The sequence below is a fragment of the Leclercia sp. UBA7405 genome (assembly GCF_037152215.1).
GTDB lineage: Bacteria > Pseudomonadota > Gammaproteobacteria > Enterobacterales > Enterobacteriaceae > Enterobacter > Enterobacter pneumoniae.
Window position 1 is genome coordinate 1 of sequence record NZ_JBBCMR010000001.1, and the last position, 230,067, is coordinate 230,067.

Here is a 230,067-nt window from a genome sequence, read left to right on the forward strand (position 1 = left end):
TTAGCGCGGTGGTCCCACCTGACCCCATGCCGAACTCAGAAGTGAAACGCCGTAGCGCCGATGGTAGTGTGGGGTCTCCCCATGCGAGAGTAGGGAACTGCCAGGCATCAAATTAAGTAGTAAGCCGGTGCACTAACCCGGTGGTTACAAAAAGAATACGGTGGAGCGGTAGTTCAGTCGGTTAGAATACCTGCCTGTCACGCAGGGGGTCGCGGGTTCGAGTCCCGTCCGTTCCGCCACTTATTGAAAGCCCTGAGCATCTGCTCAGGGCTTTTTTTTCGTCCGCGCTATTATTATTGCTTGAACAGCAAAAATCCTCTGCGTTTCACGATCTTTTTCTGCATAACGACAGCAGCGATAATCTTCCTCACTTAATAACAAAATGATTTATGAGGAATGACATGACTATCCCTGCACTTGGTCTGGGCACTTTCCGTCTGAAAGACAACGTTGTTATCGCGTCGGTAAAAACTGCTCTTGAACTGGGCTATCGCACCATTGATACGGCGCAGATTTATGATAATGAAGCGGCCATTGGCCAGGCCATTGAAGAGAGCGGTATACCGCGTGACGCACTTTTTATCACCACCAAAATCTGGACCGAGAATCTCAGCAAAGAAAAGCTTATCCCAAGCCTCATAGAGAGTCTGAAGAAGCTGCGTACTGAATACGTTGATTTGACCCTAATCCATTGGCCTTCGCCAAACGATGCGGTCTCTGTCGAAACGTTCATGCAGGCACTGCTGGAAGCGAAAGAGCAGGGCTTGACCCGCCAGATCGGGATCTCTAACTTCACCATTCCACTGATGGAAAAAGCCATCGCAGCCGTGGGCGCGGAGAATATTGCAACGAATCAGATTGAGTTATCGCCCTATCTGCAGAATCGTAAAGTAGTGAGCTGGGCAAAAGAGCACGGTATCCATATCACCTCTTATATGACCCTGGCTTACGGTAAAGCGCTAAAAGATGACGTTATTGTTCGTATCGCCGACAAACATAATGCGACACCAGCTCAGATCATTCTGGCATGGGCATTAGGAGAAGGATTCGCGGTGATCCCTTCCTCGACTAAACGTGAGAATCTGGCGAGCAACCTGCTGGCGCAGGATCTTAAGTTGGATGATGAAGATAGAAAAGCGATCGCGGCGCTAGAGTGCAACGATCGTCTGGTGAGTCCGGAAGGATTAGCGCCAGACTGGGATTGATGCTGTCTGGCTCTGAACCTTTACTCAGCTCCTTCGGGAGCTGCTTTTATACGTTCACTCAGAAAATCAATGAAGGCGCGGATCCGCGTGCTTACCGCTCTGTCGCTGTAGTACACGGCACTGAAAGGCATCTCAACGGGCAGACGTTTATCTGCCATCAACTCTACCAGCTCGCCTCGGGCTATTTCTTTATCAATCATGTAGTCAGACAGACAAGCGATCCCATTTCCCTCCAGACAGAGCTGTTTTAGCGTCTCTCCGCTGTTGGAAGACAATCCACACTCAATTTCATGTAGCTGCCCGTCATGGCAGGCTAGCGGCCACGTATTCAGGGACAAAGGCTCGGTAAAACCCAGGCACATATGTTGTTTGAGATCGTTCACCGTTGCGGGTTCGCCAAATTCTTCAAGATAGGCCGGAGAAGCAATAATCTTACGATAACTTTTAAACAGAGGGCGAGCGCGGAGGCTGGAGTCGGTTAATGTACCCGCCCTAATGGCGACATCAACCTTTCTTTCAATAAGATTAATAAATGTCTCTGAGGAGACCAGCGAAAGCGTCATTTCAGGATAACGTTCACGGAAAGGTTTGATTAGCGGCATCAGGAAATGCAGCACGACCGGCGTGGCGGCATCAATGCGTAATAACCCGCGCGGTGTGTTACGGCTCTCGATGATCTCGGTTTCTGCCGCTGCCATCTCCTGCAGTATGGACTGCACCCGGCGGAAATAGCGCTCTCCCTCTTCCGTCAGGCTGAGTTGCCGCGTCGTGCGGTTTAACAAGCTGACGCCAAGCTTCATCTCAAGCTTCTTCACTGACCGACTTACTGCTGAGTTGGCTTGCCCCAGCTGCTCCGCAGCACGACTAAAGCTTCCGCTTTCGACCACGGCGACAAAGATTGCCAGCTCTTCTGAGGTTGCTTTCATTGTTGCTATTTCCGCAAAATTATATTGATACTTTGACCATTTTTGTTATTTAAGCACTAACGCATACTACGTGTCATCTTAATCCTGATGAGACGGAGTTATTATGCCACTGGCATTACTTGCCCTGACGATCAGTGCCTTTGCAATTGGCACGACCGAATTTGTTATCGTAGGTTTAGTCCCTACCATCGCCGAACAACTTGCTATTACGCTGCCTTCAGCGGGGTTGTTGGTTTCCATCTATGCGCTCGGCGTCGCCATCGGCGCGCCAGTCCTGACCGCGCTCACAAGCCGTTTGCCGAGAAAGCAGTTACTCATAGGGCTGATGGTACTTTTCACCGCCGGGAACATACTTGCCTGGCAGGCGCCAGATTATACGACGCTGGTGATTGCGCGCTTGCTTACCGGCCTGGCTCATGGGGTGTTCTTCTCGATTGGTTCGACCATAGCGACAAGCTTAGTGCCGAAAGAGAAAGCCGCATCGGCTATTGCCATTATGTTTGGCGGATTAACGGTCGCGCTGGTAACGGGAGTACCGCTGGGGACCTTTATTGGGCAGCACTTCGGCTGGCGTGAGACGTTTCTTGCGGTCTCTTTACTGGGCGTCATTGCGTTAATCAGCAGTGTGTTATTGATCCCATCAAATATTCCGGGTCGTACAGCGGCGACACTGCGCGAGCAACTGCAAGTGCTCACACACCCGCGACTGTTGATCATTTATGTCATTACCGCCCTCGGTTATGGTGGCGTGTTTACGGCGTTTACCTTCCTGGCGCCTATGATGCAGAACCTGGCTGGCTTTTCCCCCAGCGCAGTGAGCTGGATCCTGCTGGGCTATGGTGTCTCTGTCGCGATAGGCAATATTTGGGGCGGTAAACTTGCGGATAAACAGGGGGCCGTGCCAGCGTTGAAGATTATTTTTGCAGCCCTGGTGATTTTACTGATGGTGTTCCAGTTTACTGCGTCGATTCAATATGCCGCGCTGGCAACCGTTCTGGTCATGGGGATTTTTGCCTTTGGTAATGTTCCGGGCCTACAGGTCTATGTCGTGCAGAAAGCGGAGCAGTATGCCCCGAACGCAGTAGACGTGGCATCTGGCCTGAATATCGCGGCATTCAATATTGGTATCGCTCTGGGGTCGATCGTGGGCGGACAAACGGTACAGCATGCTGGGTTGGCGCAAACGCCATGGATAGGTTCCCTTATTGTTCTGGCTGCATTGGTGCTGGTTGGCATCAGCGGCCGTCTGGATAAGACCGTCAGCCCTGTTCTGAAAAATGCGTCTGAAGGCTAGTCAATCATTTGATCCTTTTGGTTTAGCGAAGTGATAGTCCTGATGAGGCATCAGGACTATCAACGGTTATGCGGCAGCTTTCATAAACCCATTAAATGTTTCTCACCCATTGCATTGAAAGTGTGACCTGAAAACCTTATAACAATAGTACCCGCCCGTTTTTTGGGCGGTCCATGAGACTGAGGCCGTTTTCAACAGTGCGAAAGAATACCTATGCCATGCGCTATGTAGCCGGACAGCCAGCGGAGAGAATTTTACCTCCGGGCTCGTTTGCGACTATCGGCCAGGCATTGCCAGCCGGTGCGCCGTTAAGCAGCGACGAAAAAATTCGCGTGCTGGTTTGGAACATTTTTAAGCAGCAACGCGCCGAATGGTTATCTGTTCTGAAGAACTTCGGTAAGGATGCGCATCTGGTGTTACTGCAGGAGGCGCAAACGACCCCTGAGCTGGTCAGATTCGCTACCACAAACTACCTGGCTGCCGATCAGGTTCCGGCCTTTGTCCTGCCGCAGCATCCCTCCGGCGTGATGACGCTTTCTGCTGCACACCCGGTCTACTGTTGTCCGCTTCGCGAGCGAGAGCCGATTTTGCGGCTGGCCAAATCGGCACTGGTCACGGTCTACCCATTGCCTGACACCCGTTTACTGATGGTCGTAAACATACACGCCGTGAATTTCAGTCTGGGCGTCGATGTCTACAGTAAGCAGTTACTCCCAATAGGCGATCAAATTGCTCACCATAGCGGGCCGATTATCATGGCCGGGGATTTCAATGCCTGGAGCCGCCCGCGGATGAATGCGCTGTATCGCTTTGCCCGTGAAATGTCACTGCGCGAAGTGCGTTTTACCGATGATCAGCGCCGCAAAGCGTTCGGTCGTCCTCTCGATTTCGTCTTCTATCGTGGTTTGAACGTGCACGAAGCCTCTGTACTGGTTACGCGCGCTTCCGACCATAATCCTCTACTAGTTGAATTCAGTCCCGGCAAACCTGAGAAGTAATGGTTCGTCAGGTCTGCCGTGGGGCAGACCTGTGCTGGTGAGGTGCTGCCCTTTCTTTTTTCTAACAACAAAGGACAGTACGATGACAACACAATCCCATCATGACAACGTAGAAAAACAGTTCGGTTCACAGGCAAGCGCTTATCTGACAAGTGCAGTACACGCGTCGGGACGCGATTTAGTGCGTCTGGGCGAGCGTCTCGCCTCATTTCCAGACGCCCAGGTACTGGATTTAGGCTGTGGGGCAGGGCACGCCAGCTTTATTGCCGCCGGGCAGGTTGCAGGGGTGACCGCGTATGACTTATCCAGCCAGATGCTCGATGTGGTTAACGCGGCAGCAAAGGAAAAAGGGCTGACCAATGTGACTACCCGACAAGGGTATGCAGAATCATTGCCGTTTGCCGAGTGGAGCTTCGACGTGGTGATCAGCCGCTATTCAGCACACCACTGGCATGACGTCGGACAGGCGCTGCGCGAGGTTAAGCGGGTACTGAAACCTGGCGGTATTTTCATCATTATGGACGTGATGGCGCCAGGCCACCCGGTACGTGATATCTGGTTACAGACCGTCGAAGCGCTGCGCGATACCTCGCACGTACGTAACTACAGTAGCGGCGAATGGTTAACGTGGATGACCGAAGCGGGATTAATAGCTCGCACGATGGTGACCGATCGCTTACCGCTGGAGTTCAGCTCCTGGATCGCCAGAATGCGCACGCCAGAAGCTCTGAGCCAGGCGATTCGACTCTATCAGCAGAGCGCATCCGCTGAAGTGAAAGCGTACTTCGAACTGCAGAGTGACGGCTCTTTTACCAGCGATACCCTTTTTGCTGAGGCGCAAAAGGCCAGCTAAATAAAAAAAGGCACCGAGGGGAATCGGTGCCTTTTTCTTTCTGCGCCTGTTATCAGGAGTCTGGCGTTGCGTTGTTTTTTACAAACAACGTCAACTGGTCGCCTGGCTGCAGGTTGTCAGTATCATCATTCCAGCGCATCACATCTTTGATATTTACGCCGTGCGTTTTCGCGATACTGGAGAGCGAATCACCTTTGCGAACACGATAGGTAATGCTATCGCTGTTGCGGGCAAGACGCTGCGCGCTAGTACCCGCCCCAACGGTCAGGTTCTGACCTACCTTCAGGTTTGAACCACGCAGATTGTTCCACTGCTGCAAATCTTTGCTGCTCACGCCGAGTCGTGAAGCGATGCCCGAAAGCGTATCGCCTGAACGAACCTTATAGCTACGGCTGCTGACCGGTGAGTTATCGGCGAGCAGGGTTGACTGCACCGCAGCGATTTCACCAGACGCCAGCGAGTTACGTAACTGTTCTGCATGCTTCTGCGGCACCAGCACGTATTTCGGACCACTGTTACCTAACGTCGAACCCTTCACGCCAGCGTTAAAGGCTTTCAGTTTCGTCACCGAGATGCCCGCCATATCGGCAACCTGCTTAAGTTCTACAGGATTGCTCAGACGCACTCTCGCCAGTGCCCGACTCTCGTCGGAAGTCGGTAACTGCACCCCATAACGCTTGCTGTTTTTGAGAATATCGCTCAAAGCCAGCATTTTTGGGACATACAGTTTGGTTTCCCGTGGCAGTGGAAGCGACCAAAAGTCCGTGGGTTTGCCACGCGCTTTATTCGCTTTCATTGCCTTCAGTACACGACCTTCACCGCTGTTGTAAGCCGCGACAGTTAGCAGCCAGTCACCGTCAAACATCTTGTTCAGACGCTGCATCATATCGAGAGCGGCCGTAGTTGAGGCGACCACATCACGACGCGCATCGTAGCTGCGAGTCTGTTTTAAACCATAATTGCGCCCTGTGCTCGGTATGATCTGCCAAATACCTGCGGCATTGGCACCAGACGTTGCGTGTGGGTCAAAAGCGCTCTCCACTATGGGTAGGAGTACCAGCTCCATCGGCATGTTACGTTTCTTAACTTGCCCGGCTATCCAGTACATATACGGCTCTGCCCGTAAAGTTACATCGTGGAGATAGCTCTTATTTCTTAAATACTTCTGTTTCTGTTCGCGTATCCGGCTGTTTTCCGGAATTCCCATCTTTAGCTCGTCGCCAATAGAGGCCCACAAGTCCTGTTCCTGCGCAAATGACGTCCCATCGTCCATCCATCGCGCCGAACTTGTAAACTTCCCTGCTTCCCCTTGACCAGCTGCAGAAAGGCTCTGTGCGTGCTGTTGTACGTTGCCAGTGTTCTGAGACGCCTGGCAACCCACAAGCAGGACAGAGGCGAGTAAAATCGCTTTTGCCTTCATGTGTGTGTCAATAGTTGCTTAAAAGACGAGCGATGATAACGACCAATTTTTGAAAAGGCAACCCGCAATTGTTAAAAGTTGTCTTTCTTAGCCCTCAACCATGCGAAACAGGCCTCAGGGTGTTGCATAGTTGTTTCTTTGTTGATTTTATCAATTAAAACAGGATCATCCGTTCGTAGAAAAACATTAACTTTACGTTCATTTTTCAGAATAACAGGGAGTGTTTTTTGGTTTTTTGCACGTAACTCATTAACTTTATGGTAGTAATCGTTTATCGCTTGATCCTCAGGCAGAATGTGTCGGGCAAACTTCATATTTGCTAATGTATATTCATGCGCACAACAAATTAACGTCTCGTCAGGAAGCGCATTTATTTTTTGGAATGATTGATACATCTGGGATGGCGTACCTTCAAAAAGTCTTCCGCAGCCGCCAGAGAACATCGTGTCACCGCAAAAAACATAAGGGAAACTGAAGAAAGAAACATGTCCCAAAGTGTGACCTGGTGTAGCAATTACGGAAAACTCCGACCCCAGTATGAGGATCTTATCGCCATCTTCTACTACGCGTGTCGTACCCTTATCTTGCGTTTCAGCGGGGCCATATACCACAAGATGCGGGAATTTAGCGCGCAGCGCCGTCACGCCGCCCACGTGGTCATGGTGATGATGCGTTAACAGAATGGCGTCAGGCTGCCACTGGTTCTCCTCAATCGCCTGCAGAACTGGCGCGGCTTCGCCGGGATCAACGATCACACAATGGTTTGTATCATCGGTCAAAACCCAGATGTAGTTGTCCTGAAACGCGGGAATACTGATAAGATTCATTTATTACCTCTGACTACGTAGCGGGTGTGTTGATGAAACCGGCAAGGATACCTCAGACAGTCTCACCACCGGAGCGATGGGCCGATTTGCCCTGGGGTGAATACTACCGCGAAGCGCTCGAGCAGCAACTCAAACCCTGGTTTGCAAAAATGTATGGTTTTCACCTGCTTAAGATTGGCAATTTAAGCGCGGAAATCAACTCGGAATCCTGTGCTATCTCGCACCAGGTGAATGTCTCTCTGGCTGGTCAGCCGCTACAAGTCAAAGCCAATCCATTGCACCTGCCTTTTGCCGAAAAGTCTGTCGATGCTTGTCTGCTGGCGCATACCTTACCCTGGTGTGGCGATCCTCACCGTCTTCTGCGGGAAGCCGATCGGGTGCTTATCGATGATGGCTGGCTGATTTTAAGCAGTTTTAACCCGATGAGTCTGATGGGGCTGCGCAAGCTGGTGCCCGTATTGCGTCGCACACCGCCCTATAACAGCCGCATGTTTACGATGATGCGCCAGCTGGACTGGCTCTCATTACTCAACTTTGAAGTGATGTATCACAGCGGTTTTCAGGTTTTACCCTGGACGCGGCGGGGCGGGAAGTTACTTAGCACGCATTTCCCGGCGCTGGGCTGCATGCAGGTCATTGTGGCGCGCAAGCGGACTATCCCGCTCACGCTTAATCCGATGAAACAGAGCAAAAGCAAAACGCCGCTGCGTCAGGCCGTGGGTGCCACCCGGCAATACCGGAAGCCTTGATCACGCCTCCGGCTGATAACCCACATCTTCATGAACCGGATTCATTGCCGCTGCCCGCGCCAGCTCATCACAGCGTTCGTTCTCTGGATGTCCCGCATGGCCTTTAACCCATTCCCAGGTAATCTGGTGCTGGCTTAATGCGGCATCAAGACGTTTCCACAGATCGACGTTCTTAACGGGTTTTTTATCTGCTGTCTTCCAGCCGCGTTTTTTCCAGTTATGGATCCACTGGGTGATCCCCTGGCGCACATACTGGCTGTCGGTGCTGAGCACCACATCGCAATGCTCTTTTAAGGCCTCCAGCGCCACGATAGCCGCCATCATCTCCATGCGGTTATTGGTGGTGAGCCGGTAGCCTTCACTGAAAGTTTTTTCATGCTCGCGATACCGGAGAATCGCGCCATAGCCGCCAGGGCCGGGATTGCCAAGGCAAGATCCATCGGTGAAAATTTCTACCTGTTTACGCATCTCTGGTAGACTTCCTGTTTTGAAACGATCGGTAAACGACAAGTCTGACATAAATGACCGCTATGAGCACTGCAATTACACGACAGATCGTCCTCGATACTGAAACCACCGGTATGAACCAAATCGGGGCGCACTATGAAGGCCACAAGATAATCGAGATCGGGGCGGTCGAGGTCATCAACCGTCGTCTTACCGGCAACAATTTCCATGTCTACCTCAAGCCAGACCGGCTGGTTGATCCTGAAGCCTTTGGCGTTCACGGTATCGCCGATGAGTTTCTGCTCGATAAGCCCACCTTTGCTGACGTCGCCGACGACTTTCTAGAATACATCACCGGCGCAGAGCTGATCATTCATAACGCATCGTTCGATATCGGCTTTATGGACTATGAGTTCAGTAAGCTTAATCGCGGCATTCCTAAAACGGATACCTTCTGTAAGGTGACCGACAGCCTGGCGCTGGCACGAAGAATGTTCCCGGGTAAGCGTAACAGCCTGGATGCGTTGTGCTCGCGCTACGAAATCGATAACACCAAGCGAACGCTGCACGGCGCACTGCTCGATGCCCAGATCCTGGCCGACGTCTGGCTAACGATGACCGGTGGCCAAACGCTGTTAAAGTTTGGCAGCGATAATGACGCACAGCAGCAGCAAAACGAAGGCGGCATTCAGCGTCTTGTTCGTCAGGCGAGCAATCTGCGGGTTATACGGGCAGGTGATGAGGAGCTGGTAAATCACGAATCACGTCTCGATCTGGTGCAAAAGAAGGGTGGGAGCTGCCTCTGGCGGGCATAAAACCTGCTTTTTTGCTGTTAATATCATCGGGTGGGCGATTTTTGCAGCAAACGATTAAAAACAAGAGAAAAAGCATTGACGGGTTCTGAGACAGACCGTAATATTCGCCTCGTTCCCAAGGGAACAACGCGGAGCGGTAGTTCAGTCGGTTAGAATACCTGCCTGTCACGCAGGGGGTCGCGGGTTCGAGTCCCGTCCGTTCCGCCACATTCAGAAGGCCTGAATCAGAAATGATTCAGGCCTTCGTCGTTTCTACTCTGTCTGTCCTTTCTATCCCCTCTCTTTCTTATCTCACTATTCCTTTTTGTTAACATTTAATTAATTTAAATGGTGCAATTTATTAACAATTGCAGCTTTTTGGTGCAATATTTGCACTGTTATTGTGCGTTTTATCGTCTGCGGGCTTTTTATTCGTTTCTCGATGTAACATTTCTGTAAAGAAATAACCCTTTTTTTATCATCATCTTATCTGAGCGATCCCAGAAATTTCCTGAACCAATACGTAATTGGTTCGTTAATTGCTTAATCATTAAGGCAATAAGTAAAAATCTATATCAATAACTTATTGTTAATAAAAATAAAGTATTGATGAAAGCAGGCGAACCAATATGGAAAAAACGTCCGGATTTCTGGCAAATTCCAGTACCGCGCTTGAGCAACTGCGCGGGCTTATCAACCAGCATGAGTCAACACCAGGCATTCCGCTGCCCACTGAGCGTGAGCTGTCGGAAAAACTCGGCGTAGGGCGACGGGAAGTTCGTCGTGCGCTGGATGTGCTGGAAGAGGAAGGGCGTATCTGGCGCAAGCAGGGCAAGGGCACGTTTATTGGCCCCGCTGCACCCGTTGAACCCTTAGCCTTGCAGGGGCTGGTTCAGCAGACCAATTTGCTGGAGGTCATGGAAGCCCGTCTGCAGCTCGAACCCGGCTTAGCCCGTCTTGCGGCACTGCGTGCCACCAGGGAAAACCTCGCGCTGATGCAGCGCATGCTTGAACGTATCGACAAGGTCAGCCCGGACGACCGCGATCTGAATGAACTGTGGGACAGCGCCTTTCACCGCGCCATCGCCGAAGCCGCAGGTAATCGCCTGATGCTTGGCCTCTTTGACGCCATCGATGCCGTCAGACGCGATCCTGCCTGGCAGCATCTGCGTGAAATGGCGCGTACGCCGGAGCGCGTCGACGTTTATAACGACCATCACCACAAAATCATCACGGCGATCATTCATCGCCAGCCCAACGAAGCTGCTGCCGCTATGCGCGAGCATCTGCTGAGTCTGCAAACCGCCCTGATCCAGGCGATCAACTTTGAGGATGCTCCCCTGCTATGACGACAATCCCTTTTAAGGAGACCGCGCCAGTACTGCGTCTGCATAATCTCAACGTCAAGTTCGCCGGCTCGCCGGTCAGCGTGCTGGACGGTATTTCACTCAGCGTTAAAGCGGGGGAAACCCTGGCGCTGGTGGGTGAATCAGGCTGCGGAAAGAGCATTACGTCGCTGGCGCTAATGGGGCTGCTCCCCTCAAGCGCGCAAATTGTTAGCGGTGAGATGCAGTTTCGACGCCATGATCTGCGCCAACTCTCGGCGCGTGAATACGCCGACCTGCGCGGCAGCGAAATGGCGATGATCTTCCAGGAGCCGATGACCTCGCTCAACCCGGCCTTTACCCTGGGCGATCAGCTTAGCGAGGCGGTCATGCGTCATCAGAAGGTTTCTAAGTCTGATGCGATGGCCGTTGCACGGCAGATTCTCGAAAAGGTGCAGATCCCGGCGGCAGAAATGCGCCTGAAATCGTATCCGCATCAGCTCTCGGGTGGCATGCGCCAGCGCGTGATGATTGCGATGGCGTTGATCAACCATCCGCGTCTGCTGATTGCCGATGAACCAACGACCGCGCTGGACGTGACTATTCAGGCCCAGATCCTCACGCTGCTAAACACCCTTAAAGACGAGACCGGCACCGCCGTGCTGATGATCACCCACGATCTTGGCGTGGTGGCGGAGGTCGCGCAGCAGGTGGCCGTAATGTATGCCGGGCAGGTGGTCGAGCAGGGGAGCGTTGAGGCGATTTTTGCCGACCCGCAACACCCGTATACCATCGGACTGATGGGCTCTATCCCTTCGATGGGGGCCCGCAAAGGCCAGCTCTCGACCATTCCTGGTGCGGTACCTTTGCCCCAATCCATGCCTGTGGGCTGTCGTTTCGCCACGCGCTGTCCGTTTGCGCAGACTCGCTGCCATAACGAAAAACCGCAGCTCAGTACGCAGGGCGCGGGCCATCAGGTTGCCTGTTTCCGCGTACCGCTTGAGCAGCACATCGCCCTGGGAGAAATTGCATGACCACACCCATTCTGGAAGCTCGCGATCTGAGCAAACTCTTCCCCGGGCCGAAAAAGCTCTTTGCCCCACAGCGCTTTGTCACCGCGGTGGATCGGGTCTCGCTCTCGGTTATGCCTGGCGAAACGCTGGCGATAGTCGGCGAGTCGGGCTCGGGTAAATCGACCCTGGGCCGTCTATTGCTACGTCTGCTGGCGGCGAGTGAAGGGCGCGTTTTTTATCAGGGCGAGGAGATCACCCATGCTTCGGGTTCCCGTCTGAACCAGCTGCGTCGTGAGTTGCAAATTATCTTTCAGGATCCCTTTGCCTCGCTAAACCCGCGCATGACGGTGGAGCAGATCGTCGGTGAGCCGCTGTGGCTGCATCAGGATATGAAAAAAGCCGATCGTCAACACCGGGTGGTGGAGCTATTAAAAACCGTTGGATTACCGGCCGCCTGGGCGGAGCGCTATCCCCACGAATTTTCCGGTGGGCAGCGTCAACGTATCGGGATCGCACGCGCACTGGCTTCGGGGCCAAAGCTGCTGCTGGGGGATGAGCCTGTCTCGGCGCTGGATGTCTCGGTTCAGGCGCAGGTGGTCAACCTGCTGGAAAGTCTAAAACATCAGCTGGGTCTGACCATGGTCATCGTGGCGCACGGCCTGGCGGTGATCCGCCACATGAGCGACCGCGTAGCCGTCATGTACCTCGGGCAGATCGTAGAGCTGGCGACGGTAGATGAAATTTTTGACGCGCCGCTGCATCCCTATACCCAGGCGTTGATTGCCTCTGCTCCGCAGATGCAGCCGGGTGCCCAGCGCGATACCCCCTTGCTACAGGGCGATTTGCCGAATCCGGCGGATCCCCCCAGCGGATGTCGTTTCCACACTCGCTGTCCTTACGTCACGGATGAATGCCGCCAGGTAGAGCCGATCGATCAGGTTCTGGAAGGTGGACGTCAGGTGGCCTGCCATCGCTGGCAGGAGATCAACCGCGATCGCAGTGTTATCCAGATAGCACCGCCATCGGCAGCCTTTTTGCGACGCCGCGCGCTGTTCGAACACGCGGCAACCCACTCCTCCCTTTCAGCCAGGAACTCATGATAATGACAATGCGAAATTCTCTTTTGACCGTACTGGGAAGTGTTATGTTGTTGGGCGCGGCGCTGCCTGCGCAGTCTGAAACCGTGCTGCGCATCGGCCTCGGGGCCGATCCCGATATGCTCGATCCTCACCTGGCGCGCACCTATTATGGCCGCTTTGTCTTCGCCTCGCTGTGCGACAGGCTGGTGGACGTGGACGAGCACCTGAAAGTGGTGCCAGGGCTGGCAAAAGACTGGACATGGAGCGAAGACGGTAAAACCCTGACCATGAATCTGCGCGAAGGGGTCACCTTCCACGATGGCGAAAATTTTGATGCGGCTGCGGCGAAATATAACCTCGATCGCGCCCTCACGCTGAAAGGTTCTCTGCGCAAAAGCGAAATCTCCTCCATCGAGTCGGTGGAAGTGAAAAGCCCAACCCAGATTGCTATCCACCTGAAGACCCCGGACGCGGCGCTGCTGATGCAGCTTACCGACCGTGCCGGCGCAATGATGGCGCCGCAAGCCGCGGCGAAACCCGACTTCGCCGCGCATCCGGTCTGTTCTGGCCCCTATAAATTTGACAGCCGCGTCTCGCAGGATCGCATCGTGCTGAGCCGTTTCGATAATTACTGGAACAAAGAGGCCTACCACTTCGACAAAATCATCTATCTGCCGATCCCGGATGCGTCGGTGCGTCTGGCGAACCTGCGCGCGGGCGATCTGGATCTTACGGAAGGCGTGGCCGCAAGCGATGTAAAAACCGTTGAGGCCGACAGCAAACTGGCGCTGGCGAAGGTCACTGGCCTCGGCTACCAGGGGATCACTTTTAACATCAATAACGGCAAGGTGCCGAAAAACGATCCGTTCCAGGATGCCCGCGTGCGTGAAGCCTTCTCACAGGCGATTGACCGCGATGCGCTGAACCAGGTGGTGTTCGAGGGACTCTACACACCAGCAAACCAGGCGTTCTCGCCAGTCAGCCCTTACCATGTGAAGGTGCCGGTGCCGCCGCGCGACGTTGAAAAAGCCAAAGCGCTGCTGAAAGCCGCGGGTGTGACCACGCCGCTGAACGTCAATCTGCTGGTGCCGAATAACCCCACCTCGCAGCAGGTAGGCCAGGTATTGCAGGCAATGGTGGCGGAAGCGGGCTTTAACCTCAATCTGCAAATGACCGAGTTCGCCACGTTACTGGATCGCCAGCAGAGCGGCGATTATCAGCTGAGCTTCTCCGGCTGGTCAGGCCGTCCTGATCCCGATGGCAGCATTTATGGCTTCATCAACAGCAAAGGCAACCTCAACGATGGGCGCTACAGCAACGCGCAGGTAGACGAGTGGCTGGCGCAGGCACGTCTGAGCAACGACCCGGCAGTACGCCAGCCGCTCTACAACAACGTCGTGAAGCAACTGCAAACCGATATGCCTATTGCCTACCTCTATTTCGAACCGCGTATTTTCGGTCTGAATAAGAACGTGCAGGGGTTCAAGCCCTATCCGGACGGTATCGTGCGTCTGGCGGGCCTGTCGCTGGCCAAATAACTGAGGGCGTGAGGAGAAACCATGCTGGAACTGATTTGCAAACGCCTGCTGCTGGCCATACCGACCTTGCTGCTCGTGAGCATGATGGTCTTCGGGCTGCAAAAGTTGCTGCCCGGTGACCCGCTGATTGCGATGGCGGGAGAGGAGCGTGACCCGGCGGTCATCGCTCAACTGCGCGCGGAGTTAAACCTCGACGCACCGCTACCGGTGCAGTATTACGACTGGCTGACCCGCGCGCTGCAGGGCGACCTCGGTGTCTCCTTACGTACCCATGAACCGGTTACCACGCTGATTGCCAGCAAGTTGCCGGTAACTCTTGAGCTGTCGCTGCTGGCGATGATCATCGCGCTGGTGTTTGGCATCAGCATGGGGATCCTTGCCGCGGTGAATAAAAATAGCTGGGTGGATCATGGGGCTAACTTCGTGGCGATCTCCGGGATCTCGATACCGCACTTCTGGCTGGGGATCCTGCTGATTCTGGTCTTCTCGGTCAATCTGCAGTGGCTTCCCGCCTCAGGCTATGTGCCCTTTAGCGAAGATCCCCTGCAGAACCTGCGCACGCTGCTGCTGCCTGCATCGGTGCTGGGTACCGGCCTGGCGGCGACGCTCATGCGCCATACCCGAGCCTCGATGATCGCGGTATTGAAGGCAGATTATATCCGTACCGCGCGGGCCAAAGGGCTGCTGCCCAACGCGGTGATCCTCAAGCACGCATTCCGCAACGCGCTAGTGCCGGTGATCACCCTTACCACGCTGTTGTTTGGCGAGTTGCTGGGCGGGGCGGTCCTGACCGAACAGGTCTTCACTATTCCAGGCTTCGGCAAAATGATCGTCGATTCTGTCTTTAACCGCGACTACGCGGTAGTGCAGGGCGTGGTGCTAATTGTGGCTATCGGCTTCCTGATGCTGAACCTGCTGGCGGACGTCCTCTACGTGCTTATCAACCCGAAAATGCGAGGTTAATTATGGCGGAACTGACTACTCAATCCGTTGCGGCCGTCACCCCCCGCGCGCAGAACCGGGTGCTGAAAAAATTTCTCGCCAACAAAAGTGCGGTGATAGGGGCAGTGGTTGTCGGGATCTTTGTCCTGATTGCGCTGCTGGCACCCTGGATTGCCCCGTTCGATCCGGTGAAAGCGAACTTCCTCGCGGTCCGTAAGCCGCCGTCGGAGCTGTTCTGGTTTGGCTCCGACGAACTGGGGCGCGACATTCTGTCACGCATCATCTGGGGCGCGCGTACCTCGCTGATGGCGGGCTGTGTCTCGGTGGTGATTGCGGTGGTTATCGGCGTCCCGCTGGGGCTGGTGGCGGGCTACTTTCAGGGGATCTGGGATGGCGTCATCTCCCGTTTTATCGAGGCGCTGCTGGCCTGCCCGTTCCTGATCATGGCTATCGCGCTGGGGGCGTTTTTAGGCCCGAGCCTGACCAACGCCATGATCGCCATCGGTCTTTCGGCGATGCCGATTTTTGCTCGCCTGACGCGTGGCCAGGTGATCGCTATTCGCAACGAAGAGTACATCGACGGCGCGCGGGCAATCGGCCTGCCGGACCGTTGGATCATCATCAAATACGTGCTGCCAAACGTGATGTCGCCGATTCTGGTGCAGGCCACGCTGGCGATTGCTTCAGCGATTATTGCCGAAGCCAGCCTTTCGTTTTTGGGGTTGGGCCAGCAGCCGCCAAACCCCTCCTGGGGCTCGATGTTGAATACGGCAAAAGGTTTTCTTGAACAGGCGCCCTGGATGTCTGTTTTTCCCGGGATCGCCATATTCCTGGCGGTGCAGGGCTTTAATTTACTCGGTGACGGCCTGCGCGATGCGCTCGACCCGCGCCACGACTAAGGAGTCATGATGACCAAAGCGCTTGATTTTACGACCGGTTACGATTCTCGCCGTCCGGCCATGATGGGACATAACGCGGTGGCTACGTCACAGCCGCTGGCGGCGCAGGCAGGTATGCGTATGCTGCAACTGGGCGGTAATGCGGTCGATGCCGCGGTCGCCACCGCCATGGCGCTGACCGTGGTGGAGCCAACGGGTTGCGGCATCGGCAGCGACGCCTTCGCCATCATCTGGGATGGCGAAAAGCTGCATGGTCTGAACGCCTCCGGGCGCTCGCCGGCCAGCTGGCATGCGGATCTCTTTGCCGGGAAAACCGCCATGCCCGAGCTGGGCTGGGATGCAGTAACCGTGCCTGGCGCGGTCTCCGGCTGGGTCGCTCTGGCAGAGCGTTTCGGCACGCTGCCCCTCACCACGCTGGCACAGCCTGCCATTGAATATGCGCGGAATGGCTTCCCGGTATCGCCGCTGATTGGCCATCTCTGGCAGCGCGGTTACAACAAACTAAAAGATCAGCCCGGCTTTAGCGCCTGCTTCGCGCCGGAAGGCCGCGCGCCGCGCGTGGGGGAGATCTTCCGCAATCCAGCGCAGGCGGAGTCGCTGGAGCTGATTGCCAAAACCAATGGCGAGGCCTTTTACCGGGGCGAGCTGGCAGAGAAAATTGCCGCCTTTGCAACCGAGCATGGCGCACACCTGACGAAAGACGATCTTGCCAACCATCGCGTGGATTGGGTGGAGCTGCTGTCACGTGATTTTGCCGGCGGTTCCGTTCAGGAGTTACCGCCTAACGGGCAGGGCATTGCGACGCTGATCGCGCTGGGCATTCTGGAGCAGTGCGGCATTGAGAAGCATCACCCGGACTCCGTGCAGTCGCTGCACCTCTCCATCGAGGCCATGAAGCTGGCACTGGCGGATCTTGACCGCTATGTGGCCGATGAAGCGCATATGGAATTTGCCGCCAAAGAGCTGCTGAGTGACCATTATCTGAAATCACGCGCCGCGCTAATCGACCCGGATAACGCCTCTGACTTTGTCTACGGTTCACCGACCCAGAGCGGCACGGTCTATCTTTCTACGGCCGACGCCAGCGGAATGATGGTCTCGTTCATCCAGTCTAACTTTATGGGCTTTGGCTCAGGTGTAGTAGTGCCAGATACCGGTATCAGCCTGCAAAACCGCGGTTGCGGCTTTGTGCTGGATCCTAAACACCCGAACACGCTGGCGGGCAGCAAACGTCCGTTCCACACCATCATTCCTGGCTTTGCGATGGACGGCAACGGGAAACCGCTGATGTCCTTTGGCGTGATGGGCGGGCCGATGCAGGCGCAAGGGCATATGCAGATGGCGCTGCGAATTATGCTGCACGGCCAGAACCCGCAGGCCGCGATCGATGCGCCGCGCTGGCGCGTAGTGCAGGGCAGGGAGGTGATCGTCGAATCCACCTTCGATCGCAATACCATCGCCGCGCTGCGTGCGCGTGGGCATCAGATTGTGGTGGAGGATCCGCTGCAAGAGTACAACTTTGGCGGCGCACAGGTGATCTATCGCCTGCCGGAGGGGCACTATGTTGCCGCGACGGAGAGCCGCAAAGATGGGCAGGCGTTAGTGAGTTAGTGACTGTCCTTAGGGGGGGAAGGAACGGCATTGCACGGTTCCCTCCCCCCTTTGGAGAGAGGGTCAGGGTGAGGAGAACTCACTCAATACGAAACGGATCCGCATCCTGCCAGGCAGGGAACTTCTCCCGATACTCTTTTAACGCCGTTAGCGAGAGCTCAGCGTCAATGCGCGTCGCCTGATGTGGCTCGGCGGTGGCAATGATCTCGCCCTGCGGGCTCAACACCCGGCTATCACCACGATAATGGTGACCATTGCCGTCGGTGCCTACCCGGTTACATCCCGCGACCCAGGCCTGGTTTTCAATGGCCCGCGCGGTCAGCAGAGCCTGCCAGTGCAGCGAGCGCGGAGCGGGCCAGTTGGCAACATACAGCGCAAGGTCATAATCGTCGCGGTTACGTGACCAGACCGGGAAGCGCAGGTCGTAACAGACCAGCGGCAGAATACGCCAGCCGCGCCACTCAAACACCACGCGCACGTTACCCGCCTCGTAATGCTGATGCTCATCGGCCATTCTGAAGAGGTGGCGCTTGTCGTAGAAATGCACCTGACCTTCCGGCTCCACCAGCAGGAAGCGGTTTACCGGGCCACGTTCAGTTTGCAGGGCAGCGCTGCCTGCGATCAACGCGTTGGCTTGCTGTGCCTTTGCCTGCATCCAGGCCAAGACCTCTTCCTGTGCCAGCGATTTTGTCGCGGCTTCCATGGCAAAGCCGGTGGTAAACATCTCCGGCAACACAATAATATCGCGACCGGAAATCGCCTCCAGCTGACGATCAAAATGACGCAGGTTGGCAGGGCCATCCATCCAGACTAAGGGTTGTTGTAACAGCGTAATTTTCAAACCAGGCACAGTTAAGACTCCTCACAGGACCGCATCAAAACACTGTAGCACGAGGTCCGGCGAAATGGGGGCAATAAAAAACCCCGCACGGGGCGGGGTTTGTCGGTCCGATTTGGCTTACGCCGCTTCAGGCTTGCGGACCTTCTCCGGCAGCTTTACCGGCTGGGTCGCCAGCTCTTCAGCATCGAAATCATCAACGTTGATACTGCGCAGACGACTCTCTTCCGCTTTCACCAGCACAGCCGCTTCATCCGGGGTGATGATCCCACCCGCCATCGCCTGCTGAGCCAGTTCATCCAGACGGGTAAACGGCAGGTTTTTGCCCAGCTGTTTACAGATTTTCTGGTGAATCGGGTCGGCCGCCATGACATCCAGCAGCGCCTGTTCCAGCAGACCGACCGGGTTATGCTCCGTCGGGGCCAGATACTGACCGCGGCCGATACGGGAGCGGGTTGCGCTCGGTATTTGCAGGATCTTCGCCACTTTATGATCCAGCTTATCGCTCGGCGCCAGGTAGTGACGTCCGGTCGGGAAGATCACCACGCGCAGGGCACCGGCCACAAAGCGGTTCGGGAAGTTCGCCAGCAGATCATCAATGGCCTGTTCTGCCTGATAAAGCGCATCCTGTACGCCCCAGTGCACCAGCGGCAGATCCGCTTCATGACGGCCTTCATCGTCGTAGCGTTTCAGTACCGCCGAGGCGAGGAAGATCTGGCTCAGCACATCGCCCAGACGGGCTGAGATGCGTTCACGACGCTTCAGGCTTCCGCCCAGCACGGCCATGGAGACGTCCGAGAGCAGCGCCAGGTTAGCACTCAGGCGGTTAAGGTGCTGGTAGTAACGTTTAGTGGCATCGCCGGTTGGGGTGGCACTGGTGAGACCGCGCGTCAGACCCAGCCAGAAGCTACGCATTTCGTTGCTTCCCACGTGACCAATATGTTTAAAGAAGAGCTTATCGAACGCGTCGAGATCGTTGTTCTGCGCCGCCGCCATCTCTTCCAGCACATAAGGATGGCAACGAATCGCCCCCTGGCCGAAGATCATCATGCTACGGGTCAGAATGTTTGCCCCTTCTACGGTGATGGCAATAGGCGCACCCTGATAGCCTCGCGCCAGGAAGTTGCCTTCGCCGAGCATAATGCCTTTACCGCCTGCGATATCCATCGCATCAATAATCGACTGCTGCGCACGGTGGGTACAGTGATACTTCACAATCGCCGACAGCACCGCCGGTTTTTCGCCGAGCATGATGCCGTAGGTAATTAATGATGCCGCGGCGTCCATCACGTAGGCATTGCCTGCGATACGCGCCAGAGGCTCTTCGATACCTTCCATCTTGCCGATGGCAATTTTGAACTGACGGCGGATATGCGCATAAGCACCAATCCCCATCGCCACCGATTTCAGGCCACCGGTAGAGTTCGACGGCAGGGTAATACCACGCCCGACCGACAGACACTCCACCAGCATACGCCAGCCCTGACCGGCCATTTTCGGACCGCCAATAATGTAATCAATCGGGACAAAGATATCCTGCCCGCGCGTCGGCCCGTTCTGGAACGGCACGTTCAGCGGGAAGTGGCGGCGGCCAATTTCAACGCCAGGCGTGGAGGTCGGGATCAGCGCACAGGTAATGCCCAGCTCTTCATCACCGCCCAGCAGTTTGTCCGGGTCAGAGAGTTTAAAGGCCAGCCCCAGCACGGTGGCGATAGGTGCCAGCGTGATGTAGCGCTTGTTCCAGGTCAGGCGCATACCCAGCACCTGCTCACCCTGCCACTCACCCATGCAGACCACGCCGGTATCCGGAATGGCGCCCGCATCGGAGCCCGCTTCCGGACTGGTCAATGCGAAGCAAGGGATCTCCTGGCCACGGGCCAGTCGCGGCAGATAGTGATTTTTCTGCTCTTCCGTACCGTAATGTTGCAGCAGCTCACCCGGGCCTAATGAGTTAGGTACCCCGACGGTGATCGCCAGGATGCCCGAAACCCCGGCCAGCTTTTGCAGCACGCGGGCTTGCGCGTAAGCCGAGAACTCCAGACCGCCGTACTCTTTTTTGATGATCATCGCGAAGAAGCGATGTTCTTTCAGATATGCCCACAGCTCAGGCGGTAAATCGGCCATCTCATGGGTGATAGCAAAGTCGTTTGCCATGCGGCACGCTTCTTCTACCGGGCCATCGATAAAGGCCTGCTCTTCTGCGGTCAGACGCGGCTGAGGATAGTTGTGCAGTTTTTTCCAGTCCGGCTTGCCCTGGAAGAGGTCACCTTCCCACCAGGTGGTGCCGGCGTCGATTGCCTCTTTCTCTGTACGGGACATCGGCGGCATCACTTTACGGAAACCGCGGAATACCGGGGCAGAGATCATCGACTTACGCATCGACGGTAAATTGAATGGCAACAGGATGATGGCCAGCGGCAGTACTACCCAGATATTCCACAGGCCAGCTAACCCCAGCGCTGCAGTCCAGGCCAGTAAAATCAGGCTGCTCAGCAGCAAATTGACGCGGTGATAAAAGAGCGCACCGATCAGAACAACGGTTGCGATAAGACTCAAAATCATCATAAAGAAAAGCTCCCTTGCTTGTAGGAGGTCTGACCACTTGTGATGATATGGTTGTAGTGGATGTCACTTCTTTTAGCAATGTGTTTACAAAGTAATTACAACCTGGTTCACATTGTTCATGTTTTACCCGGCACAAAAAATCAAAACCGCCGACGAATCGTGTGGCTTTAGCTTCTCGCTTTTCGCGCTATCCGTTACACTCGCACTGTTATTTCATCAATACTGAAGGATTATCCTCATGTACCAGGATCTTATTCGTAACGAACTGAACGAAGCGGCGGAAACGCTGGCCAACTTTCTGAAAGATGAAGCCAATATCCACGCTATTCAGCGCGCGGCGGTCCTGCTTGCCGACAGCTTTAAAGACGGCGGTAAGGTGCTCTCTTGCGGCAACGGTGGCTCACATTGTGACGCCATGCACTTCGCCGAAGAGCTGACCGGTCGTTATCGTGAAAACCGTCCGGGCTACCCGGCGATTGCGATCTCCGACGTGAGCCACATCTCCTGCGTGAGCAACGACTTTGGTTACGACTATGTCTTCTCTCGCTATGTTGAAGCGGTGGGGCGTGAAGGGGATGTTCTGTTGGGCATTTCCACGTCTGGTAACTCCGGTAACATCATCAAAGCGATTGAAGCGGCCCGGGCGAAAGGGATGAAAGTCATCACCCTGACCGGTAAAGATGGCGGCAAAATGGCCGGCACGGCGGACATCGAGATCCGCGTTCCTCACTTTGGCTATGCTGACCGCATCCAGGAAATTCACATTAAAGTGATTCATATCCTGATTCAGTTGATCGAAAAAGAGATGGTTAAGTAAATCTTCGCCGGGGGCATCATTGTCCCCGCTGTTGTGGAGGTCATGTATGTGCGAACTGCTCGGGATGAGCGCCAATGTGCCAACCGATATCTGCTTTAGTTTTACCGGGCTGGTGCAGCGCGGAGGAGGGACCGGGCCGCATAAAGACGGCTGGGGTATTACCTTCTATGAAGGCAAAGGCTGTCGCACCTTCAAGGATCCACAACCCAGCTTTAACTCACCTATAGCCCGTCTGGTGCAGGATTATCCGATAAAATCCTGCTCAGTGATTGCCCACATTCGCCAGGCAAATCGCGGCGAAGTGGCGCTGGAAAATACCCACCCCTTTACCCGCGAGCTCTGGGGACGCAACTGGACTTACGCGCATAACGGGCAACTGTCGGGCTATAAATCGCTGGAAACCGGCAACTTCCGCCCGGTGGGCGAAACCGACAGCGAAAAGGCTTTTTGCTGGTTATTGCACAAACTGACCGAGCGCTACCCGCGCACGCCAGGCAATATGACCGCGGTATTCAAATACATCGCCTCGCTGGCCACCGAGCTACGTGAGAAAGGGGTATTTAATATGCTGCTGTCGGACGGGCGTTACGTCATGGCGTTTTGCTCTACCAACCTCTTCTGGATCACCCGTCGGGCGCCGTTCGGTGTGGCAAAGCTGCTGGATCAGGATGTGGAAATTGATTTTCAGACCGAGACCACACCCAACGATGTGGTCACGGTGATCGCCACTCAGCCGCTGACGGGCAATGAGTCCTGGCAAAAGATCATGCCAGGAGAGTGGGTCTTATTTTGCCTCGGGGACCGCGTAGTTTGACGCCAGCTGTGGATGAACCACTTCGTGGCTAAGCGGCTTGCTGACCACATAGCGGCCATCCACGACTGATACGGTCGGCGGCTTACGCGTTTGCTGGAAGTAGTCATAGCCCGGTTTGAGCTGTTTCCAGAAATCGGCGTAATAAGAGTATTTATGACGCTGCATATTGGCATCGGTCATGCGGAACGGATAGATACTCACCTGAACGCCAGGCTGGCCAAACACCAGTGCGCCGGTCACAAACTGGAAGATCTCATCAATTCCGCTGTCGGTCATGGCGTAGCAGCCAACTGAGACGCAGGCACCGTGGATCATCAGGTATTTGCCGTCATAACCATGCGCACGGTCGTACTGATTCGGGAAGCCGATATTGATCGCTTTATAGAAGCGGCTATCGGGTTTGAGCTGGCTGCGCTGCACGGTATAGAACCCTTCCGGACTCTTAAAATCGCCCTGACGCTGTTTCGGACCAAGACCGCCGGAATAGTTACAGATTTTGTAGCTGTCGAGCAGCTGATACGTCTCACCCATCTTCACGTAAAGATCGAGCGTCCGCTCCTCTTTAAAGATCTGGATATAGACAGGGGACCCCATCAACTGCTGCTTATACTCTTTGCTGACCGGCGTTGTCGAGCTATCGCTGCTAAGCAGCCCGGCAAATGACACGCACGGAATCAGAAGCATCGCAATGAACAATGCGATTTTGCGCATACTACATGTTCCTTGATAAAACTAAACCAACTTGCCAGGACGGCAAAAGAGACCCGAAATCAGATTTATCTGCATTTAGGAGCGCTCACATTAGCACCACTGGAGTTTTTCGCAAGATCCAGGGCGCGGGTTTACAAAATAGTTTTACGTTATAGCCCATCTCGTCTGCGATGGCTGTGAAAACTTTGCGCATTAGCTCGCATTTTAGTGCCCGGGACGCCGCAATTCCTGCCGCCTGAACCCGGGAAATGGTACACTTCGGCAGCCTTAAGACCGAAGGATTAGAAAGGATGCTTTTCTCAGGAGTTGGCTCAACTCCGCCGCTTATCCGGGTGCCTCAACCCTCCCTTTCTTCCTGTGTATCGATTATTGACCCGTCTGGCTTGTTGGCCGGTCAGGTCGTTTATGGGTATTGCTAACACTATGATAAGAATCAAAAAAGGACTTGATTTGCCGATCTCCGGCATTCCAGTGCAGCAGATCTCTCCAGGCTCGCGCCCGCATCATGTCGCTGTTCTGGGGGATGACTACGTGGGGATGCGGCCTGCCATGCTGGTACAGGAGGGGGACAGCGTTGTAAAAGGACAGGCGCTGTTCGAAGATAAAAAGAACCCGGGCGTGCTCTTTACCGCCCCGGCCAGCGGCACCGTGGTGGCTATTCATCGCGGCGAGCGGCGCGTTCTGCAATCGGTGGTGATTCGCATTGAGGGCGACAGCCAGCGTGAGTTCGCCCACTACCCGCTCGCTGAGCTGCCAACGCTCAGTCGTTCGGCAGTGCAAGCGCAACTGTTGGCTTCTGGTCTCTGGACGGCGCTACGCACGCGTCCTTACAGTAAAACGCCGGTTCCCGATACGGTCCCGGCAGCCATTTTCGTGACCGCTATCGACACCCATCCCCTGAGTGCTGACCCGCAGCCGATTATTCTGGCCCAGCGTCAGGACTTTGATGCCGGGCTAACGGTACTGACGCGTCTGACCGACGGGCGGGTACATGTCTGCCAGGCCAGCGGCGGGAAGCTGGGCGGTCATGCACAGGGGCAAGTGACCTTTAATGCGTTTGCTGGCCCGCATCCGGCCGGGCTGGTGGGTACGCATATCCATTTCCTTGAGCCGGTGAGCCTGACAAAACAGGTCTGGCATCTCAATTATCAGGATGTCATCGCCATCGGTAAGCTCTTTACCACCGGGGTGCTCTCCAGCGAACGCGTGATCGCGCTTGGCGGCCCACAGCTGAAAACGCCGCGACTGGTGCGTACCGAACTGGGGGCCGATCTTAACGAACTGCTGGCCCAGGAGACCCTGGATGGGGAAAACCGTCACATCTCCGGTTCGGTGCTGAGCGGCAGAAATGCCACAGGTGCGCAGGCATACCTCGGGCGTTTTCATCTGCAGGTCAGCGTCGTGCTGGAAGGGCGTGAAAAAGAGCTTTTCGGTTGGGTGATGCCGGGCGCGGAGAAGCATTCCGTCACCCGCACCACCCTGGGCCATTTCCTGCGTAAAAAGCTGTTTAATTTCTCGACGTCTACCCATGGTGGCGAACGTGCCATGGTTCCCATCGGCAACTACGAGCGAGTAATGCCGCTCGATATTTTGCCCACTCTGCTGCTGCGCGATTTGCTGGCCGGTGATACCGACGGCGCGCAGGCGCTGGGCTGCCTGGAGCTGGATGAAGAAGATCTGGCGCTCTGTACCTACGTTTGCCCAGGAAAATACGAATATGGACCGGTGTTGCGCGAGGTATTAACCCGCATTGAGCAGGAAGGATAACCGATGGGCCTGAAACATCTCATTGAAAAACTGGAGCCGCACTTTACGCATGGCGGCAAACTGGAAAAGTATTACCCGCTGTTTGAAGCGACCACAACGGTGTTTTACACCCCGGGTCAGGTGACGAAGGAGGCTGCGCACGTACGCGATGCCATCGATCTCAAAAGGATGATGATCCTCGTCTGGTTTGCCGTCTTCCCTGCGATGTTCTGGGGCATGTACAACGTGGGCCTGCAAACCATCCCGGCGTTGCACCATCTGTACGACGTCCAGCAACTCCAGCAAGTTATTCAGGGCGACTGGCACTACCGCGTGGCGCAGATGCTCGGCGTGAGCTTTGCTGCCGATGCCGGCTGGATAAGCATGATGACCCTGGGGGCCGTCTACTTCCTGCCTGTTTATATGACGGTTTTCCTGGTCGGTGGCTTCTGGGAAGTGCTGTTTGCCATCGTGCGTAAGCACGAGATTAACGAGGGATTCTTCGTCACCTCAATTCTGTTTGCCCTGATTGTGCCCCCCACGCTTCCTTTGTGGCAGGCGGCGATGGGCATCAGTTTTGGCGTGGTGATGGCGAAAGAACTTTTCGGCGGCACCGGACGTAACTTCCTCAATCCGGCCCTGGCCGGCCGTGCTTTTCTCTTCTTTGCCTATCCGGCCCAAATTTCTGGCGACCTGGTCTGGACGGCGGCTGACGGCTTCTCGGGCGCAACGCCGCTTTCGCAGTGGGCGGCACACGGCGGTGAGACGCTGGTCAATAACGCCACCGGCCAGCCCGTTAGCTGGTTTGATGCCTTTATCGGCACCATTCCGGGGTCGATAGGTGAAGTATCAACGCTGATGATCCTGATTGGCGGCGCCATCATTCTGTTTGGTCGCGTCGCCTCCTGGCGCATCGTGGCCGGGGTCATGATCGGCATGATTGCCATCGCCTCGCTCTTTAACCTGATAGGTTCCGACACCAACCCGATGTTCTCTATGCCATGGTACTGGCACCTGGTACTGGGCGGTTTTGCCTTCGGCATGATGTTTATGGCAACCGATCCGGTTTCGGCTTCATTTACCGACAAAGGGAAGTGGTGCTACGGCATCCTGATCGGTGCCATGTGCGTATTGATCCGCGTGGTCAACCCGGCTTATCCGGAAGGGATGATGCTGGCGATCCTGTTTGCCAACCTGTTCGCGCCGCTGTTCGACTACCTGGTGGCGCAGGCCAACATCAGACGGAGGAAGGCGCGTGGCTGAGAACAAAAATAACGATAGCATCGGCAAGACCTTGATGGTGGTGCTGGTGCTGTGCCTGGTGTGCTCCATTGTGGTGGCGGGCTCTGCCGTAGGGCTGAAGTCGCGCCAGCAGGAGCAGCGAGCCCTGGACAAACAGCGCAATATCCTGGCGGTAACGGGACTCATGCAGGGTGAGATGAGCGCTGAAGAGGTCGCACAGACCTTTGCCGAGCGTATCACGCCGAAGCTGGTGGAGCTAAAAACCGGCGCGATACTCGACAAGGATCCAAACAACTATAACCAGGGGCTGGCGCTAAAGGATCCCAAAATGAGTACGGTACTGGAGGCCAGCGAAGATCCGGCGGGTATTAAGCGTCGCAGCAACGTTGCTGAAATCTACCTGGTGCGCGATGAACAACAACGTGTGCAGCAGCTGGTTCTGCCGGTCTATGGCAACGGCCTGTGGTCAATGATGTATGCCTTTGTGGCCCTTGATACCGATGGTCGCACCGTTAAAGGCATCACCTGGTACGACCAGGGAGAAACCCCGGGGCTGGGCGGTGAAGTCGAAAACCCGGGCTGGCGTGCGCAATTTATTGGCAAAAAAGTGCTGGACGATAACGGGCAGCCGGCGCTGAAAGTGATGAAAGGCGCTGCGCGGCAAGGCGACGAGTACGCGGTAGATGGCCTTTCTGGCGCCACGCTCACCTCGAACGGCGTACAACACAGTTTCGATTTCTGGATGGGCGAACTGGGTTTTGGGCCCTTTCTTAAAAAAGTACGTGAAGGAGAGCTGAATCATGGCTGACGCGGGCGAGCTGAAAGAAGTCAAACGGGTTTTGATTGGGCCGTTGATTGCCAATAACCCTATCACCCTGCAGGTGCTGGGGGTCTGCTCGGCGCTGGCGGTGACCACAAAACTGGAAACGGCGGTGGTCATGACTCTGGCGGTGACGCTGGTGACGGCGTTCTCCAGCATGTTTATCTCGATGATTCGCCACCATATCCCCAACAGCGTACGCATTATTGTGCAGATGGCGATCATCGCCTCGCTGGTGATCGTGGTGGATCAACTGTTACGCGCCTTCGCCTATGAAACCTCGAAACAGCTGTCGGTGTTTGTCGGCTTGATCATCACCAACTGTATTGTGATGGGCCGGGCTGAAGCCTACGCCATGAAAATGCCGCCGTTGGCAAGCTTTATGGATGGCATTGGCAACGGCCTCGGTTACGGGGTGATTCTGCTGACCGTGGGCTTCCTGCGAGAGCTGATTGGCAGCGGAAAACTGTTTGGGATTACGGTACTGGATACCGTGCAAAACGGTGGCTGGTACCTGCCGAATGGCCTGTTTTTGCTGGCGCCAAGCGCCTTCTTCATTATCGGTTTGTTGATCTGGGCGGTGAGAACCTGGCGCCCGGAGCAGCAGGAAAAGGAGTAACCGACAATGGCTCATTACCTTAGTTTGTTTGTGCGCGCGGTGTTTGTCGAAAACATGGCGCTCGCGTTCTTCCTCGGGATGTGTACCTTTCTTGCCGTCTCCAAAAAGGTATCGACCGCGTTTGGTCTTGGCGTGGCCGTGACGGTGGTGCTGGGGTTGTCGGTCCCGATTAACAATCTGGTCTTCAACCTGGTGCTGCGCGACGGTGCGCTGGTGGAAGGGGTGGATCTCAGCTTCCTCAACTTTATTACCTTTATTGGCGTGATTGCTGCGCTGGTGCAGATTCTGGAGATGATCCTCGATAAATACTTTCCATCCCTTTACAACGCGCTGGGGATCTTCCTGCCGTTGATTGCGGTGAACTGCGCCATCTTTGGCGGGGTGTCATTTATGGTTCAGCGTGATTACAACTTCACCGAGTCGGTCGTGTACGGATTTGGCTCGGGTATTGGCTGGATGCTGGCGATTGTCACCATGGCAGGGATCCGCGAAAAAATGAAATACGCTAACGTGCCGGCCGGTCTGCGCGGCTTAGGGATCACCTTTATCACCACCGGTTTAATGGCGCTGGGCTTTATGTCCTTCTCCGGTGTGCAGCTATAAGGGCTTAATAAATGGAAATTATTCTTGGCGTCGTGATGTTTACGCTCATCGTTCTGATGCTGTCCGGGTTGATTCTGGTGGCGCGTGCGAAGCTGGTTAATGCCGGTGATGTCACGATCGATATTAACGATGAAGCGGACAAACAGATTCGCACCGCGGCGGGTGATAAGCTGCTCAATACGCTCTCCGGCAACGGCATTTTTGTCTCCTCCGCCTGCGGCGGCGGCGGCTCCTGCGGACAGTGCCGGGTTGTCGTGAAAGAGGGGGGCGGTGACATCCTCCCCACCGAGCTTGCGCATATCAGTAAGCGCGAGGCGAAAGAGGGATGTCGTCTGGCCTGCCAGGTGGCGGTGCGCCAGAACATGAAAATCGAACTGCCTGAAGAGATTTTCGGCGTTAAGAAGTGGCAGTGTGAAGTGATCTCCAACGATAACAAAGCCACCTTTATCAAGGAGCTGAAGCTACGGGTACCGGAAGGCGAAGATGTTCCCTTCCGTGCAGGGGGTTATATTCAAATCGAATGTCCCGAACACACCGTGGCTTACGCCGATTTTGATGTGCCTGACGAGTACCGTGCGGACTGGGATAAATTTAATCTTTTCCGCTTCGTCTCTGAGGTCAAAGAGCCCACGCTGCGGGCGTACTCCATGGCCAACTATCCGGACGAGAAGGGCATCATCATGCTCAATGTGCGTATCGCCACGCCGCCCCCGGGCGTGCCTGATGCGCCGCCGGGAATTATGTCCTCCTATATCTGGTCGCTGAAAGCGGGCGATAACGTCACGATTTCCGGTCCGTTTGGCGAGTTCTTTGCCAAAGAGAGCGAGGCCGAAATGGTCTTTATCGGCGGCGGTGCAGGCATGGCGCCGATGCGCTCACATATCTTCGATCAGCTAAAGCGTCTTGGCAGTAAGCGTAAAATCAGCTTCTGGTACGGTGCCCGTTCGCGGCGTGAGATGTTCTACGATGACGAGTTTGAACAGCTGGCGCGAGAAAATCCTAACTTCAGCTTCCACGTTGCGCTCTCCGATCCGCAGCCGGAAGATAACTGGACGGGCTATACCGGCTTCATTCACAACGTGCTGTATGAGAACTACCTCAAGAACCATGCCGCGCCGGAAGACTGCGAGTTCTACATGTGCGGTCCACCGGTGATGAACGCGGCGGTTATCAGGATGCTGAAAGATCTTGGCGTGGAGGATGAGAACATCATGCTGGACGACTTCGGAGGCTGATATGTTTGTTTTTATCGCCACCTTTGCGGTATTTGTGCTGGTTATCTTTGCCATGTCGCTCGGCTGGATCATCAAGCGTAAAAGCCTGCAGGGCAGCTGCGGTGGGATCTCCTCCCTGGGCATGGAGAAAGTGTGCGACTGCCCGGAACCGTGCGATGCGCGGAAAAAACGGATGGAACGTGATGCCCGGCGTCAGCAGGGCAGAATACTCTAAAATCATCAGGCCGCGCTCGCGGCCTGATTAACGATTAATGCCACTGGCTGGCCTGCGCAGGGGAATCGACCACGACACCGTCGGCACCCAGCATTTTTGCAGTCTGGAAATCTTTGCTGGCGTTGATGCCCAGTAAAATAATGTGCGCATTCCCCTGCGAACGGAAACAGGTCATCGCCTCTTTGTCCCACGTCAGCGTCGCCGGCGAAATGCCTTCGCCAAGCGTGAATTTTTCGACTATCTCAACCTTACGGTTAAGCTCCAGGCCATACCAGTATTCATCCATGGTTTTGGCTGGGGCATCGCACAGATGATTCAGCGAAATGTTTGCCAGACGAGTCCGGGTTTCACTGCGGGTCACAAAGCGCGGTACCGTAGGCGGCAATGCGTCCAGGTAACGATCTTCCGTGGAATAAACGCGAACCCGCTGTAAGCTGTTCGTCTCTTGCAGGGTGGCCGTCAACTGTTTCGCCATCTCCTCCGGCGCCGCATCCGGCGATTTAATATCAATAAAGAACCGGGTCTCTGGCCACTGTTCCAGTACGGCTTTTAGCGTCGGGATGGTGGCATTTGCAATCGTCTCTTTCCATTTGGTACCGGCATTAAAGGTCGTAAGCTCGGCAGCGGTGTAGGCAGAAACTTTTCCCTTCATTGACGTTAACGCCTGCAGGTCGCTGGGACGATAAAGCACCGGCACGCCGTCACGGCTAAGCTGTACGGTTATCCAGATGGCCTGAGCCTGATTTTGCAGCGCCAGCTTAATGGCCGGCAGGGTATTTTCTGGCGCGTCGCCCGTGCCGCCACGATGCGCAATGATTTCTGGGCTGGCCCAGAGCGAGGTGCTGAGAAACAGCAGCGAGGCGGCAATCCGTTTGTTCATGAAACGATCTCCAGAGATTTTTTAACGTAATGAATTATAAGGTTTTTATAGGATTCTCTTTTTAACATAGCCGTATGACGGTAATGAGACGCTAAAACGGCTGTCGCATTAAATGTTGTTTGTTATACTGTATGCAATTACAGGTATGGTGAATGGAATGCGCAAAATCATTCATGTCGATATGGACTGCTTTTTTGCTGCGGTAGAGATGCGGGACAATCCGGCGCTGCGGGATATCCCCATCGCTATCGGCGGCAGCCGCGTAAAGCGGGGCGTCATCAGCACGGCAAATTACCCGGCGCGCAAATTTGGCGTGCGCAGCGCCATGCCTACGGCGATGGCCCTGAAGCTATGCCCCCACTTAACCCTGTTGCCGGGTCGCTTTGAGGCCTACAAAGAAGCGTCGCTGCATATTCGCGATATCTTCTCCCGCTACACCTCTCTCATTGAGCCCCTGTCGCTTGACGAAGCCTATCTCGACGTTACGGAAAGCCTGCATTGCCACGGCTCGGCAACGTTGATGGCGCAGGAGATTCGCCAAACCATCTCCAACGAACTCAACCTCACCGCCTCGGCGGGGGTGGCGCCGGTAAAATTTCTGGCCAAGATCGCGTCCGATCTTAATAAGCCCAACGGTCAGTATGTGATCACGCCCGATGACGTCCCGGTGTTCTTAAAAACCCTGTCGCTCAGTAAAATCCCCGGGGTGGGCAAAGTCTCTGCGGCAAAGCTGGAGAGCATGGGGCTTCGCACCTGCGAAGATGTGCAAAATAGCGATCTTGCTATGCTCCTTAAGCGGTTCGGTAAATTTGGCCGGGTGTTGTGGGAGCGAAGCCAGGGGATTGACGATCGCGACGTTAACAGCGAGCGGCTGCGAAAATCGGTTGGTGTGGAGCGCACCTTGATTGATGACATTCATGACTGGGCGGAGTGTGAAAAAATCATTACCGAACAGCTCTATCCCGAGCTAGAGCGGCGACTGGCGAAAGTGAAGCCAGACCTGTTGATTGCCCGTCAGGGGGTCAAACTTAAATTTAACGATTTTCAGCAGACGACCCAGGAGCACGTCTGGCCGCGTCTCAACAAAGACGACCTTGTCGCCACCGCGAAGAAAACCTGGGCAGAGCGTCGGGCAGGGCGGGGCGTACGGCTGGTGGGTTTACACGTCACGCTATTGGATCCGCAATTAGAGCGGCAGCTGTTGCTGGGGTTATAAAAAAGCCCGGCGGAGCCGGGCTGGATGGCGAGCAGAAATGCTTACTTCGCCGGGATGGCTTTCAGCAGTTCTGTCAGCAGGGTCCAGTAGTGGCCCACGCTTTCAATATGAACTTGCTCGTCTGGCGAGTGCGGACCCGTAATGGTTGGGCCGATAGACACCATGTCCATATCCGGGTACGGTTTTTTAAACAGACCGCACTCCAGACCGGCGTGAATCACCTGAATGTTCGGGGTGCTGTTGAACAGACGCTGGTAGGTTTCACGAACCAGGGCCATTACCGGCGAGCTTGCGTCCGGCTGCCAGCCTGGATAGCTGCCTTTTGCGGATGTTTTCGCTCCGGCCAGGGCGCCCAGCGACTCCAGCATACTCACAACGTACTCTTTACCGCTGTCGATAAGTGAACGGATCAGGCAGATGATTTCTGCGCTGTCGTCGCTCATGGTCACCACGCCCACGTTCAGGGAGGTTTCCACCACCCCTTTCGCGACGTCGGAGTTACGGATCACGCCGTTTGGTGTGGCATTCAGCAACTGAACAAAGGCGTCACGGGATGCGGTAGTCAGCGCCGCTTTGTCGCTGGAGACGGCTTCGAGCACCACGGTCAGGTTCTTCTCTTTCACCGAGAGTTCGTTTTTCAGGATATCCAGATAAACGTTCGCCTGGTTTTTCAGCGCGTCGGCTTTGTCAGCCGCAACGGCGACGGTGGCGAAGGCTTCGCGCGGGATGGCGTTACGCAGGGTGCCGCCATTGAAATCGACAAGGCGCAGATCCAGTTCGGCCGCGTGGCCTGCCAGGAAGCGTGCCAGCAGTTTGTTCGCATTGCCCAGGCCCAGGTGAATATCGCCGCCGGAGTGGCCACCTTTCAGCCCTTTCAGGGTCAGCTTAAAGGTCTGGAAATTGGCGGGTACCGCTTCACGGGTCAGCGGCAGGGTGGCGATGAAATCGATACCGCCAGCGCAACCCATGTAGATCTCACCCTCTTCTTCGGAGTCGGTGTTGATCAGGATATCTGCCTGCAGCCAGTTCGCCTGCAGACCAAATGCGCCGTCCATACCCGCTTCTTCCGTCATGGTCAGCAACACTTCCAGCGGGCCATGCTCAACGCTGTCATCAGCCAGTACGGCCAGGGCAGAGGCCATGCCGATACCGTTATCCGCGCCCAGCGTGGTGCCGCGCGCTTTAACCCACTCGCCGTCGATGTACGGCTGAATCGGATCTTTAGTGAAGTCGTGGACGGTGTCGTTGTTTTTCTGTGGAACCATGTCCAGGTGCGCTTGCAGTACAACTGCTTTGCGGTTTTCCATGCCTTTGGTGGCAGGTTTACGGATCAGAATGTTACCAACCTGGTCGCGCTCGGCGTGCAGCCCTTTTTCCTTCGCCCAGCCCATGATGTGTTCGGCAAGCTGTTCTTCGTGATAGGAAGGGTGAGGAATGGAGCAGATTTTGGCAAAAATATCCCACAGCGGTTGTGGAGATAGTTGAGACAGTTCAGACACTATGAGTCTCCTTGTCGATATCCTGCAACAGGGATGCAGGACACGGGGTTAGCAGGTTTAGAGTCACCACAAGTCAGACTTGCGAGATGCGGTTGAGAATACCACTTTCTCTGGCGACGCATAGTATTAAGCATGCAAAAACTCCACCCCATGCCGCTTAACACTGGTTTTTAGTGCGTCAGATCTCTATAATCTCGCGCAACCTGGTTCACCCCTCATTTTTTTAAGCCGTATACAAACAGGCTGGGACACTTCACATGAGCGAAAAATACGTCGTCACCTGGGACATGTTGCAGATTCACGCACGCAAACTGGCTGCGCGCCTGATGCCTTCCGAACAGTGGAAAGGCATTATCGCCGTTAGCCGTGGCGGTTTGGTACCGGGGGCGCTGCTGGCACGTGAGCTGGGTATTCGTCATGTCGATACCGTCTGCATCTCAAGCTACGACCATGACAACCAGCGTGAGCTGACAGTACTCAAGCGCGCCGAAGGTGATGGCGAAGGCTTTATCGTTATTGACGATCTGGTCGATACCGGTGGCACCGCGGTCGCTATTCGCGAAATGTATCCAAAAGCGCATTTCGTCACTATCTTCGCAAAACCGGCGGGTAAACCACTGGTTGATGATTATGTGATTGATATCCCGCAAGATACCTGGATTGAGCAGCCATGGGATATGGGCGTGGTCTTCGTACCGCCTATTTCAGGCCGCTAAATCCTCTTTTTAACGCCCGGTGACGCCGGGCGTTATTGTTTTTGCCTGTAGCACGTTACAATAGCCTTCTCTGACGTATCTCTAGAGGCAGCGCGAAATGACCCAGGCGAATCTCAGCGAAATTCTCTTCAAACCCAAATTCAAACATCCGGAAACCTCGACCCTGGTTCGCCGCTTCAACAGTGGCACAGAGCAGCAGGTGCAGTCCGCGCTGGATGGCAAAAATATTCCTCACTGGTATCGCATGATTAACCGCCTGATGTGGATTTGGCGCGGGATCGATCCGCGTGAAATTCTGGAGGTGCAGGCGCGCATTGTGATGAGTGATGCCGAGCGTACCGATCCGGAACTGTACGACACGGTGGTGGGATATCGTGGCGGCAACTGGATCTATGAGTGGGCAAAACAGGCGATGCTCTGGCAGCAGAAAGCCACGCAGGAGCCAGACCCGGCCCTCAGCGGCCAGCACTGGCTGCACGCCGCCGACCTTTACAGTATCGCGGCGTATCCGCATCTGAAGGGCGATGAGCTGGCAGAGCAGGCGCAGGCGCTGGCGAATCGCGCCTATCAGGAGGCCGCGCAGCATCTGCCTGGGCGGATACGTGAAATCGAATTCACCATTCCCGGCGGCCCCTCCGTGACCGGGTTCCTGCATATGCCCGCAGGCGAGGGTCCCTTCCCGACGGTAATGATGTGCGGCGGCCTCGATTCTCTGCAGACCGATTATTACAGCCTTTATGAACGCTATTTCGCCCCGCAGGGCGTCGCGATGCTCACCCTGGATATGCCCTCTATTGGCTTCTCTTCGAAATGGAAGCTGACCCAGGATTCTAGCTTGCTCCATCAGCACGCCCTGAGATCGCTGGAAAAAAATCCCTGGGTCGATCATACCCGCGTCGCGGCATTTGGTTTCCGTTTTGGTGCGAACGTGGCGGTGCGTCTGGCCTATCTGGAGTCGTCGCGCCTGAAGGCGGTGGCCTGTCTCGGTCCGGTCGTCCACGCCCTGCTTAGTGAACCCGCCCGGCAGGGGGGCGTGCCAGAGATGTATCTGGACGTGCTCGCCAGCCGCCTGGGCATGCAGCAAGCCTCCGACGAGGCGCTGCGCATCGAGCTCAACCGTTATTCGTTAAAAACGCAGGGCTTGCTGGGGCGACGCTGCCCAACGCCGATGCTCTCGGGCTACTGGAAGAACGATCCATTCAGCCCGGAAGAGGAGTCACGTTTAATCACCTCGTCATCTGTCGATGGCAAGCTGCTGGAGGTGCCGTTTAGCCCGGTTTACCAGAATTTTGACAAAGCACTGCAGCAAATCTCGCGTTGGATCCATCAGAGATTGTGTTGATTGATTGCTAATTTTTTGTGGTTTGGTAAAACAGTGGCTTCACAAAAGGAGATCGCAATGACGTTACCGAGTGGACATCCGAAAAGTAGAATGATCAAAAAGTTCATGGCTCTTGGCCCGTATATCCGGGAAGAGCAGTGCGAAGGGGCACGCTTTTTTTTCGATTGCCTGGCAGTTTGCGTCAATGTTAAGCCCGCGCCGGAAAAGCGCGAATTCTGGGGCTGGTGGATGGAGATGGAAGCAGAAGAGAGCCGATTTACTTACAGCTACCAGTTTGGTCTGTTTGATAAAGATGGGCACTGGCAGGCGGTCGCCATTAAAGATCCCGAGGTGGTGCAGCGTCTGGAACACACCCTGCGTGAATTCCATGAAAAAGCACGCACTCTGCTGGCAAGTTTTGAACTGAAACTGGAACCTGCCGATGATTTCACCAATCAACCGGTGAAACTTACCGCCTGATTGCGGGGTCACCCATACAAAATAAAAAAGCCCGGCGCTCTGGCAGCCGGGCTTTTTTTTAGTCTGAATTAGAACTGATAGGTCATACCCACGGCAACGATGTCGTCGCTGCTCACGCCCAGCGCATTATCGTCGTCGATCTGGTTGATTTTATAATCAACAAACGCGGACATGTTTTTGTTGAAATAATAGGTCGCGCCCACATCGATATATTTCACGAGATCTTCGCTGCCGATCCCTTCAATATTTTTGCCTTTAGACTGGACATAACCCAGGGATGGGCGCAGACCAAAGTCAAATTGATATTGTGCCACTACTTCAAAGTTCTGTGCTTTATTCGCAAAGCCACCGGAAATAGGGGTCATATTGCGGGTTTCGGTATACATAGCCGCCAGGTAGATATCGTTAGCGTCATATTTCAGACCGGTACCCCAGGCTTCGGCTTTGTCGCCGTTACCACGTGCCAGCAAGTTCTGATCGTTAGTACGATCGGAGTTGGTATACGCGCCGCTCACCGCAAACGCGCTGCCGCCGAAGTCATAGCTTAAAGAGGTACCGAAGCCGTCGCCGTTCTGTTTCTTGGCGTCGCGATCTTCGTTTTTACCCTGATATTGCAGAGTCAGGTCCAGGCCGTCTACCGCACCGAAGAAGTCGGTGTTGCGATACGTCGCCAGGCCGCTGGAGCGTTTGGTCATGAAGTTATCGGTCTGACCAGAGGAGTCGCCGCCGAATTCAGGGAACATATCGGTCCAGGCTTCGACGTCGTACAGTGCGCCCAGGTTACGGCCATAGTCGAAAGAACCAATATCTTTAATTTTAAGACCGGCGAAGGCCAGACGGGTCTTTTGCGTAGCGTCGCTCTCGGCTTTGTTGCCAGAGAATTCTGCTTCCCAGCGACCGTAACCGGTCAGCTGATCGTTAATTTGAGTTTCGCCTTTAAAGCCGAAACGGACGTAGGTCTGGTCACCATCTTTGGCGTCGTCATCACTGAGGTAGTGCATGGCTTTTACTTTACCGTACACATCCAGTTTATTTCCGTTTTTATTAAAAACTTCTGCTGCGTGAACAGATGCGGAAGCAACAACGCTCATTACCACTAATGCCAGAGTACTCTTTTTCATTTTCAATCCTGAGTGTTTTGTAAACGCGCTAATATTCGCTGAGCAATAAGAATCGACTTATTACCCCGTGAAAAACAGGAAGGGTTTTAACGTCCGCGGGTGAACGTTTTATGACAATTTCAAAATAATTTCAAAAAGCGCTGATTTATTATTTCAGTAATAAAAATGTAAAAATCTGCCGCTACGCTTCCTGATCCCGCGCAATAAAGTGTTCCCCTCTGCGCAAAGCCTGTTGGCAACGCGGCTCAGTCCTGCTAAAACGTCTGATTAACATCATTTTCCCTTATTGTTGAACGGCAGAGAATCATGAGTGATAGCCAGACGCTGGTCGTAAAACTCGGTACCAGTGTATTAACAGGCGGATCGCGCCGCCTTAATCGCGCCCATATCGTTGAGCTGGTGCGCCAGTGCGCGCAGCTGCATGCCGCAGGGCATCGCATTGTTATTGTTACCTCCGGCGCGATTGCCGCCGGGCGCGAACATCTGGGCTACCCTGAACTCCCCGCAACGATTGCCTCCAAGCAGCTGCTCGCCGCCGTGGGCCAAAGCCGTCTGATTCAGCTTTGGGAGCAGCTCTTCTCCATTTACGGCATTCACGTAGGCCAGATGTTGCTGACCCGCGCAGACATGGAAGACCGCGAGCGTTTCCTGAACGCGCGGGATACCCTGCGCGCGCTTCTGGATAACAACATTGTGCCGGTCATCAACGAAAACGATGCGGTGGCCACCGCCGAAATCAAAGTCGGCGATAACGATAACCTCTCTGCACTGGCGGCTATTCTGGCGGGAGCCGATAAACTGCTGCTGCTGACCGACCAGCAAGGGCTGTTCACCGCCGATCCGCGTACCAACCCACAGGCTGAACTGATCACCGATGTGAAAGGGATCGACGATGCGCTGCGCGCGATTGCCGGCGACAGTGTTTCGGGCCTGGGGACGGGCGGCATGGGCACAAAACTGCAGGCTGCGGACGTGGCTTGCCGCGCGGGTATCGATACCATTATTGCGGCGGGCAGCCGTCCTGGCGTGATTGGCGATGTGATGGAGGGTATCTCTGTCGGCACGCGTTTCCATGCCGAAGCGACGCCGCTGGAGAACCGTAAACGCTGGATCTTCGGTGCCCCCCCGGCGGGGCAGCTCACCGTGGACGAAGGCGCGACCGCGGCAATTCTGGAACGTGGGAGCTCATTGCTTCCAAAAGGCATTAAAAACGTGACAGGTAACTTCTCCCGTGGTGAAGTGATCCGCATCTGCAATCAGGAAGGGCGCGATATTGCCCACGGCGTTTCTCGCTATAACAGCGATGCGCTGCGCCGTATCGCAGGCCATCACTCCCAGCAGATTGACGCGATTCTCGGGTATGAATATGGCCCGGTTGCTGTTCATCGTGACGATATGATCATTCGCTAAGGAGCCAGAAAATGTTGGAACAAATGGGCGCCGCCGCCAAAGCCGCCTCGTACAAGCTGGCGCTCCTCTCCAGCCGCGAGAAAAACCGCGTGCTGGAAAAAATCGCTGATTATCTGGAAGCACAGTCCGCTGAGATTCTGCTCGCCAACGAACAGGATCTGCTGGAAGCCCGTCGCAATGGTCTGAGCGAGGCGATGCTCGACCGCCTGGCCCTGAATCCGGCGCGTCTGAAAAGCATCGCCGACGATGTGCGTCAGGTCTGCAATCTGGCCGACCCGGTTGGACAAATTATTGACGGCGGTCTGCTGGACAGCGGCCTGCGCATTGAACGTCGCCGCGTACCGCTGGGCGTAATCGGCGTGATTTATGAAGCCCGCCCGAACGTGACGGTGGATGTAGCCTCCCTGTGCCTGAAAACCGGCAACGCCGCGATCCTGCGCGGCGGGAAAGAGACCTGGCGTACCAACGCCGCGACCGTGAAAGTGATTCAGCAAGCGCTGGAAGAGTGCGGCCTGCCAGCCGGTGCTGTACAGGCGATCGAAAGTCCGGATCGCGCGCTGGTAACCGAAATGCTGCGCATGGATAAGTACATCGACATGTTGATCCCGCGCGGTGGCGCTGGCCTGCACAAACTGTGCCGCGAGCAGTCAACGATCCCGGTGATCACCGGAGGGATCGGGGTGTGTCACATCCTGGTCGATGAGAGCGCCGAGATCGACCCGGCGCTGAAGATCATCGTTAACGCTAAAACCCAGCGTCCCAGCACCTGTAACACCGTTGAAACGCTGCTGGTACACCGGAGCATCGCCAGCGCCTTCCTGCCGGCGCTGAGTAAGCAGATGGCGGAAAGCGGCGTCACCCTCCATGCAGAACCGGATGCGCTGGCACTGCTGCAAAACGGCCCGGCGAAGGTTGAGGCGGTGAAAGCGGAACAGTATGACGACGAATACCTGTCACTGGATCTGAACGTCAAACTGGTGGCCGATCTGGATGAGGCCATTGCGCACATCCGTGAACATGGCACGCAGCACTCTGATGCTATCCTGACCCGCACGCTGCGCCACGCCGACCGCTTTATCAATGAAGTGGACTCATCGGCGGTGTACGTCAATGCCTCTACCCGCTTCACCGACGGCGGCCAGTTTGGCCTGGGCGCGGAAGTGGCAGTAAGCACCCAGAAGCTGCATGCGCGTGGCCCAATGGGGCTTGAAGCCTTAACTACCTACAAGTGGGTCGGCTTCGGCGACGACACGGTGCGTCGCTAACGACGCTGATGCACGCGGGTGGCTTGTAGGGCCGCCCGCGTTACTCTTCCAGCCGCTGCCCTGTGCGCTCTTGCGCCGCCGAGTCGAGCGCGGCCATCTGCTCCTGCAGCGCTGCCAGACTGAGCGGCCGCCCAATCAAGTACCCCTGGGTTTCATCGCACTCCATCATCATCAGTTTTTGCAGCTGTCCTTCCGTCTCAACCCCCTCCGCCGTGATGCTCAGCGAAAAAGCTTTGCCGAGGCCGATAATATTTTCAACTATGGTGTTGGCACTGTCGCTCTCCGGCATGCCGGAGATAAAGGACTTATCGAGCTTGATCCCATCGAACGGGAAGTTGCGCAGATAGCTGAGGGAGGAGTAGCCGGTGCCAAAATCGTCCATCAGCAATTTCACCCCCAGCTTCTTAAGCGCCAGCATCAGCTCAAGGCTATTTTCCGGGTTCCATAGCGTGGCGTTTTCAGTGATCTCAATCTCCAGCCGCGCCGGGTCGAGCCCGGAGAGGGTTAATGCGTCACGGATGCGCTCTACCAGGCTCCAGGACTGGAACTCCACGGCGGAGATGTTGACCGACACCGAGAGGCCATTCAGAGATTGCTGCGCATCGTGACAGGCGGTCTTAAGTACCCAGTCGCTGAGCGCAACGATAAGGCCGGTCTCTTCTGCCAGCGAGATAAACTGATCGGGCATGAGCAGGCCAAGCTCAGGATGTTCCCAGCGAATAAGGGCCTCCACGGCGATAATCCGCGATGAGTTGTGTCCATAGCGCGGCTGATACACCAGGCGGAACTGCTCTTTCTTGATGGCCTCGCGCAGGCCGTTTTCCATCTCGCGGCGTTGCACCATCTGCTCGGCCATTTCCGCAGTGTAAAAGAGCCATTTGTTGCGCCCGCTGCTTTTGGCTTTATAAAGCGCGATGTCTGAGAAGCGCAGCAGTTCGCCCGCGTCGACGGCATCCTGCGGGGCCATCGCAATCCCGATACTGGCGCCGATAAATATCTCATTGCCGTTGATAAAGAATGGCCGCGCCAGCTCGGCGAGAATACGTTCACACAGATGTTCGATATCCTGACGATCGAGAATGTCAGAGATAATCAGGATAAATTCGTCTCCCCCCTGGCGTGCCACCAGATCGTAGTCGCGCACGCAGTGGCGTAGACGGGCCGAGACCTCATGCAGCACGGTATCGCCAGCACCGTGACCGAACAGATCATTCACCGGCTTGAACTTATCCAGATCGAGGCTGATCATTGCCAGCGGATGCGCCTGCGTAGGCTGCGCTTGCAGCTTACCCTCCAGAAACTCGCGCATTCTTACCCGGTTAGGCAGGCCGGTCAGTTCGTCATGGCGCGAGAGATACTGTACGCGCGCCTGGGCTTCAACTTCGAGCGTGACGTCCGTGGCGGTGCCCCGGTAGCCGGTAATCCCCTCCGGCGTGATAACAGGCTTCAGGGCGATATGACAATAGCGCTGGTGGCCCATTGCCGAAAGATAGCGGCAGTGAAGCAGCCGGCGATGGCCCGTCTGGCCCGGCAGGGTGATCCACTCCGCCAGCGGTTGACCCTCAGCCTCTAAAAATTCAGTCACCGGACGGCCAATCCATGCCGATATGCTGTGCCCGGTAATGCCGGGAAAGCGGTCCGAAAGCCACGTAAAACGCAGGTCGGGGTCCGTTTCCCAGATCCAGTCCGTGGTGGCCTCGGCCACGTCGCGAAAGCGCCTTTCGCTGGCGGTGAGGGCAAGACGACTTTGGGTCAGCAGGAAGGTGTTTTCATCAAACATCCGGGCTTTTTTTAGCGCGTTGCGCCCCAGAATCACCCCGGCAAAGCCGGTACAGAGCGCCAGTAAAATCAGCAGCGGCAGGATATAGCGCATCAGTTCCCGACCGGGGTTTTCACTTTTCCACTCAAAAGCGATCTGCTGCCCGTCGATAGGCAGGGTGGCAACGCCGCGACGCCCCGCTAACGCCGGCGCATTGCTACGTTGCACGCGGGCCTGGGCGATGCCGTACTCTTCCCCCATCGCCATCAACTTTTTGTCATCCAGCACGTCCACAAACACCAGTACAGGCGCCGGGCCGGGAATACGTGTTATGCGTGAGTCATCGCCAGGGGTAATGCGCGCCGCTGACACCAGGGCGGGATGTCCAGCTTTCATGACGATGGTGCTGGCCAGCGGTTCCCCGTCCGGCCTGTCGATTTTATGCAATAGCTCCGGAACAGGGTTATCCCCCAGCCACGCTTGCAGAGGCCGCGTGACCAGCGCGCCGTCGATCACGCTATAGCGTGTCTGGCCGGCACCATCGAGTACGAATATCCCCTCGTACTCAAAATCACGCCAGAGCGTGGCGCCCATATTTTGCCGGGTATAAGCCCATTCAACGTCCACGTAGGGGTGAAGGTGCTGATAGGCCTCGCCCCACCAGGCATAGTCTTTGATATGGGTGGTTAGGATATCAATGCGGTTATGGATCGCTTTTTCCAGCAGCAGGGCGCTATGTTTATCGGTTTCCTGGTTGATATTGTGCACGATAATCAGCAGCACAATGATGGCGATGACAAACAGGGCCGATAGCAGTGACACCATGAGCATCAGGGCGCGTTTGATAAAGGAGGCCGTACTTTTATGCTCCAGAACCGGCCCGGTCGTCTCATCATTGACAAAAAGTTTCTGCATCCGATACCCACTCCCGATTTTATTGCAGCGGTCTGGGAAGTATCGACCTGCGCTCACGGGGCTTTATTGTAGAGAGATAAAATTGAAGATAGCTGATTTCGAAAGGAAAGAGGGGAGGGAGTGGCCGCGAGCGGGTCTTTTAATGATAAATGTGAAGGCAGGAGGGACTGCGTTTTAGTTAGGGTTACCCATACATTTTGTGCTGATTATTCAGGGCTTGATGCAAAAAACATCAACTGGAAGGCGAAGGTGTTGACGGGGAAAGCGCTTTTTCTTAACCTTGCAAACCGTTGTCACGTTCGTGGCAGGCCTGAAAAGCCGATATAGCTCAGTTGGTAGAGCAGCGCATTCGTAATGCGAAGGTCGTAGGTTCGACTCCTATTATCGGCACCAACAAACTCAGTAAGTTACTCTATTTTTATTGCTCCTCCATTTAGAGGGGAGAAGTATTTTGGACGTAACCCCCCAAAAATCGAATCAATTTTGGCTCGCCTATTCCTGTAAATGCCTTGTCGATAAGTGCGCATAACGTTGCACCCTATCGAGCGTTGTTTACATCCGAGGGCGATTTTCGCCCGATTTATGCGCAAATCCTGATGTGGACAGCCTTTCTGTTAAGCGCTTGTGCGACTACGCGAGTAGTTTACGTGCAACCTCCAGCCGTTCCGCTCCCCGCTGAGTGAGAGGCTGATACGCCTTACCCGGCGATACCAGATCCGATGATGTGGGGCGACAGCCTAACGCTAAACGTTAAGGCGTTCTCAACTATTGGACAGTGCAACCTGGATAAGGCGGGGATCAGGAAGATTGACGCGGAGAGGGTGAAGGCTGACCCAGTGACCAAATGAAAAACCGCCCGTAGGCGGCTTGAGTTAACCTCTGTAGCGCCCCTCGCGATGCCAGAGCATCAACATTGAATTCATGATCGCCGTGCTAAAGAGGCTGATTAACAGCGTGTGCCACGGTTGCACGAAAGCAGCCACGGTAAACAGAGCCAGATCAAACACCATCTGACACCGACCAGCATTCCAGCGCTTAACCTTGTAAAGCCAAAGGCACACGATCCCGGTTCCGCCGATTGAGGCCGAGTGTCTCGCAAAGGCGAGTACCCCCATACCCAAGAGCACAGCTCCCGCGATACCGCCAGTGATCGGGTTAACGTGCGGTAATAGCATTAGGCCGCAAGCGTGGACGGCATAGCCGAGCACAAGCGAAACGACCAGCGTTTTACCTGCAAAGGCTCTCCCCATCGTAAAGACGCTAAACAGGATGAAAGGGAGGTTGATCATCGGCACGAGCTGAGCCGGGCTGTAGGGAACAACGTAAGAAAGTAACAGCGCCATCCCTGCCGCCCCACCTGTGATTAACCCTGAGCTACCAAGCGTGGCAATTCCCATCGCAGATAAGGTAATCCCGGTGATGAATCCAGCGATGTTATCGAAGGTGCTGTGTGGCGGGAAATCTGCGGCTGTTGTCATTGCGCCAGCCCTCGACCGTTTGCAGTTTCACAACGTTGAAACTGATCCCGGCTGCCTTTAGCAAACGCTTTACACTGAACGAGCGTAGCGGGTACGGGCGGGAATGGTTGAGACATAGGAACCGAGCGAGAGTAGTTGTTATACATCGGCGCTGGAGTGTTTCTCGATGGCTTCATAGCCTTGTTAACAACGTTTCGTGTTGCAGTGGTCGCCGCTGTTCGAGCTACATGATGCGCTATCTTGTGATGCACTGGCGGGTGATAGGTTGGGGCGCTGTGATGTGCCGGGGCGTGGTAGCTGTAGTGTGAGTGAGAATGCCCCCTATGACCACGGGCGAACGCGCCGACAGAAACAGCCATTACAGCCACTGCGATTAATGCTCTCATTTTTCTATTCCGATGAGTTAGTGAGAGCGTTATTAGAAGCGATACAGCGTGCAATAAGTATCAATTCGAGCCATTGCTAAGTGGCTCTATATCATCTCGATACTTACCTTTACCCCGCAAGCGTGGGCGTAACGTGCGATGGTGTTAGTCGTTACATTGAGAGGGTTTTTCTCTATTCGACGAACTGATTTTATATCAATCCCCATCCGGGACGATATTACCGCCGTAGATACGCCAGCAACGTTACGCCACTCCTCTAGCTGTTTGATAAGACACTCTTTGCGATATTGGTTTTTACACTCGAAAGCGACGTTGAAAACAGAATCATTCATATACTCGTGATGCAGATAGCCGAGGTTGTCGCCTTTTCGGTGCTCAGCGAGCCACGCCGCGCGATATTCGGGGTTTGTCTCCATAAGCTCATCATGAACCTCGCTAAATGGGCGCACAGGCTTTGGCTTGACGGTAGGGATATAAAATTCTTGAGTCATGGTTATTAACTGTTAGCCGGACGGGCAAAACAGGGTAGCAGCCTTGCCGAGCGCAGCAAACAGCCCCCGCCTCAAACCGCTCGAATTGAAACTTTCTCGAATACTGCCGTGTTGCCAGCTCGCGCGATGGTAGGTGAAGTGAGTTTATAAAATTACGCTTGATGCTCTGAAAAGAACCTCAAACCGGGTTTTATGTAAGTTCCCACCGTCGGCGGTTACGTCGATCCCCGCAGAGATACAAAACTACACAGAGAAAATTCCAAATGACGACCGAAAAGAAAGTAGGTCGCCCCTCTGACTACTTGCCGGAGGTAGCGGAGGACATTTGTAGCCTCATCGCTAACGGTGAGAGCGTACGGAGTGTCTTATGAGGGTATCGAGGGTTCGATTATTATTCCGGGGAACGTCTCTCAGGTTTGCATGTACATCGAAATCCTAATTTACGATCAATATTACAAGCAGCCGCTTGGTTATTGAGCTGAATCCTTAAACCCAATTCGCTTGTTTTGAAACCTTTAATTAATCCAGCCTGGTAAGATCTCACCAACATATTAAGGTGAGGAAATTAGAGAGTGAAACGCCTTTCAGGGTTGTTAGCTGTATGTTTACTGGCTGGCTGTGCACAAGCCAACATAACCCCTAACGAGCACTCAGTTAGCTACTCAAAGCGAGCATGAGTATTAGATGTTAAGGGTGAGGTTACCGCTCTGTATGACGTGAATAACTCTGGGAAAGCGGAAAACGTACGCATTGTCTCTAGCTCTGCGAAATTCATTTTTGACACCCAGGTTAAGACGTCTATTTATCGGTGGCGATTCAAGCCGAATGCGCCTATCAAGAATGCGTCAGCTCATATCGTCTTTGACAAACCATGAAAAAAATCGCTTTAGCTTTCTTAATAACGGTATCAACCCCGGCTCTATCTGAGCCGTGGTATGTCTCGCCCGGTGGGAAATCATCAAACGTCTCAAGCGGGGAGATTCAGGCTCGCTCAACTGACGATGCAGCGGCCTATGTTGTTCGTTGTTCCAACCCGAAATCTGATGCGATCACTATTTCTGACGCGCTAATCATTTTCGACAGGCAGATCGCAAACAACACCGTAGATGTGAGAGCCGGTAAGGCGTCCGACAAAGAGCTGTTTCTCTTTTCCTCCGAATGGAAAGTTATGAGGGAGAAGCACAGCGCCAATCTCTCCCCGCCGCGAGGGATTCACCTCAGAGATTTCATGCTTGATGGGGGTTCACTTGAGGTCAGATTCATCACAGACCACGGGCCGGACATTGTGAAATTCTCGCTCGAGGGGTTCGCGTCGGCTTATCGAAAGTGAATACACCGCTGTAAGTAAAACCAAAAGAGAGGGTAGTAGTGAAAAAATTAGTCGCATTGGCGCTCGGCGCGGTCATGTTGTCAGGATGTACGGTTCGAGTGGCAGACCTGACCGTAGCAAGCACAAAAAACTATAACCTGAACTCAAACCGCTTTGTTAAAGGTGCTCGCGTGAAAGGCGAGGATACTTACCCAGTAGTGTTGTTCCCGTTTGGGATTCCTAACGTTAAGACCGCAACAGATCGCGCTATTGAGAATGACAAATGCGCCGTAGCGCTTACCGACGCTGTTGTTACTCAGCTTAATCATGCTTTCATCGTCGGTGAAATAGGTTTTCGCGTAGAGGGCAACCTGGTCATTGATCAGAGCCAGCCAGGATGTGAGAACGACGGCCCGCACGTAGCCGCACCACTCCGGGTAATTCCGCGAGCTTAAGTCGAGGTAAAAAATGAGCATCATCACAGCAGAGGCGGGGCAATACTTTTCCGTGTCGGTCGATAACGGGCTACACGTTTACAAAGTGGTCGCATGGACAGAAAACGAGCGGAACGGCTTAGACCCGCTTTGCGTGCCTGTAGCGCTTTATCAGCACGCCATAGGTGAATGGACTTTCATTTCAAACAGCGCCAGCGCACATCCTTACACTGACGAGAAACGCCCGTTTGTTCACTTTGTGAATTACTTCAACTGCAAGGGCGATACTACCGCCCTTTACCGGGAGATCAACGCAATCGCTCAGGTTTGGGAATACCCGCTAATCAACCTTAGCGATAATAAAAAAGGCTGATACGCGCCCGATCAAGGCCGCAAGCCAACAACAGCAACCCGCCTCGGCGGGTTTTTTTGTGGCCTGAATTCCCCATCAGCGCCGATCTCAGTGACTTTCTCGCTAAAAACAACTAACCCATTAACAGGTCACAAGATGCCAGCAGGAACGCTTACGCTAGCTGACGGCTCTAGCTATAGCCGACACAAGCGGCGAGGAGGCACACAGTACGTAAGCGTTGCACTATTATTGTGCGTAATGTATTAGCTTTGCTAATAAATCATAAATAAGTATCATTGCTGCTACTATTGTCACTAACATAGAGATCTTTTATAAATATTGCCCTCAACGCAACAGAGGGCAATATGAACGATCACAGATGCAATGTGAGGGAGTGCGTCGTTAGCGACGTTATAAAATGGATTGGTAAGAATATACAAGAAAATATAAAGGCTGAGGAAGTGGCTAAGATGAGTGGTTATTCATCCTGGCATTTTCAGAGGGTTTTTAGAGGATTTACGGGGTGTACATTATCCCACTATATACGAGCAATGAGGTTAGTTAAGGTTACAGAGGAGTTGGCTAGTTCAACTTACAAAATAACACATATCGCGTGTGACTATGGATTCCCAACACAGCAAATACTAACAAGGATGTTCAGGAAATACTTTAACTGTACGCCGACGCAATTTAGACGAACAATCAAAGCATATCCTGAACTTTTTGAGACAATAAAGACCAGGTTAATGACTGGCGCTCAAATAGACCTTAGTTCCAAAGGCTGGTTAAGTATGTTAAAAGAAAATGAAGTAACACACTAAAGCCCAAAAAATAAAACCAATAGCAAACACAGAATACCAGGCGAAACGAGGAGACATATAAAATCCTTAGAATCCGCTTTGTCTATCAAGGCGGATTTAATCAGTATCAAACAGCCTCAACGCTTTAAATCGAGGCGTATTTTAATAAGGTGAGGGGAAGAAAATTATCAACCTGAGCTATTTTGTCGCTATTGCCGCCACTTAATATTTTCAGTGTTAGATTTCGCCTTATTACAATCCTCACAAAGAACCTGCAAGTTAATAATCTCAAGCGCCAGATGCGGAAATTTCGAGCGTGGCTTGATGTGGTCAACGTGCATCACGAACCCATGTTGAGCCGTCACACCACACGCCCCACATCGCCCGCCGTATAGTTACAACGCCTGATAGCGTAGCTTTCGCCATTCCGGCGAGCATCCCTCGGAGATATTGCCTATTTTGTCACCCTGATTGAGGCGTAATGATCAGGATGCGCTATAGCGTTGCTTTCTGCTTGCGCCACTGACGGCGAAGAGAGCCAGCACAAGGCGGCGTTTCGTGTGGGACGTAGGTGAGACGTAACTGAGACGAGAAAGGATTTAAGAGAGTTTATATGGCTTTCCAACTTTACACATTATAGGAGGTGTGAGCGCGAAATAATGAGGTAAGTGACTGTGCTAAAAGGCAATTATTCGGATTCGTAATGCGAAGGTCGTAGGTTCGACTCCTATTATCGCACCATCCCCCTTTCAACCAATCCGCTTAGCAAAACAGACCGCATCATCGCGCCCCACATACACCCCGTAATTGGGAATCTTTTGATATCCCTGATTTAAGTAAAAATCTACCGCCCGGGTATTTACGACACGGGTTTCTAAACAGAGCTCCTGATACCCGAGCTCGCGCGCGGCCTGCTCCAGCCAGGTCAGAATGGCTGTGCCAATACCGGGTTGTGTTCTGCTCGAAAACATTCTTTTTAGTTCGGCAGTGGTAGCCGACACCGGACGAAACGCGCCGCAGCCGACTGGCGTTTGGCTGGCATCTCTGGCGATAACCCACCGTGCCCCCGGCACCATGACATCGTCCAGCTTGAAATTGCTTTCCCCGCTGGAGCCCGTAATGTGGGATAACTCAGCCGATAGATATTCAATAAGTCGCTGCGAATCAGCACTGCGTGGGTCGGATTCTTCAATCGTGATCATGTTCGCGAACTCTTTATTGTTATTTATGCCGATAAATTGCATTTATATTCGAGTGGGTAATGGATGTCACCCCCCTGATAATGGTACCGTAGTTAGCCGATTCTCAGGAGGTCGCCATGCTGGATATCACGCATTTTGGACTGTTTGCTCTGTCTGTTCTTCTTCTTTCCATCACGCCGGGGCCAGATATCGCCTACGTTGTCGGGCAGAGCGTGGCCAATGGGCGCCGGGCCGGGGTGATCTCTGCGGCGGGAGTGGCGTTAGGAAGTTGTACCCATGCGGTTGCCAGCGCGGTAGGTCTCACCGCGTTAATCGCCGCCTCTCCGCTGATGTTCACCGTGATTAAATATTTAGGTGCAGCCTATCTGATGTATCTGGGCAGCAAGATGATTCTGGGCACGCTAAGCAAGAAGAAGGCCAAGGATACAGCGCGGCCGACCATTAAGCCGCTACTGCACCCTTACAGTTTACTGTCGAAAGGCTTTATTACTACCCTCACCAATCCGAAGGTACTGCTGTTTTTCATCTCCTTCTTCCCGCAATTTGTCTCCCCGGGCGGCGAGCATCAGGCGGTCTCATTCCTGCTGCTGGGGCTGGTTTATGCGCTCATTGCGTTTCTCACCGACGTGACTTTTGCCGTTCTGGCGGGCAGCGCCGCAGGAGCGGTATCGCAAAATAAAACGCTGCAAACGCTGTTGGATCGCGTTGTTGGCGCGACCTTTATCACCCTGGGTATTCGTCTGGCGCTGACCCGTCGATAATCGAACGATTCAGAAAGGGCATCCCCTCAATATTCAGGATTGCCCCTTCGACGGCTTAACGTTAACCTCTGCGTTTTCGGAGCTCTTGAATGACCGTTACCGATGCCCTGCTGGCCTTTACTCTCGCTGCCACGCTACTGACACTGACTCCCGGCCTTGATACCGCCTTGATCCTGCGCACCGCCACTGCGGAAGGTGGCAAAAAAGCCTTCCATGCAGCACTGGGGATAGATGTGGGCTGTTTTATATGGGGAGCAATGGTGGCTTTTGGGCTGGGGGCGCTGCTGGCAGTGTCTGAATTCGCCTATACGCTACTGAAATGGTTTGGGGCAGCCTACCTTTGCTGGTTAGGCATTCAACTCTTACTGCGCCCGCGTCAGCAATTTACCCTTAATCAGGCTGCAACCCATGCATCGGGTAACTGGTTTGTACGCGGGATGCTGGGCAACGTGCTTAACCCAAAAATGGGCGTATTTTACGTCTCGTTTTTACCGCAATTTATCCCGAACGGTCACTCGCCGCTGCTCTGGACGTTTTTGTTGGTGGGTATCCACGTGCTGATTGGCACCCTCTGGTCGCTGACCTTGATTGTGGCGACGCGCTACGCCGCCGGAGTGCTAAAAAAGCCCGCCGTGGTGAAATGGATGGATCGCACAACGGGCTGCGTCTTTTTGCTGTTTGCCGCCAAACTGGCCATCAGTAAGCGCTAGCATTACGCTGGCCGCTTCGCATGCACCCGGGTAAGAGAAGCGGGGAATTTCTCAAGTTTGTTGGCCGGGCGAATCGGCCGTCTCACCAGTTCGCCTCCGCAATTTGGGCAGCGATGGTCCAGCGCGTGTTCAGCGCACTCTGCGCAATAGGTGCATTCAAAAGAGCAGATTCTTGCCGCCGTTGATTCAGGCGGCAAATCGTCATCGCACCATTCACAGTTGGGACGTAATTCCAGCATTGTGTGCTCCTGTAAGCGAAAAAACGGACAGCGTTATCGGCCCTGACTTTTTTAGCGCGGGTCGTTAACCCGCCTCCAGCATGCCGAAACTAACAATCCGCGAACGGCCCAGCTCCTTCGCGCGGTATAGCGCTACGTCGGCCGCGCGCAGCAGGGTATCGCTCTGAGCATGTTCCGGGTAGCTGGCGATGCCGATAGAGACATCAACCGGGCCGAGTTCAGCCAGGCCATAGCGCAGCGACAATCCCCGTACCCCGTCATAAATTTCCGTTGCGCAGGCGTGGGCGGCAGCTTCATCTGCCCCGGCGAGCAGCGCCAGAAACTCCTCGCCGCCATAGCGGAAAGCAAGGCCGGATTCATGCACGGCGCGCTGCACAATCGTCGCCACGCTTTTAATGACCAGATCGCCCGCCTCGTGACCAAAACGGTCATTAATGCTCTTGAAGTGATCGATGTCGATCATCAGACAGCTCACCGGCTCCTTATTACGTACGGCCTGCGCCATTTGGGTTCGCAGGGTATCTTCCAGATGATGGCGGTTGCGCAGGCCGGTCAGCGGATCGAACAGGGCTTTTTCCAGCAAGGCATCGCGCAATCTCTGGTTAGCCAGCGCCAGGCCCAGCGCCTCTGCCATTAACTCCAGATAAGCACGCGACGGAGCGTTTTCAGGGGTAAGGTTCTGGAAAGAGAGCAGCCCAATGGCTTCTCCCTGGGCGATAAGGGGCACGCATAAGGATTGATGTGCGCAGGATGCTGGCAAGTGATAGCAGGTGATATCCGGCTCACCGCTCCTCGGAGGGTGGCTCTGCCCGCGCCGTACCGCCCAGCATGCATCCGGATGGAACGCCGTTTTGTCCCCCTCTGGTGCCAGCCATTCCGCGGCGCAGCGCATCTCCCAGAGTTCGCGATCGAGAATATATAAGCGCCCGGAAACGCCAGGCGCGATATTGGGGGCAAACAGCTTCGCCACGTTAATGACATCCGCAAAGTTCTCGCATCCCTGCAGGCGCTGCGTCATCCGTGCCAGCAGTTCGCGGATGGCCCAGTCGGCATCGCGCTCTTTTTCCAGCCGCTGTCGGGCCAGGCCGTTTTCACGGAAGATACGGATGGCCTGCGCCATATCGCCAATTTCATCGATCTGATTGAAGTTCGGCGTTTCAACGGCGTAATCCTGTGAAGCCAGCCGGTGCACCACGTCGCTCAGGCGCACCACCGGGTGCAGGACGCGGCGTTTAAGAATAAAGCCCAGCACGAACAAGAAGAGCAGGGCAGTGAGGCCCACCATCACTTCCGAAGCGGTGCGCAACGTTTTTGATTTGTTGGTGGCGGCGTGAACGTCGGCGATGATCCGTTTGTCCAGCATCTGGCGAAAATGGTCAATTTGTCGCTGGGCGCGTTCAAGCTCTTGTTCATAAGGTGAGCCATAAAGCAGGTCCACGGCCTGTTGCTCTTCCCCCCTGGCCATACCCGCCAGTGCCGCCTGCTGTTCGTCCTGCAACTCATCGATAATTTGTAATCCGTCACGCAGCAGGGAGAGCTCTTCAATAGAGGCGCCATTATCCTTCAGCTGCGTCAGCCTAACTTCCACGTTCTTCAGTTCGCGGGCCTCCTGCCGGTACGCTTCCAGTGCGGAGGGATCTTTTTTGATGACGAACAGGCGGGCTAAGTCAGACAGCCTCCAGGCATCTGTTTCGATCTCTTCGCTGAATTGATCAAACATCTGCCGCTGTTTCACGGCCTGACGCTCAACGTTGTCAGCATGAGAAGCCATTAGCATCACAATGCCTGAGGCGATAGTCAGACAGACGGTGGCGCCGTAGGCCCAGTTGGTAATCGTAGCGATTCGCACCTGTTGGATCCTTTTACGACGAAAGTGGGGTGGCGTTCTTTCAAATTATAGAAAATGTTTGATTTCAGCTAATAAAAAAGGCGGCACAGTGCCGCCTGGTTTATCGTTTACCGATGCCCCTTCACAAATCGGGCGGAGTTTTCCCCTCTTCAAGGAAATCGGCATCCAGCTCTTCGGTGTTGCCAGCATGGTCACGTCCGGAGAAGAGATTCCAGCAGGCGATAAACAGCGCCGCAATCAGCGGGCCAATCACAAAGCCGTTGATCCCGTACAACTCCATGCCGCCGAGGGTGGAGATAAGGATCAGATAGTCTGGCATTTTGGTGTCCTTGCCCACCAGCAACGGACGCAGAATGTTATCCACCAGCCCAACGATAATCACAAAGAAGCCGACAATAAACAGCCCTTGCCACAGCTGGTGCGTAGCGAAAAGGAAGATGGCGGCAGGCACCCAGACGATAGCCGAGCCGACGGCCGGGACGAGCGAGAGGAACGCCATCAGCGCGCCCCACAATATGCTGCCGTCGATGCCGACAATCGCGAATGCAATCCCGCCAAGCGTGCCCTGAACGACCGCCACTACCGCCGTACCTTTCACCGTTGCCCGTGAGACGCCGACGAATTTGGCAAACAGGTGCTCTTTCGCAAAGTTGCTCAACGGCAGCGAATCCAGGATCTGACGCACCAGGTAAGGCCCATCCTTCAGCAGGAAGAAGAGCAGATAGAGCATAATGCCAAAGCTGATGGCGAAGCCAAATGTGCCTTTGCCGATCAGGAATGCGCTGCCAGCCAGGTACTGCCCACCCCGCAGCGCGGCTTCAGAGAGTTTTTTCTGAATCTCCGCCGCATTCGCCAGGTTATGATCGGCAAGAAAGCCGCTCGCCCAGCCGGGCAGGCGGTTAAGGATACCGGCCACCACTTCCGGGAACTGGGTATTGTTTTGCTGAAGCTTGGTGTACACCACGTTCAGCTCAATGGCGAGCGACGAGAGGATCACCATCAACGGAATAAAGACGATCAGGCAGATAATGCACAGGGTCAAAAACGACGCCAGGCCGTTGCGCTCGCCCAGCAGGGTGCGCAGTTTGTTTTTCACCGGGTTGAAAATGATGGTCAGGATGGCCGCCCACAAAATGGCAGAGAAGTAGGGGGAGAGCACATCAAAAAAAGCCCAGGTGACAAGGGCGAGAATAAAGATGAAGAAACCTTTGGTCAGTCCGTTAAATCGCATAGTGAATCCTGATAACTAAGTAACTGTGACGACTATAGAACCCTTTAACGGATTTACCAATAATTGCGCGCGTGCTTCATCAGATAAGCGGGCGGGCGGGGGCCCGGGTCCAGTGATGGCCTCTAAAGACTGCGTAAGGCATACAAAGGTTTAGCAAACAGAAAACAGATACCACTTTCGCCTGACCGAGAAAGTTTGCCCCCCGCGCCATGCTGTAAGTATCTTCTTGCGGAGGACATTATGGCCTGGCGACCAATACTCTACGTGATCCTCACAGCCCACCCCAGACTCAGCGCACGACGTGCCCGGCTGCGGCTGGTTGGCTAGCTTTTTGTTAACAATCGCGGTATAACACACCTTCTTTGGATGTTTAGATGTCCATACGTTTAGAAGGTAATATGCAAACAGAACACGAAAATGGGCAGCTAAAGCGCACCATGAAAACACGCCACCTGATTATGCTCTCGCTGGGTGGGGTCATTGGCACAGGGTTATTCTTCAATACCGGATACATTATTTCGACCACCGGCGCGGCGGGTACGCTGCTGGCGTACCTGATTGGCGCACTGGTTGTGTGGCTGGTGATGCAGTGTCTGGGTGAACTTTCCGTCGCGATGCCGGAGACTGGCGCATTCCACGTCTATGCCGCCCGCTATCTGGGCCCGGCGACCGGGTACACCGTCGCCTGGCTTTACTGGCTCACCTGGACGGTCGCGCTCGGGTCGAGCTTTACCGCCGCCGGATTCTGCATGCAGTACTGGTTCCCGCAGGTGCCCGTCTGGGTGTGGTGCGTGGTGTTCTGCGTCGTGATTTTTGCTCTGAACGTCATCTCTACCCGGTTCTTTGCCGAAGGGGAGTTCTGGTTCTCGCTGGTGAAAGTTATCACCATCATTGCCTTTATCATTCTCGGCGGCGCGGCGATCTTTGGGTTTATCCCGATGCAGGACGGCTCTCCCGCGCCGGGCCTGAGCAATATCACCGCTGAAGGCTGGTTCCCGCACGGCGGTCTGCCGATCCTGATGACCATGGTGGCGGTGAACTTCGCCTTCTCGGGAACGGAGCTGATCGGCATTGCGGCGGGGGAGACCGAAAACCCGCACAAGGTGATTCCGGTAGCGATCCGTACCACCATTGCCCGGCTGATCATTTTCTTTATCGGCACCGTCTTTGTGCTGGCGGCCCTGATCCCGATGCAGCAGGCCGGGGTAGAGAAAAGCCCATTCGTGCTGGTCTTTGAGAAAGTGGGTATTCCTTACGCGGCGGATATCTTTAACTTTGTGATTCTGACGGCAATCCTTTCGGCGGCGAACTCGGGGTTATATGCCTCTGGCCGGATGCTGTGGTCGCTCTCGAACGAGAAAACGTTGCCGCGTTGCTTTGCCCGGGTTAACAAAAATGGCGTGCCGCTGACGGCGCTGTCGGTATCGATGCTGGGCGGCGTACTGGCGCTGTTCTCAAGCGTGGTGGCCCCGGATACGGTATTCGTCGCGCTTTCTGCCATTTCCGGTTTCGCGGTGGTGGCGGTGTGGATCAGCATTTGCGCTTCGCACTTTGTCTTCCGCCGCCGTCATGTGCAGGCTGGCCTGCCGCTCTCTGACCTGCACTATCGGGCGCCGTGGTATCCGTTAGTGCCGGTGCTTGGTTTTATCCTCTGCGTAGTGGCCTGCGTCGGCCTGTGGTTTGACCCCAGCCAGCGCATTGCCCTTTATTGCGGACTCCCCTTCGTCGCCCTGTGTTATGGTGCGTACTACCTGACCCGAAATCTGACAACGCAGGAGCATCAACATGTCGCAGAATAATCCGCTTACCGCCATCCTCGAGAAACAACCCTTTGTGGTGCTGGATGGCGCGATGGCAACGGAGCTGGAAGCGCGCGGCTGTAATCTTGCAGACGGCCTCTGGTCTGCCAAAGTGCTGGTGGAAAACCCGGATCTTATCCGTGAAGTGCACCTTGATTACTATCGTGCTGGCGCGCAGGTGGCGATCACCGCCAGCTATCAGGCGACGCCTGCAGGCTTTGCGGCACGCGGGCTGGACGAGGCGCAATCCCGGGCGCTGATTGGTAAAAGCGTGGAGCTGGCGCGCAAAGCGCGCGAGGCATATCTGGCCGAGAACGCCCAGGCGGGCACGCTGCTGGTGGCGGGCTCCGTCGGGCCCTATGGTGCTTACCTGGCGGATGGCTCCGAATACCGCGGCGACTACGTGCGCAGCGCGGAAGAATTTACCGCGTTCCACCGCCCACGGGTAGAGGCGCTGCTGGACGCGGGGGCCGATCTGCTGGCCTGCGAAACCCTGCCGTCATTCCCTGAAATTAAAGCGCTGGCCGCGTTGCTGACAGAATACCCCCGCGCCCGGGCATGGTTCTCGTTTACCCTGCGCGACAGCGAGCACCTGAGCGACGGCACGCCGCTGCGTGAAGTCATTGCTGTGCTGGATAACTTCCCACAGATTGTGGCGTTGGGTATCAACTGTATCGCCCTGGAGAACACCACGGCGGCGCTGCAACATCTGCAAGGCCTGACGGCATTGCCGCTGGTGGTCTATCCGAACTCGGGCGAGCACTATGATGCGGTGAGCAAGACCTGGCATCACCACGGTGAAGCGTGCGAGACGCTGGCGGGGTATTTGCCGCAATGGCAGTCGGCCGGAGCGAAGTTAATTGGCGGGTGTTGTCGGACGACACCGAAGGATATTGCTGAGTTATATGCGCTGCGCTGAGTTTTGTGCAGCCTGATGCCCTCACCCCGGCCCTCTCCCACAGGGAGAGGGAGAAAATCGCGAAAAGACGAAAACTGAACGGCCCCCTCTCCTACAGGGAGAGGGAGAAAACCGCGAAAAGACGAAAACTGAACGGTCCCCTCTCCCACAGGGAGAGGGAGAAAACCGTGAAAAGACGAAAACTGAACGGTCCCCTCTCCCTTGAGGGAGAGGGTTAGGGTGAGGGGGGAGACGCGCGCACAACCTCACGCCACGTCTGCCAGCACAAACATCCCGTACGGATGAATCTCCAGGTAATACGACTCCCCCAGGTCCGGCTGTAGCCGCGTGGCATTCACCTGCAACAAAATTTCCTGCCCGTGCCACTCCACAATCACTTCATACTGCGGTCCCATATAGGCCACGTGGCGAATCACGCAGCGCTGGCTTGCCTCGCCGTGCTGACTCAAGGTGATGGCCTCCGGGCGTACCCCAACGGTGCCTGTTCCCTGCGCGGCGAAATGCAGCGGACGGGGCAGTCGGTAGCCGTGGATTTCCACCGCCTCTTCACTGAAGTTCGCCGGAAAGAGGTTGGCATCCCCCATAAAGCTCGCCATAAAGCGCGACGCGGGCTGACGGTAGAGATCCTGCGGGGAGCCAATCTGCATAATATTGCCCTTGTTCATCACCAGTACGGTGTCAGAGACCGCAAACGCCTCGCTCTGATCGTGGGTCACATACAGCGAGGTGATATTGAACTGCTTCTGCAGCTCGCGAATTTTATCGCGCATGCTGCGTCTGAGGTTGGCGTCGAGGTTACTCAGCGGCTCATCAAAGAGCAGAACTTTGGGTTTGAGGATCAGCGCACGGGCCAGCGCCACGCGCTGCTGCTGCCCGCCGGAGATCTGATCCACATAGCGATCTTCAAATCCCTCCAGGTCCACCATCGCCAGCGCCTCCTGGACGCGGGTTTTAATCTCCGCGCGCGAGACGCCCAGCATCTTCAGGCCGTAGCCGACGTTCTCCCCCAGCGACATATGCGGGAAGAGGGCGTAGGACTGGAACACCATGCAGATATCACGCTGCTGAATGGAGCGGTGTGTCACATCTTCACCGTCGATATAAATCTGCCCTTCGGTCGGCTTCTCCAGTCCGGCCACCAGACGCAGGACGGTCGTTTTGCCGCAGCCAGATGGGCCGAGCAGCGTCACCATTTGTCCTTGCGGAATCGCCAGGTTGATATTCTCAATCACCGTGTTAGCGCCAAAGCGCTTGGTCACGTTACGCAGTTCAACAAAATGTTTCTGAGTCATAGTGTTACGCCTGGTTTTTGGCTTTTGAACGGGAGATACGTGCCTCACCGATCAGCCAGTCAAAGAGGAAAATGATCGCCAGCATGACCACAATCAGGATCGAGCCGTAGGCAATCGCCACGCCATATTCGCCGTCTTCCACGCGGTTCAGAATGTAGGCCGTTGCCACGCGGGTATCCGGCGTGACGAGGAACACAATGGCGCTGACGGTGGTAATAGCGCGCACAAAGCTGTAGATCAGCGCCGACAAAATGGCGGGGCGCAGCAGTGGCAGCAGGATGTGGGTAATGGTTCGCAAGCTCCCGGCACGCAGACTGAGTGAGGCTTCATCCAGCGACTTGTCGATCTGACCCAGCCCGGCGATCCCGGCGCGAATGCCCACCGGCACGTTACGCATCACCATGGAAATAATGACGATGGCGGCGGTGCCGGTCAGGTACACCGGCGCGCTGTTAAAGGCCAGAATATAGGAGACGCCAGCCACGGTGCCCGGTACGGCGAAGCAGAGCATGGTGGTGAACTCGATAGTCTTTTTCCCTTTAAACTGCTGGCGCACAACCACCCACGCAATCAGCAGACCGAAGGCGGCGGTGATCGGCGCGGCGATCCCGGCGTAGAGCAGCGTGTCGAGCAGCGAAGGCCATGCGCCGTCGCTCATGCCCTGGCCGAACAACTTGATAAAGTTATCCAACGTCAGGGTGTAATCCACCCCCCAGTTGACGGTGAAGCTGCCGTAGAAAATGCTGCCGTAAAGCAGGGCGTTGAAGGCGACCCACACCGCCAACAGCACGATCACGCTCCACACCAGCGTCACCGGTAGCGGCTGCACATCACCGCGGTAGGATTTACCGGAGACGGTCACGTAGGAGCGTTTGCCGATCCACATGTACTGGATACAGAACACCAGCAGCGAGAAGAGCAGCAGGAAGGCACCCAGCGTACTGGCCGCCTGATAGTCCAGCTGCGAACCGGTGATATAGAAGTAGATTTGCGTCGCCAGCACGTCGAAGTTGCCGCCCAGCACCAGCGGGTTACTGAAGTCCGCCAGCGACTGGACAATGACAATTAAAAAGGCGTTGGCCAGCGCCGGTTTCAGCAGCGGCACGAAGACGCCGTTAAAGGTCTGCCAGCGGCTGGCGCGCAGCGTATAGGAGGCCTCTTCCAGCGACGGATGAATAGTCTTAATGGCCCCGTCGAGGATCATAAAGGCCATCGGCGTAAAGGCCAGCACCTGCGCCAGCCAGATGCCGGTAAAGCCGTACAGCCAGTTGGTATTGGTTAAACCGAACCATTCCACCATAAATTCGGTCACATAGCCGGAGCGCCCCATCATCAGCGTTACGCCTAAGCCCACCACAAACGGCGGGGTCACAATGGGCAGAATGGAGAAGATGCGGCCGATGATCGCGCTGCGTTTGGCGATGCGAGTGGTGTAAATGGCCAGCACCAGCCCGAAGAAGGTGCAGCCGATACCGACGGCAATCGACAACAGAATGGAGTTAATGATCACCTGAATGATGTGCGCCTGCGAGAGCACATTCATAAACGCCAGCGGAGCAAACTCGCCGGCATCGTTGGTAAACATCGGAATAAAGATGGCGATGCTGGGCCAGACGATGAAAATGCCGATCAGGGCAACAATGGTGATAAGGGATCCAATGACAAAGCGGTCACCGCCCAGCCACTCCAGGCGGGTGAGGGCTAGAGTCATGATGGCACCCAGCGCCACGAACAGCACGATGGTGGCATAGCCTAAACCGCGCCCTTCCAGGGTAGCGCTTATGACCACAAACGCCATGCACAGTAGCGCCCAGCCGGCGTCCAGATAATGGCGGCTGCGCTGTTCGCGTTTCGCTTCGTTAAACGGACGCACCAGCAGCAGGCTTGGCAGCACGTACCACAGCCAGCTGATATTAACCTGCGACCAGCTGTAGGCATCGAGGATCTCGTCGCTGGTGGACTCCAGCAGGCCGTAATCAAGGCTCCAGCTCGGCAGCAGGGCAAAGGCCAGCCAGCCGAGTAAAACCCAAAGGAATACCGCATCCCGTTTTTTGACGGGATGGAGAGCGAGTGTGTGTGACATAAGTTTTCCAGGTGTTGGAGACCCGGCGGCAAAATGGCGCCGGGTGATAACCACTGTTTGCGGGCTTATTTACCCATCTTCACGTCGCTGACCCATTTGTTGATCAACGCTTTTCGCACATCCGTGGAGCCATACTTATCCATGTCGTAACTGATCAACTTCAGATCGTCGAGCTTGAGGGAGTTCGGCGAAGTTTCCGCCGTGGTGTTGGTCAGGATCTGATAGGATTTACCTTTCTTCCATGCCAGCTCCTGAGCCTCTTTCGACAACACCCAGTCGACGAACAGCTTCGCGTTCTCTTCGTTACGCGCCCCTTTCAGAATGCTCACGCCGCCAATTTCATACCCGGTGCCTTCGCACGGGGAGAGCAGCTCCAGCGGCGCCCCTTGCTCTTTTTCCAGGGAGTAGTCGTGCAAGAACCCGATGCCGATGGCCGTTTCGCCGCGGGCGGCGTTACGCGCCGGGGCGATGCCGGATTTGGTGTACTGAGAGACGTTACCGTTAAGCTGCTTCAGGTAGTCGAAGGCCTGATCTTCACCCCACAGCTGGACAAAGGTTGCCAGCGCCGTGTAGGCAGTGCCGGAACTTTGCGGATCGGCAATCTGGATCTCGCCTTTGTATTCCGGTTTGGTCAGATCTTTCCAGCACTGAGGCACCGGCAGGTTCTTCTCTTTCAGACGCTGGGTGTTCACACCAAAGCCGAGGATCCCGACGTAGACCGCCGAAGAGAGGTTGCCCTTCACTTTGGCCGGATCGCGGAATTTCTCCATGATCTGCTCAAGATTCTTCGATTTGTACGGCTGCAGCAGCCCCATTTCGCCCGCCTGAGACTGCGGATCCAGGGTGCCGCCATACCAGACGTCGGCCTGCGGGTTTTTCTTCTCGGCATCCACCTTCGCCAGCGTGCTGCCGGAACCGTTGCGGATAAACGAGGTTTTGACATCGTACTTATCGCCGAACGCTTTGGTCTCGGCTTCGCACATTTCGTTGGTTGCGCTGCAGTAAACCACCAGGCGGCCTTTGGCCTGTGCGGCACCCGTTAAGGTAGCCAGCGCGATCCCGGAAGCAATGAGGGTAGAGAGAAGAGTCGTTTTCATTATTCAGCCTTTTATGACGTTATGTGACTGCGAGAAGCGGTGATGCCCGCCATCAGCAATGGCATCAGTAACAAACCCATCAGCACGGCGGCGATCGAGAGCAAACTGAACATTCCCGACCAGCCGTAGCGTTCGATAACCTGCGACAGCGGCCACCCGGCTAGCGCGGCCCCCAGATAAGCGAACACGCCAAGAAAACCGGTAATCGACCCTGCAGCCTGTTTATGTCCACACTCCACGGCGGCAAGGCCAATGAGCATTTGCGGACCAAAGACAAAAAATCCCACCGTAAAAAAACACATCGCCAGCAGGGCGTAATGGTGGACCGGCGCCAGCCACAGGGCGGCCACCGACACCATCAACCCCAGCGTGAACAGCAAAATCATCGGCGCACGCTGACCACTGAACAGCAGATCCGATCCCCACCCGGCAAAGAGCGCCCCCAGCAGTCCGCCCACTTCAAAGAGCATCACCGTAGCGTTAGCGCTCAGCAGGTTTACCCCGTGGCTCTCTGCCAGCCAGATATTCCCCCAGTCGTTCAGGGCGATGCGGATGAGATACACCAGCACATACGACGCCCCGAGCAGCCAGATCATCGGGTTTTGCAGCATGGTGCTGCGTAACATCTGCCACAAACCCATCGGCGGGCTCTGCTGTTGCTGGCGTAACTCGAGCGGATCGTTACGCCATTCGCCGACCGTCGGCAGACCCTCTTCCTGCGGTGTGCCCCGCAGTTGTGTGGTCAGCCACAGGCCAAGCACGATGCTGATTATCCCCGGTGTCAGCATCGCCGCCTGCCAGCCCCACCAGTGGGCGGCAGCGGCACAAATCAGTGGAATAATTGCACCACCAATATTGATGGAGGTATTCCAGCATCCCCACCAGAAGCCGCGCTCATTGCGCGAGTACCAGTGGGTCAACAATCTGGCGCAGGGCGGCCATCCCCATCCCTGGAAGAAGCCGTTCAACGTCCAGATAAACAGCAGCAGCGGGAAGGCATCGCTAAAGGTGAACAACACGTTCAACACCCCTGTCGCCAGCAGCCCGATGCCCATAAATGCCCGCTGGCCGTGGCTGTCGTGCCAGAGTCCGGCGGCAAATTTCGACAGCCCGTAGCTCAGGTAGAAGAGCGAGCCAATCAGCCCGATATCACTCTTACTCAGCCCCAAATCCATCTGCAGCGCGGGTAACACATAGTTAAGGCTTTTACGCGTCAGGTAGAACGCGGCGTAGCCAATCACCATACACAGCAGCAGCCTGGGGCGAAGCGCCCGATAACGTTGTGAAACCTGTTCGGCAGACAGGACGTGCATGATCTTCTCCGTTTGAGCTGACTCTAGTTAAGCGCGACTGAAATGGGATGAGAGAAAGTCTGGAGTGACTAAGACTTTTTCCTGGTTAATGCGGTGTTTGTTGCAAATTTGTGGGCAGGTTAACAATTACGCGCGTCCCCGCGTGGGATTCCAGCGTCAAATCGCCACCCAGGGCAGAGACGCGCTCACGCATCCCCTGAATACCAAACCCTGCTGGCTGCTGTGAACCCATCCCGCTGCCGTTATCACGCACCTCAAGATGCAGCTGATCATGGCGCTGACAGAGCAAGATTGACACCTCGCTGGCGTCGGCGTGCTTGCTTACGTTATTCAGCAACTCTTGCAGCAGGCGGTAGAGGGTGAAAATGACGGTTTCACTCTGCGGCGGGGCGGGGAGCTGGTAGTCAAACCGGCAGGTGATGCCGCGCTCGGTAAAGGCAAACTCATTCACCAGATGATGTAGCGCCTCCTTCAGGGAGAGCTCATCCAGCACCGGTGGGCGGAGCTGGCGCAGTAGCTGACGGGTGGAGTGATGAATACGACGTGCCAGTTCGTTAATCTGACCGGCGGCTTCCACGGCCAGCGGCGTATCGCCCGCCCGTTTCACCAGCTGAGACTGGATCTGGATAGCGGTGATGTTCTGGCCAATCTCATCATGCAGTTCGCGCGCAAGGTGCTTGCGGGTATCTTCTTCAGTATGGATCAGCTTTTCTGTCAGCTCTCGCCGGGCCTGTAACTCCGCTTCCAGCCGACGGCGGTAGCGGTCAAGGTTCATCGCCAGATGCTGCTGGCGGCTGATGGCGATCCCCAGACCCATCCCCAGCAGAGACTGGGTGGCGAGGAAAATCTCTAGCTCCAGCAGATCGCTAAATCCGATCCCGACCTGGCGGGCAATGGTGATCATCATGCTGCCGAGTAACCCGGAGAGTACGCCACCCTGCCAGCCAAATTTCCACGCCATCACCACGTTGGGCAGGAATACCACAATTAGCAGTAACCGCTCCAGCGATGGGGAGAGCACCATCTGGGTGCCGATGCCGATAATGAAAAAGAGGCTGCACCAGATAATAAGGGACGTCCGCAGCGGCGGGTTGCTGGTATCCAGCCCCAGCAAATGATAGCGATGCTGCTGGCGCAAAAATTCAAACACCAGATAGACAAACGGAGTAAGCAACACCCCACCGGTAAACGAGGCCAGTAATAGCAGGGTAGCGGGGCTTTCCAGAAACGGTGACAACAGCAGGGTTTGCAGCTGGGCATTAACCGTTACGGCCGCAATCAGCATCGAGAGACGTTGCCAGTAGAGGGGAAACGCGTGCCAGTAGCGCTGGGCTAACCAGGCGCTGAGCAGGCCGGTTAGCGGCACCGCGAGCATGAGGTGGTGGGTAAGTAATTGCTCCTCGTGCAGCCACAACAGCGCCGCCAGCACGGGCAGGATCAGCGCCGGCCAGTAGCGGCGTGCGAGCAGAATCAGCAGGGCCAGATAAACGCCCTGTGGCAGAAAAAGCGCCGCCTGCTGGCCATTGTGGGTGAGGTAAAAACTGAGCGTCCATAGCATCAGCCAGCCGGTGCCCCAGGCCAGCATAATAAACAACGAAAGAATAAGATGTCGCAGGGGGCGCCGCATCAGTGGCCCGTGAGTAACTGGTTGTCGAGGGCAAAATGCACCAGCTCAATGGTGCTGTTGCACTGTAATTTGCCAAGCACGTTGGCGCGATGGACGTGTACGGTTTTGTGGCTCAGGGCCAGTTTAAAGGCAATCTCTTTGACGCTCTCGCCTTTGACCAGCAGCTCAAACACCTCCCGTTCGCGTGGGGTGAGCACGTTGAGCACGCTGGACGTCGGCTCGCCGCCGCGCAGCGCTTTTACTGCATCGGCACATAAATAGTGACCACCCATGCCGACGGAACGTACCGCCTGTACCAGCTCTTCCGGGCCACAGCGTTTGGTCAAATAGCCGCTGGCACCCGCATCAAGCGCGCTTTGAACAAACGCCGGCGTGTCATAGATGCTCAGAATAATGGCGCGAAACTGAGGGCGTAGCTGACGCAACCGCTTAAGCAGGCTCAGTCCGTTCTCATCGGGCATGGCGACATCCATCACGGCGACGTCAATCGCGTCCCGTGAGAGGGCCGGCCAGGCCTCAGCGGCGCTGCTGTATTGGCCTTCGACCACCAGATCATCTTCCAGATTTAATAGCTGGGCGAACCCGGAACGGACCACCACGTGATCGTCTACCAGCACGACTTTGATCATTTCAGCACCCATTGCACAAGAGTAACTCTATGATGCCCGTTGCCGCCGGGCTGGCAATGCTGTGGCTGCGGTTATGTAACGGATGTAACAGAATTGCAATAAAGCGTTCTGTCAGTTTTTAACTATCTTTTGCCGCTTTTTTTCTAAAAACGAATCGGAATGAGCGATGCGATTTTGTTCCTTTATGAAAATGACCTCGCCGGAAATACTGCTCCCATAACAACAAGGGGGACAGAGACTATGGCGATTTCATCGAGAATGACGTTACTCGGCGCGTTGGCGCTGTGGGCATTTCAGGCGCAGGCGGTGGATGTCACCGTCGCGTACCAAACCTCTGCCGAGCCGGCGAAAGTGGCCCAGGCGGATAACACCTTTGCCAAGGCGAGCGGCGCCAACGTGGACTGGCGCAAATTCGACAGCGGGGCTGCTATCGTGCGGGCGCTGGCTTCCGGCGATGTACAGATTGGTAACCTCGGCTCCAGCCCGCTGGCGGTGGCGGCCAGCCAGCAGGTACCAATTGAAGTTTTCCTGCTGGCGTCCCAGCTTGGCCAGTCTGAAGCGCTGGTCGTAAAGAAAAGTATCACGAAGCCCGCCGATCTTATCGGCAAGCGCATCGCCGTTCCCTTTATCTCCACCACCCATTACAGCCTGCTGGCAGCGCTCAAACACTGGGGCATCAAGCCGGGGCAGGTCCAAATTCTTAACCTGCAACCCCCGGCAATTATTGCCGCCTGGCAGCGCGGCGATATCGATGGTGCCTACGTCTGGGCACCTGCCGTAAATGAGCTGGAAAAAGAGGGTACCGTGCTCACCGACTCCGAAAAAGTAGGGCAGTGGGGGGCGCCAACGCTCGACGTATGGGTTGTGCGCAAAGACTTTGCTGAAAAACATCCCGAGGTCGTCAAAGCCTTTGCCAAAAGCGCCATCGACGCCCAGCAGCCCTACATTGCCAATCCGGATGAATGGCTGAAACAACCCGATAATCTGGAAAAACTCTCTCGTCTGAGCGGCGTACCGAAGGCGGACGTGCCGGGGCTGGTGAAGGGCAACACCTACCTGACCCCTGCCCAGCAGGCTCAGCAGCTGGCCGGGCCGGTGAATAAAGCGATTGTGGATACCGCAGGCTTCCTGAAAGAACAAGGCAAAGTGCCGGCGGTAGCGGCAGATTACAGCCAGTACGTTACCGACCGCTTTGTCAAATAAGGTTGCCCGCGATGCTGAATATTACCCATCTGTCTGCGGATTACGCTGGAAAGCCCGCACTGGAAGAGATCAATCTGACGCTCGACCGCGGTGAGCTGCTGGTCGTGTTGGGGCCGTCTGGCTGCGGTAAAACCACGCTGTTGAATCTGATTGCCGGGTTTCTTCCTTATCAGCATGGCAGCATCCAGCTGGAGGGAAAAAAGGTCCAGGGGCCAGGCGCGGAACGTGGCGTGGTGTTTCAGAACGAGGGGCTGTTGCCCTGGCGTAACGTGCAGGAGAACGTGGCCTTTGGCCTGCAGTTGGCGGGCCTTGGGCGTGAGCAACGCCTGACCGTTGCCCGGGAGATGCTAAAAAAAGTGGGGCTCGAAGGGGCGGAAAAACGCTATATCTGGCAGCTTTCTGGAGGCCAGCGCCAGCGGGTGGGGATTGCCCGCGCGCTGGCGGCGAATCCGCAGCTTCTGCTGCTGGATGAGCCCTTTGGGGCGCTCGACGCCTTCACCCGTGAACAGATGCAAACCCTGCTGCTGCGTCTGTGGCATGAGACCGGAAAACAGGTGCTGTTGATTACGCACGATATTGAAGAAGCGATATTTATGGCCACGGAACTGGTGTTGTTATCGCCCGGGCCTGGACGCGTGCAGGAGCGCTTGTCGCTCGACTTTGCCCGTCGCTACGTGGCGGGTGAGCCGGTGCGCAGTATCAAATCCGATCCGCAGTTTATCGAGCAGCGCGAATATGTGCTGAGTCGCGTGTTTGAACAACGGGAGGCATTCTCGTGAGCATTGTCTTCGGTGAAAAAACGCGGCGCTCGCGCTTCGCATTACGCTGGCCCTTCTCCCGTCAAATCACGTTGAGCGTGAGTACGCTGGTGGCGCTGCTGGCCGTGTGGTGGGCCGTTGCGGCCCAGCAGTGGATCAGCCCGCTCTTTCTCCCCCCGCCGGGTCAGGTGCTGGAAAAACTGATCAGCATCGCTGGCCCACAAGGCTTTATGGACGCCACGCTCTGGCAGCACTTAGGGGCCAGCCTGGCGCGTATTCTGGTGGCGCTGCTGGCGGCAGTGGTCGTCGGCATCCCGGTGGGGATCGCGATGGGGTTAAGCCCAACGCTGCGCGGCATTCTGGATCCGCTGATAGAGCTTTACCGGCCGGTGCCGCCGCTGGCCTATCTGCCGCTGATGGTTATCTGGTTTGGGATCGGTGAAACCTCAAAAATCTTGCTGATCTATCTGGCAATTTTTGCTCCTGTGGCGATGTCTGCCCTGGCGGGGGTGAAAAGTGCTCAGCAGGTGCGGATTCGTGCCGCGCAGTCGCTTGGCGCCAGCCGCGTGCAGGTGCTGCTTTTTGTGATTTTGCCCGGTGCTTTGCCGGAAATTTTAACCGGGCTGCGTATTGGTCTTGGCGTGGGCTGGTCGACGCTGGTGGCGGCCGAGCTTATCGCCGCCACGCGTGGGTTGGGATTTATGGTGCAGTCGGCAGGAGAGTTCCTGGCGACTGACGTGGTGCTGGCAGGTATTGCGGTGATTGCCGTGATTGCCTTCGGATTAGAACTGGGATTGCGCGCGTTACAGCGTCGTCTGACGCCCTGGCATGGAGAGATTCAATGAGTGAACGTCTGACCATTACCCCGCTGGGGCCGTACATTGGCGCGCAAGTCTCGGGCCTGGATGTCAGCCGCCCGCTGAGCGATAACCAGTTTGAGCAGCTGTACCATGCGGTGCTGCGCCATCAGGTGGTCTTCCTGCGCGAGCAGGCCATCACGCCACAGCAGCAGCGTGCGCTGGCACTGCGTTTTGGCGATCTGCATATCCACCCTGTCTATCCCCATGCGGAAGGGGTGGAGGAGATAATTGTGCTGGATACCCATAACAATAACCCGCCGGATAATGACAACTGGCACACCGATGTGACCTTTATCGATACGCCACCTGCCGGGGCGATTCTGGCGGCGAAACAGTTACCCGAAACGGGCGGAGACACGCTGTGGGCCAGCGGTATTGCGGCCTTTGAGGCGTTATCGGCACCCTTCCAGACGCTACTGAGCGGACTGCGAGCGGAGCACGATTTTAAGAAATCGTTCCAGGAGTATAAGTACCGTAAGACCGAAGAGGAGCACCAGCGCTGGCAAGAGGCGGTGGCGAAGCATCCTCCGCTGCTGCATCCGGTGGTGCGTACCCATCCGGTGACGGGCAAACAGGCGCTGTTTGTGAACGAAGGGTTTACCACCCGTATTGTGGACGTCACCGAAAAAGAGAGCGAGGCGCTGTTACATTTCCTCTTCGCGCATATTACCAAACCGGAGTTTCAGGTGCGCTGGCGCTGGCAGGAGAACGATCTGGCGATCTGGGATAACCGCGTGACGCAGCACTATGCCAATGCGGATTACCTGCCGCAGCGCCGGATTATGCAGCGAGCGACAATTTTGGGGGATAAGCCGTTTTATCGTGCGAGCTGATTCCCTTTACCATCTCCTCGCCCCTTTGGGGCGAGGAGATGGGGTAGTACGGTGTTCAGCTTTTCCCTTTTAGGGTGAGGGAGGTAAATGCGCCTCAATATACCGCTGATAGCGGTTCGCCTTCAGATAACACAAATCCACCAGCACCAGTCCATCAACGCAGTTGTTGAAGGCCGGATCGCTGCCAAAATCGATAAATTGCACGCCGCCGGGTTCGCACAGTTCAGAGTACTGTTTATAGAGCGGCGGAATGCCGCAGCCCATATTACCCAGCAGTGATTTCAGCCGGGTCAGGTCATCAACATAATCTACCCCACCAAACTGCGCCAGCACGTCAGGCAGCGACGCGGGATAAGGCTGGCGAGAGGCCGCCAACGGGTGGCTCGCCGGGAACCAGAGGCGGTAAAAGGCCACCAGTAAATCCCGGGCATCGGGCGGTAGTCCCCCTGAAATAGAGACCGGGCCAAACAGATAACGATACTGCGGATAGCGAGCCAGCCAGGCGCCAATACCAGACCAGAGATAATCCAGCCCGCGACGCCCCCAGTAGCGTGGCTGAATGAAGCTGCGTCCCAGCTCAATGCCATGCGCCAGCACCTCTTCCATTTTGTCGTCGTACTGGAACAGGCTGTAGCTGTACAGCCCCTCCACGCCACGTTTTTCGACCTGAGCGGCCGTGGGCATAAAGCGGTAGGCGCCAACGATCTCCAGCTCCTCTTCATCCCACAGGATCAGGTGCAGGTAGTCATCGTCATAGCTGTCGGTATCGCGTCGTCTGCCGCTACCTTCGCCCACGGCCCGGAACGAAATTTCCCGCAAACGCCCCAGTTCGCGCAGAAGCGGGGCCTCTTCCTGCCCGTTGCGTTGCCATAAATAGATGATTTTCCCGTCGCCGGTTTTCCCGAGACACTCCGCCAGCGCCAGCTCTCGTTTGAGCAGCGCCCGATCTTCGGGGCGGGCAATCGCAGAGACAGTTTTAAAGATACCGGGCAGTCCTTTCCCCAGGCGTATTACGTGCCGGCGGCACTGCTCTGCCATCTCACGGGGCGATAAGGGGGGGCTAAACCAGCTGTGCCAGGTAATCTGCTCGCCGATCTTTATCGGTAACGTGCTGTGGCGACGGCGGAACATTTGCTGCATCAATAACAGCAGGGGAAGGGTAGGGGAGATCAGCGTGGTGGCGTAAAACAGCAGGCTGTTATGTGCCTGAATGTGCACCGGCAGCAAGGGGGCCCGAAGTTTACCGGCGAGTTTAATAAAGCCGGAATGCCACTTTTTATCGCGGATCCCTTTGCGGGTGGGGCGCGACACCTCGCCCGCCGGGAAGAAGATAAGCACACCGGCGTTTTGCAGATGCTGTTCCATCTGTATCAACGACGTTTTCGCCGTTTTACCGCCCAGGTTATCCACCGGGATAAACAGCGAACTTAACGGCTCAAGGTGCGTCAGCATACGATTGGTTACCACTTTGACATCGCGGCGAACGCGCGAGACGGCGTACATGAGCGCCAGCCCGTCGAGAGTCCCTGTGGGGTGATTTGCCATGATGACCAGCGGGCCGTGTTCGGGGATTTGTTCGAGATCGCGGGCGGAGACGGTGCAATGAATATCCAGGTGCTCCAGAACCTGCTCCACCATATCGAGTCCTTTCAGGTGGCGGTGAGTAGCGGCGAACTGCTGAAACTCTTCTTCATAAAATAGCTTTTTTAACAGGCTTTTTTGCCAGGGCGCAGGCCTCGCCTGAGGCCAAAGGTCATCGAGAACGCTGTCGAGACTAAACATGGTGGCTTCTCCTCCTGTCCTGCCGAGACAGTAGTAGGGCCAGATGTCGTTTCTATTGCAGATTAGTGAAGATTCGTGCGGGGAGGTTCAGGCCGGGCAGGGCAAAGCCGCTACCCGGTCGAGTGGGGAATTAGCGCAGAATTTTCTTCTCAGCCAGATCCAGCGCGAAGTAGCTGAAGATCAGATCCGCGCCCGCGCGTTTGATCGCGCCCAGGCTCTCCAGGATCACTTTCTCTTCGTCAATGGCGCCCGCCTGTGCGGCGAATTTGATCATCGCGTATTCACCGCTCACCTGATAAGCACCTAATGGCAGCTCGGTACGCTCGCGGATGTCGCGCAGAATATCCAGATAGGCCCCCGCCGGCTTCACCATCAGGCAGTCGGCACCCTGAGCTTCGTCGAGAAGGGATTCACGGATCGCTTCGCGGCGGTTCAGCGGGTTCATCTGATAAGTTTTGCGGTCGCCTTTCAGCGCAGTTCCTGCGGCTTCACGGAACGGGCCGTAGAAAGAGGAGGCAAATTTAGTGGAGTAGGACATGATGGCGGTGTCGGTAAAACCCGCTGCATCCAGCGCCTGGCGAATCGCCTGCACCTGGCCATCCATTGCCGCCGATGGCGCGATGAAATCAGCCCCTGCGGCAGCGGCGACAACCGCCTGTTTGCCGAGATTAAGCAGAGTGGTGTCATTGTCTACGCCGTGATCGCACAGCACGCCGCAGTGGCCGTGAGAGGTATATTCGCAGAAGCAGGTATCGGACATGACGATCATCTCCGGCACGGCCTCTTTGCAGATCCGGGACATGCGGGCGACGAGGCCATCCTCTTTCCACGCATCGCTGCCGGTGGCATCGGTGTGATGGGAGATACCAAAGGTCATCACCGAGCGGATCCCGGCGTTGGCGATACGCTCGATCTCACGTGCCAGATGCTTTTCCGGAATGCGCATCACGCCCGGCATAGCATCAATGGCTTTGTAGTCATCGATCTCTTCTTCAACAAAAATCGGCAACACCAGATCGTTTAAGCTCAGTGTTGTCTCTTCAAACATAGCGCGCAGTGCGGGTGACTTGCGCAGGCGACGGGGACGTGCAATTAAATCGGTCATGGTATGCCTGACGTTTGCGAAAATAAGGAGCACCAGTTTACCTGAACTGCTGCCGGACTGTTTTACTAAAGTTGTCGTTTAGCCTTAAGCCCCGGATCGGTACGGTACCCGCGGGTTTATGAACCTGATTAATGTCAGGAAATAAGTAGGGCAATAATATCGTCATCCTCAAAAGTGTTTTCTTGATGTTATTTCTTATCTAACGCCTTGTGATTAACGGGCAATTTATCTTTCATGTTTCATTTTAATATTCATGATAATTGTTTGTTTCGCTTTGTTGATTTATTTTTCTGATCTTTCGTTTTTTGCGCTGTATCTTTTGTTTTAATATAAGATATTGTTTTTAAATTATTTTTTAATTTATTTTTGTCGATTAAAAAGTGTTTATTAATTCTGTCTGTTTTCGGACATAATTCATCGATTCATTGAACCATTTTGTTTTGAGGCGGCATAATTCATTGCGCAATTTATTTGCTGTGTATTTATGGACAAACTTGCTTACGTCCCTGAGGAGGGATGACCCAATGCAAAAATGGAAAAAGAAACTTGTTGTATCTCAAATTGCATTAGCCTGCACGATGGCTATCGCTTCTCAGGCAAATGCAAAAGATATTTCTGGTACAACCTATAATACCTTTGGCTACGATGGTACCGCCGCCTCTACGCTGTATAACGGTTACACTGACTGGCGCAATGCCAGTGCCACGGTTGATGGCGATATCTATCCGGTTATCAACAAATCTGTCGTAAACGGGGTGATCTCTGGTTACTACCTTGATGATGCAGTCGGCGGTAAAAGCAACTCGCTCTCCATCAGCAACAGTACCATTAATGGTATGGTCACCTCTGAATGTATCACCACGGAGTGTGCGGGCGGCGTGAATCGCGACGGTTCTACCCACTACCAGTACGACCGCTTCGCATTGACGGTGAATAATACCACCATTAACGACACCTATGAGCATTACGCCTACGACGTGGTAACAGGCGGCACCACCACCACCAACTACTGGGATACCTACGCGCTCGGCAATGCTATCAGTCTGGATGTTGAGTCTGATATCGTTATCGAAAACAACTCCCGCATCGCGGGTATAACCCTGACTCAGGGTTATAACTACCCGGATAATACCCCTTACGACAACACCGTTGGCATCGAAAACAGCGCGCATGTCTTCAATAACACCCTCAAAGTGACCGATTCTGCTGTCACATCCGGTGCCTACAGCGACCTGGGAACCACCGGTTTTTATGGTCAGTCAGCGAAGCCGAGCGACTACGGCAATCCGGGTGCCACCTCACAGGATGATGCTGCGCTCATCGTTGCGGCTGGCGCGGCAGATAACGCCATGCAGACGGTGGCAAGCTTTGACCACTCGACCCTGACAGGCGATGTGTTGTTCTCCAGCACCTTTGATAATAACTTCTTTGTCAATGGTGACCCGGCGACCGATACCACTGCCGACGGTGTTTACAACCCAACCACCAATGGCTGGGACGGTACCGATAAACTGGATCTGACCTTAACCAATGGCAGCAAGTGGGTCGGTGCGGCGACCTCCAGCGTGGAGATGATCGCCCCGTCTCAGATGTATGGTCTGGGGTATAGCAGCGTTGATTTGACTACCCTGTTACCAAACAGCATCTGGCCTGATTCAACCTTCAACAGTAACAACCATCTGGTGGGTACCCAGGTTTATCAGAGTGGTATTTTCAACGTTACACTGGATAACGGTTCAGAGTGGGACACGCGTAAAGAGTCGAACATCGATGCGTTGACCGTGAAGAACCATTCTCAGGTTAATGTCGAAAACTCCGGCCTGCTGGCCGACAGCATTACGCTGACTAACGCCTCTACCCTGAATATCGGTGATGCTGGTAGTGTGGCAACTAACAGCTTGAACCTCGACAGCAGCAGCCAGGCAACCCTGACTCAGGAGCTTGCCGACCTGTATGCGAACACCATCACCGTCGATAACCGTTCTGAGCTGGCGCTGGGTCTGGGCCAGGTTGATACCCATAAACTGGTGCTGACCGACGGCGGCGTGCTGAACGTTGCCAGCCGCGATTATGTGTTCAATTCCGATCTGAACAACGCGCGTTACATCACTAATGACAGCACGAAGAGTGGGTACGATTACGGTGTGATTGCCATCAACGCAGATGGTCATCTGGCCGTTAATGGTGAAACCTCAGGTAACTACAAAGTGCGTCTTGATAACGCGACCGGTAAAGGCGGCGTTGCAGATTATCGCAACAAAGAACTTATCCGTGTTTATGATAACAACGCTGATACCCGCGTTTCCTTCACGGCGGCTAACCGCGCCGATCTGGGTGCATATACCTACCAGGCACAGCAGAAGGGCGATACTGTTGTTCTGAATCAGGAACGCTTAACGGATTACGCCAATATAGCGCTGAGCATTCCTTCTGCGAATACCAATATCTGGAATCTGCAGCAGGATACCGTAGGCACCCGCCTGACCAATGGGCGTCATGGCCTGACGGATCAGGGCGGCGCCTGGGTTAGCTTCTTTGGCGGTAACGTCGATGGCGACAACGATGTCATCAAGTACGATCAGGACGTGAGCGGTATCATGGTGGGTGTAGATACCCAGATTGATGGCAATAGCGCGAAATGGACCGTCGGTGCAGCTGCAGCCTTCGCTAAAGGCGACATGAATGACCGTTCAGGTCAGGTGGATCAGGATAGCCAGACGGCGATGATCTACTCCGCTGCTAAATTTGCCAACGATATGTTCCTCGATGGCAGCATGAGCTATACCCGCTTCAACAATGATCTGAGCGCGACCATGAGCAACGGCGAGTACGTTGACGGCAGCACGAATACCGATGCCTGGGGCTTTGGCCTGAAGCTTGGTTACGACTGGATGCCGAACGACGCAGGCTACTTAACGCCATATGCCGCGGTTTCTGGCCTGTTCCAGTCGGGTGATGACTATCGTCTAAGCAATGACCTGCAGGTGGGTTCGCAGTCTTATAACAGCATGCGTTATGAACTCGGTTTAGATGCGGGTTACACCTTCGGTTACGGTGACGATCAGGCGTTAACGCCATACTTCAAACTGGCTTATGTCTATGACGATGCCAGCGAGAATGCTGATGTTAACGGCGATAGCATTGATAACGGCGTGAAAGGCTCTGCGGTACGTGCAGGTCTGGGAACGCAGTTCAGCTTCACCAAAAACTTCAGCGCTTATACTGACGCCACCTACCTGGGCGGCGGCGACGTTGAGCAGAACTGGGGTGCTAACCTGGGTGTGAGATACACCTGGTAGTCGTTGTAAAATGGGGAGGCTTTGCCTCCCCATTGTATTTTCAAGGATGATTTGAGGTCTGCATGAACCGTTACGCAAAGCCGGTTCCTGAATTCTCCCGGCTTGAAAAGTGCCTTTTTGACCATAGCAAAACGTTCAAACTGGCAGGACAACACTCTGTATTTGGGGAAGTCTTCGAAGAGGAGCAGTTTGCGTTATTGCTGCAAACCGGCACGCTGGCAATTCATCGGCAGCAAGATGACTTGTTGATGGAAATAGTGACCGCACCCTATATCTTTGGCATTAATGCCGGAATGATGGGCTGTAGTACCGAATACAAACTTATCACCCATTCACCCTGCACGGGTTTTTACCTTCCAGCGGCCACGGCCCGCACCCTCATACAACAAGCCGGCCTGTGGCGGGAGGCCTTTTGCTGGCTCTCCTGGCATCATCGGGTCATGGAAATACGCGATAAACAGCTAGTAGGAAACAACTCCTATAGCCAGATCCGCTCGACACTGCTGGATATGGCCCAGTGGGATGAGACGCTGCGTATGCGCGTGGGGGTAATGAATTACATCCAGCGACGCACGCGGATTTCGCGCTCTGTGGTAGCCGAGGTGCTGGCCGCGTTGCGTCAGGGGAATTACATCAATATGGTTCGGGGTAAACTGGTCAGTATCAACCGTTTACCCGCAGAGTATTAACGCGATCAGGAAGCAGGAACAACCTGAGCTTTGTTGTCACTGAGTTCCGTGACCAGTTTATTAATACCATCGCTCATGTTGACGAAACGGGTATTGGGGGAGCGAGTAACAACCACAAAGGCGCCAACGTTCGATTGTGGGATCATCGCCATATAGGTAATAAAGCCACCGCCGCCGCCTGTTTTCTGAATAATTCCCGGATGTCCGTTCTTTGGCGCCATATACACCCAGCCCAGACCCAGCGCGTCCGCTTTGCCCGGTACATCCATGCCAATGACGCGCTGGAACTGGCTGCGCTGATATATCAGCGTCTGCATCCGGTCAGCCTGAGTGCTGCGTGAATAGAAATCGGAAGAGAGGAACTGCTGCATCCAGCGCATCATATCGCCGGGTGTGGAATAGACACCGCCGCTGCCAATGGCTGCCAGCGTGTTGTTACATGGGCTGGCCCCTTTCTCTGCCACCATCAGGCGTTTGCACTGATCCGGTGAGGGGGTAAAGGTGGTGTCTTTCATGCCCAACGGGCGCGTAATCTGCTCTTCAAACAGCTGGGTATAAGGTTTACCCGAGGCGGTAGCCAGGGCATCAGCCAGTAAATCGAATGCCAGGTTTGAGTAGGCTGCCTGGGAGCCCGGCGTGGTTTTCAGGTTCGCGGTGCTCAGATAGTTCCAGCGCTGTTCGCGGGTTGGCCAGACGAAGACCGGCCGATGCGCCGCACCGCCCGGTTGTTCACGCGGCAGGGCGCTGGTGTGCGTCGCCAGATTAACCAGGGTGATAGGGGTGCCCTGATAGGTTGGCACCCGTGCACCCGGTGGCGCATATTTGCTCAGCGGGTCGTTAAGCTTCACGACCCCCTGATCGAGTAATTTCACCAGCATCTCGCTGGTCATTAATTTGGTTAAGGACGCAATACGAACCACGGAGTCCAGCTGCGGATGAATATTATTGCCTGGACGCGTTTCGCCAAAGCTCCGAAACACGCGCTGATTACCATCAATAACAACCAGTGCCATACCGGTTGCGCCGCTGCCGTAATAGATCAGGTTTGCGTAACGGTCGGCAATATCAGAGGCAAGTGCCGGGGTGGTCAGCGGTTGGGCAGCCTGAACCGTCGAAAGGCTCACCGCACACAGCGCGGCAATAGATAGCAGACAAGATTTCAACGAAAAGCATCCATAAGAGAAATGAAGATAATTAAGCGTATTTATACTACTAACGTGCCCGGTGCAATGGGCTGAATAGCCTAACGATAGCGGGAAAAACGTAACCGCGAGTAAATAAAAACAATTTCATTACGTGCCATCTCCCATTTTGTGACATCGGGCTTATGATAGACCCCTACGTAGCTCAGCGACCCGGAGAAGGTGATGTCAGAAAAGCGTGTGGTGATGGTTGTCGATATGCAGCAAGGTGTTTTTGCGACCCCTCGTATTCAGCGCGAACAATGCGTTTCACGTATCAATCAGTTAACCCAGGCCGCCGATACGGTCATTTTTATCCAGCATACCGAAGCCGGTGGGCTGGAAGAGGGGAGCGAGGGGTTTGCGTTGTTACCTGAACTGCACCAGCCGGAAGGGGCGCACTACGTGACCAAAACGGCGTGCGATGCGTTTTACCGCACCTCGCTCGCCGCGTTATTAAGCGAACTGGATATTCATCATTTTGTGCTTTGCGGCTGTGCTACCGACTACTGCGTGGATACTACCCTTAAAAATGGCGTTAGCCGGGGATACCATATCACCGTCGCCGGTGATGCGCACACCACCGCCCACCGTCCTGCCGCCCGGGCAGAAACGCTGATAAACCACTATAACGATGTCTGGCGCGATCTGATTGCTCCCGGCAATCCGCCGGGTGTGAAACTCACCGAAACAATTCTCGCCCACTGGAAAGCGAACCAATAATTACCCGTCAGGTCTGATTTTTTTGCACCGGCCGGAGACCGGCTGGTGGATGCAATGTCGTGTGGTGATGTGTTGAACACAGCAACAGCCATAATTACAAGAAGGAAGTTTTATGTTTAAGTCATTTTTCCCAAAGCCGGGGCCCTTTTTCCTCTCGGCATTTATATGGGGCCTTATCGCCGTTATTTTCTGGCAGGCCGGGGGCGGCGCCTGGCTTGAGCGCCTTATTGGTGCCTCCGGCGACGTACCCCTTAGTGCCGCACGTTTCTGGGCGCGTAGCTATCTGTTGTTCTACGCCTATTACGCCCTCTGCGTTGGGCTGTTTGCCCTTTTTTGGTTTACCTTTTCACCCCATCGCTGGCAGTACTGGTCCGTGCTGGGAACGGCATTAATTATTTTTGTCACCTGGTTTTTGGTGGAAGTCGGGGTCGCGGTCAACGCCTGGTATGCTCCCTTCTATGATCTGATCCAGAAGGCTCTCAGTTCCCCGCACAAGGTCTCTATCGACCAGTTTTATCATGAAGTAGGGGTCTTCCTCGGCATCGCGCTGATCGCCGTGATCATTGGCGTGATGAATAACTTCTTTGTTAGCCACTATGTGTTCCGCTGGCGTACCGCCATGAACGAGCACTATATGGCCCACTGGCAGCAGTTACGTCATATCGAAGGTGCCGCCCAGCGTGTGCAAGAAGACACGATGCGTTTCGCCTCTACGCTGGAGGATATGGGGGTGAGCTTTCTCAACGCCATCATGACCCTGATCGCTTTCCTGCCGGTGCTGGTTACCCTGTCGGCTCACGTGCCGGATCTGCCCATTATCGGCCATGTCCCGTACGGTCTGGTGATCGCCGCGATTATCTGGTCGCTGATGGGCACCGGTTTACTGGCGGTGGTGGGGATCAAACTGCCGGGGCTGGAGTTCAAAAACCAGCGCGTTGAAGCCGCCTACCGTAAAGAGCTGGTTTACGGTGAAGATGACGCTAACCGGGCCTCGCCGCCTACTGTGCGTCAGCTGTTTAGCGCGGTACGTCAAAACTATTTCCGCCTCTATTTCCACTACATGTACTTCAACATTGCGCGCATTCTCTATCTGCAGGTCGATAACGTATTCGGCTTATTCCTGCTGTTCCCGTCGATCGTTGCCGGTACCATTACCCTCGGTCTGATGACTCAGATCACCAACGTCTTCGGCCAGGTTAGGGGCTCGTTCCAGTATCTCATCAGCTCCTGGACTACGCTGGTAGAGTTGATGTCTATCTATAAACGTTTACGCAGCTTTGAACGCGAGCTGGATAACCAGCCACTGCAGGAAGTGACCAACACGTTAAGCTAATACAGGGAGTCGTTATGCCTTTTGCCGTATCACGCGCCTTACCGTTATCGCTCCTTGCCGCCCTGGTGCTGGCAGGCTGTGCTGAGCAAGGTGCAGCCCCGCTTAAAAAGGGCGAGAAACCCGTCGATGTCGCGAGCGTGGTGCGGCAGAAAATGCCCGCCAGCGTGAAAGATCGCGACCAGTGGGCCAGCGCGCTGGCAAAGACCTTCGATAGCCAGAAGATAGCCCCGACCGAAGAGAATATCTGTTCGGTACTGGCGGTAGCGCAGCAGGAGTCAATGTATCAATCCGACCCTAAGGTGCCCGGGCTGAACAAGATCGCCTGGAAGGAGATCGACCGACGGGCAGAATCGATGCATATACCGGCGTTTCTGGTCCATACCGCCCTCAAAATCACCTCTCCTGATGGCAAGAGTTATAGCGAGCGGCTGGACACGGTGAAAACCGAGAAGCAGTTGAGTGAAATCTTCGACGATATGATCAGCATGGTGCCGATGGGGCAAAAGCTCTTCGGCTCGCTTAACCCGGTACATACCGGCGGGCCGATGCAGGTCAGTATCGCCTTTGCCGAGAAACACACCGACGGTTACCCGTGGAAGTATGACGGTACCGTGCGTCAGGAGGTCTTTTCCCTGCGCGGAGGTTTGTGGTTTGGGACTTATCATCTGCTCAATTACCCTGCCAGCTACAGTGCGCCGCTGTACCGCTTTGCCGACTTCAATGCAGGCTGGTACGCGAGCCGTAACGCGGCATTTCAGAATGCCGTCAGCCGCGCCAGCGGTGTGAAGCTGGCGCTGGATGGCGATTTAATTGCTTATGGTAGCCGCACGGCGGGCAAAACCGAGATGGCGGTTCGCAAGCTGGCCGGGAAGCTGGATATGAGCGAGAGCGAGATTCGACACCAGCTGGAGAAGAGTGATAGCCAGAGCTTCGAGAAAACGAAACTTTATCAGCAAGTTTATGCGTTAGCGGAGCAGAAGAGTGGAAAGACGTTGCCGCGAGAGATGTTGCCAGGCATTCAGCTTGAGAGCCCGAAGATCACGCGCAACCTGACCACAGCCTGGTTTGCGAAGCGTGTCGACGATCGTCGGGCTCGCTGTATGGCAATGAATTAGTGGTAGCGACGCCAGCGGTTAACTAGCGCGACAACACCCAGGATGACGCAGCCCACCAGGAAGGGAATCAGTCCAAAGATGGTTCCCACGCCCAGTCCGATTTCAACGCGCGGGCGGCCGCTGTCCTCTACCTGCATCAAATGTTCATAGACGCCAGGTGCATGCACCAACATGTTCAAAAACTGCGAACCCGCCCAGAAGCAGAACAGTACAAACAGGGCATAGGCGATATTACCTGACGTGGAGGTTTTCGGGTGTTTACCATTAAAGATCGGCTTCGACATAGTAAAGTCTGCCATAAAGACCTCCGTATAGTTCGTTCTGGCCATACACCAGTGATATAAGCGAAGTTTGACAGGTCATCGCATTTGTCAATATCGGAATCGTGGTAATTTGCAGCATGGATTTCTCCTGGATCGCCGATTTCTGCACCAACTCACAATTTCGTAACCTTAAGTTAAATTCATTAACATTTAAGAATTTCCGTATTGGACACAGACCTGACGCGGAAACTATGCGAGGATGTTTTTTTTATTCAGGAGCGACCATGAAACTGCCTGCCAAAATTCGCCGTGACTGGCATTACTACGCCTTTGCCATTGGGCTGATCTTTATTCTTAATGGGGTTGTGGGGTTACTGGGATTTGAAGCGAAGGGTTGGCAAACCTATGCGGTAGGTCTGGTGACATGGGTCATTAGCTTCTGGCTGGCAGGATTGATTATTCGCCGTCGCCCGGAAGAGCCGACGGCGAATAATGTCGATTAACCGTTTACCGTAATATTTAGCGCGCTATCGGCGGCATGCTGCTCCAGCGCCAGCTCAATCAGGCGGGTAATCAGCTCTGGATAGCTGATGCCGCTCGCCTGCCACAATTTCGGGTACATGCTGATATTGGTAAAGCCAGGCAAAGTGTTAATTTCATTGATGATGACGTCATTTTTAGCGGTTAAAAAGACATCGACCCTGGCCATTCCACGACAGCCCAGCGCCTGATAAGCCTCAATCGCGATGGCCCGGATGCGGTCGTTTACCGCCGAGTCCAGGGCTGCCGGCACGACGACCTGTGCGCCTTTGTCATCAATGTATTTGGTGTCATACGAATAGAAATCGCTGTTCAGTACCACTTCGCCACAGGTACTGGCCTGGGGGAAGTCATTGCCCAGCACCGCACACTCGATTTCACGTCCTTTGATACCCTGTTCAACCACCACTTTATGGTCAAAGGTAAATGCCAGACGTACGGCCTCGTTGAATTGCGCCTCGCTGCTGACTTTACTCACCCCAACGGACGACCCCTGATTTGCCGGCTTCACAAAGAGCGGCAGGCCAAGCTCTGCCTGTAGAGCGCTAAAGCTGTGTTTGTCGCGATTGGCGCGGGTGAGGGTAACGAAAGGCGCTACGTTCAGACCGGCGTCGCGCAACAGACGTTTGGTGACATCTTTATCCATGCAGGCGGCGGAACCCAGTACGTCGGAGCCGACAAACGGCAGGTTTGCCATGCGCAGCATGCCCTGCAGCGACCCATCTTCGCCCAGCGTACCGTGCACGATCGGGAAGATGACGTCGAGTTGCAGAAGGGCCTGAGCGTTGCTGGCGTTAATCAGTTGATACTGTGCCACGCCCGGCACAACCGCGACGCTCATGTCAGAAGGATTCAGGGCGATGTGTGCCGGATCGTCAGCATTAAGCAGGTAACTGTTGGCGTCATTAACATGCCACTGTCCCTGCTTATCGATACCCAGCAGCACAACGTCGAACCGGCTCTTATCAATCGCATTGACGATGTTTTTGGCCGATTGCAGCGACACTTCGTGTTCTGCTGATTTTCCCCCAAATACAATACCCACACGCAGCTTTGCCATTACTCTCACTCATCCAGTCTGACTCAAAACCCATACCTTACCACGATGCCCGGCGGGATTCGCCGCCTTCTGCCATAATGTTTTAGCAAGCAACGGAGGGGGAAAGTGCGAGGAAAAGGTCTAATTATCTGTCTTGTTATTATCGGCGCGGCAGCGGTGGGGTATCGCTGGTTGCCGTCTTATTACAACCCTTTTGCGCCTCTCTCGCTTGACGATCCTCCCGGGAAAATCACCCAGTTTAAGCTGCGGCGACTCACGCCCGAGCACTGCGAAACCTTGCTCAGCCAGGCGAACGATTCAAAGCTGATCCGTACCCAGACGGTTGCCGACAGTGGGGGCGAGTGTCCCCTGGTGGATGTGGTGCGGGTGCGTGACTTTGGCCGCGTAGGGCTGAGCAGCAGTTTCCTGGCCAGTTGTCCCCTGGCGCTCAGTGCTGCCCTCTATATTCACCAGCAGGCACAACCGCTGACACAGCGCATGATGGGGAGCCGCCTGACCCGCGTTGACCATTTTGGCAGCTTTGCTTGCCGAAATATCTATCATCGACAGGATGCGCGACGCAGCGAGCATGCCAGCGCCCAGGCGCTCGATATTAGCGGCTTTCAGCTGGCGGACGGGCAGAAGATTACGGTGCTGCAAGGCTGGAAAAACGCCCGAACGCAGCCCTGGTTAAAGGCGATGCTTAGCGCCAGCTGCGGCTATTTTGGTAATGGGCTTGGGCCAGAGTACAACAAGGCGCATGCTAACCATTTTCATCTGGGTATGCGGGGATATGGTTACTGCCCGTAAGCATAAACCCACCGCTAAAAGAGGATAGAGTGTGATTTGTTTCACATTTTTGATGACTGGGAAGATAAAACACTAAAATTCATCCCGACAGCATCAGCTGCGCTTTGTGATGAGGCGTAACTTGCTAATCTATGAGCGAATTCGCTCAAAATAATGAATGTGTCGCGCTATGGAATCCTGGAAGGTTAACCTTATATCGGTCTGGTTCGGTTGTTTCTTCACCGGGCTTGCCATCAGTCAGATCTTACCTTTTCTGCCGCTGTATGTGTCTCAGCTGGGGGTCTCCTCCCACGAGGCGCTTTCGATGTGGTCCGGGCTTACCTTCAGCGTGACGTTTCTGGTCTCTGCCATCGTCTCGCCTATGTGGGGAAGCCTTGCCGATCGCAAAGGGCGGAAGCTTATGCTGCTGCGTGCCTCCCTGGGAATGGCCATTGCTATTCTGTTGCAGGCCTTCGCCTCCAACGTCTGGCAGCTTTTTCTGCTACGAGCGCTGATGGGGCTGACCTCCGGTTATATTCCTAACGCCATGGCGCTGGTGGCGTCGCAGGTACCACGCGAACGCAGCGGCTGGGCGTTGAGTACGCTCTCAACGGCGCAAATTAGCGGCGTAATTGGCGGGCCACTGATGGGCGGTTTCCTGGCCGATCACGTAGGGCTGCGGGCGGTCTTTATTATTACCGCTATCCTGCTGATGGTCAGTTTTCTGGTCACGCTGTTTCTTATTAAAGAGGGGGCGCGTCCCACCGTTAGTAAAGCGCAGCGCCTGAGCGGGAAAGCGGTCTTTGCCTCACTGCCTTATCCGGGGCTGATGATCGCTCTCTTCGTCACCACGATGGTGATCCAGCTCTGTAACGGCTCGGTGGGGCCTATTCTGGCGCTGTTTATCAAATCGATGGAGCCAGACAGCAACAATATCGCTTTTCTGAGCGGCATGATTGCCGCCGTACCGGGTGTTTCTGCCCTTATCGCTGCACCGCGACTGGGCAAGCTGGGCGACCGTATCGGCACCGCACGCATTTTAATGGCGACGCTGGTGGTGGCCGTGGTGCTCTTCTTCGCAATGTCGTTTGTCACCACCCCATTCCAGCTTGGTGTGTTGCGCTTTTTACTGGGCTTTGCCGACGGCGCGATGTTGCCAGCCGTACAGACCCTGCTGGTTAAATACTCCAGCGACCAGGTGACCGGACGCATCTTCGGCTATAACCAGTCTTTCATGTATCTCGGTAACGTTGCCGGGCCGCTGATTGGGGCGTCGGTTTCGGCTATGGCAGGATTCCGTTGGGTCTTTGCTGCCACGGCGGTAGTGGTGTTGCTGAATATTCTGTATCTGGCGGTGGTATTACGCCGGCGCCGTCAGCAGGAGGCTAATAGAAGCGTCGGTAACAGAAGATAACGCTGCTGTATTATATATTCTTATACTTAAACCTGACGGTAATAACTAAAATGGCTTTCTGTTTTTTTAATGACGCAAAGCAATTCAAGCTTTGGCGCTAATATAAAAACGTTTCGCTGAACCTGGATCGCATTTATTTAAAATAATGGATTTTATTTGTCTAAAGATAATACTTTTCCCTCTTTGCAACCCCCATCCTTAGTGCTAAGTTCAGAGCAAATCTGATAAGGAAATAGCACGATGAAAAATCTCATTGCTGAGTTGTTAGTGAAGCTCGCCCAAAAGGAAGAAGAGTCAAAAGAACTGGTAGCCCAGGTTGAAGCGCTGGAAATTGTCGTCACCGCGTTATTACGCCAGATGGCTCAGTCCGATCAGCAGGCGTTGATCCGAAGCGTTGAAGGGGCGCTGGATGCGGTACGGCCAGATTCACTGGTGCCGGAGCAGGATAGCGAAATGCTACAACAATACGTAAAGAAGCTGTTGCGGCACCCGCGGAGCTGATTGGTTTGCGTATCTAAAACGCTGTCATCGATCTGTCACGTCGGTTGCCTATAGTCGCTCTGTTTTATTTTTTATGTATTTTTACATGGAGAAAATAAGTGAAACAGAGCGCACTTGCTATTGCATTACTTCCCCTGATGTTCACTCCTACAATTTATGCAGAAACGGTAACATCATTCCCCGTTCTTGAAAATCGCGCAGCTCAGGGTGATATCACCCAGCCCGGCGGTGCGCGTCGCTTGTCGGAAGACCAGACCGCCGCATTGCGCGCCTCCTTAAATGATAAGCCAGCAAAGAATATTATCCTGCTGATTGGCGACGGAATGGGTGATTCAGAAATTACTGCTGCACGAAATTATGCTGAAGGCGCGGGCGGATATTTTAAAGGGATTGATTCGCTGCCGCTTACCGGCCAGTACACCCACTATGCGCTGGATAAAAAAACCGGTAAGCCGGATTACGTCACGGATTCCGCCGCGTCTGCCACGGCCTGGTCAACCGGCGTAAAAACCTATAACGGCGCGCTGGGCGTGGATATTCACGAAAAAGATCACCAAACCATTCTCGAAATGGCAAAAGCGGCAGGCCTCATGACGGGTAACGTCTCGACGGCGGAATTGCAGGACGCGACCCCGGCGGCTCTGGTGGCGCATGTGACGTCACGTAAATGCTACGGCCCGAGCGTCACCACCGAAAAATGCGCTACCAATGCGCTGGAAAAAGGCGGTAAAGGCTCTATTACGGAGCAGCTGTTAAACGCCCGTGCCGACGTCACGCTTGGCGGTGGCGCCAAAACCTTTATGGAGACCGCAACCAGCGGTGAATGGCAGGGCAAAACTCTGCGCGAACAGGCCCAGGCGCGCGGCTATCAGCTGGTTAACGATGCGGCCTCACTGGCGGCCATTACCGAAGCCAACCAGGATAAACCGCTGCTGGGCCTCTTCTCCGAGGGCAATATGCCTGTGCGCTGGGAAGGGCCGAAAGCCAGCTATCACGGTAATCTCGATAAGCCTGCCGTCACCTGTGCGCCTAACCAGAAACGCAATGAAAGCGTACCGACACTGGCAGCGATGACCGAAAAAGCGATCGCGCTGCTGGATAAGAGCGAAAAAGGGTTCTTCCTGCAGGTTGAAGGTGCATCCATCGACAAGCAGGATCACGCCGCTAACCCTTGCGGCCAGATTGGCGAAACCGTCGATCTGGATGAAGCCGTGCAGAAAGCGATGGCCTTCGCGAAGAAAGATGGCAATACGCTGGTGATCGTGACGGCTGACCACGCTCACTCCAGCCAGATTGTGGCGCCGGATACCAAAGCTCCGGGTCTGACCCAGGCGCTGAACACCAAAGATGGCGCCGTGATGGCCATTAGCTATGGCAACTCCGAAGAGGAGTCGATGGAACATACCGGTAGCCAGCTGCGCATTGCTGCCTATGGTCCACATGCCGCAAACGTGGTGGGACTGACGGATCAGACCGATCTCTTCTACACCATGAAAGCGGCTCTGGGTATGAAGTAAAACGAGCGCCCGGCGGGAATCTTCTCTGCCGGGTGGTTTTTTTACCGCAAACGACCAGACTTAATGTGATCATTCACAGAAGGATAGTGCTATGAAAATCACATTACTTGTTACTTTGATCTTCGGCCTGTTTTTCATCGCCACGGTGGGTGCGCAAGAGAAGCCCCTCACGCCGCAACAGCAACGTATGACCACCTGCAACCAGCAGGCGACGGCTGATGCGTTGAAAGGCGATGCGCGAAAAACTTACATGAGCGACTGCCTCAAAAATGGAGCCTCGAAACCGGGCGAAAAGAGCCTGACGCCACAGCAGCAAAAGATGCGTGAATGTAACGTTAAGGCGACAGAGCAGTCTCTTAAAGGCGATGACCGTAATAAGTTTATGAGTGCCTGTCTGAAGAAACCTGTCTAGTGCTAACGGGTGAGCGGGCTTCCCGGCTCACCCAAAATCTCATACTCCCCCGTTGGACCCCCTCTCTATAATTTGGGAAATTGTTTCAGAATGTTCCCAAAAGATAATGAATGACGAAAACTTTTACCAGAAAGGGCTGACGCGCGAAGAGTGGGATTATCCTTTTCCCTCGGATGACCATCATCGTTCCGGCATACGCTTCGCCCGGCGGGTTCGCCTGCCGCGGATGGCTGGCCTTGCGACGATGTTTTTCCCCATTGCTGGCGTTCTGGTGACGCAACCTGTGGCCGGCGGCTGGTGGCTGCTGCTGGTTGGCTGGGCGTTCGTCTGGCCACATCTCGCGTGGCAGTTGGCGTCACGCTCTGCCGATCCTCACAGCAATGAACTCTATAACCTGAAGGCTGACGCCATTATTGCCGGGATCTGGATTGGCCTGATGGGCGTTAATGCGTTTCCTACCGCTGCGCTATTGATGATGACCAGCATGAACATGATGGGGGCTGGCGGGCTACGGCTGTTTACTGCTGGCACGCTGCTGACGACCCTTGCCGCCCTGGCGACACTGCAGATGGCCAGCATTCCCCCCCTCTTTGTGAGCTCAGCGCTGCAGGGGTGGCTCACGCTACCGGTGTTAATTTTCTATCCGGTGCTCTTTGCGTGGGTCAGTTACCAGACCGCAATCCGGCTGGCGGAACACAAGCGACGGCTGGAATTAATGAGTACCCGCGACGGCATGACGGGCGTCTTTAACCGGCGGCACTGGGAAGACCTGCTGCGCAATGAGTTTGATAGCTGCCGCCGTCATCACCGTGACGCCACCATGCTCCTTATCGATATTGACCATTTCAAAACCATCAACGACACCTGGGGGCATGATATTGGCGATGAAGCCATTATCGCCATTACGCACCAGCTACAACTCACGCTGCGCGGAAGCGATATCATAGGCCGGTTTGGCGGGGACGAATTTGCGGTGATCATGAGTAACACCGCGGCGGAAAGCGCTATCGCCGCGATGTCGCGAGTCCATGAGCGGCTGGCGCAGCTAAGCCTGCCGGGCGCACCGCTGGTGAAGCTCTGTATTAGCGTAGGGGTGGCACCGCTCACGCCGCCGATGGGGCACTATCGTGAGTGGCTAAAGGCGGCAGATGTTGCCCTGTACAAAGCGAAGAACGCCGGACGAAACCGCACCGAAGTGGCGGCCTGACGCCCGGCATGCGATCAGGACTTACTCAGCTGTTCTGATTTTTCCATACACTTATTCATGGCTTCAATAACCGCCGAGCGGAACCCTCGCTCTTCCAGCACCCGTACAGCTTCAATGGTCGTCCCGCCTGGCGAGCAGACCATATCTTTCAGTTCACCCGGATGCTTACCGGTTTCCAGCACCATTTTGGCCGAGCCCATCACCGCCTGAGCTGCAAATTTATATGCCTGCGCCCTTGGCATTCCACCCAGCACGGCGGCATCCGCCATCGCTTCGATGAACATAAAGACATACGCAGGCGCCGAGCCGCTCACGCCCACTACCGGATGGATCATCGCTTCCGCAATCACTTCCGCTTCGCCGAAGCAGCGGAAGATATTCACCACGTCGGCCACATCTTCCGTGGTGACCAGCGCATTAGGGGTGATGGAGGTCATGCCTGCGTTGACCAGCGAAGGGGTGTTTGGCATCGCGCGCACGATTTTGCGATCGTGGCCCATGGCACGAGCCAGCTGATCCAGAGTGACGCCGGCAGCAATCGATACGACAACGGTATCCTTGTTCAGGCTTGAGGTGACGTCGCTCAGCACTTTGACCATGATATTAGGCTTTACGGCACCGAAGAGGATATCCGCTACCTGGGCCACTTCCTGGGCGCTCTGCGCCGCATTGATACCATACTGATCGTGCAGGGCAGCGACTTTATCTGGCGACGGGGTATAGACCCAAATCTGGCCAGGCTGCACCTGGCCGCTGGCAATCAGGCCACCCAGGATGGCTTTACCCATGTTACCGCAGCCGATAAAACCGATTTTCTTCTCCATCACGTCTCCCTCTTTTATGCCTTGTTATGTGTATGGAAGGCTAGCTTAGCGCGGATTGTTACGCAGCGCTAAAGCTTCTGCCTCATCCGCTGCTTTGCCTGAGAAGAAAAGCAAGCGACAATGGGGCAGTTATCGAAAGGAGAGAACATGGCGATTTGGGTGGATGCCGATGCGTGTCCAAATGTGATTAAAGAGATTCTGTTTCGCGCCGCCGAGCGCGTGCAAATGCCCCTGACGCTGGTGGCTAACCAGAACCTGCGAGTCCCACCGTCACGGTTTATTCGCGCCATGCGCGTACCGGCCGGCTTTGACGTAGCGGATAACGAAATAGTGCGTCTGTGCAGCGCGGAGGATCTGGTTATCACCGCCGATATTCCGCTGGCGGCTGAGGTGCTGGAAAAGGGCGCCGCCGCGCTAAATCCAAGAGGTGAGCGTTACTCTCCGGCCACCATTCGTGAAAAACTGACGATGCGTGATTTTATGGACACCCTGCGCGCCAGCGGCGTACAAACCGGGGGGCCGGATAGTTTATCTCAGCGCGACCGACAGCTCTTTGCTGCTGAGCTGGATAAATGGCTTCTCGAGGTGAAACGTCGTCAGGGATGAGCCCAGCATTGTCGTCGGATTGTGCTCCCGTTATGCCACTGGGGTTGTCAGCCCCTGCCGCAATCAGGTATGGTGTGCGGCATCAGGTATGCAATCATTTCTTTACAGTCGCTATCCCTAATTATCAGGGGATAAATCTACATTTGTAAAAATAAATTTACACTGACTTCTGTACTAGTTAAATGGTATCATTGGCCACTTTTCGACGTTACGCTCCGCATCTTTGCGACCTTAAGGGGAACACCAGGTTATGACCCAGCCTATATTCTTGATCGGCCCCCGCGGCTGCGGCAAAACGACGGTGGGGCATGAGCTGGCGCGTCTGTGCGGCTGTGAGTGCATCGATACCGATCGCTGGCTGCAAACCCACGCGCAAAAAAGTATTGCTGAAATTGTTGAGCAGGAAGGGTGGGAAAGCTTTCGCGCTCGCGAGACCGCAGCTCTGGAAGCGGTGACGGCGGTCTCAGGCGTCATTGCCACCGGCGGCGGCATTATTCTGGCACCTTATAACCGGCAGTTTATGCGCGAGAAAGGCACTGTTATTTATCTCTCTGCGCCCGTGCCGGTGCTGGTTGAGCGCCTTGTGGCATTTCCAGAAGAGGGGCAACGCCCTACGCTTACCGGCAAACCGATCAGCGAAGAGGTGAGCGAAGTACTGGCAGAACGCGACGCCCTCTATCGCGAAGCGGCTCACCATGTGGTTGATGCCTCGCTCTCCCCGTCAGAAGTGGTACAAAATATTGCTACTGCGCTGCGTCTGGCTTGTGTTAGCTAACTGATGTCTATACTGATAGTTCACCCCAGATAAAGATAAAAAGGATGAACTATGCCAACAAGACCTCCCTATCCGCGTGAAGCCCGTGTCGTTGCCGTTGAGAAAGGCGCTACGGGCCAGACCGTCACCTGGTATCAGCTGCGTGCCGACCATCCAAAACCCGATTCGCTCATTAGCGAGCATGAAACGGAGCAGGAAGCGCTCGACGCCAAGGTCCGCTACGAAGATCCCGATAAGACTTAAAAAAAATCTGAAAGCGGGAAATACCACGCCTAAATCACATTTATCACTCATTGAATAAGTTAAGCAGAGGTTAATATCTAGTTATTACAGATACCTTCTGCCAGGCGTCCGGATCTTTACATTCCGGCAGGCACATACGCTGCTACGCTATTGTGCTGTTCATACCAGAACAGCGAGCCGCGCAGCGTTGTGAGCCTGTGCCTGTTTTACCTAGTGGTAGTGGAGAAAGGCGAGAAAGATGAAGGCCACCTTGGCGATCCTCACGATTGGGGTAGTCCCAGTAAGCGAAGTGTTACCGCTCTTGACCGAGCATATTTCGGAACAACAGATCACCCATCATAGCTTGCTGGGTAGTCTAAGCCGTGAGGCGGTCATGGAGACCTACGGCGTTGCGCCGGGAGATGATTCCCTGCCGACACTGTTAAGCGACGGTAAAATGGCGACGGTATCCCGGCAAAAGATCGAACGCGATCTGCAGGCCGTTATTGAAGTGCTTGATAATCAGGGGTATGACGTCATCCTGCTGATGAGTACCGCCCCGGTATCCGGGCTGGTGGCCCGTAATGCGATCCTGCTTGAGCCGATGCGGATTATCCCGCCGCTGGTGGCCTCGATTGTGGATGGTCATCAGGTGGGGGTGATCGTGCCGATCCCCGAATTGATGCAAAATCAGTCCCGAAAATGGCAGGCGTTAGAACGTCCGCCGCTCTACTCGCTGGCGAACCCTATCTGGGATAGCGAGGCCAAATTGATCGAGGCCGGGCGCGATCTGCTGGCGCAGGGAGCTGATGTATTGATGCTGGATTGCCTCGGTTTTCATCAGCGTCATCGCGATCTGTTACAAAAAGCGCTCGATGTGCCCGTTTTGTTATCAAACGTACTGGTGGCGCGGCTTGCCTCGGAGCTGCTGGGGTAATGATTTTGCGTGACAGGCAGGGAGTGTGCCCCCTATATTGGATTGACATCCAACAACAAAAAGGGCCAGTTCATGCTTCAAAGTAATGAGTACTTTTCCGGTAAAGTGAAGTCCATCGGTTTTACCAGCAGCATCACTGGCAATGCCAGTGTCGGCGTGATGGCTGAAGGGGAATATACTTTTGGTACCGCTCAGCCTGAAGAGATGACCGTCGTCAGTGGCTCTCTGAAGGTATTGTTACCGGGTGAGACGGAGTGGAAATTGTTTACTGCGGGTCAGATCTTTAACGTTCCGGGCCATAGCGAGTTCCACCTGCAGGTGGCTGAGCCGGCCTCTTATCTCTGCCGTTATCTGTAATTTTTTTTACCCTCTCCCGGTCGGGAGAGGGTAAACAGCATGGCCGATTAGCGCTGTGCTTCTCCGCCGAGACCCTCTACCAGGCTTTGTATCAGTGCGGCTAACTCGCCCGTCATCAGAATAAAGTCGGCATCAAAACGCTGCGCCGGATCGTCACGGTCGATGTCGTCGTTCTGATCGCGCAGTTCGTCAGAGAACTTCAGCCGTTTTACGGAGCCATCGTCGCAGATCATGAACTGGATCCGTTGCTGCCAGTCGAGCGCCAGCTTGGTCACCAGTTTGCCCGCTTCAATGTGCACGGCAATTTCATCGCTCACCAGATCCTGTTTTTTCGCGCGGATCACACCGCCATCTTCCAGGATCGCCTTCAGTTCTGCTTCATCCAGCAGCTGGAAGCCCTGCGGTACGGTACCGCCGCGAACCCATTCGGTGAGCGTCAGCTCAATGGGGTTTTCCATGGTCAGCGGCACGACCGGAAGGGAGCCCAGGCTCTTACGCAGCAGCGCCAGGGTATCTTCCGCTTTTTTAGCGCTGGCACAGTCGACAATAATCAGGCCGTTAACGGTGTCGATCCACATCATCGTCTGGCTGAAGCGACTAAAGGCACGCGGCAGTAGCGAGTGCAGCACTTCATCTTTCAGCGAGTCTTTCTCGGTTTTTTTCAGCTTGCGGCCCTGTTCTGCCTCCAGCTTAAAGATCTTCGCTTCCAGCGCCTGTTTCACGACCGGCGCGGGCAGAATTTTCTCTTCTTTGCGGGCGCAAATGATGATTTGACCATTGGTGGTGTGGGTCAGCGCATCGCTCTGAGAGCCCATCGGTGGAACCCAACCGGTTTTGGCCATATCCTGGCTGCCGCAAGGGCTAAACGTATAAAGGGCTAACTGTTTTTCCATCTCGTCAGCGCGCAGCGGGACATCGCGGCTGAGACGGTAAACCATCAAATTTTTGAACCACAGCATGATAATTTCCACGGCCTTGTCGTTAAATGCAGCGGGCATGATAACGAATTGTCGCATCGCTTGCATTGCTAATCGGGATGCCGACTTCTACTCTGTTGATAATCAAAAAAATGAGGAACGTCCTGTGCGAATTGGTATCGATTTAGGCGGCACGAAAACCGAAGTGATTGCGCTGAGTGAGCAGGGGGAGCAGCTGTTTCGCCACCGTCTGCCCACCCCTCGTGATGATTATCAGCAAACCATAGAAACCATTGCCACGCTGGTGGAGATGGCGGAGCAGGCCACAGGCCAGAGTGGTAGCGTGGGTATGGGGATCCCGGGTTCGATTTCGCCCTATACCGGCGTGGTGAAAAACGCTAACTCAACCTGGCTCAATGGCCAGCCGTTTGACAAAGATCTGAGCCAGCGCCTGAATCGTGAAGTGCGGCTGGCAAACGATGCCAACTGCCTGGCGGTATCCGAGGCTATCGATGGGGCGGCAGCGGGGGCACAGACCGTTTTTGCGGTCATAATCGGCACCGGTTGCGGCGCGGGCGTGGCCTTTGGCGGTCGCTCTCATATCGGCGGCAACGGCACGGCGGGCGAGTGGGGGCACAACCCTTTGCCGTGGATGGACGAAGACGAGCTGAAATACCGCGCGGAAGTGCCCTGCTATTGCGGCAAGCAGGGGTGTATTGAAACCTTTATCTCCGGCACGGGCTTTGCCACCGATTACCACCGACTGAGCGGCAAGCCGCTGAAGGGGAATGAGATCATCCGTCTGGTTGATGCGCAAGATCCCCTCGCTGAACTGGCCCTCAGCCGCTACGAAACGCGGCTGGCGAAATCTCTGGCGCACGTGATCAATATTCTGGATCCGGATGTGATCGTGCTGGGGGGCGGCATGAGCAATGTGGATCGTCTTTATGCCACCGTGCCTCAGCTGGTGAAGCAGTGGGTGTTCGGCGGCGAGTGCGAGACCCCGATTCGCAAAGCGGTGCACGGGGACTCCAGCGGGGTGCGCGGCGCCGCCTGGCTCTGGCCGCAGTGACGATGTCGCCCTCTTGCAGCGCAAGAGGGCGCAGCCTTATTCGACCGCAAACGCGCGGTCTAGCTTGCTGAAGCCCAGCCCGTTGATCTTCTTAACCTTAATCTGCACCGGAATGCGCTCCTTCATCGCCTCGACGTGACTGATCACCCCGATGGTCTTGCCGCTGGCGTTCAGGGCATCCAGCGCATCCAGGGCTGTGTCCAGCGTCTCGCTGTCCAGGGTGCCAAAACCTTCATCGAGGAACAGCGAGTCGATACGCGTTTTATGACTCACCAGGTCGGAAAGCGCCAGCGCCAGCGCCAGGCTCACCAGGAAGCTCTCACCGCCTGAAAGGGTGCGGGTATCGCGTACGGCATCGGCCTGCCAGGTATCGACCACCTCCAGCTCCAGCGCGTCGCTGATTTTCCGTTGCAGGAGATAGCGGCCGTGCAGGCGGATAAGCTGCTGGTTTGCCAGCCAGACCAGGTTATCCAGGGTCAGCCCCTGCGCAAATTTACGGAAGCGATCGCCCTCTTTTGAGCCAATCAGCGCATTCAAATATCCCCAGTCCTCCGCCAGACGTGCGGCCTCTTCAATTTGCTGCATCAGCACCTGCTGGTGCTGGCGATTGTCGGCGTCCTGTTTTAGCTGCTGGCGTATTTCACCCTGACGTGTGGTGTTTTCACGCAGTTTCAGCGCCAGGTGGTGTAACTGCTCCTGCAGGGTCTGCATCGCGATCTCATCAGGAAGATCTGCGGGGCGTTGTGCCGCATGCGCTTTACACTGCTGCTCTGCCTGGTGAGCCAGGGCGCGTGATTGCTGGATCTGCTGCTCCAGCGTCTGTTTCAGCTGCTCCAGCTTGCTCACGCTCTCATCATCCAGCACGGCGGCCAGGAAGGCCTGCTGATCGGTAAAACAGCTGGCGGACAGGGCTGCCGCAAACTGCTCTTGTAATTCCGCCAGCCTGTCGGCGTCCACTCTCTCTTGCGCCTGCAGCGTATTCAGTTGGCTCTGCAGCGAGATGCACTCGGTGTGGATCGCCTGCCAGTTTTCGGGCACCGGCTCTTCATCTTCCTGCTCTGAAGGCGGCAGGGTATCAAGCAGGGGTTTCAGGGCCTGGATACGCTCCTGGATGGCCGCAAGCTGCGTCTGTTGCGCTTGCCAGCTATTCGCCTCGGCTTCACGTTCGGCGAGCCAGGCCGCAGCTTCGCCCTCGGCGGGGGCGGTGAGTGCCAGCGCCTCTAGCGCGCTCTGCAGCGACTGTTGCTGGGCGTCGAGTTGTTGTTTGCTCTGGTGTCGCTGCTGTTCCAGGTCGTTTAACTGAACCTGTAGTGCGTGGTGCTGGCTAAGCTGGTAAAGCTGTTGCTCGTACTGCTCCTGCTCGTTCAACCAGTATGTGATGTCGTCCTGAATCGAGTGGTTGATAGCTAGCTGGGCGCAGCTCTCCTGCCACGCTTTAGTAAGTGCTTGCTCATCTTCTGAGAGCGTCTGGATCAGCTTCGCCTCGCGTTGCAACTGCTCAATACGCGCGTTCAGTTGCCCGCGCAGCAGCAGACCCTCTTCCTCAAGCTGCTTAACCGCACGCTCAAGCTCATCACGGCGTCGCTGATTTTCCGTTAACTCCAGCGCCTGGTATTGCGAAACCGCAGGATGGTGGGTCGAGCCGCAGAGCGGGCAGGCTTTGCCGGCCTCCAGCGTGGCGCGATAACTTTCCAGCGATTTAATCAGTTCTTCCTGCTCGCAGAGCGTTTTGATATCCAGATAGTGTTGCTGCTTCTCTTTATACTGCAGGCGGCGCGCCGTCAGGGTCTCTTCCAGACGGGTTTTCTCTGCTTCTCCTTTCTGCTGACCGTCGCGATTATCAGCCAGTTGTTTTTGCAGCGGCTGGTAGCGAGCCTGCAGGGTGGCGAGGCGCTGGCGCACCGGGCGCAGTTGCACCTGTCGCTCAATGGCGGCGGCGGTCTCCTCTGGCGACAGCGTCAGAGCAGGCTGCGGCAACGCAGCGCGTTTTTGCTGAAACTCCGCAAGCCGTTTGTTGAGGCCATCATACTGCTGTTTATCGCGTTGCTGCTGGCTGAAAAGGGCCCGCCAACCGGCAATGTGCGAACTCCAGAGACCAAACTGACGATGCGCTTCCATCCAGAGGGTCATCTGCTTCTGTTGCGCCTCAAGCTGCCCCATGCTGCTCGCTGCACCGTTACGGACGCGCCCCCGCTGTGCCATCCGGTCACGTAAGCGAGCATTCACTTCTGAAATTTGCTGGCGGGTACGGGTGAGAGAGGCACTCTGCTCTTGCTCGCGCGTCCATAGCGGGCGCAGCGCCTGTGCAGGAAGGGCCAGTTGCAGCCTCGCCAGTTGCGGCTGGGCATCCGTTTGCGCGTGAAGCGCTTGCTGATGTGCAGCCTGCGCCTGTTGCTGGGCGCGGGCCAGCTCATCACTGCGCACCCACCACTGATGCCAGCGCTGCTGGCGCTGCTGTTCGGCCAGCAGTGAGGTTTCTTCGTCAGTAAGTGCCTGCAAACCTTGAACTAACTGCTGCTGTTGTTCTTCGCTTAACAGCACCACCCCGGCGGCTTGCGCTTCGCGCATTTCAAGCTGTTGGCGAGCGGCTTTGTGTTTTTCAAATACCTTCGCCGAAATCTGGCCGTAGATCTCCGTTCCCGTCAGCTCCTCTAACAGCTCCGCACGCTCTTTCGGTTTTGCATTGAGAAAGGCGGCAAACTGACCCTGCGAGAGCAACATTGAGCGGGTAAACCGGTCGTAATCCAGCCCGGTCAGGGAGGCGGTCAGCTCCAGTTTATCTTTCACTTTGTCGGCGAGGATTTTGCCATCTTCACAGCGGGCCAGCTCAACGCGCGGCGCCTGCAGATTGCCATCAGGCTGGTTGCGGGCGCGGTTCTGGCTCCAGAAGGCGCGATAGGCCACCTCTTTGACCTCAAATTCCACTTCGGCAAGACACTCGGCGGTGTCCCGGGTCATGAGATCGTTTTGTGACTGTGAGAGCGTGTTCAGGCGCGGTGTTTCGTGGTACAGCGCGAGGCAGATGGCGTCCAGCAGGGTGGTTTTCCCCGCACCGGTCGGCCCGGTAATGGCAAACAGACCGTTGCTGAGAAAGGGCTCGGCGGTGAAGTCGATTTTCCACTCACCCTTTAATGAATTGAGGTTCTTCAGGCGCAGACTCAAAATTTTCATGGGTGCGACTCCTCGTCATTCAGGGTATTTAGCGCATCGTTAAACAGCTCATTCAGCCGCGCGCGCCGTGTTTCATCCAGCTCTTCCTGGGCCAGTCGCCGTTCGAAGACCTCTTCCACCTTCAGTTCACTCAATGTCTCGCGCTGGGCGGCGAGCAGACTTTTCTGGCGCTGTTCCCGGCTGCGGCGCACCAGTAACACCTCTACCGGCAGACCCTCGGTGAGCGCCTGAATTTTGCGCTGCATATTGTGCAGGTATTCGTCGGTAGTGATCTCAATATCGAGCCATACTGGCGGGGTTTGCGCGACGCCGCGCCACTGTTCAAGCTGCTGGGTAATTGACGCCAGGTCGCCTTTCAGGACGGCCAGTTGCTGGGTTACCGGCACCTCCAGCGTCTCGACGGCGCTCAGCTTGCCGTCATGGAAGCTGACCAGATGCACGCTTTTGTTTTTCCCCGTCTCGTCAAAGCTAAGGGCGATAGGGGAGCCGCAGTAGCGGATATGCTCACAGCCGCCGATGACCTGCGCCCGATGAATATGGCCCAGCGCGATATAGTCCGCCGCCGGGAAGTTCTGCGCCGGGAACGCGTCCAGCGTGCCGATATAGATGTCGCGGACCGCATCGCTTTTACTGGCGCCAACGGTCGTCAGATGGCCCGTGGCGATCACCGGCAGGGCGCTATCGCTCCGCAGGGCACAGGCGTCGGCATATTGTCTGGCGTAATAATCGGTAATGGCCTGCAGGAGATGCTGCTGCTTCTCTGCACCGGACATCCCCGCCTGGCTCTGCACCACATCGCGAGGGCGTAAAAACGGTACCGGGCAGAGTATGGCACCCGGGGTGCCGTCGCGTTTTTTTAACACCTGCGGTGTGTGTCCGGTGCTGGCGATGACGGTAGTATTCAGAAACGCCAACAGATCGCGGGATTCGTTCAGGGTCGCCACGGAATCATGATTGCCTGCGACAATCACCAGATGGCAGCCGGTCTGCTGCAGGTTCACCACAAAGCGGTTATAAAGCTCACGCGCATAGCTGGGGGGCGATCCGGTATCGAAGATATCTCCGGCGACGACAATGGCATCTACCTGCTGCGCTTGCGCAACCTCCAGCAGCCAGTTGAGGAAGGCTTCATGTTCATTGGCGCGGCTCTTACTGTAAAAATTCTGACCCAGGTGCCAGTCTGAGGTGTGAAGTATGCGCATAACAGATCCGTGGCAAAAAGAGGGGAAGGGGATTATAAACGTCTAAAGGCAGGAAAATCACGGTTGCCAGAAAACAACAGCTTGCCATCTGAGCCGGAACAGTTTTTCATAAATCTGTCACAAATCTGACGCATAATGACGCCGCATTACAATCATGTAACCTAATTAAGACAGGGCAATGTATGGCGAGACGTATTCTGGTCGTAGAAGATGAAGCACCTATCCGTGAAATGGTCTGTTTCGTGCTTGAGCAAAATGGCTTTCAGCCCGTTGAAGCCGAGGATTATGACAGTGCGGTGAACCAGCTCAACGAACCCTGGCCCGATCTTATTCTGCTGGACTGGATGCTGCCTGGCGGCTCGGGTCTGCAATTTATCAAACACATTAAACGTGAAGCCCTGACCCGGGATATCCCGGTGGTGATGCTGACCGCGCGTGGTGAAGAGGAGGATCGTGTCCGCGGTCTGGAAACCGGCGCGGATGATTACATCACCAAGCCCTTCTCGCCAAAAGAGCTGGTGGCGCGTATCAAAGCCGTGATGCGCCGCATCTCGCCGATGGCGGTGGAAGAGGTGATTGAGATGCAGGGGCTTAGCCTGGATCCTACCTCTCATCGCGTCATGACCGGCGAAAACCCACTCGATATGGGCCCCACCGAATTCAAATTATTGCACTTCTTTATGACCCACCCGGAGCGTGTCTACAGCCGCGAACAGTTGCTCAACAATGTCTGGGGAACTAACGTCTATGTCGAAGACCGGACGGTGGATGTCCATATCAGGCGCCTTCGCAAAGCGCTGGAACTCAGCGGGCACGATCGTATGGTGCAGACGGTCCGCGGCACGGGTTATCGATTCTCGACCCGTTACTGAACAATGACAGGAGTGTGACGCGTGCTGGAACGTCTGTCATGGAAAAGGCTTTTATTTGAACTGATCTTATGCTGCATTCCGGCCCTGATTCTGGGGGCCGTGTTGGGTTATCTTCCGTGGTTTTTACTTGCGGCAGTGACCGGCCTGCTTATCTGGCACTTCTGGAATTTATTGCGTCTCTCCTGGTGGCTATGGGTAGACAGAAGCATGACCCCGCCGCCGGGTAGCGGCAGTTGGGAGCCGCTCCTGTATGGCCTGCAACAGATGCAGATGCGTAATAAAAAGCGTCGACGCGAGCTGGGTAGCCTGATTAAGCGCTTTCGCAGCGGCGCCGAATCGTTGCCGGACGCGGTGGTGTTGACCACCGAAGAGGGGGCGATCTTCTGGTGTAATGGCCTGGCGCAGCAGCTTCTTGGCCTGCGCTGGCCGGACGATAACGGCCAGAATATCCTTAACTTGCTGCGTTATCCGGAATTCGCCCGTTACCTGAAAGCGCGCGATTTTACCCGCCCGCACAATCTGGTACTGAACAATAGCCGTCATCTTGAGATCCGCGTCATGCCTTACAGCGATCAACAGTGGTTGATGGTGGCGCGTGACGTGACCCAGATGCACCAGCTGGAAGGGGCGCGTAGAAACTTCTTTGCTAACGTCAGCCATGAGTTGCGTACGCCGTTAACGGTGTTGCAGGGCTATCTGGAGATGATGCAGGAGCAGACGCTGGAGGGGGCACCGCGCGAGAAAGCGTTGCACACCATGCGTGAACAGACCCACCGGATGGAGGGGCTGGTTCGCCAGTTATTGACGCTTTCGCGTATCGAAGCCGCACCAACGCTAGCGCTGAACGATACCATTGATGTGCCGATGATGCTGCGCCTGCTCGAACGTGAAGCCCAGACCTTAAGCCACGGTAGACACCAGTTGAGCTTCGACGTGGACAACACGTTAAAAGTGCGCGGCAGTGAAGATGAACTGCGCAGCGCCATCTCGAACCTGGTTTATAACGCGGTGAATCATACCCCTGAGGGCACCTCGATTAAGGTGCGCTGGCAGCGTGTCGCTTCCGGCGCGGAGTTTAGCGTTGATGATGATGGACCCGGGGTGGCACCAGAACACATTCCGCGTTTGACTGAACGCTTCTACCGGGTGGATAAAGCCCGATCCCGGCAGACCGGGGGCAGTGGCCTGGGGCTGGCGATTGTGAAGCATGCCATTAATCACCATGAAAGCCGGCTCGATATCTCCAGCCAGCCCGGCGTAAGCACGCGTTTCAGCTTCGTTATTCCGGAACGTTTGCTTGCCAGTTGAAAGGGCTGAGAGGAGTGCTGTAATCGGAAGTTGCCACAGGCCAGCGAAAGCTGGCCTGTTTACTTTGCAGTCAGGCGAAGCGAGCATGATTTTCATACTGCTGTTGCTTTTTTGTTCGCATGATTAGCCATGAGTTTTTCTTATACATGGTTCATTGTTCCAATCACTCTTTTCATTCCGGCATAATGTTCTGGTTTTGAGATCCTATATTGCCTTTAAACGTTATAAGCGTTTAAATTGCGCCCCAGATATCGTCATACCGACTATATTTGCGTGGTAAATCGAAAAACTATTCTTCTCCACGCCAGTACGGGAGTATATCCCACTGAAATTGAGTATTTTTTCCGCTGTTTTGTCCCGGCAGGGATGGCGAAAAATTCATCGTTTTCAACACCACATCCACAGGCAGTAAGGTTTTATGACCCATCATCTGAAATCGCGCGACATCGTTGCGCTGGGCTTTATGACATTTGCGCTGTTCGTTGGCGCAGGCAACATCATCTTTCCTCCCATGGTTGGCTTGCAGGCGGGTGAACACGTCTGGACGGCAGCCATTGGCTTCCTGATCACTGCCGTGGGTCTGCCGGTGCTAACCGTTATCGCGCTGGCGAAAGTGGGCGGCGGCGTGGACAGCCTCAGCACCCCGATTGGTAAAGTGGCTGGCATTCTGCTGGCGACCGTCTGTTATCTGGCCGTGGGCCCGCTGTTTGCCACGCCACGTACCGCGACCGTCTCATTCGAAGTGGGGATCGCGCCCCTGACGGGCGACGGCGCGATGCCGCTGTTTATCTACAGCCTGGTCTACTTCGCGCTTGTGATTCTGGTTTCTCTCTATCCGGGCAAACTGCTGGATACGGTAGGTAACTTCCTGGCTCCGCTGAAAATCGTGGCGCTGATCGTTCTGGCCGTGGCCGCCGTGATGTGGCCTGCAGGCCCCATCAGCGATGCGATGGATGCCTATAAAAACGCTGCCTTCTCTAACGGCTTCGTGAATGGCTATCTGACGATGGATACGCTGGGCGCCATGGTATTTGGTATCGTTATTGTCAACGCTGCGCGTTCCCGTGGCGTAACGGAAGCGCGTCTGCTGACCCGTTACACCATCTGGGCGGGTCTGATGGCCGGCGTGGGCCTGACGCTGCTCTATCTGGCATTGTTCCGTCTGGGTTCCGATAGCGCCACGCTGGTGGATCAGAGCGCTAACGGTGCGGCGATCCTGCATGCTTACGTGCAGCATACCTTTGGTGGTGCAGGTAGCTTCCTGCTGGCGGTATTGATCTTCCTGGCCTGTCTGGTGACGGCGGTAGGGCTGACCTGCGCCTGTGCAGAGTTCTTTGCGCAGTATCTGCCGCTCTCTTACCGCACGCTGGTGTTTATCCTCGGCATCTTCTCAATGGCGGTCTCGAATCTGGGACTGAGCCACCTGATTCAGGTGTCCATTCCGGTACTGACGGCCATTTACCCGCCGTGTATTGTACTGGTTGTGCTGAGCTTTACCCGCCCGTGGTGGCACAACTCCTCACGAATTATTGCCCCGGCCATGTTTATCAGCCTGATTTTTGGTATCCTTGACGGGATTAAAGCATCCGCTATTGGCGACGTACTGCCTGCCTGGACACAGCGTCTGCCGCTGTCTGAGCAGGGGCTGGCCTGGCTGATGCCTACCGTTGTTGCACTGGTATTGGCTGTTATCTGGGATCGTGCTGCAGGACGCCAGGTTACATCGAACGCGCATTAATCAACGGCAGAATGTACAACCACGGGGCTTATGGCCCCGTGGTTTTTTGTTTTTTTGTGTTGAATGGCAAGACATAAATGGAAAGCTCTAACAAACTCAAGCGGGGTCTCACCGCCCGTCACATTCGCTTTATGGCACTGGGTTCTGCAATAGGCACGGGCCTTTTTTATGGCTCGGCAGATGCCATAAAAATGGCCGGTCCCAGCGTATTGCTGGCCTATATTATTGGCGGCGCCGCGGCCTATATCATCATGCGTGCCCTTGGGGAGATGTCGGTTCATAACCCCTCAGCCAGCTCGTTCTCACGCTATGCCCAGGAAAACCTCGGGCCACTGGCCGGGTATATCACCGGCTGGACCTACTGCTTTGAAATTCTGATTGTGGCCATCGCCGATGTGACCGCGTTCGGAATTTATATGGGCGTCTGGTTCCCCACGGTGCCGCACTGGATCTGGGTCTTAAGCGTCGTGATGATCATCTGCGCCGTTAACCTGATGAGCGTAAAAGTGTTCGGTGAACTGGAGTTCTGGTTCTCGTTCTTTAAAGTCGCCACCATCATTGTGATGATTGCTGCCGGCTTTGGCATCATTATCTGGGGTATTGGCAACGGCGGCGAAGCGACCGGAATTCATAATCTCTGGAGCAACGGCGGCTTCTTCAGCAACGGCTGGATTGGAATGGTGATGTCGCTGCAGATGGTGATGTTCGCCTACGGCGGGATCGAAATCATCGGTATTACCGCGGGCGAAGCGAAAGATCCTGAAAAATCTATTCCTCGTGCGATTAACTCAGTGCCAATGCGTATCCTGGTCTTCTATGTGGGCACGCTGTTCGTCATTATGTCCATCTACCCGTGGAATCAGGTCGGCACCAACGGCAGCCCGTTTGTCCTTACCTTCCAGCATTTGGGGATTGCCTTTGCCGCCAGCATTCTTAACTTTGTGGTGCTGACCGCTTCGCTCTCGGCCATCAATGCCGACGTATTTGGCGTGGGTCGTATGCTGCACGGCATGGCCGAGCAGGGCAGTGCGCCGAAGATCTTCGCCAAAACCTCCCGTCGTGGTACGCCATGGGTGACGGTGATGGTGATGACGGTCGCGCTGCTGCTGTCGGTCTACCTGAACTACATCATGCCGGAGCGCGTCTTCCTGGTGATTGCTTCGCTGGCCACCTTCGCCACCGTATGGGTGTGGATTATGATCCTGTTGTCGCAGATCGCCTTCCGCCGCCGTCTGGGGCCAGAAGCCTCGAAAGCGCTGAAGTTTAAAGTGCCGGGTGGGGTAGCGACGACGGTCGTTGGGCTGATCTTCCTGGTCTTTATTATCGCGCTGATCGGTTACCATCCGGATACCCGCATTTCGTTGTACGTAGGCTTCGCGTGGATCGCTCTGCTGCTGGTGGGCTGGGTCTTCAAACGTCGCCACGAACGTCAGATCGCCAAGGTACAGTAATCAGAATGCCCGGCACCTGCCGGGCATTTTTTCTCCTCCCCCGATCTCCTCCCCTAATAATTGTCTCCGCGATGAGTGAACATCCTCTACCCTATGGCAAGGTGGCCTCAATTATGGGAAAGGGGATACGAAATGTTGAAGGCATGGCACCTCGCGGTTGCCCCATTTGTTAAGCAAAACAAAGACAAGCTCGTGATTACGCTCTGGCTGGCAGGCGACAATCAGCCTGAGCGGGTGACGCTTCGCGCCGAAGTGGACAATGAAGAGACGACGCTGAAAATGCACAAACAGCGTAGCCAGCCGCAGCCGGGGATCACGGCATGGCGGGCCACGATCGATCTAAACAGCGGCCAGCCGCGTCGACGCTACAGTTTTAAATTGCTCTGGCACGACCGCCAGCTGTGGTTTACCCCCCAGGGCTTCAGCCGTTTTCCACCGGCCCGTCTGGAGCAATTTGCCGTCGATTATCCCGATAATGGCCCTCAGTGGGTGGTGGAGCAGGTCTTCTACCAAATCTTCCCGGATCGCTTCGCCCGCAGCCAGCAGCGTACGGCATTGCAGGATCAACGCTATTATCACCACGCCGCCGGGCAGGAGGTTATCTTCCGCCAGTGGGATGAGCCCGTCACCGCGCAGGCGGGCGGCTCCACCTTCTATGGCGGGGATCTGGACGGTATCAGCGAAAAGTTACCCTATCTGAAAAAACTCGGCGTCACGGCGCTCTACCTGAATCCGGTCTTTGCCGCGCCCAGCGTGCACAAATACGATACCGAGGATTATCGTCGGGTAGATGAGCAGTTCGGTGGCGATGGAGCATTGCTGCGCCTGCGTGAAAATACTCACCGTGAGGGGATGCGTCTGATTCTGGATGGCGTCTTTAACCACAGCGGCGACTCTCATGCCTGGTTTGATCGCCACAACCAGACAATGGGCGGCGCCTGTCATAATCCGCAATCGGCCCAGCGTGACTGGTATAGCTTCAACGACGAGGGCTACGCGCTTGACTGGCTGGGTTACCCCAGCCTGCCGAAGCTGGACTATGCCTCGGATGCGCTGGTGCAGGAGATTTATGGCGGCGAGGAGAGTATTGTCCGCCACTGGCTGAAAGCCCCCTGGAACATGGACGGCTGGCGGCTGGATGTCGTGCATATGCTTGGCGAAGCGGGCGGCGCGCGGAATAATTTGCAGCACGTCGCCGGTATCACCCGTTCGGCGAAAGCCGCCCGGCCAGATGCCTTTGTCTTTGGCGAGCATTTCGGTGATGCCCGTCAGTGGCTGCAGGCCGATGCGGAAGATTCGGCGATGAACTATCGCGGTTTTACTTTCCCGCTCTGGGGCTTTTTGGCGAATACGGATATCTCTTACGATCCGCAGCGTATCGACGCTGAAACCTGCATGGCGTGGATGGATAACTACCGCGCCAGTCTGTCGCATCAGCAGCAGCTCCGGATGTTCAACCAGCTGGATAGCCACGATACCGCACGCTTTAAAACGCTGCTGGGCAAAGATGTGGCGCGGTTACCGCTGGCGGTCATCTGGCTCTTTAGCTGGCCGGGCGTGCCGTGCATCTATTATGGCGATGAAGTCGGGCTGGATGGCAATAATGACCCCTTCTGCCGCAAAACCTTCCCGTGGGAGCCAGAGAAGCAGGATAAACACCTGCTGGCGCTCTATCAGCGGATGGCGAAGCTGCGCAAACAGAGCCAGGCCCTGCGCTACGGCGGTTGTCAGGTGATCTATGCGCACGATAACGTGGTGGTGTTTATACGCGTCTATAACCAGCAGCGGGTGCTGGTGGCGATAAATCGCGGTGAGGCCTGCGAAGTGGTACTGGACGACACGCCGTTATTGAGCGTGAAGACGTGGCTTCTGAAAGAGGGGAAAGGCAGCGTGCAGGATGGCGTGCTCTCTCTGCCGGCGATATCGGCCACCGTCTGGGCAGGCAACCATTAATAACAAAAAGGCCCGCATGCGCGGGCCTTTTGCGTAAACCTTGCCAGTTACAGGCTGGATACGTTCTCGGACAGGTATTTTGCAACGCCGTCTGGAGAGGCGTTCATACCTTCTTTACCTTTTTCCCACTGAGCCGGGCACACTTCACCGTGCTCTTCGTGGAACTGCAGCGCGTCAACCATGCGCAGCATTTCGTCGATGTTACGACCCAGCGGCAGATCGTTCACAACCTGGTGACGAACGATGCCGTTTGCGTCGATCAGGAAAGAACCACGCAGCGCAACGCCCGCGTCCGGATGTTCGATACCGTAAGCCTGCTGAATTTCACGTTTGATGTCCGCAACCATCGCGTATTTCACAGGACCGATGCCGCCGTTGTCGACAGGGGTGTTACGCCATGCGTTGTGTACAAACTCAGAGTCGAAGGAGACGCCAACCACTTCCACGCCACGCTTCTGGAATTCTTCATAACGTTTGTCGAACGCGATCAGCTCAGACGGGCAAACGAAGGTGAAATCCATCGGCCAGAAGAACAGAACGGTCGCTTTACCGTTGGTGTGCTGTTTGAAGTTGAAGTTCTCAACGATTTCACCGTTACCCAGTACAGCTGCTGCTGTAAAATCCGGAGCCGGACGAGTTACCAGAACCATATGATTCTCCTGTATTTACTAAGGTTATTTGGAACGCAACGCCGGCCAGTATAGAGAGTGTGGCGCCTTAACTCAAAGAGGCCCTAACAATCGTTCGATGAGCTTTTGCCTATCAATGACGCACCGGTTACAGCTGTCTGCTTTTTGCCTGCGCCATCATGCGTGGATAGAACTGCCAGAAACGGGTTTCGAGTGCGTCATAATGGTCGTCCAGATCTTGCCAGGAGTCGCGCAGGGCATCCAGACGCGGGCGGCGGCTGGCCATGCCATTAAGCACGTTCTGAATAAAATCCATATCGCGATAACGTTCCATCCAGCGCTCTGACCATAAGTAATGATTCAGATTCACAAAGCGTGGGGGAGAGTCGGGCAGGATGGTTGCTATCTGCGTCTGGGCATAGCGAACAAATTCTGACAGCGGCATCTCGGGTGAGAGCTGTGCCCAGTGCCGAGAGAGAAAGTGATCCCACATGACGTCCAGGGTAATCGGCGCGACGCGGCGGGTGTGAGGACGGAACCAGCCTTTCGCTTCGGTCACTTCGGGCAGGTTATCGGTCAACACGTCGATACGCCGGTGCATAAAAATACCCTCTACAACCTCGGGAGGGTACTCTTCTGCCGGGTTGCCGCGGACGAAATCGGCCAGCAAATTACCAGAAAGCGAGCTATCGGCCAGGTGAGCCAGGTGCAGGTGAGCGAGAAAATTCATGCGATTCGGTATCCGGAGTCGGCTAGTTGTTGCAGCAAAGTGGTGTGAGCACTAGACTAAGCCGCCTGTTTTTAAGTCACGAGTATAAGTCATGCGCGTCGCCGATTTCTCCTTTGAATTACCTGATTCCCTGATCGCTCACTATCCAATGCCTGAGCGCAGTAGCTGTCGCTTACTCTCTCTGGACGGGCCAACGGGCGCGCTGACGCACGGTACTTTCACCGATCTGCTCGATAAGCTCAACGCGGGCGATCTGCTGGTCTTTAACAATACCCGTGTGATCCCGGCCCGCCTGTTTGGTCGTAAAGCCAGCGGCGGAAAGATTGAAGTGCTGGTTGAGCGCATGCTGGATGATAAACGTATTCTGGCACATATTCGCGCATCCAAAGCGCCAAAGCCGGGCGCGGAACTGCTGCTGGGCGATGACGAGAGCATCAACGCGACCATGGTTGCGCGCCATGGTGCCCTGTTTGAAGTGCAGTTCAACGACGAACGTCCGGTGCTGGATATTCTGAATGCCATTGGCCATATGCCGCTGCCGCCCTATATTGAACGCCCGGACGAAGAGGCCGACCGCGAGCTGTACCAGACCGTCTATAGCCAGAAGCCAGGCGCAGTTGCTGCGCCGACGGCCGGCCTGCATTTTGACGAACCCCTGCTGGCAAAACTGCGCGATAAAGGTGTTGAGATGGCCTTTGTAACGCTGCACGTCGGCGCGGGCACCTTCCAGCCCGTGCGCGTGGACTCTATCGAAGACCACATCATGCACTCGGAATACGCAGAGGTCCCGCAAGAGGTTGTAGATGCGGTAATGGCGACCAAAGCGCGTGGCAACCGCGTTATCGCGGTGGGGACCACTTCTGTACGCTCGCTTGAGAGCGCGGCGCAGGCGGCCAAAAGCGAACTGATTGAACCCTTCTTTGGCGATACGCAAATCTTTATCTACCCGGGCTATCAGTACAAAGTGATTGATGCGCTGGTGACCAATTTCCACCTGCCTGAATCGACGCTGATTATGTTGGTTTCCGCCTTTGCGGGTTATCAGCATACGATGAATGCCTATAAGGCTGCGGTAGAACAAAATTATCGCTTTTTTAGCTACGGGGACGCGATGTTTATCACGTACAATCCGCAGGCTTTGAATGAGCGTGTCGGGGAATAAGTCCGCGGCACCGGAATAATGTGTTGGACTGTTTTTCTGACACAGAGGAAAAAAAATGAAATTTGAACTCGATACCACCGACGGTCGCGCACGCCGCGGTCGCCTGGTGTTTGATCGCGGCGTGGTAGAAACCCCCGCGTTCATGCCTGTGGGCACCTACGGCACCGTAAAAGGGATGACGCCGGAAGAAGTTGAAGCCACTGGCGCACAAATCATCCTCGGTAACACCTTCCACCTCTGGCTGCGTCCTGGCCAGGAGATCATGAAGCTGCACGGCGATCTGCACGACTTCATGCAGTGGAAAGGCCCCATTCTTACCGATTCCGGCGGTTTCCAGGTCTTCAGCCTCGGCGATATCCGCAAAATTACCGAAAAGGGTGTGCACTTCCGTAACCCCATCAACGGCGATCCGATCTTCCTTGATCCTGAAAAATCGATGGAAATTCAGTACGATCTCGGCTCCGATATCGTGATGATCTTCGATGAATGTACGCCATACCCGGCAGACTGGGATTACGCGAAGCGTTCCATGGAGATGTCACTGCGCTGGGCGCAGCGTAGCCGCGACCGTTTTGACTCGCTCGGCAACAAAAATGCGCTGTTCGGCATTATCCAGGGCAGTGTTTACGAAGATTTACGTGATATCTCGGTTAAAGGTCTGGTAGAGATAGGTTTTGATGGCTACGCTGTCGGCGGTTTGGCTGTGGGTGAGCCGAAGGAAGACATGCACCGTATCCTGGAGCACGTCTGCCCGCAAATCCCGGCTGATAAACCGCGATACCTGATGGGTGTGGGTAAACCAGAAGATCTGGTTGAAGGCGTTCGTCGCGGTATTGATATGTTTGACTGCGTGATGCCAACCCGCAATGCCCGTAATGGTCACCTGTTCGTGACCGATGGCGTGGTAAAAATTCGTAATGCGAAGCATAAAAGCGACACCAGCCCACTCGATGCCGAGTGCGATTGCTATACCTGTCGCAATTATTCTCGCGCGTACCTGCATCATCTTGATCGTTGCAACGAGATTCTGGGCGCGCGTCTCAATACCATTCACAATCTTCGTTATTATCAGCGCTTAATGGCTGGTTTACGTAAGGCCATTGAAGAGGGTAAATTAGAGAGCTTCGTGACCGATTTCTACCAACGTCAGGGCCGTGCTGTACCACCTTTGAACGTTGATTAATTTTAATAATGAGGGAATTTAAATGAGCTTTTTTATTTCTGATGCGGTAGCAGCAACTGGCGCTCCGGCGCAGGGCAGCCCAATGTCTCTGATCCTGATGCTGGTTGTGTTCGGTCTGATCTTCTACTTCATGATCCTGCGTCCACAGCAGAAACGCACCAAAGAGCACAAAAACCTGATGAACTCCATTGCGAAAGGCGATGAAGTGCTGACCAACGGTGGCCTGGTGGGTCGCGTGACCAAAGTAGCGGAAAACGGCTACATTGCTATCGCCCTGAACGACACCACTGAAGTGGTTATCAAACGTGACTTCGTAGCTGCCGTTCTGCCGAAAGGCACCATGAAGGCGCTGTAATCCAACCATTTCCCAAAGGGAACTGCCGTGTTAAACCGTTATCCTTTGTGGAAGTACATCATGCTGGTCGTCGTGATTATCGTCGGCCTGCTGTACGCGCTTCCCAACCTGTATGGTGAGGATCCGGCTGTTCAAATCACTGGCGCGCGCGGTGTCGCCGCCAGTGAGCAAACGCTGATCCAGGTCCAGAAAACGTTACAAGAAGAAAAAATTACCGCTAAGTCTGTGGCACTGGAAGAGGGCGCTATCCTTGCTCGCTTCGACTCCACCGATACGCAGCTCCGCGCTCGTGAAGCGCTGATGGGCGTGATGGGTGATAAATATGTCGTGGCGCTGAACCTTGCTCCTGCAACTCCGCGTTGGCTGGCTGCGCTAAACGCAGAGCCAATGAAACTCGGTCTCGACCTGCGTGGCGGTGTGCACTTCCTGATGGAAGTGGATATGGATACCGCGCTGGGCAAGCTGCAGGAACAGAACATCGACAGCCTGCGCAGCGATCTGCGTGATAAAGGCATCCCTTACACCACCGTGCGTAAGGAAGAGAACTACGGCATGAGCATCGCGTTCCGCGACGGCTCTGCACGCGACCAGGCGGTCACTTACCTGACGTCGCGTCACCGCGATCTGGTGATCACCTCGCAGGGCAGCAACCAGCTGCGCGCCGTGATGACCGATGCCCGTCTGAGCGAAGCGCGTGAATACGCCGTTCAGCAGAACATCAACATTCTGCGTAACCGTGTAAACCAGCTGGGGGTAGCCGAGCCGCTGGTACAGCGTCAGGGTGCTGACCGTATCGTGGTTGAACTGCCAGGTATCCAGGATACCGCGCGTGCGAAGGAGATTCTGGGCGCGACCGCGACCCTGGAGTTCCGTCTGGTAAACACCAACGTTGACCAGTCCGCAGCCGCCTCTGGCCGCGTACCGGGCGACTCTGAAGTGAAGCAGACCCGTGAAGGTCAGCCGGTGGTGATGTACAAACGTGTGATCCTGACCGGTGACCACATTACCGACTCCACTTCCAGCCAGGATGAATACAACCAGCCGCAGGTGAACATCTCGCTTGATAGCGCAGGTGGCAACATCATGTCTAACTTCACTAAGGACAACATCGGTAAACCGATGGCAACCCTGTTCGTGGAGTATAAAGACAGCGGTAAGAAAGATGCGAACGGTCGCTCGGTGCTGGTGAAAGAGGAAGAGGTGATTAACATCGCCAATATCCAGTCCCGACTGGGTAACAGCTTCCGTATCACCGGTATCAACAACCCGAACGAAGCACGTCAGCTGTCGCTGCTGCTGCGTGCCGGTGCGCTGATTGCGCCAATCCAGATTGTTGAAGAGCGTACCATTGGTCCAACCCTGGGTATGCAGAACATCAAACAGGGTCTGGAAGCCTGTCTGGCCGGTCTGGTGGTCTCCATCATCTTCATGATCTTCTTCTATAAGAAGTTTGGTCTGATCGCGACAAGTGCGCTGGTGGCGAACCTGGTCCTGATTATCGGCATCATGTCTCTGCTTCCGGGGGCGACGCTGACCATGCCGGGTATTGCGGGTATCGTTCTTACCCTTGCGGTGGCGGTCGACGCCAACGTACTGATAAACGAACGTATCAAAGAAGAGCTAAGCAACGGTCGTTCTGTGCAGCAGGCGATTGAAGAGGGCTACAAAGGGGCGTTCAGCTCCATCTTCGATGCGAACGTAACAACACTGATTAAGGTTCTTATCCTGTATGCAGTGGGTACTGGCGCTATCAAAGGCTTTGCGATTACTACCGGTATCGGTGTAGCAACGTCAATGTTTACCGCTATTGTCGGCACCCGTGCCATCGTGAACCTGCTGTACGGCGGCAAGCGCGTTAAAAAGCTGTCTATCTGAGGAGTGCGTTGTGGCACAGGAATATACTGTTGAACAATTAAACCACGGCCGTAAAGTCTGGGACTTTATGCGCTGGGACTACTGGGCCTTCGGCATATCAGGTTTTCTGCTGATTCTGTCCATCGTCATTATGGGCGTGAAAGGCTTCAACTGGGGTCTGGACTTCACCGGTGGTACGGTGATTGAAATCACCCTGGAAAAACCGGTCGATATGGACCAGATGCGCGAATCGCTGCAGAAAGCGGGCTTTGAAGAGCCGCTGCTGCAGAACTTCGGCAGCAGCCGCGACATCATGGTGCGTATGCCACCGGTACACGATGCCAACGGCAGCCAGGAGCTGGGCAGCAAGGTCGTTCAGGTTATCAATGAATCGACCAGCCAGAATGCAACGGTTAAGCGTATTGAGTTTGTTGGCCCGAGCGTGGGTGCAGACCTGGCCCAGACAGGTGCCATGGCGCTGCTGGTGGCGCTGATCTCCATCCTCGTTTATGTTGGCTTCCGCTTCGAGTGGCGCCTGGCGGCCGGGGTGGTTATTGCTCTGGCGCACGACGTGGTGATCACCATGGGCGTACTGTCGCTGTTCCACATTGAGATTGACCTGACGATTGTGGCATCCCTGATGTCCGTTATCGGTTACTCACTGAACGACAGTATCGTGGTATCTGACCGTATCCGTGAAAACTTCCGTAAGATCCGTCGCGGTACGCCGTACGAAATCTTTAACGTGTCGTTGACCCAGACGCTGCACCGTACCTTGATCACCTCCGGGACCACCTTGATGGTGATCCTGATGCTGTATCTCTTCGGTGGCCCGGTACTGGAAGGCTTCTCGCTGACCATGCTGATTGGTGTCTCTATCGGTACGGCGTCGTCCATTTACGTGGCGTCCGCACTGGCACTGAAACTCGGCATGAAGCGTGAGCACCTGATCCAGCAGAAGGTCGAAAAAGAAGGGGCGGATCAGCCGTCCATTCTGCCGTAAAGGCAACAGCGCGTTAAAACAGAATCCCGGTCGCAAGGCCGGGATTTTTTTGGGTACATCGCGCACGGATTTGGGTACTCTCCAGTGTGAATGCGAAATGACATGGAGCAATACCGATGGCCGTCATCACCCTCTCATCTGTTCCCCAACCGACCCTCTGGCACGATGTGCCATCTGTAACGCTAAGCGATGAAACTCTGCAGCAGCGCAAGGCGAAAGTCCTTAGCCGCATGGTACAGCAGGGGCTGGATACGCTGGTTATCTATGCCGACAAAGAGCACGGCGGCAATTTTGAATATCTCACCGGGTTTATCCCGCGCTTTGAAGAGGCGCTCCTGATACTGCAACAGACGGGGGAGGCGGCCCTGGTGCTGGGTAATGAAAACCTGAAGCTGGCGGCGCATGCCCGACTGGCGAACCGCGTTATCCATGCGCCGTGGTTTTCACTGCCAAACCAGCCGATGGATAATCAGCACTCCTTCCCGGAGTTGCTTCGTGAGGCGGGGCTCTCAGGCGCGAACACCGTTGGGCTGGCGGGCTGGAAGCTATTTACTGGCGCGCGCGACGACAGTTTGCAGATGTTCGATCTCCCCGCGTTTATTGTCGATGCCCTGCGCCTGGCGGCACCTCAGGCGCGGTTATGCAATGCAACGGGGATCTTTATCTCGCCCGAGAGCGGCGCCCGCATCACCAATAATGCAAACGAACTGGCGCACTACGAATACGGTGCCAATCTCGCCTCCACGGCAATTCTCACGGCGCTGAATGCCATCGCGCCCGGCAAAACCGAGAAGCAGATCGGCGCGCTGCTGGCGGCAGAGGGGCAGGCCAATAACGTGGTGATGATTGCCGCCACCGGGGAGCGTTTTGCTGATGCGAGGCTCTATCCGGGCGATAAAATCATTCAGCGCGGGGATAAATTCTCGCTGACGACCGGTTATAAAGGCGGCTTAAGCAGCCGTGCGGCTTATGTGGTGGCAGATGAAAATGAGCTAACACCGGCGGTAGCAGACTACCTCGAGGTGGTCGCCAAACCCTATTTCAATGCGGTGGTCAGTTGGCTGCAGCACCTGCGTATCGGCCTGCGTGGCGGTGAGATGTATGACCTGGTCGAACGGGTGTTGCCGAAAGCAGACTACCACTGGCACCTTAATCCGGGACATCTGGTGGCGGATGAGGAGTGGCTCTGCTCGCCCATTGGACCGAATTCGGCGGCAACATTACAAAGCGGCATGCTCCTGCAAATCGATATCATTCCCTCCCGCGCAGGATACGCTGGCGCCAGCATTGAAGATACCGTGGCGCTGGCGGACGAGGCGCTTCGCCACGAGATTCAGACCGCCTGGCCCGCGCTCTGGCAGCGTATTTGTACGCGCCGGGCCTATATTCAGACGCAGCTGGGCATCAGGCTGCCCGAGCAGGTTTTACCGCTTTCAAATACCGTCGGTTATCTGCGCCCGTGGCTGCTAAATCAATCGCTTGCCCTGATTTTTACTGAGTGAGCCACTCTGCTGACAGTATGCTGTCAGGAGGCCAGGCGTACACTCCTTCTGAACTTACTCAACAGGCAGGAGGATGTATGAATAACGTCATTAACTGGTTTGAAATTGCAGTGACGGATATGGAACGGGCCATCGCCTTTTATGAGCCGGTGATGCAGGTCTCGCTAAAACGTGAAGCAATGGACTGCGCGGAACTGGCCGTGTTCCCGCACGATGATCCGGCCGTCGGCGGTGCGCTGGCAAAATTTGACGGCATTGCGCCGTCGCAGCAGGGGGCGATTATCTATCTTCATACCCCAAACCTTGCGGCAACGCTCGATCGCGTGGCCTCAGCCGGGGGAGAATGTGTTTTCGGCCCGCTGGTCCTGCCGCGCGGCATTGGCACTATCGCGCTGTTTACGGACAGCGAAGGCAACCGGGTAGGGCTCCATCAGCCCGCCTGATAACGAGTGAAGGTGAAAATCGATGACCCGACGCGCTGACCGCCTGTTTCAGATCGTACAGATTCTGCGGGGCAGGCGGCTGACCACCGCCGCGCTGCTCGCTGAACGACTGGGCGTGTCGGCGCGCACGGTGTATCGCGATATCCGCGATCTGTCGCTGTCGGGCGTGCCGATAGAGGGCGAAGCCGGAAGTGGTTATCGACTGCTATCGGGCTTTGATTTGCCACCGTTGATGCTGACTAATCGCGAGTCCGAAGCGCTGATCGTTGCCATTCGCCTGCTCAAAACCTGGGGAGGTGAGTCGCTCTCAAAAGAACTGGAGTCGGCGCAGGAGAAAGTGCTCGCTATTTTGCCCGAAGAGAGCCGTCGCAAGGCCGAGCAGACGCGCATTTACGCGCCGGATATTGCCCTGCAACCCCATTCGAGAAGCGGCTTTGATGTCATTCATCAGGCGATATCTTCCCAGCAGGTGCTCGCGTTACATTATCGGGATGAGGCCGGGCAGCTCTCCTGGCGGGAGGTGCAGCCGTTAGGGCTGTTCTTCTGGGGAGAGCACTGGCTACTCGCAGCCTGGTGTGAGCGACGCAATGACTACCGCTGTTTTCGCCTCGACCGTTGCCTGACCATTACCCTGACCGGGCGACGCTTCAGCGAAAGTGCAGAACGTTCTCTGGCCGACTTTTTGCGTAAAGTGAAGCAATAAAAAAGCCAGCCCGGAGGCTGGCTTTCATACATTGAAGCGATGCTTAGAAGTTGTAACCGACAACCAGATAACCACCCCAGCCGGTAGTACGTGTGTTGAAGTTGCCATTGCCAAAGTTTAGCTCAGCATCGTCGTTCCACTGACCACCGTTGTGCCAGTAACGCGCAACAACAGAGTAATGCCAGTGATCGTAGTTCAGCGCCAGAATGTGGCTGGAGGCGATAGAGTCGTTGGTACGGGATTTATTGCCGTTCAGATCGTTGGCGCTGTCATCGCCTAAATCGGAACCCCAGTCAAAGTTGGTGAAGCCGATGTAGCTCAGGTTACCGCCCCACAGCTGGGTAATCGGCACGAAGTATTTCACTTTGAAACGGTAGCCATCCCACTCGTTTTCGTTCGCTGCACCGTAGTTCTGCCACTGGTATTTCGCGTACACGTTCAGGGAGAGGCTCATCGGCAGACCGGTATCGATGTCGGTACCCAGACCCATATACCAGGTGCTCTGGCGGCCATCTTTATTGCGACCCATGTCGTAGATGTAGTTGTTCGCGATGTACCACTCTTTGAATGGACCAAAGCTCAGATCGGTGCCGGTCAGCTTATCGATAGAGAAACGCGGCTCGATCTCCATGAACAGCGGAGAGCCGTGGTTCCAGATACCTTTCGCATCAGTGTTACCACCGAAGAATACCGGCGCATCCAGGTAACCATAGAAATCAAACCAGTCTTTCTTGGCAAACGCTTCGTATTCAAGGTAGGTATCGTTACGGATCTGAGGTCCGAAGCGGGTGTGGTAGCTACCAACCACGTTCACGCTCTGGTGCCACCAGTCGGAGACATATTCAGGTTTATCGTTTTCCGCTGCGTTAACAGAGAAAGTGGTTGAGAGCGCCAGAACTGCGCCAGCTGCCAGTAATGTTTTTTTCATAATGATGCCACTGATTTGAAATCCCTTACGGGAGTGAAAAATGCGCGAATAGCGTTTCTAAATATTTCGTGTTTCTGCGAGCCTATTATAGGAATCCGTGCTCACAAAAATATGTGTTGTTTCACATATCTCTCACATACGTAATCGATTGCGTTCACGTTTGCGTACTTTAAACGGAGCGGATTGTACTGGCAAACATTTATGTTGCCAATCTTTGCGGAATTTAAATGAAAGCGGAACGTGGTTACGTTCCGCTGAAGAGATTACTGCGCGACGGGCTGGATATCGTGGATGCGGACAAAACCGAGCTGTTCTGGGGTAACGCCATTCAACTGCAGTGGGATATCCACATCGCTCGGGGCGAGTACGCTGGCCGGCGCATTAATCAGCTGGCTTTGCACATTCACCTCCTGGAAATTATCTGTGGTGCCCTGGATCTGGCCCCACTCCACGGTGCCGCTAAAAGCGGGTAAGGGATCGTTAGACTCGCCCTGAATGCGCAGTGTCGCACGGGTACCGTCAGCATTGGGCGCCACGTCTACCAACGACATTCGCAGCGTGCCGATCTGGCTTTTCAGCCGCGCCGGAGTGTTAGCGCCCGGTAGCAGATAAACACCGCTGGTCGATTTCACATTCAGCGCGTTCTGCTGGGTGATCTTTACGGTTTCCTGGTTGAGCTCGCTCATGGTTTGGTTTAGCGCGCTCACGCTCTGGTTCATCTGGCGAACTTCGCTTTGCTGTGCACAGGCGCTAAGGCTAAAGAGGCTCCCCACCAGGAGAATTTTCAGGTAACGTCTTGTCATTGCGTTTAATTCCTTGAAATAACGGATGGTGATAAGCGTAGCCAACGAAGCAAGGCAGGGTATAGATCCATTATCTCAAAAACGCTCTTCCTTTGTTGTCAGCCCAGTTCAGGGTAAAATGGAACTCAGTTAACCCGAAAGTCAGGACACCGTATGCATTGCCCATTCTGTCTCGCCGTGGATACCAAAGTAATCGACTCCCGTCTGGTGGGGGAAGGCTCCTCCGTACGCCGCCGCCGGCAATGCCTGGTATGCAACGAACGTTTTACTACCTTTGAAGTGGCAGAGCTGGTTATGCCGCGGGTAGTGAAAAGCAACGATATTCGCGAACCCTTCAATGAAGAGAAGCTGCGAAGTGGAATGCTGAAAGCGCTGGAAAAACGCCCCGTCAGCGCAGATGACGTCGAAACGGCACTTAACCACATCAAATCCCATCTGCGCGGTACCGGCGAGCGCGAAGTGCCGAGCAAGATGATCGGCAACCTGGTGATGGAGCAGCTGAAAAAGCTCGATAAAGTGGCCTATATCCGCTTCGCTTCTGTCTACCGCAGCTTCGAAGATATTAAAGAATTTGGCGAAGAGATCGCCCGCCTACAGGATTAAGCCCATGCAGGATGAAATGTACATGGCGCGAGCCTTAAAGCTGGCGCAGCGCGGACGTTTTACTACCCATCCCAATCCCAACGTTGGCTGTGTAATTGTGAAAGAGGGCGAAATCGTCGGAGAAGGTTTTCACTTTCGCGCCGGCGAGCCGCATGCCGAAGTACACGCCCTGCGGATGGCCGGCGAGAAGGCGCGTGGGGCGACGGCTTACGTGACGCTTGAGCCTTGCAGCCATCATGGGCGCACGCCACCCTGCTGTGAAGCGCTGATTAACGCAGGGGTGACGCGCGTGGTGGCAGCGATGCAGGATCCTAATCCGCAGGTAGCCGGCCGTGGATTGTTCCGCCTGCAGCAGGAAGGGATTGAGGTGAGTCATGGCCTGATGATGCAGGACGCCGAAGCCATTAATAAAGGTTTCCTGAAGCGCATGCGGACGGGCTTTCCCTTTATTCAGTTAAAGCTCGGCGCCTCCCTTGATGGCCGTACGGCGATGGCCAACGGCGAGAGCCAGTGGATCACTTCTGCGCAATCAAGGCGCGATGTGCAACGTCTGCGCGCGCAAAGCCATGCTATTCTCACCACCAGTGACACCGTGCTGGCGGATAACCCGTCAATGACCGTGCGCTGGGACGATCTTTCTGCCGATACGCAGTCCTGCTATTCCCAGGATGACCTGCGTCAGCCGCTTCGCATCGTGCTGGACCGCCAAAACCGCGTCACGCCAGAGCATCGTATTGTTCAGCAACCAGGTGAAACGCTTTTTGTCCGCACCGGGGAAGATAGCCGCGCATGGCCGGAGGGCGTTCGAACGCTGATTGTACCCGAACATAATGGCCACCTCGATCTGGTGGTACTTATGATGCAGCTCGGCAGACAGCAGGTGAACAGCATCTGGGTTGAAGCAGGGCCGACCCTTGCCGGGGCGCTACTGCAGGCGGGGCTGGTGGATGAACTCATTGTTTACGTTGCCCCTAAACTGTTAGGCAACGACGCGCGTGGTCTGTTTGTCCTGCCGGGCCTTGAAAAACTGGCCGATGCACCGCAGCTTAAGTTCAGCGAGATACGCCCGATTGGACCCGATATTTGCCTGCATTTAATTCCCGCGTAAGGCTTACTGAAATAGGGAAGCAGTACGCAAATTATTATGATAAAATCCGCCCCCCTGCGGGGCCAAATGAACCCGTTAAGGAAGAGTATGAACATTATTGAAGCCGCTGTTGCTACCCCGGACGCTCGCGTCGCCATCACCATTGCGCGTTTTAACAACTTCATCAACGACAGCCTGCTGGAAGGTGCGGTAGACGCCCTGAAACGTATCGGTCAGGTGAAAGACGAAAATATTACCGTTGTCTGGGTTCCAGGCGCTTATGAACTGCCGCTGGCAGCAGGCGCGCTGGCGAAAACCGGCAAGTATGATGCGGTAATTGCGCTGGGTACGGTTATTCGTGGCGGTACCGCGCACTTTGAATATGTAGCAGGCGGTGCCAGCAATGGTCTGCTGCACGTTGCGCAGGATGCTGAAATTCCTGTCGCGTTTGGCGTGCTCACCACTGAAAGTATTGAACAAGCTATCGAACGCGCTGGCACCAAAGCCGGTAACAAAGGTGCAGAAGCTGCACTGACCGCGCTTGAAATGATTAATGTATTGAAAGCCATCAAGGCCTGATTTTTGTAAGGGGAATTCCGTGAAACCTGCTGCTCGTCGCCGCGCCCGTGAATGTGCCGTCCAGGCACTTTACTCCTGGCAGTTGTCCCAGAACGACATCGCTGATGTTGAATACCAGTTCCTGGCGGAACAAGACGTCAAAGGCGTTGATGTCCTGTACTTCCGTGAACTGCTGTCGGGAGTGGCGACTAATAGCGCGTATCTCGACGGACTGATGAAGCCATACCTGTCCCGTCTGCTCGAAGAGCTGGGCCAGGTTGAAAAAGCCGTACTGCGTATCGCCCTGTTCGAACTGTCCAAACGTGACGATGTGCCGTACAAAGTGGCCATCAACGAAGCGATCGAACTGGCGAAAACCTTCGGTGCTGAAGACAGCCATAAATTCGTCAATGGCGTGCTGGATAAAGCCGCTCCTGCGATCCGTCCCCACAAAAAGTGATCCGCAAACCGGAGTACTGTGCTGCCTTCGTGCGGTGTAGTCTCCGGTTTTTTCTTTTCTTAGCGAGGCATAACGTATGGCATGCGGCGAATTCTCCCTGATTGCCCGTTATTTTGACCGCGTCAGATCTTCTCGTCGTGATGTTGAAACCGGCATCGGTGACGACTGCGCACTGCTCAATATTCCGGAAAAACAGACGCTGGCCATCAGCACCGATACGCTGGTGTGTGGCAACCATTTTCTGGCGGACATCGATCCTGCCGATCTGGCGTACAAAGCGCTGGCGGTGAACGTCAGCGATCTGGCGGCGATGGGGGCCGACCCGGCGTGGTTAACGCTGGCGCTCACCCTGCCGAAGGTAGATGAAGCGTGGCTGGAAACGTTCAGCGATGCCCTTTTCGAGCAGCTTAACTACTACGATATGCAGCTGATTGGCGGCGATACCACAGCGGGCCCGCTGTCGATGACCCTGGCGATCCACGGCTATGTCCCGGCTGGACGGGCTCTGAAGCGCTCAGGCGCGAAGCCAGGAGACGGGATCTATGTGACCGGAACCCCTGGCGACAGTGCGGCCGGGCTGGCGATTTTACAAGACCGTCTGGTGGTTAAAGAGGCTGCTGATGCCGACTACCTGATAAAGCGTCATCTGCGTCCGACGCCACGCATTCTTCATGGGCAGGCGCTACGGGATCGTGCCAGTGCGGCAATCGATCTCTCTGATGGCTTGATTTCCGATCTTGGCCACATACTTAAGGCCAGCGGCGTAGGAGCGCGTGTCGATCTCGATACCTTCCCGCTTTCGGCGCCGCTGCGCCGCCATGCTGAGCCTGAACAGGCTCTACGCTGGGCGCTCTCGGGGGGTGAAGACTACGAGCTGTGTTTCACCGTGCCTGAACTGAATCGCGGTACGCTGGACGTAGCGCTTGGCCATCTGGGCGTTCCCTTTACCTGTATCGGCCAGATCCTGCCGGAAAGCGAAGGGATGCAGTTTTTGCGTGACGGAGAACCTGTCACGCTGGACTGGAAAGGCTACGATCACTTCGCGCAGTAAATAGTGCGTCCCCTCTCCTTGCGGGAGAGGGGATTCGGGGTTATTTAAACCCCACGACCGGATGCTGCTGATAGGGCGTCTCGAGTTCGGCGATCTGCTCCGGCGTAAGTGTTAGCTCAACCGCACGCAGCAACTCATCCAGCTGATCCTCGCGTGAAGCACCAATAATCGGTGCCGCTACCCCACGTTTACTCAGCAACCATGTCAGCGCCACCTGCGCGCGGGTTGCATGGGTCTCTTCTGCAATGGCGGCCAGACGTTCGGCGATCTGCGCATCGTTGGCGTCACTTTCTGAATAGAGGGTTTTGCCAAACTCATCCGAAACCGAGCGGGCCGTGGTCTCGCCCCAGGGACGGGTTAACCTGCCGCGCGCCAGCGGGCTCCAGGGGATCACCGCAACGCCTTCCTGATAGCAGAGCGGCAGCATCTCGCGCTCCTCTTCCCGATAGATGAGGTTATAGTGATTCTGCATTGTCACGAAGCGCGCCCAGCCATGTTGTGCCTGTAAATCCAGCGCCTGGGCAAACTGCGAGGCGTGCATGGAGGATGCGCCGATAAAACGTGCTTTCCCGGCTTTAACCACGTCGTTCAGCGCTTCGAGCGTCTCTTCGATAGGGGTGTTGTAATCCCAGCGATGGATTTGCAGCAGATCCACATAATCCATATTCAGCCGACGCAGGCTGTCGTCAATCGATCGCAGAATCTGTGCGCGGGAGAGCCCTTCCGGCAGGTCGCCTACCTGATGGTAAACCTTAGTGGCGACGACCACCTCGTCCCGACGTGCAAAGTCGCGCAGGGCGCGACCGACAATCTCTTCGCTGCTGCCGTCGGAATAGCTGTTTGCGGTATCAAAAAAGGTAATGCCGCCATCAAGGGCGTGCTTGATGAGCAGGCGACTGCTCTCTTCCGGCAGCGTCCAGGCGTGTTTACCCCGATCCGGCTCGCCAAATGTCATACAGCCCAGACAAAGACGGGAAACCTTAAGGTCTGTTTTTCCTAATGTTGTATATTGCATGGTTCCACTCCTGCTGTTTTAAACATGAGGTTTAAGCATAGCAGGAGCGGAAAGGGGGGAGGTGGGGTCAGGCCAGCCAGCTGCGAATTCTGGCTTCGATACCAGCGGCATCAAGTCCAATTTCTGCGCGGGCTTCATCCTGGGTGCCCTGGGCAATGAAGTGATCCGGCAGACCAAGGTTCAACACCGGTACTGGCTTGCGGTTCGCCATCAGCACTTCGTTCACGCCGCTGCCCGCGCCGCCCATAATCGCGTTCTCTTCCAGCGTGACCAGCATCTCGTGACTGGCGGCCATTTCAAGGATAAGCGCCTCGTCGAGCGGCTTCACAAAGCGCATATCAACCAGAGTCGCGTTTAGCGCGTCGGCGGCCTGAGCGGCTTCCGGCATCAGCGTGCCGAAGTTCAGGATCGCGACCTTTTCACCGCGACGCCTGATGACGCCTTTGCCAATCGCCATTTTTTGCAGAGGTTCAAGCTCAACGCCCAGGGCGTTACCGCGTGGATAGCGAACCGCACTTGGACCGTCCTGATAGTGATAGCCGGTATACAGCATCTGACGACATTCGTTTTCATCAGACGGGGTCATGATCACCATGTCAGGAATACAGCGCAGGAACGACAGATCGAATGCGCCCTGATGGGTCTGGCCGTCGGCACCGACAATGCCTGCGCGGTCGATAGCAAACAGCACCGGCAGCTTCTGGATAGCCACGTCGTGGATCACCTGATCGTAGGCGCGCTGCAGGAAGGTGGAGTAGATCGCCACGATCGGCTTATAGCCGCCAATCGCCAGACCAGCCGCGAAGGTCACCGCGTGTTGCTCGGCGATCGCCACGTCAAAATATTGATCCGGATATTTTTTAGAGAACTCAACCATGCCGGAGCCTTCGCGCATGGCGGGCGTAACGGCCATCAGCTTGTTATCTTTCGCTGCGGTTTCACACAGCCAGTCACCAAAGATTTTGGAGTAGCTCGGCATGCCGCCGCTGCTTTTCGGCAGACAGCCGCTGGTAGGGTCGAACTTCGGTACCGCGTGGAAAGTGATCGGATCTTTTTCCGCCGGTTCGTATCCGCGACCTTTTTTGGTCATGATATGCAGGAACTGCGGGCCTTTAAGGTCTCGCATGTTCTTGAGCGTAGTGACCAGCCCCAGCACATCGTGGCCATCGACCGGACCGATATAGTTAAAGCCCAGCTCTTCAAACAGCGTGCCTGGCACGACCATGCCTTTGATATGTTCTTCCGTACGCTTGAGCAGCTCTTTGATCGGCGGTACACCGGAGAAGACTTTTTTACCGCCTTCACGCAGGGTGGAATAGAGCTTACCGGAGAGCAGTTGCGCCAGATGATTATTGAGCGCGCCGACATTCTCGGAGATCGACATTTCGTTGTCGTTCAGCACCACCAGCATATCCGGTTTGATATCGCCCGCATGGTTCATTGCCTCGAAGGCCATACCCGCGGTGATCGCCCCGTCACCAATTACGCAGACGGTACGGCGCTGCTTGTTCTCTTTCTCTGCCGCGACGGCAATGCCGATACCGGCGGAAATCGAGGTGGAGGAGTGACCGACGCTTAAGACGTCGTATTCGCTCTCACCGCGCCAGGGGAACGGATGCAGCCCCCCTTTCTGGCGAATGGTGCCAATTTTATCGCGACGGCCAGTAAGAATTTTATGCGGATAAGCCTGATGGCCAACATCCCAAATCAGCTGATCGAAGGGGGTATTGTAGACGTAGTGCAGCGCTACGGTGAGCTCCACCGTGCCAAGCCCGGAGGCGAAGTGGCCGCTGGAACGACTTACGCTGTCGAGCAGATAGCGACGTAACTCATCGCACAGCTTCGGCAGGCTCTCTTTCGGCAACAGACGCAACTCCTGGGTGGAGTCAACCAACGCCAGTGTCGGGTATTTGGCAATATCAAAACTCATCAAAGGCTCATCGAGATATATAGTTTATTTATCACGCTGGATTATGTAGTCCGCTAGCGCTTCCAGTGCCGAGGTGTCCAGTGACTGCGCGGCCAGTTCATTTAGCGACTGGCGGGCATCATCAATCAGATCCCGGGCTTTACGTTGGGCTTGCTCAAGACCCAACAGGGCGGGGTAGGTACTTTTGCCAAGCTGCTGATCGGCACCCTGACGTTTACCCAATATTGCAGTATCGCCCACGACATCCAGAATGTCATCCTGAACCTGGAAAGCCAGACCGATACTTTCTGCGTAGCGATCCAGGATCGGCAGGGCGTTACGCCCTTGTTCGCCCGCGCTCAATGCGCCCAGACGAACGGCGGCGCGAATCAGTGCCCCGGTCTTGTGGCGATGAATGCGCTCCAGCTGTTCCAGCGTCACCTGGCGCCCTTCGGCTTCCAGATCCAGTGCCTGACCGCCGCACATACCCGCCACGCCGCTGGCCTGCGCCAGTTCGGAGATCATGGCCAGGCGGTCACGATCGGCCACCTCTGCCATCGGCGCATCACTCAGAATAGCAAACGCCAGGGTTTGTAGCGCATCGCCCGCCAGAATGGCATTCGCTTCGCCAAACTTAATGTGGCAGGTTGGCTGGCCGCGGCGCAGATCGTCATCATCCATCGCCGGTAAATCGTCGTGCATTAATGAGTAAGCATGAATACACTCAACGGCGGCCGCGGGGGCGTCCAGCGTTCCGGTGCTGATACCAAACATGTTGCCGGTGGCATAGACCAGGAACGGGCGCAGACGTTTGCCGCCCAACAGTGCGCCATAGTGCATGGCGCCGACCAGCGGAGTGTTCTGAAAAGGCTGTGGCTCAATGAAACGGCGAAGCGCGTCGTTAGCACGCTCGACGCACGTCTGAAGCTGATTCGCAAAATCCATTTACTCAGCGTCCGGTGTAAAAGGGGTGGGGGCAGCATCTTCGCTATTAGTAAGCAGGATCTGCACGCGCTGTTCAGCTTGCTGCAGCTTAACTTGGCCCTGACGCGCCAGCTGCACGCCGCGCTCGAACTCATTCAGCGCCTCTTCCAGCGGCAGATCGCCACTTTCCAGACGGGTAACGATTTGCTCTAGTTCACCCAGCGCAGTTTCGAAACTGGCGGGTGCGTCATTTTTCTTTGGCATAGTGAATTGACTCTACTGTTTTTGCCTGTTCATGGTAACGGACTCAGGCTGATAAGCAAATAACGCGCAATATGCACAGGAGCCGCGCGATGGTGGTATACTTGCGCGCCTGGATGCAGTCTTCGGTATAGGGGCTGCTGTACTTTTCCATCACAAGCCTCTCAGGGCTTGCCAAAGAACCATTGCCGCCATGAAGTTTATCATTAAATTGTTCCCTGAAATCACCATCAAAAGCCAATCTGTGCGTTTGCGCTTTATTAAAATTCTGACCGGGAACATTCGTAACGTATTAAAGCACTATGACGAAACCCTCGCTGTGGTTCGCCACTGGGACCACGTTGAAGTGCGCGCCAAAGATGAAAATAAGCGTATTGATATTCGCGATGCGCTCACCCGTATTCCGGGCATCCACCATATTCTGGAAGTCGAGGACGTGCCGTTCACGTCTCTGCATGACATCTTCGAGAAGGCGCTGGCGCAGTACCGCGACCAGATCGAAGGCAAAACCTTCTGCGTTCGCGTAAAGCGCCGCGGTAAACATGAATTTAGCTCAATTGAAGCTGAACGCTATGTGGGCGGCGGGCTGAACCAGCACGTTGAATCGGCGCGCGTGAAGCTGACCGACCCGGATGTGACCGTTCACCTTGAGATCGAAAATGATCGCCTGTTACTGGTGAAAGGGCGCTACGAAGGGATTGGCGGTTTCCCCATCGGTACCCAGGAAGATGTGCTGTCGCTTATCTCCGGTGGGTTCGACTCCGGCGTATCCAGCTATATGCTTATGCGTCGCGGCTGTCGTGTGCACTACTGTTTCTTTAATCTGGGTGGCGCCGCGCATGAAATCGGCGTTCGTCAGGTTGCACACTATCTATGGAACCGCTTTGGTAGCTCCCACCGCGTGCGTTTTGTGGCGATAAACTTCGAACCCGTGGTCGGCGAGATCCTCGAGAAAGTGGAAGATGGCCAGATGGGGGTGATACTGAAGCGCATGATGGTGCGTGCGGCCTCCCAGGTTGCTGAGCGCTACGGCGTGCAGGCGCTGGTCACCGGCGAAGCGCTGGGACAGGTTTCCAGCCAGACGCTGACCAACCTGCGCCTGATCGACAACGTCTCTGATACTCTGATCCTCCGCCCGCTGATCTCTCACGATAAAGAGCATATCATCGACCTGGCGCGTGAAATCGGTACCGCTGACTTCGCCCGCACCATGCCGGAATATTGTGGCGTGATTTCAAAAAGCCCAACGGTGAAAGCGGTGAAGGGAAAAATCGAAGCGGAAGAAGAAAACTTCGACTTCAGTATCCTGGATAAAGTGGTCGCCGAAGCGTCCAATATCGATATTCGCGAGATTGCTCAGCAGACCGAGCAGGACGTTGTGGAAGTGGAAACCGTGAAAGGTTTCAGCGCTAACGATGCGATTCTGGATATCCGCTCTATTGATGAACAGGATGACAAACCACTGCAGGTTGAGGGTGTGGAGGTAGTTTCACTGCCATTCTACAAACTGAGCACGAAGTTTGGTGACCTCGACCAGAACAAAACGTATTTGCTGTGGTGTGAGCGTGGGGTGATGAGCCGCCTGCAGGCGCTCTATCTCCGCGAGCAGGGCTTTGCCAACGTGAAGGTGTATCGCCCGTAATACGATAACGGCAACCCCAGGGTTGCCGTTTTTTTATTCGTAGTAATTATAAATGCCCGCCGCCATAACCAGTTGAGATGCCACTTCATGAGCTTTCTCGCGTCCAGCCAGTAGCTGAATAATCTTCAGCGCAAAATCAATCGATGTACCTGGCCCCTGGCTGGTTAACAGATTGACGCGCGGATCCCAGACCACGCGTTTATCCACCCATTGCTCTTCGGGGATACGATCTTTAAGCGTCGGGAAACCCGTCATGTTGCCGACAGGAAACAGGTTATGAGGCACAAGCACCGTGCCCGCTGCGGCGCAAATGGCCGCGACGATACGCCCAGAAAGATGGAACTGACGCACAGTCTCTACCAGCAGGGGGCTGTCCCGAAAACACTCTGCCCCTTTCAGACCACCCGGTAACACGATGATGTCGTAATCACCATCCGCCACCTCTACCAGCGGGGCATCGGCGAGGAGCTTCACGCCGCGTGAACAGACAATTGCCAGGTTACCATCGCTGGCTACGCTGGCGGTGGTAACGTTAATGCCGCCGCGCACCAGTAAATCAATGGTCGTGACTGCTTCGGTCTCTTCGCTACCAGGGGCGAGGCATACCAGTGCCGACGCGCTCATACTCACTCTCCTTACGTTTAACCATGTCATACAGACGGGCGTTTTCCGGCACGCTAATGCCGTGGGCTCGCGCCCGTTTAAGTAAATACCCGGTAATATAATCGATCTCAGTGTGACGCTGGGCACGCACGTCCTGCAGCATTGAAGAGATATTTTCTGCTGTACTTTCAATAACCTGATCGACGTAATAACGGAGATCGTCAGCGGAGGTGTGTAAGCCTTCCCGCTCCACCACCGACGCGACCTCCGCGCAGAGCGTGGCCACCAGTTGCTGATGATTTTTTAATTCGCCGTTTGGACAATTCCAGAGCGCCGTCAGGGGATTGATCACGCAGTTTACCGCCAGCTTACGCCAGAGCTGTGGACGAATATGATTATGCCAGGCCACATCGGGTAAAACGTCCTGCAGCGTATCGGCCAGGTAGCTGTAATCCCCATCCTGCGCCCGGGCCGGGCCAATATGGGTGACGCCGCCAGCGACGTGAACAATGATATTGCCATCGCGCCGCGCCGCGTGCGTGGTGGTGGCCATCAAAAGCGGCTGGTGGATACTTTTTAGCTCATCAATGGTGCCCATACCGTTATGTAGCAACAACACAGGGGATGAGGCGGGTAGCGTGGCGGCCAGCGCTTTAACGGCATCGGAAACTTGCCAGGCCTTCAGGGTCACCAGCAGCATATCGCTCTGGGCGAGAAAATCGGGATCGTTGGCGGTAAGCGATTCATTAAAAATCGTCCCGTCCTCTTCAATCAGGTTCACACTGCAATAAGGCTGGGGCACGCGCAACCAACCCTGAACATCGTGACCATGCTTACGCAGCGCAGTAAGCCAAAGCTGGCCCAGGGCTCCGCATCCAAGCACAGTAATTTTCATTGTTCCTCCTCACCTGCAACTGCGCCAGGTGTTACGGCCTAAGTATAGCGCCGTCAGCTAAGCTTCTGTTGAGTTATGCCTCGTAGCGGGTATTATGCAACGCAACAAATATGAAGGGAGAAGAAAAGATGCCATCTTTCGATATTGTTTCTGAAGTGGATATTCAGGAAGTGCGTAACGGCGTGGATAACGCTAGCCGTGAAGTCGAGTCACGTTTCGATTTTCGGGGCGTTGAGGCCACTTTCGAGCTGAATGACGCAAATAAGACCATTAAGGTGCTCAGCGAGTCCGATTTCCAGGTAAACCAGTTGCTGGATATTTTGCGTGCCAAGCTGCTGAAACGCGGCATTGAAGGTACCTCACTGGATGTTCCGGAAGAGTTCGTCCACAGTGGTAAAACCTGGTTTGTTGAAGCCAAACTGAAGCAGGGCATTGAGAGCGCGGTGCAGAAGAAAATCGTTAAGCTCATCAAAGACAGCAAGCTGAAAGTGCAGGCGCAAATCCAGGGTGAAGAGATTCGCGTAACCGGTAAATCCCGTGACGATCTGCAGTCCGTGATGGCTCTGGTGCGAGGCGGCGATCTGGGGCAGCCGTTCCAGTTTAAAAACTTCCGTGATTAATAAATAAGCCCGGTCGGACCGGGCTTTTTTTTAGGCTTTCACTGCCTGCTCCACTTCGAAACGGTTAGTCACCTTGCTGTCAATTTTGACGTAGGCACTGCGCTCTTCCGCGGCAATAAGAACTTCACTTACGCCTTCAGTGGATTCAAGACGCTGTTTCAGCGCTTCACTTATCTCAACGCCATCAGGAATTTCGATCCGCAGGCTGCTTACGTAACGGGGCTCTTTCATGGTGGTGGCAACAAACAGCCAGACCATGGCCAGCAGTGCGCCCGCGAGGAAGACCGTTTGTGAGTCAAACAGACCATCTACCCAGCCCCCAAGCGAGCCGCCAATGGCCACTCCAAGAAACTGGCTGGTGGAGTAAATGCCCATCGCCGTCCCTTTATAACCGGCCGGAGACTCTTTGCTGATCAGCGACGGCAGCAGCGCTTCCATCAGGTTAAAAGCGAGGAAAAAGAGTTGTACGCCGGCTACCAGCTCCCAAAAGTGCGGGCCGGAGCCCCAAAGCACGATCTCGGCAATGAGCAATATCGCCACGCAACCGATAAAGACGCGCTTCATCTTACGCTTCACTTCGGCATAGATAATAAATGGCACCACCGAGACGAACGAAATCAGCATCGTCACGAGGTAAATCTTCCAGTGCTCTGCCGCCGGAAAACCTGCCGCTGCAAGCTGTCCTGGCAGGGCGACAAAGGTCGACATCAGCAGAATATGCAGGCACATAATGCCGAAGTTAAGCTTGAGCAGGCGCGGCTCCACGAGCACTTTGCTGAAGCAGCCTTTCACCATCCCCGACTCACGGTTAAGGACGTGATTTTTACTGTCCGGCACTACCCACAGCGTTAAAGCAATACCGATAGTCGCCAGTATGGCAATCATCCAGAACAGGGCATGCAGACCCAGCTTATGCGTAATAACCGGGCCGAGCACCATCGCTATGGCAAAGGTCACCCCGAAACTCACGCCAATAAAGGCCATTGCTTTGGTGCGGTTTTGTTCGCGCGTTAAGTCTGACAACAGCGCCATCACGGCGGCGGCTATCGCCCCGGAACCTTGCAGCGCGCGGCCAAGAATAATACCCCAGATAGAGTGGGAGAGGGCGGCGATAATGCTACCCAGCACGAAGACCAGCAATCCGCCCACAATTAACGGCTTGCGACCTACGCGGTCAGAGAGCAGACCGAAGGGGATCTGGAAGATGGCCTGGGCCAGGCCATAGATGCCAATCGCCAGACCAATCAATGCTTCGCTGGCACCCTGCAGCGCCATACCATACGTAGTCAGAACGGGCAGGACCATAAACATGCCGAGCATACGCAGTGAGAAAACAGTCCCTAAACCCCAGGTGGCGCGCAACTCGCCCGGCGTCATTTTATAATCGTTCATTACCACCTCAACCTAAAAGCAGGCCATAGTTTAGGTGGGGTGATAAGTGCGGTAAATAGATGTTTGTTAAAATATATTAAGTAAACGTTAATGTTAGCGTTTTTCAGCCAGATAAATGTGGGCATTGAGGCACGAAATGCAAAATTGTAACGTTAGCAGAGTCAAGAAAGGCTTCCGTCTTGTTAACCTTTATCTCTCTTGATGTGTTTGAATCAAATCTCTTCCAACCGAATGCGGTTTTGTTCAGGCATTATCTTGTTCGCCCAAAAGTTCATAACAATAATAAGTTTGGCTACCTGCGTCGTAAATGAAGGGGTTTAATGATTTCTTTACCCGTTATAAGTTATTTAAAAGTTTATGGCGGCTATCTGCTACCAACGCAAAGTCATGAGCATAGTGATGCTGCCATGCAGGTGATCGCACTGACAATCCGCATTGACTGGAATGCAATATATTTATCCAATTTATAAGTCTGATGCTATCATTTTTATTTCGAATGTATTCTTTTGGCCTGTTTTAATAGAGTGGGTTTAATATAAGCAGGGTATTTAAACTACAAAACTATTGAAGGTATTTAATGTTATCTTGCATTGTATTTATCGGTGGCTGTTAAAAGGATATTTATTTTGGGTTTAAAAGAGTGGGGCGCCGAAACAGTTTTGACGCTAAAGCAACGATTTTAATGAGTAACTTTTTAAAATAACAACATGTATTGATGGTGCGAAAAGCAGACTAATCGAATATAAACATAATATGAACCATGTTGTTTTTGTCTCTTCAGTATGTGAAATAGGTGTGAATATACGGCGATGGAAGTTTTAGATAAAACATGATTTACTTCATTAATGGTTCATTGTGTTTGTATATTACTGAAAAGTATAGATTTATTTTGCATTTACCCATTGCTAAAAAGTTGCGAATAAATTCACTCTCATTTTTTTATATAATTCATTAAGAAAAGTGTTGATTCACGTTTTTGTCACAGAATTCAGGGCTTATTCACTATTGTATTAATCTCGTTACGATTAAAATTCTGCTGTCAAAGAGGTTGGGTGACTTTATTTAGATGTTCGATTTGAACATCTAACAAAGAAGATCTGCATCGAAATTTTGCTCAGTAACTACACGAATCCTGAACAGGGAGGCGTGAGTTCTCAGACATATTTACTTTGTGGTGAAGCTATTGGGTGGTGTTAATTGTTGCGCCATGAAATTAGTTTCATTAAAGGCGGATTTAAATTCATTATTTTGCCTGATCTTTTTGAGTTAATGAGGTCGGCATAGCATGACCTTGTAGCATAGTTTATTAACATATAATTGAATGTACCTGCGGCATGAAATGGCCAAAAGGGAGACGATTTTGAATTAAAGTTCAGTGTTCGGGTTTCCTTTGGTCTGGGTATTAACAACATAATCTTTACTTGATAGGTTTATATGAAAAATAGCGAAAACAAATGTAAGGCAATCAGATTAAATCCTATTGCTGCTTCACTGTTAATGCTGATGCCAGTAATGGCGCAGGCGGCCGATATTACAATGGTTGATGGCAATGTAACCAGAGCAGCTAACGGTACGACTATTGTCAATATCAAAGCGCCAAACAGCAAAGGCATTTCTCATAACATTTATCAGACTCTGAATGTCAATAAAGAGGGGCTGATCTTAAATAACGCCGGTAACACCACAACGTCGCAACCCTCTCCGGGCTCAATATCTATCTTTGAAAAGTTGGGCCTTTCTCCGGCGACCAGTAATCCTGGAACGACGGTAGCGGGAAAAGTCACGACGACTTTGGGTGGCCAGATCGACAGCAACCCGAACCTGGCGGGAGGGAGTACTGCACGCGTAATATTGAACGAAGTGACCTCACGTAAACCGAGTGCACTGAATGGCATGATAGAGGTCGCAGGCGATGCTGCTCATGTAATTATCGCTAACCCTAACGGTATTACGACCAAGGATAGCGGTTTCATCAACGCCTCAAAAGCAACCCTGACCACCGGGACGCCAGAGATTAAAGATGGCGAGCTGAAAGGCTACATCGTGAGCGACGGTCTTATCACGGTTGGAGGTTTGCAGAGCACATCTCCTACGGAAATCCTGGCGCGTCACGCCAAAATAACAGGCACTATCCAGACGGGTGAACTGAAGGTTATTGCAGGCACCAACAAAATTAACACGCAAGGTGTCGTGACGGCGACGTCAGTGCCGCTCACAAAAATATCGGGCTTTAGTGTGGATGTTTCCCGTTTAGGGGGCATGTATGCAAACAAAATCAGCCTGATAAGCACAGAAAAGGGTACCGGTGTGCGTAACGAAGGCACCATTGGCGGCGGCGCGGGTGGCGTCAAGATTACAAATACCGGCAAGCTGGTTAATAGCCGCGGAACACTCACGTCCAACGGAAATATCGAAATAGCGAATAACGGTAAAATTGATAACACCGCTGGCAGTATCCTGGGTGACAGAATGATTTCGATCGACTCCCATGGACAAGCCTTCACAAACATTCGCGGTGGACGCGTTTATGGCGTCTCAAATGTCAATATCAGCAGCGGTGCACTCGATAACTCCAACGGTAAGTTAGCTTCGGGCGCGACCTTAGCTGTCAATACCAATGATAAGAACCTGACTAACACCGGCAAAGGCCCTACTGCAGGTATTGAGGGTGCAGTTGTTGCGCTTGAGACAGGCTACATGAGCAATATCAATGGTCAAATTAGCGGCGGCACGGTGAGGGCAAAAAACTCCTCCGTTAACAACTATACAGGGACGATATCGTCAACTAATGATATTACGCTGGAAAGCAAAAATGTTCTTGATAACCAGCGTGGTATGATTCGTTCCACCGCAGGCAATGTGGTTATGAAAGCAACCAACATGAACAGCGTAGGGTCATACATCGCGGGTAAAAATGTCACCATTGAGTCCGCTGTAGACATAAGCAGTAAGTATTCTCTGATCGCGGCTACCGAAAGGCTGAATCTGAAAGCGGGTGGAACTATCGATTCAAGTTCTGCAGACAAATTTAATGATAATGCTGGAAAGCAATTTAACCTCGAAAAACAAAAAGGCGGTTTAGTAGGCGGCCAGGGCGTCACAATCACTTCTCGTAAATTGAATGTTGATGACAGCCGTATCCTTGCCCAGAGAGGGAATGTAAATATTACGACCAGCAATGCGCTGCTGAGCAGTCGTGCACAGATTGCCGCAAATGCTGGCAGCATGCTGATTAATTCAGAACGTGTATATGCCGATTATTCAACGCTCTATAGTTCAGGCGACCTGCGCATCAATACGACGGGTCTGTCTTTAAATGGGGCAGGTAGCGTTGAGAGTAATAATAGAACAGGCGTGATAAATTCTGATCGCAATGTTTTATTGAGCGTTAATGGTAATTTCAGTAATTCCGGATGGATAAGCGGTAAAGAGGGCGTTACTTTAACAAGTACAGGTTATATGACCAACCATGGCACTATTAACTCCGAAAAGGATATTGCTATTACGGCTAAGTCATTAACTAATAACAAAGATATTACGGCGGGAAGAACTCTTAATATCAATGCTACTTATGATGTGACGAACAATGCCAATAGTAGAATTTCGGGTTTGACCACACGGGTTAACGCTGAAAATGTTTCTAATCGGGGTAAGTTAGAAGCGGGTTCGCGCCTGAATGTTACAGCTAATAAAAATGTGTATAACTACGACAGTATGTTTACTGCAGGGAATGCGGTTATTCATGCTCAATCTATCTTTAACTCTGGTTCATCGGCTGTCATGGGGGGGACCCGTGGTCTGGACGTTACCCCTGCTACAATCGGTGGCGAAGGCGGTAGGGTAGTTGGTCTGTAGTTAATTAATAGATGGAAGCAGAGTTCTTTTCTGCTTCCATCCTCTTAAGGATGAGAATGGATACTCGCTCGTTTATTGGTCTTGCCGTAGTTTTTTTTCTGGTTAGTGTTGAATCCGTAGCTGAAGTGCAGTTGGGGCGGCTTGTCAAAGAACAGCAAAGTCAGGATAACGCGGTTCAACAAGAAAATAAGGTTGAAAAGAAAGACGTCTTTGCCAAAGCGCCACAACAATCTTTCGAAGTGAGTGATTTTCCGTATGAAGCTCAATGTTTTCAGATTGATGAGCTGATACTGGAAAATGATTTTCTTAAGAAGCGTGGTTTAAACCAAATTAAAGAAAAAATAGCAGGGAAATGCTTAGGTATAAAAGGTATCGAGAAAGCGGCTATCCTTGTTCAAGATTATTATATCAATGCAGGTTTTGTTACAACGCGCGTTGAGACACCTTCACAAGATCTTGCCACTAAAAAACTTATTTTAAAAATTACTCCTGGCTTGATTGAAGAGATCATTGTTATCAATGATGATGTCATTAAGTCACTTCTTCCTTTCGGTAAAGGCGACGTGCTCAATCTACGCGATATTGAGCAAGGTTTAGAGAATATACAACGCACACCTGGCGTCGATGTTAAAATACAAATTCTACCAGGTGACCAAAATGGGATGAGCAAAGTTCTTATCGATCCCCAGCGGAGTTCACGCTGGAATATTCGAACGTCTTATAGCAATTTTGGCGATGAAAGCACAGGTCGACAGCTTTTGGGGATGACGGGCTATTTGTATAATATAGCCAAAATAAGTGATCTCTTTTATTTGGCTGGGACAAGTAGCCAGACTGGGGGATATAAAAACCTCAGTACTTACTATAGCTTCCCTGTGGGTTACACCGAGCTTAGCGCCTATTATAGTACCAGTAAATCTCGTCAAGGCATTGGTTTGGCAGGCTACGTTTTCGACTATATAGGCAAGACTGAATATCTCAACCTTAAAGGGTATCGGATGTTACGTCGTGATGCAGATTCTAAACTGGCTGCAACGGCTGAAATCATACGGCGTAAATACAACTATACGCTGGCAGATACGGAGCTTGAGCTGCAAAAGCGCAACATGACGAACTTGCGTTTAGGGGTGAACTATAAGCAAAACTTCACCGGTGCAACCCTGGATACCACATTAACATGGCAGCGATTCGTCCCCTGGTTGGGAGGAGAGAAAACCCCCGATATGCGCTATGGTGACGTCAGTTCCCGTAGTCAGATAGTGAATTTCAACGCCAGCTACGTTAAATCAATGACTTTCTTACCTGTGGCCGCGTACTACGAGCTCAATGTGGGCGGACAGTACTCACCTGATAACCTGACCTTGCAGGATAGACTTACTATCGGCGATCGCTGGAGCGTTCGCGGTTTTGAGAACAGTGGCGGAATTGATGGTAACAGAGGCTTCTGGTTACAGAACACGCTGAATGTGTTTACGGGCTTTAAAGATAGCGTTGCGTACATAGGCACGGATTATGGACAGATCGTCAGTAGCGACTCAACGCAGGACGCTGGAGGTAAAAAAATGATGGGGGGCGTTGTCGGTATCAAGGGGGATATCAAATCTCTTCAATATGATTTCTCAATGACCAGCCCATTCCTTTATCCTAAGAACCTGGATGTGGATAAATATACCGTTAATATGAATTTAAGTTACCAGCTATAATCCCGGTACCTGAGTATTAAAACGTCATTATTGCATGTCCGCTCTTATCCACGGCGATCATGTAGTGATATAAAACGCTGCTTATAACAGGTGAGGGGCAGTATGCTACATTCCCCGGCGTCTCGTAGGTGCAGGTTATGATGCCGGGCTTGCCAGCAACGCCAGAGTAGTCTGCCTGAGATAACGACTGAGGTATCCTTGCTGATGCGTTAGTTCAGAGAGTAAAGTGAATAAAACCGCTAATTTTTTCTGGCAGGCAGCTTTACCTGCCAGAAATTTCACTCTGCGTCAGGCAGAGGCAGCATCAATAAATTTATTCCAGTCATTTCCGGCATTACTGACGAAGTTAGACCAACTGTCTCCAGCGGTACTGGTAAAGTTATTCCAGTTACTGGAGCCAGTCGAAACGACAGATGTCCAGCTGGACTGGCCAATCACATACTTACCGAACTCCAGTGCGCTATCGGCGACAAAATGCGTAAATGCCGTACCAGACGTCCAGACAAACGAGGCAAAACCGATGCCTGAATTAAAAACAAAGCTGGAAAACCCGGTGACGGCGCCAAAGAGATCGAAGCCCCCTGAGACATATTCCATTTCAATTATAGATAATTCTTTCATGTTTATTCCCTTAATAAATAATCCTGAATACATCAGTTATGTATCCATTTCGGGAGGCTAACACTGTCGATAGCGTTAAGCTATAGCGTCTTCAAAACTAAGAATTAGTAAATATAGAGGGGTCACCTTGCATACTCTTAGCCTGGCATATGACCGTGACATCCTTGTCAGAACCTTACGCAAAAAAAAAGCCCCGGGCGCAGGCCCGAGGCTTTTTTAACAGCATCCTGAACTTACCAGACGTAAGTGAGCAGGCTGTGTGAATCCGGTACCATAAAATCGACGGACATCATCACGCTCAATGCGGTAATAGCAATGATAGAGAAGCCGAACAGCTTACGCGCCCAGACCTTATCATCTTCCACTTTATAACCGCGCAGTGCCATGCCCAGCCACCAAACGCTCACGGCGGCAGCGACAACCAGATATTTATACCCAGCGTAACCGCCCAAAGAGAGCATCAGCGTGGCGATAGCGAAGGCAATGATATAAAGCGTGATGTGGTTCTTGGCGACCGAAATGCCTTTCACGACCGGCAGAACCGGGATGTTCGCAGCCTGATAATCCTTAAAGCGGAAAATCGCAATGGCATAGGAGTGCGGCATCTGCCACAGGCTAAAGATAGCCAGTAGGATGAGCGCACCGCTGTCGAACTCGTTAGTGACCGCGCAGTAGCCAATCACCGGCGGCGCAGCGCCGGAGAGTGAACCAATCAGCGTACCGTAGACGGAGTGACGTTTCATATACAGGCTGTAGATGCCCACATAAACCACGAAACCCATCACCCCCAGCCAGCAGGCCAGAGGATTAGCACCGAACCACAGCAGCATAAAGCCAGCAATACCCAGCAAGGTGGCGTACACCAGCGAGACGGAAGGGGACATCAGGCCTTTTACCAGCACCCGGTTCTTAGTCCTTTCCATCTTCCTGTCGATATCCATGTCGATGTAGTTATTAAATACACAACCGGACGCAACCACCAGCGACACCCCAACCAGCGTATTGATAAAGAGGGTGTAATCAATGCTGCCCTTAGAGGCCAGCAGGAACCCTCCGATCACGGAGATCAGGTTGCCAAAGATGATGCCTGGTTTCGTAACTTGCAGGTATTGCTTAAACATACTCGCCGCTCTTAGTGAACCATCATGTTGTAGTTGAGGTTCCACATGATCCAGATGGAGCCGACTACCAGGATTGCGATGATAATCACAGTAAAGACGAAGGCCGTCATGTTCCAGCCTTCATCAGACTTGGTGTTCATGTGCAGGAAGCAAACCAGATGCACCAGAATCTGAATCACCGCGGTCACCAGGATTGCACCCAGAATAACCGGCTTAGAAGCAGAACCGCTCATCACCATCCAGAAGGGGATAACCGTCAGGATGATCGACAGGATGAAACCTGTCATATAGGTTTTTACGCTGCCATGGGAAGCGCCATGATCGTTAGAATGACTCATTACATCGCCCCCATCAGATACACAACAGAGAACACACAGATCCAAACCACATCCAGGAAGTGCCAGAACAGGCTCAGGCACATAATACGGGTGCGGTTGGTGCTCGTCAGGCCACGACGGGATACCTGGAACATCAGTACCGCCATCCAGATCAGGCCTGAGGTTACGTGCAGACCGTGGGTACCCACCAGCGCGAAGAACGCGGACAGGAAGCCACTACGATCCGGGCCGAAACCTTCAGCAATCAGGTGATGGAATTCATAGATTTCCATCCCGATGAAGCCCGCACCAAACAACCAGGTCAACGCCAGCCAGGAGACAACCTGGCTCTTGTTGTTTTTATACATGGCAATAGCGGCCATGCCGTAGGTGATGGAGCTGAACAGCAGCAGTGCGGTTTCAACCAGAACGAACGGCAGTTCAAAGATGTCCTTACCGGTCGGACCGCCCGCTGTGCCGTTCACCAGAACGGCATAGGTTGCGAACAGACAGCAGAACAGAATGCAGTCGCTCATCAGGTAGATCCAGAAACCGAAAACTTTCATCGGTCCTGTATCGTGGTGCGCGTGTTCATGCGCATGGGCAGTTGAGTGCGCCAGAGTATCAGTTGCCATTTTTCAGCCCCGCTTTAGCAATCTCGTCGAAATGCTGGTTTTCCAGTTTTTCAACTTCACGGACTGGTACGTAGTAGTCCACGTCCTCGTCAAAGCTCTTCACAATCCAGCTAATTACGATGCCAGCAAAGCCAACAATCGCCAGCCACCAGATGTGCCAGATCATTGCGAAACCAAATACCGTAGCGAAGGCGGCAATCACAATGCCCGCACCGCTGTTTTTCGGCATGTGGATCTCTTCGTAATGTGCTGGTTGCTTGTACGCTTCACCTTTTTCTTTCATTTCCCAGAATGCGTCGCGCTCATGAATCTGCGGCACAATGGCGAAGTTATAGAACGGAGGTGGAGAAGAGGTTGCCCACTCCAGCGTACGGCCACCCCATGGGTCACCGGTCAGGTCACGGTTCTGGTCGCGGTCGCGAATAGAGACGTAGAACTGAATCAGCTGAGAAGCAATACCACAGGCAATCAGTACCGCACCGCCTGCTGCAATCATCAGCATTGGGTGGAACTGTGGATCAATCTGCTGGCTAAGACGACGGGTCATACCCATGAAGCCCAGCACGTACAGCGGCATAAATGCAACGAAGAAGCCGATGATCCAGAACCAGAAGGCGCGTTTACCCCATTTTTCGTTCAGGGTGAAACCGAACGCTTTTGGCCACCAGTAAGTCACACCTGCGAAGCAACCGAAGACCACACCGCCGATGATAACGTTATGGAAGTGGGCAATCAGGAACAGACTGTTGTGCAGTACGAAGTCTGCACCCGGTACCGCCAGCAGTACGCCGGTCATCCCACCAACGGAGAAGGTCACGATGAAGCCGATAGTCCACAGCATTGCTGAGTGGAACTGGATACGGCCCTGGTACATGGTGAACAGCCAGTTGAAGATCTTCACCCCGGTCGGGATGGCGATAATCATTGTGGTAATACCGAAGAAGGCGTTTACGTTCGCGCCCGCACCCATGGTGAAGAAGTGGTGCAGCCAAACGATGAACGACAGAACGGTAATACACACGGTTGCCCACACCAGCGAGGTGTAACCAAACAGGCGTTTACGGGAGAAGGTTGCTGCGATTTCGGAGAAGACACCGAACACTGGCAGAACCAGGATGTACACTTCCGGGTGACCCCAGGCCCAAATCAGGTTGATGTACATCATCATGTTGCCACCCATATCGTTCGTGAAGAAATGGGTGCCCAGATAACGATCCAGGGTCAGCAGCGCGACGGTGACAGTCAGAATTGGGAAGGAGGCAATAATCAGGATGTTGGCGCACAGAGATGCCCAGGTAAATACCGGCATCTTGAACATGGTCATGCCAGGGGCACGCATCTTGATAATCGTCACAAAGAAGTTAATACCGGTCAGGGTCGTACCGACACCGGAGAGCTGAAGCGCCCAAATCCAGTAATCAACACCGACACCAGGACTGTACTCAATTCCCGAAAGCGGCGGGTAGGCCAGCCAGCCGGTCTGCGCGAATTCGCCCACACCCAGTGACAGGTTTACCAGGATTACGCCAACAACGGTGAACCAGAAGCTCAGGTTGTTCAGGAACGGGTAAGCAACGTCGCGCGCACCGATTTGCAGCGGTACTACAACGTTCATCAGACCGATTACCAGCGGCATCGCCACGAAGAAGATCATGATAACGCCGTGAGCGGTAAAGATCTGATCGTAGTGGTGCGGTGGCAGGAAGCCAGCTTCACCAGCCGAGGCAAGCGCCTGCTGGCTACGCATCATGATCGCATCCGCAAAGCCACGAATTAACATGACGATACCGACGATGCAGTACATGATACCGAGTTTTTTGTGGTCAACCGAAGTCAGCCACTCATTCCACAGGTAGCTCCACTTACCGAAGTAAGTGATCAGGCCAACTAAGGCCGCACCACCAATGATAATTGCAGCAATCGTAACCATGATAATGGGTTCATGGTACGGCACTGCATCCAGTGTCAATTTTCCGAACATTTTCTTCCTCGGCCCCTTAGTGAGCGGTTTCCGCGTGGCTCATGTCCATGCCTTCCATCCCTTCGTGCGAGCTATGCTCACCTTCAGGCTGGGTCACGTCCATGCTCTTGCCATGATCCATAAATTTGCCAATCACATCTTTGAACAAATTCGGTTTCACGTCAGAGAAGTACTCCACCTTGTTATATTCGCTAGGTGTTGCCACTTTTTCGAATGCCGCCATGTCAGACATGGTGTTCGTAGACTGCTTCGCTTTTTCAACCCACTGGTCGAAGGCGGCGCGGTCAGGAGTGGCAATGGCTTTGAACTTCATACCAGAGAAGCCTGGGCCACTGTAGCTGGCGGAGATACCATCGTAGGTGCCTGCTTCATTCGCGATCAGATGCAGGTTAGTCTGCATACCGGCCATCGCGTAAATCTGGCTACCCAGACGCGGAATAAAGAAGGAGTTCATCACGGAGTTCGAGGTCACTTTGAATTCCACCGGAGTGTTCGCCGGGAAGGCGATTTCATTCACGGTAGCAATGCCCTGTTCCGGGTAGATGAAGAACCATTTCCAGTCCATGGAGACCACTTCAATGGTAATAGGTTTCTCATCGTGAACCAGCGGTTTGCTTGGCTCGAGTGCGTGAGTGGTTTTCCATGTCAGCACAGCGAGGAACAGGATGATCAGGATAGGAACCGTCCAGACCACAGCTTCAACTTTGTTGGAGTGTGACCAGTTAGGGCTATACTTCGCATCTTTATTGCTCGCACGGTACTTCCAGGCGAAACCAACTGCCATCAAAATGGCAGGAATAACGACGATCATCATCAGGCCGAAAGCCGTCAGAATCAGGGAACGTTGTTCCAGTCCAATCTGTCCTTTGGGGTCTAGAAGTGCAGAATCACAGCCACTAAGTAAAACAGTGCCTGCAATTAACGACAACCATCCCAAACCTTTATTGTATTTCCTAAGTGTCATTTAACGACCTCAATTCCACGGGGACCTGGTGGCGTTTAAAGTGTGGGGGCATTTTACGGGAAGGTTACATTACTGTAAACATCATTAGCCCTGTGTCAGGAAGGTGTTACCGGGTTCTGCCGCACATGTCACATGTGTTGCAAAACGTGTCTAATTTTAAGACAAAAGTCGCGTGTTATGGGCGTTATAACGAAACAGTTTCTGAAACCGGTGCCAGGCGGGGAATTGGTATAACCATTGCAAAAAATACACAAATAATTAACAAATGATTATCAATAAAAGGACATTTAAAAAACGATAAATTAAACTTTCATCAGCTGAATCGTTTAATGGAAAATAGAGTTTATTATCGCTTCCAGTAATTTCCAAATTTCTATTGCGCACGAAACAACAAATATAATTTTTCATTCACCAGGGTTATTTGCCGTTATAATTTCACACTGTTATTACAACGGCAAATAACCTTTTCTTCTGGATTAGGCCATCTGATGTCTGCGCAGCGCCAGGTAATCCAGCACCGCACCGATAAGGATACCCGTCACCGCCAGTAGGGCACCTACGTCGAGCAGAAGATCGGCCATCGGCAAGGCGAGCGCGGTGAGTGCATTAACGATCAACACCAGCAGCCAAACGCCGAGTAACGCACAGCCGGCCATCAGCATGCGCAGAGCAAAACGGTACGCGGAAGGGAAGTCACTTCTCGGCATGAATTGCTCCGTTTGCTGGGTATATTCCAGTGAGCGGCGGCAAATTAGTAAAAGGATCAACCCGGGAACGGCGGCGATAACCGAGAACAGATAGAACTGAGGCCAGCCGTGCGCTTCAACGAACCAGCCTGCCAGCGGGCCGACGTACACCCGGCCAACCGCCGAAAGGGCAGAGAGCAGCGCAAACTGGGTGGCTGAAAAGGATTTGTTGCACAGCGTCATCAGCAGGGCCACAAAGGCAGCTGTGCCCATACCCCCGCACAGATTTTCAAAGAAGACCGCGGCTGCCATGCTCATCATCTGCTTATCGGTCACTGACAGTAACCAGTAACCCGCGTTGGAGATGCCCTGTAGAATGCCAAAGATCAGCAGTGCACGGAATAGCGTTAAACGCTGCATCAACACTCCGCCGTACAGCGCACCCACAATCGTGGCGATCAGCCCCAGGGTTTTATTCACCACGCCCACTTCGCCGGCATCAAATCCGACGCCACGAATAAGAAAGGTGGTGGTGAGGCTCATGGCAAACGCATCGCCCAGTTTGTAGAGCACAATCAACAGCAGGATCAGCCAGGCGTTATTACGGGCAAAGAAGTCACGTAGCGGCTCGGCCACGGCCTGCTCGAGCGTGCGCGGCACCGGAATAATATCGTCTGGTTCGGGCGCGAGTAGGGTGGCGATCATGCAGGGGATGATTAACGCGGCCATAAGCCAATACATACCGTGCCAGCCGAGATAACGGTCAGCCAGCCAGAGCGCCAGTCCGCCAGATACCAACATTCCCAGCCGATAGCCCAGAACGCTGATCGCCGCGCCTGCCCCGCGCTCTTCTGCAGGCAGCACGTCGGTTTTCCAGGCATCAAAGACAATATCTTGCGACGCCGAGCAGAAGGCGATGACCACCGCCAGCGCCGCCATCCAGCGTAGCTGTGAAGAGGGATCAAGGAAACCCATCCCGGCGATGGCCAGTAAGAGCAGCGCCTGCGTTATCAACAGCCAGCCCCGGCGACGGCCGAGCAACGGCGGCGTGTAGCGGTCCATCACCGGCGACCAGAGGAATTTAAAGACGTAAGCCTGGCCGACCAGAGAGAAGAAGCCAATGGTCTTAAGATCGATGTTCTCAACCGTCATCCAGGCTTGCAGGGTGCCGGAGGTCAAAGCGAGGGGCAAACCGGAGGCGAAGCCGAGGATCAGCAAAATCGCTGATTTAGGTTGCTGGAAAATACGTAAGTATTGGCTGGACATGTATGCAATGAGAACTGACCCGGCGAAGTGCCGGGTCAGTGAACAGAATTAACGCGCGTTCTGTTTGATGAATTCATGAATGCTGGTGTCCTGCGCCATATCGGCGATGGTATCAGTCAGCACGCTGTTAACCGCATTGGCAATATTCTTGTTGGTGGCCTGGAAGGCGCCTTCAACGGAATAGCTTGCACGGTAGTTTTTGTTCATCTTATTGCCGTTCTTCGCGGTTGCGATGATGGCGATATCTGCTTTGGTGGAGATGTTGTAGCGTACGTTGCCCTGAGAGACATCGGCATACAGATTGTTGACGATAATCTGCAGATCAACCGCACCGCTTGGGCCAATCATGTAGCCGCGGGAGGTCATTTGCTTCTCAAGCACTTCCTGCAGCAAGAAGCGCAGGTCGCGGGATGCGGTCAGGGTAACCAGCTGGTTATCGCGGGTCACTTTCGCCAGAGCCTGGTCGCGGCGCTGGTCAGCACCATTGATGCTTACGGTCACGCCCATCAGGCTTGGATCCTGCTGCGGCAGGGAAATTTTTGGCGAAACGTCAATGGTGGTTGGCGGTGTGGCGCAGCCGGCCAGCATGAAAAGTGCAACAAGCGGGAAAAGGAGTTTTTTTAACATGTTCGGGGTCTCTACGGATCGTAATCATAAATAGACAAAAATTGCCGCCATCATAACATCGCCAACGGCGAGGGGAAGTGGTCAACGCATGTAAATTCATCGTCTTGACTGAAATCTGACCACCTGAACACAATTCCTTATGCCCCTGGGGCAAAACGCATGAGTCTCTTATAGGACTTCATCCCTTTGAATGAGAAAATCAGACGAAAGCTAAATTTTTGTTGTCTTCTTGTTATGCAAGCGGTAAAAGCGGCTAACATTTAAAGGGATGGGTGACATCTCAGCGTTGTCGGAGGAGTAATTTCATGATGATACGTGAACAGATCGAAGATAAATTAAGGGCAGCGTTCGAACCCGTGTTCCTCGAAGTCGTCGACGAGAGCTATCGTCATAACGTACCGGCAGGCTCCGAAAGCCATTTCAAAGTGGTGCTGGTGAGCGATCGTTTTGCCGGTGAGCGGTTCCTTAATCGCCATCGTATGATCTACGGTACGTTGACGGAGGAGCTTTCATCTACCGTACATGCGCTGGCGCTGCACACTTACACTATTAAGGAGTGGAAGGGCCTGCAGGATACCATCTTCGCGTCGCCACCGTGCCGCGGAGCCGGGACTATCGCGTAGTAAATCCCGTTTGCAACAGCGGGAGCTTTTCCAGTATGTTGCATAAAGATTACGTCAAAACGGCCTGCGGGCCGTTTTGTTTTGTCCGGGTTTTGAACCGGTGACGCGATTTTTAGGCGAAAAATAGCCAGAAATTGTGAAAAAAGCCGCAGCAACATGCGGCAACCGTTCTCGACTCACCTAAGTGATGCCGCTATAATGCCGCGTCTTAATGTATGTCTTCGGGATGATTCTGGCGACAGGGAATGTGAATCTGCACTAAGAGAGCATCCCGGCAAACTGACAGATTCAGAGTTGACCGAGCACTGTGATTTTTTTGAGGTAACAAGATGCAAGTTTCAGTTGAAACCACTCAAGGCCTTGGCCGCCGTGTAACGATTACTATCGCTGCTGACAGCATCGAAAACGCTGTTAAGAGCGAGCTGGTCAACGTCGCGAAAAAAGTCCGTATTGACGGCTTCCGTAAGGGCAAAGTCCCAATGAATGTTGTTGCTCAGCGTTATGGCGCTTCTGTACGTCAGGACGTGCTGGGCGAGCTGATGAGCCGTAACTTTATCGACGCCATCATCAAAGAAAAAATCAATCCAGCTGGCGCACCGAACTATGTTCCGGGCGAATACAAGCTGGGCGAAGACTTCACCTACTCTGTAGAGTTCGAAGTTTACCCGGAAGTTGAGCTGAAAGGTCTGGAATCCATCGAAGTTGAAAAACCGGTTGTTGAAGTGACCGATACCGACGTTGACGGCATGCTGGACACCCTGCGTAAGCAGCAGGCAACCTGGAAAGACAAAGACGGCGCTGCTGATGCAGAAGACCGCGTCACTGTAGACTTCAGCGGTTCTGTCGACGGCGAAGAGTTCGAAGGCGGTAAAGCGTCTGACTTCGTACTGGCTATGGGCCAGGGTCGTATGATCCCAGGCTTTGAAGACGGTATCAAAGGCCATAAAGCTGGTGAAGAGTTCACCATCGACGTGACCTTCCCGGAAGAGTACCACGCTGAAAACCTGAAAGGTAAAGCAGCGAAGTTCGCGATCAACCTGAAGAAAGTGGAAGAGCGTGAACTGCCAGAGCTGACTGAAGAGTTCATCAAACGTTTCGGCGTTGAAGATGGTTCCGTAGCGGGTCTGCGTGCTGAAGTGCGTAAAAACATGGAGCGCGAGCTGAAAGGCGCCGTGCGTAACCGCGTTAAGTCTCAGGCGATCGACGGTCTGGTTAAAGCGAACGAAATCGATATCCCTGCAGCCCTGATCGACAGCGAAATCGACGTTCTGCGTCGCCAGGCTGCTCAGCGTTTCGGTGGTAACGAGAAACAAGCGCTGGAACTGCCACGTGAACTGTTCGAAGAGCAAGCGAAACGTCGCGTTGTTGTTGGCCTGCTGCTGGGCGAAGTGATTCGTACCCACGAACTGAAAGCTGACGAAGAGCGCGTAAAAGGCCTGATCGAAGAGATGGCTTCCGCTTACGAAGATCCGGCAGAAGTGGTTGAGTTCTACGGCAAGAACAAAGAGCTGATGGACAACATGCGCAATGTTGCTCTGGAAGAGCAGGCTGTAGAAGCCGTTCTGGCAAAAGCTAAAGTGACTGAAAAAGCCACTTCTTTCAACGAACTGATGAACCAGCAGGCGTAATTCCGCCGCGTTTGTTTAAAGTTTGTACAAAAACCCGTTGCCTTCCGGCGGCGGGTTTTTTTTATCACACTAATAGCCCAGGAAGAGTGCTAAAACGCCCTTTCAGTGTTAGCGTAACAGCAAAAGATTGTTATGCTTGAAATAGGGCGATGCCACCCCCATTTGTGGGAAAGTAGTATTAAAGAGACTGGCTGATAATCCGTCCACAAGGTTACAATCAGTACAGCAGGTATTTTCATTTTTTATCCAGGAGACGGACATGTCATACAGTGGCGAACGAGATAACTTTGCACCCCACATGGCGTTGGTGCCAATGGTTATTGAACAGACATCGCGCGGTGAACGTTCATTTGATATCTATTCCCGTCTGCTGAAAGAACGCGTTATTTTCTTGACCGGCCAGGTGGAAGACCATATGGCTAACCTGATCGTAGCGCAGATGCTGTTTCTGGAAGCGGAAAACCCGGAAAAAGACATTTACCTGTATATTAATTCCCCAGGCGGTGTCATTACTGCTGGCATGTCCATCTATGACACCATGCAGTTCATCAAACCGGACGTTAGCACCATCTGTATGGGCCAGGCGGCATCAATGGGTGCTTTCCTGCTGACGGCTGGCGCTAAAGGCAAGCGCTTCTGCCTGCCGAACTCCCGCGTGATGATTCACCAGCCGCTGGGCGGCTACCAGGGTCAGGCGACGGATATTGAAATCCACGCCCGTGAAATCCTGAAAGTAAAAGGGCGCATGAATGAACTTATGGCGCACCACACGGGTCAATCTTTAGAGCAGATCGAGCGTGACACCGAGCGCGATCGCTTCCTCTCCGCATCAGAGGCAGTTGAGTACGGCTTAGTCGACTCCATTTTGACCCATCGTAATTGATGCCCACGGCGCGCGTGTGCCGCTATACTAAGGTAGGGCGGCATTTTGCTTCATTAGAAGCATGCGTCTCAGAATGGCATTTGCGTCGTCATGTGCGGCACAAAGAACTTAAAAAGAGGTTTTGACTCATGACAGATAAACGCAAAGATGGTTCGGGCAAACTGCTGTACTGCTCTTTTTGCGGCAAAAGCCAGCATGAAGTGCGCAAACTGATTGCCGGGCCGTCCGTGTATATCTGCGATGAATGTGTCGATTTATGTAACGACATCATTCGCGAAGAGATTAAAGAAGTTGCTCCGCATCGTGAACGCAGCGCGTTGCCGACACCGCATGAGATCCGTCATCACCTTGATGACTATGTCATCGGTCAGGAACAGGCCAAGAAAGTCCTGGCTGTGGCGGTGTATAACCACTACAAACGTCTCCGTAATGGCGACACCAGCAATGGTGTTGAGCTTGGTAAAAGTAACATTCTGCTGATTGGACCAACGGGTTCCGGTAAAACGTTGCTGGCAGAGACGCTGGCGCGCCTGCTGGATGTTCCGTTCACCATGGCGGACGCCACCACGCTGACCGAAGCCGGTTACGTGGGTGAAGACGTTGAAAATATCATTCAGAAACTGCTGCAGAAGTGCGATTACGACGTGCAGAAAGCCCAGCGCGGTATCGTTTATATCGATGAGATCGACAAAATCTCGCGTAAATCCGATAACCCGTCCATCACCCGCGATGTGTCCGGTGAAGGGGTTCAGCAGGCTCTGTTGAAACTGATTGAAGGTACCGTGGCTGCGGTTCCGCCGCAGGGTGGCCGTAAACATCCGCAGCAGGAGTTCCTGCAGGTTGATACCTCCAAGATCCTGTTCATCTGTGGTGGTGCGTTTGCCGGTCTGGACAAAGTGATCTCCCACCGTGTAGAAACTGGCTCGGGTATTGGTTTTGGCGCCACGGTGAAAGGAAAATCTGAAAAAGCGAACGAAGGTGAGCTGTTAGCGCAGGTTGAGCCAGAAGATCTGATCAAATTTGGTCTGATCCCTGAGTTCATTGGTCGTCTGCCGGTTGTGGCGACACTGAGCGAGCTGAGCGAAGACGCTCTGATTCAGATCCTGAAAGAGCCGAAAAACGCCCTGACGAAACAGTATCAGGCGTTGTTCAACCTTGAAGGTGTTGACCTGGAGTTCCGTGACGAAGCGCTGGATGCGATTGCCAAGAAAGCCATGGCCCGTAAAACCGGTGCCCGTGGTCTGCGTTCAATCGTTGAAGCCGCGCTGCTCGATACCATGTACGACCTTCCTTCTATGGAAGAGGTCGAGAAAGTGGTTATCGATGAGTCCGTGATTGCAGGCCAAACTAAGCCGCTGCTGATTTATGGCAAACCAGAAGCGCAGCAGGCTTCTGGCGAATAATTCACCAACTCATACAATCAGTTAATCAAAAAGGGGGGATTTTATCCCCCCTTTTATTTTTCCGTATTCATGACGTTGAATGTGTGGGAAACATCCCCATATACTGGTTTACATGTTAATGGTTGGGTGAAGCACAGTCACGCAGCCTGATTACCTGGCGGACACTAAACTAAGAGAGAGCTCTATGAATCCTGAGCGTTCTGAACGCATTGAAATCCCCGTATTGCCGCTGCGCGATGTGGTGGTTTATCCGCACATGGTCATACCCTTATTTGTAGGGCGGGAAAAATCTATCCGTTGCCTTGAAGCCGCCATGGATCATGATAAAAAAATCATGCTGGTTGCGCAGAAAGAAGCATCAACGGATGAGCCGGGTGTAAATGATCTTTTCACCGTCGGGACCGTGGCCTCTATTTTGCAGATGCTGAAGCTGCCTGACGGCACCGTCAAGGTGCTGGTCGAAGGCCTGCAGCGTGCGCGTATTACCACTTTGTCTGATGATGGCGAACACTTCTCTGCTAAGGCAGAGTATCTTGACTCACCGCAGCTTGACGAGCGTGAGCAGGAGGTGCTGGTACGCACCGCCATTAGCCAGTTCGAAGGCTATATCAAGCTGAACAAAAAAATCCCACCAGAAGTGCTGACGTCGCTGAACAGCATCGACGATCCTGCGCGTCTGGCGGATACCATCGCTGCGCACATGCCGCTGAAGCTGGCTGACAAACAGTCCGTGCTGGAGATGTCCGACGTTAATGAACGTCTGGAATATCTGATGGCGATGATGGAGTCCGAGATCGATCTGCTGCAGGTGGAAAAGCGTATTCGCAACCGCGTGAAAAAGCAGATGGAGAAATCTCAGCGTGAGTACTACCTGAATGAGCAGATGAAGGCTATTCAGAAAGAGCTTGGCGAGATGGACGACGCGCCGGACGAAAACGAAGCCCTGAAGCGTAAAATCGACGCCGCGAAAATGCCGAAAGAGGCAAAAGAGAAAGCGGAAGCCGAGCTGCAGAAGCTGAAAATGATGTCTCCAATGTCCGCCGAGGCCACTGTGGTGCGCGGCTACATTGAGTGGATGGTTCAGGTGCCATGGAATACCCGTAGCAAGGTCAAGAAAGATCTGCGCCAGGCGCAAGAAATCCTTGATACCGACCACTATGGCCTCGAACGTGTCAAAGATCGCATCCTTGAATATCTCGCGGTCCAGAGCCGTGTGAATAAAATCAAAGGGCCAATTCTCTGTCTGGTAGGGCCGCCGGGGGTGGGTAAAACCTCTCTGGGCCAGTCCATCGCCCAGGCAACCGGGCGCAAGTATGTGCGAATGGCGCTGGGTGGGGTACGTGATGAAGCGGAAATCCGCGGTCACCGTCGTACCTATATCGGCTCCATGCCAGGCAAACTGATTCAGAAGATGGCAAAAGTGGGGGTGAAAAACCCACTGTTCCTGCTTGATGAGATCGACAAAATGTCTTCGGACATGCGTGGCGATCCGGCGTCCGCTCTGCTGGAAGTGCTTGATCCAGAACAGAACGTGGCCTTCAGCGATCACTACCTGGAAGTGGACTACGACCTGAGCGATGTGATGTTCGTGGCGACCTCCAACTCCATGAACATTCCGGCACCGCTGCTGGATCGTATGGAAGTGATCCGTCTCTCGGGTTATACCGAAGATGAGAAGCTGAATATTGCCAAACGCCACCTGCTGCCGAAGCAGATTGAGCGCAACGCCCTGAAAAAAGGCGAACTGACGGTCGACGATAGCGCCATTATTGGCATCATTCGTTACTATACCCGTGAAGCGGGTGTCCGTAGCCTGGAGCGTGAAATCTCAAAACTGTGCCGTAAAGCGGTCAAACAACTGCTGCTGGATAAAACCGCGAAGCAGATTGAGATTAACGGTGAAAACCTGCATGAGTTTCTTGGCGTTCAGCGCTACGACTACGGTCGCGCGGATAGCGAAAACCGCGTGGGCCAGGTCACCGGTCTGGCGTGGACGGAAGTGGGCGGCGATCTGCTGACCATCGAAACCGCCTGCGTGCCTGGCAAAGGTAAGCTCACTTATACCGGTTCTCTGGGTGAAGTGATGCAGGAATCCATCCAGGCGGCGCTGACCGTGGTGCGCGCGCGCGCGGAAAAACTGGGTATTAATCCGGACTTCTACGAAAAACGCGATATCCACGTTCACGTACCGGAAGGGGCAACGCCGAAAGACGGTCCAAGCGCCGGTATCGCGATGTGTACCGCTCTGGTCTCCTGCCTGACCGGTAACCCGGTACGTGCTGATGTGGCCATGACCGGTGAGATCACTTTGCGTGGCCAGGTTCTGCCGATTGGTGGTTTGAAAGAAAAACTGCTGGCAGCCCACCGCGGTGGTATTAAAACTGTGCTTATTCCTTACGAGAACAAGCGCGATCTGGAAGAAATTCCAGATAACGTTATTGCCGATCTGGATATCCATCCGGTGAAACGCATTGAAGAGGTTCTGACATTAGCACTGCAGAATGAGCCCTCCGGAATGCAGGTTGTAACGGCAAAATAGTGACCTCGCGCAAAGAGCGTCAATAAAAACAAGGCTGGTGAGCCATTTCGGGCTTGCCAGCCTTTTTTTGTATAGCTAATTTAGATTGCTGATTAGGTCAGCCATCAACAACGGGTGTTGTAAGGTTATGGCAGGCCTGATATAACTGCTGCGCGGTCGCGTTGTGAAGGATTCAGGCGCGATATAAATTATAAAGAGAGGAAGAGAAGAGTGAATAAATCTCAACTGATTGACAAAATTGCTGCGGGTGCCGATATCTCTAAAGCTGCGGCTGGACGTGCGTTAGATGCTCTGATTGCTTCTGTTACCGAATCTCTGCAGGCCGGAGACGACGTAGCGCTGGTAGGCTTTGGTACTTTTGCTGTTAAAGAGCGTGCTGCCCGTACTGGCCGCAACCCTCAGACCGGCAAAGAAATCACCATCGCTGCCGCTAAAGTTCCAGGTTTCCGTGCAGGTAAAGCGCTGAAAGACGCAGTAAACTGATTGCTTTTTTGCTTCAGGGAAGTCGACATCTCCAAGGGCGCATCATTTGATGTGCCTTTTTTGTTTGTCCAGGACTGTTTTCTGCGAGTTTCTGCGAGTTGTGGGCTGACAATCGCCCTGTTTTCTTGTCACAATACATTTTTACGCGCTGCGGTCAGGATTTCCGCCAGCGTCAGGTCACCAGTCACCTACAGCGGAGTGTGGTCACACCATGATGGACAACTTACGCACGGCTGCTAACAGTCTCGTGCTCAAGATTATTTTCGGTATCATTATTTTGTCGTTCATTTTGACCGGCGTAAGCGGATATCTGATTGGCGGTAGCGCAAACTATGCCGCAAAAGTGAATGACCAGGAAATTAGCCGTGGGCAGTTTGAGAACGCTTTTGCCAATGAACGTAACCGTATGCAGCAGCAACTGGGCGATCAGTTCTCTGAACTGGCAGCAAACGAAGGTTATATGAAAACGCTGCGTGAGCAGACGCTGAACCGTCTTATCGACGAAGCGCTGCTTGACCAGTACGCCCACAATCTCGGCCTGGGTATCAGTGATGATCAAGTGAAAAAAGTGATTTTCACAACCCCTGCTTTCCAGACCGACGGCAAATTTGATAACACCCGCTACAACGCCATTATTGGCCAGATGGGCATGTCAGCCGACCAATACGCACAAGCGCTTCGCAATCAGCTGACGACGCAGCAGCTAATCAACGCCATCGTGGGTAGCGATTTCATGCTGAAGGGCGAAACCGACGAGCTGGCGGCACTTGTTGCACAACAGCGAATTGTTCGCGAAGCCACTTTCGACGTTAACGCTCTGGCCGCGAAGCAAAAGGTGAGCGAGCAGGAAGTTAACGCTTACTACGAGCAGAACAAAAATAACTTCACCGCACCTGAGCAGTTCCGCATCAGCTACATTAAGCTGGACGCCGCGGCGATGCAGGAAAATGCGTCGGATGCCGATATTCAGTCTTACTACGATCAGCATCAGGATCAGTTCACTCAGCCTCAGCGTAACCGTTACAGCGTGATCCAGACTAAAACGGAAGCAGATGCGAAAGCCGTGCTGGACGAACTGAACAAAGGCGCAGACTTTGCCGCCATTGCCAAAGAAAAATCCACCGACATCATCTCTGCGAAAAACGGCGGCGATATGGGCTGGCTGGAAGAGGGCACCACCCCAGAAGAGCTGAAAAACGCCGGTCTGAAAGAGAAAGGCCAACTTTCAGGGGTGATCAAATCTTCTGTAGGCTTCCTGGTCGCCCGCCTGGACGACATTGAGCCTGCTAAAACGAAACCGCTGACCGAAGTGCGTGATGATATCGCCGCCAAAGTGAAGCAAGAAAAAGCGCTGGATGCCTTCTACGCGCTGCAGCAGAAAGTGAGCGATGCCGCAAGCAACGATAACGAGTCGCTGGCGGGCGCGGAGCAGGCTGCCGGTGCCAAAGCGGTGACCACGGGCTGGTTTGGTCGTAACAATCTGCCAGAAGAGCTGAACTTCAAACCTGTATCAGACGCTATCTTCAACGGTGGCCTGGTGGGTGAGAACGGCACGCCGGGCAGCAACTCCGACATCATCACCGTTGACGGCGATCGTGCCTTCGTTTTACGCGTGGCTGAGCATAAACCAGAGGCGATTAAACCGCTGGCGGAAGTGAAAGATCAGATCACGGCAATAGTTCAGCACAACAAAGCAGAGCAGCAGGCCAAACTGGATGCTGAGAAACTGCTGGTTGAGCTGAAAGCAGGGAAAGGCGACGAGGCGCTGAAGGCGGCTGGTCTGAGCTTCGGTGAAGCCAAAACCCTGAGCCGTACCGGTCAGGATCCTGTTAGCCAGGCAGCCTTTGCGCTGAGCCAGCCGGCGAAAGATAAACCGAGCTTTGGTATTGCAAGCGATATGCAGGGCAACGTGGTTATTCTGGCTCTGGATGAAGTGAAGTCTGGCACCCTGCCGGAAGCGCAGAAAAAGGCGATGGTTCAGGGGATCACCCAGAACAATGCCCAGATCACTTTCGAAGCGCTGATGAGCAACCTGCGCAAAGAAGCCAAAATTAAGCTGGGCGATGTCATAACTCAGCAGCAATAATTTCAGCGTTGCTCGCAAATTTACGCAACGCATCGCAACTCTCAAAGGCCGCTTTCGCGGCCTTTTCCATTTCTGCCATCTGCTGTTTGTTCGTTTGTTAGCGTCCGGCTATCGTGGCCTGGCTGTTAACAAACAAGGAGAAACAGTATGAAACGTGGAATCAAAGCTCTCTGTATTGCCCTGGCTTTCGCCGGTCTATCCACTAGCGTCTCTCTGCAGGCGGCCCCCGTCGCCTCACCGCAGAGTAAGACTGCACCAGCCGCAGCGGCCCCGGCAAAAGCGACGGAGAGTGCAGATGGACAAGTCAGTATCAATAGCGCCCCGGCTGAAGAGCTGGCCCGGATTCTCAATGGCGTTGGTCTGAAGAAGGCGCAGGCGATTGTAAGCTACCGGGAAGAGTACGGCCCCTTCAAAACCGTCGATGACCTGAAGCAGGTACCCGGCATGGGAAGCGCGCTGGTTGAGCGTAATCTGGCGAACCTAAAACTCTGAGTTTTTTCTTGCACGGTGGCAAAAGTTTGCCAGGATAAAGAGGTCATACCAGTTATGACCTCTGATCCTATAAATAGACAATAAAGGCTATTGCGCTATGCAGACTCAAATCAAAGTACGTGGTTTTCATCTGGACGTTTATCAGCACGTTAATAACGCCCGCTATCTCGAATTTCTGGAAGAGGCGCGGTGGGATGGGCTGGAAAACAGCGAAAGCTTTCAGTGGCTAACGGCGCACAACATCGCCTTTGTAGTGGTGAATATTAACATCAATTATCGCCGCCCGGCCGTACTGGGCGATCTACTTACCGTAACCAGTCAGGTGCAGCAACTCAACGGCAAAAGCGGAGTCCTGGGCCAGGTCGTGACGCTGGAGCCCGAAGGGCAAAACGTAGCGGATGCGCTGATTACTTTCGTCTGTATCGATTTGAAGACACAAAAAGCGCTGCCGCTGGAAGGGGAGTTGCGGGAAAAACTGGAAAAGCTGATCAAATAAAGTGGAAACCTGCCGGGTGAGGGATTTCACCCGGCGAGTCCGGAACTACTGCAGCCCGGTTTTCGCTTTCAGCGAAGCCATCACGCCGGCTTTGTTCGCCAGGTACTGATTCAGGCCGTTTGCCCGGAGGTTACAGGCCGCACACTGGCCACAGCCATCTCCCTTAATGCCGTTATAGCAGGTGAGGGTTTCATTGCGCACCATCTCCAGCTTGCCCCAGTGGTCTGCCAGCGCCCAGGTTTCGGCTTTGTCGAGCCACATAAGCGGCGTTTCAAAGCGGATCTCTTTCGCCATGCCCAGGCTCACCGCATGGTTGAGGGCCTTAACAAATTCATCGCGGCAGTCGGGGTAGCCAGAAAAATCGGTTTCACACACGCCGGTAATCACCGCTTCGGCCTGAACCTGATAAGCATAAATCGCGGTCAGGGTCAGAAAGAGAATATTACGCCCCGGGACGAAGGTATTGGGAATGCCACTGGCATCGGGTTCGTAGTCTGGCACCGGGATGCTATCGCGCGTGAGGCTACTGACCGCCAGTTCGTTCAGCAAAGTGACGTCCAGCACCTTGTGCGCACGTGCGCCAAGCTTGATGGCCAGTTCACGGGCGACATCGATTTCAGCGCGGTGGCGTTGACCATAATCGAAGGTGACGCAGTGAACCTCATCATATTGCTGTAGCGCCTGAACCAGGCAGGTAGTGGAATCTTGTCCTCCGCTAAAAACGACGACGGCACGTTTCATATCTCTTCCCAACGTTAACGGTGTAAAACGCAATGGTAACGCGGGCAGGCTGCGGCGACCAGCTTCTTCACGTTCCCGGTGCTGGCAGCCAGGCTTCGGTAAATTCAAACCAGCCGCGCGGGTTGAGTCGAATACCGTTTACGCCCGGCGGCGCGCTTACCTGGTAGTGATAATTGAAGAGAGGGGTCAGCACGGCGCTCTCCATCAGACCCGCGAAGACCGCTTTTAGCGCTGAGTGACGAGCGCTGGCGGCGGGCTGCGCCTGTACTGCATCCAGCGTAGCCAGAAGATGGGAATATTGGGCCGGACTCAGTAATTGCGGCCACAGCACATCGCAGCGTAGCCACTGCTCAAGCGTGTATTCTGGTGCCTCGCCAATAAGCCTGTCGCCCATCATGATGTCGGCCTGGGGCAGTACGCCGCAGCCATCCCAGGTTTTGGCATCGTGAAAGATAATGTGCAACTGACAACCCTGCTGTGCCAGATAGCGCCTGAGCTGCTCTGCCATAGTGTGTAACTCCACGGGCAGGTGGTAGGCGAGGGTCAGCGTTTCTGGTAATGCCGTCTGTTGCGCGTCGGGCCACTCGGGAATGGCCCAGCCCGGCAAGAGCTCGTTTGCCGGTGTAATCAAATTTTCTTCCAGCGGTAACGTATGCAAAAGCGCGGTGTGATGAATGATTTGAATAAGACGACGGGCCTGCAGTTCGCTCAGCCGCGAACTCTGGCGCAAGGTCAGATAACAAAATCCCAGGCTAATGCTGTTGCTCACCAGCCGCAGGCTGGCAAGTTCATCGGGTTCGCCAATCGCGATCTGTACGGGATGGCGACAGCTGGTGCCCAGATCCTGCTCAAAGAGTTGCGGGGTAATCCAGTACTCGATCGCTTTCAGCAGAGGGTGGCTAAGATGGTACTGCTCATGGCTTTCAATTCGCACCAGCTCAGGCCCGAAGATCGCCAGTCGAAACGGACCGCAGCCGATGAGCGGCATGCTGGGGTGGGCCAGCCGACTGCAGTAGCTCGCCAGCCGATGCGCCAGCCAGTAATCGGGCTGATGCAGAATAAAGGTCAGGCATTGAGGATGGGTGACCTCAATGCGCGATACGCTGTTAAACAGCTTACGTAGCGCGGGCAGGGCAAGCAGCAGCGCCAGGCGGTTTTGCAGTTGCGCGGTCTCGACCTTATCGCCGTTATGCCAGTGCAGGGTTGAGCGGATGTAAAAATGCCAGCGCAGGCCATCGGGGGCGATCTCCCAGTGGTGTGCCAGATCGCCAACCGGCTCGCTGCTCGTGTCGTCAAACCGGGTGATACCGGAAAAGATCTGTCCCACCAGATGCTGCTCTGCACGCCCCGGTAAAAAGCCCGGCTGCAGCGGCTCCAGTGGGCGGTAGTAAGGGATACGCAGCGTTGGGGTATCGTTCTGCCACTGACCGCCCATAAAGGGCTGCAGCAGTGTGTGTAGATCCTGCGGCGCCAGCTGCGCCAATTCCAGAGCCGTCTGTTGATGACCACGTTGAAGCGCCTCTTCCATCATCGCGTTGCGTAACGCGTCGGGGGTAACATGGAACAGCAGATCGCCGCGTTTACCGCGCCCTGGCCGTGCCGTCCAGCTCAACCAGCCCGCCTCCTGCGCCTGTCGCAATAGCGTACGCACATGCCTTTCACTGCAAAAACAGCGGCCGGCCAGCTCAGCCACGCTCACTTGCTGCGGCGCCCCGGCTGAAGGCTGCCAGAGCCGTTGATACTGATTAAGACGGTTAAGAAGGCGCATAGAAAACCCGGAACAATATTATTTAACTATTCAGTATTACTTCCGTATATCTCAGGTGATACTGATCCACAAGTTAAACGCATCACACTTTCGGGAGTACGCATGGCTCGCCTGGCTGCATTCGATATGGACGGTACGCTATTAATGCCGGATCACCGTTTAGGTGAAAAAACCCTGAGCGCACTTAAGCGCCTGCGTGAGCGTGATATTACTCTTACGTTTGCCACAGGCCGCCACGCGCTGGAGATGCGCCATCTGTTGGGTAAACTTTCGCTGGATGCGTTTCTGATCACCGGCAACGGGACGCGTATTCACTCGCTGGAAGGGGACGAACTCCACCGTCAGGATCTTGATCCGCAGGTGGCGGATATCGTTCTGCATAGCACCTGGGATACCCAGGCCAGTATTCACGTTTTTAATGATGATGGCTGGTTTACCAACAGGGAAATCCCCGAACTGCTGCACGCTCATGCTTACAGCGGTTTTCATTATCAGCTAACTGACCTGCGTCGTCTTCCCGCCTATGCCGTGACGAAGATCTGTTTCTGCGGCGATCATGAGGATCTGTGTCGGTTGCGCATTCAGTTGAACGAGGCGTTGGGCGAGAGGGCGCATCTCACCTTCTCGGCAGAATATTGTCTCGAGGTGCTGCCGGTGGGGTGTAACAAAGGCTCTGCCCTGGCGGTGCTGAGCGATCACCTGGGCTTTACCCTGCAGGAGTGTATGGCGTTTGGCGATGCCATGAATGACCGCGAGATGCTGGGCAGCGTTGGTCGCGGATTGATTATGGGCAATGCGATGCCGCAGCTGATTGCTGAGCTTTCGCACCTCCCGATCATTGGACACTGCCGCAACGAAGCCGTGTCCCACTATTTAACCCATTGGCTGGACACACCAAATCTTCCTTATTCCCCCGAATAGTGAGACCCTTCCAGCAAGCCAGACGTCCGTCTGGCTTTTTTTATTTCACGAGCCGGGCAATCTCTTGCTGCCAGGCTGAAATATCGCCAATGTTCGCGGCAACCCACTCCGCATTATAATAGGTGTCGAGATAGCGCTCGCCGCTGTCACACAGCAGAGTCACTATGGAACCGGTCTGGCCCGCGTCGCGCATCCGGGCTGCCAGCTGTAACGCGCCCCACATGTTGGTGCCGGTTGAGGCACCGACCTTACGCCCCAGCTGAGATTCCAGCCAATGGGCAGTGGCTACGCTGGCGGCGTCCGGCACGCGCAGCATCTCGTCTACCACATCGGGAATAAAGGAAGGCTCGACGCGCGGGCGGCCAATCCCTTCGATTTTACTGCCCACCGGGCTGCGCAGGCTGCTATCCCGGCTCTGCCAGTAATCAAGGAACACGGAGTTTTGCGGGTCCACCACCATCAGGCGGGTGTCATAGCCCTGGCAGCGAATATAGCGACCAATCGTTGCCGAGGTACCGCCGGTACCGGCGCTCATCACGATGTGGGTCGGCACCGGGTTCGGCTCGCACTGCATCTGGCGGAATATACTGTCGGCAATGTTGTTATTACCGCGCCAGTCGGTGGCACGTTCAGCATACGTGAACTGATCCATATAATGGCCGTGCAGCTCGTGGGCCAGCATCTCTGAGGCCGCATAGATTTCACAGGCGCTCTCAACAAAGTGGCAGCGGCCGCCATAAAATTCGATCTGTTCAATTTTACGCTTTGCGGTACAGGCGGGCATCACGGCGATAAACGGCAGGCCCAGCAGGCGGGCGAAATACGCCTCTGACACGGCGGTAGATCCCGACGAGGACTCAATAATGGGAGTCCCCTCTTTTATCCAGCCGTTACACAAGCCATATAAAAACAGCGAGCGGGCGAGGCGATGCTTCAGGCTGCCGGTCGGATGAGTGCTTTCATCTTTCAGGTAGAGCTGAATTCCGGCAAACCCCGGCAGCGGAAGGCGAATGAGATGGGTATCTGCCGAGCGCTGATAGTCGGCGTTGATTTCGCTGATGGCATGTTTAACCCAGGTGCTATTCATCGTAATTATCCGTTTGTCATTTTGTGCCCAGCATAGCGAAAAGCACAGAAAAAATTGTTGCTATCTGGCCTTTAAAATAGAATGTAAGGAGAAAAATTTTCTCTATGGGGGCGCTATGCTAGATAAAATTGACCGTAAGCTACTCTCATTACTGCAAAGTGACTGCACCCTCTCTTTGCAGGCGCTGGCGGATGCCGTTAATCTGACCACCACGCCCTGCTGGAAGCGCCTTAAACGCCTGGAAGATGAGGGCATTTTGCTGGGCCGCGTAGCGCTGCTTGATCCCGAAAAACTGGGGCTTGGTTTAACCGCCTTTGTGCTGATAAAAACGCAGCACCACAGTAGCGACTGGTATTGCCGGTTCGTGAGCGAGGTGACCGGCATGCCGGAAGTGCTCGGTTTCTGGCGCATGGCGGGGGAGTACGACTACCTGATGCGCGTTCAGGTGGCGGACATGAAACGGTATGATGACTTTTACAAACGGCTGGTCAACAGCGTGCCTGGCCTGTCGGATGTCACCTCCAGCTTCGCCATGGAACAGATTAAATACACCACAGCGTTACCCATTGAATAACCTCCCGGCCTGGCCGGAACAAGACCTTCAGGAAAAGACCGCGTGCGATTATTTGCTCAGTTAAGCTGGTATTTTCGTCGGGAGTGGCAACGCTACCTCGGCGCAGTTGCCCTGCTTATTATCATTGCCATTCTGCAACTTATTCCGCCTAAGGTGGTGGGGTACGTGGTGGATGGCGTTACGGAACAGCATTACACCACCGCACGGGTGTTGATGTGGATCGGCACGCTGGTGCTGACGGCGGTGGTGGTCTATCTGCTGCGCTATGTCTGGCGTGTCCTGTTATTCGGCGCGTCCTACCAATTAGCAGTGGAACTGCGTGAAGATTTTTATCGTCAGCTTAGCCGTCAGCATCCGGAATTCTATCTGCGTCACCGCACCGGGGATCTCATTGCCCGGGCCACTAACGATGTAGACCGCGTGGTATTTGCCGCCGGAGAAGGGGTCTTAACCCTGGTTGACTCGCTGGTGATGGGGTGCGCGGTGTTGATAGTGATGTCGACCCAGATCAGCTGGCAGTTAACGCTGCTGGCTCTGTTGCCGATGCCCGTCATGGCGCTGGCGATCAAACGTTATGGCGATCAACTACATGAGCGCTTTAAGCTGGCGCAGGCAGCCTTCTCCTCGCTGAACGATCGCACCCAGGAAAGCCTGACCAGTATTCGAATGATTAAAGCCTTTGGCCTGGAAGACCGGCAATCGTCGCTCTTCGCTGCCGATGCCGCCGATACGGGCGCAAAAAATATGCGGGTAGCCCGCATCGATGCCCGGTTTGATCCCACTATCTATATCGCTATCGGCATGGCGAACATGCTGGCGATTGGTGGCGGAAGCTGGATGGTGGTTCAGGGCTCGTTAACGCTCGGTCAGCTCACCAGCTTTGCCATGTATCTTGGCCTGATGATCTGGCCGATGCTGGCGCTGGCATGGATGTTCAACATTGTTGAGCGCGGTAGCGCGGCCTATAGCCGTATTCGCGACATGCTCGCCGAGGCCCCGGTGGTAAATGACGGGAGCGAGCCGGTGCCGGAAGGGCGTGGCGAGCTGAAGGTCGCCATCCGTTCGTTCAGCTATCCGCACGCCGAACGGGTCTCCCTTGAGAATGTTCATTTCGCCCTGCGTCCTGGACAGATGCTGGGGATTTGCGGCCCGACCGGCGCAGGCAAGAGTACCCTGCTATCGTTGATTCAGCGCCATTTTGATATCGACCAGGGGGATATTCGTTTTCACGACATTCCCCTGACCCGCCTGCAGCTGGATAGCTGGCGCAGCCGGCTGGCCGTGGTGAGCCAGACGCCGTTCCTCTTCTCCGATACGGTTGCCAGTAATATTGCGCTTGGCTGCCCTGAGGCCACCCAGCAGGAGATTGAACATGTCGCCCGTCTGGCGAGCGTGCATGAAGATATTTTACGTCTGCCGCAGGGCTATGAAACTGAGGTAGGCGAGCGGGGCGTGATGCTCTCTGGCGGCCAAAAACAGCGCATTTCGATTGCCCGTGCCCTGTTGTTAAATGCTGAAATCCTGATTCTGGATGATGCGCTATCGGCCGTAGATGGGCGTACCGAGCATCAGATCCTGCATAACCTGCGTCAGTGGGGCGAAGGCCGCACGGTGATCATCAGCGCCCATCGCCTGTCAGCCCTGACTGAAGCGAGTGAGATCCTGGTGATGCAGCATGGGCATATTGCCCAGCGCGGGCAGCACGAGCTGTTGTCAGAACAACCTGGATGGTATCGCGATATGTATCGCTATCAACAGCTAGAAGCCGCGCTGGATGATGCGCCGGAAGTGAATGAGGAGGCCAGCGATGCGTAGTTTTGGACAGTTGTGGCCTATCCTGAAGCGGCTGCTGGCCTACGGCTCGCCGTGGCGAAAACCGCTGTCGCTGGCGGTGGTGATGCTGTGGATCGCCGCGATCGCTGAAGTGAGCGGGCCACTGCTTATCAGCTATTTTATCGACAACATGGTAGCCAAAAGTTACCTGCCGCTGGGCCTGGTGGCCGGGCTGGGGGTGGCTTACGTCGGTCTGCAGCTGTTAGCTGCCGGTTTGCACTATGCCCAATCGCTGCTCTTTAACCAGGCCGCCGTAGGCGTGGTCCAGCAACTGCGTACCGACGTCATGGATGCTGCGCTGCGCCAGCCGTTGAGCGAGTTTGATACCCAGCCGGTGGGGCAGATTATCTCTCGCGTAACCAATGATACGGAAGTGATCCGCGATCTCTACGTCACCGTGGTCTCCACGGTGCTGCGCAGCGCGGCGCTGATTGGGGCAATGCTGGTGGCGATGTTCAGCCTTGAATGGCGCATGGCGCTGGTGGCGATCGCGATCTTCCCTGCCGTCTTTATTGTCATGATGATCTACCAGCGTTACAGCACGCCTATCGTCCGTCGTGTGCGTGCCTACCTGGCAGACATTAACGACGGCTTTAATGAAGTTATTAATGGTATGAGTGTGATCCAGCAGTTCCGCCAGCAGGCGCGCTTTGGTGAGCGGATGGGGGAAGCGAGCCGTTCACATTATATGGCGCGCATGCAGACCCTGCGGCTGGATGGCTTCCTGCTGCGCCCGTTGCTGAGCCTCTTTTCGGCCCTGATCCTCTGTGGTTTGCTCCTGCAATTTGGTCTGGGGGCCAACGGCACTATTCAGGTGGGGGTTCTCTACGCCTTCATTAGTTATCTTGGGCGTTTAAACGAACCGCTAATCGAACTCACCACGCAGCAATCAATGCTGCAACAGGCGGTTGTCGCGGGCGAGCGGGTGTTTGAACTGATGGACAGGCCGCGTCAGATGTACGGCCAGGACACCCGGGAGCTGCAAAGCGGCGATATCGCCATTGATAATCTCTCTTTTGCGTATCGCGACGATCGTCTGGTATTGCAGGACATCACTCTTCACGTTCCGTCCCGCAGCTTTGTGGCGCTGGTGGGCCATACCGGGAGCGGTAAAAGTACCTTAGCCAGCCTGCTGATGGGCTACTATCCGCTGACGCAGGGGGAGATCCGTCTTGATGGTCGTCCGCTGGCGACTCTGAGCCACAGCACGCTGCGCAAAGGGGTGGCGATGGTGCAACAAGATCCGGTGGTGCTGGCAGACACCTTCTTCGCCAACGTTACGCTGGGGCGTGATTACAGCGAAGAGCAGGTGTGGGCCGTGCTGGAGCAGGTGCAACTGGCTGAACTGGCGCGGGGCTTACATGACGGCATCCATACGCGGCTGGGAGAGCAGGGCAATAATTTGTCGGTGGGCCAAAAACAGCTGTTGGCGCTGGCGCGGGTGTTGATTGAGACGCCGCAGGTGCTGATCCTTGATGAAGCCACCGCAAGTATCGACTCCGGCACCGAGCAGGCTATCCAGCAGGCCCTGGCGGCGGTTCGTGAGCAGACCACGCTGGTGGTGATCGCTCACCGACTCTCCACCATCGTTGAAGCCGATACCATTCTGGTGCTGCACCGCGGACAGGCCGTAGAGCGGGGTACGCACCGGCAACTGCTTGAGGCGAAAGGCCGTTACTGGCAGATGTATCAGCTGCAGCTGGCGGGTGAGGAGCTGGAGGCCAGCACTCGCGAGGAGTCGCTCAGCGCCTGATGCACCAAAAACAGGCAATGCACTAACAGGTAAAACTGCTGGTGCAAAAATGAAACGCACCCTGCACTGTCATGGTGCGTTTTTTTTCGCGCCACTCACTCTCCCGCCTCGTTACGCCTTACCCTTAGCCAATCCCTCCTGATTACGCGGCGTCGGCCAGCAAATTTTCCTCTTTTAAGAATTCTGGCACAGCGCTTGCAATATCTCTTACGTGTTAGCTGAAGCCACTACCGAATTCTGACTGGAGGGGATTTATGAAGCTGGTTACCGTGGTAATCAAACCGTTCAAACTCGAAGACGTTCGCGAAGCGCTGTCTTCCATTGGTATTCAGGGGCTGACTGTCACCGAAGTGAAAGGCTTTGGTCGTCAGAAAGGCCATGCAGAGCTCTACCGCGGGGCGGAATACAGCGTCAACTTCCTGCCAAAGGTAAAAATTGATGTGGCGATTGCCGACGATCAGCTGGAAGAGGTGATAGATATCATCAGCAAAGCGGCCTACACCGGCAAAATTGGCGACGGCAAAATTTTCGTTGCCGAACTGCAACGCGTCATTCGTATTCGTACGGGCGAAGCCGACGAAGCAGCGCTGTAAAACACCGGGCACACAGTGATAGGGATCAAGATAATGAAGAAAACAACTCTTAACGCGGCTCTGGGATCGTTGGCGTTGTTGCCAGGCCTGGCAATGGCTGCGCCGGCGGTCGCCGACAAAGCGGATAACGCTTTTATGATGATTTGCACCGCACTGGTGCTGTTCATGACTATTCCCGGGATTGCGCTGTTCTACGGCGGCCTGATTCGCGGTAAAAACGTCCTCTCTATGCTCACTCAGGTTGCGGTAACTTTTGCGCTGGTCTGCGTGTTATGGGTGGTATACGGCTACTCGCTGGCGTTTGGCGAGGGTAACGCCTTCTTTGGCAGCTTCAACTGGGCGATGCTGAAAAATATCGAACTGACCGCGGTAATGGGCAGCTTCTATCAGTATATCCACGTAGCATTCCAGGGCTCTTTCGCCTGCATCACCGTCGGGTTGATTGTGGGGGCGCTGGCGGAACGTATTCGTTTCTCTGCGGTGCTCATTTTTGTCGTGGTCTGGCTGACGCTCTCTTATGTGCCCGTGGCGCATATGGTTTGGGGTGGTGGTCTGCTGGCTTCTCACGGCGCGCTGGACTTTGCCGGCGGGACGGTGGTGCACATCAACGCCGCCGTTGCGGGTCTGGTTGGGGCGTACCTGATTGGCAAACGCGTTGGTTTTGGCAAAGAAGCCTTTAAACCGCACAACCTGCCGATGGTCTTCACCGGCACCGCGATCCTCTATTTCGGCTGGTTTGGCTTTAACGCCGGTTCAGCAAGCTCAGCAAACGAAATCGCGGCGCTGGCTTTCGTCAACACCGTGGTAGCGACCGCCGGTGCGATTCTCTCCTGGGTATTTGGTGAGTGGGCCGTACGAGGCAAACCCTCTCTGCTGGGCGCCTGTTCCGGTGCCATTGCGGGTCTGGTCGGTATCACCCCCGCCTGTGGTTTCGTTGGCGTCGGCGGCGCGCTGATCATCGGTATCGTCGCGGGTCTGGCGGGTCTGTGGGGCGTAACGGCACTGAAACGTATTCTGCGTGTGGATGACCCTTGCGATGTGTTCGGCGTGCACGGCGTTTGCGGTATCGTCGGCTGCATCATGACCGGTATCTTCGCAGCCACCTCGCTCGGCGGCGTCGGTTACGCAGAAGGTGTAACCATGACTCATCAGGTGCTGGTGCAGCTCGAGAGCATCGCGATTACGGTAGTGTGGTCTGGCGTGGTGGCCTTTATCGGTTACAAGCTGGCTGACATGACCGTGGGTCTGCGCGTACCGGAAGAGCAGGAGCGCGAAGGGCTGGACGTCAACAGCCACGGCGAGAATGCTTACAACGCATAGTCAATAACGAAACGGCAACCCTGGGTTGCCGTTTTGCTTTTATGAGCATCCCCCTGTCTGGGTTAGCCGCGGTTGCGCATGACCCCTTCCTGTACCGTCGATGCCACCAGCACGCCATCCTGCGTATAAAACTCACCCCGCACAAACCCACGCGCGCTGGATGCCGAGGTGCTCTCCACGCTATACAGCAGCCACTCGTTCATATTAAACGGACGGTGGAACCACATAGAGTGATCGATGGTGGCTACCTGCATCCCTTTTTCCAGGAAGCCTACTCCGTGCGGTTGCAGCGCAACAGGCAGGAAGTTGAAATCAGAGGCGTAGCCCAGCAGGTATTGATGCACGCGAAAATCTTCCGGCACCGTACCGTTGGCACGGATCCACACCTGGCGCGCAGGCTCTGCGGTGTGACCTTTCATCGGGTTATGAAATTCCACCGGGCGGATCTCCAGCGGCTTATCGCAAAGAAACTTCTCTTTGACCTGTGGTGGCAACAGATGTGAAAGGTCGCGGGCGATTTCGGTTTCAGAACGGAGATCATCCGGTGCCGGGGCAGGGGGCATGGTTTTCTGATGTTCGTAGCCCGGCTCTGGGGCCTGGAAAGAGGCGGTCATATAAAAGATGGGTTTACCATTTTGCACCGCGGCAACGCGACGGGCACTAAAGCTGTTGCCGTCGCGCAGCACCTCGACGTCATAAACGATAGGTTTTTGACTGTCGCCCGGGCGTAAAAAGTAGCTGTGGAAGGAGTGGACCAGGCGTTCTGCGGGTACGGTCTCTTTAGCCGCATAGAGAGCCTGCCCCACAACCTGACCGCCAAAGACCTGGCGTAAACCCAGATCTTCGCTTTGCCCCCGAAAGAGTCCTTCCTCTATTTTTTCCAGGTTAAGTAATGTCAGCAGATTGTTTAGTGCCTGACTCATAATCGTCCTCAATAAATACGCCGTGGCGAAAGATAGCCAGAGTATAACGCAGAAATACAAGTGGTCCGATGGGTGCAATAGTCTGAATAACGAGGCGAATCCAGGCATAAATAAGTGATGTGTGCCACACTTACTCACGTTAACTTTGTTTAACCACTCTTCTGGCGGTATCGATCCCGCTGGTGCATTGAAGATAAGGAGAACTCAATGAAACTCGTGCACGCGTTAAGTGGTTTAGCGGTAGCGGTTGCTCTGACCGCCTGTGCAGACAAAAGTGCAGACATTCAGACGCCAGCGCCTAATCCAAATACCTCCGGCGTAGCGACACAGCCAACCATTCAGCAGCCATCAGTAACCGGTTCAGTCTGGATCCGTCAGAAAGTGGCGTTACCGCCTGACGCGGTGTTGACCGTCACCCTGTCTGATGCCTCGCTGGCCGACTCCCCGTCAAAAGTTTTGGCACAGAAAGCGGTGCGTACCGAGGGCAAACAGGCGCCATTTAGCTTCGTCCTGCCTTTCAATCCGTCTGATGTGCAGCCCAACGCCCGGATTTTGTTAAGTGCAGCAATCACGGTCGACGATAAGCTGGTGTTTGTCACCGATACGGTGAAACCAGTAATCAACCAGGGCGGTACCAAAGCCGATCTGGTGCTGGTGCCTGTACAGCAAATGGCAGTACCGCTCCAGCAGAGCGGTGGCGCGACGACGACCGTGCCATCAACCTCACCGACGCAGGTTACGCCATCTTCCGCAGTGCCTGCACCAACGCAGTACTAAGACCCTATCCCCTCCCGCCCGGGAGGGGGTTTAGTAAATCCACCGATAGTGCTGCAAATCAATTTCACCCTTTCCCGACACCTGTACCCCTTCAGCCAGCAGTGCCTGACGCTGGCGTTGTAAATCCGGGCCGGTAAGGGAAATTTGCCCGTGGCGGTTAACCACCCGATGCCATGGCAGGGTGCTGCCTTCCGGGATCCGTTTAAGCACGCCGCCAACCTGTCGTGCGGCTCGTGGCGAACCCGCCAGACGTGCCACATCGCCATAGGTGGTAACCGTTCCCTCGGGGATGGAGGCGACAATTTGCCATACCCGCTGCGGGAATCCGTCGTGCTGTTCCATGAATACTCCTGCTGACTGAGCGAAATAACGGAGAATAATAGCGCAATCACGGGCCATGCTGCGCAATAAACCATCATCCGGTCGCGGTTAACTTGCAATTGCGATCCTGTGCAGGGATAATGCGCCAGCGCGTTGGTTATCAACGCTCTCAATGGGGGCTCTGTTGGTTCTCCCGCAACGCTACTCTGTTCACCAGGTCAGGTCCGGAAGGAAGCAGCCAGGGCAGACGACGTGTGTGCCGGGATGTAGCTGGCAGGGCCCCCACCCAATTCCCCCGCCGTAAATTCTCTTTTTCCCCATTCAGGCTACAATAACCCTCTGGCAGATAGCTTGAGTATGGTTATTTATACAGTTAATATTGACGATAAAAGTTCCTGGTGAGATGGCGCATGAAAATTGACATCAACGCAAAATATTACGGAGATAACAGCACTAAAATCGTCCATGGCGATGCGCTGACAGAGCTTAAAAAGCTGCCAGATGCCAGTGTCGATCTGGTTTTTGCCGATCCTCCCTACAATATTGGCAAGGATTTCGATGGCCTGCGTGAACTGTGGGACGAAAAGGAATTTCACGCCTGGCTGTTTGAGTGCATTGATGAGTGTCACCGCGTCCTGAAAGAGACGGGCACTATGTACATCATGAACAGCACTGAGAACATGCCCTATATCGACATCAAATGTCGCGAGCTGTTTGAGATTAAAAGTCGCATCGTCTGGGCTTACGACAGCTCTGGCGTGCAGGCAAAGCGTTTCTTCGGCTCAATGTATGAACCGATCCTGATGATGGTTAAAAACGCGAAGAAGTACACCTTTAATAGCGATGCTATCCTGGTCGAAGCGCCTACCGGTGCGAAACGCGCCCTCATTGATTACCGAAAAAACCCGCCGCAGCCCTATAACACCCAAAAGGTGCCGGGTAACGTCTGGGAGTTTCCTCGCGTGCGTTTTTTGATGGATGAATATGAAAACCATCCGACGCAAAAGCCGACCGCGCTGCTGAAAAGAATTATTCTGGCGTCCTCTAATCCGGGCGATGTGGTGCTCGATCCCTTTGCGGGCAGCTTTACCACTGGTGCGGTCGCCATTGAGTGTGGGCGTCAGTTTGTGGGAATTGAGATCAACGAAGAGTATGTGAAGATGGGGATCCGTCGCCTGGCGGTGGCCTCGCACTTCACAGAGCAAGAGCTCGAAAAGGTGAAAAAGCGCAAAACCAAAAACCTCTCTAAAAACGTAAGGGGCACCAATACCCCTCACGACGGGCCGACTAATCCAGAAGACCATATTCCAGTTTGAAGTTTTCGCAGATCACCGCTTTTAGCTGCTGGATCTGCGCCTCCGACTTCGCCACCGTGCCAAGGATAGCTTGCAGCGTCGGCACGGTGATAATCTCTTCAAACAGCGACATATAACCGTCTGCCACCGCCTGTTCCATCGATTTTAGCGCCTTGTTGCGAATGGCGGTAAAGGCCTCGTCGGACGTCTTCAGCGTTTTGATAACAAAGCTGATCGGGAATTTGTTGGTCTTATCAAAGTCGAGAAAGTACTTCTTAAAATCCAGCACCTCAGTGACCTGGAAGAAGCGGCCTTCAGGACGTAACACGAAATCAATTCCGCCATCGTTGGCGTTGGTGCGCCCGGTCTTGAAAAGCTCGTAGGGCTTAACCACGTCATTAATTTTGACCGTCATCCTGGCGTAGTGCAGCTTAAGCACTGAATAGGAAACCACTTCAAACAGTCGGGCATCGGCTTTCGGGTGCCATGATTTTTCAACAAAGCTCAGTATCTCCTGTGCGCTGGTGGCGCCTTCGATCTCTTTGAGAAAGGCGTTCTGATTTTCCGTAATTTCGGCGACATAGAGATCGATAGCACGGGTGATAAACAGCGCCGCCGAGTCGGCGTTCATACCATGCTGGGTCAGAAATTCTGCGGAGATTTTGCGCTTCTTTTCTGGCACGGCGCTAACCGGAAGTAACGCATCACTGGCGCCAAAACCGCGGCGAATTTTATCGTTCAGGCGGTTGTCCAGCGCATGGTTTTGTAATTTGGAGCCAAACGGCAGGCGACGCATCTCCTCCATTAGCGCGGTGAAGGTGGTGCCTTCACGCTGATTGTTGTTCCAGGCATTACAGAGCACGTAAAGCGCATAAAGCGTGCCGAGTGAGCGTCGGGCTTTACTACCGCGATCGGACGCCAGGGTGTTATTGATGATGAACTGATACGCAATGGTGTGGCGGGGGATGTTAAGTTCGTCTGCCAGCTGATCAATCTTGTCGCTAAAGGTGCTCATGCACCACTCCTTGTGGCCTTCCCGGATGGAAACTGATTATCTTATTGATGAACATGATTTTTTAGCTGATGTGACCCCCGTCAGGCAAATTTTTTTACGATAGCGCGAAGGCTTAATTAATTTATGGGTAATAAAAGTTTCACCTGACTATACTTAAGCTGTCATTCAACTGAAATGTAATTGTCATTATTTTGTCATAAAGGACAGGCAGGTTAATTATGATTTATCAGTAGATATATAAGCTATGAATATATATCTGGATAATAATGATAACTTCGTGTATTAAATTAAGAAATTATGACAAAGGACGCCGCACCATGACAACAGCTGTACTGAATGTGAAAATTGACGGAACCTTAAAAGAGAGACTCCGTGAGTACGCAGAAGCTAATAACGAGAATCTCAGTGTTACGACAGAAAAACTGCTGCTGCTGGCGTTCGAAGCAGTAGAAGAGGCGGGAGTAACGGAAGAGGATATCGACAATCAGCATACGGAAGAAGAGAACGTTACGCCATTTACTCCTAAAGAAATCAAGGCATTGCGTAAAATTCTGAAGAAGAAAAAATGAAACATTCACAACAATCTACTGCCAGTGACTATCAGGAAGCCTGTTCACTCCTGCGATCTGGCTATGTCAAACATGTCCGCCTGGGCTGGAATGTAGGTAGTGATGAATTCTTTCGAATTGCGTCAGACTGGTGCGATACCGGTGCAAAAATAAAGAAAGAGGGCGATGATTTTGTTATTTCGCTAAAAGGTTTCCCCATTCCTCCGCAGCACTGAACAGGCGTCGCCAGAAAGCGTCTGACTGTATCAGTTACAGTCAGACGCTTTTTACTTTGAACCTGAAAATCATAATTGTGCACGGCATCACTTTTCTGCCGAATAAAGCAAGCGCGTGCCGTTTGCTTTTTTTTATATTCAGGCTACACAATATTTCGTTTTATTGCCGACCCACCATTATTAAGGGGCTGCCACAGCGGTTTTATTCGTAAAAGTGCGCTCTCCAGCTCGGCCGGTTCCAGCGAAAAAGGCATACGCAGATAGCGATCGAAGGCACCCGACAGGCCGAACCTTGTGCCGGTGCCCAGATGAATACCGACCGTTTCGGCGCGCGCGGCCAGTTGCGTTGCCAGCAGATCTGGCAGCTCCACCCAGAACGATAAGCCTCCCTGCGGCTGCTGGAAACGCCAGTCGGGGAAGTGCGCCTGCATCAGCTCGCTACAGCGTCGCCGCCGTGCGTTAAGCATCTCTCGCCGGGCAGGCAGAAATTCGTTGCTCCGTTCAATCAGCCATAGCGTCGCCAGTTGCTCCAGCAGCGGCGAACCCAGGTCAAGCGTATCTCGCGTTTGAGTCAGGGAGGCGATGGTACGGGAAGAGGCGCGGATCCACCCCAGCCGCAGGCCGCCCCAGAAACTTTTTCCTGCGGACCCAAGCGTAATGACGTTGGCCTGCTTATCGAACGCGGCGAGGGGCGGCGGGGGCGGGGCGTCGTACCAGAGGTCAACCATGGTCTCATCCACCACCAGCGTCGTGCGGGTGCGGGCGGCGATGGCGGCGATGGCTTCTCGCGTATTGCTGTCCATGCAGCGTCCGGTCGGGTTATGAAAATCTGGCATCAGGTACGCAAGCCGCGGCGCGGTCTGGGCCAGCGTGGCGGCAAAACCGTCGATGTCCCAGCCTGTCTGGGGAAGCGAAACCCCGACCGGGCGACAAGCCGCTCCCTGAATGGCCGCAATGGCTAACGGGTAGGTAGGGTGATCCACCACCACCCGATCGCCCGGACCGGTTAGCATCCGCAATACGAGGGCCAGGCCGCTGACGGCACCGTTCACCACCATGATCTCTTCTGGCCGGGTCGGTAACCCCCGGGCGGTGTAACGTGAGGCGATGGCCGCCCGCAGCGGCTGGAGGCCAGCCTGGTCATAACCGGTATGGGTCAGATACTGGCTAAGTGCCGTAAGTGCATGCGTGTAGGCCTGAAAGATCTCCGGCCCGGCGCCGAGGGCGGCGGTGGAGAGATCCAGCGCTTCGCTGGCAACTGCGCGGGTGGGAATGGCGCGACTATCGGGGAGGGTTATGCGGGAACCGCTACCGAGTCGGCTTTCAAGATAACCCGCGTCGCGCAGATGGGCGAGGGCGCTGCTGATCGTGGTGCGACTCACCCCCAGCGAGGTTGCCAGTTCACGCTCCCCCGGCAGGCGCGTATCGAGCGCCAGCCGTCCATCCAGGATCAGCAGACGCAGCGCGTCGGCTAGCTGGCGCCAGATCGGCGTGCGAGAGTGCTCTTGCTGCCAGTGCCCCAGCAGCCGCATTAATGACTGAGTTCCAAAGCGACGAGATGACATATGCAGTCCACTTTTTTAAAACTGGATATTAATCATAATGCCATTTCAGGTAATGATGAAAGCCGGGATATTCGGAGAGAAATCATGTTACGTCGTTTACTTCAGCTGTATGTGGGATTGAGTTTATACGGGCTCTCTACCGCTATGTTTGTGCGCGCCAGCCTCGGCGCAGATCCCTGGAACGTCTTTCACCTGGGGGTGACAAAATTACTGGCGATGGACATTGGTACCGTAATGATCCTGACCGGTGCGGCCGTGCTGCTGTTCTGGATCCCGCTGCGCCAGCGCCCTGGGTTAGGGACTATCAGTAACGTGATTGTGATTGGCCTTGCAGCGGATGCGTCATTGGCACTTATCCTCCCTATCGACTCGCTGGTAGTCCGCAGTGCCTTACTGGCGAGTGCGGTGATCGTCAATGCGCTGGCAACGGGTATGTATATTGGCGCAGGCTTCGGCGCCGGACCGCGCGATGGGCTGATGACCGGCATCCATGCCCGCACCGGCTGGTCGGTGCGCAGCGTGCGTACGGCGATTGAAGTCTCCGTTCTGCTTATCGGCTGGGCGCTGGGGGGCAACCTTGGCGTGGGGACCGTACTTTACGCACTCTGCATCGGCCCGCTGATTCAGCTCTGTCTGCCCTGGTTTCGTCATACGCCGGCGCGTATTGTTACCGGCCAGGCTGAGCGCTCTGTCTAATTTTGCGAAGCGCTCACAAGCTTTGTCTTGTGCATTGTGACAGAATGGACGCCTCTCTCCTCACCACGCAATGCGCATGAAATCGATCACGTTATATGACGTCGCTCGCCTCGCGGGCGTCTCTTATCAAACTGTCTCCCGCGTCATTAACGACGCGGAACACGTTTCCACCCGTACGCGGGAAAAGGTGCAGCAGGCGATGGCCGAGCTGCACTATGTCCCGAACCGTGGCGCACAGCAGCTGGCGGGAAAACGAACCCATACGCTCGGGCTGATTACCACCGATCTGGCACTACATGCGCCTTCCCAGATCGCCTCGGCGGTGAAATCCCGCGCCGGGGAGCGAGGCGCCAGTGTCTTGATTTCGATGGTGGAGCAACCGCAGCAGTGTCTGGCCGCGCTTCAGGATCTTCTTGCCCAGCGGGTTGAAGGGCTGCTGGTTAACGTTCCGCTGGAAAACGCGCAGGCGGAGCAGTTGCAGGCCCAGGCCGCGCCGGTCCCGGTGCTTTTCCTGGATGTTTCGCCCGATGCGCCAGTGCAGAGTCTGGTCTTCGATGCGGAACAGGGGGCACGACTGGGCGTCGAACATCTTCTCGCGCTGGGACACCGGCAGATCGCTCTGCTGAGCGGGCCGGATAGTTCGGTCTCCTCCCGCGCAAGGCTGAGCGGATGGCGAGAGGCGCTGGCTCAGGCTGGAATCGAACCCTGCGCGATGGCCTGGGGAGACTGGAGCGCCGCATCGGGCTATGAAAAGGCGCATCAATTGTTGGCTGGACCCGCCCTGCCGCAGGCGATTCTGGTCGCCAACGATCAGATGGCGCTGGGGGTGCTGCGTGCCTGCGCTGAAAAAGGCGTGGCGGTGCCCGGACAGATCTCGGTGGTGGGCTTTGACGATACTGCAGACAGCGCCTGGTTTACCCCGCCGCTGACCACGATACGTCAGGCCTTCCGCGAGGCCGGGCAGCGTAGCGTCGAGTGGCTCCTGTCGCCACCAACAGAAAAAGAGGCCGGGCAAACGCAACTGCCCGTAAGCCTGGTCGAGCGCCATTCAACGGCGCGGCAGGGCGCGCAACAGCAAGGTAACGAGGAACTTGCTCAACAGTTGAAATCGCTGGCGATCCTGGCTGGCCAACTGGCACGTCGATAAGACTTTTGTGATCTGCCTCGCTTCACGAGGCGCTCCTGCTTTACCCCATCCTTTCTCCAGGGCATGTTAGCTAAAATTGTGAGCGCTTCGCAAAGAGGTAATTATGTCCTGTCCTGCTCCGCTGACTCTCAGCGCTATCCTTGCCCGCCGTGACTGGGAAAATCCCGGCGTCACTCAATGGAATCGACTTCCTGCCCATGCCCCCCTCAGCGGCTGGCCAGAGGAGAACAGCGCGCGTGACGAGCAGCCCTCGTCGGCATTGCGTTCTTTGAACGGTGAGTGGCAATTCAGCTTTTTCAGTGCACCAGAACAGGTTCCGGAGAGCTGGATACACAGTGATTGCCCGGATGCTGCCGGTATGCCGGTGCCTTCAAACTGGCAAATGCAGGGTTTCGATACCCCCATCTATACTAACGTTACCTATCCCATTGCGGTTAATCCCCCTTTCGTACCCGCGGAAAATCCTACCGGCTGTTACTCGCTCACATTTGAGATGGATAGCGCGTCTCTGCAAAGCGGTCAGACGCGCATCGTCTTTGATGGAGTGAACTCGGCCTTTTACCTCTGGTGTAATGGCCAGTGGGTGGGGTATTCCCAGGATAGCCGTCTACCCGCTGAGTTTGATCTGACGAATGTACTGCGCGTGGGGAGTAATCGCCTGGCGGTGATGGTGCTGCGCTGGTGTGACGGGAGCTATCTGGAAGATCAGGACATGTGGCGCATGAGTGGCATCTTCCGTGATGTCACGCTGCTGCATAAACCAGACACACGCATTGCTGACTACCAGGTGGTCACCGCCCTGAACGCGGAATTTGACCGGGCGACGTTACAGCTGGAGGTGAAGCTGGAAGGGCCAGATTATGCGGATTGCGAAGTGCGGTTCACGCTTTGGCGTGATGATGTGCGGGTGGGCAATGTCAGCGGCAGAGCGGGTACCGCGGTCATAGATGAGCGGGGTAACTGGCAAGAGCGAGTGGTGGCGACCCTGCCCGTGGCGGAACCGGCCCTCTGGAGTGCGGAGTCACCCGAGCTTTACCGTCTGACCATTGCGCTCCACGATGCGCAAGGCAAGGTTCTGGAGACGGAAGCCTGTGACGTTGGCTTCCGCCACGTGGAAATCAGCAACGGATTGTTGAAAGTCAACGGCAAACCGCTGCTGATTCGCGGGGTGAACCGTCATGAGCATCACCCTGAGCGCGGCCAGGTTATGGATGAAGCGACCATGCGTCGCGACATTGAGCTGATGAAACAGCACAACTTTAACGCTGTACGCTGCTCACACTACCCTAATCATCCTCTCTGGTACCGTCTGTGCGATCGCTACGGGCTGTACGTGGTCGATGAGGCCAATATCGAAACCCATGGCATGGTGCCGATGAGCCGACTGGCCGACGATCCACGCTGGCTGCCTGCGATGAGCGAACGTGTCACCCGGATGGTACAGCGCGATCGTAACCATCCGTCGATTATTATCTGGTCCCTGGGCAATGAGTCCGGACATGGCGCTAATCACGACGCCCTCTACCGTTGGATAAAAACCACCGATCCCACCCGTCCGGTACAGTATGAGGGCGGTGGAGCAAACACGGCGGCAACCGATATTGTCTGCCCTATGTACGCCCGTGTCGATCAGGACCAGCCTTTCCCGGCCGTGCCAAAGTGGTCAATCAAAAAGTGGATAGGGATGCCAGATGAAACGCGTCCGCTCATCCTCTGTGAATATGCCCATGCGATGGGCAACAGCTTCGGCGGGTTCGCCAAATACTGGGAGGCGTTTCGCAGCTATCCACGCCTGCAGGGGGGATTCGTCTGGGACTGGGTTGATCAGGCGCTAACCCGACATGACGATGAGGGCAGGGCTTACTGGGCGTATGGCGGCGATTTTGGTGATAAGCCTAACGACCGTCAGTTCTGCCTGAATGGGCTGGTATTCCCGGACCGCACGCCGCATCCCGCGCTTTACGAAGCCCAGCGCGCGCAGCAGTTCTTCACCTTCACCCGCATCAGTTGCTCCCCGCTGGAGATTGAGGTGCAGAGCGATTATCTGTTCCGCACGACAGATAACGAGCTGCTGCGCTGGTCAGTGGCGCGCGACGGTGAAGTGCTGGCCTCTGGCGAGGTGACGTTGAATATTGCTCCGCAAGGAACGCAGCGCATCGTGCTAGAACTGCCAGAGCTGAAGGCAGCACCGGGTGAGGTCTGGTTGAACGTGGAGGTTATTCAGCCTGCGGCGACCGCCTGGTCGCCAGAAAATCACCTTTGCGCATGGGATCAGTGGCAGCTTCCTGTTCCGCTGTTTATCGCCCCGGCCGTGGCGGCAGGGGAAAAACCCTGCTTAATCGTTGAAGATGATGCGCTGGTGGTCACCCACGGCGAGCAGCGCTGGCAATTCAGTCGGCAGAGTGGGGATCTGACCCAGTGGTGGAAGGCGGGTGACGCCACGCTGCTGGCTCCCCTTTGCGATAGCTTTACCCGTGCGCCGCTCGATAATGATATCGGCGTCAGCGAAGTGACCCGCATCGATCCCAACGCCTGGGTTGAGCGCTGGAAAGCGGCAGGTATGTATAATCTGACCCCGCACCTGCTGCAGTGCGAAGGTGAACAGCATACCCGTGACGTGAAGATCACCACGGTGCACGCCTGGGAGAGTGAAAGCAAACTGCTGTTTATCAGCCGCAAGAACTGGCGTATCACCGATCAGGGCGTGCTGATGGGGGATGTCGAGGTGCAGGTGGCGAATGATATTCCTGAGCCGGCACGTATCGGGCTGAGCTGCCAACTGGCCTCTGTACCGCATACCGTGAGCTGGAGTGGGCTTGGGCCATATGAAAACTATCCGGACCGCAAACTGGCCGCGCGCCAGGGCCGCTGGACCTTGCCGCTGGCAGAAATGCATACGCCCTATATTTTCCCTACGGATAACGGCCTGCGCTGTGATACCCGCGAACTCCGGTTAGGCGCTCATCACCTACGTGGGGCCTTCCATTTTGCCGTGAGCCGCTACAGCCAGACGCAGCTGCGCGAAACGTCGCATCATCATCTCCTGAAGGAAGAGGCGGGCTGCTGGCTGCATCTTGATGGATTCCATATGGGCGTCGGCGGCGATGACTCCTGGAGTCCGAGCGTATCCCCGGAGTTTATCCTGCAACAGAAACGGGTGCGCTACGCGTTTAGCTGGCAGCAGAACTAAACTTGATCGGCAGATACGGCTACACCACGTAGCCGTACAGTCACTTCGGAGGTTTTACTGATGAAGTATGTCGATGGTTTTGTCCTCGCCGTTCCTGCAGGCAGTAAAGAGGCGTATCGCGAGCTGGCGGCGAAGGCTGCGCCACTCTTTAAAGAATTTGGCGCGCTTCGCATTGTCGAGTGTTGGGCTGACGACGTGCCGGATGGCAAACTGACCGATTTTCGCATGGCGGTGAAAGCGGAAGAGGGGGAAGAAGTTGTCTTTAGCTGGATCGAATATCCCTCGAAGGAGGTGCGTGATGCGGCGAACCAGAAGATGATGAACGATCCCCGCATGAAAGAGATGGGTGATTCCATGCCTTTCGATGGCAAACGGATGATCTACGGAGGTTTTTCTCCGCTGCTTGACGAGTAATCCTGTCGCCCGGCACCCGCCGGGCTTTCTGTCAGGTTCGAATTACTCGGGATCCAGGTTGTGTTCGGCCCAGGTGATAAAGGCCTCCTTCGGTAGTGCCTTGCTGTACAGCCAACCCTGGCCATATTGCACACCGTGGCGACGCAACCACTCCAGCTGGCCTTCGGTTTCTACCCCTTCTGCCACCATGGCCAGTTTCAATGACTTCGCCATTTCAATGATATGGGGCGTCACGTTTTTATACTCCAGCGCATCAACGAAAGATTTATCGATCTTGAGCGTGTCTACGTCCAGATCCTGCAAATAGCTGAGGCTGGAGTAACCTGTTCCGAAATCATCAATATAGATCGCGTGGCCGGCACGCCGAAAACCCGCAATGGCGGGGGCGCTGACGGCAGGGTCGGCAAATCCCCGCTCGGTGAGCTCCAGCGCTATTTGCGCAGGCGGGATCTGCCACTGGTTCAGTAAGCGGCTTAATAGTGCAGGCAGCGATCGGCAAAGCAGATCGGCGGGAGCCAGATTGATAGAGACATGCAGGTGCGGATGCTGGTGTAGCCACTCACCCAGATCCTCAAAGACCTGCTCAATGATCAACGCCGTCAGATTTGTGATAAGACCGGTCTGTTCCGCCAGCGGGACAAAAATGTCCGGCGAAAGATAGCTCTTATCTTGCTGCGGCCAGCGGGCAAGTGCTTCTGCACCGATGATGCGACCGCTACTGAGTTCAACGATGGGCTGATAGTGCACAACGATCTCGCGGGCGTTAATGGCATCCAGCAGGCGATGCCGGGGAGATTGCAGACGCTTTAAAATTCTCAACACGAACCCGGTCGTTAACACGCTAAGCAAGATACCAAAAGGGAGCCAAAAATAGAGCTGATTGAGCCAGTTTTCTTGTAGCGGGCGCAGGGAGGACCATGTCACGATTGCGATACCGAGGTCGGGTACGTTGTGAATGTTATAGAGGGTACCGTCGTACTGCAGATGATTATCTTCGGCTTGCTGAAGCCGATTCAGAAGAGATATCTCGAGATGGCTACTGCTCGCGAAGACGATATTGCGGCGTAATCCAACCAGCGCAACCTCAATGGGCCAGGAGCCGAAGGGGAGAACATCGATGAGCGATGCCGGATCCATCATCACGATATAATTGTGCGTGCCAAGCGCCGCCATATAACGGTCAACGCCGATATCGTTTTGTGCGGTAAGCCAGGCGCGATAGCCGTCCGGGGTTATCCGCATTGCCCGGGGAAAAGGCTGCCCGTGGCTGGTACGTTCCAGCGATGAGCAGAGCGGTTTCAGGTTATCGACGTAAATCACTTCCTGCAGATAGCGATGAGAGAAAGAGACCCGACGCATTTCCAGCGCATGCTCTGGGCCACAGATCGGCCCCTTAAACTGCTGCATGTGCATCAGAGCAGATTTTCCCTGTTCCAGTACCCGATTCGTACGAAGCAGTATGCGGGACGCGTAATTATCCAGGTCTGTATAAAACTTCTCTTCGGCATGGCGGTGAGCGAGCCATACGCTCAGGCCCAGCGGTGCAAGCACGGCAAGAATCAGTACGCAGGTCACCAGCTTGACCAGGTGTCGGGTTGTCATGCTCCAGTTTCCTTTTTGCCACGCCAGTACCTGTGGCGCGCAAGCGAATGACGGAATAGAGAGAGTGGCTTAATAATAGTGTTATAGCACGCGGCTGACGTTGATTTCATTCAGCACAATCACGCTGTGAAAAGAGAGCGAAGGTTGAAGGCGGTTGTTTTTATCATCTGCCTCAGATAAGCTAATTGTTATGTTATAACAAAACATGACGAGATAAAGATGAAACAGAATATTCACCCCCACTACCGTACTGTCGTGTTTCACGACACCAGCGCCAATGCGTTCTTCAAAGTCGGCTCAACCATTAAAACCGATCGTGAAATCGAGCTCGACGGGCAGACATGGCCCTATGTGACCATCGAGGTATCGTCGCAATCGCATCCGTTTTATACCGGCAAACAGAAATCGTTCTCCAACGAGGGCAGCACAGCGCGTTTCCGTCAGCGCTTTGGCCGTTTTATCGATGTTAAAAGAGGTTAAACATGCAGGTTCTGAACTCATTACGCAGTGCAAAACAGCGCCACCCTGATTGTCAGATCGTAAAGCGTAAAGGGCGACTTTATGTTATCTGCAAATCAAACCCGCGCTTTAAGGCGGTGCAGGGGCGTAAAAAGAGACGTTAAGCGTAGCGTCTGTTTATCGGGGAAGGGCTGCTTGCTGCCGACGGGATGTCGGCGGCAAGTCAGGCGCAACATCAGGCAGGCGTGCGGGAGAGGGTAAACACGTCGTAGAAAGAGAGCTCGCCTTTGGTGGCGATCATTTTTTGCAGCTTAGCTTTTTGTTCTTCTTCGACCTGCGGTGAGTGCAGGATATCGTCGATCAGCTGGCCCGGCACATAGCGGGTGTTGTACCACTCCCCGTTGTAGCACACGCGGAAATCAAGCACATCGATATCTTCATAGCGGTAGCGGGGATTCACATCGAAGAAAAAGAATGCGTTAAAGACGATAAACAGAATCACCAACAACCACACGGATCCCACCAGAGTCTCCGACTGTAACATCACCACCAATGTCGCCAGCCAGGCGGCGTACATGGCAACGAATAACCCAGGGTGTTTACGAATAAAGCTGATGCTAAAACGCGGCTTGTTGTCGCGCTTTTCACGCGCGTTGAGATCGTCGATGGTTTCGGTGAGCAGGCGCTGTATTTCGGTCATCTTCTGCCTTTAAAAGTCGGTACACACAGGGGAACCTGTACATTTTAAGTGACCCTATTGTTCGAAAAAAGTAACAGTTTCACCGCGAAAAAACATAACAGTTGCAGTGGCGTGGACGGTGGTCAACATTAAAGGGCGGCTTAAGGCGAAGCAGGGTATCCCGGGGCGATGAGTTTCGCCCGCACGTGCCGGAAGCGGCGAACCGCCATAGTGACATAAAAACGAGAAGTTAACGACAAACGGGGTTTCGCTGTCTCATTAAATCAGGCAAATGATTAACGTACAAATTTCCACACAGATGTAGGGATTTTATCGTACAGCTTATTCATCGTCAGTTCTGCAAGGCGATGATCGGCTGCTGAATAAAATACCGCCAGCTCATTATCCGAAAGCTCATATTTATTTTTTTCAATAACGCGCTCCAGCGTATCAATTGACTGACAACGTCGCAGACGCATCAAATAATCTGTTTTAGTTAATGGTTTTTCAGACATAAATCCACCTAATTGTTTGTAATAGTTTTAACATACGAGCCTAAAGGATTTGCTCTGCTTGCATTCACAAAACAGCGAAAGAGGCGATTGCCAGATTTACGCCATTTCTGCAAATCTTGTGAGTTAATGCCATAGCTACTGAACAGCATAAATGTATCGTCCAGGTACTCGTCAATTTGCTCGATCAACTTATTATCTTCGTTGTACTTAATTTTATAATTAAGAGCGAAGGTCGCTATATGTTCAATGAGCTCGTTTAACTGCAAATTGATGGCAGAGGTTGGGTCATTAACCCAGCCATGGTTGCTGTCATCAAGGTTGGCGAGGCAATCATGGTACAAGGATTCACAGAGAAATTTCAACTGCGCAATATCATGCCTTTTTGGAGAGTATTCGTCCATAGCGCATCCCCTTCTGAGTGATTTTTTACTCACCGAACATCGATTTCGGGATGGATACAACTTACTAAAAACCTTTCAAACGGCGCTTTTTCCTCTTCTCTTTAACTATAAGACACTCTGATTCGGATTTCACCGCGCTATTACGAAAAATTACAATTACGCAGCGCGAACGCAGGATGTCGCCATCTAATCCGATGAGTTAAAGGGAAAATTATCTTACATCTATAGCAATCATGATGTTACTGGCGAACCCAGTATGGAAACAGACATAACTTAAGAACATTAAGGGCAATCGCCAGGAATAATCTTATTATAGTGGGGCCTTTCCATAAATTTGAGAATTTATGTAAAAGATTTCGTTTAAATATGATATGCCCTCAGAGAATGGCATTAAATAAATAATTCGCAATAAGCGTATTTTATGATTTTCATTAGAGATAAAAAAGGCCGCAAATGCGGCCTTTTTATCAAGTGAAACCGGTATCGGTCACTTAAACCGGGTGGTTATGCTCAATATCGTCGTTCTTACGGCTGAAGCGGCGACGTACCACCACGAAGAACACCGGAACGAAGAAGATAGCCAGAATGGTTGCAGTAACCATCCCACCCATTACGCCCGTCCCTACGGCGTTCTGCGCACCGGAGCCTGCGCCAGAGCTAATAACCAGCGGCATAACCCCGAGGATAAATGCCAGGGAGGTCATCAGGATTGGACGCAGACGCATACGTACCGCTTCCAGAGTCGCTTCAATCAGCCCTTTGCCCTCTTTATCCATCAGATCTTTGGCGAATTCGACGATAAGTATCGCGTTCTTCGCCGACAAGCCAATGGTTGTCAGCAGGCCCACCTGGAAGTATACGTCGTTGTTCAAACTGCGGAAGGTTGCGGCAAGTAGCGCACCGATAACCCCCAGTGGGACAACGAGCATGACCGAGAACGGAATGGACCAGCTCTCGTACAGTGCAGCCAGACAGAGGAAGACCACAATCAGCGAGATGGCATACAGGGCAGGGGCCTGGTTACCGGAGAGGCGTTCCTGATAGGACATCCCCGTCCAGTCGTAACCGATACCCGCAGGCAGTTTACTTGCCAGCTCTTCCATCATGTCCATGGCTTCACCGGTACTTCTGCCTGGTGCTGCCTGACCGAGGATTTCCATCGACGGCAGACCGTTATAACGCTCCAGACGTGGCGAACCATATTCCCAGTGGGAAGTGGAGAAGGCAGAGAACGGTACCATCTGGCCATTGCTACCACGAACGTACCAGTTGTTGATGTCGTTCGGCAACATACGGTATTCCGCTTCGGACATCACGTACACTTTCTTCACGCGACCACGGTCGATGAAGTCGTTAACGTAGCTACCGCCCCAGGCTGCGCCCAGAGTTGTATTGATGTCGCTGATAGACACGCCCAGGGCTTGTGCTTTTTCCTGGTCAATATCGATCTTGTACTGCGGAGTATCTTCCAGGCCGTTAGGACGCACGCCTACCAGAAGGTCAGGATGTTTCGCGACTTCGCCAAACAGCTGGTTACGCGCCTGAGTCAGTTTGTCATGGCCCAGGTTACCCTGGTCAATCAGCTGGAAGTCGAAGCCGGTTGCCGTACCCAGATCCACAATCGCTGGCAGGTTGAAGGCGAAGACCATCGCATCTTTAATCTGCGAGAAGGTGCCCATCGCACGGCCAGTAATGGCTTCGACCTTGTTCTCATCGCCCGGACGGTCAGCCCAGTCTTTCAGAGAGACGAAGGCGATACCGGTGTTCTGACCACGACCCGCAAAGCCGAAGCCGTTTACCGCAAACACGGATTCAACGTTGGCTTTCTCTTTGGTGAGGTAGTAATCCGTAACCTCATCCAGCACTTTCTGGGTACGTTCTTGCGTAGCACCCGCAGGCAACTGCGCCATGGTCAGGAACACGCCCTGGTCTTCTTCTGGCAGGAACGAACTTGGCAGACGAACGAACAGGTAGGCCATACCGACCACAATAATGATATAGAGCAGCAGATAACGACCGGTGCTGCGCAGAATGTTACCTACGCTGTCGGTGTAGTGGTGCGTGCTCTTATCGAACATGCGGTTAAACCAACCGAAGAAGCCTTTATGCTCGCCGTGTCCACCTTTCTGAATCGGTTTCAGCATGGTGGCACAAAGCGCTGGCGTCAGGATTAATGCCACCAGCACCGACAGCGCCATCGCTGACACGATAGTGATAGAGAACTGACGGTAAATGGCACCGGTCGAACCGCCAAAGAAGGCCATCGGGATAAATACAGCGGACAGTACCATCGCGATACCGACCAGTGCGCCCTGGATCTGGCCCATTGATTTACGCGTGGCTTCTTTCGGCGGAAGGCCCTCTTCGGACATCACGCGCTCAACGTTCTCAACCACCACGATGGCGTCATCCACCAACAGGCCGATGGCAAGTACCATCCCGAACATCGTTAACGTGTTTATCGAGAAGCCGAAGGCTGACAGTATCGCAAAGGTACCCAGCAGTACGACCGGAACGGCGATGGTTGGAATCAGCGTCGCACGGAAGTTCTGCAGGAACAGATACATTACCAGGAACACCAGGATGATCGCCTCGACCAGGGTTTTCACAACTTCGTGAATCGAGATCTTAACGAACGGGGTGGTGTCGTATGGATAAACAATTTTCAGGCCAGACGGGAAGAACGGTTCCATTTTCTTCAGTTCTTCACGGATGGCAGTCGCAGTATCAAGGGCGTTCGCACCGGTCGCCAGTTTAATACCCAGACCGGATGCCGGCTGGCCGTTAAACTTAGCAATGACGTCGTAGTTCTCGCCGCCCAGCTCAACCTTCGCCACATCGCGCAGGCGAACCTGAGAACCGTCCTGGTTCACTTTCAGCAGAATTTTGCTGAACTCATCGGCAGAGGTCAGACGCGTTTGCGCGATGATTGAGGCGTTCAGTTGCTGGCCTTTCACCGGCGGTGTACCGCCTAACTGACCGGCTGCAACCTGGGCGTTCTGCGCTTTAATCGCGTTGATTACGTCAACCGGCGTCAACTGGAAGTTGTTCAGTTTGTTCGGATCCATCCAGATGCGCATCGCGTACTGGGAACCGAACAGCTGTACGTCACCCACACCCGAAGTACGGCTGATGGCGTCCTTCATGTTGGCGCCCACGTAGTCGGAGATATCCTCCTGGGTCATGGTGCCGTTGGTGTTGATTACGCCGACAACCATCAGGAAGCTACTGGACGATTTCTCGACGCTCACGCCCTGCTGTTGTACTTCCTGCGGCAGCAGTGGCATCGCCAGCTGCAGTTTGTTCTGCACCTGTACCTGCGCGATATCCGCATCGGTACCGGATTCGAAGGTCAGGGTGATCTGAACCGTACCGGTGGAGTCAGAGTTGGAGGACATGTACATCAGGTTATCGATACCGTTCATGTTCTGTTCGATAACCTGCGTTACGGTGTCCTGCACCGTTTTCGCATCAGCCCCTGGGTAGGTTGCGGAGACCGTCACCGCCGGCGGCGCAATCGTTGGATATTGCGCGACAGGCAGCTTCAGGATCGCAAGTCCCCCAGCTAGCATGATAATAATGGCGATCACCCATGCGAATATGGGGCGATCGATAAAGAAATTAGGCATGTCTTAACGGCTCCTGTTTAAGTTAAGACTTGGACTGTTCTGACTGGCCAGCGGCCGAAGCTTGTTGTTTTTCGTCAGAGGCAACTTCCTGCGCTTTAACTTGTGCGCCTGGACGTACTTTCTGCAAGCCGGTCACAATGACGCGATCGCCATCTTTCAGACCTTTCGTTACCAGCCATTTATCACCAATTGCCTGAGTGGCAGTGATGTTGCGGGTTTCGACTTTATCTTCTGCGCCAACAACCAGTACGCTCGCATCACCGCGCGGTGTACGAGTGACACCCTGCTGAGGTACCAGCAGCGCTGTTGGGTTTGTCCCTTCTTCCAGGTTCGCACGCACGAACATACCTGGCAGCAGCGTATGGTTCGGGTTCGGGAAGATGGCACGCAGGGTAATAGAGCCAGTGGTCTGGTCAACGGTGACGTCCGAGAATTCCAGCGTTCCCGCTTCAGGGAATTTAATGCCGTCACTGGTCACCAGTTCCACTTTCGCTTTGCCGTTCTCTTGTTTCAGCGTGCCGTTTTCCAGCTCTTGCTTCAGGCGCAGGAAATCGTTGCTGGATTGGGTGACGTCCACATAAATCGGGTCGAGCTGTTGCACGGTGGCCAGCGCGGTGGTTTGACCGTTCTGCACCAACGCCCCTTCGGTGACGGACGATTTACCGATACGGCCGCTGATAGGTGAGGTGACCTTAGTATAGGCCAGGTTAATACGTGCAGTCTCAACGGCGGCTTTTGCCGCGACAACCGCCGCACTCGCCTGCTGGGCATCTGCCAGAGCGCTATCATATTCTTGTTGGCTAATGTACTGGGTACCCAACAGTTTCTGATAACGGTTAACCGTCAGCTGTGCGATCTTCGCCGCTGCCTGTGCTTTGGCCAGATCGCCTTTCGCGCTTTCGTAAGAGGCCTGATAGGTTGCTGGATCAATCTGATACAGAGAGTCACCCGCTTTAACATCGCCACCTTCGGTGAAATTACGTTTCAGGATAATGCCATTCACCTGAGGACGAACTTCCGCAATACGGTAAGCGCTGGTACGACCGGGCAATTCAGTGGTTATCTGAAGAGGTTCAGTTTTGAGCGTCACAACGCCAACTTCTGGCATCTGTTGCGCTCCTTGTTGAGCCTGTTTGTCGTCACATCCTGTAAGCGCTAAGCTGCCTGAAAGCATCAGAACGACCGCCAGAGGCGTTAACCCTCTGTTTTTGTTCATATGTAAACCTCGAGTGTCCGATTTCAAATTGATCAATGGATCAAACGTCCACAAACCCATTGCTGCGTTTATATTATCGTCGTGCTATGGTACATACATTCATAAATGTATGTAAATCTGACTCCTGTTAATTCACCAAGGTATGGCACGAAAAACCAAACAACAAGCACTTGAGACGCGACAACACATTCTTGATGTTGCTATGCGCTTGTTCTCGCAACAGGGTGTCTCTTCCACCTCGCTGGCGCAGATTGCGCAAGCGGCGGGCGTGACACGGGGCGCGATTTACTGGCATTTCAAAAATAAGTCAGATTTATTCGGTGAAATTTGGGAGCTTTCAGAATCCAGTATTGGCGATCTAGAGACTGAGTATCGGGCAAAATTCCCTGACGATCCACTGTCCGTTCTCAGAGAAATTCTGGTCTATGTTCTTGAGGCGACAGTTAATGAAGAGCGTCGCCGATTAATGATGGAAATTATCTTTCATAAATGTGAATTTGTCGGCGAAATGGCCGTTGTGCAACAAGCGCAGCGACGCCTTTGCCTTGAGAGCTACGATCGTATAGAACAGTCACTTGTGCACTGTATTAATGCGAAAATGCTCCCCGCCAATTTACTTACCCGCCGTGCCGCAATTCTGATGCGCAGTTATATCTCCGGCATAATGGAGAACTGGCTCTTTGCCCCCCAGTCGTTCGATTTAAAACGCGAAGCGAGGGACTATGTAGAGATTCTGCTGGAGATGTACCAGCTCTGCCCCACGCTGCGATCCAGCCCCGATATCTTATCCGCCTGAGTAGCCAGGAATTTTCCTGGTCGAAAGCGTTGGCGCTATTCCGCTTCCGGTTGCCGTGATATTCTTCACGCCTAACCAATTTGGCCATCCATTGCACAGCATACCAACCACTATGTCGCACTTCACTCGCAGGCAAAATCCGTTTTTTGCTTTGGTTTTGTTCATACTGTTCTTCTTTATAACTTCACACACGGCGTTTGCCCGAGCCGCTAATGGCACCGACACGCCAACCCGGGCAGATCTGCAAAGCCAACTGGATGCGTTAAGTAAGCAGAAAGACCTTTCGCCGCAAGATAAACTTGTTCAGCAAGATCTGACCGAGACGCTGGAAACGCTCGATAAAATCGAGCGTATTAAAGCCGAAACCACCCAGTTGCGTCAGAAAGTGCTTCAGGCACCTGAAAACATGCGTAAGGCGACCGAAGGGTTAAACGCCCTGAGTGATGTAGATAACGACGCTGAAACACGCAAAACCCTGGCGACGCTCTCTCTGCGCCAGCTTGAATCACGCGTGGCCCAACTGCTGGATGATCTGCAAACCGCCCAGAGCGATCTCTCGACGTACAATAGCCAACTGGTTTCACTGCAGACACAGCCAGAGCGCGTGCAAAACGCCATGTATACCGCCTCCCAGCAGCTGCAGGAGATCCGCAATCGTCTGAACGGCACGGCGGTGGGAGAAACTGCGTTACGACCAACCCAGCAGACTTTGCTGCTGGCACAGCAAACGCTATTGAACGCGCAAATCGACCAGCAACGTAAGAGCCTGGAAGGGAATACCATCCTGCAGGATACGTTGCAAAAACAACGTGATTACGTCAATGCCAACATCAACCGTCTGGAACACCAACTGCAACTGCTGCAGGAGGCGGTTAACAGTAAACGCCTGACCCTGACCGAGAAGACAGCACAAGAAGCCGTCACGCCGGACGAGACCGCCCGTATACAGGAAAACCCGTTGGTGAAGCAGGAGCTGGAGGTGAACCATCAGCTCAGCCAGCGTTTGATCAATGCTACCGAAAACGGCAACGCCCTGGTTCAGCAGAACATCAAAGTTAAAAACTGGCTGGATCGCGCCCTGCAGTCGGAACGCAATATTAAAGAGCAGATTGCGGTTCTGAAGGGCAGTCTGCTGCTCTCCCGTATTCTCTACCAGCAACAGCAAACATTGCCTTCAGCCGATGAACTGGAGGATATGACCAACCGCATCGCCGACCTGCGTCTTGAACAGTTTGAGGTGAATCAGCAGCGCGATGCGCTCTTCCAGAGCGACAGTTTTGTCGCCAAAGTGGAAGAGGGGCATACCAGCGAAGTGAACGATGAAGTGCACGATGCGCTGCTGCAGGTAGTGGATATGCGCCGCGAGTTGCTTGACCAGCTGAACAAACAGCTGGGGAATCAACTGATGATGGCGATCAACTTGCAGATCAATCAGCAACAGCTGGTGAGCGTATCGAAGAGCCTGCAGGAGATCCTGACCCAGCAAATCTTCTGGGTGAATAGCAATAAACCCATGGACTGGGAGTGGATCAAATCCTTCCCCGCCACCCTGAAAGACCAGATCAAGGCGATGAAAATCACCGTGAACTGGGAAAAAGCATGGCCTGCCGCCGCGATTGCTTTCCTGGCCGGACTGCCGCTGTTGCTGATTGCGGGCCTGATTCGCTGGCGTCTGAACTGGCTGAAAAATTACCAGTCGAAGCTGGCGCATGAGGTCGGGCAGTTGCGTAACGATAGCCAGATGCACACGCCGAAAGCGATTCTGATTGATTTGCTACGTGCCTTGCCCATCTGCCTGGTGATTCTGGCGGTAGGGCTGATTCTGCTCACTATGCAGTTGAATATTAGCGATCTGCTGTGGGCCTTTAGCAAGAAACTGGCGCTGTTCTGGCTGGTCTTTGGCCTGTGCTGGAAGGTACTGGAAAAAGACGGCGTGGCGGTGTGCCACTTCAATATGCCGGAGAAACTGACCAGCCACTGGCGTCGTCAGATTGTTCGCATCAGCCTGGCGCTGCTGCCGCTGCACTTCTGGTCAGTAGTGGCGGAGCTTTCGCCATTACACCTGATGGATGATGTCTTAGGCCAGTTTGTGATTCTGCTCAACCTGCTGTTGATCGCCGTACTCATGTGGCCGATGTGCCGCGACAGTTGGCGCGATAAAGAGTCGCACACGATTCGCCTGGTCACGGTGACCATACTGTCGATCATCCCGCTGGCGTTAATGGTGCTGACCGCGACGGGCTATTTCTATACCACGCTGCGCCTCTCCGGGCGCTGGATTGAAACCGTCTATCTGGTCATCCTCTGGAATCTGCTCTACCAGACCGTGCTCCGCGGCCTGAGCGTTGCTGCGCGTCGTATTGCGTATCGCCGCGCACTGGCGCGCCGCCAGAACATGGTGAAAGAGGGGGCGGAAGGGGCCGAGCCGCAGGAAGAGCCGACCATCGCGCTGGAGCAGGTTAACCAGCAGACATTGCGTATTACTATGCTGGTGATGATCGCTCTGTTTGCCGTCCTGTTCTGGGCAATCTGGTCTGACTTAATCACCGTCTTTGCTTACCTCGATAGCATAACCCTGTGGCACTACAACGGTACCGAAGCGGGCGCGGCGGTGGTGAAAAATGTCACCCTGGGTAGCCTGCTCTTTGCGCTGGTCTCGTCGATGGTGGCCTGGGCGCTAATTCGCAACCTTCCGGGCCTGCTCGAGGTGCTGGTGCTCTCGCGCCTGAATATGCGCCAGGGGGCGTCGTACGCTATCACCACCATTCTCAATTATGTGATTCTGGTGGCGGGGGCGATGACCGTCTTCGGCTCGCTGGGGGTCTCTTGGGATAAACTCCAGTGGCTGGCAGCGGCCTTGTCGGTAGGTCTGGGTTTTGGTCTGCAGGAGATCTTCGGTAACTTCGTCTCCGGCCTGATTATTCTGTTCGAACGCCCGGTGCGCATTGGCGATACCGTGACCATCGGCACCTTCTCAGGCACCGTCAGTAAGATCCGTATTCGTGCTACGACCATTACCGATTTCGATCGCAAAGAGGTGATCATCCCGAACAAGGCCTTCGTGACTGAGCGTCTGATCAACTGGTCGCTCTCTGACACCATTACGCGCGTTGTGATTCGCCTCGGTGTCGCTTACGGTTCGGATCTCGATAAGGTGAAAAAAGTGCTGCTGAAAGCGGCGATGGATCATCCGAAAGTGATGCACGATCCCGAACCGTCGGTCTTCTTCACCACCTTCGGGCCAAGTACGCTCGATCATGAGCTGCGTTTATATGTCCGTGAGCTGCGTGACCGAAGCTACACCGTGGATGAGCTGAACCGCACGATCGACCGTCTGTGCCGTGAAAACGACATCAATATCGCCTTTAACCAGCTTGAAGTTCACCTGCGAAATGAGAAGGGTGAGGAGCATACGGAAGTTAAGCGCGACGTTAAGGGAGACGATCCTACCCCCGCGCAAGCATAAAACTTAACCCTCTCCCGCTCCGGGGGAGGGTAATTTCCCCTCAAAATCCCGTCTGACAATATCCAGCGCTTTCAATACTGTCTCGGCCGGGATGGCATGGTTTTCCAGCAGCATAATTAAATCCACAGCTAGTTTGACTTCATCCGGTGCACTGTCGAGCGACATAGATCTCTCCTGTTATCGGGTTAATTGCGCGATGACGCGCTCAATTTCGTCCAGCGCCTGGCGACAGCGCAGCAGGCGTCCATCCAGTGCGGTGATTTCGCGCAGCAAACGCTGCTGCTCTTCCAGAGTTTGCGCCGCGTTCAGGCGCGCTTCGCGATCGCGTTTCATGTCATGCAGACGGCGTTCAAACTCCTGATGTTCCAGCCGCTTACGCTGCCATTTCTCGCGGCCATGGCCGGGGCTATCCCATGCCCTTAGCGGCCAGGCGGCAATTTCCCGATGCAGGGCGGCTATCTGTTCTGCCAGGTGTTCAGCCAGCCAGGCCACCTGGGCGGTCTGCTCTTTTTCTACCGCATGACGCAGCTCATCCAGATTGTGCTGCGCCTCGGCCAGATAATCCTTCATCACTGTGCTGCGGCTACGAAACAGTTGCCTGTCAAAACGCGGTTTGAGTGTGGCGTGCTGCATCAGCGGCCTGGCCTGCTCGTGCAGGGCCGTCAGCTGCTTTTGCAGCGTCTGTAAAAGCAAGGCTGTTTTCAATCCGCTCTCCAGTGGTACAGTAGCCATTCAGTTTGATAACGATTCGCATTATGCAGCGTACTATTCTAATCATCATTGGCTGGCTTGCGGTAGTGCTCGGCACCCTGGGTGTCGTATTACCTTTATTACCGACGACCCCCTTTATCCTGCTGGCGGCCTGGTGTTTCGCCCGCTCGTCGCCGCGTTTTCACCACTGGCTGCTCTGGCGCTCGTGGTTTGGTGGCTATTTGCGCCACTGGCAGCAATACCATGCTATGCCGCCGGGCGCCAAACCCCGGGCCATCGCCGTGATACTTATTACGTTCGCCATTTCATTGTGGTTAGTGAAAATGATGTGGGTGCGGATCCTGTTGCTGGTGATATTGAGCTGCCTGCTGATATTTATGTGGCGGATCCCGGTGATTGACGAAAAGCAACAAAAGCAATAATGGTCTGCGATGGCAGTTGCAATTCTCGCGCGCAGCCAGTAAATTCGACCGTTTTCGAGCACAGGCACGCCTGGTTAAAGGATAAACAAACTCTCCTTTAGCCGTTTCGACGCGCGCCGTGAGTAACACCGTTTTTTATCAGGCATAAACTTATGACCGCAACTGCGCAGCAGCTTGAATTTCTCAAAAACAGTATCAAAAGTATCCAGGACTACCCAAAGCCTGGCATTCTTTTCCGCGACGTCACCAGCATGCTGGAAGACCCGAAAGCGTACGCCCTCAGCATTGAACTGCTGGTAGAGCGTTTTAAAGACGCCGGGATCACGAAAGTGGTTGGCACCGAAGCACGCGGTTTCCTGTTTGGCGCTCCGGTTGCGCTGGCGCTGGGCGTCGGTTTTGTGCCGGTACGTAAACCGCGCAAACTGCCGCGCGAAACCATTGCTGAAAGCTACGAGCTGGAATATGGCACCGATCAGCTGGAAATCCACGTGGATGCCATTAAACCGGGTGACAAAGTCCTGGTTGTGGACGATCTGCTGGCAACCGGCGGTACCATTGAAGCGACCGTGAAGCTGATCCGTCGCCTGGGTGGCGAAGTGACCGATGCTGCGTTCATCATCAACCTGTTCGATTTGGGTGGTGAGCAGCGCCTCGAAAAACAGGGCATCACCAGCTACAGCCTGGTGCCATTCCCGGGTCACTAATCCCTCTCCCACAACCTCGCCCATTGGGTGAGGTTGTGTTAGCATTACCTCCCTGTTTATCCACCTTCCAGCGTTGCAGAGCCTGCCCATGAGTTATCAGGTGTTAGCCCGAAAATGGCGACCCCAAACCTTTGCTGACGTTGTCGGCCAAGAACATGTGCTCACCGCCCTTGCGAATGGTTTATCGCTAGGACGCATTCATCACGCCTGGCTCTTCTCCGGCACGCGCGGCGTGGGGAAAACGTCCATCGCCCGCTTGCTGGCGAAAGGTCTCAACTGCGAAACCGGCATCACCGCCACGCCGTGCGGTGTATGTGACAACTGCCGCGAGATCGAGCAGGGGCGGTTTGTCGATCTGATCGAGATCGATGCCGCTTCGCGTACCAAAGTCGAAGATACCCGCGATCTGCTGGATAACGTTCAGTACGCCCCGGCCCGTGGTCGCTTCAAGGTCTATCTGATCGATGAAGTGCACATGCTTTCGCGCCACAGCTTCAATGCGCTGTTAAAGACGCTGGAAGAGCCGCCTGCGCACGTGAAATTCCTGCTGGCGACTACCGATCCGCAAAAGCTGCCGGTAACGATCCTTTCCCGCTGCCTGCAGTTCCACCTGAAGGCGCTGGATGTTACGCAAATCCGCGATCAGCTGGAGCGCATTCTTACTGCCGAACAGGTTGAGCATGAGCCACGTGCCCTGCAACTGCTGGCTCGCGCCGCCGACGGCAGCCTTCGCGATGCGCTGAGCCTGACCGATCAGGCCATTGCCAGCGGTGATGGCAAACTCTCCACCGAGGCGGTCACCTCCATGCTGGGCGCTCTCGACGACGATCAAGCGCTGTCGCTGATCGAAGCCGTGGTTGCGGCGGATGGCGAACGCGTGATGTCGCTGGTGAATGCCTCTGCGGCCCGCGGCGTCGAATGGGAAGCCTTGTTGGTTGAGATGCTGGCGCTGCTGCACCGTATTGCGATGGTTCAGCTTTCACCCGCCGCGCTCGGCAGCGATATGGCTGCTATTGAGCAGCGCATGCGAGAACTGGCCCGTACCGTCCCGCCAGCGGATGTGCAGCTCTACTATCAGACGCTGCTGATTGGCCGCAAAGAGTTGCCGTTCGCGCCGGATCGTCGGATGGGCATTGAAATGACGTTACTGCGTGCGCTGGCATTCCACCCGCGCATGCCGCTGCCTGAACCCGAAGTGCCCCAGCAGTCGTTCGCCCCGGTCGCGCCCACTGCGGTACTAACGCCGACGCAGACCGCACCGCAACCCTCGGCTCCGCCTGCGCCACGCCAGGAGGTGCCGCTGTCGGATGCCACCAGTTCGGTGCTGGCTGCCCGTAGCCAGTTGCAACGTGCTCAGGGAGCATCTAAACCAAAAAAGAGTGAACCGGCAGCGCCAGGCAGAGCGCGGCCGGTGAATAACGCCACGCTGGAACGCCTGGCATCGGTTACCGAGCGCGTGCAAAAGCAGCCATCTGCAGCCAATGCTGAGCAAAAAGCGCCGGCGAAGCCGGAGGCTTACCGCTGGAAGGCGACGACCATAACCGAAGAGGTGAAGGTTCAGGTCGCGACCCCGAAGGCGCTGAAAAAAGCGCTGGAGCATGAAAAGACACCGGAGCTTTCGGCGAAGCTGGCCGAGGAGTCGCTGGCACGCGATGAATGGGCCGCAGAGGTCAACAAACTGAAGCTGCCCAAGCTGGTGGAGCAGGTGGCCCTCAACGCCTGGCGTGAACAGGAAGAGAATCGCATCTGTCTGCATCTGCGCCCGGGTCAGCGACACCTCAATTCTGCCAGCGCGCAGCAGGTATTGACTGAGGCGCTCAGCACATTACGGGGTGCGCCGGTTGAATTGACCATCGTTGAAGATGATAATCCGGCGGTGCGCACGCCGCTGGAGTGGCGTCAGGCGATTTATGAAGAGAAACTCGCGCAGGCGCGTGAGTCAATTATCGCGGATAATAACATTCAGACTCTGCAGCGCTTCTTTGATGCTGAGCTGGATGAAGAGAGTATTCGCCCCATTTGATCGTGAGTTTGGCTTACGGTTGTCCTGTTTAACGTGAAAGAAGAGAGAAGCCTATGTTTGGTGGTAAAGGCGGTCTGGGTGGTCTGATGAAGCAAGCCCAGCAGATGCAGGAAAAAATGCAGAAGATGCAGGAAGAGATCGCGCAGATGGAAGTCACGGGCGAATCAGGTGCCGGTCTGGTGAAAGTGACCATCAACGGTGCGCATAACTGCCGTCGCGTTGAAATCGACCCAAGCCTGCTCGAAGATGACAAAGATATGCTGGAAGATCTGGTTGCGGCAGCTTTCAACGATGCTGCTCGTCGTATCGACGAAACCCAGAAAGAGAAAATGGCCTCTGTCTCCTCCGGAATGCAGTTGCCGCCAGGCTTTAAGATGCCGTTCTGATGCAAACCAGTCCGCTGCTCACGCAGTTAATGGAAGCCTTGCGCTGCCTGCCGGGTGTAGGCCCGAAGTCAGCGCAGCGCATGGCGTTTACGCTCTTGCAGCGCGATCGTAGCGGCGGGATGCGTCTGGCGCAGGCACTGACCCGCGCCATGTCAGAAATTGGTCACTGTGCAGACTGCCGTACCTTTACCGAGCAGGAGGTGTGCAATATCTGTACGAACCCGCGTCGCCAGGAAAACGGCCAGATTTGCGTGGTGGAGAGTCCTGCGGACATCTACGCCATTGAGCAAACCGGGCAGTTCTCTGGTCGCTATTTCGTGCTGATGGGGCATCTGTCGCCGCTTGACGGTATCGGTCCGGGCGATATTGGCCTTGATCGGCTTGAGCAGCGACTTGAGTCCGAGACCATCAAAGAGGTGATCCTCGCCACCAACCCAACGGTGGAGGGGGAAGCCACCGCCAACTATATTGCCGAGCTGTGTGGGCAATATGGCGTTGACGCCAGCCGCATCGCCCACGGCGTGCCGGTGGGCGGCGAGCTGGAAATGGTGGACGGCACCACGCTGTCACACTCCCTGGCCGGACGACACAAGATTATTTTCTGACCAAACGGAGGCGGCGTTCACCGCCTCCGCTTGAAAACTCCCCCCCTTATCCCCATCTCTCACTCAACGTTTTTACCACCCCATTAAATGGCATTGTTGAGGTCGACTTAGATGAAAGGACAAGAAACCCGCGGTTTCCAGTCAGAAGTAAAACAGCTTCTGCACCTGATGATCCATTCCCTGTATTCCAATAAAGAGATCTTCCTGCGCGAGCTGATTTCCAACGCCTCGGATGCGGCGGACAAGCTGCGTTTCCGTGCGCTCTCAAGCCCGGATCTGTATGAAGGTGACGGCGATCTGCGCGTACGCGTCTCGTTTAATAAAGAAAATCGCACCCTGACCATCGCCGATAACGGCATCGGTATGACTCGCGATGAAGTGATCGACCATCTCGGTACCATCGCTAAATCCGGTACCAAAGCGTTTCTCGAGTCCATGGGCACCGATCAGGCGAAAGACAGCCAGTTGATCGGCCAGTTCGGCGTGGGCTTCTACTCGGCGTTCATCGTGGCGGACAAAGTTACCGTGCGTACCCGTGCGGCAGGCGAAAGCGCTGAAAATGGCGTGTTCTGGGAATCTCAAGGCGAAGGCGAATACACCGTTGCCGATATCACCAAAGCGGATCGCGGGACCGAAATCACCCTGCACCTGCGTGAAGGCGAAGATGACTTCCTGAACGACTGGCGCGTGCGCTCAATCATCGGTAAATATTCCGACCACATCGCGCTGCCGGTTGAGATCGAAAAACAGGAAGAGCAAGACGGTGAAACCGTCGTCTCCTGGGAAAAAATCAACAAGGCGCAGGCGCTGTGGACGCGTAATAAGTCTGAGATCAAAGACGACGAGTACAACGAGTTTTACAAGCACATCGCCCACGACTTTACCGATCCGCTGACCTGGAGCCACAACCGCGTGGAAGGGAAGCAGGAGTACACCAGCCTGCTGTACATCCCGGCGCAGGCACCGTGGGATATGTGGAACCGCGATCACAAGCACGGCCTGAAGCTGTATGTGCAGCGCGTGTTCATTATGGACGACGCCGAGCAGTTCATGCCGAACTACCTGCGCTTCACCCGTGGTCTGATTGACTCCAACGACCTGCCGCTGAACGTCTCCCGTGAGATCCTGCAGGACAGCACCGTGACCCGCAACCTGCGTAACGCGCTGACCAAACGTACGCTGCAGATGCTGGAAAAACTGGCGAAAGACGACGCAGAAAAATACCAGACCTTCTGGAAACAGTTCGGCCTGGTGCTGAAAGAAGGCCCGGCGGAAGATACCGCTAACGTTGAAGCGATCGCTAAACTGCTGCGCTTTGCCTCCACGCATAACGACTCCTCCGCGCAGACCGTGTCGCTGGAAGAGTACGTCTCCCGCATGAAGGAAGGGCAGGAGAAGATCTACTACATCACCGCCGACAGCTACGCCGCGGCGAAGAGCAGCCCGCACCTGGAACTGCTGCGTAAGAAAGGCATCGAAGTGCTGCTGCTGTCTGACCGCATCGACGAATGGATGATGAACTACCTGACCGAGTTCGACGGTAAATCCTTCCAGTCCGTTGCAAAAGCTGACGAGTCTATCGATAAGCTGGCAGACGAAGTGGATGAAAGCGCGAAAGAAGCCGAGAAAGCGCTGGAGCCGTTCGTTGAGCGTGTGAAAACCTTCCTGGGCGATCGCGTGAAAGAGGTGCGCTTCACCCACCGTCTGACCGATACCCCGGCGATTGTGACCACCGATGCCGATGAAATGGGCACTCAGATGGCGAAACTGTTCGCGGCGGCGGGCCAGGCGATGCCGGAAGTGAAATATATCTTCGAGCTGAACCCGGATCACCCGCTGGTGAAACGCGCGGCGGATACCCAGGACGAAGCACGCTTTGCCGAGTGGGTTGAGCTTCTGCTGGATCAGTCCCTGCTGGCCGAACGCGGCACGCTGGAAGATCCTAACCTGTTCATTAAACGTGTGAATGCGCTTCTGCTGGCGTAATTAACCCTTACCCCTTACCCAGCCCTCTCCCCAAAGGGGAGAGGGTGTTCAATTTCCCTCTCCCCTTTGGGGAGAGGGTTAGGGTGAGGGGAAACCTCCTGCACTCCGCCAAATAATCTCCCCCATTAACCGTTTCAGCCGTCCCGCCTTCCTTGAGCCACATCCGTTCTGATGGTATTGTTTAGCGCTTTTGAAAAATTGAACCAACTTTTGAGGGGATTTTCGCAATGCGTATTATTCTGCTTGGCGCTCCGGGCGCGGGTAAAGGAACTCAGGCTCAGTTCATCATGGAGAAATACGGTATTCCGCAAATCTCTACCGGTGACATGCTGCGTGCCGCTGTTAAATCTGGCTCCGAGCTGGGCAAACAGGCGAAAGACATCATGGACGCAGGCAAGCTGGTCACCGACGAGCTGGTTATCGCCCTGGTGAAAGAGCGCATTGCGCAGGAAGACTGCCGTAACGGTTTCCTGCTGGACGGCTTCCCACGCACCATTCCGCAGGCTGATGCCATGAAAGAAGCGGGCATCAACGTGGACTACGTTCTGGAGTTCGACGTTCCAGACGAGCTGATCGTTGACCGTATCGTTGGTCGTCGCGTGCACGCTGCCTCTGGTCGCGTTTACCACATCAAATTCAACCCGCCGAAGGTTGAAGGTAAAGACGATGTGACCGGCGAAGAGCTGACCACCCGTAAAGACGATCAGGAAGAGACCGTGCGTAAACGCCTGGTGGAATATCATCAGATGACCGCGCCGCTGATCGGCTACTACTCTAAAGAAGCGGAAGCGGGTAACACCAAATACGCGAAAGTTGACGGCACCCAGGCCGTTGCTGATGTCCGTGCAGAGCTGGAAAAGATCCTCGGCTAAGTGCACGTTTCTCACCCGGATCTCCGGGTGAGAAAAATTCTCATCCCACCTATTACAGCAATGGGTTTCGTTTACCCACATTTCCGCTACAATTGACCCCTATTCAAATGGTTAAGAGGCGTGAATGAGTCAGGCGAAAACAGGCATCCTGCTTGCCAATCTGGGTACCCCAGAAGCCCCCACCCCTGCGGCGGTAAAACGCTACCTGCGTCAGTTTTTAAGCGATACGCGCGTCGTGGATACCCCGAGATTACTCTGGTGGCCGCTGCTGCGCGGTGTCATTCTGCCGATTCGTTCCCCGCGCGTCGCAAAGCTCTATCAATCCGTCTGGATGGAAGAGGGCTCGCCGCTGATGGTCTATAGCCGTCGTCAGGAGAAGGCCCTGGCCGCCCGGTTACCGGATATGCCCGTTGAGCTGGGGATGAGCTACGGCAAACCCTCCCTGAAAAGCGCCGTCGAAGCGCTGCTGGCACAGGGGGTTGAGCACATTGTGGTACTGGCACTCTATCCGCAATACTCCTGTTCCACGGTAGCCGCCGTCTGGGATGAGCTGGCGCGCATTCTGGCGACCCGCCGCCGCATTCCGGCCGTGACCTTTATTCGCGACTACGCCGATAATGAACTTTACATCCAGGCGCTCGCCAGCAGCGCGCGCGCGTCGTTTGAAAAGCATGGCGAGCCGGACCTGCTGCTGCTCTCCTACCACGGGATTCCCCAGCGTTTTGCCAACGAAGGGGACGACTACCCGCAGCGTTGCCGCGATACCACGCGCGAGCTGGTCTCTGCGCTTGGTCTGCCGCCCGAGAAGGTGATGATGACCTTCCAGTCGCGCTTTGGCCGCGAGCCGTGGCTGACACCGTACACTGACGAAACCCTCAAAATGCTCGGTGAGAAAGGCGTGAAGCATATTCAGGTGATGTCGCCGGGCTTTGCGGCGGACTGTCTGGAAACGCTTGAGGAAATTGCGGTACAAAACCGCGAATTCTTCCTTGAAGCCGGGGGCACAAAGTACGAGTACATTCCGGCACTTAACGACTCGCCGGAGCACATTGAGATGATGGCCTCGCTGGTGACGAACAGCCGCTGATCGCGCTCAAGGCCGGGTTTGTGCTACCATTCCCGGCCCATAATCCTTGCACAGTTCAGACCATGAAATTTCCCGGTAAACGTAAATCCAAACACTACTTTCCCGTCAACGCCCGCGATCCGCTTTTGCAGCAAATTCAGCCGGAAACCGAGACCAGCGCAGCCTGGGTGGTCGGTATCGATCAGACGCTGGTGGATATCGAAGCCAAAGTGGATGATGCGTTTGTCGCGCGTTACGGTCTGAGCGCCGGCCACTCGCTGGTCATTGAAGATGACGTCGCCGAAGCGCTGTACCAGGAGCTGGTGCGTGAAAACCTCATCACCCACCAGTTTGCCGGGGGCACCATCGGCAACACCATGCACAACTACTCCGTGCTGGCCGACGACCGCTCGGTGCTGTTGGGCGTGATGTGCAGCAACATCGAAATCGGTGGCTACGCCTACCGCTACCTGTGCAACACCTCCAGCCGTACCGACCTGAACTATCTGCAGGGTGTAGATGGGCCGATTGGCCGCTGCTTCACGCTGATTAGCGACTCCGGCGAGCGTACGTTCGCCATCAGCCCGGGGCACATGAACAAACTGCGCGCGGAGAGCATCCCGGAGGCGGTGATTGCGGGCGCGTCCGCGCTGGTGCTTACCTCCTATCTGGTGCGCTGCAAGCCCGGCGAACCGATGCCGGAAGCGACCATGAAGGCGATCGAGTACGCCAAAAAATACAACGTGCCGGTCGTTCTGACGCTGGGCACCAAATTTGTTATCGCCGATAACCCAGAGTGGTGGCAGGCGTTTCTGAAAGAGCACGTCTCGATTCTGGCGATGAACGAAGAAGAGGCCGAAGCGCTGACCGGCGAAAGCGATCCGCTGCTGGCGTCGGATAAAGCGCTGGACTGGGTGGATCTGGTGCTCTGTACCGCCGGGCCGGTTGGGCTGTATATGGCGGGCTTTACGGAAGAAGAGAGCAAGCGTAAAACCCAGCATCCGCTGCTGCCGGGGGCGATTGCCGAGTTCAACCAGTACGAATTTAGCCGCGCAATGCGCCACAAAGACTGTGTTAACCCGCTGCGGATTTTCTCCCACATCGCGCCATATATGGGCGGACCGGAGAAAATCATGAACACCAACGGCGCAGGCGACGGTGCGCTGGCGGCGCTGCTCCACGACATTACCGCCAATGCCTACCATAAAACCAACGTGCCGAACTCCAGTAAGCACAAGTTCAGCTGGCTGACCTATTCGTCGCTGGCACAGGTGTGTAAGTACGCGAACCGCGTAAGTTATCAGGTGCTCAACCAGCACTCCCCGCGCTTAACGCGTGGCCTGCCGGAACGGGAAGATAGCCTCGAAGAGGCGTACTGGGATCGCTAAAAGCAAAAAGGCAACGTCAGTTGCCTTTTTATATGGGCTTCCTCTCCCTGTGGGAGAGGGCCGGGGTGAGGGCATCAGCCCGCTGTTACCGTCTCATTTGCTGGCGGCTTCGTCAGCAGCGTCAGCATCGTATTGGCAATCTCGCGTTCGCCCATCACCACCTGATTGGCACCACGTTCAGTAATGTAATCCACCTCATCGTCATAATGGGCGCGGGCGATAATCTCGATATTCGGGCACTTTTCGCGGGCGGTCGCCACAATTTCTCCCGCTTCATAGCCATTCGGAATAGTCAGCAACAGCCAGCGGGCGCAATCCAGATGGGCCAGATTCATGATCTCTTCGTTGGCCGCATTACCCAGCACCGCACGTATTCCGCGCTCTCGCAGCTCATCCACGCGGGTGCGTGAGGTCTCAATTACCACCAGCGGTACGCCCTGTGCCATTAATTTCTCACCCAGCAGGCTGCCGACGCGGCCGAAGCCCACCAGCAGCGCGTGGTTGCAGATATCGACCGGGATCTGTTTCTCATCTTCAATGGCCTCTTCCAGCGTCTGCTCATCCAGGGTCTCGGTCTTGTCGAGATACTTCTCCAGCAGGGCAAACAGCACCGGATTCAGCATAATGGAGAGGATCGCCCCCGCCAGCACCAGGTTCTGTCCGGCCTGCGGCAGCAGATTCAGCGCCATCCCCAGACCCGCAAGAATGAAGGCAAACTCACCAATCTGCGCCAGACTGGCGGCGATGGTCAGGGCGGTGCGCGGCGAGTGGCCGAACATACGCACCAGGAAGAAGGCAATAAGCGACTTGCCGAAGATAATGATGGCCAGCGTACCCAGCACAGCCAGCGGCTGATCGATCAGAATGAGCGGATCGAACAACATCCCCACCGAGACAAAGAACAGCACCGCAAAAGCATCACGCAGCGGCAGCGTGTCGTGGGCGGCACGATGGCTCAGCTCGGATTCATTCAGCACCATACCGGCGAAGAACGCTCCCAGCGCGAAGGAGACGTCGAAGAGTTCAACGGCACCGAAGGCAATGCCCAGCGCCAGGGCCAGTACGGAGAGGGTAAACAGTTCGCGTGAACCGGTAGCAGCGCTGCGGGCCATAATCCAGGGGACCAGACGGCGGCCCACCAGCATCATGATAGCGATAAACGCCACTACCTTACCGATGGTGATACTCATATCCAGCGCCAGCGTGGCCAGGCCGACGTTATCTTTCTCGATCATCCCTGCGACGGCTGGCAACAAGACCAACGTCAACACCATCACTAAATCTTCCACAATGAGCCAGCCGATAGCGATCTGCCCGCGCTGGCTGTCTATTAACTGTCTCTCTTCAAGCGCACGCAGCAGCACTACGGTACTGGCGGTAGAGAGGCAGAGCCCAAAGACGATACCGGTCATCAGCGACCAGCCCAGCAGTGCTGAAAGCGCCATTCCCAAAAGCGTCGCCACCCCTATCTGGGCGATTGCGCCGGGTATGGCGATCGACTTTACCGCCATTAAGTCCTTCAGAGAAAAATGAAGACCCACACCAAACATCAGCAGGATCACGCCCAGTTCTGCCAGTTCAGGCGCAAGTTTAGTATCAGCAACGAAACCCGGAGTAAATGGCCCTGCCAGCACACCCGCTAATAAATAACCGACCAGAGGAGATATACGAAGTTTGTTGGCAATCATGCCAAGAATAAAAGCGAGCACAAGACCACCAACAATGGTGGTGATAAGCGGTGTGGCGTGGTGCATTCCGTCTCCTTTCGTAGCTGTGTTGATCCATTTTTGGTGGTTAACCAAAAAACCTGGTAATAGTTTATGACAAAATTAATGATTATGTTTATGAATAATTGTTGAAATTTGAATAAAAGAGCAATAAGCGTGAAAAAAAGCAGATTCGGACAAATTAACCCGAGGAGAGAGAGGAGAGGCTTGTGCCATAAGGGGAGGACGCGGCCAAAGTTTGAGTTTGGCCGCGGGTAAATCAGTCTTTTTGCCGGTTATCAGGCAGGAATATGGTCAACATCCCCAGAAGAGGCAGGAAAGCGCATATTTTGTAGACCAAAAAGATACTGGTATGGTCGGCAATCAGCCCCAGAACCGCTGCCCCAAGGCCTCCCATCCCGAAGGCAAAGCCGAAAAAGAGCCCTGAAACCATACCGATACGGCCCGGAAGCAGCTCCTGAGCGTACACAAGAATGGCGGAAAATGCCGAAGCGAGGATAAACCCAATTATCACCGTTAAAACGCCCGTCCACCAGAGGCTGGCATAGGGTAAAACAAGGGTGAAAGGGGCAACGCCAAGGATAGAGCCCCAAATCACATATTTACGCCCAATCTTGTCGCCCAGTGGCCCGCCAATAAAGGTCCCGGCAGCAACCGCAAACAAGAACGCAAACAGGTGGAACTGGGCGTTCTGCACCGATAAGCCGAATTTTTCCATCAAATAAAAGGTGTAATAGCTGCTAATGCTGGCCATATAGAAGTATTTCGAGAAAATCAGCATTAACAGAATGCTGATGGCCAGGATCACCTTATCCCGGGGCAGCGGGTTAACTACAGGTGCCTTAGGTTTGCCCTTGTTGACACGATGTTGAGCAGCATACCAGCGGCTGATTTGCGCCAGGACCACGATGGCCAGAAGCGCTGCCAATACAAACCACGCGACATTCCCTTTACCGTAAGGGGCGATAATTACTGCTGCCAGCAGTGGCCCCAGTGAGCTCCCAAAGTTACCGCCCACCTGGAACAAGGATTGCGCCAGACCGTGACGGCCACCGGAGGCCATCCGCGCCACGCGCGATGACTCAGGATGAAATACGGAAGAGCCCGTACCCACTAGCGCCGCCGCGACCAGCACGGCTTCAAAGCTGCCCGCCATCGCCAGCAGAACTAGCCCGCTTAGGGTAAAGCACATGCCAATCGGTAGCGACCAGGGCATCGGATACTTATCTGTCCAGTAACCCACCACCGGCTGCAACAGTGATGAGGCCAGCTGGAAGGTGAGGGTAATCATGCCTATCTGCACGAAAGTGAGTGAGAATTCGCTCTGCAGCAGCGGATAGATCGCCAGAATCAGCGACTGAATCATATCGTTAAGCAGATGCGAGAGGCTGATGGCACCGAGAATGCCAAAAGAAGTGCGCGCCTTCGATGACGATGGCGGAGCGCCGGAGGCCGGCTGGGTTGTTTCACTGATTGCCATAAATACCACGTCGGATGTTATTAGAAATGCAGGGTGTAATTATTATTCAACTAACATACCTTTCAGCGACATTTGAAGGAAGTCGCAATTCTGAAAACTTATTTGTCTATTCTGATTACTCATTGTAATTTTTGCGTTTGTCTAAAGGTCAGGGAGAGAGAATATGAAGTTTGTGAAGCGAGGCGTCGCGTTGGCGTTGCTGGTGGCCGGGAGCGTGGCAAGCCTGCCTGCCCAGGCATATGAAAAAGATAAAACTTACAAAATCACCATCCTGCACACCAACGATCACCATGGTCACTTCTGGCGCAGCGAATACGGCGAATACGGTCTGTCCGCGCAAAAAACGCTGGTAGACGGCATTCGTAAAGAGGTGGCAGCCGGGGGCGGCAGCGTATTACTGCTTTCCGGCGGCGATATCAATACCGGGGTACCGGAGTCAGATTTGCAGGATGCGGAGCCTGATTTCCGTGGCATGAATTTAATCGGCTATGACGCGATGGCCGTGGGTAACCATGAATTCGATAATCCGCTTACGGTATTACGCCAGCAGGAAAAATGGGCCAAATTCCCGTTCCTCTCTGCCAATATTTATCAGAAAAGCACCGGCGAACGTTTATTTAAGCCGTGGGCCATCTTTAAACGTCAGGATATTAAAATCGCGGTGATTGGTCTGACGACAGACGATACGGCGAAAATCGGTAATCCGGAATTTTTTACCGACATCGAATTTCGCAAACCCGCTGAAGAGGCGAAGCTGGTCATCCAGGAGTTACAACAGAACGAAAAACCGGATGTCCTGATCGCTACCACCCATATGGGCCATTACGATAATGGTGAACACGGTTCTAATGCGCCGGGCGATGTGGAGATGGCGCGCAGCCTGCCTGCCGGCTCGCTGGCAATGATTGTGGGTGGTCACTCACAAGATCCGGTGTGCATGGCCTCTGAAAACAAAAAACAGGTTGATTACGTGCCAGGGACGCCGTGCGCCCCCGATCAGCAGAACGGGATCTGGATTGTACAGGCACATGAGTGGGGCAAATATGTCGGTCGCGCCGATTTTGAGTTCCGCAATGGCGAAATGAAGATGGTTCGTTATCAACTGATTCCGGTCAATCTGAAGAAGAAAGTGACCTATGACAACGGTGAGAGTGAGCGTGTGCTCTTCACCCCCGAAATTGCCGAAAACCAGCAGATGCTCTCCATGCTCACCCCTTTCCAGAATAAAGGCAAAGCGCAGCTGGAGGTGAAAATTGGTACGCTCAATGGCCGTCTTGAGGGCGATCGCAGCAAGGTACGCTTTGTGCAGACCAATATGGGGCATCTGATCCTGGCGGCGCAGATGGCGCGCACCAATGCCGATTTTGCGGTGATGAGCGGTGGTGGGGTACGTGACTCTATCGAAGGGGGCGACATCACCTACAAAGATGTGCTGAAGGTACAGCCATTTGGCAACCTGGTGGTCTATGCCGACATGACCGGTAAAGAGGTGACCGAATATCTTACCGCCGTAGCGAAGATGAAACCCGATTCCGGCGCCTATCCTCAATTTGCCAATGTCAGCTTTGTCGCAAAAGAGGGTGTGCTCAACGATCTGAAGATCAAAGGCGAGCCCGTCGATCCGGCAAAAACCTATCGCATGGCAACCCTGAGTTTTAACGCCACCGGCGGCGATGGTTATCCGCGTCTGGATGAGAAACCGGGGTATGTGAATACTGGCTTTATTGATGCTGAAGTGCTGAAGCAATATATCCAGCAGAATTCTCCCCTGGATGTGAATAGCTATGAACCGAAAGGTGAAGTGAGCTGGCAGTAACGATTCACAGTACCGGCCTGGCAGCAGGCCGGTACGGCGTTTAATCCCGGCGAGCGATATCCGCAAACTGCGCATCCAGCATTTTCGCCAGATCCGCCGCGGCCAGCTCAATATCCAGGCCGCGTTTGCCACCAGAAATATAGATAGTGTCAAACGTCTGTGCCGGGGCATCAATGACCGTTGGCAGGCGTTTTTTCTGCCCCAGCGGGCTTATCCCCCCCACCAGGTAACCCGTGATACGTTGCGCAACCATCGGGTCAGCCATATCCACTTTCTTCGCCCCCAGCGCCTTTGCCACCTTTTTTAAATCTAACTGCCCGGCCACCGGGGTAACCGCCACCGCCAGGTGCTTCATATCGCCATTAATCGCCACTAATAGCGTCTTATAAACCTGATCGGCATTGAGCCCAAGTTTTTGCACGACTTCATCGCCGAAGTTCGTTTCGTTAGGGTCATGATCGTAGGCGTGGATACGGAAAGAAACCTTGTTTTTTTCGAGTAATTTAACGGCGGGTGTCATAACAATCCTTCTTACCAAAGACAGTGTATGTGCTCAGCATACGTCCGGATGTTGCTTAAAAAATAGCACCATCTTGCGCAATAGTGTTGGCAGTGATGGGCACTTTGAGCGACAATCGAGAGATCCGGAGGCTTCCTCCGGCATAACTAAAATAATGAAATTCCTCTTTGACGGGCCAATAGCGATATTGGCCATTTTTTTAACGCAGCAATGCGGGCAAATTTCCCTCGCCATACAAATGCAGCGCCCCCACGGCCACGACATAACGTCCCGGCGGTAGGGCGTGGAGCTTCTCACACCAGGCCTGGTTTCGGGCGTGCATTAATACGTCGTAGAGCGATTCACTAAAGGTGGCTGGCAGCGCCTGCGGGCTGGCGGCGGGCGGCGCATCCAGCCACCAGCTAATCATCGTCTGTAGCAGCCGGGCGTTGGTGTGCCAGTGGGTCAGCGTATCTTCCAGCAACAGTATTCCGTCATTTGGCAACTGACGCAGCAACGCTATCTGGCTGTCAGCCCCTTCCAGCTCTATCACCGGAATGGCGCGTTCACGCGCCAGATGCAGCAACTGATAATCAATGCCGTAATCGCCCCGAAGCCCCAGACGCTGCGCCTGTGTGGCCTGCAACACCATGGCAATTTGCCACAACGGCTGAGTTTCGAGCATCGACAGCGGTAAGCTCAGCTCGCCGGCCAGCCGTTCCAGCTCGGTGAGCTGTTCAGGGCTGAGGCGTTCCGCCAGAGGAGGGGGGATCGCCAGATCGGCGAAGGGTGAGTCGTTGCCCGAAATATCGGCTTCAACGATTAACGCATCGGCTTTTTGCACCAGGCGGATCAGTCCGGCAGGTAGCGGCGACATATCTTGCGTGCCCATATGAATACTGCCTAACAGGTGCAGATGTTGCCCGCCGGGCAATACGATATCCAGCCCCGGCCAGGGATAACGGCGTGGGAAGTGCGCGCTCAATGCAGATTTTATACGGCTAAACAGACTCATACGCGCTCCCTGTAGCGAAAGGTTCATGCTAGCGCGCAGCAGGGAAAGGTGCAAATTTTAGCCCCTCCCGGCAGGCGGGAAGGGCTGTTACGTCAGGCTTTAGGTTTGAAGCGCAGCAAACGGTTCGCGTTACTCACCACGGTAATGGAAGAGAGCGCCATTGCCGCTCCGGCCACGACCGGATTAAGCAGAGTCCCGGTTAGCGGCCATAAAATCCCCGCCGCAATTGGTATGCCCAGCGCGTTATAGACGAAGGCCCCCATCAGGTTTTGCTTCATGTTGCGCAACGTCGCCTTTGCAATGGCCAGCGCGTCCGCTACGCCCGTCAGGCTATGACGCATCAGGGTGATAGCGGCGGTTTCAATTGCTACATCGCTACCGCTGCCCATGGCAATCCCCACCTCTGCCTGGGCCAGCGCCGGGGCATCGTTAATGCCATCGCCCACCATGGCCACCTGGCGCCCCTGGCGCTGCAGATTTTTAATGGCGTCGGCTTTGCCATCCGGCAGCACCCCGGCAATAACTTCATCAATACCCGCCTCTTTTGCAATGGCTGCCGCGGTGGTGGGATTGTCACCGGTCAGCATCACCAGCCGATACCCGGCGCGGTGCAGTCTTTGCAGTGCCTCGACGCTATCCTGGCGCAGCGGATCGCGAATGGCGAACAGCGCGGCCACTTTACCCTCCACGGCCAGCAGCACCGGCGTAGCCCCTTGTGATGCCTGCGCGTTCAGCTCATCGGCCATCGCGGCGGTATCAATGCCGTTCTCATTCAACAGCGCTTCGTTCCCCAGCAGCAGGGGACGCTGGTCTGCTTCGCCGCTAACGCCCAAGCCGCGCAGGGTGCGGAAATTGACCACCTGCGGCAAGTTCGCCTCTCCAGCTTTTTCGATGATGGCGCGGGCCAGCGGATGGCTTGAGCCCCGCTCCAGCGCGGCGGCGAGGCGCAGCGCATCATCGGCCTCAATGCCTATCGTCTTGACGGCAACCACCTGCGGTTTGCCTTCTGTCAGGGTGCCGGTTTTATCAAAGACCAGCGTATCCAAAGTACTGGCGCGTTGCAGAGCATCGGCATCGCGCACCAGCACACCAAATTCCGCGGCACGGCCTACGCCTGAGATAATCGACATGGGCGTTGCCAGCCCCAGGGCGCACGGACAGGCGATAATCAGCACCGTGGTGGCGATCACCAGGGTGTAAACAATCTGCGGTGCCGGGCCAAAGAGATACCAGATCCCAGCGCTGAACAGCGCAATCAGGACGACCACGGGGACAAAAATGGCGGAGATGCGATCGGCCAGCTGACCGATTTCAGGCTTGCTGCTTTGTGCCTGGCGCACCATACGGATAATTCGCGACAGTGTGGTATGGCTTCCCACCGCGCTGGCACGGAACAGCACGCTGCCGTCCTGTACCAGGGTGCCGGCGTGCACGTTTTCACCGCCGCTCTTTTGCTGCGGGACAGGCTCACCGGTCAGCATCGCTTCATCGAACCAGGCTTCACCTTCGGTGATCTCCCCATCGACCGGAACGCGGTCGCCGGTGGTCAGACGCAGAATCATGCCAGGCTGGACATCCGCCAGTGAGAGGCTCTTTTCACCCTCTTCCGTGATGACACGCGCGGTAGGGGGCGTCAGATCCAGTAACCGCTCCAGCGCTTTCGAGGAGCGCTGACGCGCGCGCGCCTCCAGCATATGGCCAAGATTGATCAAACCAATGATCATCGCGCTGGCTTCATAATAAAGATGGCGGGCTTCCATCGGGAACCACTGAGGCCAGAGGTTGACGCTCATGGAATAGAGCCATGCCGCGCCCGTACCCAGCGCCACCAGCGTATCCATGGTAGCGGTGCGGTTCTTCAGGCTCTTCCAGGCGCTGGTATAGAAGTGGCCCCCGGCAAAGACCATCACCCCCAGGGTAAGCAGGCCAATGGCCAGCCACAGGCTGCGGTTTTCGGCGGTGACCATCATGTTATCGCCGAGCATCCCCCAGCCCATGACCGGGATCCCCACCAGCAGCGCGACTATCGCCTGCCAGCGGAAGCGTTTCATGGTGGCAACGGCGGTCTCTTGCTGGCGGGCGCGGCGTTCAGCATCGTCTTCAATCGCCTCCGCGCCGTAGCCTGCTTTTTCGACAGCCTGCACTAAATCAGCGGCGGAGGCGTTGCCCATCACAAGGGCAGTGCGCTCCGCCAGGTTGACCCGTGCCTGTACTACCCCCGGCACCGTTTGCAGTGCACTCTGTACCCGGGATACGCAGCTGGCGCAGCTCATGCCGTTGATCAACAGCTGCTGGCTGTCGTCAATGTCATCGGCTGCCGGAAGCTCAGAAGGGGCCGCTGTCAGTGCTTCCGACGGGATTGATGACGCTGTCAGCGGATCAGCCTTTGGGTGGCTTAACTCCGCCCCGTAGCCGGCTTGTTTGATGGTGTCGATCAGGGCTTCCGCGCTGGCGCTGCCGGTGACGGCGGCGTGATCGATAGTGACGTCCGCCGTTTCCACGTCGGCGCGTTGCTCCAGACTCTCTTTAACGCGTTTGACACAGTGGCCGCAGGAGAGGCCGTCCAGTGTCAGGTCGATGGTGTGAGACATAGTAAACTCCTTTATAATGACCCGGTCAGATAATAACCGTCATACTGTTCTCTGCTAACTATTATGAAGGTTAAACCTTCCATCAAGGGGAAGGTCAAGGGGGAAAGGTGAATATCAGTGATGTGGCAAAAAAAACCGGTTTAACCAGCAAAGCGATTCGCTTCTATGAAGAGAAGGGGCTGGTGACGCCGCCGCTGCGCAGTGAAAATGGTTACCGCAGTTATACGCAAAAACATCTCGATGAGCTTACGCTGCTGCGCCAGGCCCGGCAGGTGGGATTTAACCTGGAGGAGTGCGGCAATCTGGTGATGCTGTTTAACGATCCCGAGCGACACAGCGCGGATGTGAAACGCAGAACCCTGGAGAAGGTGGCGGAAATAGAACGCCATATTGTTGAACTGCAGGCGATGCGGACGCAGCTGCTGGCGCTGGCCGAAGCCTGCCCGGGCGATGACAGCGCCGATTGCCCGATCATCGACAATCTTTCCGGCTGCTGCCATCGTAAGTCGGGTGCTTAACAGGATCTCACACGCAGGGTGATCCCTTCGACCGCCACCACCTCAACCCGGGTTCCTGCCTGGAGGTCCTCGTCGGCCAGCACTGGCCAGGAGCTGTCGCCAACCCGCATATGGCCGCGCCCGTTTACCAGGGCGGTCTCGAGGGTAAAGCGTTTACCCACCAGCTGTTGACCACGCTGATTGAGCGTTGCATCGGCCGGTTTTTGTTCCCGCACCTGACGCGACAGCCAGCGCCACCACAGCCAGGCAGCCAGCAGGGTCAGCGCCGCGAACAGGATGCCCTGCCACTCCCAGCCGAACGGCATAAGCCACACCGCCAGCCCAGTGACCACTGCCGCCACGCCGCTCCAGAGTAAATACCCGTTGCCGCCAAGCATCTCGGCCGCCAGAAGCAGGCCGCCGAGGCTGAGCCAAAAAACATGTGGATGGGCGAGGATCAGCGCGATCATGATTTGCGCTCGTTACCGCTCTCTTTAATGAGCTCGGCAATACCGCCAATCGAGCCCATCAGGCTGCTGGCATCCAGAGGCATCATCACCACTTTGCTGTTGTTCGCGGCACCGATGTTCTGCAGCGCCTCAGTGTATTTTTGCGCTACAAAGTAGTTAATCGCCTGAATATCCCCGGCGGCAATCGCCTCAGAGACCATCTGCGTTGCCCGGGCTTCTGCTTCTGCGGAACGTTCGCGCGCTTCAGCCTGTAAGAAGGCAGACTGACGTTCCCCCTCGGCTTTCAGGATTTGCGACTGCTTCTCCCCCTCGGCCTTAAGGATTTCAGCCTGACGCACCCCTTCGGCCTCAAGAATATAGGCGCGCTTGGTTCGCTCGGCTTTCATCTGCGCGTTCATGGAGGAGATCAGTTCTGCCGGCGGGCGTACGTCGCGAATTTCGATACGCGTAACCTTAATGCCCCAGGGGTTCGTGGCTTCATCCACAATATGCAGCAGGCGAGTATTGATGCTGTCGCGCTGGGAGAGCATCTCATCCAGCTCCATCGACCCCAGCACGGTACGAATATTGGTCATGGTTAAATTGATGATCGCCAGCTCAAGGTTGCTGACCTCATAGGCCGCCTTCGGCGCGTCAATCACCTGAATAAAGCAGACGGCATCGATGGTGACGTTGGCGTTATCCCGGGAGATGACCTCCTGAGAGGGGATATCAAGAACCTGTTCCATCATGTTGATCTTACGGCCAATTCTGTCCATAAACGGAACAATAAGACTCAGGCCGGGCTGCAACGTCGTGGTATAACGCCCAAAACGCTCAACGGTCCACTGATAGCCCTGAGGGACGATTTTGACCCCGGCGCCGACAACGACCAGCACCACAAAGATCAAGACGGGTATAACGATAAGCATAAAGAAACCTCCTGTTTTGCCTTCCATGTTTCGAGAACAACTGTTCGTTTGTTGCTCATGAGTATATCGGCTATCACAGGAGAATTCGCCCTGAAAGCGAGGGCAACGCAAGATTCAGATATAAAAAAGCCCCGCTAACGGCGCGGGGCGACAGGAAGGAGATGCGGATCAGTACAGCAGCGCATACAACTGACGACGATATTTCGACGCCAGCGCATCACCGGTACCCAGCGCAGCCAGGATCTCCTGGAACATCTTGCGCGCCTGGCCGTCAGCGGCAGCCAGATCCGTTTTCAGGTGACCAAACAGCAGCTCCAGCGCCTCTTCATTGCGGCCAACCTGATGCAGTTGCAGCGCCAGCTGGCTGGCCAGTGCGGCATCGTTAGGGTTATCGGCGACTTGCTGTTGCAGCTGCTGAATTTCTGGGGTGTCTGCCGCCTGCTTCAGCAGGTCAATCTGGGCGATCAGCCCCTGATAGCGGGTATCTTGATCCTGCATCGGCACGGTTTTCAGCACCGCTTCGGCATCGTCCGGGCGGTTCAGCACCAGCTGGGTTTCAGCCAGCAGCAGGCCAATCTGGCTATCCTGGTTCGACAACTGCCACGCCTCTTTTAGCAGCGGCAGCGCCTCGTCGTGCTTCCCTTCCTGAATCAGCGCCAGCGCCTCTTGCGCCTTTAACTCATCTTCGCGAGGCAGTACTTTTTCCAGCAGGGCGCGGATGGCCTCTTCCGGCTGTGGGCCCTGGAAACCATCGACGGGCTGGCCATTCTGGAACAGGTACACCGTAGGAATGGCGCGCAGGCCAAACTGGGAGGCGACCATCTGTTCGGCGTCGCAATCCACCTTCGCCAGAATAAACTGGCCGTTATACTGGGCGGCCAGTTTTTCGAGCACCGGGGTGAGTTCCAGGCAGTGCTGGCTACGCTCAGACCAGAAGTAGAACAGCACGGGCTTCGCCATCGACTGTTCAAGGGTCTGATGCAGGTTCGCTTCGGTAATGTTAACGATATTCTGAACTGACATGCGGCCTTCTCTTTTATGCGTTTTTATTTACATGGGGGCGGGGCGGTTAGCTTCAACTCAGCCCTGTAAAAATTTGTCCATTATCCGGCCAGGCAACAGCCGTTTCAGCAGGATAACGGCATGGGTCACCAGCGTGACCGGATAGCGCATCTTTGGACGATTGCTCTCAAAAGCATGGCGCACTTTGGCGACAACCGCCTCCGGACCGAGGGTAAAACGTGCGGCGATACCGGGATTTTCCACCGGGTTATCCGATTGGGTCTGATTCACATTTTCGGTAAAGCGGGTGCGGATTGGGCCTGGCTCAATCAGGCTCACTTTGATACCGCTGTGACGCAGTTCCATGCGCAGCGCATCAGACCAGGCTTCAAGGGCGTATTTACTGGCGGCATAGGCGCCACGGCCCGGCGTTGAAATAAGTCCCATGACCGACGAGGTCATCACAATGCGTCCCTCTCCGTGAGGGAGCATGGCGGGCAGCAATTTCATGGTTAACTGATGCGCGCCGAAAAAGTTGGCAGAAAACTGCTGCTCGAGTTGCTCGCGAGAGATGGTCTGCAGCGCGCCATAGAGGCCAAATCCGGCATTATTGAACAAGCCGTATAGCTTGCCGTTGGTCAGAGCAATCACCTCTTCGGCCGCGTGGTCGATACTTTCCGGGCTGTCCAGATCCAGCAGCACGCCGGTAAGCCCTTTGCCGTTCATCCGTTCGACATCTTCCGGTTTTCGACAGGCGGCTAACACCCAAAACCCCTGGCGCTTCAACTCAAGGGCGCTTTCAAGACCAATTCCGCTGGAACATCCTGTAATTAAGACCGATTTTTGCATAACTTTACCTGTCAGGATCTCCGCTGAATTACGAGTCATGTTTAACTAAAGGAGCCAGCCGTGTTGCCATCCAGTCGGCAATAAACGGCTGAGCATCGCGATTAGGATGGATACCATCGTCCTGCATCCATTGTGGTTTCAGATAAACCTCTTCCATGAAAAAGGGCAGGAGAGGAATATCAAACTCTTTGGCAAGACGAGGATAGATCGCGCTGAAGGACTCATTATAGCGACGTCCATAGTTTGCGGGCAGGCGAATTTGCATTAACAGCGGCTGCGCGTTGGCGGCGCGGATATCCTGCAAAATTTTACGCAGCGTCTGCTCGGTTTGCTGCGGCTGAAAACCGCGCAGGCCATCGTTGCCGCCCAGTTCCACCAGTACCCAGCGCGGCTGATGTTGTTTCAGCAGAGCGGGCAGTCGGGCAAGCCCCTGCTGCGAGGTATCGCCGCTGATACTGCCGTTGATCACCGAAGTTTGCGTCTGCCATTTATCATTAAGGAGCGCGGGCCAGGCGGCATTCGCCGCCATCCGGTAGCCCGCGCTCAGGCTGTCGCCCAAAATTAATAACGTGTCCGCCGCCGCGGCGCGGAATGTCATCAGAATCAGAAACAGGAAGGGCAAATGCCAGCGGAAAACATTGTTGAAGTTCATCATCTTAAGAAGTCCGTGGGTCAGGGTGAGCACGAGCTTTCCATCCTTACCGGAGTTGAACTCATTGTCAAACGCGCGCAGAGCATCGCGCTGATTGGCGAATCCGGTTCCGGTAAATCCACGCTGCTGGCGATCCTCGCCGGGCTGGATGATGGCAGCAGCGGAGAGGTGAAGCTGGTGGGCCAGCCGCTGCACAGCATGGATGAAGAGGCGCGTGCAGCGCTGCGGGCAAAACATATTGGCTTTGTCTTTCAGTCATTTATGTTGATCTCGACGCTTAATGCACTGGAAAACGTCGAACTGCCAGGGTTGCTGCGCGGCGAGAACAGCAGCCAGAGCCGGCGTAGCGCCAAAGCCTTACTGGAACAGCTGGGTTTGGGCAAGCGCCTTGATCACCTCCCGGCGCAGCTCTCCGGCGGCGAGCAGCAGCGCGTGGCGCTGGCCCGCGCCTTTAACGGTCGCCCGGAGGTGCTCTTTGCCGATGAACCCACCGGCAACCTCGATCGCCAGACCGGTGATAAAATTGCCGATCTGCTCTTCTCCCTGAACCGTGAGCACGGTACCACGCTGATTCTGGTGACCCATGATCCTCAACTGGCGGCCCGCTGCGATCGGCGTCTGCGTCTGGTGAATGGCGTACTGCAGGAGGAAGCATGATTGCCCGCTGGTTCTGGCGCGAATGGCGCTCCCCCTCGCTGCTGATAGTCTGGATGGCGCTAAGCTTAGCGGTGGCCTGCGTACTGGCGCTGGGGAGCGTCAGCGATCGCATGGAGAAAGGCCTGAGTCAGCAAAGCCGCGAATTTATGGCGGGGGATCGGGCGTTGCGCAGCTCGCGCGAGGTACCGCAGGCCTGGCTTGATGAAGCCCGCCGGCAGGGATTGAAAGTGAGCGAACAGCTCAGCTTCCAGACCATGACCTTTGCCGCCGATACCCCGCAGCTTGCCAGCGTCAAAGCCGTTGACGATCGCTACCCGATGTACGGTGAGCTACAGACGCAGCCACCGGGGATGAAGCCTGCCGCCGGGACGGTGCTGCTGGCACCGCGTTTGATGGCGCTGCTAAACCTGAAAGCGGGCGATAGCATTGATGTGGGTGATGCCACTCTCCGGATCGCAGGTGAAGTGGTGCAGGAGCCCGACTCCGGGTTTAACCCCTTTCAGATGGCCCCGCGCCTGTTGATGAATACGGCCGACGTGGAAAAAACCGGCGCCGTGCAGCCCGGCAGCCGCGTCACCTGGCGCTATAAATTTGCCGGTACCCCGGCTCAACTCGAGTCCTATGAGAAATGGCTCCTGCCACAGCTCAAGCCCGAACATCGCTGGTATGGGCTAGAGCAGGATGAGGGGGCGCTGGGCAAATCGCTGGAGCGCTCTCAACAATTCCTGCTGCTCTCGGCGCTGTTAACCCTGCTGCTGGCGGTGGCGGCGGTGGCGGTAGCGATGAGCCACTACTGCCGCAGTCGCTACGATCTGGTGGCAATCCTCAAAACCCTCGGCGCGGGTCGGGCGCAACTGCGTAAACTGATTGTCGGTCAGTGGCTGATGGTATTGGCTTTGTCAGCCCTCACCGGCGGTGTAATGGGGCTGCTGTTCGAAAAAGTGCTGATGGTGCTGCTCAAACCGGTGCTACCTGCAGCGCTGCCGCCAGCCAGCCTCTGGCCATGGCTTTGGGCGATGGGTGCGATGGGGGTGATCTCGCTGCTGGTGGGGCTGCGTCCCTACCGGCTGTTGTTGGCCACCCAGCCGCTGCGGGTACTGCGCCGTGATGCGGTGGCGCGCGTCTGGCCGTTGAAAATCTATCTGCCAGCGATGACGGCAGTGGTCGTGGCGCTGCTCGCCTGGCTGATGGGCGGCAGTATGCTGCTGTGGGCGGTACTGGCGGGGGCAGTTGTGCTGGCCTTGCTCTGTGGCCTGCTGGGCTGGATGCTGCTGAGCGTGCTGAAAGGGTTAACCGTTAAATCTCTGCCGGTGCGTCTGGCCATCAATCGCCTGCTGCGTCAGCCCTGGTCAACGCTCAGTCAGCTTTCCGCGTTTTCGCTCTCGTTTATGCTGCTGGCGCTGCTGTTGGTGCTGCGCGGCGATCTGCTGGATCGCTGGCAACAGCAACTTCCACCGGAGAGTCCGAACTATTTCCTGATCAATATTGCGCCGGAACAGATCACGCCCCTGAAGGCGTTTCTCTCAGAGCACCAGATTGTCCCGGACTCCTTCTACCCCATTGTGCGGGCGCGTCTGACGCAAATTGACGGCAAGGCGACCGAAGGTAATCAGGACGAAGCGCTCAACCGCGAACTGAACCTTACCTGGCAGGAGAAACGTCCGGATCACAACCCGATCACGGCGGGAAGCTGGCCGCCTGGGGCCGGTGAAGTGTCGATGGAAGAGGGGCTGGCGAAACGTCTGAACGTCAAGCTCGGGGATACGGTGACCTTTACCGGCGATACGCAGGACTTCAGTGCGAAAGTGACCAGCCTGCGTAAAGTGGACTGGGAGAGCCTGCGGCCTAACTTCTTCTTTATCTTCCCGCCCGGAGCGCTGGACGGGCAGCCGCAAAGCTGGCTGACCAGCTTCCGCTGGGAAAACGGCAATGGCATGCTCACGCAGCTCAACCGGGAATTCCCCACTATCAGTCTGCTGGATATCGGCGCGATCCTGAAACAGGTCGGGCAGGTGCTGGAGCAGGTAAGCCGCGCGCTGGAAGTGATGGTGGTGCTGGTCACAATCTGCGGGCTGTTGCTGCTGCTGGCTCAGGTGCAGGTGGGCATGCGCCAGCGTCATCAGGAGCTGGTGGTCTACCGCACTTTGGGTGCCGGCAAATCACTGCTGCGCACCACGCTGTGGTGTGAGTTTGCGCTGCTGGGGATGGTCTCCGGGCTGGTGGCCGCTATTGGTGCCGAAACGGCGCTGGCACTATTGCAGACCCGGGTCTTTGACTTCCCGTGGGAGCCGGACTGGCGCCTGTGGATCACGCTGCCTGTCTGCGGTGCGGTTCTCCTCTCGCTTTGCGGCGGCTGGCTGGGAGCGCGCTTGCTGAAAGGTAAAGCGTTATTCCGTCAGTTTGTCGGTTAATTCCCCTTCGTGAACATCACGTACCGGTTGATATGCCGGTACGTGCCTCTTTAGTAGCACACAAAGATAACTCCTTGATAGTTAGCAGCACAAAACATTAAAAACCGGACAACACGGCGCGATAAATCCCGGTTAATATTCGCCTGCTAAATAAATAGCAGAGTGTCTATCAAGGAATAATAATGTCTAAAAATAAAACAGCGCTGGCAGTGGCCATCGGCGCGGCAGTGGCATTGACGTCTTTCGCATCCCAGGCAGAGATTACCATTCTGAAGCAAGATCCGCAGGCGGGTAATCCGCTGAGCCGTTTAAACTTCACCGTAGGCGGCAGTATCCGTCCGCAATTCCAGAACATGACCGGCGATGACGGTAAAAACGGCTACAAGCGTAACGGCTTTGATGGCGGTACCCGTTTCCGTTTCGCGGCAGATTACTACCTGTTTGATGACATCAGTTGGGTGAGCTACTACGAGCTGGGCGTGAATATTCCGGCTCAGTTTAACTGGGATAACCACTATGCTGACGGCGCGCACGATACTTCGCGTCGTATGCTCTATACCGGTCTGAAGAGCGACACCTGGGGCACCCTGACCTTCGGTCAGCAGAACAGTGTTTACTACGATGTGGTGGGCGCGAAAACCGATATCTGGGATTACGACATGATCGGCCAGGCATCGGGCAACGGTATTAACGGCGATTACGATGGCTCTTACCGTTCACGCAAAATGCTGAAATATAAGAAAACCATCGGCGATGCCAATATTTATGCCTCTTACCTGTTTGCGGATAGCACCTATCTGGCGAACGACGGCATGCGTTATAAGCGTAAAGGCGGCGGCTCGCTGGGCGTGGATTACAACCTGACCACCGACCTCACCTGGGGTGCGGCATGGAACTACACCCGCGCAGAAATGCGTAACCCGGGCAACGGCGACAGCAAAGCCTACGATCAAAACATCCTGGGTACGGCGCTGAGCTGGACGCCAGAACAGTGGACCTTCTCCCTGGGCGGCGGCTGGTATCAGAACTTCATGACCACCAAGAAAACCGACGTGAACCACTACTTCGCGGGTGATGCCTGGGGTATTGAGTACTTTGCCGGTTATAAATTCCCGATCGGTCAGTATGCGGTGAAATCCATCCAGCCTTACTTCATGGGCGATCGTATCGAGTACATGAATGGTCGCAACTACCAGCGCATCGACAACGGCGTGGGGATTAGCTTCCAGCTGGATTACGGTTTCCGCGTGGATTACGAGCACGTGTTCACCTCCAGCACCGACGACCTGGGCGACATGAACCTGGTACGTCTGCGTTACGACTTCTAAGTTGTGTGCCCCGGTGGCCTGGCCACCGGGGTAGCAGCGAGGCACTGTCGCCGCTGGGGGAGATTGTGTAAGTATTCGGTGCCTGGCAAAACGCGCCGACAACCACGATCGCCGCTAAATTAAGCCGCCAGCCAGGCGGCCACGTCGTGCCAGGTGCCCCGAAAGACCACGTTGTCAGCCTTCTTTTCAAGCTGATAGCGGTACATAGGGTCGTAATAGTCATTGAGCAGCGGCGCAAGCCAGGCGTCGTGGGCCTCCGTGCCGCCGGTGCGCTGCTGCGCAATGAGCGCGCGCTCCAGCAAGGCCGTGAGTTCAGCAAAGCGCTGTAAACCCAGGCGACGGCGGATAGCGTACAGACCCTGGTGCAGATAGTCACTGTACTCCTGCCAGCCGCGCATTTCCCCGTATGCGCCGAGAAATGCCTGCCACATCTGGACAAAATACTCCTCGCGCAGGCGATCCAGACGAACATCAAAGGGATCTTCTACGACTGCAATGGGAGCGTTAGTCATGCGCTCACGCAGGCTTTCAGGAAGATGATTCGAACCAATCATCCGCCCCTCATCCTCCAGCACCCAGCGCGGTGCGGCCTTTTGCAGTAACGCAACGGCAAGAGCGTTTTCAAAGCTCGCCTGTGAAAGCTGCGGCCTGAGCGTACGGCCAAAAGAGGAGCCGCGGTGGCGCGCCAGCCCTTCCAGGTCGATCCCGTCAGGATGCTGTTTCACCAGTAGCGTTTTGCCGCTGCCCGTACAGCCGCCCACCAGCACCAGCGTTTTTTTAACCTGCTCGTCGGTAGCCTGTATCGCGGCCTGACGCAGCGCTTTGTAGCCCCCGATAATCAGCGGATACTCCACGCCCGTCTCTTTTAGCCATGCCTGCGCAATGTGTGAACGCTGCCCACCACGAGCGCAGCAGAGGTAGCCCTCAGGATGGGCCAGACAGGCGTCGCGCCAGGCGTGAATACGCGCTTCACGGGTTACGCCACTGACCAGCCGATGGCCCAGCGCCAGTGCGGCGTCGGCGCCCTGACGTTTATAGCAGGTGCCCACCGCGGCGCGCTCATCATCATTCATCAAGGGCAGATTCAGGGCAGTAGGCATACTGCCCTGGGCAAATTCGACAGGGGCGCGTACGTCAAGCAGGGGCGTTCCGGCAGCCAGAATGGCGCGGTAATCCGTTCCATTGTTCATGATCATTCCAGGAGAAGCGAAAGCAATGGGCGGGATTGTACGCCGGGGAGGGGGAAGGTCAACTCCCCGACGGAAGGGATTACTGCAGCTTTGCCTGCGCCCAGGCGATACCGCTGGCGTACTCTGCCGGCAGCAGCGGAACCAGGGCTTCAAGCGTGGCGCTCAGGCGGCCCGTATCGGTATCGTTCAGGTTGAGGTGACCCACCTTACGACCCGGACGCACCTCTTTGTCGTACCAGTGCAGATGCACCAGCGGCAGTTTCAGCCAGTCGTCGTTGAGATCGGTGCCGATCAGGTTGATCATCACCGACGGGCTATTGACCACCGGCTGCGGCAACGGCAGGCCGGTAATGGCGCGCAGGTGCAACTCAAACTGGCTGATGGAGGCGCCGTTTTGCGTCCAGTGGCCGCTGTTGTGGACGCGGGGCGCCAGCTCGTTGATCAGCAGGCCGCCAGGGGTGACAAAACACTCCATCGCCATCACACCCACGTAGCCCAGCTCCTGCATAATGGCGCTGAGCATGCTCTCTGCCTGCGCTTGCTGTTCGGCATTGGCCAACGGGAAAGCGACGCTGGTACGCAGGATGCCGTCCTGATGCAGGTTGTGGGTCAGCGGATAAAAGACGGTGCTGCCATCATGAGCCCGGGCGCCCACCAGCGAGACTTCGCCGCTGAAGTTGATACCCTGTTCAACGATGCACTCACCGTAGCAGTCGTCCGGAAGTTCGGCGGTTTCGTGTGCGCGTAAACGCCACTGGCCGCGTCCGTCGTAACCACCGACGCGGCGCTTAACAATCGCCAGTTCGCCAAGGGTCGCAAAGATGGCGGGCCATTCGCCTTTATCGGCCAGCAACTGCCACGGCGCGGTGGCGAGGTGCAGCTTGTCGAACAGCTGTTTCTGGGTAAAACGATCGGCGATGATGGGGAAGACATCACGGTTGACAAAGGCGTTATGGCGCGCCAGTTCGCGGGTCAACGCGGTCTCTGGCCAGCGTTCGATTTCGGCAGTAATTACGCTCTGCTGAAAGGGAACCGCTTCGGGTTCCGCATCCAGACCAACCGGCCAGACGGCAATCCCCAGCGGTTCACCGGCCTGGCGCAGCATGCGGCCTAGCTGACCGTTACCCAGGACGCAAACCTGCTTCATGCCGCACCCCGCGGATCCGGGTTTTCCAGCACCTCGTCTGTCTGGGCTTTACGCCAGGCATCCAGACGCTGGTGAAGGTCTTTATCATGGGTCGCCAGGATTTGCGCCGCCAGTAGCGCAGCGTTAGCCGCGCCAGCTTTACCAATCGCCAGGGTGCCGACAGGAATACCGCGCGGCATTTGCACAATAGAGTAGAGGCTATCGACGCCGCTCAGCGCCGCGCTCTGTACCGGTACGCCAAGCACCGGCACCAGCGTTTTGGCGGCAATCATACCCGGCAGGTGTGCTGCACCGCCCGCACCGGCAATAATCACCTGATAGCCGTTCTCTTCTGCACTTTCGGCGAAGCTAAACAGTTTATCGGGGGTGCGGTGTGCGGAGACCACTTCTACGTGGTGAGGAACATTCAGGATGTCAAAGATGTCGGCGGCGAACTGCATGGTAGCCCAGTCGCTTTTGGACCCCATCACGATGGCGACACGCGCCGGATTATTGCGGGAAGACATGCGTCTTAAAACTCCTGTGGTGCGGAACACTCTGCTTTCGAGGGCACAGAGAATAGCACGGAATACAGGCAAGGAAAACGGTTGCGCGGCTAAAACTTCCCCGTTTATTGCGGGGAAGCAGCAACAAAAAGACCGCCTTTTGGCGGTCTTTTTAGTCATAAATTCAGGCTCATTTACAGCAGAGTACCTGCGGTCAGGCTCTCTTCGTCGAAGGCGTGGCTGACATTGATATGATTCTCATGAATCACCGTGTCCATATTAGAGCCCGCCTCCGGCATGGAGAAGCGGTTTTCTGCAGCCATAGCGCCAGATGACAGTGAAGCGGCCAGCAGCAGGGCGCTGACGAGGGTCATTTTTTTCATGTTCTGTTCCTTGCTCATCATATTGTCGCTGTCGCTGGGCATCTCACTGGCGGCACGGCAATCAGGTTAATTATTTGGTCAGTTCTGCGGTCATGTGCACGCGGTTGTCGAACTGAGCGCTGGTGATTTTATATGAAGCACCTTCGCGGGCGGCCTGAGCGGCGATTTTGGCTTCTGCACGGTCAATCGTGGAGGCGGTAGTGCTCACGCTCTGCGCAAAAGAACCGAAAGAGATCAGTGAAAGAGCGGCAACTGCAACGAAAGTTTTGATGGATTTCATGGTCGTGATCCTTAAGCTGTTTTGTTTGGGGTAGGGCGTTGTTGCCCTGATGTGAATAATGATAGGCCGACCAGAGTGTGATTAAAATCAAAACAATTTGCGCGTGCAATTCAAAATATTTGAATGATTTTTAGGCGGGGATTTTAGAACGGAAACGCGATGAGTTTGACGCCGTCCGGGGTCACTTTGACCATCGAGCCTTCCGTATGCCAGGCACCTAATACTACACGGTGGGCTGGCTCGCCGTGGACCATAAGGTTATGCACGTCAGGACGATGGGTATGGCCGTGAATCAGCCAGTGAACCTGGTGCTTTTCCATCACGCGGACAACCGCCTGGGGGTTCACATCCATGATGGTCATGGATTTGCTGCTGTTAGCGGCTTTACTGCCCGCACGCATTTTGGCGGCGATGCGATTGCGGATAAACAGCGGCAGGGCGAGGAAGAGGGCCTGGATCCAGGGGGTATGAACTTTAGCGCGAAACGCCAGGTACCCGGTATCGTCGGTGCACAGCGTATCACCGTGCATGATCAGCACCTTGCGGCCATAGAGGTCCAGCACTTGCTCTTCGGGCAGCAGGGTCATACCGCTTTCGCGGGCAAAGCGTTGACCAATCAGGAAATCACGATTGCCGTGAATAAAGAAGCAGGGCGTACCGGCATCGACCAGCGCTCTGATGGCGGCAGCGATTTCGCGGTGCAGCGGGTTAGGATCGTCGTCGCCAATCCAGGCTTCGAACAGGTCACCCAGAATATAAAGCGCATCGGCGCTTTTCGCTTCACCGCGTAAAAAACGCAGAAAACCGGCGGTGATCGCCGGTTCTTCTGTTTGCAGATGGAGATCTGCAATAAAGAGTGTCGCCACGAATTATTCGCTGACGGTCACGCTTGTAATCACAACGTCTTCTTTTGGAACGTCCTGATGCATGCCGCTACGGCCAGTAGAGACAGCTTTGATTTTATCAACCACGTCCATCCCTTCTACCACTTCAGCGAACACGCAGTAACCCCAACCTTGCAGGCTCTCACCGGAGAAGTTCAGGAAGTCATTGTCTGCTACGTTGATGAAGAACTGAGCAGTGGCAGAGTGAGGAGCCTGAGTACGGGCCATCGCCAGCGTACCACGGGTGTTTTTCAGACCGTTGTTCGCTTCGTTTTTGATCGCTTCTTTGGTCTCTTTCTGCTGCATGCCAGGTTCAAAACCGCCGCCCTGGATCATAAAGCCGTTGATCACACGGTGGAAAATGGTGTTGTTGTAGAAACCTTCGCGGCAGTAGTCCAGGAAGTTTTTAACTGTTTCAGGCGCTTTGTCATCAAAGGTTTTGATTACGATATCGCCATGATTAGTGTGGAAAGTAACCATTTTTGCATCCTGTTCTGTTATTGCAGTGCTTCGACCCCGGTTCGGGCCACATATAGGGGCTTGTTATAGCATAACCACTGGACGCGATCACCTTGCATTGTGTGCTGCTTCGATGATGAATAATAGGTATGATAAGAAAGTTTCTATCCACACACGTCTCATATGGAACCTTCGATGTTAAAAATTTTTAATACAATGACGCGCCAAAAAGAGGAATTTAAGCCTATCCATGCCGGGGAAGTCGGCATGTACGTGTGTGGTATTACGGTTTACGATCTCTGTCATATTGGCCATGGCCGTACCTTTGTTGCGTTTGACGTGGTTTCGCGTTACCTGCGTTTTTTGGGCTACAACCTGAAGTACGTGCGTAACATTACCGACATTGACGATAAAATCATTAAGCGTGCTAATGAAAACGGCGAGAACTTTGTCGCGCTGGTCGATCGAATGATCGCCGAAATGCACAAAGATTTTGATGCCCTGAATATCCTGCGCCCGGACAACGAGCCGCGCGCCACCCACCATATCCACGAGATCATCGAGATCACCGAGAAACTGATCGAGCGCGGTCATGCCTATGTGGCTGACAACGGCGACGTGATGTTCTCCGTGCCGACTGACCCGGCATATGGCCAGCTCTCTCGCCAGGATCTGGAGCAACTGCAGGCCGGTGCGCGCGTAGACGTGGTGGATGTGAAGCGTAATCCGATGGACTTCGTCCTGTGGAAGATGTCCAAAGCGGGTGAACCAAGCTGGCCGTCGCCATGGGGCGAAGGCCGTCCGGGATGGCACATCGAGTGTTCCGCCATGAACTGCAAACAGCTGGGTAACCATTTTGATATCCACGGCGGCGGATCGGATCTGATGTTCCCGCACCATGAGAACGAAATTGCCCAGTCCACCTGCGCCCACGGCGGCGAGTACGTCAACTACTGGATGCACTCCGGGATGGTGATGGTCGATCGTGAAAAGATGTCCAAATCACTGGGCAACTTCTTCACCGTGCGCGACGTACTGAAGTATTACGATGCGGAGACCGTGCGCTACTTCCTGATGTCTGGCCACTACCGCAGCCAGCTGAACTACAGCGAAGAGAACCTGAAGCAGGCACGTTCGGCGCTGGAGCGTCTGTACACCGCGCTGCGCGGTACCGATAAATCTGTCGCACCGGCCGGCGGCGAGGCGTTTGAAGCCCGCTTTGTTGAGGTGATGAACGACGACTTCAATACCCCGGAAGCCTACTCCGTGCTGTTCGATATGGCGCGTGAAGTAAACCGCCTGAAAACGGAAGATGCCGCGGCCGCCAATGCGCTGGCTGCCCATCTGCGTAAGCTCTCCGCGGTGCTTGGCCTGCTGGAGCAAGAGCCGGAAACCTTCCTGCAGAGTAGCGCGCAGGCGGACGACGGCGAAGTGGCGGAGATCGAGGCGTTGATTACGGCTCGTCTGGAAGCGCGTCAGGCGAAAGACTGGGCGGCAGCAGATGCAGCGCGTAATCGTCTGACCGAGATGGGTATCATTCTGGAAGATGGTCCTCAGGGGACGACCTGGCGTCGTAAGTAAGTTCTCCCCCTCACCCTAACCCTCTCCCTCAGGGAGAGGGGATTGACCGGTTTTCTCCCTCACTCCGTGCCAGCGGGCATCGTCCGCTTTTCTCCCTCTCCCTGGGGGAGAGGGCCGGGGTGAGGGCCTCAGCGCGCACGCTTCCACCACAATACCCCCATTAACACCACCCCAGGCAGCCACACCCACAGCAGTTCCGAAATGATCACCTGATGCCCGTACGGGGTGGTATAGCGCGACAGCGCAAACGGCGCGACCTTAATCACCTGCCAGGGGGCGAAAAAGCGTTCATCCGACCAGGGCCACAGCCAGCCAACCCCTTTGCCTCCGGTCGTGATCGAATCCAGCAGACTGTGCGATAGCAGCGATACGGTTAAAAACAGCCAGCAGCGAATCAGCCCGGCCCTGAACCATCGTCGACCCGCCCAGACGCAGAGGAGCGGAACCACAAATGCAAACAGCAGGGAGTGCGTAAAGCCGCGATGACCAAAAATATTGCCGTAGGCCACGCCGAACTTAAAAGAGAGCACGTCGGCGTCTGGCAGCATGGCCAGCACCACACCGGCAAACAGGAGGCGAGGAGGAATAACGCGGGTGCCGAGCCCTAAGCCCAGGCAGAGAGGTACAGCAGCATGAGTGATAATCGTTGGCATGGTCATTTCCCACGGTAAATCATGGGAATATAGCAGGCTTTACCCGCCGCCAACCGAAACGAATTCTGAATTCAGGCCGATTCCCGGGCAATAAGCTGGCCTGAGAGCGTAATACGCTGAGTTTGCAGATCCGGCTCCTTCAGCTTGCGCATCATTAAGCCCGCGGCCTGACGTCCGGTCTCTTCACTGGCGGAGGAGACATAGGTAAACGACGGCGAGGTGAGATTAACGTGCAGCATATCTTCAAAGCCGACAAGGGCGACCTGCTGAGTCAGAAAGACATCTTTGCCCACCGTGCGCCCCACCTGATGAATACCGGAGATCGAGCCAATCATCGCATCGGGCGAATGGCAGAGCAGGGCGGTGATGGTATTGTTTTTTTCCAGCAAATGGCGGGTGGCGAGCCCGGCGGCGCGGGTGTCGTCGCTACAGGCCGGGGCAAACTCGTCACGATTAATTAGCCCATACTGGCTCATGGCGCTGCGAAAACCGAGCAGGCGCTGCTCGCGAATCAGGCAGTTTTCCTGCCCGCCGATATAGGCAATATTACGGTGTCCCCGCTCAATCAGGTAACGCGTTGCAAGATTCGCCGCCTGGCGATTATCCCGCAGCACCAGATTACAGGGTTCATCCAGAAAAGATTGCGAGACGGCGACCAGCGGAAGGGGGCATTGACGAATCTGTTCGGGTAAATGGGCATGCTGCGTATCGGAAGATAAATAGATCACCCCCGCCACGCCCTGCTGTTTAAATGAAAGCAGGCAGCGCTCAAGATGTTCGCCATCGTTTTGCGGCTGCCCAAGAAAGACCATATAGCCCTGTTTTTCCAGCTCTTGCACGACGCTTGCCATCACTTTGATAGAAAAGCTGTCGCTAAAATCACGCAGAATCAGGCCGATCAGGTTGGAGGTGTTGGCGCGAAGGTTAGCAGCGGCGACATTATGAACATAGCCGAGCGTATTGATGGCAGCATGGACTTTCTCAATCGTTGCCTCTGAGATTTTCCCTTTCTGGCGTAGCACCAGCGAGACGGTGGATACCGAAACGCCTGCCTCTCTGGCGACATCAATAATGCTGACTTTCTTCAAACTCGCTCCCTGAAATTTCCACATTATCAGCCTGTTCAGACAACGCCTCCCAGATTACAGGAGACGTGTCAGCCAGGCATCTTATTATTTTCCGATCAGCGTGCTCATAGTCTGGGCGATAAACTGTGCCCTGGCACCAAAGATCACCTGAATTCCCTTATCGCCAACGAAGACCACACCGCGTGCGCCCAGGCCGTTAAGCCCGTCTTTATCTACCTCATCGCCTTTGGCCACTTCCAGACGCAGACGGGTGATACAGGAGCCGACGGAGTCAATATTGTTCGCCCCGCCCAGCAGCGCAATGATTTCGGTGGCAAGCTCAGTATCGGTCTTGTCATCGGTTGTCGCGCTCACGTCAGTACGGCCCGGTGTTTTCACGTCAAAACGACGGATCACAAAGCGGAAGGTGAAGTAGTAAATCAGCGCCATCGGAATACCGATAATCACCGCGTTCAGGAAGTTGGTCTGGTAGCCGTTAAACGACGGCAGGATCCCGAACGACAGATAATCGATAAAGCCCGCAGAGAACGATTTGGCGATATGTGCATGCATCAGGTACATGGTCATATAGGCCAGACCCGCCATGATGGCGTTGAAGACGTACAGAATCGGTGCCACGAAGATAAAGGTAAACTCAACCGGCTCCGTAATCCCCGTCAGGAAGCAGGTCAGTGCGGCAGAGAAGAGAATACCGGCCGCGATTTTCTTATTCTTGGTGTGCGCTTCGTGATACATCGCCAGACACGCCGCAGGCAGCGCGAACAGCATCAGCGGGAACTCGCCCTGCATGAACTTACCGGCATTCTGGTAAGTGTCGCTGCTGAAGGATTTAGTCCCTTCTTCCAGCATCTTGAACCAGATGGTCTGGTCGCCGTGGATCACCTGGCCCGCCTGGGTGGTGTAATCACCGAAGGAGTACCAGAACGACGGGTACCAGATGTGGTGCAGGCCGAGCGGGATCAGCGCGCGCTCCACCAGCCCGAAGATAAAGGTCGAGGCCGCCTGATTATCGCCGTTTACCACCACCGAAAGCGCGTCGATGCCGGACTGGATATGCTGCCAGATGTACGGCAGCAGCAGGCCGAGCAGGAACGACAGAAATGCCGTCGCAATCGCCACAAATCGCTTACCGGAGAAGAAGCCGAGGAACTCCGGCAACTGCATGGTATGGAAGCGGTTATAGCACCAGGCGGCAAGAATACCGCAGATCAGGCCGCCAAAGACGCCCATCTGCAGGGTAGGAATGCCGACCACCATGGCGTATTTACCGCCCTGAGAGGCCATCTCCGGCGTGATGCTCAGTAGCGTGCCAATGGTAATGTTAGTAACAAATACCGACACTGCCGCAGAGAGCGCAGCGATGCCTGATTCTGACGCCAGACCCACCGCGGAACCGATAGCGAAGAGCATGGGCAGGTTATCGAAAATAACCCCGCCCGCATTCATCATCAGCGGCAGATGGAATTTATCTCCGAACGCCAGCAGCAGGCCGGCAGCGGGAAGCAGTGAAATTGGCAGCATTAAGGCGCGGCCAATCATCGATAACTTAGACAACGATTTAACAAACCCTGATATCAGACTCATGCTGAAATCTCCCCCGAGAAGCGCTTTTTTCGCGCTGTTATAGTAAGTATAACGTTTTAGTAGAACGTTCTACTTATCGTGAGGAAAGGTGGAATTACGCGCAACTAAATTTTCACATTTCAACAAACGAAATAGTGATTCTTTGAAGTCGATCGATAATTAACCGTGATGGGGATGGGGGATAAAGTGAGAGGAGAGCGGTTTGTTCCCCTCACCCTAACTCTCTCCCCATAGGGGAGAGGGGACGGCCCGGTGCGGTCTTCTCCCTCGCCCCTGTTGGGAGAGGGGACTGCCCGGTGCGGTCTTCTCCCTCGCCCCTGTGGGGAGAGGGGACGGCCAGGTGCGGTGTTCTCCCTCGCCCCTGTGGGAAGAGGGGACGGCCAGGTGCGGTTTTCTCCCTCGCCCCTTTGGGGAGAGGGCCGGGGTGAGGGGAAATATACACTCAGTATTTAGGCCCGGTAAGCGTCGCGCCACCGGGCATCACACGCCTCAGGCGGTAACAGTCACGCTATGGCCTGCAAAACTCACGGTCTGTCCCGCAACAATCTTGCAGCGTTTGCGGGTTTCCACCGCACCATCTACCGTAACCAGACCTTCAGCAATGACGATCTTGGCCTGCGCGCCGCTCTCGCTCCAGCCCTCCAGCTTCAGGAGATCGCACAGCTCTACGTGTGGGTGTTTACCTAATGAAAAAGTGGCCATCTTACGCTTCCTCTACGTCGTGATACTCTTCGCATGCTTGCAAAGTATTTTGAATCAGTGTTGCTACCGTCATCGGGCCTACGCCGCCCGGCACCGGGGTGATGTAAGAGGCGCGCGCGGCGGCATCCTCATAAACCACATCGCCCACGACTTTGCCGCTCTCGAGACGGTTAATGCCTACGTCCACCACAATCGCACCTTCTTTAATCCACTCACCGGGAATGAAGCCAGGCTTGCCGACGGCGACGATCAGCAGATCCGCGTTTTCAACGTGTTGACGCAGATTTTTGGTAAAGCGGTGGGTGACGGTCGTGGTACAGCCAGCCAGCAGCAGCTCCATGCTCATCGGGCGGCCAACGATATTCGAGGCGCCAATCACCACGGCGTTCAGACCGTAGGTATCAATGTTATAGCGCTCAAGCAGGGTAACGATACCGCGTGGCGTGCAAGGACGCAGACGCGGCGCGCGCTGGCACAGGCGACCAACGTTATACGGATGGAAACCGTCCACGTCTTTATCGGGTGCGATACGCTCCAGAACCTTCACGTTGTCGATGCCTGCAGGCAGCGGCAGCTGAACCAGAATGCCGTCGATCTCTTTATCAGCGTTCAGGGTGTCGATCAGCTCCAGCAGCTCTGCTTCGCTGGTGGTTTCCGGCAGATCATAAGAGCGGGAGACAAAGCCCACCTCTTCACACGCCTTGCGTTTGCTGCCGACATAAATCTGGGATGCCGGGTTACTGCCGACCAGCACAACAGCCAGTCCGGGGGCGCGTTTTCCGGCCGCTGTACGCGCCTTCACTTTTTCCGCGACCTCAGAGCGCACCTGCTGCGCAATCGTTTTACCGTCAATAATCTGTGCTGCCATCAGAGAGAGGATTCCATCTGTAAGGTTTAAAGGGGGGATTGCCTATATTTTGTCAGAAGCGAGCGCTGCTGTCAGTCACCCATTGCGAGATTTCCTGATCGCCTCCCGGCTGAGCCATTCAGTCCCTGCGTTTTGTACGGTTTTTTTCTTAGGGATGATTAAGACCAGACCTGGGCCATTTACAGCTTTTGGGCATATTTAAATATTTCGCCAGAGGCTACTTTAGCGTTGCCAAAAATAAGCGTTCAATCCTCACATTGAATGCCTCATTTATTCCCGCTATCTGTTGGGAAGGGTATTTTATATTTTAAAGGAATAGACATGAAAATAACCTATGCTGCATCTGTTGTAATTGCTTCGCTGACCTTTTTTGCTGGAACTGTTCAGGCAGAAGAGACGAAAACACCAGTATCCGTAAATGGTGGCACTGTTCATTTTACGGGTGAATTAGTGAATGCCGCCTGTGCAGTGAATACCGAATCGTCAAACCAGACGGTCAACCTGGGCCAGTATCGTACGGCGAAGTTCACCAAAGTCGGTGATACCACCAGCAATGTTCCCTTCACTATTGAGCTGAATGATTGCGATCCGACCGTAGCGACGACGGCCGCCGTGGCCTTTACCGGCCAGGTTGATGCCACCGATAAAACCCTGCTGGCCGTCTCCTCCGGCAGTAATGACACCGCTGCAAAAGGGGTTGGGATTGAAATTCTCGACAGTCAATCCACCACGCTGCCACCGGATGGCGCCAGCTTCTCGGCAACCCAGGCACTGATCAAAGGGACCAATACCCTGAACTTTGCCGCGCGCTATAAAGCCACGGCGGCAACTACCGAGCCGGGTCAGGCCAACGCTGACGCGACCTTCGTCGTTAAATACGAATAAGCCTGACAGCAGGGAGGATGAAGGTCTCAGGGAGGAGGCCCGACTGTCTGGATTGAGTATCAGAATGAACGCTAAGGAGCATGATTTGGGTTGCTCCTTACTATTGAGTGCAGTGGCGTGGGGCTGGCTATTTTTAGCTCCGACTGCAGCCACTCGTGCCTGACATACCTGCGAATAAATAATTATAGGCTCCGCTGTGAAATATGTATTTTTTAAACCAGGGTTCATCGTATTTTTATTCTGTCTACTGGTATCGCTGCCGACATACGCTGCAGGTGGAATTGCACTGGGTGCGACTCGGGTTATTTATCCTGCCGAAGCGAAACAGACTTCACTGGCTATTACCAACAGCCACAAACAGGAACGTTATTTAATTAATGCCTGGATTGAAAATGAGCAGGGAATAAAAGAAAAATCGTTTGCCGTCACGCCTCCGCTGTTCGTCAGCGAGCCGGATAGCGAAAATACCTTGCGCATAATCTATGCGGGCCCTGCGCTTGCGAAGGATCGTGAGTCGCTGTTTTATCTGAACGTGAAGGCGATTCCGTCGGTTGATAAAGCCAGCATTGAGGGAAAAAACGTCCTGCAACTGGCGGTGCTGTCTCGCATCAAGGTCTTTGTCAGGCCGGGCAATCTCGCCATGCAGCCTGATGAGGCACTGTCACATTTGCGCTTTGAACGGGTGGGTAACCAACTCAAAGTCAGTAATGCCTCACCCTATTACATCACGCTGGTCAATCTACGCCTCGGCGAACAGAGAGTAGAGAATCTGATGATTGCGCCAGGGCAGTCGGCACAACAGCACCTTCCGTCCGGTGCCGGCAACATGCTGAGCTGGCAAAGCGTGAATGATTATGGCGCGATAACTCCCGCGCGTAGCGTCAATCTTTGAGCCTGGTTCGAATCATGCA

General features: G+C 54.9%; 212 protein-coding genes, 3 tRNA genes, 1 rRNA gene, 1 other RNA gene, 4 pseudogenes and 1 other annotated feature (1 of these 222 only partly in view). Of the genes and pseudogenes, 132 read left to right on the forward strand and 89 right to left on the reverse strand.

The window, feature by feature from the left end; genetic code table 11:
* From rrf to dkgB, 3 genes are all read left to right on the forward strand, one after another.
* A 5S ribosomal RNA gene (gene rrf, locus WFN75_RS00005) occupies window positions 1-106 on the forward strand; the annotation flags it as partial.
* A gap of 56 nt (window positions 107-162) precedes the next feature.
* Window positions 163-239: transfer RNA gene (locus WFN75_RS00010), tRNA-Asp, on the forward strand.
* Window positions 240-401: 162 nt separating this feature from the next.
* Window positions 402-1,205, forward strand: a complete 804-nt coding sequence (gene dkgB / locus WFN75_RS00015; RefSeq protein WP_212477147.1) for a 2,5-didehydrogluconate reductase DkgB — start codon at window positions 402-404, stop codon at window positions 1,203-1,205.
* Between the two features lie 20 nt (window positions 1,206-1,225).
* Here the strand turns inward: dkgB and yafC are convergent, their stop codons facing one another.
* Window positions 1,226-2,131: a DNA-binding transcriptional regulator YafC gene (gene yafC / locus WFN75_RS00020; protein ID WP_212477146.1), complete on the reverse strand. Its 906-nt coding sequence runs from the start codon at window positions 2,129-2,131 to the stop codon at window positions 1,226-1,228.
* 103 nt (window positions 2,132-2,234) lie between these two features.
* Here yafC and WFN75_RS00025 point away from each other — a divergent pair, with 103 nt between their 5' ends.
* From WFN75_RS00025 to WFN75_RS00035, 3 genes are all read left to right on the forward strand, one after another.
* Window positions 2,235-3,425, forward strand: coding sequence for an MFS transporter (locus WFN75_RS00025; protein WP_212477145.1), 1,191 nt, complete (start codon window positions 2,235-2,237; stop codon window positions 3,423-3,425).
* A gap of 197 nt (window positions 3,426-3,622) precedes the next feature.
* Window positions 3,623-4,423, forward strand: a complete 801-nt coding sequence (locus WFN75_RS00030; protein ID WP_046886696.1) for an endonuclease/exonuclease/phosphatase family protein — start codon at window positions 3,623-3,625, stop codon at window positions 4,421-4,423.
* 82 nt (window positions 4,424-4,505) lie between these two features.
* Window positions 4,506-5,276, forward strand: coding sequence for a class I SAM-dependent methyltransferase (locus WFN75_RS00035; protein WP_336995397.1), 771 nt, complete (start codon window positions 4,506-4,508; stop codon window positions 5,274-5,276).
* A gap of 52 nt (window positions 5,277-5,328) precedes the next feature.
* Here the strand turns inward: WFN75_RS00035 and mltD are convergent, their stop codons facing one another.
* On the reverse strand, window positions 5,329-6,696 hold the full coding sequence (gene mltD / locus WFN75_RS00040) for a murein transglycosylase D (RefSeq protein ID WP_207293040.1): 1,368 nt from the start codon (window positions 6,694-6,696) through the stop codon (window positions 5,329-5,331).
* A gap of 71 nt (window positions 6,697-6,767) precedes the next feature.
* Entirely contained in the window at window positions 6,768-7,523 is a 756-nt protein-coding gene (gloB, locus tag WFN75_RS00045; protein ID WP_336995398.1) for a hydroxyacylglutathione hydrolase, read from the reverse strand.
* Window positions 7,524-7,555: 32 nt separating this feature from the next.
* On the opposite strand from gloB, the gene WFN75_RS00050 reads away from it, so the two are divergent.
* Window positions 7,556-8,272 (forward strand): class I SAM-dependent methyltransferase, encoded by a 717-nt coding sequence (locus WFN75_RS00050; protein WP_212477132.1) that lies wholly within the window; start codon window positions 7,556-7,558, stop codon window positions 8,270-8,272.
* Here the strand turns inward: WFN75_RS00050 and rnhA are convergent.
* Window positions 8,273-8,849, reverse strand: a pseudogene (rnhA, locus tag WFN75_RS00055) (ribonuclease HI).
* Here rnhA and dnaQ point away from each other — a divergent pair.
* The 9 genes from dnaQ (at window position 8,803) to WFN75_RS00100 (ending at window position 17,920) form a co-directional block, all read left to right on the forward strand.
* Window positions 8,803-9,534: a DNA polymerase III subunit epsilon gene (gene dnaQ, locus WFN75_RS00060; RefSeq protein ID WP_040077050.1), complete on the forward strand. Its 732-nt coding sequence runs from the start codon at window positions 8,803-8,805 to the stop codon at window positions 9,532-9,534. The pseudogene rnhA and the gene dnaQ sit on opposite strands and share 47 nt — an antisense overlap.
* A gap of 130 nt (window positions 9,535-9,664) precedes the next feature.
* Window positions 9,665-9,741: transfer RNA gene (locus WFN75_RS00065), tRNA-Asp, on the forward strand.
* Between the two features lie 401 nt (window positions 9,742-10,142).
* Entirely contained in the window at window positions 10,143-10,862 is a 720-nt protein-coding gene (locus tag WFN75_RS00070; protein ID WP_286809857.1) for a FadR/GntR family transcriptional regulator, read from the forward strand.
* Entirely contained in the window at window positions 10,859-11,872 is a 1,014-nt protein-coding gene (locus WFN75_RS00075) for an ABC transporter ATP-binding protein (protein ID WP_286777525.1), read from the forward strand. The genes WFN75_RS00070 and WFN75_RS00075 overlap by 4 nt, the downstream gene beginning before the upstream one ends.
* On the forward strand, window positions 11,869-12,951 hold the full coding sequence (locus WFN75_RS00080; RefSeq protein WP_040077046.1) for an ABC transporter ATP-binding protein: 1,083 nt from the start codon (window positions 11,869-11,871) through the stop codon (window positions 12,949-12,951). The genes WFN75_RS00075 and WFN75_RS00080 overlap by 4 nt, the downstream gene beginning before the upstream one ends.
* 2 nt (window positions 12,952-12,953) lie before the next feature.
* Window positions 12,954-14,468: an ABC transporter substrate-binding protein gene (locus WFN75_RS00085; RefSeq protein WP_336995399.1), complete on the forward strand. Its 1,515-nt coding sequence runs from the start codon at window positions 12,954-12,956 to the stop codon at window positions 14,466-14,468.
* A 21-nt stretch (window positions 14,469-14,489) separates the two neighbouring features.
* Window positions 14,490-15,431 carry an ABC transporter permease gene (locus WFN75_RS00090; RefSeq protein WP_040077043.1) on the forward strand — a complete coding sequence of 314 codons (942 nt, stop codon included), beginning with the start codon at window positions 14,490-14,492 and terminating at the stop codon, window positions 15,429-15,431.
* A gap of 2 nt (window positions 15,432-15,433) precedes the next feature.
* The gene (locus tag WFN75_RS00095; RefSeq protein WP_212477124.1) at window positions 15,434-16,309 is read left to right on the forward strand and encodes an ABC transporter permease; all 876 of its coding nucleotides are present in this window, start codon (window positions 15,434-15,436) and stop codon (window positions 16,307-16,309) included.
* Window positions 16,310-16,318: 9 nt separating this feature from the next.
* Window positions 16,319-17,920: a gamma-glutamyltransferase family protein gene (locus WFN75_RS00100; RefSeq protein ID WP_336996212.1), complete on the forward strand. Its 1,602-nt coding sequence runs from the start codon at window positions 16,319-16,321 to the stop codon at window positions 17,918-17,920.
* 79 nt (window positions 17,921-17,999) lie between these two features.
* Here the strand turns inward: WFN75_RS00100 and WFN75_RS00105 are convergent, their stop codons facing one another.
* Both WFN75_RS00105 and fadE read right to left on the reverse strand, forming a co-directional pair.
* Window positions 18,000-18,770 (reverse strand): amidohydrolase, encoded by a 771-nt coding sequence (locus WFN75_RS00105; protein ID WP_336995400.1) that lies wholly within the window; start codon window positions 18,768-18,770, stop codon window positions 18,000-18,002.
* Window positions 18,771-18,878: 108 nt separating this feature from the next.
* Window positions 18,879-21,323 carry an acyl-CoA dehydrogenase FadE gene (gene fadE / locus WFN75_RS00110; RefSeq protein ID WP_040077039.1) on the reverse strand — a complete coding sequence of 815 codons (2,445 nt, stop codon included), beginning with the start codon at window positions 21,321-21,323 and terminating at the stop codon, window positions 18,879-18,881.
* Between the two features lie 238 nt (window positions 21,324-21,561).
* On the opposite strand from fadE, the gene lpcA reads away from it, so the two are divergent.
* Both lpcA and WFN75_RS00120 read left to right on the forward strand, forming a co-directional pair.
* The gene (gene lpcA, locus WFN75_RS00115) at window positions 21,562-22,140 is read left to right on the forward strand and encodes a D-sedoheptulose 7-phosphate isomerase (RefSeq protein ID WP_040077038.1); all 579 of its coding nucleotides are present in this window, start codon (window positions 21,562-21,564) and stop codon (window positions 22,138-22,140) included.
* Window positions 22,141-22,186: 46 nt separating this feature from the next.
* Entirely contained in the window at window positions 22,187-22,954 is a 768-nt protein-coding gene (locus WFN75_RS00120) for a class II glutamine amidotransferase (protein WP_040077037.1), read from the forward strand.
* Here WFN75_RS00120 and dpaA read toward each other — a convergent pair.
* Window positions 22,925-23,665 (reverse strand): peptidoglycan meso-diaminopimelic acid protein amidase, encoded by a 741-nt coding sequence (gene dpaA, locus WFN75_RS00125; RefSeq protein ID WP_040077036.1) that lies wholly within the window; start codon window positions 23,663-23,665, stop codon window positions 22,925-22,927. The genes WFN75_RS00120 and dpaA overlap by 30 nt on opposite strands.
* A 423-nt stretch (window positions 23,666-24,088) precedes the next feature.
* Here dpaA and WFN75_RS00130 point away from each other — a divergent pair, with 423 nt between their 5' ends.
* From WFN75_RS00130 to nqrM, 7 genes are read left to right on the forward strand one after another with little or no spacing between them, the layout of a single operon-like run.
* Window positions 24,089-25,432, forward strand: coding sequence for a Na(+)-translocating NADH-quinone reductase subunit A (locus tag WFN75_RS00130; RefSeq protein ID WP_212477121.1), 1,344 nt, complete (start codon window positions 24,089-24,091; stop codon window positions 25,430-25,432).
* A gap of 3 nt (window positions 25,433-25,435) precedes the next feature.
* Entirely contained in the window at window positions 25,436-26,674 is a 1,239-nt protein-coding gene (locus tag WFN75_RS00135; protein WP_336995401.1) for an NADH:ubiquinone reductase (Na(+)-transporting) subunit B, read from the forward strand.
* A complete protein-coding gene (locus WFN75_RS00140; RefSeq protein WP_336995402.1) occupies window positions 26,667-27,461 on the forward strand; it encodes a Na(+)-translocating NADH-quinone reductase subunit C in 795 nt (264 codons plus the stop codon). The genes WFN75_RS00135 and WFN75_RS00140 overlap by 8 nt, the downstream gene beginning before the upstream one ends.
* Window positions 27,454-28,092: an NADH:ubiquinone reductase (Na(+)-transporting) subunit D gene (locus WFN75_RS00145; RefSeq protein WP_032616678.1), complete on the forward strand. Its 639-nt coding sequence runs from the start codon at window positions 27,454-27,456 to the stop codon at window positions 28,090-28,092. The genes WFN75_RS00140 and WFN75_RS00145 overlap by 8 nt, the downstream gene beginning before the upstream one ends.
* Before the next feature lie 6 nt (window positions 28,093-28,098).
* On the forward strand, window positions 28,099-28,695 hold the full coding sequence (gene nqrE, locus WFN75_RS00150) for an NADH:ubiquinone reductase (Na(+)-transporting) subunit E (protein ID WP_046886710.1): 597 nt from the start codon (window positions 28,099-28,101) through the stop codon (window positions 28,693-28,695).
* Window positions 28,696-28,706: 11 nt separating this feature from the next.
* A complete protein-coding gene (gene nqrF, locus WFN75_RS00155) occupies window positions 28,707-29,930 on the forward strand; it encodes an NADH:ubiquinone reductase (Na(+)-transporting) subunit F (RefSeq protein WP_336995403.1) in 1,224 nt (407 codons plus the stop codon).
* A 1-nt stretch (window position 29,931) separates the two neighbouring features.
* On the forward strand, window positions 29,932-30,144 hold the full coding sequence (nqrM, locus tag WFN75_RS00160) for a (Na+)-NQR maturation NqrM (RefSeq protein ID WP_046886712.1): 213 nt from the start codon (window positions 29,932-29,934) through the stop codon (window positions 30,142-30,144).
* A 34-nt stretch (window positions 30,145-30,178) separates the two neighbouring features.
* Here nqrM and WFN75_RS00165 read toward each other — a convergent pair whose 3' ends face one another.
* Window positions 30,179-31,024, reverse strand: a complete 846-nt coding sequence (locus WFN75_RS00165) for a glycerophosphodiester phosphodiesterase family protein (RefSeq protein WP_263616459.1) — start codon at window positions 31,022-31,024, stop codon at window positions 30,179-30,181.
* Between the two features lie 157 nt (window positions 31,025-31,181).
* Here WFN75_RS00165 and dinB point away from each other — a divergent pair, with 157 nt between their 5' ends.
* Window positions 31,182-32,240 carry a DNA polymerase IV gene (gene dinB / locus WFN75_RS00170; RefSeq protein ID WP_336995404.1) on the forward strand — a complete coding sequence of 353 codons (1,059 nt, stop codon included), beginning with the start codon at window positions 31,182-31,184 and terminating at the stop codon, window positions 32,238-32,240.
* A gap of 41 nt (window positions 32,241-32,281) precedes the next feature.
* Here the strand turns inward: dinB and pepD are convergent, their stop codons facing one another.
* Window positions 32,282-33,739 carry a cytosol nonspecific dipeptidase gene (gene pepD / locus WFN75_RS00175; protein WP_046886715.1) on the reverse strand — a complete coding sequence of 486 codons (1,458 nt, stop codon included), beginning with the start codon at window positions 33,737-33,739 and terminating at the stop codon, window positions 32,282-32,284.
* Between the two features lie 257 nt (window positions 33,740-33,996).
* Between pepD and gpt the strand changes: the two genes are divergently transcribed.
* From gpt to crl, 3 genes are all read left to right on the forward strand, one after another.
* Window positions 33,997-34,455 (forward strand): xanthine phosphoribosyltransferase, encoded by a 459-nt coding sequence (gene gpt, locus WFN75_RS00180; protein WP_040077024.1) that lies wholly within the window; start codon window positions 33,997-33,999, stop codon window positions 34,453-34,455.
* 97 nt (window positions 34,456-34,552) lie between these two features.
* Window positions 34,553-35,797, forward strand: a complete 1,245-nt coding sequence (gene frsA, locus WFN75_RS00185) for an esterase FrsA (protein ID WP_046886716.1) — start codon at window positions 34,553-34,555, stop codon at window positions 35,795-35,797.
* Window positions 35,798-35,854: 57 nt separating this feature from the next.
* On the forward strand, window positions 35,855-36,256 hold the full coding sequence (gene crl / locus WFN75_RS00190; protein WP_046886717.1) for a sigma factor-binding protein Crl: 402 nt from the start codon (window positions 35,855-35,857) through the stop codon (window positions 36,254-36,256).
* A 68-nt stretch (window positions 36,257-36,324) separates the two neighbouring features.
* Here crl and phoE read toward each other — a convergent pair whose 3' ends face one another.
* Window positions 36,325-37,377: a phosphoporin PhoE gene (phoE, locus tag WFN75_RS00195; RefSeq protein ID WP_288821311.1), complete on the reverse strand. Its 1,053-nt coding sequence runs from the start codon at window positions 37,375-37,377 to the stop codon at window positions 36,325-36,327.
* 306 nt (window positions 37,378-37,683) lie between these two features.
* Between phoE and proB the strand changes: the two genes are divergently transcribed.
* Together proB and proA are read left to right on the forward strand one after the other, a co-directional pair.
* Window positions 37,684-38,787 (forward strand): glutamate 5-kinase, encoded by a 1,104-nt coding sequence (gene proB / locus WFN75_RS00200; protein ID WP_040077021.1) that lies wholly within the window; start codon window positions 37,684-37,686, stop codon window positions 38,785-38,787.
* An 11-nt stretch (window positions 38,788-38,798) separates the two neighbouring features.
* On the forward strand, window positions 38,799-40,052 hold the full coding sequence (proA, locus tag WFN75_RS00205; RefSeq protein WP_263616462.1) for a glutamate-5-semialdehyde dehydrogenase: 1,254 nt from the start codon (window positions 38,799-38,801) through the stop codon (window positions 40,050-40,052).
* Window positions 40,053-40,092: 40 nt separating this feature from the next.
* Here the strand turns inward: proA and WFN75_RS00210 are convergent, their stop codons facing one another.
* Window positions 40,093-42,726, reverse strand: coding sequence for a bifunctional diguanylate cyclase/phosphodiesterase (locus tag WFN75_RS00210; protein ID WP_336995405.1), 2,634 nt, complete (start codon window positions 42,724-42,726; stop codon window positions 40,093-40,095).
* 317 nt (window positions 42,727-43,043) lie between these two features.
* Between WFN75_RS00210 and WFN75_RS00215 the strand changes: the two genes are divergently transcribed.
* Window positions 43,044-43,119: transfer RNA gene (locus WFN75_RS00215), tRNA-Thr, on the forward strand.
* 479 nt (window positions 43,120-43,598) lie between these two features.
* Here WFN75_RS00215 and WFN75_RS00220 read toward each other — a convergent pair.
* Together WFN75_RS00220 and WFN75_RS00225 are read right to left on the reverse strand one after the other, a co-directional pair.
* Complete coding sequence (locus WFN75_RS00220) at window positions 43,599-44,204, reverse strand: YitT family protein (RefSeq protein ID WP_336995406.1); 606 nt, start codon at window positions 44,202-44,204, stop codon at window positions 43,599-43,601.
* Between the two features lie 472 nt (window positions 44,205-44,676).
* Window positions 44,677-45,081 carry a helix-turn-helix domain-containing protein gene (locus tag WFN75_RS00225; protein WP_156132632.1) on the reverse strand — a complete coding sequence of 135 codons (405 nt, stop codon included), beginning with the start codon at window positions 45,079-45,081 and terminating at the stop codon, window positions 44,677-44,679.
* Window positions 45,082-45,344: 263 nt separating this feature from the next.
* On the opposite strand from WFN75_RS00225, the pseudogene WFN75_RS00230 reads away from it, so the two are divergent.
* The 6 genes and pseudogenes from WFN75_RS00230 to WFN75_RS22605 all read left to right on the forward strand — a co-directional run.
* Window positions 45,345-45,446: pseudogene (locus WFN75_RS00230) on the forward strand (ubiquitin carboxyl-hydrolase); the annotation flags it as partial.
* A 336-nt stretch (window positions 45,447-45,782) separates the two neighbouring features.
* A pseudogene (locus tag WFN75_RS22600) lies at window positions 45,783-45,956 on the forward strand (TonB family protein); the annotation flags it as partial.
* On the forward strand, window positions 45,953-46,411 hold the full coding sequence (locus WFN75_RS00235) for a hypothetical protein (protein WP_336995407.1): 459 nt from the start codon (window positions 45,953-45,955) through the stop codon (window positions 46,409-46,411). The pseudogene WFN75_RS22600 and the gene WFN75_RS00235, both read left to right, overlap by 4 nt.
* A 38-nt stretch (window positions 46,412-46,449) precedes the next feature.
* Window positions 46,450-46,845, forward strand: a complete 396-nt coding sequence (locus WFN75_RS00240; protein WP_336995408.1) for a hypothetical protein — start codon at window positions 46,450-46,452, stop codon at window positions 46,843-46,845.
* Window positions 46,846-46,858: 13 nt separating this feature from the next.
* Complete coding sequence (locus tag WFN75_RS00245; protein WP_336995409.1) at window positions 46,859-47,197, forward strand: hypothetical protein; 339 nt, start codon at window positions 46,859-46,861, stop codon at window positions 47,195-47,197.
* Between the two features lie 449 nt (window positions 47,198-47,646).
* Window positions 47,647-47,997: a helix-turn-helix domain-containing protein gene (locus WFN75_RS22605; protein WP_442913303.1), complete on the forward strand. Its 351-nt coding sequence runs from the start codon at window positions 47,647-47,649 to the stop codon at window positions 47,995-47,997.
* A 188-nt stretch (window positions 47,998-48,185) separates the two neighbouring features.
* Here the strand turns inward: WFN75_RS22605 and WFN75_RS00250 are convergent.
* Window positions 48,186-48,344, reverse strand: a pseudogene (locus WFN75_RS00250) (HNH endonuclease); the annotation flags it as partial.
* 381 nt (window positions 48,345-48,725) lie between these two features.
* On the reverse strand, window positions 48,726-49,220 hold the full coding sequence (locus WFN75_RS00255; RefSeq protein ID WP_336995410.1) for a GNAT family N-acetyltransferase: 495 nt from the start codon (window positions 49,218-49,220) through the stop codon (window positions 48,726-48,728).
* A 74-nt stretch (window positions 49,221-49,294) separates the two neighbouring features.
* On the opposite strand from WFN75_RS00255, the gene WFN75_RS00260 reads away from it, so the two are divergent.
* Window positions 49,295-49,939 carry a LysE family translocator gene (locus WFN75_RS00260; RefSeq protein WP_336995411.1) on the forward strand — a complete coding sequence of 215 codons (645 nt, stop codon included), beginning with the start codon at window positions 49,295-49,297 and terminating at the stop codon, window positions 49,937-49,939.
* An 89-nt stretch (window positions 49,940-50,028) separates the two neighbouring features.
* Complete coding sequence (locus tag WFN75_RS00265) at window positions 50,029-50,649, forward strand: LysE family translocator (RefSeq protein ID WP_336995412.1); 621 nt, start codon at window positions 50,029-50,031, stop codon at window positions 50,647-50,649.
* A 2-nt stretch (window positions 50,650-50,651) separates the two neighbouring features.
* Here WFN75_RS00265 and WFN75_RS00270 read toward each other — a convergent pair whose 3' ends face one another.
* From WFN75_RS00270 to WFN75_RS00280, 3 genes are all read right to left on the reverse strand, one after another.
* The gene (locus tag WFN75_RS00270) at window positions 50,652-50,888 is read right to left on the reverse strand and encodes a DUF1272 domain-containing protein (protein ID WP_336995413.1); all 237 of its coding nucleotides are present in this window, start codon (window positions 50,886-50,888) and stop codon (window positions 50,652-50,654) included.
* A gap of 64 nt (window positions 50,889-50,952) precedes the next feature.
* The gene (locus WFN75_RS00275; protein WP_046886725.1) at window positions 50,953-52,737 is read right to left on the reverse strand and encodes a diguanylate cyclase; all 1,785 of its coding nucleotides are present in this window, start codon (window positions 52,735-52,737) and stop codon (window positions 50,953-50,955) included.
* A 121-nt stretch (window positions 52,738-52,858) separates the two neighbouring features.
* Window positions 52,859-53,968: an AI-2E family transporter gene (locus WFN75_RS00280; RefSeq protein ID WP_046886726.1), complete on the reverse strand. Its 1,110-nt coding sequence runs from the start codon at window positions 53,966-53,968 to the stop codon at window positions 52,859-52,861.
* 398 nt (window positions 53,969-54,366) lie between these two features.
* On the opposite strand from WFN75_RS00280, the gene mmuP reads away from it, so the two are divergent.
* Together mmuP and mmuM are read left to right on the forward strand one after the other, a co-directional pair.
* Complete coding sequence (gene mmuP, locus WFN75_RS00285; RefSeq protein WP_046886727.1) at window positions 54,367-55,767, forward strand: S-methylmethionine permease; 1,401 nt, start codon at window positions 54,367-54,369, stop codon at window positions 55,765-55,767.
* Complete coding sequence (gene mmuM, locus WFN75_RS00290) at window positions 55,754-56,686, forward strand: homocysteine S-methyltransferase (protein WP_207293067.1); 933 nt, start codon at window positions 55,754-55,756, stop codon at window positions 56,684-56,686. Before mmuP ends, mmuM begins: the two co-directional genes overlap by 14 nt.
* A gap of 245 nt (window positions 56,687-56,931) precedes the next feature.
* Here the strand turns inward: mmuM and fbpC are convergent, their stop codons facing one another.
* The 6 genes from fbpC to WFN75_RS00320 form a co-directional block, all read right to left on the reverse strand.
* Window positions 56,932-57,978, reverse strand: coding sequence for a ferric ABC transporter ATP-binding protein (gene fbpC / locus WFN75_RS00295; protein ID WP_212477082.1), 1,047 nt, complete (start codon window positions 57,976-57,978; stop codon window positions 56,932-56,934).
* Between the two features lie 4 nt (window positions 57,979-57,982).
* Window positions 57,983-60,061: an ABC transporter permease gene (locus WFN75_RS00300; protein WP_336995414.1), complete on the reverse strand. Its 2,079-nt coding sequence runs from the start codon at window positions 60,059-60,061 to the stop codon at window positions 57,983-57,985.
* Between the two features lie 65 nt (window positions 60,062-60,126).
* A complete protein-coding gene (locus tag WFN75_RS00305) occupies window positions 60,127-61,158 on the reverse strand; it encodes an ABC transporter substrate-binding protein (protein WP_336995415.1) in 1,032 nt (343 codons plus the stop codon).
* A gap of 11 nt (window positions 61,159-61,169) precedes the next feature.
* Window positions 61,170-62,471, reverse strand: coding sequence for an MFS transporter family glucose-6-phosphate receptor UhpC (gene uhpC / locus WFN75_RS00310; RefSeq protein ID WP_040076990.1), 1,302 nt, complete (start codon window positions 62,469-62,471; stop codon window positions 61,170-61,172).
* Window positions 62,472-62,556: 85 nt separating this feature from the next.
* On the reverse strand, window positions 62,557-64,098 hold the full coding sequence (locus WFN75_RS00315; RefSeq protein WP_336995416.1) for an MASE1 domain-containing sensor histidine kinase: 1,542 nt from the start codon (window positions 64,096-64,098) through the stop codon (window positions 62,557-62,559).
* A complete protein-coding gene (locus tag WFN75_RS00320) occupies window positions 64,098-64,727 on the reverse strand; it encodes a response regulator transcription factor (RefSeq protein WP_040076988.1) in 630 nt (209 codons plus the stop codon). Before WFN75_RS00320 ends, WFN75_RS00315 begins: the two co-directional genes overlap by 1 nt.
* Window positions 64,728-64,967: 240 nt before the next feature.
* Between WFN75_RS00320 and tauA the strand changes: the two genes are divergently transcribed.
* The 4 genes from tauA to tauD are packed head-to-tail and all read left to right on the forward strand — an operon-like array spanning window position 64,968 to window position 68,381.
* A complete protein-coding gene (tauA, locus tag WFN75_RS00325; RefSeq protein WP_336995417.1) occupies window positions 64,968-65,930 on the forward strand; it encodes a taurine ABC transporter substrate-binding protein in 963 nt (320 codons plus the stop codon).
* A gap of 11 nt (window positions 65,931-65,941) precedes the next feature.
* The gene (tauB, locus tag WFN75_RS00330) at window positions 65,942-66,709 is read left to right on the forward strand and encodes a taurine ABC transporter ATP-binding subunit (RefSeq protein ID WP_046884495.1); all 768 of its coding nucleotides are present in this window, start codon (window positions 65,942-65,944) and stop codon (window positions 66,707-66,709) included.
* Window positions 66,706-67,533, forward strand: coding sequence for a taurine ABC transporter permease TauC (tauC, locus tag WFN75_RS00335; RefSeq protein ID WP_207293074.1), 828 nt, complete (start codon window positions 66,706-66,708; stop codon window positions 67,531-67,533). The genes tauB and tauC overlap by 4 nt, the downstream gene beginning before the upstream one ends.
* Complete coding sequence (gene tauD / locus WFN75_RS00340; protein ID WP_207293075.1) at window positions 67,530-68,381, forward strand: taurine dioxygenase; 852 nt, start codon at window positions 67,530-67,532, stop codon at window positions 68,379-68,381. The genes tauC and tauD overlap by 4 nt, the downstream gene beginning before the upstream one ends.
* Before the next feature lie 69 nt (window positions 68,382-68,450).
* Here the strand turns inward: tauD and WFN75_RS00345 are convergent, their stop codons facing one another.
* Both WFN75_RS00345 and hemB read right to left on the reverse strand, forming a co-directional pair.
* On the reverse strand, window positions 68,451-70,163 hold the full coding sequence (locus WFN75_RS00345) for a lysophospholipid acyltransferase family protein (RefSeq protein ID WP_336995418.1): 1,713 nt from the start codon (window positions 70,161-70,163) through the stop codon (window positions 68,451-68,453).
* A 130-nt stretch (window positions 70,164-70,293) separates the two neighbouring features.
* The gene (gene hemB, locus WFN75_RS00350) at window positions 70,294-71,268 is read right to left on the reverse strand and encodes a porphobilinogen synthase (RefSeq protein WP_336995419.1); all 975 of its coding nucleotides are present in this window, start codon (window positions 71,266-71,268) and stop codon (window positions 70,294-70,296) included.
* A 524-nt stretch (window positions 71,269-71,792) separates the two neighbouring features.
* Between hemB and WFN75_RS00355 the strand changes: the two genes are divergently transcribed.
* Both WFN75_RS00355 and WFN75_RS00360 read left to right on the forward strand, forming a co-directional pair.
* Window positions 71,793-74,567: an autotransporter outer membrane beta-barrel domain-containing protein gene (locus WFN75_RS00355; protein WP_336995420.1), complete on the forward strand. Its 2,775-nt coding sequence runs from the start codon at window positions 71,793-71,795 to the stop codon at window positions 74,565-74,567.
* A gap of 62 nt (window positions 74,568-74,629) precedes the next feature.
* Window positions 74,630-75,256, forward strand: coding sequence for a helix-turn-helix domain-containing protein (locus WFN75_RS00360; protein ID WP_040076984.1), 627 nt, complete (start codon window positions 74,630-74,632; stop codon window positions 75,254-75,256).
* Window positions 75,257-75,261: 5 nt separating this feature from the next.
* On the opposite strand, the gene ampH is transcribed toward WFN75_RS00360, so the two are convergent.
* Entirely contained in the window at window positions 75,262-76,419 is a 1,158-nt protein-coding gene (gene ampH / locus WFN75_RS00365) for a D-alanyl-D-alanine-carboxypeptidase/endopeptidase AmpH (protein ID WP_040076983.1), read from the reverse strand.
* A 204-nt stretch (window positions 76,420-76,623) separates the two neighbouring features.
* Between ampH and WFN75_RS00370 the strand changes: the two genes are divergently transcribed.
* The 3 genes from WFN75_RS00370 (at window position 76,624) to WFN75_RS00380 (ending at window position 79,608) form a co-directional block, all read left to right on the forward strand.
* Window positions 76,624-77,160 (forward strand): isochorismatase family protein, encoded by a 537-nt coding sequence (locus WFN75_RS00370; RefSeq protein WP_336995421.1) that lies wholly within the window; start codon window positions 76,624-76,626, stop codon window positions 77,158-77,160.
* Window positions 77,161-77,272: 112 nt separating this feature from the next.
* Window positions 77,273-78,493: a peptide antibiotic transporter SbmA gene (sbmA, locus tag WFN75_RS00375; protein WP_040076981.1), complete on the forward strand. Its 1,221-nt coding sequence runs from the start codon at window positions 77,273-77,275 to the stop codon at window positions 78,491-78,493.
* 14 nt (window positions 78,494-78,507) lie between these two features.
* On the forward strand, window positions 78,508-79,608 hold the full coding sequence (locus tag WFN75_RS00380) for a DUF1615 domain-containing protein (protein ID WP_207293083.1): 1,101 nt from the start codon (window positions 78,508-78,510) through the stop codon (window positions 79,606-79,608).
* Here the strand turns inward: WFN75_RS00380 and WFN75_RS00385 are convergent.
* On the reverse strand, window positions 79,605-79,907 hold the full coding sequence (locus WFN75_RS00385; protein WP_040076979.1) for a YaiY family protein: 303 nt from the start codon (window positions 79,905-79,907) through the stop codon (window positions 79,605-79,607). The two genes, WFN75_RS00380 and WFN75_RS00385, sit on opposite strands and share 4 nt — an antisense overlap.
* Before the next feature lie 248 nt (window positions 79,908-80,155).
* Between WFN75_RS00385 and WFN75_RS00390 the strand changes: the two genes are divergently transcribed.
* Window positions 80,156-80,374: a DUF2754 domain-containing protein gene (locus tag WFN75_RS00390; protein ID WP_040076978.1), complete on the forward strand. Its 219-nt coding sequence runs from the start codon at window positions 80,156-80,158 to the stop codon at window positions 80,372-80,374.
* Here the strand turns inward: WFN75_RS00390 and ddlA are convergent.
* On the reverse strand, window positions 80,371-81,471 hold the full coding sequence (gene ddlA, locus WFN75_RS00395; RefSeq protein WP_336995422.1) for a D-alanine--D-alanine ligase: 1,101 nt from the start codon (window positions 81,469-81,471) through the stop codon (window positions 80,371-80,373). The genes WFN75_RS00390 and ddlA overlap by 4 nt on opposite strands.
* Window positions 81,472-81,576: 105 nt before the next feature.
* Here ddlA and WFN75_RS00400 point away from each other — a divergent pair, with 105 nt between their 5' ends.
* The 6 genes from WFN75_RS00400 to adrA all read left to right on the forward strand — a co-directional run bounded on the left by WFN75_RS00400 (window position 81,577) and on the right by adrA (window position 87,290).
* Window positions 81,577-82,260: an extensin-like domain-containing protein gene (locus tag WFN75_RS00400; RefSeq protein ID WP_336995423.1), complete on the forward strand. Its 684-nt coding sequence runs from the start codon at window positions 81,577-81,579 to the stop codon at window positions 82,258-82,260.
* 169 nt (window positions 82,261-82,429) lie between these two features.
* Window positions 82,430-83,653, forward strand: coding sequence for a multidrug efflux MFS transporter (locus tag WFN75_RS00405; RefSeq protein WP_207293085.1), 1,224 nt, complete (start codon window positions 82,430-82,432; stop codon window positions 83,651-83,653).
* A 240-nt stretch (window positions 83,654-83,893) separates the two neighbouring features.
* Window positions 83,894-84,154 carry an anti-adapter protein IraP gene (iraP, locus tag WFN75_RS00410; RefSeq protein WP_040076973.1) on the forward strand — a complete coding sequence of 87 codons (261 nt, stop codon included), beginning with the start codon at window positions 83,894-83,896 and terminating at the stop codon, window positions 84,152-84,154.
* A 98-nt stretch (window positions 84,155-84,252) separates the two neighbouring features.
* Entirely contained in the window at window positions 84,253-85,671 is a 1,419-nt protein-coding gene (gene phoA / locus WFN75_RS00415) for an alkaline phosphatase (RefSeq protein ID WP_336995424.1), read from the forward strand.
* A 91-nt stretch (window positions 85,672-85,762) separates the two neighbouring features.
* Window positions 85,763-86,083, forward strand: coding sequence for a phosphate starvation-inducible protein PsiF (gene psiF / locus WFN75_RS00420; protein WP_336995425.1), 321 nt, complete (start codon window positions 85,763-85,765; stop codon window positions 86,081-86,083).
* A 106-nt stretch (window positions 86,084-86,189) separates the two neighbouring features.
* The gene (gene adrA, locus WFN75_RS00425) at window positions 86,190-87,290 is read left to right on the forward strand and encodes a diguanylate cyclase AdrA (protein ID WP_212477060.1); all 1,101 of its coding nucleotides are present in this window, start codon (window positions 86,190-86,192) and stop codon (window positions 87,288-87,290) included.
* A gap of 14 nt (window positions 87,291-87,304) precedes the next feature.
* Here the strand turns inward: adrA and proC are convergent, their stop codons facing one another.
* On the reverse strand, window positions 87,305-88,114 hold the full coding sequence (gene proC / locus WFN75_RS00430) for a pyrroline-5-carboxylate reductase (RefSeq protein ID WP_046884483.1): 810 nt from the start codon (window positions 88,112-88,114) through the stop codon (window positions 87,305-87,307).
* A 147-nt stretch (window positions 88,115-88,261) separates the two neighbouring features.
* On the opposite strand from proC, the gene WFN75_RS00435 reads away from it, so the two are divergent.
* The 5 genes from WFN75_RS00435 to ppnP all read left to right on the forward strand — a co-directional run bounded on the left by WFN75_RS00435 (window position 88,262) and on the right by ppnP (window position 91,011).
* Window positions 88,262-88,720, forward strand: a complete 459-nt coding sequence (locus WFN75_RS00435) for a YaiI/YqxD family protein (protein WP_040076966.1) — start codon at window positions 88,262-88,264, stop codon at window positions 88,718-88,720.
* Between the two features lie 250 nt (window positions 88,721-88,970).
* The gene (gene aroL / locus WFN75_RS00440) at window positions 88,971-89,495 is read left to right on the forward strand and encodes a shikimate kinase AroL (protein WP_207293087.1); all 525 of its coding nucleotides are present in this window, start codon (window positions 88,971-88,973) and stop codon (window positions 89,493-89,495) included.
* Between the two features lie 51 nt (window positions 89,496-89,546).
* The gene (gene yaiA / locus WFN75_RS00445) at window positions 89,547-89,738 is read left to right on the forward strand and encodes a protein YaiA (RefSeq protein WP_040076963.1); all 192 of its coding nucleotides are present in this window, start codon (window positions 89,547-89,549) and stop codon (window positions 89,736-89,738) included.
* Between the two features lie 238 nt (window positions 89,739-89,976).
* The gene (locus WFN75_RS00450; protein WP_046884481.1) at window positions 89,977-90,654 is read left to right on the forward strand and encodes an AroM family protein; all 678 of its coding nucleotides are present in this window, start codon (window positions 89,977-89,979) and stop codon (window positions 90,652-90,654) included.
* A gap of 72 nt (window positions 90,655-90,726) precedes the next feature.
* Window positions 90,727-91,011 (forward strand): pyrimidine/purine nucleoside phosphorylase, encoded by a 285-nt coding sequence (gene ppnP / locus WFN75_RS00455; RefSeq protein ID WP_040076960.1) that lies wholly within the window; start codon window positions 90,727-90,729, stop codon window positions 91,009-91,011.
* A 47-nt stretch (window positions 91,012-91,058) separates the two neighbouring features.
* Here ppnP and rdgC read toward each other — a convergent pair whose 3' ends face one another.
* Window positions 91,059-91,970 (reverse strand): recombination-associated protein RdgC, encoded by a 912-nt coding sequence (gene rdgC, locus WFN75_RS00460; protein ID WP_040078583.1) that lies wholly within the window; start codon window positions 91,968-91,970, stop codon window positions 91,059-91,061.
* A gap of 124 nt (window positions 91,971-92,094) precedes the next feature.
* Here rdgC and mak point away from each other — a divergent pair, with 124 nt between their 5' ends.
* Window positions 92,095-93,000 (forward strand): fructokinase, encoded by a 906-nt coding sequence (mak, locus tag WFN75_RS00465; protein ID WP_040076958.1) that lies wholly within the window; start codon window positions 92,095-92,097, stop codon window positions 92,998-93,000.
* A 36-nt stretch (window positions 93,001-93,036) separates the two neighbouring features.
* On the opposite strand, the gene sbcC is transcribed toward mak, so the two are convergent.
* Both sbcC and sbcD read right to left on the reverse strand, forming a co-directional pair.
* Window positions 93,037-96,171 (reverse strand): exonuclease subunit SbcC, encoded by a 3,135-nt coding sequence (gene sbcC, locus WFN75_RS00470; protein WP_336995426.1) that lies wholly within the window; start codon window positions 96,169-96,171, stop codon window positions 93,037-93,039.
* Window positions 96,168-97,373: an exonuclease subunit SbcD gene (gene sbcD, locus WFN75_RS00475; protein ID WP_336995427.1), complete on the reverse strand. Its 1,206-nt coding sequence runs from the start codon at window positions 97,371-97,373 to the stop codon at window positions 96,168-96,170. Before sbcD ends, sbcC begins: the two co-directional genes overlap by 4 nt.
* 182 nt (window positions 97,374-97,555) lie before the next feature.
* Here sbcD and phoB point away from each other — a divergent pair, with 182 nt between their 5' ends.
* From phoB to malZ, 5 genes are all read left to right on the forward strand, one after another.
* The gene (phoB, locus tag WFN75_RS00480; RefSeq protein ID WP_040076955.1) at window positions 97,556-98,245 is read left to right on the forward strand and encodes a phosphate response regulator transcription factor PhoB; all 690 of its coding nucleotides are present in this window, start codon (window positions 97,556-97,558) and stop codon (window positions 98,243-98,245) included.
* A 21-nt stretch (window positions 98,246-98,266) separates the two neighbouring features.
* Entirely contained in the window at window positions 98,267-99,553 is a 1,287-nt protein-coding gene (gene phoR / locus WFN75_RS00485) for a phosphate regulon sensor histidine kinase PhoR (protein ID WP_336995428.1), read from the forward strand.
* A 418-nt stretch (window positions 99,554-99,971) separates the two neighbouring features.
* Entirely contained in the window at window positions 99,972-101,291 is a 1,320-nt protein-coding gene (gene brnQ, locus WFN75_RS00490) for a branched-chain amino acid transporter carrier protein BrnQ (RefSeq protein ID WP_046884477.1), read from the forward strand.
* A 77-nt stretch (window positions 101,292-101,368) separates the two neighbouring features.
* Window positions 101,369-102,742 carry a proline-specific permease ProY gene (gene proY, locus WFN75_RS00495; protein WP_212477052.1) on the forward strand — a complete coding sequence of 458 codons (1,374 nt, stop codon included), beginning with the start codon at window positions 101,369-101,371 and terminating at the stop codon, window positions 102,740-102,742.
* A gap of 132 nt (window positions 102,743-102,874) precedes the next feature.
* Window positions 102,875-104,695 carry a maltodextrin glucosidase gene (gene malZ / locus WFN75_RS00500; protein WP_263616371.1) on the forward strand — a complete coding sequence of 607 codons (1,821 nt, stop codon included), beginning with the start codon at window positions 102,875-102,877 and terminating at the stop codon, window positions 104,693-104,695.
* Window positions 104,696-104,742: 47 nt separating this feature from the next.
* Here the strand turns inward: malZ and WFN75_RS00505 are convergent, their stop codons facing one another.
* Window positions 104,743-105,345, reverse strand: coding sequence for a peroxiredoxin (locus WFN75_RS00505; protein ID WP_040076949.1), 603 nt, complete (start codon window positions 105,343-105,345; stop codon window positions 104,743-104,745).
* A gap of 127 nt (window positions 105,346-105,472) precedes the next feature.
* Window positions 105,473-106,054, reverse strand: coding sequence for an ACP phosphodiesterase (acpH, locus tag WFN75_RS00510; RefSeq protein ID WP_207293093.1), 582 nt, complete (start codon window positions 106,052-106,054; stop codon window positions 105,473-105,475).
* Window positions 106,055-106,145: 91 nt separating this feature from the next.
* Here acpH and queA point away from each other — a divergent pair, with 91 nt between their 5' ends.
* The 8 genes from queA (at window position 106,146) to WFN75_RS00550 (ending at window position 114,259) form a co-directional block, all read left to right on the forward strand.
* Entirely contained in the window at window positions 106,146-107,216 is a 1,071-nt protein-coding gene (queA, locus tag WFN75_RS00515) for a tRNA preQ1(34) S-adenosylmethionine ribosyltransferase-isomerase QueA (protein ID WP_336995429.1), read from the forward strand.
* A 55-nt stretch (window positions 107,217-107,271) separates the two neighbouring features.
* On the forward strand, window positions 107,272-108,399 hold the full coding sequence (gene tgt, locus WFN75_RS00520) for a tRNA guanosine(34) transglycosylase Tgt (RefSeq protein WP_040076946.1): 1,128 nt from the start codon (window positions 107,272-107,274) through the stop codon (window positions 108,397-108,399).
* Between the two features lie 22 nt (window positions 108,400-108,421).
* Window positions 108,422-108,754 (forward strand): preprotein translocase subunit YajC, encoded by a 333-nt coding sequence (yajC, locus tag WFN75_RS00525; protein ID WP_003859109.1) that lies wholly within the window; start codon window positions 108,422-108,424, stop codon window positions 108,752-108,754.
* 27 nt (window positions 108,755-108,781) lie between these two features.
* On the forward strand, window positions 108,782-110,629 hold the full coding sequence (secD, locus tag WFN75_RS00530) for a protein translocase subunit SecD (protein ID WP_046884474.1): 1,848 nt from the start codon (window positions 108,782-108,784) through the stop codon (window positions 110,627-110,629).
* Window positions 110,630-110,639: 10 nt separating this feature from the next.
* The gene (secF, locus tag WFN75_RS00535) at window positions 110,640-111,611 is read left to right on the forward strand and encodes a protein translocase subunit SecF (RefSeq protein ID WP_046884473.1); all 972 of its coding nucleotides are present in this window, start codon (window positions 110,640-110,642) and stop codon (window positions 111,609-111,611) included.
* Between the two features lie 116 nt (window positions 111,612-111,727).
* Window positions 111,728-113,113 (forward strand): M24 family metallopeptidase, encoded by a 1,386-nt coding sequence (locus tag WFN75_RS00540; RefSeq protein ID WP_263616373.1) that lies wholly within the window; start codon window positions 111,728-111,730, stop codon window positions 113,111-113,113.
* Between the two features lie 77 nt (window positions 113,114-113,190).
* The gene (locus WFN75_RS00545) at window positions 113,191-113,556 is read left to right on the forward strand and encodes a VOC family protein (RefSeq protein WP_336995430.1); all 366 of its coding nucleotides are present in this window, start codon (window positions 113,191-113,193) and stop codon (window positions 113,554-113,556) included.
* A gap of 22 nt (window positions 113,557-113,578) precedes the next feature.
* Window positions 113,579-114,259 (forward strand): helix-turn-helix transcriptional regulator, encoded by a 681-nt coding sequence (locus WFN75_RS00550; protein WP_040076941.1) that lies wholly within the window; start codon window positions 113,579-113,581, stop codon window positions 114,257-114,259.
* Window positions 114,260-114,302: 43 nt separating this feature from the next.
* Here WFN75_RS00550 and WFN75_RS00555 read toward each other — a convergent pair whose 3' ends face one another.
* Both WFN75_RS00555 and WFN75_RS00560 read right to left on the reverse strand, forming a co-directional pair.
* Complete coding sequence (locus tag WFN75_RS00555) at window positions 114,303-115,187, reverse strand: nucleoside-specific channel-forming protein Tsx (protein ID WP_336995431.1); 885 nt, start codon at window positions 115,185-115,187, stop codon at window positions 114,303-114,305.
* A 263-nt stretch (window positions 115,188-115,450) separates the two neighbouring features.
* Window positions 115,451-115,990, reverse strand: a complete 540-nt coding sequence (locus WFN75_RS00560; RefSeq protein WP_046884469.1) for a DUF3251 domain-containing protein — start codon at window positions 115,988-115,990, stop codon at window positions 115,451-115,453.
* Window positions 115,991-116,143: 153 nt separating this feature from the next.
* Between WFN75_RS00560 and nrdR the strand changes: the two genes are divergently transcribed.
* The 5 genes from nrdR to thiL all read left to right on the forward strand — a co-directional run bounded on the left by nrdR (window position 116,144) and on the right by thiL (window position 119,749).
* Window positions 116,144-116,593, forward strand: a complete 450-nt coding sequence (gene nrdR, locus WFN75_RS00565; protein WP_040076938.1) for a transcriptional regulator NrdR — start codon at window positions 116,144-116,146, stop codon at window positions 116,591-116,593.
* A gap of 4 nt (window positions 116,594-116,597) precedes the next feature.
* Window positions 116,598-117,701: a bifunctional diaminohydroxyphosphoribosylaminopyrimidine deaminase/5-amino-6-(5-phosphoribosylamino)uracil reductase RibD gene (ribD, locus tag WFN75_RS00570; RefSeq protein ID WP_336995432.1), complete on the forward strand. Its 1,104-nt coding sequence runs from the start codon at window positions 116,598-116,600 to the stop codon at window positions 117,699-117,701.
* An 87-nt stretch (window positions 117,702-117,788) separates the two neighbouring features.
* A complete protein-coding gene (gene ribH, locus WFN75_RS00575; RefSeq protein WP_040076935.1) occupies window positions 117,789-118,259 on the forward strand; it encodes a 6,7-dimethyl-8-ribityllumazine synthase in 471 nt (156 codons plus the stop codon).
* A gap of 19 nt (window positions 118,260-118,278) precedes the next feature.
* The gene (gene nusB / locus WFN75_RS00580; RefSeq protein WP_040076933.1) at window positions 118,279-118,698 is read left to right on the forward strand and encodes a transcription antitermination factor NusB; all 420 of its coding nucleotides are present in this window, start codon (window positions 118,279-118,281) and stop codon (window positions 118,696-118,698) included.
* 76 nt (window positions 118,699-118,774) lie between these two features.
* Entirely contained in the window at window positions 118,775-119,749 is a 975-nt protein-coding gene (thiL, locus tag WFN75_RS00585) for a thiamine-phosphate kinase (RefSeq protein WP_336995433.1), read from the forward strand.
* A 40-nt stretch (window positions 119,750-119,789) separates the two neighbouring features.
* Here the strand turns inward: thiL and WFN75_RS00590 are convergent, their stop codons facing one another.
* The 4 genes from WFN75_RS00590 to xseB form a co-directional block, all read right to left on the reverse strand.
* Complete coding sequence (locus WFN75_RS00590; RefSeq protein WP_336995434.1) at window positions 119,790-120,764, reverse strand: aldo/keto reductase; 975 nt, start codon at window positions 120,762-120,764, stop codon at window positions 119,790-119,792.
* A 67-nt stretch (window positions 120,765-120,831) separates the two neighbouring features.
* On the reverse strand, window positions 120,832-122,694 hold the full coding sequence (gene dxs, locus WFN75_RS00595) for a 1-deoxy-D-xylulose-5-phosphate synthase (protein ID WP_336995435.1): 1,863 nt from the start codon (window positions 122,692-122,694) through the stop codon (window positions 120,832-120,834).
* A 24-nt stretch (window positions 122,695-122,718) separates the two neighbouring features.
* Entirely contained in the window at window positions 122,719-123,618 is a 900-nt protein-coding gene (gene ispA / locus WFN75_RS00600) for a (2E,6E)-farnesyl diphosphate synthase (protein ID WP_046884465.1), read from the reverse strand.
* Window positions 123,619-123,861: an exodeoxyribonuclease VII small subunit gene (gene xseB, locus WFN75_RS00605; protein ID WP_212477035.1), complete on the reverse strand. Its 243-nt coding sequence runs from the start codon at window positions 123,859-123,861 to the stop codon at window positions 123,619-123,621.
* A gap of 190 nt (window positions 123,862-124,051) precedes the next feature.
* Here xseB and thiI point away from each other — a divergent pair, with 190 nt between their 5' ends.
* On the forward strand, window positions 124,052-125,500 hold the full coding sequence (thiI, locus tag WFN75_RS00610) for a tRNA uracil 4-sulfurtransferase ThiI (RefSeq protein WP_040076926.1): 1,449 nt from the start codon (window positions 124,052-124,054) through the stop codon (window positions 125,498-125,500).
* A gap of 33 nt (window positions 125,501-125,533) precedes the next feature.
* On the opposite strand, the gene yajL is transcribed toward thiI, so the two are convergent.
* Entirely contained in the window at window positions 125,534-126,124 is a 591-nt protein-coding gene (gene yajL / locus WFN75_RS00615) for a protein deglycase YajL (protein WP_207293100.1), read from the reverse strand.
* Window positions 126,087-126,998: a 2-dehydropantoate 2-reductase gene (gene panE, locus WFN75_RS00620; RefSeq protein ID WP_212477033.1), complete on the reverse strand. Its 912-nt coding sequence runs from the start codon at window positions 126,996-126,998 to the stop codon at window positions 126,087-126,089. The genes yajL and panE overlap by 38 nt, the downstream gene beginning before the upstream one ends.
* Before the next feature lie 128 nt (window positions 126,999-127,126).
* Here panE and WFN75_RS00625 point away from each other — a divergent pair, with 128 nt between their 5' ends.
* Window positions 127,127-127,618, forward strand: a complete 492-nt coding sequence (locus WFN75_RS00625; protein ID WP_040076922.1) for a YajQ family cyclic di-GMP-binding protein — start codon at window positions 127,127-127,129, stop codon at window positions 127,616-127,618.
* Window positions 127,619-127,648: 30 nt separating this feature from the next.
* Here WFN75_RS00625 and WFN75_RS00630 read toward each other — a convergent pair whose 3' ends face one another.
* On the reverse strand, window positions 127,649-129,010 hold the full coding sequence (locus WFN75_RS00630; RefSeq protein ID WP_336995436.1) for an MFS transporter: 1,362 nt from the start codon (window positions 129,008-129,010) through the stop codon (window positions 127,649-127,651).
* Window positions 129,011-130,444: 1,434 nt separating this feature from the next.
* On the opposite strand from WFN75_RS00630, the gene WFN75_RS00635 reads away from it, so the two are divergent.
* Together WFN75_RS00635 and WFN75_RS00640 are read left to right on the forward strand one after the other, a co-directional pair.
* Complete coding sequence (locus WFN75_RS00635) at window positions 130,445-132,865, forward strand: two-partner secretion domain-containing protein (protein WP_336995437.1); 2,421 nt, start codon at window positions 130,445-130,447, stop codon at window positions 132,863-132,865.
* Window positions 132,866-132,921: 56 nt separating this feature from the next.
* Window positions 132,922-134,568, forward strand: a complete 1,647-nt coding sequence (locus WFN75_RS00640; RefSeq protein ID WP_336995438.1) for a ShlB/FhaC/HecB family hemolysin secretion/activation protein — start codon at window positions 132,922-132,924, stop codon at window positions 134,566-134,568.
* Window positions 134,569-134,856: 288 nt separating this feature from the next.
* Here WFN75_RS00640 and WFN75_RS00645 read toward each other — a convergent pair whose 3' ends face one another.
* From WFN75_RS00645 to WFN75_RS00680, 8 genes are all read right to left on the reverse strand, one after another.
* Window positions 134,857-135,189 (reverse strand): hypothetical protein, encoded by a 333-nt coding sequence (locus WFN75_RS00645; RefSeq protein ID WP_046884459.1) that lies wholly within the window; start codon window positions 135,187-135,189, stop codon window positions 134,857-134,859.
* A gap of 233 nt (window positions 135,190-135,422) precedes the next feature.
* Window positions 135,423-136,310 carry a heme o synthase gene (gene cyoE / locus WFN75_RS00650; RefSeq protein WP_046884458.1) on the reverse strand — a complete coding sequence of 296 codons (888 nt, stop codon included), beginning with the start codon at window positions 136,308-136,310 and terminating at the stop codon, window positions 135,423-135,425.
* Window positions 136,311-136,321: 11 nt separating this feature from the next.
* Window positions 136,322-136,648, reverse strand: a complete 327-nt coding sequence (locus WFN75_RS00655; RefSeq protein ID WP_040076916.1) for a cytochrome o ubiquinol oxidase subunit IV — start codon at window positions 136,646-136,648, stop codon at window positions 136,322-136,324.
* Entirely contained in the window at window positions 136,648-137,262 is a 615-nt protein-coding gene (locus WFN75_RS00660; protein WP_040076915.1) for a cytochrome o ubiquinol oxidase subunit III, read from the reverse strand. Before WFN75_RS00660 ends, WFN75_RS00655 begins: the two co-directional genes overlap by 1 nt.
* The gene (cyoB, locus tag WFN75_RS00665; protein WP_046884457.1) at window positions 137,252-139,243 is read right to left on the reverse strand and encodes a cytochrome o ubiquinol oxidase subunit I; all 1,992 of its coding nucleotides are present in this window, start codon (window positions 139,241-139,243) and stop codon (window positions 137,252-137,254) included. The genes WFN75_RS00660 and cyoB overlap by 11 nt, the downstream gene beginning before the upstream one ends.
* A gap of 16 nt (window positions 139,244-139,259) precedes the next feature.
* Entirely contained in the window at window positions 139,260-140,207 is a 948-nt protein-coding gene (gene cyoA, locus WFN75_RS00670) for a cytochrome o ubiquinol oxidase subunit II (RefSeq protein WP_040076912.1), read from the reverse strand.
* Window positions 140,208-140,683: 476 nt separating this feature from the next.
* Window positions 140,684-142,159, reverse strand: coding sequence for a muropeptide MFS transporter AmpG (gene ampG, locus WFN75_RS00675; protein ID WP_288821263.1), 1,476 nt, complete (start codon window positions 142,157-142,159; stop codon window positions 140,684-140,686).
* Between the two features lie 48 nt (window positions 142,160-142,207).
* A complete protein-coding gene (locus tag WFN75_RS00680; RefSeq protein ID WP_040076910.1) occupies window positions 142,208-142,786 on the reverse strand; it encodes a lipoprotein in 579 nt (192 codons plus the stop codon).
* A gap of 305 nt (window positions 142,787-143,091) precedes the next feature.
* On the opposite strand from WFN75_RS00680, the gene bolA reads away from it, so the two are divergent.
* The 9 genes from bolA (at window position 143,092) to WFN75_RS00725 (ending at window position 153,419) form a co-directional block, all read left to right on the forward strand.
* Window positions 143,092-143,409: a transcriptional regulator BolA gene (gene bolA, locus WFN75_RS00685; RefSeq protein ID WP_040076908.1), complete on the forward strand. Its 318-nt coding sequence runs from the start codon at window positions 143,092-143,094 to the stop codon at window positions 143,407-143,409.
* 329 nt (window positions 143,410-143,738) lie between these two features.
* Complete coding sequence (tig, locus tag WFN75_RS00690; RefSeq protein ID WP_046884455.1) at window positions 143,739-145,037, forward strand: trigger factor; 1,299 nt, start codon at window positions 143,739-143,741, stop codon at window positions 145,035-145,037.
* Between the two features lie 259 nt (window positions 145,038-145,296).
* The gene (gene clpP, locus WFN75_RS00695) at window positions 145,297-145,920 is read left to right on the forward strand and encodes an ATP-dependent Clp endopeptidase proteolytic subunit ClpP (protein WP_003021624.1); all 624 of its coding nucleotides are present in this window, start codon (window positions 145,297-145,299) and stop codon (window positions 145,918-145,920) included.
* Between the two features lie 128 nt (window positions 145,921-146,048).
* Window positions 146,049-147,323, forward strand: a complete 1,275-nt coding sequence (clpX, locus tag WFN75_RS00700) for an ATP-dependent protease ATP-binding subunit ClpX (RefSeq protein WP_040076904.1) — start codon at window positions 146,049-146,051, stop codon at window positions 147,321-147,323.
* Between the two features lie 184 nt (window positions 147,324-147,507).
* A complete protein-coding gene (gene lon, locus WFN75_RS00705; RefSeq protein WP_046884454.1) occupies window positions 147,508-149,862 on the forward strand; it encodes an endopeptidase La in 2,355 nt (784 codons plus the stop codon).
* Between the two features lie 210 nt (window positions 149,863-150,072).
* Window positions 150,073-150,345 (forward strand): nucleoid-associated protein HU-beta, encoded by a 273-nt coding sequence (gene hupB / locus WFN75_RS00710; RefSeq protein ID WP_002444653.1) that lies wholly within the window; start codon window positions 150,073-150,075, stop codon window positions 150,343-150,345.
* Between the two features lie 211 nt (window positions 150,346-150,556).
* Complete coding sequence (gene ppiD, locus WFN75_RS00715; RefSeq protein ID WP_336995439.1) at window positions 150,557-152,431, forward strand: peptidylprolyl isomerase; 1,875 nt, start codon at window positions 150,557-150,559, stop codon at window positions 152,429-152,431.
* 147 nt (window positions 152,432-152,578) lie between these two features.
* On the forward strand, window positions 152,579-152,923 hold the full coding sequence (locus WFN75_RS00720) for a helix-hairpin-helix domain-containing protein (protein WP_212477020.1): 345 nt from the start codon (window positions 152,579-152,581) through the stop codon (window positions 152,921-152,923).
* A 97-nt stretch (window positions 152,924-153,020) separates the two neighbouring features.
* Complete coding sequence (locus tag WFN75_RS00725; protein WP_336995440.1) at window positions 153,021-153,419, forward strand: YbgC/FadM family acyl-CoA thioesterase; 399 nt, start codon at window positions 153,021-153,023, stop codon at window positions 153,417-153,419.
* A 45-nt stretch (window positions 153,420-153,464) separates the two neighbouring features.
* Here WFN75_RS00725 and queC read toward each other — a convergent pair whose 3' ends face one another.
* Window positions 153,465-154,160, reverse strand: coding sequence for a 7-cyano-7-deazaguanine synthase QueC (gene queC, locus WFN75_RS00730; RefSeq protein WP_046884451.1), 696 nt, complete (start codon window positions 154,158-154,160; stop codon window positions 153,465-153,467).
* Window positions 154,161-154,227: 67 nt separating this feature from the next.
* Window positions 154,228-155,928, reverse strand: coding sequence for an SgrR family transcriptional regulator (locus tag WFN75_RS00735; protein WP_336995441.1), 1,701 nt, complete (start codon window positions 155,926-155,928; stop codon window positions 154,228-154,230).
* Window positions 155,929-156,030: 102 nt separating this feature from the next.
* On the opposite strand from WFN75_RS00735, the gene cof reads away from it, so the two are divergent.
* The gene (gene cof / locus WFN75_RS00740) at window positions 156,031-156,849 is read left to right on the forward strand and encodes an HMP-PP phosphatase (protein ID WP_336995442.1); all 819 of its coding nucleotides are present in this window, start codon (window positions 156,031-156,033) and stop codon (window positions 156,847-156,849) included.
* Window positions 156,850-156,889: 40 nt separating this feature from the next.
* Here the strand turns inward: cof and WFN75_RS00745 are convergent, their stop codons facing one another.
* The gene (locus WFN75_RS00745; protein ID WP_040076895.1) at window positions 156,890-157,936 is read right to left on the reverse strand and encodes a PLP-dependent cysteine synthase family protein; all 1,047 of its coding nucleotides are present in this window, start codon (window positions 157,934-157,936) and stop codon (window positions 156,890-156,892) included.
* A 115-nt stretch (window positions 157,937-158,051) separates the two neighbouring features.
* Between WFN75_RS00745 and WFN75_RS00750 the strand changes: the two genes are divergently transcribed.
* From WFN75_RS00750 to amtB, 5 genes are all read left to right on the forward strand, one after another.
* Complete coding sequence (locus WFN75_RS00750; protein ID WP_040076894.1) at window positions 158,052-158,510, forward strand: Lrp/AsnC family transcriptional regulator; 459 nt, start codon at window positions 158,052-158,054, stop codon at window positions 158,508-158,510.
* Window positions 158,511-158,552: 42 nt separating this feature from the next.
* Complete coding sequence (locus tag WFN75_RS00755; protein WP_046884448.1) at window positions 158,553-160,325, forward strand: SmdA family multidrug ABC transporter permease/ATP-binding protein; 1,773 nt, start codon at window positions 158,553-158,555, stop codon at window positions 160,323-160,325.
* Window positions 160,318-162,096 carry a SmdB family multidrug efflux ABC transporter permease/ATP-binding protein gene (locus tag WFN75_RS00760; RefSeq protein WP_207293112.1) on the forward strand — a complete coding sequence of 593 codons (1,779 nt, stop codon included), beginning with the start codon at window positions 160,318-160,320 and terminating at the stop codon, window positions 162,094-162,096. The genes WFN75_RS00755 and WFN75_RS00760 overlap by 8 nt, the downstream gene beginning before the upstream one ends.
* 254 nt (window positions 162,097-162,350) lie before the next feature.
* A complete protein-coding gene (gene glnK / locus WFN75_RS00765) occupies window positions 162,351-162,689 on the forward strand; it encodes a P-II family nitrogen regulator (RefSeq protein ID WP_040076890.1) in 339 nt (112 codons plus the stop codon).
* Window positions 162,690-162,722: 33 nt separating this feature from the next.
* Window positions 162,723-164,009 (forward strand): ammonium transporter AmtB, encoded by a 1,287-nt coding sequence (gene amtB / locus WFN75_RS00770; protein ID WP_207293113.1) that lies wholly within the window; start codon window positions 162,723-162,725, stop codon window positions 164,007-164,009.
* Window positions 164,010-164,071: 62 nt separating this feature from the next.
* On the opposite strand, the gene tesB is transcribed toward amtB, so the two are convergent.
* Window positions 164,072-164,932 carry an acyl-CoA thioesterase II gene (gene tesB / locus WFN75_RS00775; protein ID WP_040076888.1) on the reverse strand — a complete coding sequence of 287 codons (861 nt, stop codon included), beginning with the start codon at window positions 164,930-164,932 and terminating at the stop codon, window positions 164,072-164,074.
* Between the two features lie 207 nt (window positions 164,933-165,139).
* On the opposite strand from tesB, the gene WFN75_RS00780 reads away from it, so the two are divergent.
* Window positions 165,140-165,709, forward strand: coding sequence for a YbaY family lipoprotein (locus WFN75_RS00780; RefSeq protein WP_046884444.1), 570 nt, complete (start codon window positions 165,140-165,142; stop codon window positions 165,707-165,709).
* 30 nt (window positions 165,710-165,739) lie between these two features.
* Here WFN75_RS00780 and WFN75_RS00785 read toward each other — a convergent pair whose 3' ends face one another.
* A complete protein-coding gene (locus WFN75_RS00785) occupies window positions 165,740-166,051 on the reverse strand; it encodes an MGMT family protein (protein WP_336995443.1) in 312 nt (103 codons plus the stop codon).
* 161 nt (window positions 166,052-166,212) lie between these two features.
* Here WFN75_RS00785 and ffs point away from each other — a divergent pair.
* Window positions 166,213-166,309: signal recognition particle sRNA small type (ffs, locus tag WFN75_RS00790), an RNA gene on the forward strand.
* A 131-nt stretch (window positions 166,310-166,440) separates the two neighbouring features.
* Window positions 166,441-167,346, forward strand: a complete 906-nt coding sequence (yhdJ, locus tag WFN75_RS00795) for an adenine-specific DNA-methyltransferase (RefSeq protein ID WP_286777583.1) — start codon at window positions 166,441-166,443, stop codon at window positions 167,344-167,346.
* Here the strand turns inward: yhdJ and WFN75_RS00800 are convergent.
* Window positions 167,318-168,340 carry a type II restriction endonuclease gene (locus WFN75_RS00800; RefSeq protein ID WP_336995444.1) on the reverse strand — a complete coding sequence of 341 codons (1,023 nt, stop codon included), beginning with the start codon at window positions 168,338-168,340 and terminating at the stop codon, window positions 167,318-167,320. The two genes, yhdJ and WFN75_RS00800, sit on opposite strands and share 29 nt — an antisense overlap.
* Before the next feature lie 317 nt (window positions 168,341-168,657).
* Between WFN75_RS00800 and WFN75_RS00805 the strand changes: the two genes are divergently transcribed.
* Entirely contained in the window at window positions 168,658-168,909 is a 252-nt protein-coding gene (locus WFN75_RS00805) for a hypothetical protein (protein WP_040076884.1), read from the forward strand.
* Window positions 168,906-169,124 carry a hypothetical protein gene (locus tag WFN75_RS00810; RefSeq protein WP_040076883.1) on the forward strand — a complete coding sequence of 73 codons (219 nt, stop codon included), beginning with the start codon at window positions 168,906-168,908 and terminating at the stop codon, window positions 169,122-169,124. Before WFN75_RS00805 ends, WFN75_RS00810 begins: the two co-directional genes overlap by 4 nt.
* A 143-nt stretch (window positions 169,125-169,267) precedes the next feature.
* Here WFN75_RS00810 and yczR read toward each other — a convergent pair whose 3' ends face one another.
* Window positions 169,268-170,689: a MocR-like transcription factor YczR gene (yczR, locus tag WFN75_RS00815; RefSeq protein WP_336995445.1), complete on the reverse strand. Its 1,422-nt coding sequence runs from the start codon at window positions 170,687-170,689 to the stop codon at window positions 169,268-169,270.
* Window positions 170,690-170,773: 84 nt separating this feature from the next.
* Here yczR and yczE point away from each other — a divergent pair, with 84 nt between their 5' ends.
* The 4 genes from yczE (at window position 170,774) to WFN75_RS00835 (ending at window position 176,136) form a co-directional block, all read left to right on the forward strand.
* On the forward strand, window positions 170,774-171,385 hold the full coding sequence (yczE, locus tag WFN75_RS00820) for a membrane protein YczE (protein ID WP_336995446.1): 612 nt from the start codon (window positions 170,774-170,776) through the stop codon (window positions 171,383-171,385).
* 76 nt (window positions 171,386-171,461) lie between these two features.
* Window positions 171,462-172,532: a LacI family DNA-binding transcriptional regulator gene (locus tag WFN75_RS00825; RefSeq protein ID WP_233800998.1), complete on the forward strand. Its 1,071-nt coding sequence runs from the start codon at window positions 171,462-171,464 to the stop codon at window positions 172,530-172,532.
* A 103-nt stretch (window positions 172,533-172,635) separates the two neighbouring features.
* On the forward strand, window positions 172,636-175,722 hold the full coding sequence (locus WFN75_RS00830; RefSeq protein ID WP_336995447.1) for a beta-galactosidase: 3,087 nt from the start codon (window positions 172,636-172,638) through the stop codon (window positions 175,720-175,722).
* A 60-nt stretch (window positions 175,723-175,782) separates the two neighbouring features.
* Window positions 175,783-176,136 carry a DUF1428 domain-containing protein gene (locus WFN75_RS00835; RefSeq protein WP_046884438.1) on the forward strand — a complete coding sequence of 118 codons (354 nt, stop codon included), beginning with the start codon at window positions 175,783-175,785 and terminating at the stop codon, window positions 176,134-176,136.
* Window positions 176,137-176,178: 42 nt separating this feature from the next.
* Here the strand turns inward: WFN75_RS00835 and WFN75_RS00840 are convergent, their stop codons facing one another.
* Window positions 176,179-177,738: an EAL domain-containing protein gene (locus tag WFN75_RS00840; RefSeq protein WP_286809791.1), complete on the reverse strand. Its 1,560-nt coding sequence runs from the start codon at window positions 177,736-177,738 to the stop codon at window positions 176,179-176,181.
* A 219-nt stretch (window positions 177,739-177,957) separates the two neighbouring features.
* Here WFN75_RS00840 and WFN75_RS00845 point away from each other — a divergent pair, with 219 nt between their 5' ends.
* On the forward strand, window positions 177,958-178,218 hold the full coding sequence (locus tag WFN75_RS00845; RefSeq protein ID WP_040076878.1) for a type B 50S ribosomal protein L31: 261 nt from the start codon (window positions 177,958-177,960) through the stop codon (window positions 178,216-178,218).
* 2 nt (window positions 178,219-178,220) lie between these two features.
* Window positions 178,221-178,361: a type B 50S ribosomal protein L36 gene (ykgO, locus tag WFN75_RS00850; RefSeq protein ID WP_003859006.1), complete on the forward strand. Its 141-nt coding sequence runs from the start codon at window positions 178,221-178,223 to the stop codon at window positions 178,359-178,361.
* Between the two features lie 71 nt (window positions 178,362-178,432).
* Here the strand turns inward: ykgO and WFN75_RS00855 are convergent, their stop codons facing one another.
* From WFN75_RS00855 to acrA, 5 genes are all read right to left on the reverse strand, one after another.
* On the reverse strand, window positions 178,433-178,897 hold the full coding sequence (locus tag WFN75_RS00855; protein ID WP_040076876.1) for a YlaC family protein: 465 nt from the start codon (window positions 178,895-178,897) through the stop codon (window positions 178,433-178,435).
* Between the two features lie 275 nt (window positions 178,898-179,172).
* On the reverse strand, window positions 179,173-179,391 hold the full coding sequence (locus WFN75_RS00860; protein ID WP_040076875.1) for an HHA domain-containing protein: 219 nt from the start codon (window positions 179,389-179,391) through the stop codon (window positions 179,173-179,175).
* Window positions 179,392-179,399: 8 nt separating this feature from the next.
* Complete coding sequence (gene tomB, locus WFN75_RS00865; protein WP_046884434.1) at window positions 179,400-179,792, reverse strand: Hha toxicity modulator TomB; 393 nt, start codon at window positions 179,790-179,792, stop codon at window positions 179,400-179,402.
* A 491-nt stretch (window positions 179,793-180,283) separates the two neighbouring features.
* Window positions 180,284-183,421, reverse strand: coding sequence for a multidrug efflux RND transporter permease subunit AcrB (acrB, locus tag WFN75_RS00870; protein ID WP_040076873.1), 3,138 nt, complete (start codon window positions 183,419-183,421; stop codon window positions 180,284-180,286).
* Between the two features lie 22 nt (window positions 183,422-183,443).
* Entirely contained in the window at window positions 183,444-184,637 is a 1,194-nt protein-coding gene (gene acrA, locus WFN75_RS00875; protein WP_263616392.1) for a multidrug efflux RND transporter periplasmic adaptor subunit AcrA, read from the reverse strand.
* A 142-nt stretch (window positions 184,638-184,779) separates the two neighbouring features.
* On the opposite strand from acrA, the gene acrR reads away from it, so the two are divergent.
* Entirely contained in the window at window positions 184,780-185,433 is a 654-nt protein-coding gene (acrR, locus tag WFN75_RS00880; protein WP_046884432.1) for a multidrug efflux transporter transcriptional repressor AcrR, read from the forward strand.
* Between the two features lie 112 nt (window positions 185,434-185,545).
* Complete coding sequence (gene mscK / locus WFN75_RS00885; RefSeq protein WP_263616393.1) at window positions 185,546-188,899, forward strand: mechanosensitive channel MscK; 3,354 nt, start codon at window positions 185,546-185,548, stop codon at window positions 188,897-188,899.
* 3 nt (window positions 188,900-188,902) lie between these two features.
* Here the strand turns inward: mscK and rsmS are convergent, their stop codons facing one another.
* Complete coding sequence (gene rsmS / locus WFN75_RS00890) at window positions 188,903-189,064, reverse strand: pleiotropic regulatory protein RsmS (RefSeq protein WP_046884430.1); 162 nt, start codon at window positions 189,062-189,064, stop codon at window positions 188,903-188,905.
* Window positions 189,065-189,076: 12 nt separating this feature from the next.
* Complete coding sequence (gene priC, locus WFN75_RS00895) at window positions 189,077-189,604, reverse strand: primosomal replication protein N'' (RefSeq protein WP_212477005.1); 528 nt, start codon at window positions 189,602-189,604, stop codon at window positions 189,077-189,079.
* 50 nt (window positions 189,605-189,654) lie between these two features.
* On the opposite strand from priC, the gene WFN75_RS00900 reads away from it, so the two are divergent.
* The 9 genes from WFN75_RS00900 to WFN75_RS00940 all read left to right on the forward strand — a co-directional run bounded on the left by WFN75_RS00900 (window position 189,655) and on the right by WFN75_RS00940 (window position 199,062).
* Entirely contained in the window at window positions 189,655-190,032 is a 378-nt protein-coding gene (locus WFN75_RS00900; protein WP_040076868.1) for a DUF454 family protein, read from the forward strand.
* Between the two features lie 152 nt (window positions 190,033-190,184).
* Window positions 190,185-190,736, forward strand: a complete 552-nt coding sequence (gene apt / locus WFN75_RS00905) for an adenine phosphoribosyltransferase (RefSeq protein WP_040076867.1) — start codon at window positions 190,185-190,187, stop codon at window positions 190,734-190,736.
* 88 nt (window positions 190,737-190,824) lie between these two features.
* Window positions 190,825-192,759 (forward strand): DNA polymerase III subunit gamma/tau, encoded by a 1,935-nt coding sequence (dnaX, locus tag WFN75_RS00910; protein ID WP_040076865.1) that lies wholly within the window; start codon window positions 190,825-190,827, stop codon window positions 192,757-192,759.
* Window positions 192,089-192,153: a sequence feature (DnaX frameshifting element), on the forward strand. Its footprint overlaps the gene before it by 65 nt.
* Before the next feature lie 53 nt (window positions 192,760-192,812).
* Window positions 192,813-193,145 carry a YbaB/EbfC family nucleoid-associated protein gene (locus tag WFN75_RS00915; RefSeq protein ID WP_032616874.1) on the forward strand — a complete coding sequence of 111 codons (333 nt, stop codon included), beginning with the start codon at window positions 192,813-192,815 and terminating at the stop codon, window positions 193,143-193,145.
* Window positions 193,145-193,750, forward strand: coding sequence for a recombination mediator RecR (gene recR, locus WFN75_RS00920; protein WP_040076863.1), 606 nt, complete (start codon window positions 193,145-193,147; stop codon window positions 193,748-193,750). The genes WFN75_RS00915 and recR overlap by 1 nt, the downstream gene beginning before the upstream one ends.
* Before the next feature lie 111 nt (window positions 193,751-193,861).
* Window positions 193,862-195,736 (forward strand): molecular chaperone HtpG, encoded by a 1,875-nt coding sequence (gene htpG / locus WFN75_RS00925; RefSeq protein WP_263617409.1) that lies wholly within the window; start codon window positions 193,862-193,864, stop codon window positions 195,734-195,736.
* Between the two features lie 227 nt (window positions 195,737-195,963).
* A complete protein-coding gene (adk, locus tag WFN75_RS00930) occupies window positions 195,964-196,608 on the forward strand; it encodes an adenylate kinase (RefSeq protein WP_040076861.1) in 645 nt (214 codons plus the stop codon).
* Between the two features lie 124 nt (window positions 196,609-196,732).
* Entirely contained in the window at window positions 196,733-197,695 is a 963-nt protein-coding gene (hemH, locus tag WFN75_RS00935) for a ferrochelatase (RefSeq protein ID WP_207293128.1), read from the forward strand.
* A gap of 62 nt (window positions 197,696-197,757) precedes the next feature.
* Window positions 197,758-199,062, forward strand: a complete 1,305-nt coding sequence (locus WFN75_RS00940) for an inosine/guanosine kinase (protein WP_040076859.1) — start codon at window positions 197,758-197,760, stop codon at window positions 199,060-199,062.
* 74 nt (window positions 199,063-199,136) lie between these two features.
* On the opposite strand, the gene ybaL is transcribed toward WFN75_RS00940, so the two are convergent.
* Both ybaL and WFN75_RS00950 read right to left on the reverse strand, forming a co-directional pair.
* Complete coding sequence (ybaL, locus tag WFN75_RS00945; protein ID WP_046884425.1) at window positions 199,137-200,816, reverse strand: YbaL family putative K(+) efflux transporter; 1,680 nt, start codon at window positions 200,814-200,816, stop codon at window positions 199,137-199,139.
* Window positions 200,817-201,048: 232 nt separating this feature from the next.
* Complete coding sequence (locus WFN75_RS00950) at window positions 201,049-202,269, reverse strand: MFS transporter (protein WP_207293129.1); 1,221 nt, start codon at window positions 202,267-202,269, stop codon at window positions 201,049-201,051.
* Between the two features lie 163 nt (window positions 202,270-202,432).
* On the opposite strand from WFN75_RS00950, the gene ushA reads away from it, so the two are divergent.
* Window positions 202,433-204,085 (forward strand): bifunctional UDP-sugar hydrolase/5'-nucleotidase UshA, encoded by a 1,653-nt coding sequence (gene ushA, locus WFN75_RS00955; protein ID WP_263617411.1) that lies wholly within the window; start codon window positions 202,433-202,435, stop codon window positions 204,083-204,085.
* Window positions 204,086-204,125: 40 nt separating this feature from the next.
* Here the strand turns inward: ushA and ybaK are convergent, their stop codons facing one another.
* The 3 genes from ybaK to copA form a co-directional block, all read right to left on the reverse strand.
* Complete coding sequence (ybaK, locus tag WFN75_RS00960) at window positions 204,126-204,605, reverse strand: Cys-tRNA(Pro)/Cys-tRNA(Cys) deacylase YbaK (RefSeq protein ID WP_040076855.1); 480 nt, start codon at window positions 204,603-204,605, stop codon at window positions 204,126-204,128.
* Between the two features lie 199 nt (window positions 204,606-204,804).
* Window positions 204,805-205,599 carry a TraB/GumN family protein gene (locus WFN75_RS00965; protein WP_263617412.1) on the reverse strand — a complete coding sequence of 265 codons (795 nt, stop codon included), beginning with the start codon at window positions 205,597-205,599 and terminating at the stop codon, window positions 204,805-204,807.
* 92 nt (window positions 205,600-205,691) lie between these two features.
* Window positions 205,692-208,190, reverse strand: a complete 2,499-nt coding sequence (copA, locus tag WFN75_RS00970) for a copper-exporting P-type ATPase CopA (protein WP_263617413.1) — start codon at window positions 208,188-208,190, stop codon at window positions 205,692-205,694.
* A gap of 107 nt (window positions 208,191-208,297) precedes the next feature.
* Between copA and cueR the strand changes: the two genes are divergently transcribed.
* Window positions 208,298-208,708 carry a Cu(I)-responsive transcriptional regulator gene (cueR, locus tag WFN75_RS00975; RefSeq protein ID WP_207293133.1) on the forward strand — a complete coding sequence of 137 codons (411 nt, stop codon included), beginning with the start codon at window positions 208,298-208,300 and terminating at the stop codon, window positions 208,706-208,708.
* Here cueR and WFN75_RS00980 read toward each other — a convergent pair.
* The 5 genes from WFN75_RS00980 to tesA form a co-directional block, all read right to left on the reverse strand.
* Window positions 208,705-209,157 (reverse strand): NfeD family protein, encoded by a 453-nt coding sequence (locus tag WFN75_RS00980; protein WP_207293134.1) that lies wholly within the window; start codon window positions 209,155-209,157, stop codon window positions 208,705-208,707. The genes cueR and WFN75_RS00980 overlap by 4 nt on opposite strands.
* Complete coding sequence (locus WFN75_RS00985; protein WP_040076850.1) at window positions 209,154-210,068, reverse strand: SPFH domain-containing protein; 915 nt, start codon at window positions 210,066-210,068, stop codon at window positions 209,154-209,156. The genes WFN75_RS00980 and WFN75_RS00985 overlap by 4 nt, the downstream gene beginning before the upstream one ends.
* A gap of 168 nt (window positions 210,069-210,236) precedes the next feature.
* Complete coding sequence (locus WFN75_RS00990) at window positions 210,237-211,091, reverse strand: co-chaperone YbbN (RefSeq protein WP_336995448.1); 855 nt, start codon at window positions 211,089-211,091, stop codon at window positions 210,237-210,239.
* A 57-nt stretch (window positions 211,092-211,148) separates the two neighbouring features.
* Window positions 211,149-211,958, reverse strand: coding sequence for an SDR family oxidoreductase (locus WFN75_RS00995; protein ID WP_154298746.1), 810 nt, complete (start codon window positions 211,956-211,958; stop codon window positions 211,149-211,151).
* Window positions 211,948-212,571 carry a multifunctional acyl-CoA thioesterase I/protease I/lysophospholipase L1 gene (gene tesA, locus WFN75_RS01000; protein ID WP_040078576.1) on the reverse strand — a complete coding sequence of 208 codons (624 nt, stop codon included), beginning with the start codon at window positions 212,569-212,571 and terminating at the stop codon, window positions 211,948-211,950. Before tesA ends, WFN75_RS00995 begins: the two co-directional genes overlap by 11 nt.
* On the opposite strand from tesA, the gene ybbA reads away from it, so the two are divergent.
* From ybbA to WFN75_RS01015, 3 genes are all read left to right on the forward strand, one after another.
* A complete protein-coding gene (gene ybbA / locus WFN75_RS01005) occupies window positions 212,542-213,228 on the forward strand; it encodes a putative ABC transporter ATP-binding protein YbbA (RefSeq protein ID WP_336995449.1) in 687 nt (228 codons plus the stop codon). The two genes, tesA and ybbA, sit on opposite strands and share 30 nt — an antisense overlap.
* Entirely contained in the window at window positions 213,225-215,639 is a 2,415-nt protein-coding gene (ybbP, locus tag WFN75_RS01010) for a putative ABC transporter permease subunit YbbP (protein WP_336995450.1), read from the forward strand. Before ybbA ends, ybbP begins: the two co-directional genes overlap by 4 nt.
* Window positions 215,640-215,821: 182 nt before the next feature.
* Window positions 215,822-216,967: a porin gene (locus WFN75_RS01015; protein WP_336995451.1), complete on the forward strand. Its 1,146-nt coding sequence runs from the start codon at window positions 215,822-215,824 to the stop codon at window positions 216,965-216,967.
* Between the two features lie 119 nt (window positions 216,968-217,086).
* On the opposite strand, the gene mnmH is transcribed toward WFN75_RS01015, so the two are convergent.
* The 7 genes from mnmH to ppiB all read right to left on the reverse strand — a co-directional run bounded on the left by mnmH (window position 217,087) and on the right by ppiB (window position 221,816).
* Window positions 217,087-218,157, reverse strand: a complete 1,071-nt coding sequence (mnmH, locus tag WFN75_RS01020) for a tRNA 2-selenouridine(34) synthase MnmH (RefSeq protein ID WP_336995452.1) — start codon at window positions 218,155-218,157, stop codon at window positions 217,087-217,089.
* Between the two features lie 79 nt (window positions 218,158-218,236).
* Window positions 218,237-219,304 (reverse strand): 5-(carboxyamino)imidazole ribonucleotide synthase, encoded by a 1,068-nt coding sequence (gene purK / locus WFN75_RS01025; protein ID WP_212476997.1) that lies wholly within the window; start codon window positions 219,302-219,304, stop codon window positions 218,237-218,239.
* The gene (gene purE, locus WFN75_RS01030; protein ID WP_046884412.1) at window positions 219,301-219,810 is read right to left on the reverse strand and encodes a 5-(carboxyamino)imidazole ribonucleotide mutase; all 510 of its coding nucleotides are present in this window, start codon (window positions 219,808-219,810) and stop codon (window positions 219,301-219,303) included. The genes purK and purE overlap by 4 nt, the downstream gene beginning before the upstream one ends.
* Window positions 219,811-219,983: 173 nt before the next feature.
* Entirely contained in the window at window positions 219,984-220,172 is a 189-nt protein-coding gene (locus WFN75_RS01035; RefSeq protein WP_046884411.1) for a hypothetical protein, read from the reverse strand.
* Window positions 220,173-220,242: 70 nt separating this feature from the next.
* Window positions 220,243-220,452 carry a YdgH/BhsA/McbA-like domain containing protein gene (locus WFN75_RS01040; protein ID WP_046884410.1) on the reverse strand — a complete coding sequence of 70 codons (210 nt, stop codon included), beginning with the start codon at window positions 220,450-220,452 and terminating at the stop codon, window positions 220,243-220,245.
* A 143-nt stretch (window positions 220,453-220,595) separates the two neighbouring features.
* On the reverse strand, window positions 220,596-221,318 hold the full coding sequence (gene lpxH, locus WFN75_RS01045) for a UDP-2,3-diacylglucosamine diphosphatase (RefSeq protein WP_212476989.1): 723 nt from the start codon (window positions 221,316-221,318) through the stop codon (window positions 220,596-220,598).
* A 3-nt stretch (window positions 221,319-221,321) separates the two neighbouring features.
* Window positions 221,322-221,816 (reverse strand): peptidylprolyl isomerase B, encoded by a 495-nt coding sequence (ppiB, locus tag WFN75_RS01050; RefSeq protein ID WP_040076834.1) that lies wholly within the window; start codon window positions 221,814-221,816, stop codon window positions 221,322-221,324.
* 174 nt (window positions 221,817-221,990) lie between these two features.
* Here ppiB and cysS point away from each other — a divergent pair, with 174 nt between their 5' ends.
* The gene (cysS, locus tag WFN75_RS01055; protein ID WP_040076833.1) at window positions 221,991-223,376 is read left to right on the forward strand and encodes a cysteine--tRNA ligase; all 1,386 of its coding nucleotides are present in this window, start codon (window positions 221,991-221,993) and stop codon (window positions 223,374-223,376) included.
* A 128-nt stretch (window positions 223,377-223,504) separates the two neighbouring features.
* Here cysS and WFN75_RS01060 read toward each other — a convergent pair whose 3' ends face one another.
* The 5 genes from WFN75_RS01060 to folD all read right to left on the reverse strand — a co-directional run bounded on the left by WFN75_RS01060 (window position 223,505) and on the right by folD (window position 228,271).
* Window positions 223,505-224,029, reverse strand: coding sequence for a metal-dependent hydrolase (locus tag WFN75_RS01060; RefSeq protein WP_212476987.1), 525 nt, complete (start codon window positions 224,027-224,029; stop codon window positions 223,505-223,507).
* A gap of 71 nt (window positions 224,030-224,100) precedes the next feature.
* Window positions 224,101-225,117 (reverse strand): Mal regulon transcriptional regulator MalI, encoded by a 1,017-nt coding sequence (gene malI, locus WFN75_RS01065; protein WP_212476985.1) that lies wholly within the window; start codon window positions 225,115-225,117, stop codon window positions 224,101-224,103.
* A gap of 84 nt (window positions 225,118-225,201) precedes the next feature.
* Window positions 225,202-226,701: a PTS transporter subunit EIIC gene (locus WFN75_RS01070; RefSeq protein WP_046884406.1), complete on the reverse strand. Its 1,500-nt coding sequence runs from the start codon at window positions 226,699-226,701 to the stop codon at window positions 225,202-225,204.
* A 489-nt stretch (window positions 226,702-227,190) separates the two neighbouring features.
* Window positions 227,191-227,403 (reverse strand): ribosome-associated protein YbcJ, encoded by a 213-nt coding sequence (gene ybcJ, locus WFN75_RS01075; RefSeq protein WP_212476984.1) that lies wholly within the window; start codon window positions 227,401-227,403, stop codon window positions 227,191-227,193.
* A gap of 1 nt (window position 227,404) precedes the next feature.
* Window positions 227,405-228,271: a bifunctional methylenetetrahydrofolate dehydrogenase/methenyltetrahydrofolate cyclohydrolase FolD gene (folD, locus tag WFN75_RS01080; RefSeq protein ID WP_040076827.1), complete on the reverse strand. Its 867-nt coding sequence runs from the start codon at window positions 228,269-228,271 to the stop codon at window positions 227,405-227,407.
* Between the two features lie 321 nt (window positions 228,272-228,592).
* On the opposite strand from folD, the gene fimA reads away from it, so the two are divergent.
* The 3 genes from fimA to WFN75_RS01095 all read left to right on the forward strand — a co-directional run.
* Window positions 228,593-229,156, forward strand: coding sequence for a type 1 fimbrial major subunit FimA (gene fimA, locus WFN75_RS01085; RefSeq protein ID WP_046884405.1), 564 nt, complete (start codon window positions 228,593-228,595; stop codon window positions 229,154-229,156).
* Window positions 229,157-229,382: 226 nt separating this feature from the next.
* Complete coding sequence (gene fimC / locus WFN75_RS01090) at window positions 229,383-230,048, forward strand: type 1 fimbria chaperone FimC (protein WP_336996213.1); 666 nt, start codon at window positions 229,383-229,385, stop codon at window positions 230,046-230,048.
* Window positions 230,049-230,062: 14 nt separating this feature from the next.
* On the forward strand, window positions 230,063-230,067 hold the 5' portion of the coding sequence (locus WFN75_RS01095; protein WP_336995453.1) for a fimbrial biogenesis usher protein. Its footprint extends 2,560 nt past the window's final position; only the first 5 of its 2,565 coding nucleotides appear in the window; the start codon lies at window positions 230,063-230,065; the stop codon falls past the right edge of the window.

Bases quoted from the DNA above. Each gene is read 5' to 3' on its own strand.
- tauB (WP_046884495.1), top strand. From the start codon at position 65,942: ATGCTGAATATTACCCATCTGTCTGCGGATTACGCTGGAAAGCCCGCA.
- tgt (WP_040076946.1), top strand. From the start codon at position 107,272: ATGAAATTTGAACTCGATACCACCGACGGTCGCGCACGCCGCGGTCGC.
- WFN75_RS00260 (WP_336995411.1), top strand. From the start codon at position 49,295: ATGCTGGATATCACGCATTTTGGACTGTTTGCTCTGTCTGTTCTTCTT.
- WFN75_RS00635 (WP_336995437.1), top strand. From the start codon at position 130,445: ATGAAAAATAGCGAAAACAAATGTAAGGCAATCAGATTAAATCCTATT.
- gpt (WP_040077024.1), top strand. From the start codon at position 33,997: ATGAGCGAAAAATACGTCGTCACCTGGGACATGTTGCAGATTCACGCA.
- aroL (WP_207293087.1), top strand. From the start codon at position 88,971: ATGACCCAGCCTATATTCTTGATCGGCCCCCGCGGCTGCGGCAAAACG.
- adk (WP_040076861.1), top strand. From the start codon at position 195,964: ATGCGTATTATTCTGCTTGGCGCTCCGGGCGCGGGTAAAGGAACTCAG.
- queA (WP_336995429.1), top strand. From the start codon at position 106,146: ATGCGCGTCGCCGATTTCTCCTTTGAATTACCTGATTCCCTGATCGCT.
- ybbP (WP_336995450.1), top strand. From the start codon at position 213,225: ATGATTGCCCGCTGGTTCTGGCGCGAATGGCGCTCCCCCTCGCTGCTG.
- WFN75_RS00120 (WP_040077037.1), top strand. From the start codon at position 22,187: ATGTGCGAACTGCTCGGGATGAGCGCCAATGTGCCAACCGATATCTGC.
- gloB (WP_336995398.1), bottom strand. From the start codon at position 7,523: ATGAATCTTATCAGTATTCCCGCGTTTCAGGACAACTACATCTGGGTT.
- ppiD (WP_336995439.1), top strand. From the start codon at position 150,557: ATGATGGACAACTTACGCACGGCTGCTAACAGTCTCGTGCTCAAGATT.
- iraP (WP_040076973.1), top strand. From the start codon at position 83,894: ATGAAAAATCTCATTGCTGAGTTGTTAGTGAAGCTCGCCCAAAAGGAA.
- ispA (WP_046884465.1), bottom strand. From the start codon at position 123,618: ATGGATTTTGCGAATCAGCTTCAGACGTGCGTCGAGCGTGCTAACGAC.
- WFN75_RS00545 (WP_336995430.1), top strand. From the start codon at position 113,191: ATGAATAACGTCATTAACTGGTTTGAAATTGCAGTGACGGATATGGAA.
- dpaA (WP_040077036.1), bottom strand. From the start codon at position 23,665: ATGCGCAAAATCGCATTGTTCATTGCGATGCTTCTGATTCCGTGCGTG.
- WFN75_RS00645 (WP_046884459.1), bottom strand. From the start codon at position 135,189: ATGAAAGAATTATCTATAATTGAAATGGAATATGTCTCAGGGGGCTTC.
- sbcC (WP_336995426.1), bottom strand. From the start codon at position 96,171: ATGAAAATTTTGAGTCTGCGCCTGAAGAACCTCAATTCATTAAAGGGT.
- WFN75_RS00555 (WP_336995431.1), bottom strand. From the start codon at position 115,187: ATGAAAAAAACATTACTGGCAGCTGGCGCAGTTCTGGCGCTCTCAACC.
- WFN75_RS00745 (WP_040076895.1), bottom strand. From the start codon at position 157,936: ATGAATAGCACCTGGGTTAAACATGCCATCAGCGAAATCAACGCCGAC.
- tesB (WP_040076888.1), bottom strand. From the start codon at position 164,932: ATGAGTCAGGCACTAAACAATCTGCTGACATTACTTAACCTGGAAAAA.
- WFN75_RS00680 (WP_040076910.1), bottom strand. From the start codon at position 142,786: ATGTTAAAAAAACTCCTTTTCCCGCTTGTTGCACTTTTCATGCTGGCC.
- WFN75_RS00860 (WP_040076875.1), bottom strand. From the start codon at position 179,391: ATGTCTGAAAAACCATTAACTAAAACAGATTATTTGATGCGTCTGCGA.
- tauA (WP_336995417.1), top strand. From the start codon at position 64,968: ATGGCGATTTCATCGAGAATGACGTTACTCGGCGCGTTGGCGCTGTGG.
- WFN75_RS00075 (WP_286777525.1), top strand. From the start codon at position 10,859: ATGACGACAATCCCTTTTAAGGAGACCGCGCCAGTACTGCGTCTGCAT.
- WFN75_RS00630 (WP_336995436.1), bottom strand. From the start codon at position 129,010: ATGAACGATTATAAAATGACGCCGGGCGAGTTGCGCGCCACCTGGGGT.
- thiI (WP_040076926.1), top strand. From the start codon at position 124,052: ATGAAGTTTATCATTAAATTGTTCCCTGAAATCACCATCAAAAGCCAA.
- WFN75_RS00345 (WP_336995418.1), bottom strand. From the start codon at position 70,163: ATGTTTAGTCTCGACAGCGTTCTCGATGACCTTTGGCCTCAGGCGAGG.
- rdgC (WP_040078583.1), bottom strand. From the start codon at position 91,970: ATGCTGTGGTTCAAAAATTTGATGGTTTACCGTCTCAGCCGCGATGTC.
- WFN75_RS00385 (WP_040076979.1), bottom strand. From the start codon at position 79,907: ATGGCAGACTTTACTATGTCGAAGCCGATCTTTAATGGTAAACACCCG.
- WFN75_RS00990 (WP_336995448.1), bottom strand. From the start codon at position 211,091: ATGTCAGTTCAGAATATCGTTAACATTACCGAAGCGAACCTGCATCAG.
- brnQ (WP_046884477.1), top strand. From the start codon at position 99,972: ATGACCCATCATCTGAAATCGCGCGACATCGTTGCGCTGGGCTTTATG.
- WFN75_RS00780 (WP_046884444.1), top strand. From the start codon at position 165,140: ATGAAACTCGTGCACGCGTTAAGTGGTTTAGCGGTAGCGGTTGCTCTG.
- fbpC (WP_212477082.1), bottom strand. From the start codon at position 57,978: ATGACTCAGAAACATTTTGTTGAACTGCGTAACGTGACCAAGCGCTTT.
- ppnP (WP_040076960.1), top strand. From the start codon at position 90,727: ATGCTTCAAAGTAATGAGTACTTTTCCGGTAAAGTGAAGTCCATCGGT.
- WFN75_RS22605 (WP_442913303.1), top strand. From the start codon at position 47,647: ATGAGTGGTTATTCATCCTGGCATTTTCAGAGGGTTTTTAGAGGATTT.
- ddlA (WP_336995422.1), bottom strand. From the start codon at position 81,471: ATGGCAAAGCTGCGTGTGGGTATTGTATTTGGGGGAAAATCAGCAGAA.
- WFN75_RS00360 (WP_040076984.1), top strand. From the start codon at position 74,630: ATGAACCGTTACGCAAAGCCGGTTCCTGAATTCTCCCGGCTTGAAAAG.
- WFN75_RS00085 (WP_336995399.1), top strand. From the start codon at position 12,954: ATGACAATGCGAAATTCTCTTTTGACCGTACTGGGAAGTGTTATGTTG.
- mltD (WP_207293040.1), bottom strand. From the start codon at position 6,696: ATGAAGGCAAAAGCGATTTTACTCGCCTCTGTCCTGCTTGTGGGTTGC.
- yafC (WP_212477146.1), bottom strand. From the start codon at position 2,131: ATGAAAGCAACCTCAGAAGAGCTGGCAATCTTTGTCGCCGTGGTCGAA.
- WFN75_RS00835 (WP_046884438.1), top strand. From the start codon at position 175,783: ATGAAGTATGTCGATGGTTTTGTCCTCGCCGTTCCTGCAGGCAGTAAA.
- WFN75_RS00720 (WP_212477020.1), top strand. From the start codon at position 152,579: ATGAAACGTGGAATCAAAGCTCTCTGTATTGCCCTGGCTTTCGCCGGT.
- WFN75_RS00070 (WP_286809857.1), top strand. From the start codon at position 10,143: ATGGAAAAAACGTCCGGATTTCTGGCAAATTCCAGTACCGCGCTTGAG.
- purE (WP_046884412.1), bottom strand. From the start codon at position 219,810: ATGTCTTCCCGCAATAATCCGGCGCGTGTCGCCATCGTGATGGGGTCC.
- purK (WP_212476997.1), bottom strand. From the start codon at position 219,304: ATGAAGCAGGTTTGCGTCCTGGGTAACGGTCAGCTAGGCCGCATGCTG.
- WFN75_RS00320 (WP_040076988.1), bottom strand. From the start codon at position 64,727: ATGATCAAAGTCGTGCTGGTAGACGATCACGTGGTGGTCCGTTCCGGG.
- WFN75_RS00080 (WP_040077046.1), top strand. From the start codon at position 11,869: ATGACCACACCCATTCTGGAAGCTCGCGATCTGAGCAAACTCTTCCCC.
- ybaL (WP_046884425.1), bottom strand. From the start codon at position 200,816: ATGCACCACGCCACACCGCTTATCACCACCATTGTTGGTGGTCTTGTG.
- adrA (WP_212477060.1), top strand. From the start codon at position 86,190: ATGAATGACGAAAACTTTTACCAGAAAGGGCTGACGCGCGAAGAGTGG.
- phoB (WP_040076955.1), top strand. From the start codon at position 97,556: ATGGCGAGACGTATTCTGGTCGTAGAAGATGAAGCACCTATCCGTGAA.
- yajC (WP_003859109.1), top strand. From the start codon at position 108,422: ATGAGCTTTTTTATTTCTGATGCGGTAGCAGCAACTGGCGCTCCGGCG.
- WFN75_RS00225 (WP_156132632.1), bottom strand. From the start codon at position 45,081: ATGACTCAAGAATTTTATATCCCTACCGTCAAGCCAAAGCCTGTGCGC.
- clpP (WP_003021624.1), top strand. From the start codon at position 145,297: ATGTCATACAGTGGCGAACGAGATAACTTTGCACCCCACATGGCGTTG.
- WFN75_RS00305 (WP_336995415.1), bottom strand. From the start codon at position 61,158: ATGAAAACGACTCTTCTCTCTACCCTCATTGCTTCCGGGATCGCGCTG.
- yaiA (WP_040076963.1), top strand. From the start codon at position 89,547: ATGCCAACAAGACCTCCCTATCCGCGTGAAGCCCGTGTCGTTGCCGTT.
- proB (WP_040077021.1), top strand. From the start codon at position 37,684: ATGAGTGATAGCCAGACGCTGGTCGTAAAACTCGGTACCAGTGTATTA.
- lpcA (WP_040077038.1), top strand. From the start codon at position 21,562: ATGTACCAGGATCTTATTCGTAACGAACTGAACGAAGCGGCGGAAACG.
- lon (WP_046884454.1), top strand. From the start codon at position 147,508: ATGAATCCTGAGCGTTCTGAACGCATTGAAATCCCCGTATTGCCGCTG.
- nqrM (WP_046886712.1), top strand. From the start codon at position 29,932: ATGTTTGTTTTTATCGCCACCTTTGCGGTATTTGTGCTGGTTATCTTT.
- apt (WP_040076867.1), top strand. From the start codon at position 190,185: ATGACCGCAACTGCGCAGCAGCTTGAATTTCTCAAAAACAGTATCAAA.
- nqrF (WP_336995403.1), top strand. From the start codon at position 28,707: ATGGAAATTATTCTTGGCGTCGTGATGTTTACGCTCATCGTTCTGATG.
- WFN75_RS00985 (WP_040076850.1), bottom strand. From the start codon at position 210,068: ATGCTTATCGTTATACCCGTCTTGATCTTTGTGGTGCTGGTCGTTGTC.
- WFN75_RS00660 (WP_040076915.1), bottom strand. From the start codon at position 137,262: ATGGCAACTGATACTCTGGCGCACTCAACTGCCCATGCGCATGAACAC.
- queC (WP_046884451.1), bottom strand. From the start codon at position 154,160: ATGAAACGTGCCGTCGTCGTTTTTAGCGGAGGACAAGATTCCACTACC.
- WFN75_RS00845 (WP_040076878.1), top strand. From the start codon at position 177,958: ATGAAACAGAATATTCACCCCCACTACCGTACTGTCGTGTTTCACGAC.
- tauD (WP_207293075.1), top strand. From the start codon at position 67,530: ATGAGTGAACGTCTGACCATTACCCCGCTGGGGCCGTACATTGGCGCG.
- WFN75_RS00750 (WP_040076894.1), top strand. From the start codon at position 158,052: ATGCTAGATAAAATTGACCGTAAGCTACTCTCATTACTGCAAAGTGAC.
- crl (WP_046886717.1), top strand. From the start codon at position 35,855: ATGACGTTACCGAGTGGACATCCGAAAAGTAGAATGATCAAAAAGTTC.
- folD (WP_040076827.1), bottom strand. From the start codon at position 228,271: ATGGCAGCACAGATTATTGACGGTAAAACGATTGCGCAGCAGGTGCGC.
- dxs (WP_336995435.1), bottom strand. From the start codon at position 122,694: ATGAGTTTTGATATTGCCAAATACCCGACACTGGCGTTGGTTGACTCC.
- WFN75_RS00980 (WP_207293134.1), bottom strand. From the start codon at position 209,157: ATGATCGCGCTGATCCTCGCCCATCCACATGTTTTTTGGCTCAGCCTC.
- ykgO (WP_003859006.1), top strand. From the start codon at position 178,221: ATGCAGGTTCTGAACTCATTACGCAGTGCAAAACAGCGCCACCCTGAT.
- dnaQ (WP_040077050.1), top strand. From the start codon at position 8,803: ATGAGCACTGCAATTACACGACAGATCGTCCTCGATACTGAAACCACC.
- mmuM (WP_207293067.1), top strand. From the start codon at position 55,754: ATGTCGCAGAATAATCCGCTTACCGCCATCCTCGAGAAACAACCCTTT.
- WFN75_RS00825 (WP_233800998.1), top strand. From the start codon at position 171,462: ATGAAATCGATCACGTTATATGACGTCGCTCGCCTCGCGGGCGTCTCT.
- WFN75_RS00165 (WP_263616459.1), bottom strand. From the start codon at position 31,024: ATGAACAAACGGATTGCCGCCTCGCTGCTGTTTCTCAGCACCTCGCTC.
- phoE (WP_288821311.1), bottom strand. From the start codon at position 37,377: ATGAAAAAGAGTACTCTGGCATTAGTGGTAATGAGCGTTGTTGCTTCC.
- WFN75_RS00840 (WP_286809791.1), bottom strand. From the start codon at position 177,738: ATGACAACCCGACACCTGGTCAAGCTGGTGACCTGCGTACTGATTCTT.
- panE (WP_212477033.1), bottom strand. From the start codon at position 126,998: ATGAAAATTACTGTGCTTGGATGCGGAGCCCTGGGCCAGCTTTGGCTT.
- recR (WP_040076863.1), top strand. From the start codon at position 193,145: ATGCAAACCAGTCCGCTGCTCACGCAGTTAATGGAAGCCTTGCGCTGC.
- WFN75_RS00090 (WP_040077043.1), top strand. From the start codon at position 14,490: ATGCTGGAACTGATTTGCAAACGCCTGCTGCTGGCCATACCGACCTTG.
- WFN75_RS00300 (WP_336995414.1), bottom strand. From the start codon at position 60,061: ATGTCACACACACTCGCTCTCCATCCCGTCAAAAAACGGGATGCGGTA.
- WFN75_RS00735 (WP_336995441.1), bottom strand. From the start codon at position 155,928: ATGCGCCTTCTTAACCGTCTTAATCAGTATCAACGGCTCTGGCAGCCT.
- xseB (WP_212477035.1), bottom strand. From the start codon at position 123,861: ATGCCAAAGAAAAATGACGCACCCGCCAGTTTCGAAACTGCGCTGGGT.
- hemB (WP_336995419.1), bottom strand. From the start codon at position 71,268: ATGACCGATTTAATTGCACGTCCCCGTCGCCTGCGCAAGTCACCCGCA.
- proA (WP_263616462.1), top strand. From the start codon at position 38,799: ATGTTGGAACAAATGGGCGCCGCCGCCAAAGCCGCCTCGTACAAGCTG.
- bolA (WP_040076908.1), top strand. From the start codon at position 143,092: ATGATGATACGTGAACAGATCGAAGATAAATTAAGGGCAGCGTTCGAA.
- WFN75_RS00315 (WP_336995416.1), bottom strand. From the start codon at position 64,098: ATGCGGCGCCCCCTGCGACATCTTATTCTTTCGTTGTTTATTATGCTG.
- tig (WP_046884455.1), top strand. From the start codon at position 143,739: ATGCAAGTTTCAGTTGAAACCACTCAAGGCCTTGGCCGCCGTGTAACG.
- WFN75_RS01060 (WP_212476987.1), bottom strand. From the start codon at position 224,029: ATGCCAACGATTATCACTCATGCTGCTGTACCTCTCTGCCTGGGCTTA.
- WFN75_RS00025 (WP_212477145.1), top strand. From the start codon at position 2,235: ATGCCACTGGCATTACTTGCCCTGACGATCAGTGCCTTTGCAATTGGC.
- WFN75_RS01035 (WP_046884411.1), bottom strand. From the start codon at position 220,172: ATGAAAAAAATGACCCTCGTCAGCGCCCTGCTGCTGGCCGCTTCACTG.
- cyoA (WP_040076912.1), bottom strand. From the start codon at position 140,207: ATGACACTTAGGAAATACAATAAAGGTTTGGGATGGTTGTCGTTAATT.
- hemH (WP_207293128.1), top strand. From the start codon at position 196,733: ATGAGTCAGGCGAAAACAGGCATCCTGCTTGCCAATCTGGGTACCCCA.
- ppiB (WP_040076834.1), bottom strand. From the start codon at position 221,816: ATGGTTACTTTCCACACTAATCATGGCGATATCGTAATCAAAACCTTT.
- WFN75_RS00435 (WP_040076966.1), top strand. From the start codon at position 88,262: ATGGCGATTTGGGTGGATGCCGATGCGTGTCCAAATGTGATTAAAGAG.
- WFN75_RS00810 (WP_040076883.1), top strand. From the start codon at position 168,906: ATGAAACATTCACAACAATCTACTGCCAGTGACTATCAGGAAGCCTGT.
- frsA (WP_046886716.1), top strand. From the start codon at position 34,553: ATGACCCAGGCGAATCTCAGCGAAATTCTCTTCAAACCCAAATTCAAA.
- WFN75_RS00590 (WP_336995434.1), bottom strand. From the start codon at position 120,764: ATGCAATATACAACATTAGGAAAAACAGACCTTAAGGTTTCCCGTCTT.
- WFN75_RS00280 (WP_046886726.1), bottom strand. From the start codon at position 53,968: ATGCGATTTAACGGACTGACCAAAGGTTTCTTCATCTTTATTCTCGCC.
- WFN75_RS00640 (WP_336995438.1), top strand. From the start codon at position 132,922: ATGGATACTCGCTCGTTTATTGGTCTTGCCGTAGTTTTTTTTCTGGTT.
- rsmS (WP_046884430.1), bottom strand. From the start codon at position 189,064: ATGTCGCTCGACAGTGCACCGGATGAAGTCAAACTAGCTGTGGATTTA.
- ribH (WP_040076935.1), top strand. From the start codon at position 117,789: ATGAACATTATTGAAGCCGCTGTTGCTACCCCGGACGCTCGCGTCGCC.
- WFN75_RS00800 (WP_336995444.1), bottom strand. From the start codon at position 168,340: ATGAGCACCTTTAGCGACAAGATTGATCAGCTGGCAGACGAACTTAAC.
- WFN75_RS00255 (WP_336995410.1), bottom strand. From the start codon at position 49,220: ATGCAATTTATCGGCATAAATAACAATAAAGAGTTCGCGAACATGATC.
- WFN75_RS00830 (WP_336995447.1), top strand. From the start codon at position 172,636: ATGTCCTGTCCTGCTCCGCTGACTCTCAGCGCTATCCTTGCCCGCCGT.
- ampG (WP_288821263.1), bottom strand. From the start codon at position 142,159: ATGTCCAGCCAATACTTACGTATTTTCCAGCAACCTAAATCAGCGATT.
- fimA (WP_046884405.1), top strand. From the start codon at position 228,593: ATGAAAATAACCTATGCTGCATCTGTTGTAATTGCTTCGCTGACCTTT.
- WFN75_RS00245 (WP_336995409.1), top strand. From the start codon at position 46,859: ATGAGCATCATCACAGCAGAGGCGGGGCAATACTTTTCCGTGTCGGTC.
- WFN75_RS00560 (WP_046884469.1), bottom strand. From the start codon at position 115,990: ATGACAAGACGTTACCTGAAAATTCTCCTGGTGGGGAGCCTCTTTAGC.
- WFN75_RS00390 (WP_040076978.1), top strand. From the start codon at position 80,156: ATGAAACTGCCTGCCAAAATTCGCCGTGACTGGCATTACTACGCCTTT.
- WFN75_RS00035 (WP_336995397.1), top strand. From the start codon at position 4,506: ATGACAACACAATCCCATCATGACAACGTAGAAAAACAGTTCGGTTCA.
- WFN75_RS00725 (WP_336995440.1), top strand. From the start codon at position 153,021: ATGCAGACTCAAATCAAAGTACGTGGTTTTCATCTGGACGTTTATCAG.
- thiL (WP_336995433.1), top strand. From the start codon at position 118,775: ATGGCATGCGGCGAATTCTCCCTGATTGCCCGTTATTTTGACCGCGTC.
- acrA (WP_263616392.1), bottom strand. From the start codon at position 184,637: ATGAACAAAAACAGAGGGTTAACGCCTCTGGCGGTCGTTCTGATGCTT.
- WFN75_RS00965 (WP_263617412.1), bottom strand. From the start codon at position 205,599: ATGAGTCTGTTTAGCCGTATAAAATCTGCATTGAGCGCGCACTTCCCA.
- htpG (WP_263617409.1), top strand. From the start codon at position 193,862: ATGAAAGGACAAGAAACCCGCGGTTTCCAGTCAGAAGTAAAACAGCTT.
- acrB (WP_040076873.1), bottom strand. From the start codon at position 183,421: ATGCCTAATTTCTTTATCGATCGCCCCATATTCGCATGGGTGATCGCC.
- nrdR (WP_040076938.1), top strand. From the start codon at position 116,144: ATGCATTGCCCATTCTGTCTCGCCGTGGATACCAAAGTAATCGACTCC.
- acrR (WP_046884432.1), top strand. From the start codon at position 184,780: ATGGCACGAAAAACCAAACAACAAGCACTTGAGACGCGACAACACATT.
- fadE (WP_040077039.1), bottom strand. From the start codon at position 21,323: ATGATGATTTTGAGTCTTATCGCAACCGTTGTTCTGATCGGTGCGCTC.
- WFN75_RS00220 (WP_336995406.1), bottom strand. From the start codon at position 44,204: ATGACAACAGCCGCAGATTTCCCGCCACACAGCACCTTCGATAACATC.
- WFN75_RS00450 (WP_046884481.1), top strand. From the start codon at position 89,977: ATGAAGGCCACCTTGGCGATCCTCACGATTGGGGTAGTCCCAGTAAGC.
- WFN75_RS00625 (WP_040076922.1), top strand. From the start codon at position 127,127: ATGCCATCTTTCGATATTGTTTCTGAAGTGGATATTCAGGAAGTGCGT.
- dkgB (WP_212477147.1), top strand. From the start codon at position 402: ATGACTATCCCTGCACTTGGTCTGGGCACTTTCCGTCTGAAAGACAAC.
- glnK (WP_040076890.1), top strand. From the start codon at position 162,351: ATGAAGCTGGTTACCGTGGTAATCAAACCGTTCAAACTCGAAGACGTT.
- WFN75_RS00050 (WP_212477132.1), top strand. From the start codon at position 7,556: ATGAAACCGGCAAGGATACCTCAGACAGTCTCACCACCGGAGCGATGG.
- WFN75_RS00505 (WP_040076949.1), bottom strand. From the start codon at position 105,345: ATGGTTCTGGTAACTCGTCCGGCTCCGGATTTTACAGCAGCAGCTGTA.
- nqrE (WP_046886710.1), top strand. From the start codon at position 28,099: ATGGCTCATTACCTTAGTTTGTTTGTGCGCGCGGTGTTTGTCGAAAAC.
- WFN75_RS00355 (WP_336995420.1), top strand. From the start codon at position 71,793: ATGCAAAAATGGAAAAAGAAACTTGTTGTATCTCAAATTGCATTAGCC.
- WFN75_RS00270 (WP_336995413.1), bottom strand. From the start codon at position 50,888: ATGCTGGAATTACGTCCCAACTGTGAATGGTGCGATGACGATTTGCCG.
- WFN75_RS01015 (WP_336995451.1), top strand. From the start codon at position 215,822: ATGTCTAAAAATAAAACAGCGCTGGCAGTGGCCATCGGCGCGGCAGTG.
- amtB (WP_207293113.1), top strand. From the start codon at position 162,723: ATGAAGAAAACAACTCTTAACGCGGCTCTGGGATCGTTGGCGTTGTTG.
- copA (WP_263617413.1), bottom strand. From the start codon at position 208,190: ATGTCTCACACCATCGACCTGACACTGGACGGCCTCTCCTGCGGCCAC.
- WFN75_RS00940 (WP_040076859.1), top strand. From the start codon at position 197,758: ATGAAATTTCCCGGTAAACGTAAATCCAAACACTACTTTCCCGTCAAC.
- ribD (WP_336995432.1), top strand. From the start codon at position 116,598: ATGCAGGATGAAATGTACATGGCGCGAGCCTTAAAGCTGGCGCAGCGC.
- cyoB (WP_046884457.1), bottom strand. From the start codon at position 139,243: ATGTTCGGAAAATTGACACTGGATGCAGTGCCGTACCATGAACCCATT.
- WFN75_RS00785 (WP_336995443.1), bottom strand. From the start codon at position 166,051: ATGGAACAGCACGACGGATTCCCGCAGCGGGTATGGCAAATTGTCGCC.
- proY (WP_212477052.1), top strand. From the start codon at position 101,369: ATGGAAAGCTCTAACAAACTCAAGCGGGGTCTCACCGCCCGTCACATT.
- WFN75_RS00100 (WP_336996212.1), top strand. From the start codon at position 16,319: ATGACCAAAGCGCTTGATTTTACGACCGGTTACGATTCTCGCCGTCCG.
- WFN75_RS00550 (WP_040076941.1), top strand. From the start codon at position 113,579: ATGACCCGACGCGCTGACCGCCTGTTTCAGATCGTACAGATTCTGCGG.
- ybaK (WP_040076855.1), bottom strand. From the start codon at position 204,605: ATGACACCCGCCGTTAAATTACTCGAAAAAAACAAGGTTTCTTTCCGT.
- WFN75_RS00095 (WP_212477124.1), top strand. From the start codon at position 15,434: ATGGCGGAACTGACTACTCAATCCGTTGCGGCCGTCACCCCCCGCGCG.
- proC (WP_046884483.1), bottom strand. From the start codon at position 88,114: ATGGAGAAGAAAATCGGTTTTATCGGCTGCGGTAACATGGGTAAAGCC.
- WFN75_RS00370 (WP_336995421.1), top strand. From the start codon at position 76,624: ATGTCAGAAAAGCGTGTGGTGATGGTTGTCGATATGCAGCAAGGTGTT.
- malZ (WP_263616371.1), top strand. From the start codon at position 102,875: ATGTTGAAGGCATGGCACCTCGCGGTTGCCCCATTTGTTAAGCAAAAC.
- yczE (WP_336995446.1), top strand. From the start codon at position 170,774: ATGTTACGTCGTTTACTTCAGCTGTATGTGGGATTGAGTTTATACGGG.
- dinB (WP_336995404.1), top strand. From the start codon at position 31,182: ATGCGCAAAATCATTCATGTCGATATGGACTGCTTTTTTGCTGCGGTA.
- WFN75_RS00265 (WP_336995412.1), top strand. From the start codon at position 50,029: ATGACCGTTACCGATGCCCTGCTGGCCTTTACTCTCGCTGCCACGCTA.
- mmuP (WP_046886727.1), top strand. From the start codon at position 54,367: ATGCAAACAGAACACGAAAATGGGCAGCTAAAGCGCACCATGAAAACA.
- cof (WP_336995442.1), top strand. From the start codon at position 156,031: ATGGCTCGCCTGGCTGCATTCGATATGGACGGTACGCTATTAATGCCG.
- WFN75_RS00655 (WP_040076916.1), bottom strand. From the start codon at position 136,648: ATGAGTCATTCTAACGATCATGGCGCTTCCCATGGCAGCGTAAAAACC.
- WFN75_RS00915 (WP_032616874.1), top strand. From the start codon at position 192,813: ATGTTTGGTGGTAAAGGCGGTCTGGGTGGTCTGATGAAGCAAGCCCAG.
- dnaX (WP_040076865.1), top strand. From the start codon at position 190,825: ATGAGTTATCAGGTGTTAGCCCGAAAATGGCGACCCCAAACCTTTGCT.
- WFN75_RS00995 (WP_154298746.1), bottom strand. From the start codon at position 211,958: ATGACTCGTAATTCAGCGGAGATCCTGACAGGTAAAGTTATGCAAAAA.
- tesA (WP_040078576.1), bottom strand. From the start codon at position 212,571: ATGAACTTCAACAATGTTTTCCGCTGGCATTTGCCCTTCCTGTTTCTG.
- cyoE (WP_046884458.1), bottom strand. From the start codon at position 136,310: ATGTTTAAGCAATACCTGCAAGTTACGAAACCAGGCATCATCTTTGGC.
- mscK (WP_263616393.1), top strand. From the start codon at position 185,546: ATGTCGCACTTCACTCGCAGGCAAAATCCGTTTTTTGCTTTGGTTTTG.
- yczR (WP_336995445.1), bottom strand. From the start codon at position 170,689: ATGTCATCTCGTCGCTTTGGAACTCAGTCATTAATGCGGCTGCTGGGG.
- WFN75_RS00135 (WP_336995401.1), top strand. From the start codon at position 25,436: ATGGGCCTGAAACATCTCATTGAAAAACTGGAGCCGCACTTTACGCAT.
- ybbA (WP_336995449.1), top strand. From the start codon at position 212,542: ATGCCAGCGGAAAACATTGTTGAAGTTCATCATCTTAAGAAGTCCGTG.
- WFN75_RS00900 (WP_040076868.1), top strand. From the start codon at position 189,655: ATGCAGCGTACTATTCTAATCATCATTGGCTGGCTTGCGGTAGTGCTC.
- yajL (WP_207293100.1), bottom strand. From the start codon at position 126,124: ATGAGCGCGTCGGCACTGGTATGCCTCGCCCCTGGTAGCGAAGAGACC.
- tomB (WP_046884434.1), bottom strand. From the start codon at position 179,792: ATGGACGAATACTCTCCAAAAAGGCATGATATTGCGCAGTTGAAATTT.
- WFN75_RS00855 (WP_040076876.1), bottom strand. From the start codon at position 178,897: ATGACCGAAATACAGCGCCTGCTCACCGAAACCATCGACGATCTCAAC.
- psiF (WP_336995425.1), top strand. From the start codon at position 85,763: ATGAAAATCACATTACTTGTTACTTTGATCTTCGGCCTGTTTTTCATC.
- cysS (WP_040076833.1), top strand. From the start codon at position 221,991: ATGTTAAAAATTTTTAATACAATGACGCGCCAAAAAGAGGAATTTAAG.
- WFN75_RS00130 (WP_212477121.1), top strand. From the start codon at position 24,089: ATGATAAGAATCAAAAAAGGACTTGATTTGCCGATCTCCGGCATTCCA.
- sbmA (WP_040076981.1), top strand. From the start codon at position 77,273: ATGTTTAAGTCATTTTTCCCAAAGCCGGGGCCCTTTTTCCTCTCGGCA.
- acpH (WP_207293093.1), bottom strand. From the start codon at position 106,054: ATGAATTTTCTCGCTCACCTGCACCTGGCTCACCTGGCCGATAGCTCG.
- WFN75_RS00380 (WP_207293083.1), top strand. From the start codon at position 78,508: ATGCCTTTTGCCGTATCACGCGCCTTACCGTTATCGCTCCTTGCCGCC.
- clpX (WP_040076904.1), top strand. From the start codon at position 146,049: ATGACAGATAAACGCAAAGATGGTTCGGGCAAACTGCTGTACTGCTCT.
- WFN75_RS00760 (WP_207293112.1), top strand. From the start codon at position 160,318: ATGCGTAGTTTTGGACAGTTGTGGCCTATCCTGAAGCGGCTGCTGGCC.
- WFN75_RS00540 (WP_263616373.1), top strand. From the start codon at position 111,728: ATGGCCGTCATCACCCTCTCATCTGTTCCCCAACCGACCCTCTGGCAC.
- WFN75_RS00210 (WP_336995405.1), bottom strand. From the start codon at position 42,726: ATGCAGAAACTTTTTGTCAATGATGAGACGACCGGGCCGGTTCTGGAG.
- WFN75_RS00950 (WP_207293129.1), bottom strand. From the start codon at position 202,269: ATGGCAATCAGTGAAACAACCCAGCCGGCCTCCGGCGCTCCGCCATCG.
- yhdJ (WP_286777583.1), top strand. From the start codon at position 166,441: ATGAAAATTGACATCAACGCAAAATATTACGGAGATAACAGCACTAAA.
- mnmH (WP_336995452.1), bottom strand. From the start codon at position 218,157: ATGAACAATGGAACGGATTACCGCGCCATTCTGGCTGCCGGAACGCCC.
- sbcD (WP_336995427.1), bottom strand. From the start codon at position 97,373: ATGCGCATACTTCACACCTCAGACTGGCACCTGGGTCAGAATTTTTAC.
- uhpC (WP_040076990.1), bottom strand. From the start codon at position 62,471: ATGCACGTCCTGTCTGCCGAACAGGTTTCACAACGTTATCGGGCGCTT.
- WFN75_RS00235 (WP_336995407.1), top strand. From the start codon at position 45,953: ATGAAAAAAATCGCTTTAGCTTTCTTAATAACGGTATCAACCCCGGCT.
- WFN75_RS00805 (WP_040076884.1), top strand. From the start codon at position 168,658: ATGACAACAGCTGTACTGAATGTGAAAATTGACGGAACCTTAAAAGAG.
- WFN75_RS00405 (WP_207293085.1), top strand. From the start codon at position 82,430: ATGGAATCCTGGAAGGTTAACCTTATATCGGTCTGGTTCGGTTGTTTC.
- WFN75_RS01070 (WP_046884406.1), bottom strand. From the start codon at position 226,701: ATGAGTCTGATATCAGGGTTTGTTAAATCGTTGTCTAAGTTATCGATG.
- WFN75_RS00145 (WP_032616678.1), top strand. From the start codon at position 27,454: ATGGCTGACGCGGGCGAGCTGAAAGAAGTCAAACGGGTTTTGATTGGG.
- WFN75_RS01040 (WP_046884410.1), bottom strand. From the start codon at position 220,452: ATGAAATCCATCAAAACTTTCGTTGCAGTTGCCGCTCTTTCACTGATC.
- ybcJ (WP_212476984.1), bottom strand. From the start codon at position 227,403: ATGGCCACTTTTTCATTAGGTAAACACCCACACGTAGAGCTGTGCGAT.
- ushA (WP_263617411.1), top strand. From the start codon at position 202,433: ATGAAGTTTGTGAAGCGAGGCGTCGCGTTGGCGTTGCTGGTGGCCGGG.